We start from the raw sequence: 230,686 nt of genomic DNA, 5'->3' as shown, positions 1-230,686 counted from the left end.
AGGTCACCGTCCCATCTATTCCCCAAGCAATGGTCGTCAATAAACCATTTTCAGATGTCACTGCCTGCTGTCCAGTATTTAATAGCATAAAGCAGCCTGTGCCATACGTGTTTTTCGCCATTCCTTTGGTAAAGCAAGTTTGACCAAAAAGTGCGGCTTGCTGATCACCCGCAATACCAGCAATCGGGATTCTTTCTCCAAAGAATATACTTGGAGCCGTTTCTGTGTATATTTCTGATGAATTCCTTACTTCAGGGAGCATGGACATCGGAATATCTAAAAGCTGGCAAAGTTCCTCATCCCACTGCAATTCGTGAATATTGTAGAGCAAAGTTCGAGCTGCGTTTGAGTAATCGGTCACATGGGCCTTTCCCTTTGATAATCGCCAAACTATCCAGGAATCAATCGTGCCGAATAATAAATCTCCATTGTTAGCCTTTTCACGGGCGCCATCCACATTATCTAAGATCCATTTAATTTTTGTCGCTGAAAAATAAGCATCTAGGCGTAGCCCTGTCTTTTGCTGAAAACGTTCTTCATGCCCCTGTTCTTTTAAGGCATTCACTATGTCCTGTGTTTGGCGTGATTGCCAGACAATCGCATTGTAAATCGGCTGACCTGTGTGTTTATCCCACACAACGGTCGTTTCGCGCTGATTGGTAATACCGATCGCATGAACCTCACTTGCTTCATGCCCACTTTCGGTCAATACGGCTGCAATAACGGACAAAATAGAGCCCCATATTTCATTTGCATTATGCTCTACCCAGCCAGCCTTTGGAAAAATTTGTTGAAATTCCTTTTGTGCGACATGAACAATTTCACCTTTTTTATTAAATAAAATGGCTCTTGAACTTGTCGTTCCTTGATCAATCGCTAAAATAAATTCGCCCATCCATTTTCCCCCTTTTCATTACATAACCCGTTTGAACATTTTTTCCACTTCATATGATGTAAAATGGATAAGCACTGGACGTCCGTGTGGGCATGTAAATGGATTATCTGCATTGCGTAAATCTCGTAGCAATATTTCCATTTGTTCTTTTGTTAAATAATGATTGGCTTTGATCGATTTCTTACAGCTCATCATAATCGCTGCTGCCTCACGTAGTTTTTTGATATCAGCCTTTTTAGTTGTCAGCACCTGTTCAATTAAATCCTCAATGATTTCCTGTTCCTCCCCTTGTGGGAACCAGCTCGGATGCTCACGCACAACGAAAGATGACTGTCCAAATTCCTCTAAGAATACGCCTACAGCTTCTAACTCATGCTTGTGCTCTCGTAATATCAGTGCCTCATCAGCTGCATAATGGAATGTTAGTGGTAACAATAATGCCTGACGTTCATGAGGATTGACTTGACCGACTTTTTCACGGAAAAATTCGTATTTAATGCGTTCCTGTGCAGCATGCTGATCAATTAAGTAAAAACCATCCTCCATTTGCGCGACAATGTATGTGCCATGGATTTGCCCTACTACTTCTAGTTCAGGAAAAGGTTCCTTCGTAGGTGCCTCTTCCAATACTTCCGAATGTGCAACGATCGTTACTTCATCAACTGTTTCAGCCTCCATTTGTGGTGTTGGCTGCCAACTTTCCTCCTGAACAGTAGAAATAGGCATAGGCTCCACTATCTGTTCACGATTGTTTTCTTGAATGGTTTGGACATCATAAAGTTTTTCTACGATGGCATTCATTTTCTCCACATTAATCTTAGGGGCAGGCTTCCAAATATTTAATTGCTCCGTAACTGGTTTAACGATTTTTTCTTTCTTCTCCATTTGTGGGACTCGAATAATGTTGCGTATCTTTTCACGAATGGTTTCTTCTATTAACTTCAAAAGCTCAGGCTCTTTACTTAAACGAATTTGATGTTTTGCAGGATGCACATTCACATCTGTTAAGTAGGGATCACCCTCTATATAAAGAACAACTATTGGAAAACGCTCAATAGGTAAATACGTATGATAGGCATCGACAATAGCCTTTTGTACTAAATAATGCTTGACCCAGCGACCATTGACAAATAGGGACATATAATTTTTAGAAGCACGTGTTACCTCTGGTAAGGTTACAAAGCCAGAAATTCGATAATCATATGACTCGCCTTGGAATGACACCATTTTCTTGGCATTATGTACACCATAAATAGCAGCAAGTACTTGTTGTACATCTCCTCGACCATTTGTTTGCAGTAATTGTTGACCATTATGCAGTAATCTGAATGCAATTTGTGGGTTACCAAGTGCGAGGCGATTCATCAGGTCTATTGTATGCCCAAGTTCGGTTTGAATGGTTTTCATATATTTTAAGCGGGCGGGTGTATTAAAGAATAGCTGTGATACTGTTAAATCAGTCCCTTTGCGCAACGGACCAGGCTTATGAGTGAGGATATGTCCACCTTCAAGCTCTAAATGTGTACCAGATTCACCATTTGATGTAATCAATGTCATTTTGGAAACAGAGGCAATAGATGCTAAAGCCTCACCACGGAAGCCAAGTGTTCGAATACGGAATAAATCATGTTCTTGATGAATTTTACTAGTAGCATGACGAGAGAATGATATTACTGCATCCTCTTCATCCATACCGCTACCATTATCTATTACTTGAATGGAAGTGAGACCCGCTTCTAGTAAAAAAACATCAATGGACGTACTTCCAGCATCAATAGCATTTTCCACTAGCTCTTTGACAACAGAAGCTGGTCTTTCTACTACCTCTCCTGCTGCGATTTTATTGGATAGCCATTCGTCCATAATTTGTATGTTTCCCACTAACGTATCACTCCTTTATTTTTTAGCGTTCACTAGCTCTTGCTGTAGCTCATATAAAATATTCATCGCCTGCATTGGTGATGTACCTAGAATATTTACCTTTTCTAATTTCTTTAGCACCTCTGCCTCGGCTGGTGAAAGTGGCTCTGCCTCTGCAAATAAAGACATCTGCACTGGTTGTTCAGCTATCACCTGTGTTTCGGCAACTACCTCTTTCCCTGCCTCAAAGTTCTCAAGTAATACACGTGCTCTAGCTAAAATTTCTTCTGGTAATTGAGCAAGCTGTGCCACATGAATACCATAGGATTTATCAGCCGCGCCTTTTTTCACCTTATGCAGGAAAACGACCGTACCATTTTTTTCAGTGGCCGAAACATGCACATTTTGTAAGCGTGGCAAATCCTTTTCAAGTGCTGTCAATTCATGATAGTGCGTAGAAAATAACGTATTTGCTCCAATTTTGTCATGAATATACTCCATCATCGATTGTGCCAAACTCATACCATCATAGGTTGATGTTCCACGTCCAATTTCATCAAATAGCATCAAGCTATTTTTCGTTGCATGCATAATAGCATGTTGTGATTCAAGCATCTCCACCATAAATGTAGATTGCCCTGCTGCTAAATCATCGGCCGCTCCAATTCGAGTAAAAATTTGATCGGTAATAGGCAATTTTGCTTTTTCAGCAGGTACATAGCAGCCCATTTGTGCCATGACAACAATTAATGCTACTTGACGCATATAAGTACTTTTACCAGACATATTCGGTCCTGTAATAAGCATCATATTGTTCTGCTCTTCTAGCACACAATCGTTTGGTACATACATTTGCTTATTCAACATTTTTTCAACTACAGGATGGCGTCCTTCTATAATTTTCAGGGCACGTCCACCATGAAATTCTGGTTTCGTAAAACGGTATTTTTCTGAGACGCTCGCAAAGCTTAGTAAAACATCTAACTCACTAATGCTTGCTGCCAGTGCTTGGACACGTGGAATATAAGCTTTTAATGCATCACGAATTTCCACAAACAGGTTGTACTCTAATGTTAAGCTTTCTTCTTCAGCATTTAAAATCAATGCTTCTTTTTCTTTTAGTTCCTGTGTAATATAGCGCTCCGCATTCGCCAGCGTTTGTTTGCGCTCATAGCGTGTTAAATCCGCTAAATGAATATTTGATTTTGTAATTTCAATATAGTAACCAAAAATGCGATTATAGCCTATTTTTAAATTTTTAATACCCGTTTTCACACGTTCTTCTTGTTCAAGCTGGGCAATCCAATCCTTACCATTACGAGCAGCATAGCGAAGTTCGTCTAAGCGTTCATTATAGCCATCACGGATGACATCCCCTTCTTTAATGGTAATAGGTGGATTATCTGTAATCGCTTTTGCTAACAGTTCCTCGACATCTGTACATGTATCAAGTTCCACACCTAATTGCTGTAATGTTTCTTTATTTGACCCCATCAACTGTTGCTGAATAGCTGGCACTTGACGTAAAGAATCACGCAATTGGGCTAAATCTCGTCCACCCACATTGCCAAAAGCAACACGACCAGCCAACCGCTCTAAATCATATACTTGTTTTAAGGATGCTTGAAGCTCTGTTCGTACAAAATATTCTTCCAATAAATCCGTAACAATCGCTAGTCTAGCTTCTATAGCTGAATGTGTGGCAAGCGGCTGGTGTAGCCATTGTTTTAATTTTCGCCCACCCATCGCTGTCACGGTGTCATCTAATAACCATAAAAGTGTCCCTTTTTGATCTCCACCACGAATTGATTGAATAAGCTCTAAATTTCGCTTAGAGCTAGAATCAATACGTAAATAATTTTTGATTTCATTAAACGTGAATGCTTGAATATGTGATAAAGATCGCATTTGCGTTTGATCGATATAAGCTAACAAGCGAAGACACGCAATTTGTAACGGTTGTGGTACAGCTTCTAAATAGCTTGCTGCTTTGTCCATAGACATTTCATTCACTTCAATCGAAAGCACGATACCAGCATTGACGGCATGCTCTGCTAACAATAGCTGCAAACTATCCGTTACAATAAGCTCTCGAATACCATAAGCCTGCATTTGCATTAATAATGCTTTCTCATCGCCTTCAATAGACGACACCACTGCTTCACCTGTTGATAAATCTAAATAAGCGTAGCCAAATGTTGTGTCATCTAGTTGCTCTGCCGCGCCAATAAAATGATTGGATTTACCATCAAGTGCCTTCCCTTCCATAATTGTTCCTGGTGTGATAAGCCGAACCACTTCACGTTTGACCACACCTTTTGCTTGCTTTGGATCTTCTGTTTGTTCACAAACGGCCACTTTATAGCCTTTTTGCACAAGTGTTTCAATATAATTTTTAGCCGAATGATGCGGCACACCGCACATTGGTATTCGCTCTTTTGCGCCTGCATCTCGGCTTGTTAATGTAATCTCTAAAATTTGTGAGGCATTGATAGCATCCTCAAAAAACATTTCATAAAAGTCACCTAATCTAAAAAATAAAAAGGCATCTTTGTAATCTTCCTTTACCTGTAGATACTGTTGCATCATTGGTGTATAAGTTGTCATATCACTATTTCCCTCGCTCTTGCCTTATAGATATTTTTATTATAACAAAAGATACATGCGAAACGCTTCATTCACCTTTTTTAAGATGCTAGCATTTCGCATGTATCAAAAAATGATGTTTTTTAAACTTATCTTGGTCGTTCATCAGGAAACGATGAAGACTCTAACACATACCTACCTTCTCCTTCAGGACTTGAAGATGAGCTGGAACTAGAGCTTGATGAGGATGAAGATGAACTTTCATCATTAAGGCTCCAATCTTCTTCATAGTCTAGTGGATGGACACTAATACAAATTGTTGTTTCACCCATTACTTCCACAACTACTTCACGTTCCACTACAATTTCAAACTTCGTACCACATGGAGAGATAATCGCTTCAATACAATTTGGCTCTTGTATCACACGTACACGAACGTCATCACCAACGCTAATTTCACCTTCTCGATAGTGAAGCTTCACTTTGTCTTTATAGTGAATCGTTTCAGAAAACACAGCTGTTTTCGAATGATTACTATAGGCATACCACACATTGACATCAAATTTCCCTGTTACTTCTACAAATTTCCCGACTCTTTTTGCAGAGCAAGTGTGATTGATTACCCAGCATCCTAAAATACTTGTCGGTTTATTTGTTGGTGATAATGTCACACGTTCTTCCGTTCTCTTCTTCCCTTTGGCAACTACTGCTTTCGTCACGATTTGTCGTAAACGTTTCAGCGCAATTCCTCCTTCGACTCTTTTCACTCCATCATATGCAGGTAGCGCCCATTGGGTGAACATATATTTTTAGAGAATGAAAAGTATCGTCCAGATCTTTTTCCGTGAGAGGTCTGCTATAGCGTGGGAATGCTTCAATAGAAGAAGACATGAAAAAAGCTCGAATGCTGTCATTCGAGCTTTGATTTCCAAGGGTTTATTAGGAGCAACTACCTGGCTGAGTATTTTCTACGTATGAACCCGTTTCACCACGAAGAACATCGCCACCAGTTGAGCGAATAATTTCATTTGTAACATTATTCGCGATGGTATTCGATACCAGTTGCAATAAATCATTCACATCGCCTTGTGATTCTTTAAATTGTTGCACAACTGGGATAGCATTAATTTCTTCTTCGATTTTAGCAATTTTATCTTCAATCATTTTTAATGCTTTTTCTTTCCCTAAGTGTTGGAAATTAACCGCTTGTTTTTGTAAGCTTTTTAAGCTTGCAATACGTTCACGTACTTGTTGATTTTCATTAATCTGTGCTTCTGCCTTTTTGAAAAATTCAACCTCTGGCGTATTTGCAATCATATGTGCAATTTCATGTGATTTTTTAATTAAATCTTCTTTTGTATATAAGACTTGTGTCATTTACGCTTCCACCTTTTCATTTTTTACGACTTCCAAAAATTCACCAGTAAGTGAATAAGATGTAGTCTCTGTTATTTTTACTTTTACTAATTGACCAATTACTTCTGCTGGTGCTTTAAAGTTAACTAAACGATTTTTCCGCGTATAGCCTGCTAGCACATCGTCGCGTCGTTTACTTGTACCTTCAACTAATACTTCGACAACCTCACCATTTAAACGCTCTAATGCTTTGCGTGAGTATTCACCCACTACTTCATTTAAACGTTGAAGACGCTCTTTTTTCACCTCTTCAGGTACATTGTCGATCATTTTTGCAGCTGGTGTTCCTTCACGTGGAGAATAAATATACGTAAACGCTGCCTCAAAGCCGACTTCACGGTATAAGGACAATGTTTCCTCAAATTGCTCCTCTGTTTCATTCGGATAGCCAACGATAATATCTGTTGTTAATGTTACTTCAGGTATGGCAGCTTTAATTCTGTCCACTAAACCTAGGAAATGCTCGCGTGTATATTTACGCGCCATAATTTTTAAGACATCATTCGAGCCAGATTGTACTGGTAAATGGATATGCTCCACTAAGTTGCCACGTTTTGCAAGAACTTCGATTAAATAATCATCAAAGTCACGTGGATGACTCGTTGTAAAACGTATCCGTGGAATATCAATCTTTCTTAATTCATCCATTAAATCACCAAGACGATAATCAATATCCTCAAAATCTTTGCCGTAAGCGTTGACATTTTGTCCCAGCAACATAATTTCTTTGTAGCCCGCTGCCGCTAGCTCACGTATTTCAGCAATGATTTCCTCTGGTCGGCGACTACGCTCTTTACCTCGTGTATACGGAACGATACAATACGTACAGAATTTATCGCACCCATACATAATATTAACCCAAGCCTTAATGGAACCAAGACGTTTTTTCGGCAGATTTTCAATGACATCGCCTTCTTTAGACCAAACCTCTATCACCATTTCCTTCGACATGTAAGCTTCTTTTAAAATGTTCGGCAAACGGTGAATATTATGTGTACCAAATACCATATCGACATGTGGGTAGCTTCTTAAAATTTTATTAACAACAGATTCCTCTTGCGACATACAGCCACAAACCCCGATTAGCATCTCAGGGTTTTTTCGTTTATATTTCAGCAGGAAACCAAGTTCTCCAAATACTTTGTTTTCTGCATTTTCACGAATAGCACATGTATTTAGCAAGACAACGTCAGCCTCTTCAATCACCTCTGTTGGTGTGTAGCCCAGCTGCATAAAAATCCCAGCCATTACTTCTGTGTCATGCTCATTCATTTGGCAGCCATAAGTACGAATATAGAAGGTGCGATCTTTGCCCATTCCTGCGAACTCTTCTGCAATGCTAAAATCCTTATGATACTTGACATCTTCTTTCCCACGTTTTTTAGCATCTTTTAAGGAAGGAGCCGTAAAGACCTTCTCAAAATATTTACTATAATCCTTTTCAGGCTTGTCTTCTTTTTTTGGTTGATTGACTTGTTGATTAGCTAAGCGTTGTTCCTCATTCATCGCAATCAGGTAACTCCTTTCAAACGAAATCCATGCACTTGAATTCCCATTTTATTATTATACTGAATAGTTGATACTTCCTACAAGGTTTGCGCCTCAAATGTCGTGGTTTCGACTTAATTATATGAAGATAGGCGTAATTATCCATCCGCTTTGATGTTCTATCCTTCCGTTAGGGCTTTGTATCCTCCTGTTTTGAAGCGCAATCCTTCAGTTTGCATATGCTAACCATTGCTTTCATTAAAATACTTGCTGTACTTTACATGTAAATACGAATCATACAATTTCAACTTCATCCAACGCTTTATATTCATATCTTCTTTATACAGTAATGCATTCGTGTATTGCCCTTCTTTCATTAATTGCTTTGCTTCAATTTTTAATTTTTCATTCTTCATGTATTTAAATAATGTTTTTGGAGGAAGTAGTGACCATACATGCTTCGTCTGGACATATGTTCGCTCATGATTAACCTGGAATAAATAATCATCCACCACATACTGCATTAAATTATGACCACTCGCTGTCACATAGTAGCTTGAAGCCCCTGCTCGCAAATTCATTTCAAATAGCTTATATTCCCCATCTCTAGCGTCATATTTCATATCAAAATTAGCAAAACCTGTATAGCCAATTTCCTCTAAAAAATGGCGGATTGATTCCATTAGCTGTTCATCATAGTCCGTCATGACAGCTAAAGAAATACCTTTATTTTGCGGAGATGGATCTTCAAGTAGCTTGTTGCTTACACACATCAACTTTACTTTTTGATCCCTTCCTACATATACATCTAGTACACGTATATAGGAATCATCGCCTGGAATAAATTCTTGAACGATTAAGGCATCTTGATAACTAGAACGATAAATACTGCGAATGATGTGCTGCATCTCGTCTGCATCATGCACTAAAAATATTTTTTTCTTCTCAGGAAAGGAACTATTCGTATAGGTCACGGCATTGGAAGGTTTAATAATAATGGGATACTGGATCGGGAGTTCACTATTTGCATGATGTTCCTTTGTGATGATCATGGTTTTGGGGTATTTTAACTGATATTTATCACAAAGCTGGTAAAACTTTTCCTTTGTTTGCACCATTTTTAGTAAAGCCTGATCAATATAAGGTAAAATAAAGTACTTTTCAAGCAGCTCTTTATTTTTAATGATAAGCTCTGCATAATAGCAGTCACAAACTAATAAAATCAATTTCTTTTGTTGGCACTGCATGGCCAATGCGACTAGCGCTTGTACAAAACGGCTAGGATCATCTAAATGTTCCACATATTGAAAATCCAGAATACCGCTATTTTGCGTGGCAATTCCCTGAGAGCCTCCCAAAAAGAGTGAGCGCATCGTTCTCCCTTTTTTAGCTGGCTCAATGACAAGACTTTTGATGCGATAGGCTTCATAAAAAGAGCGGGCTACCCCATAGGCATGCTGACCCGATTGAATAATAATTGGCAAAAAGGGTTGTTCTTTAATGGATGTCAATTTGATTCGCCTCACATTATAAAAATGAATTTAATCATTTGTATGCGAGCTAAATTGTACTTATGTAATACAAATAAAAGGCACTACAATGAAACTTTAGTGCCTTTTCTCTACCTATAACGTGATCATTTTTTTAACTCGCTGCTCAAAAGCGACAATGGCTTGAACGCCATAACCCTTTAGTAGCTCAGTATTGGCAAATGTATATTTACCTAAATCATCCGGGAAATGCGCATCAGAGGATACGGTAAAAGCAACTCCATGGGCAAGTAAGGTTTGTAAAAAAAGAGGACCCGGACACATTTCCTTTACAGGGTAGCGATAATACAGCCCGGCATTGATTTCAGTGGCGGTTTGAGTAGACGTTAGTGCCTGTGCAATACGTTTATACCAAACTTCAAGAAAAGCACGATCCTCCACTTGATAATTAAATACTTTAAAGTTATCTAAATGGGCAACAAAATCAAACATATTAGAAAGAATCATTTGCTCAACTACTCCAAAAAATCGCTCATAACTTTGTTGTAAAGTGGGCTGATCCATTTGCTCAAAAAGATATTGTGTTTGCGGATTATCAAAGCCCCAACCATCAACAAAGTGAACTGAACCAATCACATAATCCCAAGGATAACCAGCCAGTAAAGCCGTTAATTCCTCCTCCCCACCAACAAAATAATCTGCCTCTATACCAAGCCTTAGTGTAATGCCATGTTGACGCCATTTTTCCTTTGCCTGCTGAATGGTCGTGACAAAAGCATCTATATTTTCTGTCATCACACGATCCAGCCAATAGCGCTGTATTTGTCCAATCTCGCTATCATCTAGCCTCATAAAGCGCTCAAAATAGGCCCGTGTTTCTTGAAAACGATATAAATGATCAACAATACCTACCTCACGCAAGCCAAGCCGTTTTGCCTGTTCGAGATATAAATCCAACCATTCCTCACTATAACAGCCATTTTTCACACGTTGTGCTAGCCGCTGTACTTGACAGGTCATTTGTTGCTTAGAGCCTTTTTCCGTCTCATCCTCCTGATGGAAAAACGCCAGTGCCTGTGATGTACGCTCTAGCCAGCGAAATGAATAGGGTCCCTCTTCTAAATGTACATGATAATCAATTGTCATCAGCTCTTCCCTCCATTACATACCGTCCATTTTTCCTCATAAGCTTGCCATTCTAATGGACAAGTGCTTTCGCAAAGAATTTCTGTACATTCATCAAGATGACAGATTTGAAAAAATGATTTGCCATTAATTTTGGCTGCATCCGCTAATAAATAACTCACCTTACTATGCTTGAGCATTTTCTTAGAAATAAGAGATTCATCCAAATCGTAATCATAAACAATGCCCTCACTAATGCCACCGCACGATAAAAAGGCCTTATCAAAATTCATATTATCTAGCATTTCTAACGTCATAGCACCTGCAACTGAAGATTGTTTTGGATTCGCAGTGCCCCCTAGTAATATGACCTTGCCTGTCATGCGTCGTTCTTCAATAGCTAAATTAAATTGAATAGCTGCTGCAATCGAATTCGTGACAACTGTTATATCATCAACAGCTAATAAAAAATCGGCCATATGTACCGTTGTAGTACCTGTATCTACTGCAATAGTATCGCCGTCGCAAATGCGTTTTGCTGCCATACGAGCAATTTGTCGCTTTGCCTCCTTTTGCATTTGTAGCTTACGTAAAAACACCGGTTCATTGCGTACGTTTGTGTATTTAATAGCCCCACCATGAACTCTTGATAATAAATGCTGTTGCTCTAATTCATCAAAATCTCGGCGAATTGTTTCTGGTGCTACTTGAAGGGCATCGGCAATATTGGCAACAATAATTTTTCCTTCTATATCTAATTGTTTTAAAATAAATTCAAATCTTTCCAGTTTTGCGTAAGTCATGCTAATGCAATCACATCTTCTTGTGCGACATAACACTTATAGGTTTTTCCCATTTCAATCGAATAGCCTTGTTGATGCAGTTGTTCCATTGTAAACGCCATTTCCCCATCAAACGTAGTACGAATAATATTGCCACTCATTAATGATTGTTTGGCAATTCCAGAGAGACACAAATCTCCATCTCTTTGATCGAGATGCAATGCTTCAGGTCGAATGGCAAATTTAGAGGATTGCTCTACTAAAGATTTTCCAAGCATTTTTTCTAAAATCTTGCGTGGAAAGACATTATAATGACCGATGAAATTAGCAATAAATTCATTATTCGGTCTCGTATAGATTTCTGTTGGTGTACCATTTTGGGCAATATGGCCATTATTCATGACGAATATTCTATCCGAAACAGCCATCGCCTCCTCCTGATCATGTGTAACAAGAATCATTGTCATATTTAATTTTCGTTGAATTGCTCGTAAATCGGCTTGTAGTTTCTTGCGAATTTGAGCATCAAGCGCACTAAGCGGTTCATCTAATAACAGTACTTTAGGGCGAACAATTAATGCACGTGCCAGAGCAACACGCTGCTGTTGTCCCCCAGATAATTCTTTCGGGTAAGCATTGGCTTTCTCACTTAAATGAACAAGTGCTAGCATTTCTTGAACACGCTGTTCAATATCTGCCTTACTGACTTTTTGCATATGCAAACCAAAAGCAACATTTTCTAGTACAGTCATATTAGGAAAAAGTGCATAGGATTGAAAGACCATGCCCACTTGACGATCCTTCGGTTGTACGCCACTCATATCTTTTCCTTCAATCAAAATTTTACCTGCCGATGCATCTGTTAAGCCAGCAACAATGCGCAAAATGGTACTCTTTCCACAGCCACTAGGACCTAACAGTGTGATAAATTCACCCTTTTGAATTTCCATATGAATATTGGTTAAAACAGTTGCTTGTCCATATTTTTTATGAAGTCCTTCAATAACAAGATAACTCATAGATTTGTAGCACCTTTCGATCGTTTCGTTACGATTGCAATGACAAATGTTAATAGACCCATTAGCACGAGATAGATGAAAACAACTGCACTAGCAATATGTCCACTTGTGCTAAGCTTTTTCATTAAATAAATTTGAACTGTTTCAAAGCGAGAGCCAACAACAAGATTAATCAAGACAAATTCACCAAATAAGACAGAGAAGGATAACAATGCACCTGCAAATAAGCCTGGATAAACGGTAGGCAGTAAGATTTTTGTGAATGCTTGCCTTTTGGATGCACCTAGCAATTGAGCCGCATCAAGTAGCTGCCTCGCATCTATATTTCTTAAACTATTTCGTGTACCTTGATAGATATAAGGAAGAATTCCCACAACATAGGCGCCTAAAACAACGAATATCATCGGTATACCTATTTTGCTATAAACGCGTATAAGCCCTACTGCTAAAATAATTCCTGGGAAAGAATACACCATCACCACTGCCATCTGTATCCATTTCTCATATTTAGGAAAGTACAGGACGATGACAAAGATAGCTGGCACAATAACGAGGAGTGCGATACTAACTGCACCACCTGCTAAAAGTACTGAACGGCCAAATGCCTGAATAAATTCGGTATCCTGAAACAATGTGGCAAGCCATTTGAATGTGAGTCCCTCTGGCAATATCGTTTTATTCCATTTTGTTGCAAACGCATAGAGCATTGTTGCCAACACTGGTAATAGTAAATACCCCACTAACAGAAGGAAGAAAAAATCAGCCAAGCCACGCTTTTTCATTTTACTTTCCTCCTAGTTTTAGAGATACTCCACTCACTAATAAGCATGGCCGTCACCATTGTCACTGCTAATATGACCGCAATGGCACTGGCTAGCTCTGGCTGAGCAAATATATCACCTTTTATTAAGGAGCCAATACGAATCGCCACTAAATTATAATTACTGCTTGTTAATGCATAAGCAGAGGCATACGCCCCCATTGCATTGGCGAATAATACACTAAAGGTTCCCACAATCCCTGGAAGCATAACCGGTAAACCAATTTTCAGCCAAAACTGCCAGCTAGATGCCCCTAGAAGGGCTGCTGCCTCCTTCCATTGCTGCTGTATCCCATCATAAATGGGATATAACAGCATAAGCGATAATGGTAGTTGAAAATAAATATAAATAAGTAACAAACCGCCCCAGCTATAAAGAGAAAAGGACGTCAACACATCAATATCCCATTTGTCAAATAACAATGTAAATAAACCACTATTGCCAAGTAAAACAATAAAAGCAAATGCTAGCGGAATGCCTGAAAAATTGGATGTTAAGTTCGTTAGTATTAAAATTTTCTCCCGTACTGGCTCAGAAAACTTCATCATGGCATAGACAGCAAACAATGTGACAAACAATGCAATGACAGCCGAGATAACGGACAATGTTATGCTATTTTTAAAGCCTTGCAAAATATAATCGTTCGTAAAAATGGACTTGTATTGCGCCAGTGTAAAGCCCTCACTATTTTGAAAGCTCGTAATAAGCATATACAGTAAAGGTACTAGGAAAAATAATAAGAGTAGAACAAGAAAAGGCGAAAGCCAAGCAATGGACTGCCGCTTCGATATCAACACAACCACTTCTTTCTATAATTACTTGCGGCTCAAGAGGGATAGTAGTTGCTCCAGCCTACAAGGAGCGACTACTCCTAGTTACACCTCTTTTGCTGTATACACACCTTCTAGCAAAAGTGGCACCATATCTTCTGCAGGCTTCATATTTAATAAATGACAGCACAGTGGCGCAACTTGTAATTGCGAAATAATGCCTTCCTTTATACCAGCCTTTACGGAATCTGATATGACAAACAGTGGGACATGACGATCCTCATGCGTTGTTCCACCATGATTGCCATCACTTGTCATACCATGGTCAGCTGTCACAATTACCTCATAGCCTTGTGCCATACACTTTGGAATAAATAATGAAAGTAAGGCATCCATCGCTAAAACACGATTGCGATATTGAGCAGAATCCGCCGTAAATTTGTGACCATCATCATCAACATTCATTGGATGAATATAAAGGAAATCAGGTTGCTTTTGATCCATTAACCATGCTGCATCGGCAAACACATGACTATCTGGATAATGATCCTCAAAATAGAACATACCGTTGTCAATTGGTAATTGTGTATCGAGTTGTAGCCTGTCTTCCATATGATTAAATGGCGCTCTATTATAAAGCTCACTTACCCAATAATAGGCGGAGGCTGCGGTGGACAAACCATGCTCCTTTGCGACATGAAAGACACTTTGTTGATTCGATAAACGCACAGTCATATTGCTAGTAACGCCATGCACAATGGGGGGTGTACCTGTTAAAATCGTCTCATACAATGGTCTGGATAATGATGGTACCTCTGCGCAAATCTTATAGCGAGCAGCCACCTGACGCTCGACTAAATGGTGCAAAAATCCCATATGTGTACAGGCTGTATCAAAACGCAATGCATCGATGACAATAAGAACCACTTTGTTATTTTGCATGGATTAACACCTGCTCTTGATAAAGCTGAGGGATTTGCTTCGTCGTGTCTTCCCATTTCTTTTGATCTTTTACTGGCTGTGCATTCGTATACATATCTGCTGGTAATAATAAGTCTTTTACTTCCTGAGGAAGGTCTACTTTATCTCGAATCGGACGCGCATAGCCTTTTGCTAAATTTTCTTGACCAGCATCTGAAAGAATATATTCACGTGCTAGCATGGCAGCATGTGGGTTTTTGGCATATTTATTAATTACCGTTGCATAACCAGAAGTGACAGACCCTTCTTTTGGTATCACTACATCGAAGCGCTCCTCATCGATTTGGTGACGATAGCCTAGTGCATTAAAATCCCATAAGATTGCAACATCTATTTCACCTTTTTCTAGGTTCGCTACTGATGGATCTCCCTGTAAACGCCCTTGCTTCGCTAATTCGGCAAAGAAATCAATGCCTGGCTGGATGTTCGACTCATCCCCTCCAAAGGCCATTGCCGCTGCTAAAATAGCAAACTGTGCTTGGTTAGCCGTTAATGCATCCCCAATACTGACTGTATAATCCCCATTTTTCAGATCTTCCCATGATGTCGGGGCATTCTTCACATTATTTTTATCTGTCAAAAAAGAAATGGTTCCTGTATAGCCAACAATCCAGTGACCTTCTTCGTCTTTAGCCCAATCAGGTATTTCATCCCAATACGACGTTTTGTATGGTAATGTTAAGCCCTTATCCTGAGCGATTGGTCCAAAAGCAATTCCGACATCTCCAATATCTGCTGTAGCATCATCTTTCTCTGCTTCAAACTTCGCTAACTCCTCGGCACTCGACATGTCCGTATCCTTGTGTTTGATGCTATATTCGGTCCCGAGTTCCTCCCAAGTTTCTACCCAGTTCGCCCATGTATCTGGCATACCAACAGAATTAACAGTGCCCTCTTGTTTTGCTTTTTCTGTAATTTCTTCAAGCGATAAATCCTTGTTTACCTCATTTGCACTAGATGAACTGTCAGAACAAGCTGCCAACATGGAAATGGCTAATGCACCGATTAGACCTTTTTTCCACAGTTTTTGAATTGCCATGTGTTGGACCCTCCATTTGTTTTGCTTTATTTTTATTTGCTTACATCCGTAATGGTATAAAACAAACATTAAGCAAGTATGGAGGTGTTAAAAATATTTAGTAAAAATTATTGAGGAATTATAAATTTCTATGAAAATAATGAATAAGTAACGTAGAATTGTAAAGTTGTATGAGGAGGATAAGGAGAAACCTAGGTATGTGTACGTTTGCTTTACAGACGTACACATACCTAGGTTATTTGGAGAGACCTAAAAAATCAGCATATGTATGCGGCTCATTTTCCTTGAGAATTGTTAAAAATGTAAATGCCAGTTGCACAACTGACCACCATCTCATATTGTACGACATCTCAAAACGAGAAGGTTCTAATGAAAAGACATCTTGAAAAATATCTAACGGCTCTATTTGTTCATCCTTTAAAATGGATAGAAAGCCAAGAAATAACGTATGATCTTTGACTTCAATCAGTTTGTCCTCTACAAGAGCATCAATATTTTCAGGCTGTTGAAAATTACATTGTGTAGCTACATAATGTTCTAAATCCTGCGCACGCTTTCGGTCTTCACGTTCCTTTTTTTTTGCAATAAAATCAATGACGTTATTCACGTTCATCGCCTCTTTTTTTCTTTTATTGTAGCATTTTTTTTAGGAAGAATGCCTGAAATAGCCCCACTCTTTTCTATAATAGAAAGATCTTTAGGCATTTTTATTCACCAATGACAAGGGTATGAAGTGGCGATGTTCCATCTGAATAAAGCCCTCAAACTGTGTAAAAAAATCGTTCTATTGGATGCTTCCTCATAAGCTTGACTTAAATGGTTTGTTTTTTAGTAAATTCCTCTAAAAAAGTAGTTAGTTGATGAAATTCCACAGAGAAAACATCTTGCATACCAAAATAGCCCTCTTTTTCATCAATAACCGTGGCAAACTTTTTATAAAGACGATGAATATAGCCATGATGGCGATAAGCATAAAACTGGACTTCCTTCACTTCTGGATGTTCTTCTAAAATATGATTAAGCATTTGTAGAAAACCCTTAACAAAGGATCGACTATTTTGATAATCTTTTTTTAATAGCGCACAATCAATAAAAACGATATTTTTATTTTTAAATTGATCTTCTCGTATACCCAATGTATAGCTCGCCGCCGCGATTACTTCCTGTTGTGGATTTTGAAAGAGAAGCAGATTTGTCTCTTCTATCATGACATATAAACTACCTAGTGTATCTAAAATTGGATACATATCATCAAATATATTTCTATTTTGCAAAAAGAAAACCGCGAATTTTTCATAATCCTTGTCAGTCTTACATTGCACTATTTCCATTCCTTTTCCCCCTTATTTAGTGGGCCCACTTACCATTCACTAAAATGGCTTCGACAGTACCGTCTTCACGTATACCATTGACCTGTAATTTTTGTGAACCTAACATAAAATCAATATGGATCATACTATTATTTATGTTTTCTAGATTCACACGATCTTCTTCCTTCAAGCCTGATGTATAGGCTTGCCCAATAGCTAAATGACAGGATGCATTCTCGTCGAATAAATTATGATAGAATAGTAGATTGCTTCTGGAGATTGCAGAATCATGAGGAACCAATGCAACCTCACCTATATATCTAGCACCCTCGTCTTTTTGAAGAATATTTTGTAATGCATCCATCCCTTTTTCTGCAAAGAAATCAATAATTTCACCATCTTTAAATGTAAGTGTAAATTGATCAATGATCTGCCCTTCATAAACTAATGGCTTTGTATTTTTGACTATTCCATTTACTCCTTTTTTGAGTGGTGTCGTATAAATTTCTTCAGTCGGCATATTACAAATAAATGAGCTTCCCTTGTCATTCGTTTCTAAGCCATTAACCCAACGATGATTTTGCGGTAGCTCAATTTTTAAATTTGTGTCTTCGCTAATGAAATGTAAATAACGGAAATACTTATCGTTCAATAAAGCTGCCCTTTTATTTAATGTTTGGATATGTTGCCTCCAGGCTTTTAGTGGATTTTCTTCTTCTAATCTTAGTATTTCAAAAAACTTTTCCCATAACTTTTCCAGAGCATTTTTGGGCTCTAAATCGGGGAAAATAGACCCTGCCCATTGCTCCGTCGGATAAACAATAACAGTCCAACTAACTTGCATTCTAATCAATTTTTCGGTAAACGAGCGAAAAGCAAGTGCAGAAGCATACTCTGCTTTTTCTACCTTAACAGGGTCTACTCCCTCCATATTTTGCAAGTGGGGTGAAATTATATAAAGAAAAGCGGCACCACTACTCGCCATTTCTTCATACCCTTTCACAAGCCAATCAGGTGTATAGGCTAAGCCTTGCTCTGTCATATATTCATATTCAATTCGAGCAAGCTCTTCATCAATCCACCTTATATAAACATAATGTGCACCATTGAGATAGGCATGTCGACAAACCCTTCTAACAAAATCGGCAGCAGCTATTGAGGCAGAAATCACTAAAGTCTGTCCTTGTTGAATATTTATTCCTACTTTAATGACCAACTCCGCGTACTGTTCTATTTTAGTTTCAAAAGTTTTCATTCTATGTTAAACTCCCAATTTTTAATATTTTAATGAACACGCCAATGTATTTTTTTACTGATTAATAGATAAGAAAAGCATGAAAAAATAAGTAGAATCAAAACATCTATTAATGTAGAATTGGACCATCCAACAGTTAGCATACCGTGTAATACATTCGCTACATACGTTGTGGGTAGCACATAGGAAATCCACTGAAGAATAATAGGAAGATCTTTCATCTCAATCATAACTGGTGTTAAGAAAGTGACAAACATCAGTAAAAATTGGGCTACAATATTTGTAAATTGTGGATTTGGAGATAAAAACCCCATTAATACACCAATGCCCACTACACTAAAAATCGCCAATAATGCTACTGGTATTAAAAGCCACTCGAAATGAAGATTCACCCCATAAATTTGCTGACCGAAAGTAAATACAATAATAAAAGAGGGTAAGGAAGTTAAAATACCATAAAACAACAAAGATAAAATAAAATTAACTTTACGGATGGGAAGGGATGAATAATATGTAAAATAACCTCCGAATTTTTGATACGATATATCCTGCCCTAAAATATTCATTCCCATTAACAGAATACTAAAAATCATATTACCAATAATTAATCGTGCCAATTGTTCTGAACTTGATTCACCCAGTAAAAATTCAAGAAACACTAAAGTAACCATTGGAAAAATGGAAGACATTGCAATGATCCATAATAATTGATGCCTTACAATGGCTATTTGTATACGAAATAGAATAAATAATTCAACAAAGAATTGAATAAAGGAATTCATAAGCTATTCACTCCTTTGTTGCTCTTGAAGTAGTGAATAGACATCTTCAAGACTTGGAGGTAACAGAGAGTACTGACTGATGTTCAATGTCTCATCCTGTATTATCTCAATAATAGTACGGACCGAGTTTTTCTCAATTAGCAGGGTGAGTTTTGTATCCTCTACTAATTCAGCTTGCCCAAAAGCTTTTAGTCTGTCTTGGATATTTTGAATAGAGGTTTCCTGCGCATAAATTTCTAAACGCATTCTTTGGTCTACCCTTCTCTTCAGCTTTTCGACATGGTCAATGGCTAAAAGCTTTCCGTTATCTATAACAGCCACACGATGGACAACTTTTTCAGCTTCCAATATATTGTGAGTGACTAAAATAATTGTTGTACCCTTTTGGTTAAGCTCACGAATGATGTCCCATACTAATTTCCGTTTTAATGGATCTAGCTCGTTTGTAGGTTCATCCAAAATCATGACGGATGCCTGACCAATCAAAGTAGTTCCTAAACTAATGAGTCTTCTTTGGCCACCCGAAAGCTTTGATAATAGCTTATCTCGATAAGCTTCCATGCCTAACTTCAGCAAAATGTCATCAGTCTGTTGTTTCGACTCTTTTTTTGAAAGCCCCTTTAACCTACCCGTAAAATAAATGGCTTCCCATGTTTTTAAAAATGATAAAGCAAAAGTCTCTTGTGAATAATAGGCAGTCTGTCTCAATACATACTTCGTATTCTTGGATACTTCTTGGTTATGAAACTTCACTGATCCCTCTGTTGGTGCTAACTGTCCAATCATCTGCTTAATCAATGTGGTTTTTCCTGCTCCATTCGGCCCTAATAAGCCAATAATTTCTCCTTTATTTATGGTCAGTGAAATGCCATTATTTGCTTTAAATTTACCTTTTTTATAGTAGAAAGTTACATTTTCTAATTCATATATTGGTTCAAGCATGTTAAACAGCCTTCCCTGGTTAAATTTCAAAAGATGAGGCCTGACTAAAAAGTCAGACCTTGGGGTAATAATTATTTACCAAAGGGTACTTTATCGCCGCCTTTTGGTAAATTTAATGGTGGAAACATCATTACTTTTCACCTCTCTTTCTTTTACTTTGTTGAGTGAACAACCATCAGATAAGCTAATGATAATCACTACTTATTTTTGATTTTATATTACTTCAAAGTAATATACAACAAGAAAAATAGAAAAATCAGTATTTTCTCACTCTTAGATAATAGCATGATTTAACACCTAATTTCCTCTATCCATTAGACCATCTATTGATAGCGATTTTCCCATCTGATATGCATCTCCCTGCTGTAAATAGAGTCACAAGCATTGCATAATCGTTACTTACTTCCAATTCAATTGAATATTACTCACGGGTAATATTCAATTGAAAAAGTATAATGATTACTTTCTTTGCTCAATAGCATAATTATTTATCAGCATTCGCTTTAGGTAACATACCATCTATCAATAAATTCACAATATCACGGGCTATCTCTTCTGGCTTTTTTAGCTTTGGCAGTAGTTGAACAAATGTTAATCGCTCAATAATGCCTATTAAGCACTCTGCCACTATATGTGTATCTATATCTTTGCGAAAGTAGCCAGCATCTACTTCATAATCCAGATTCTCTTTAATTTGCTTGACAATTTGTACCTTTATTTCATCAGCCTTTGTTGATAAATAAAAGCCAATCCGTGTTAAATTAGGGTTTTTGGCAAAAAATGCTAATAATTCCTTAACATTATAGATAATACGCGCTCTTACTGTCCCTTGCTCCAATGCAGGCTGTAAGCGGCTTTTTTTAGCTAAATCCATCATTCGTAAGCGAAAAAGATTTTCTAATTCTTCAAAAATGGCCTCTTTATTTTTAAAATACAGATAAAAAGTAGGCTGACTTAATGATGCACTTTTTACTATAGTACTCACCTTCGTTTCATGATATCCATGCTGCGCAAACTCTTTCGCTGCAATTTCAAGTAATAATGCGCGACTTTCTTCTCCACTTGCGCCTTTAGGTCTACCTCTTTCTGCCATAAAAAAACTCCTCCATTTAAGTACACATAAAACATTTTTTTCTATAGAAAAAGTCCTTTATAAGGATAGTTAGTTGTAAAACCTTACCTCCAATAAAAAGGACTAAATTTACTATTAGGGTAACATGAAGGACTCATTAGAGCAATGACTTTGATCTACGCTCGAGATAAACCTGTAATCCTAACCTTATCAATTACTCGTGGAAGCTATGTATTTACCCGCGATTGATTACTAAATACTCGCGGTAGCTATGCGTTTACCCACGATTGATCACTAAATACTCGCGAAAGCAGTATATTTACTCGCGATTCCTTACTAAAGCATAAAAAAAGCATTTGGAATGTCATCATTCCAAATGCTTCGATTCTATCATTTTTACATAAATTCTTTTACTAAATCATTGAAATCATTTTCGCTCATTTTGATATCGATATCTGTTAATGGTAGCTCTGAGTAGCCAGGTACTTTTTCTTGATACGACGTTGTTTCTGTATCATGATAAATAATGCCTGTTACTAAGCCCTCGTGCTCCATCACTGTACGCATCGCCATACCACGATCTGAGTGATCATAGCCTTCGACATCCGCTAGCTTTGTTAGGTTCTCTTTAAACCAATCATATGTGTTCACTTTGTTATACGTTACACAAGGTGAAAAGACATTGATAAATGAGAAGCCTTTATGGTTAATACCAGCTTCAATTAAAGCTGTTAACTCTTTAATATCTGTAGAGAAGCCTTGTGCCACAAATGTTGCACCACTTGTTAATGCTACTTCTAATGGTTTTAATGACGGTTCAATCGCTCCACCTGGTGTAGATTTTGTAATAAATCCAGCAGCAGAACGTGGTGATGTTTGACCTTTTGTTAAACCATAGATTTGGTTATCCATAACAATATAAGTAATATCAATATTACGGCGGATTGCATGAATTGTATGCCCCATACCAATTGCAAATCCATCACCATCACCACCAGAAGCGATGACATGTAAATCACGATTAGCCATTTTTAAGCCCTGTGCAATTGGAAGTGCACGACCATGAATGCCATGGAAGCCATAAGAATTGATATAACCTGAAATACGACCAGAACAACCAATGCCTGAAATGACCGCAAGTTCATTTGGTTCAATACCGACATTTGCAGCAGCACGTTGAATAGCTGCTTGTACAGAGAAGTCTCCACAACCTGGGCACCAGTTTGGTTTCACTGTATTACGAAAATCCTTAAATGTTGCCATTAGCGAGTCAACTCCTTCACACGATTTTCTAATTCACCTGGCAAGAATGGTGTACCATTATATTTAGTGATTGTCGCGATTTTATCGTGACCACCAACATTCATCTTCATAATATTAGCTAATTGACCTGTATAGTTATTCTCTACAACGATCACTTTTTTCGCTTGTGCAACTAGAGATGTCATTTCTGCAGTTGGGAATGGGTGAATTAAACGAATGTGTGCATGATTCACTTTCATTCCTTGCGCATTCAGTCGTTCTTGTACTTCTTCAATAGCGCCTCTTGTTGAGTTAAAGCCTACTAATAAAATCTCGGCTTCCTCATGTGGTGCATTGACAAAGACTGGGTTATCAAATTTCAAACTCTCTAATTTACGGAAGCGTTTATCCATTTGTGTTTGACGATTACCCGTTGCCTCAGATGGCTTCCCTGTTTCATCATGTTCAACCCCTGTAACGTGGTGAATACCATGTAGTGTACCTGGTAATACACGAGGTGAAATACCATCCTCTGTATCTTCATAGCGTTTGAAGTAGGCTTTATCTGCCGCTTCTTCAAGATCATCAATCACAATTTTACCGCGACGAATTTCAATTTTATTATAATCAAATGGCTCAACAGATTGTTTTCCTAGAGATAATTGTAAATCTGTCATTAAGATGACTGGTAATTGTAGTTCCTCTGCAATATTAAATGCTTGGATTGTATCAAAGAAAGCTTCCTCCATCGTCGAAGGTGCAATGACTACTTTAGGGATTTCTCCATGTGTTCCGTAAAGCATAGCCATCAAGTCAGATTGTTCTTGCTTTGTTGGTAATCCTGTTGAAGGGCCCCCACGTTGTGTATCCACTACTACTAATGGTTGCTCTGTCATACCTGAAAGACCGATTGCTTCCATCATCAATGAAAGACCAGGACCCGCTGATGCGGTAAAGGAACGTACACCACCAAAGTTAGCTCCAATTGCCATTGTTGCTGCTGCAATCTCATCTTCCGTTTGAATTACCGTACCACCAAATTTCGGTAATTTTTTAATCAAGTATTCCATAATTTCTGAAGCCGGCGTAATTGGGTATGCTGCCATAAAGCGTGTCCCAGCTGCTAATGCGCCAAGCGCTACTGCATCGTTCCCAATCATAAACATACGACGTTTGCCATCTGCAGGTGCAAGCTCCCATTCGCCTATACGATCAACTAAAAGCTCATTCATGATTTGGCGACCACGTGTAATAGCTTCCATATTTTTTTGAACGACTTCTTCGCCCTTTTTACCAAAAATATCATCGACAACATTTTGGAATACTGCATCCTCTAGGTTTAGCAATGATGCTGTTGCGCCAATAGCCACCATGTTTTTCATCAACGAAGTACCAAGCTCAGCTGCTACTTCTGTGAACGGTACTGCAAATAATGGCGCTTTGGAATCCTCTGGTTTAACAGGATCAAATTTTGCATCAGCTAAAATAATACCTTTTTCTGTAAGCTCTTTATAATTGACATCGATTGTTTCTTGATCGAATGCCACTAAAATATCTAAATCATCCGCAATTGCACGTACTTCTGTTGGACGAACTGTAATTTTATTATTCGTATGGCCACCTTTAATTCGAGAAGAGAAGTGACGATAACCGTATAGGAAATAGCCTAGACGATTCATTGCCATTGAGAAAATCTCACCAGTACTCTCAATCCCTTCACCTTGTTGCCCACCGACTTTCCATGAAAGCTGATGTAACATGTCAACAACTCCTTAAATCCAATGTGTACTATTATTTTTCCTTCATAAGTTTAACACGAAGAAACCGTCTGGACTATTGTTTCTCCACGATTTAGGTGAAAATCAGACCTTTGACTGAAAATCCTGTTCATAAAGTTGTAATTTTCAAATCCAAGCAAAATCACGCACCTATTTCAAGTGACATCTATCATATGTAAAACAGGAAAACGAAAAAAATGCCCGCCACATTATTATGTGACAGAGCATTTTACTTCATTACTTTTTTATCGAGTACGTTTTTCCACTAGCAGCTTCAAGGCTGTACGTTCTTCGCCAGCAATTAAAATATCGGCAAACGCCGGTGCGCAAATTAAATCTGTGCCACTTGGCGCTACAAATCCGCGTGCAATGGCCACTGCTTTCACGGCTTGGTTAAGTGCCCCCGCCCCAACTGCTTGCATTTCTGCCTGCCCTTTTTCTCTGATTACCGCGACTAATGCACCTGCAACTGAATTTGGATTAGAGCGTGATGATACTTTTAATGAATCCACAATTATTCCTCCCCGTTTCGCGAATAGTGTTTACGCTCAACAACTCATGTCCCCCTTTTTGGACCTCAAGTTATTGTCCGTAGCACATTTTATGCTCCGTAAAACGGAAATAGACTAATTTGACAAAGAAACCTATATCCTCGTAAAAGAAACGTAAAAAAACATTCTTCGACTTATCTATCCTTGAAATGGATAATCTTCATTTATATAAATGCGTTCACAGGCAATGGCTTTTCCTGTTCGATCATCCATCTCTACAAAGAAACCACTTAAAACCTCTCGTCCGTTTTTCGGTACTTCAAAACGAGATGGCATATTTGTTTGGAATTTATAGATGACACTTTCCTTTGTCATACCTAAAATTTCATCATACGGACCCGTCATACCAACATCCGTAATATAAGCTGTACCTTTTGGGTAAATTCGTGCATCTGCTGTTTGCACATGTGTATGTGTCCCAACAACCGCTGAAGCTTTCCCATCTAGATGCCAACCAAGAGCAATTTTTTCACTAGTCGCTTCCGCATGAAAATCCACGAAGACAAGTGGAGATATTTGTCGAGCTTCTTCAATCAATTGATCTGCCATTGTAAACGGATCCTCATGTGGAGGTAAAAATACACGACCATGTAAATTAATGACAGATAATGTCACACCATTTTTAGAAATTTGGACCATACCTTTACCAGGTGCTTCACTTGAAAAGTTTGCCGGACGGATTAAATAATCTGCGTCATCAATAAAATCAAAAATATCTTTATTGTCCCACGTATGATTGCCCATTGTAATGACATCTACACCCATTTGTAATAGGCTGTTATAAATATTACGAGTAATCCCTCGGCCTGCCGCAGCATTTTCCCCATTTGCAATAACAACATCTGGATTATACTTCTTTTTTAAGCGAGGTAAATATTTTTCCACCGCATCTCGACCAATTGAACCAACAATATCACCAATAAATAAAACCTTCATTTTTTAACCACTCTTTCTTTCCATTACGCCTCTATGATTGTGCTAGAGACTTTACTTCGCACCTTGAATACCATCCCTAATTGTACCGCTAGGCGAAGGATTACGCAAAATAAAAAATACAATCTAACAGCGTGAAATCACTTTGGGCTTTTTCACATTCATGTAAATCAGTGTCGAGGATAAGGTAAGCCAATTCATTTTGATGAGCTTTAAAAAAACAAGCTGTTTCATATTGCGATTTATTAACTTAACCTTTAGTATGTCTGGATAAGCCTTTAAAAAGGATTGAAGCTCATACTTCATATTTTTTTTAGTAGCACTTTGATGAAGAATAACCAACAACCCTTCGAATTGGTAATTCAGAAAGCTATTTTTCACTTCACCATAAACCTCTCCACACTGTAATTCTTTTAAGAGCTTTTTATACAATACATCATAATTATGCCGTAAATGAACCATCGCTTTTCTTGTTAAGGAGCATTGATTGGTTACATTATAATAATAAAGCTGTCTTGGTACATAACAGATAGATTGATTTTTGAGGACAGCTCTTGTTAGAAAAACTGTATCTTCTGCGAAGTTCATCCCCTCATCAAACCTTAGCTTATGCAAATCTAAAAAGGATTTTTCATACAATTTGCAGCTGGCAAAACCAAAATGTTGTTCTCCTATTTCAGTAAATAATTTGTGTAAACACTCTATGGCATTGTAAATACGGTAAGTGTTGGCTGGATAATGTAATTGTCTACTGCCTTCCGCTTCTTGCCAAAATAAATCGCATTTCGCAATATGGGAACCAGTCAGCCTGCATGCTTGATACAGTTCCTCAAGCATTGTTAGCTCTAGCCAATCATCTGCATCTACAAAGGTGACATATTGACCTTTAGCATGTTCTATTCCTACATTTCTTGCTTGACTGACACCACCATTTTCGCGATTAAAAACGGTTATGCGTTGATCGAGTTGGGCAAATTTTTGCAAGATGGATAATGATCGATCTTGACTGCCATCATTGATAGCAATAATTTCAATATCCTTTAATGTTTGATGACAAATACTTGCGAGACATTTCTCCAAATATTGCTCAGCATTGTAAACGGGCACAATAACACTTACTAAGACTTTGAACGCCAAAACTTTTTGCCTCCTTTACGGCAAAGCTCTATCCACTTTGTTCTCTGTTCTTTCCTCAAGCCAATACAGAAAAGACTGGCAGCTGCCAATAGCGTATAATAAAAAATAGATAAACTAATAGAAAGCCAAGTAACATGAAAGTTTGTTAGTTCCCATAACAGTCGACTACAGCAAATAGCGATGACAAAAGCGAGAACTAGCCTACCAATAGTTCGCCAAAACCCAAAGATATCCAAGCCGATTTTCTTATGGTAATAAATATTCATAATGACGACGTTTCCGATAAATAAAGAACAAGCTGTAATAATTGCCGTGCCGACCTTGCCATAAAAATAGATAGCTGGAATGGATACGACAATATTTGCGACGGCAACACTGATTAATAAAATAGTTCTAAATTTAAACATATTTTTTGCCTTCAGCACATTAAGACCTAAATTTTGTATGAGATCAATACTAAATGGCAACATAATAATGAGTACAATTGCATAAATGGCAATGAAATCTTGCCCGAGCCACAACAATAGAAATTCACGACCAAAAAGGAAAAAACCACCTAGTATATAACCCACTACTAAAAATTGAATGGCTCCCACTTTAATAAATAGCTGATTAATTTCTACTAATCCATCTTCTTTTGTCACAAGCATGGAAATACGAGGTAAAAATAATCCGCTAATCGCTAAAGCTAGTGACATAAAAATCAGCACAATTTGAATCGCTACTGCATAAATAGCAACATCCTCGGTTCCCTTTAAAATACCTAATAATACTTGATCGGTTTGCCAATAAATTTTATCAACAATAACCGTGATAAAAATAAAAAATGAATAGATGAAGATTTCCTTTATAAGTGCTGTATTTTTGAAAGTAAATGTAAATTGGATGGACAGCACCTTCATGCAATAAACGGCATCTAATACTAAAAAAAGTATGTTATATATCGCGATAATATAGATGAGTGTCACCGCATCTGTTCCCTGTAACAAAAAAAACAACATTGTCAAAGGCTGCACAATCACCTGTAATAATGTTGTTAATTTAATAAAAATAAATTTTTCATATGCTTGTAAGATGGAAGTAAAGACACCTAACGGGAATTGCATCGCTAAACTAATCGTCATGATAAAGCCCATTAGCCTAGCCTTTTCTAATTGTTCCTCCGATAAGCTTTGCCCAAAAATAATATCCACATGGGAAAATAAGAAAAATCCTATCAATAAAGTAAGACAGCCGATGCCAATAAATAACTTCAGAAAAAATCCATTTAATGATGCTTCTAATACCTTATCCGCTGTTGCCCGATTTCTAGCAATATAGCGTACAATTGCATTGCCTAACCCCAAATCTAAAATGGAGAGATAGCCTACAAGTACTATCATTAAGGAATATAAACCAAATTCTTTCTGACCAAGGAGTGATATTATAATTGGTGTGAAAATGAGCGAAGAGAGCATTGTACAGCCGATCGTTATATAAGAAAGAATGGCTCCAATCTTTATTTCTTTCATGAGCACACCTTTCTATTAATTAGGATGGACTTTCATTTAAAATCGCTGGATATAATGATTGGTATTGCGCAACGACCTGTTGAATTTGAAAGTTTGCTAAAATATGTTCACGACCAAGACTCGCTTTTTGTGCATATTGCTGTGAACTGTAATTTAAAGCCGTATTAATCCCACTTGCTAAAGCCTCTGCATCTTTAGCAGCTACAACCTCGCCACTATTCCCGACCAAATAGGCACAATCCCCAACATTTGTTGTGACACAACATGTACCACTAGCCAGAGCCTCCACTAATACATTCGGTAGTCCCTCTCCTACTGAGGATAAAACGAATACATCTGCTGCTGCCATTAACTGCGGCATATCCTCTCTACTGCCTAATAAGAATGTCACCTGCTCTAAATGGGCATCCTTAATCATTTGCAGTAATTCTCGATTCGAGTGATCGATTTCATAGCCGACTAAAAATAGATAAAAATCTTGTCGTTGCTGTCTTAGATGATTTAAACTTGCCATCAAATTTGCATAATCCTTTAATGGGTCCCATCTACCCACATGCAATAAAATCGGTTGATTGATGATATCAAATCGCTCTACAAAATATTGCCTTTTCATGCTTGGTTTATATAGATCTGTATTAATACCATTTGCAATAACACGATGCTTTTTACTACTATAGCCAATTGCTTCATGAATTTCCTTCACCTTAGGTCCACACGAAATAATGGCATCTACACGTTTAGACAATCTTGCACAGAGCTTGGCAATAAAAATTGTCCTACGTTTATTATCCTTTTTACTAAGATTACTATGGTGAATACCCCAAATTAATTTCTTTTTTAGCAAGATTGCTAAAATATACCCTAGTAAATTAGCATGATACATCCATGTTTGAATAATATCGCTGTCTCGACATAATCGATAACAATGCAATAATGCACTTACACGATTGCTACGCATATCGCATATCGATACCTTGATGTTTAATTGCTGTTCTATAAGCTCCCCATACGATCCCATCTCTGTTAAACAGATGACCTCTACCTCGTAATCATCCCGATCCATGTGTTGTAAGAGGCGATAAAGCATGGCTTCCGCTCCACCAAGACCGATGGTGGTGATGATATGAGTAATTTTAATTTTCTTTTGAATAGTCTCATCCTTCGACTTATTTTCTTTATATGTAGACGGCACATAATTTGTTTGTAATCGTTTCTACATCAAGACCTTTCCATTTGATACTGTCACAAATCATTTGAGGATCCACTTTCACATTTTTTGTCACAATGGCTTGAATCCAGCTATCCATCTCCCCATTCAGATCTAAATAATGCAATAAACCAATATTTAGATCTACTTCTCTTGGTAAAGTGGAAGAAACAATAGCGGGTGTACCACAAACTTGTGCCTCTAAAAGGACAATCCCAAAGCCTTCGTATTGCGATGGTAAAAGAAACTTATCAAAGAGTTGAAGAAGCTTGAGAATATCTGTACGTTGCCCTAAAAATCGAACACACTCCTCTACGTTTTTTTGTTGGACAAGAAGCTGGATGTCTTGTTCTAAAGGCCCGTCACCTACTAGGAATAATTTTATCGGGATACCTTGTTGCTTTAATTTTGCAGCAAGTTCAATTAAAAATGAATGATTTTTTACGGGGACAAACCGTCCAATATGTCCTAACACTAAATCACCATCTTGTATCGCTAATTCTTCTTTCATACGTCTTTTCTCTTCTAGCGATAGACATTCTATTTTTTGAAGTTCAATTGGATTTGCGATTACTTCAAAAGGTTTCTTATCAAAGCAAAACTCTCCCGCTTTTCTACTACAGGCTATTAACTTTGTTGCATTAAAAACACTGAGTTTTTTTAACAAAGTTAAGATCACTTTATTATTCCACTCTTCTGCAACATTCGTATGACTGTGTAATACGCGGCATGGAACGCCTGCTAATCGTGCCGCCAGTAATGTAAATACGGCTCGATAACCTGTGTGGTCGTGAACTGCGTCATACTGATGTTGCTTTAGGATGCGATAAATATTCCTCATATAAGCGAGCGGACCTTGCTCTGTAATGTATTTTTCGTAAAATATCTTAGAGCCTTGTTGGGTTATCATTTCATGGTATTGCCCCTTATTAAAAGACACGAAATCAAAGTGGTACAATGATTTATTTGTATTCGTCCAAATATCTACAATCATTGTCGTAATCCCACCAAAATCTGTTGTTGGAATAATATGCAGAATCTTTTTCAATGCCATTTTTCACCCTTATTCTTTTCCATAATAATGCTCATACGTACTGCCTTTTATCTTATAATTATTCAAGATCACCCCTAATATATTGGCTTTGGAAACCGTTAAGATTGATTTCGACTTTACAACAGCCGCTTTTCCAACTACCCCTGTATTGACAATTAAAAGAGTCCCATCACATTTATTCGATAAAATTTGTGCATCTGATAAAAAGAGCAATGGTGGTGCATCCAAAATAATAATATCGTATATAGCTTTCACTTCCGCCAAGAAGTTGGTCATCGTTTCAGAAGCTAACAGCTCTGTAGGATTGGGCGGAATAGGTCCACTTGAAATAATATCCACCCCTTCAACAAAGGTTTCTTGAATAACTTCCTGTATTGCTGATTGCCGTGATAATACGGAGGACAGCCCTAAAATATTGTCAAGGTAGAATGTATAGTGCAACGTAGGCTTCCGCATATCAGCATCGACAATGAGCACGCTTTTGCCCTCTTGTGAAAATACCACACCAATATTTGCAGCATTTGTAGATTTTCCTTCACCAGCAATAGATGAGGTTACTAAAATCGTTTTCACATCTTGATTAGGTTGAGAAAACTTAATATTTGCACGGATTGTTCGATATTGTTCTGAAGGAATCGACGTCATATCTGAAACAGTAATTAGTTTACGAGCCATTGGTGATTTTTTTGTTTTTCTCTTGAAAAACACTATGTTGACCTCCTGACTCTTGATTTTTTTCTAGTAAGTGATTCAATATTGCTAACAATCCCAATCACTGGTAGTGATAAGATTTCCTCGATATCTTGCTCTGTTTTAATAGTCCTATCAATCGTTTCTAAAAAGTACGCAAGCACCATTGCCAAACTGAAACCGCTAATAGCCGCTATAATGAGGTTCAGCATTTTATTTGGTTTCACAGGAACTGGGTGCTCACTATTTTGAGCAACAAATAGAATATTAATATTGTCTACATGCATTAATACAGGGATTTCTTCCTTAAAAACTTCTGCAATCGTATTGGCAATTTTTACGGCTTTCTCTTCATTCTCATCCTGCACACGAATATTCACAACCTGGGAATTATTAGCACTCGAAACCTCGATTTGCTTCATTAATTCCTCAGGCGTCATATTAAGTTCCAGCACATCAATAACCTTCGCTAAAATAACAGGGCTTTTAATAATCACATTGTACGTATTAATGAGCCGAAGATCCGTATCAACGTTCTGTGCCCCTATAAGTTGCTGATTTTCATAGCTTTTTTGATTAACTAATAATTGTGTTTCTGCTTCATAAATCGGTGTTTGAATAAAGTAACTTATCAATAACGCCACGCCTATTGATAGAACCATCAGCATTAGGATGAAGAACCAGCGTTTTCTCAGTACTTTTACTAGACTTTGTATTGTCATTTCTTCATTCACAAATGGATCCCCTCCTAATAGGCAAATCGTGTACATTGCTAATAAAGTATATTAAACAAGCCTATTGGTTATTCAGACAAAGTTGCTATTTTGCCCTTATCTCGTATGCTTCCACTTACAGCAAATACAAGGATATGGAGCATATTGAAATAAAGAATTTCAAATGTGGAAATGCCTAATACAGCTACAATAATCAAGCCTGTAAATACGATCAGTTGTTCATTCATTTGGCGATATCCTTTGGCAATGGTCAAAAGAAACAAGCCATAGCTAATGAGAGCAAGTAATCCCGCTTCCTGTAAAATATTAATAAATGTATTATGTGCATGAGAAACGCCTATAGACCACAAAGATTCGACACCATGTCCCCAAAAATTAAAATGCTCAAAAACATATTGCCAAATTTCAAGGCGACCATCCGTTATGTTTGTAGACTTTCTCTCCATTTTTAAGAGAATACTTTGCACTGCCACTTGCATCCTATCCATTTTCAGCATCACCATTACCAGCCCTACACCTACAGCTGTAAAGAGTGCGACAAACTTTATGAATGGCAGGAAGGTTTTGTTCATGCTTTTAACAATACAAACAATGACAACAACCGTCGCAAAAGCCACTGTTAATAATGAAGTACGTGCATTTGATAGCAGAATGACATACATTCCAACTAAATAAATGATCGTATAGAGCAGAAATGACAGTATATTTTTTATCTGTTGTTGTCCATGTAGCATCTTTATTGCCACATCATATAGCCTCATCAACACAACAATCATTAAACCAATCATTGAAAATCCCATTGTATTTGGGTTCTCAAATACACCTGCAAATGCTTCATACATATAATTCGCTTGCTGAAAGCATAAAACTAAAAATGGTATATAGGCGATTTGGACACTATTTAAAATAATTTCTAAAACATGCTCTTTCACAAGGTCATTAAAAAAAATGGACACAGCGAAAAATAGACACATTAATTGTAGACTGTTTTTCAATAAAACCATGTCCTGATTCACACCAGCTGCTATGACACAAAAAAAGGTATACATACTAAAGAAAACACTAGCTTGTACATTTTGAACAATTATTTTTTTATGTAGGACAACAGAAACTATGATGATAAACAAGCTAATTACTAAAGATAATTTATGAAAAATACCAGCAACTGGCTGCATGAGGCTCATAAAAATTAGTAAGCTGAACATTAATGTGTAGAATAATTTCATGTGGTTCTCACGCTCAATTCTACAAAGACATATTAAAAAAATACCATCGTTTCTTTAGCGTTATGTCATCTAATTCAAGTGGCAAAATAGGCTTATTTGCTAAAACCTTTGCATTATTATTTAATAGACGATTAATCGTATCTACCTCTTTCTTTTTCTCCAGATATTGAAGGGCTGCTTGATAGCAGAAGTTCCTTTTTTGTGTATCGTGGGCATCAGAGGCAATCGTATGAATGTAATTCCCCCTCACTAAAGCAAGTGATAAACGCTGTACCTCCTTACCATACGAACCTATCAAACTCCCTGTCGTCAATTGTGTGAATACTCCTTGTTGAATAAGTGTGTCCAGTTTCTTTGGATTTTCCCGAATGGCAAAATTTCGCTCTGGATGAGCCAAAATTGGTATATAGCCAGATGACTTTAATTGCTTTATCATCTCAAGCGTATAGGCAGGGATCGTGCTAGATGGTAGTTCTAATAGGATGTAGTTTGACTGTGCTAAAGTATGAAGTTGCTGCTGTTGAAGTAATGCAGGAAGTTCGTCATGTAAGCGAATTTCGTGGCCAGTATGGAGTGTAATTGGAATTTCATGCTGTAGCAGCAGTTGTTGTAAATCTTTTACCTGCTCTGCTACTTTTCTATAGGGAACGTGATATTGTGGGTGCATGGCATGAGATGTACATATAATCTCTGTTATTCCTTCTCTTGTAGCTTGCTTCAACATATTCAAGGAGTCCATTTCATTTTTTGGCCCATCATCTACACCATTCAGTATATGTGCATGGAGATCAATCATGGTCATCACATCTTTCATCATTAATCAAAGTTTAGCCTTCTTCTTTTTTATGATGAATGTACCTTAAACATGACTCTGCTTCTAATAAAAAAGAGGCTCTCTAGATGTTAATCTAAAGAAACCTCTAACTTTCAATATTATTTCGCGTACTCCACAGCACGTGTTTCGCGAATGACTGTTACTTTAATATGACCTGGATAATCGAGTTCTTCCTCAATACGTTTGCGAATATCACGCGCAAGACGATGGGATGCTAAATCATCAATTTTTTCAGGCTGTACAATAATACGAATTTCACGTCCAGCTTGAATAGCATAAGATTTTTCTACACCATCATAGCTTTCTGAAATTTCCTCTAACTTTTCAAGTCTGCGGATATAGTTTTCAAGTGTTTCACTTCGTGCACCTGGACGAGCTGCTGATAATGCATCAGCTGCAGCGACTAATACCGCAATAACAGATGTTGCTTCAGTATCACCATGATGCGAAGCAATACTATTAATAACAACTGGGTGTTCCTTATATTTCGTTGCTAATTCCACACCGATTTCGACATGGCTTCCTTCAACTTCATGGTCAATGGCTTTTCCAATATCATGTAATAAGCCTGCACGACGAGCCAATGCTACATCTTCACCAAGTTCAGCAGCAAGTAATCCTGCCAAATGTGCGACTTCAATTGAATGTTTTAGGACGTTTTGTCCATAGCTTGTACGATATTTCATGCGGCCTAAAATTTTCATTAAATCCGGATGTAAGTTATGAATACCAATTTCAAATGTAGTTTGCTCACCTGTTTCGCGGATTTGTTCATCCACTTCACGTCGAGCTTTTTCCACCATTTCCTCAATGCGAGCTGGGTGGATGCGGCCATCCTGTACAAGTTTTTCAAGTGCAAGTCGAGCTGTTTCACGACGAATTGGATCAAAGCCTGATAATATTACCGCTTCTGGCGTATCATCGATAATTAAATCAATTCCTGTTAACGTTTCCAATGTACGGATATTACGGCCTTCGCGACCAATAATACGTCCCTTCATTTCATCATTTGGCAGGTTCACAACAGATACAGTTGTTTCTGCTACGTGATCTGCAGCAAAGCGTTGTAGTGCTAATGATAAAATTTCACGTGCTTTTTTATCCGAGTCTTCTTTCGCACGTGTTTCAGCTTCCTTCGTCATCACAGCAATATCAGTTGCTAACTCTTTTTCTACTTCATTTAGGATAATTGATTTAGCTTCATCTCTAGTTAAAGCAGAAATACGTTCTAGCTCTGTTTTTTGTGATGCCATGAGCTCGTCCACTTTGCTCTCCATCTGTTCAATATGCTGTTGTCTTTCGGCTAGCGCTTGTTCTTTGCGCTCTAAGCCAGCTTCTCTCTTATTTAGAGCATCATCTTTGCGATCAAGATTCTCTTCTCTTTGCAATAAACGGTTCTCTTGTTTTTGAAGTTCTAAACGACGTTCACGAATGTCATTTTCAGCTTCAGTACGAAATTTGTGAGTTTCATCTTTGGCTTCAAGTAGTGCTTCTTTCTTCATTGCCTCCGCTTCTCGTTTTCCTTCTTCAACGATTGTTTCAGCGACATGTTTAGCACCAGTGATTTTTGAGTCATTCACTTTTTTCATGTAGATATAGCTAACAGCGGCACCAACGATGAGTCCAAGCAAAGCGGAGATGATAGTAATTCCATCCATATGAACACCTCCTCTTGCTATTTGGGTATTACAGTTTCAGTCGGCGCATACATCTATGTCGCCCTAGCAATAATGCACCAGATTTTGTTAGAATTTGTACAAAACCCGTTTCATCGGCCAAAGGCATTATCTTCATCCAGTAGGCGTTTAGACATCCATTTAAAAGGACATTTCACTAGAAAACATTTGCTAAATGAAGATAAAATGTACTGCCTATTTAAAGTCATAATTCAGAAATTATACATATTTAATTGTATAGCTAGCCTCAAGCTCTGTCAAGGATAGTCGGGCGTCTGTTCGCCACTTTAGCCAAAAAAAGTAAGTACTATCCATTCAGTGAATTTTCCCCCTATTACTATTTCACTAGAAAAATTTTCATGTTAAATACAATTAATAAAAAAAACAGTACATAGGAAATAAACACCGAATTATTTAGCCTCTCTCTTATTATGTGTAAAAATTTAAGAATATAGACAAAAAAATGCATTGTACCCTCAATAAAGTGGGAACAATGCAGTCGTTGATTATTCTTCTTCAAGAAGTGACATTAATTCTTCATCCATCTCTTCTTCATCATGTGCAGCAATTGTATAAGAAGAAGCCGCAATACCATAAGAAGCTCGAATTTTATTTGCTATATCTTCCTGAACAGCAACATTTTCTTTTAAATACTGTTTAGCATTTTCTCGTCCTTGACCTAAGCGCTCGTCACCATATGCATACCAAGAACCACTTTTTTGCACAATGTCTAATTCCACGCCTAAATCCACTGTTTCGCCTTCTTTAGAAATTCCTTCTCCATACATAATATCTACCTCAGCTGTACGGAAAGGTGGTGCTACTTTATTTTTAACAATTTTAATTTTAGTACGGTTACCAACAATATCATTACCTTGTTTAATAGCTTCTGCACGACGCACTTCTAAACGGACAGAGCTGTAGAATTTAAGCGCACGTCCACCTGGTGTTGTTTCTGGATTACCGAACATGACACCAATTTTTTCACGAATTTGGTTAATGAAAATAGCAATTGTTTTTGATTTATTAATCGCACCTGAAAGTTTACGTAAAGCTTGAGACATTAAACGTGCTTGTAAGCCGACATGAGAGTCACCCATATCCCCTTCAATTTCAGCTTTTGGCACTAAGGCAGCAACAGAGTCAATAACGATAATATCAATAGCACCACTACGCACTAATGCTTCTGCAATTTCAAGTGCTTGCTCACCTGTGTCGGGCTGTGATAATAATAGCTCATCAATATTGACACCTAATTTTTGTGCATAGATTGGGTCTAATGCATGCTCCGCATCGATAAATGCTGCTTGTCCACCTGTTGCCTGTACTTCAGCAATAGCATGTAAAGCAACTGTTGTTTTACCAGATGATTCGGGACCATATACTTCAATGATACGTCCACGTGGATATCCACCCACTCCTAATGCAGCATCAAGTGCTAGTGAACCACTTGAAGATGTTGCAATTTCTAAATCGGTTTTTTCACCGAGTTTCATGATGGAACCTTTACCAAAATTCTTTTCAATTTGTTTTAGAGCCTGTTCTAAGGCTGCTTTACGATCACTCATTCATTTTCCTCCTTCGAAAACTGTTCACTGTTTTTATCTATCTCTACTATACTTGTTTTTGAGAAAACACGCAAGAAAAAAGCGAACGTTTATTCGATTTTTCTCCAAAATAAAAATTTGGATAGTTTTCCTCTACCCAAATTCCTATGTTTTACTCTATTTAATAACGTTTTGTGTAGCCTCGTTCTTCTAATAGCTGCATTAAATAATAGCATGTAAATTTCACCGCACGGAGTCGATTCGTATTCCGCATGCCTGATAAATGAAGTAAATAGGTAAGTGGCTCCTCATCATCGATGGCAATACCAATCCAAACCGTACCTACTGGCTGATGATCATGCGCTGTAGGACCTGCTTCTCCAGTAAGACCAATCCCAATATTTGTAGCAAATTTCTTACGAACAGCGCTTGCCATTGCCGCTGCACACTCAGCACTCACAACACCATGTGTATCAATTAATTGCTGTGATATGCCTAGCTGTTTTACTTTCGCATCAGCTGCATAGGTAACAACGCCTCCTATAAGCGCATTTCCTACTCCTGGAATTTCCGCAAGCTCAGATTGAAATAACCCAGCTGTTAAACTTTCTGCAGCCGCAATTGTTAGCTCATTATCCAGTAGCATTTCAACCGTTTTTGAGGCAAGAGAATCATCATCTACACCATATTGATAATCACCAACAAGTGTCTGTATCTCTGCAACCTTTGCCGCAATAAGCTGCCCGGCTTGCTGCTCTGTTGCGGCTTTGGCTGTTACGCGTAACGTTACCTCTCCATCAGAAGCCAGTGGGGCAACTGTTGGATTAGTTTGTGCATCTAAAATATCTTGAACTTGTACTTCAAGCTCGGCCTCACCAATTCCATAAAAACGCATAACATGTGATGCAATGATCCCTCCATCATTAAACATCGCAGCCAGTTTAGGTTTAGCCTCAAATTGAAACATTGGTTCTAACTCTTTTGGAGGTCCTGGTAATAAAATATAAGTGCGATCATTTTTTGTGAAGATCATACCTGGAGCCATTCCGTGGTGATTGGCTAGTACTTCACTTCCAGCTAAAATTAATGCCTGTTTACGATTATTTTCCGTCATTGGACGTCCTCGTTTAGCAAAAAATTGCTCAATATATGTTAATGCTACTTCATCAAACTCAAGAGAAACTCCAAGATGACGTGCAATCGTTTCCTTTGTTAAATCATCTTTCGTAGGTCCAAGTCCTCCCGAAAAAATAATAAGATCTGCACGAGACTCTGCCACTTCGATAGCTTGTTCTAGACGTTTCGCATTATCACCAACTACGGTGTGATAAAAAACGTTTATACCTAGCTCGGATAATTGACTTGAGATAAATCTCGCATTTGTATTCGTAATTTGACCTAATAATAGTTCTGAGCCAACCGCAAGAATTTCAGCATTCATGATCCCCAAGACCTTTCTTATTTAGACTCAAGTAACACACGTCGATTTAGATAGAAGTAATCCCACCCAGACCAAAGTGTAAAGAACAATGCAATATAGAGCATGATTGTATCAAATGGAATACCAACCAATGTAAAGATTGTGTTGTGTAAAAGAGCAGCAGCAATCGCTACAATTTGTGCCCAAGTTTTAATTTTACCAAGCTGATTGGCAGCAACGACTTCTCCCCCACCTGCCAAAATCAGACGTAAGCCCGTTACGGCAAATTCACGGCTAATAATAATGATAATCACCCAGGCAGGTGCCATATTAAGTTCTACCATTAAAATGAAGGCTGCTGAAACTAGTAATTTGTCAGCTAAGGGATCTAAAAATTTCCCAAATGTAGTCACAAGATTATACTTACGTGCATAATAACCATCCACCCAATCGGTTGTTGAAGCAAAGATAAAAATAAGTGCGCCTATAAAATGATGGATTGGCATCTCTGCACCAAAAAGTGATAATGTTCCCCAGCCAAAATCAAACATCATAACAATGACAAAGAATGGAATAAGCAAGATTCGAGAGATGGTAATTTTATTTGGAATGTTCATTTTTCTAACACCTTTCATGATGAAAGAAAGTAGTCATCATGTGATGACTACTGTTCTTTATTGAAATTGATGACGATATTTTGCGTTACAATTTGTTGTGCATACGTTAGAAGTTCGTCATTAATATAAATTTTAGCTTGCGTTGAATTACCGAGACGAATACGAACATAGTTTTGTGTTGAGGCGTCAAATTCAATTACTTCCCCGGCATTATAGACACGCGTATCTGTTAATATTTCTTGTTGCTGTTGATTGCGAATACCAACAAATGTAGGGCCTGATACTTCGATTTTAAGTTTCATTGTATCCGTACCTGTTAACGTATAAGAAGTTGTCGCTCCATCTGCTTCAACAGTACCTGCGGAAATTGTTTGCTTCATCTCTTCGGTTTGATCAGTGTCATCTTCATCAGTTGGTGTTTCTTCTGTAGAGTTTGTATCTTCTTTATCATTTTTCTGTGCATCTTTAGTTTCTTGTTCTTTTTTATCCTTCTCACTATCAATTGGTTTGACATTTGTGTCATATTCCATTTCAGGAGTAGAATTGTTTTCTTCGCTTGTCCCTGGACTGTTTTTTGATTGCCATAGCACCCATATAGCCACAATAATGACTACAATAAATAAAGCAACAATGATTTTGGGCATAGCCTCCATCATTTTATTCGAAGGGCCTTTCGTTACTTTTCTTCTGCTAGGACTATTCGTCATCGATTGACTTACTTGATCGTTTGGAGTGCTCGGTAGTTCTTTTTTATATGTCTCTAAAATTTCTTCCGCGTCCAAACCAACAGCTTCTGCATATTGTTTAATAAAAGCTCTTACATAAAACGAACCAGGCATAATGGAATAATTGCCCTCTTCAATTCCTACTAAATAACGTTTTTGGATTTTCGTTATTTCTTGTAAATCGTCTAAGCTGTAGCCTTTAGACAGTCTCGCCTCTTTCAGTCGAGTCCCTAATTCTGCCACTAATAACACCTACTTTAACATCAAATTAAAAATTAAATCCTCCAAAAGAATCGGATTCGGACATATGATTTTTTTCCATTATTTCATAAGTAATTTCTTCATCAGTGTGATGACGCAGTTCAATGATATAATCAAAATCCTCTATTTTATATTCTGAATGCTGAACAAACATATCTGGATGCTCTACAACTTTGATACAAGGCATATTCATCATTTCACGTACTAATTGCAGATGTTTCTCATCAGATGAACGCCGAGTCACAATACCATCTAGAATAAAAATATTGTTACGACTAAATTCATCTCCCACAAGCTTATTACGAACTGTTTGCTTAATCATTGTAGACGATAAAAAGATCCACTTTTTATTGGCACAGACACTCGCGGCTACTATGGATTCAGTTTTTCCAACACGCGGCATGCCACGAATACCAATCAGCTTATGTCCCTCTTTTTTAAAGAGTTCTGCCATAAAGTCGACTAAAATACCTAGTTCGTCTCTTACGAAATGGAATGTGTTTTTTTCGTCTGCATCTCGAGGAATATAACGACCATGCCTAATGGCTAAACGGTCACGAAGTTTTGGTTGTCGAAATTTGGTTACGTTAATATGTTCCATTGTCGAAACAATTGTACGAAAACGCTCAATTGCCTCATCATTGTCTGTATGCACTAACATACCACGTCGATCCTCATCTACACCATTTATTGATATAATATTGACACGAAGCATCCCTAAAAGTGAAGCAATATCTCCTAATAATCCAGGGCGATTCACCTGAATTTCATATTCAAAGTACCAATCGCTCAACACACTCGTTCCCTTCCTATTAGTTAACGTAAAAAATCCTTTATAAGTTCCATCATAGCTGATTTTTTATGTAATGGAAAGTTAGAATACATGGAATTACAGCGTTATTTGCTAATTTTTTTTGATGCCTGTTAAATAGGCTTACATACGTTCCCGTTTTCACAGAAAAATAACTTTTTGTATAACAAAAAGAGGAGATTGGCTCTCCTCTTTTATTTACTGCACATGCTTATTTTGTACGAGCTTAATGACACAATTCGCTAATGCATGTTTTTCATCTTCAGAGGCAACGCCCCATAAATCCGACAGCACTCGCTCTTGTTCGTTTTTAGGGTCGACATTTGTCGCCAAATATTCCCCAATTTGGACAGCAGCCGTTTGAATCATTTTCTTCGGCATACCACTTGATTCAGCTTGCATAACGTTTTGCCCTAAAAACGATGTCCATTTTTGCCAGTTTTCTAAAATGGTCATATTTCCTCCTCCTTTTCACATGTAGTATGTGCAAAAGAGAATATTATATGTACCAACCACCATTTAATCGTACGATTTGTCCTGTCACATAATCGGCTTTACCAGACAAATAAAAACGGACCATTTCAGCTACATCCTTTGTTTGTCCAATGGAGCCTAGTGGAATATCGTCCAAAATGTATTGAAGCTCTTCTTGACTTAGATGGCTGTTCATGGAGGTATTTATAAAGCCAGGAGCAATAGCATTCACTCTAATCCGAGATAATGCCGCTTCTTTTGCATAGGATTTGACAAAAGCATGTTGCGCACCCTTAACAGTTGCATAAAGTGCTTCTCCTGCTGAACCAGCCTCTCCCCAAATGGAGCCGATAAATAAGACATAGCTCACATCATGCTTGCGAAGTTTTCCAGAAAGTAAAGCTGTCAGCCGCATGGGATTTTGAACATGAACACGCCATAAAGCATCCATATCCCCCACTGTCGTATCTTCCAGCAATGAATAATGGGCTTGACCATTGGCAAATACAATAGCCTGCACATTAAAAATTTGCGCTGCTACCATTTCTGCTCCATTAACGATTGAAAAATCCCCCTGTACAAGCATAAACTCTTGTGCAGGGAAATTTTCGGAAAGCATTTCACATAATCTCTGTGCCGCTTTTTGATTGTTTGAATAATGTATATAGATGGACCAGCCATCCTCAGCTAAGCTTTGACAAATGGCATGACCGATATCACCTGATGCACCTAAAACAAGGGCAAATTTTTTCACTGTTTAGCCTGCTTACTTGGCAGAATTTTAAAGACTGTTTGCTGCGTTTCACCTTGGATAGAGGCAAATGCTTTTTGTAAATCTTCAACGGTTAATGTCTCAAGTACAGGTACTACATCAAATAAATTCATGTCATTAAAGGAATATCGTGTGAATTGGTTTGCGATAAACTCGATCGAATTAAGTGCACGTAGGAAGAAACCAATTTTTTTGCGTTTTATACGATCCAAACCAGCACGATCAAATTGGCTATTTCCTTCATATTTTGCTAATTCGTCCATGATTGTTTTTGCCAATTTATCAGGCTCTGCTGAATCTGAACCAATCATGGCAAACCCAAAGCCATTTTCTAAGGTAAAATCAAAAGCATATGTCTCATCGATTAAACCTTCCTCATAAACACGTTCATAAAAATCAGAGGTACGTCCAAAAATAAGTTCAAGCGCAATTTGAACCGATAACTCATGCTTTAACATGTCCTGACCAGATAAATTAGTGTCTTTCGCTTTTAAGCCAACATAAATTTTCGGTTTTTGAACATCCATATTTAATGTACGTTCTTTCACCGCTACCTCTGTTGGTTCTGCATCAAAGAAGCGTTGAATTGGCGTCGGTTCTGGGAACTCTTTCTTCCCTTGATTGTCACGAATAAACGTCATCATTTCCTCTGGTTCTACAGCACCAATTACAAATAACAACATATTCGAAGGATGATAAAACGTGTTGTAGCACGTATATAAATGCTCCGCAGTAATGCCATCAATCGATTCAATCGTACCGGCGATATCAATTTTTACAGGGTGATGATGATACATATTTTCGATCGTGCCAAAATATAGACGCCAATCTGGTTGATCATCGTACATTGTAATTTCTTGCCCAATAATTCCTTTTTCTTTGTTGACAGTAGCTTCTGTAAAATATGGTTCTTGGACAAAATTCAATAAAGTTTCTGTACTTTTATAAATATTGTCAGTAGATGAAAATAAATAAGCCGTACGTGTAAACGATGTAAATGCATTGGCAGAAGCACCGTATTCGCTAAACTTTTGGAAAACATCGCCATCCTCTTTTTCGAACATTTTATGCTCTAAAAAGTGTGCAATACCATCTGGTACAGTAATACTTTCCGTTTCACCAATTGGCACAAACGTACGATCGACAGAGCCGTACTTTGTTGTAAATGTAACAAATGTTTTAGAAAAGCCCTTTTTCGGCAAAATATAAACATCTAAGCCATTGTCTAGCTTTTCATAGTAAAGTGTTTCATCTAATTGTTTAAATTCTATTGTTTTCATTGTGCGGCTTGCTCCTTTCCACATAAGAAATAGACCGCTTCAAGCTGCACTTGCTTTGCCATTGCAACAACATCTTCCTTTGTTACAGCTTTCCACTTATTTGCCCAGGCTTCAACCGAGAATTCCTCAGGTAAATCTTTATATTGGTCAAAAATTTCGATTTGTCCTCGTGCAGAATCTAAGGATTCTTTTAGCTGATTCGTCAGCATAGCCTTTGTTTGCTCAAGTTCTAAATCTGTAATATTTCCAGTCTGCATGACGGCAAGTTGTTCTTTTATTAATGACAGTGCTTTTTCTTCATTTTTAGCTTCAATACCAGATACAACGAACACGAGACCATAATGCGATGCATAGGAACTAGAAGCATAATAAGCAAGGCTCTCTTTTTCCCGAACATTCATAAACAATTTGGCATGAGGGTATCCACCAAAGACGCCATTAAAAATCTGCATTTTAGCAAAATCCGCATCACCAAATCTGACAGGTGTGCTAAAGCCTATATGAAGTTTACCTTGTTTCATTTCATGCTGTTCTCTTACATAGTCATTGTCAGGATGTTGTTGTGGGAGTATTGCTGGAACTTCTTCAGGTGTACGATCATTAAATGGTAGCGCTTTTTTTAATTTCGCTACAATTTCTTCTTCATTAATGTCTCCAGCAACATAAATATCGATTTTGTCGTTAGCTAGCATAGATTCATAAGCCTCAAATAAAGAGGCAGGTGTAATCTTTTGAATTTCTTCGACACTACCATTGGCTGAAATCGATGCAGGTTCATTTGGTCTCAGGATTTGTTGGAGACGGAATTGAGCAAAACGAGATTTATCATCAAAAATAGATTCAATACGTTGAATGACAGTTTTTTTCTCACGTTCTACAATGGATTCCTTAAAGACACCATTTTCTAAATTAGGTTCAAAAATGGCTGTATGCAATAAACCAAGAACCTCGTTTAAGACACTCGTATTCGCTAGATAATGATCATTCACAGTCTCTACATTCATTAGTACCGTATGTTCATTTCCTCGCTTCGATGTATCAAAATACAAAACTGTACCATACAAGTCATCTAAAAAGCTTCGAAAAGCAGCAGTCGTCTTATATTTAGCATTACTGTGCTGCAGTACATTTGTTAATACTGTACGTTCTGATGCACTTTTAGCCGTTAATGCTCTTCTCCATTTAATTGAAAAATTTACGGTTTTAAATTGGGTCGTTTGTCGGATATGCAAATTGACACCTTTTGCAAAAGGTATTGTTTTAAACATATGAAACCCTCCTATCCTTCTTAATATAACGATGTACTACACATACTATACATGTCTATTGTCTATAATTGCAAAAGGAATCCAAAGTATGTATGGGAAAAATTAAAAAATACGCCAATTATATATAAAAAGGACTGAGCATAGCTTGCCCAGTCCTTGAAATTCTTTTCTTAGCGTTTACCTTTAATATAAGGTTGTCCACTCGCTTTTGGTGCATTTGCTTTACCAATAAAGCCTGCTAAAGCAAGGATTGTCAAGACATATGGTAAAATTTGCAGATAAACTGCTGGTACATTCTCGATTAGCGGAATTTGATTCCCTGCAATACTTAATGTTTGCGCTAAACCAAAGAATAAGGCTGCACCTAGCGCTCCAATTGGATGCCACTTCCCGAAAATCATTGCAGCAATGGCCATGAAACCTTGACCTGCAATTGTTGCGTGTGAGAAATCGTGTGTAATTGTTTGCGCATAAACTGCACCACCAAGACCACCCAATGCCCCAGAAATCATCACTGCAATATAGCGCATTTTATTTACATTAATACCCATTGTATCTGCTGCCATTGGGTGTTCACCTACAGCACGTAAACGCAAACCGAATGGCGTTTTATAGATAATAAACCATGCTCCAAATGCTACTGCAAACGCTAAAATAGATGTGCTGTAAACATCATGGAACAGTAAACGACCGAAGAATGGAATATCCTCTAAGTAAGGGATACCAAAGCGACGAATCGGTTGGTCAATCATATCTGTTTGACCTTTATCATAAATCATTTTTACTAAGAATACTGTAGCAGCCAAGCCCAGTAGGTTGATCGCTACCCCTGATACCGTTTGATCGGCACGGAATGAAATAGAAGCAACCGCATGGAAAAGTGAGAAAATTGCACCAATCACAACAGCTGCTAACATAGCTACCCAGACTGTTGCTGCACCTAATGATGAAGCGAATTCTAAATTGACAAAAATACCAACAAAAGCACCAACAATCATTAAGCCTTCTAGCCCGATGTTGACAACACCAGAGCGTTCAGAGAACACCCCACCGATGGCCGTAAAAATCAACGGTGTTGCATAAAGAATCGCTGAAGGGATGATGAAATATAACATTTCTAAAAAGCTCATGTTATTGTCCCTCCTTTTTCTTGCTCAGCTTCTGTAAGCCCACTCGAATAATATAGCCTGATGCGACGAAGAAGATAATCAATGCAATGATAATCGATACGATTTCTTCTGGAATACCTGCAGCATTTGGCATATTTAATGCACCATATTTTAAAGAACCGAACAGTGATGCCCCAAACACTACCCCAAGTGGTGTATTGGCACCAAGTAGCGCAACGGCAATACCATCAAAACCAATTCCTGTGAAACCAGGTTTAATGGATGCGTTTTGGAACGTACCTAAAGCTTCCATCGCCCCACCTAGACCTGCAAACATACCTGAAATCGTCATAGCTAAAATAATATTTTTATTAACACTCATACCCGCATAATCAGCAGCATTTTTGTTAAAACCTACTGCTTTTAGCTCGTAGCCACGTGTTGTTTTTTCTAAAATGAACCACATTACAACTACCATTAAAAGTGCAACAATGATCCCATAGTGAAGACTTGAATTGTCTGTAAGCTCTCTTAAAAACGGAGAACGTAATGAAGCAGATTCATGGATACGTTCTGTTTTAAAGCTGCCATCGGACAATTTTTTTATCACTGCGTTTGCGATATAAAGCGCAGTGTAGTTTAGCATAATTGTCGCAATAACTTCATGAACTTTAAATTTCGCTTTTAAGAAACCTGCAATAAAGGCCCAAAATGCACCTGCAGCTGCTGCAGCAAGCAATGCCAATGGTAAGTGAATGACTTTAGGTAATTCAAAAGCATATCCTACCCAAGCTGCTGCTAGCCAACCTAAAATCAGCTGACCTTCAACACCGATATTGAACAGACCCGTACGGAATGCAAATGCTACTGCAAGACCTGCCAAAATATATGGTGTAATTTGACGAATTGTGTTCCCAATTGAATATGAATCTCCAAAAATACCTGTCCAAAGAGCGATATAACCTTGTACTGGGTCATAGCCGCTGACTACCATGACGATAGCTCCTACAATTAAACCGATAATGATAGAGATGATAGGAACGAGTAAATTAATGACACGATTTGACATTATTCGTTCCCCTCCTTCGCATCACGCTTGTTATTTTTTTTACTTTGCCCTGCCATTAGTAAGCCTAGCTCTTGTTCTGTCGTTTCTTTTGGATTTAACTCATCGACAATTTGTCCATCATAAATAACCGCAATTCGATCCGAAACATTCATAACCTCATCTAATTCAAATGAGATTAACAAAACGGCTTTCCCTTTATCACGTTGCTCAATTAGGCGCGAGTGAATGAATTCAATAGCTCCTACATCAAGTCCTCGTGTTGGTAGAGCAGCAATTAATAGATCAGGGTTACGATCAATTTCACGACCAATAATAGCTTTTTGTTGGTTACCACCAGATAATGCACGAGCTGGCGTCATTTCCCCATTACCTGTACGCACATCGTACTCACTAATAATTTGGCGAGCTTTCTCTGACACTTTTTTATAGTCCATGACAAAGCCCTTCGCGATTGGAGATTGGTAATATGTTTGCAAAACAATATTATGACCAATCGGGAAATCTAAAACTAAACCATGCTTATGACGGTCTTGTGGGATATGCCCCACACCTTCCTCAGTAATTTTACGAGGCTTCATGTTTGTAATATCTTTACCATTCAGTTTGACTTTACCACTTTTGATTTTACGTAGACCTGTAATGGCCTCAATTAGCTCAGATTGACCATTACCATCAATCCCAGCAATACCTACGATTTCACCTTTACGAACATTTAAATTAAGACCTTTTACTTTATCAATGTTTCGATAATCCGTAACAACCAAGTTCTCAACCGCTAGCACTTCGTCAGTTGGTTTCGCATCCGTTTTTTCCGTTTTAAATTCAACTTGACGGCCAACCATCATTTCAGCAAGCTGTTCAGGATTTGTGGCAGCGGTTACAACAGTGCCAATCCCTTCTCCCTTGCGGATAATCGTTACACGATCTGAAACTTCCATAATTTCTTTTAGCTTATGCGTAATTAAAATAATGGATTTACCTTCTGCAATAAGCCGACGCATTATTTGAATTAATTCAGTAATTTCTTGTGGTGTTAATGATGCAGTTGGTTCATCAAAAATTAAAATTTCAGCACCACGATACAATGTTTTTAAAATCTCAACACGTTGTTGCATACCAACCGTGATGTCCTCGATTTTGGCATTTGGATCAACATCTAATCCATACTTTTCAGAAAGTGCTTGTACTTTCTTAGCTGCATCTTTTATATTAACAATTCCCATTTTAGTAGGCTCAGTGCCTAAAATGATATTTTCTGTTACCGTAAAGTTCTCTACCAACATAAAATGTTGATGCACCATGCCAATCCCTAAATCATTGGCAATATTCGGGTTTGTAATTTTTACAGCCTTCCCACGTACACGAATTTCGCCACCCTCTGGTTGATACAAACCAAAAAGTACGTTCATCAAAGTCGATTTACCTGCACCATTTTCACCTAGCAATGCATGAATCTCGCCTTGTTTCAGTTGGAGGGTGATATTATTATTCGCCACGAAATTACCGAATTCTTTACGGATTCCTAGCATTTCAATCACATAATCCAAATTTGTCACTCCCTTAATAGGCACTATTATTAAGTATTTTCGCCTTAGCGTATAGTATCTGCTGCTACATGATTGATGGTACAGACAAGCCATACGTCCAGTAATTAAATTTCTACCAGAGGCTATATATTTTATTTGACCGATTTAATATCCCACCTATAGAGGTAGGTGTTTTGCTAAATTAATACAGGAAAGGTCATCGTTAGAAACCTTTCTTCTATTAACTTGTTACCATACTCATAATTACTACCTCTATAAGTTTCATATAAATCTAGTTAAATAGAGTATTGCAAATAATCTAAATACAACGATAGATTGAAAAATCATCATAAGGTCCTTCTAGAAGTCCCTTATGATGATCAAAAGATGAATTATTTTTCCACTTTTTCAGGAACTTTGATTTCACCCTTAGCAATTTTCTCTTTATATTCGTCGATTACTTTTTGTACATCTTCTGGAATCGCACCGCGAGAATCCGCAAGTTTAACACCATCTTCAGCTAAACCGTAAACAAGTGTTTCTCCACCTGGGAAATCACCATTTTTTGCTCTATTTGAAATATCTACTACTGCTGTATTAACACCTTTTAACATTGAAGTTAATGTAACGTTTGTTTTATCGTCAATTTTACCTTCTTCGTATTGGTCAGCATCTACACCGATAACCCATACATCTGCATTTGGATCTTTCGCTTTACGCTCTTTTGCTTCAGAGAATACACCGTTACCTGTTGCACCAGCAGCGTGGAAGATTACATCTACACCTGAAGAATACATACTGTTCGCTGTAATTTTACCAAGATCTGCTTTATCAAACGCACCAGTATATTTTACTTGAATATCGATATCTGGGTTTACTGCTTTAGCCCCTTCAACGAAACCAGCGTGGAAACGGTTAATAACTGGAATATCAACGCCACCTACGAAGCCGATTTTACCTGTTTTAGATGTTTTTGCTGCAGCAACACCTGCTAAGAAAGCACCTTCTTGCTCTTTGAACAGTACATTTACTACGTTGTCTGCTTCTACTTCAGCATCGATTAATGCAAAGTGGTTATCTGGATTTTCAGAAGCAATTGCATCAATTGCATCAGCCATCATGAACCCGATACCAAATACTAAGTTAAAGTCACGACGAACTAAGTTGTTTAAGTTTGTTTCATAGTCAGCATCTGAAGCTGATTGTAGGTAGTCAAAACCACCATCACCTTTTGATAAACCGTGCTCTTTACCGTAAGCTTGTACACCTTCCCATGCAGATTGGTTGAATGATTTGTCATCAACGCCACCTACGTCAGTAACCATTGCTACTGAGAAAGCTTCTTCTGTGCTTTCGCCACCTGAAGCATTGTCATTTTCTTTCGCTGGCTTTTCGTCGTCTTTCGTACCACAAGCACCTAAAATAGCACTTGCCGCTAATACTGATGTTAATACTAAACCAAATTTACGTTTTTTCATTTAATTAACCCCCCAAAGGTATTGTAATTAGCAGGAAAAAATTTAGAAATGTTCTACACCCGTTTACGAACTACATGGAAGCTGAATTTATCAGCTCGGAAATAATTTTTTGAATAGAGCACTACTTGATCATGATCGTCGTAATGCAATTGCTTTAACACTAAAAGAGCTGTCTCACGTCCACAATTTAAAATCGGTGAGGCTTGTTCATGATACCCAACTGGATCAATATAAGTTACGGCATAAGCTACATGAATTTTGCCAGATTGTTCAAGTGCAGAGAACAGTGAAACTTCTTTTTTTTCGACAAAGTCAGTAGGCAGGAAGCTTGCGGGTAGCCTGTCTATGCAGTATACTACTGGCTCACCATCCGCTGTTCTGACACGTTCAATCGTGAGTATTTTATCTTCGCCATCACTTTGGAAGCGTTTTAAATCTTCCTCAGAAGGTACGTGCTCAGTTGCTTTTAAAAAACGCGAACCCGGCTCCATACCTGCTGTCTCAATCATTGAAGAAATGCTTGATAAATGCTCGATGCCTGATGTAAACAACGGCTTAGGGTTGACAAAAGTCCCTACCCCATGTCGGCGCACAATCACATTTTCCTCTTCCAACAGTCGAAGTGCTTCTCTAAGTGTTGCTCGACTGACTCCTAGTGATTTCGATAATTCAAATTCTGAAGGCAGCTTTTCATTTTCTTTAAAAATGCCAGCCTCAATGTCAGATTTTAAACGATCGATTACTTGAAGATAGAGATGACGATGATCTGCTTTAATAGTCACATATATCACCACCAAAATCAGAGATCAGACATCTGATGTACAACATTCCTACTAATCGTTCATAAATATAACATTTTTGCAGAATGAAATAAACAGTTTTGAGTAAAATCTGTTATAGAATTCATTCTTTCTTTATTTTATTTGCAAATTTTTGGACAAAAACACAATTACTCTCACCATTATCGAGTTTTAGTTATCGTATTGGTGAACAAGTACTTGACGAGGTTTACTACCCTCTGGTGGCCCGACAATACCGCGTTGCTCCATCTGATCAACAATACGTGCAGCTCTTGAATAGCCAATACGGAAGCGACGTTGAAGCATAGAGACAGATGCTGTTTGCATATTGACAACTAATTGAACCGCTTCATCATATAAATCATCGGTTTCTTCTAAAATGGTTTCTTCTTCAGTCGGAATCATCTCCTCCTGATACTGAGCTTTTTGCTGTTCTATAACAAAATGAACGACTGCTTCCACTTCTTGATCTGATAAAAAGGCACCCTGCACCCTTTTTGGCTTAGAAGCACCAGCAGGTAAAAATAGCATATCCCCTCGTCCAAGTAATCGCTCTGCCCCACCCATGTCTAAAATCGTTCTCGAATCAATTGCGGAAGAAACTGCAAAAGCAATTCGCGATGGAATATTAGCTTTAATGACACCTGTTAAAACATCTACACTTGGTCTTTGCGTTGCAATAATCAAATGGATTCCCGCTGCACGTGCCATTTGGGCTAAACGTGTAATTGAATCCTCCACATCACTAGATGCGACCATCATCAAATCTGCTAACTCATCTACAATGACTACAATATAAGGTAGCTTAGGATGCTTTTCATCTGTCTGTTCATTGACCTTTTGTACATGATTATTATAGCCTTCAATATTTCGTGTTCCAGTATGTGAAAACAGGTCATATCGACGTTCCATTTCAGAAACAACTTTTTTCAAGGCTTGAGAAGCTTTTCGTGCATCGGTCACAACAGGCGCCAATAAATGGGGAATACCGTTATAAACGTTTAACTCCACCATTTTCGGGTCAATCATCATAAGCTTTACTTCATGTGGTTTTGTACGCATTAGTATGGATACTACTATGCCATTTATACAGACACTTTTCCCACTACCTGTTGAACCAGCTACAAGTAAATGTGGCATTTTATTGAGTTCCGCTAGTACAGCTTGTCCTGTAATGTCACGACCAAATGCTACTTGTAATAATGCTTCAGGCTTCGCACCATCCTTCGATTCTAATACCTCTCGAAGTGTTACAATGGCTACCTCACTGTTAGGTACTTCAATACCAATCGCAGATTTCCCAGGAATTGGGGCTTCCATTCGAATATCTTTAGCCGCCAATGCTAATGCAAGATCATCTTGCAAATTGACAATTTTGCTTACTTTCACACCGATATCTGGTAAAATTTCATATTTCGTGACAGCCGGACCTAAATGCACTTGTGTCACCTTTGCCTTTACTCCAAAGCTTTGTAATGTTTGCTCAAGCTTTTTGGCATTCGCTTGAATCACTGAATATTCACCACTTTGATCATGTTGTGGTGGTAATTGCAATAGACTATAAGATGGAAGCTGATAGTCTGCATTTTCTACTGCATCTGTACCCTGAATCTGGACATCATCCGTCGCTTCTTCTAGTTCATTTTCCACCATGTGAGGCGTATCAAACACTTCTCTTTCCTGTGATACGTTCTGTGTAAAAGCAGAGATAATCGGCTCATGAGGCATTTCCTCTTCTTGTTCAGGCATATCTATAGATTGATTAACAGCTGCTACCTCATCCCCACTTTCAACTCTTGAACGACGATTATTTGGTTTTTTCGGTGTATTTTTTTTCTTATCACGGTGCTTTTTTTTCCATTTGCCAAATAGATCTGGCGTTTTTTCTGCTAAATAAGGCATCAATGCTTTACCCGTGACAAGAATTAATCCAATAAAGAAAATAACCCAAGCAACAACTTTCGCCCCCGAGGCTTCAAACAACACATGAAGTCCACTAAATAATAGGGCACCAAGCATCCCACCACCCAGCGCATTACTACGATGAAGTATGCCATCTGTATTAATCAAAATTCGCCACGATTCACGTAGCACAGAATCAGATAGTAGGCCACCTGATTTGGATAGTTGTTCAAATAATATGCCATGACTAAAAATCGTTAAGCTCATAACGATGAGGAACATGCCAAGTACTAATCGATCCTTTATTCCTATTTTTTTACGGCCAATCATCATTAACAATGCAATAAATATAAGCATAAATGGAACAGCAAAATGTAAATTACCTAAAAGAAACATGGCGATTGTTTGTAGAATACGCCCGATCATGCCGTATTCAAAAATCATAATGACTGCTAATGCAATTAAAAGCAGTCCTAAAATTTCGTACATAAGCGGATGCATTTCTTTATTTTCCGTTGTCGATTTACTTTTAGTAACTTTTTTCCTCTTACTAACTGCCATCTATTTCACCTTCTTCTGCAATCCATTCTATATATGTAGCGAATCATCACATGTAGAACTTGAATATTTCAAAAAAAGGATTTTCCACCGCAATTGGGAGAAAATCCTTTTTCATTTATTTTTTCCTCAAAGCATATACGATGAGCTTGTTCAATTAATATTCCATAATAATAGGAATAATCATTGGGCGACGTTTTGTTTTTTGGAATAAATACGTATTGAGAGTATCTCGAATTTCTTGTTTAATATTCGTCCATTCAAAGGTTTCTTTCCCAACATACTTTTCAATCACATTCTTCGCAATGTCAGATGCCTCAATCATTAATTCCTCTGATTCTCGTACATAGACAAAGCCTCGTGATAAAATCTCTGGGCCTGAGGCAATTTTCTTTTGTGCTCGATTTAATGTTACCACCACAATGAAAATGCCATCCTGTGATAATAATTTTCGGTCACGAAGTACAATATTACCTACATCGCCTACACCAATACCGTCAATCAAGACATTACCAGCTTGTACACGACCACTCATGCGCATTTTATTATTTTTATATTCTACGATATCCCCTTTATCGGCGATAAAAATTTGGGATTTTTGCATACCAAGCTGTTGTGCTAATTTGGAGTGCGCAATTAGCATACGGTATTCACCTTGTACAGGAATAAAATATTTTGGCTGCATTAAGTTTAGCATCAGCTTTAAATCTTCTTGACTACCATGTCCTGAAACATGAACATTTTTGCTAGAAGTCAAAATTTCAGCGCCTGCTTTTGACATCGAGTTCATTGCATTCGCCATTTGTACTTCCATACCTGGAGAAGGTGTAAAGGTGATTAATACTGTATCACCTTGTTTAATTTTAATGTCACGATGGTGCTTACGGACAATTTTTTCTAAAGCATCGAGCGGTTCTCCTCTATTGCCTGTTGCAATAATGATAATTTCATCATCTTGATATTTTTGCATTTCCGAAATTGGAATAATTGTATCTTCTTCAACTGTTAAATAACCAAGCTGTACGCCTAGATCAACCGCTTTTTCCAATGGTTTACCCACAATCACAACTTTACGGAATGATTTCTGGGCTTGGGCAAAAACTTGTTGAATACGAATAAAATTCGATGCATAAACAGCTACTAAAATACGACCTGGTGCTGAGTGGAATGTTTTTGATAATTGTTCTTCAATGACAATCTCTGATGTTGTATATCCTGGTCGCTCAGCTTCGCAAGACTCAGATAATAGAATAAATACGCCGTCTTCGCCTAGCTGTGCCATTTTTGCTAAATCAGGTTTAAATTTACCTGTCGCTGACTGGTCGAATTTAAACTCTCCTGTATGAACAATCGCGCCTTCAGATGTATGGAACACTACCCCTAACGAATCGGGAATACTATGTGTTGTGTGGAAGAATGTTACATACGTTGAGTTAAAATTCATACGACTACGGTTTGTTACTTCAAAAAATTTCACCTGATGTGGTGCAGGTAATTCTTTTAAATGTTCCTTTGCTAATGCAATGGTTAATTTCGATCCGTACACAGGTGCCTTAATTTTTTGTAAAACATAGGCAATAGAGCCGATCGCATCTTCATGACCATGTGTTAAGAAAATACCTTTCACACGTTCTTTATTTTCTTCTAAGTACGTAATGTCTGGAATCACGATATCTATACCTAACATTTCATCTTCTGGGAACATTAAGCCGCTATCCACCACAAATAGCTCTTCATCAATTTCTACTACGTACATTGCTTTCCCAATTTCGCCAACACCCCCAAGAGGGATGATGCGGATTAATTCATTTTTCTTTTTTGTCAATTTATTTCCTCCTAAAAAATATCCCGAACAGCAACCACTTAACATTTATTATACGGTTTGCAAAGCTTTTGCACAAATTAAAAATACATGTTTCATGTTGGAAATAGATTTTCTTACTATTTGCTTATTACTTGCAGATGGAAAACAAATATTGGATATCCTGTATAAATAGAGTCAAATAAGTATTTGTGAGGACGAGGAGTTACGGATTTATGAAATTTTTTTTTACTTTATGCATACAAAAAACGAGGCTGATAGAGTTTCAGCCTCGTTGCTATTTATCTAAAACTTTTCGCTTTTTCTTGATACGTATCCCAAATTCGATCAAAATTAGCTTTCTCTTCATCTGTCATTTCCATCATTGGCAAACGAACATTGAGTGTATCAAAGCCTAATTTTGTCATCGCATATTTAATCGGCGAAGGGTTGGGTTGAGCGAACAGCGCACGTACTAAAGGTAATAAGGCTCTGTGAATTTTGGCTGCTAGCTTATGATTTCCTTCTTCAAACGCTTTAATCATTAATTGCATATCATTGCCTACCACATGGGCCGCTACAGAAATAACACCTGCTCCGCCAATGGCCATTAGTGGGAGTGTTAAACCATCATCCCCACTATACACTAAGAAATCATCATCTGGATCAACGTTCTCAATAACATCACCCATCTGATCTAAGTTACCGCTCGCTTCTTTAATCCAAGCAATATTAGGAATCTTGCTTAAAGCAACAGAAGTTTCATAGGCAACATTGACACCAGTACGCCCTGGGACATTATAGAGCATAACAGGGAGACTCGTTTGTTTAGCAATGGTTTCAAAGTGAGCAAAAATCCCACGTTGATTAGGCTTATTATAGTAGGGAGCTACAAGCATAATGCCGTCCGCTCCATTTTCTTCTGCTTTATGTGTCATAGCGATAGAGTAAGCTGTTTCATTGTCCCCAGTACCTGCAATAACAGGTACGCGACCTGCTACTTTCTCTACTGTAAAGCGCACAACTTCAATTTTTTCTTCAGTAGACATAGTTGGGTTTTCAGAAGTCGTACCACAAGCAACAATACAATCTGTACCGTTGTCTATTAAATGATTAATAATACGTTCTAGTTCTGGATAATTAATCGTGCCATCATTTTTGAACGGCGTAATCATAGCCGTTCCAATTCGACCTAAATTCATCCTTACACCCCTCTTATAGTAAGTTATCCTCAAGCATTGCTTCTGCAATTTGGATAGAGTTTAATGCGGCGCCTTTTAATAAATTGTCAGAAACGATCCATAGATGGAATCCTTTGCTGTTGTCTAAATCTTGACGGATACGTCCTACAAAAGTAGCGTCTTCCCCTTCTGCATAAATAGGCATTGGGTAAGTTTGTGTTGCAATATCATCTTGTAATACCACACCTGGTGCATTGCGTAATACGTCAAAAATCTCTTGGATTGACGCTTCTTTCTCTACCTCAATATAAACAGATTCAGAGTGACCTGAAACGACTGGCACACGAACGCAAGTAGCAGCTACTTTTAGCTCTGGTGCATGCATGATTTTTTTCGTCTCATTAATCATTTTCATTTCTTCGTATGTAAATCCATTATCTGTGAATTTATCGATTTGTGGAATGACATTACGAGCAATTGGGTAATGACGTTTATCACTACCAGACGGTAAAATATTTGCTTCTACATCTTTACCTGCATCCCAGTTTTCGCTTTGTGCCTTTAATTCTTGGATCGCAGAAATCCCCGCACCCGATACTGCCTGATAAGTTGAAACGATTACTTTTGTTAAACCAAATGCATTACGAATTGGTTCAAGTGCAGCTACCATTTGAATTGTAGAGCAGTTTGGATTCGCAATAATCCCTTTATGCTTCGCTAAGTCGCCTCGATTCACTTCAGGCACGACAAGCGGTACCTCTGGATCCATACGAAAATGGCTCGTATTATCAATAACTACTGCACCACGCTTAGCTGCTTCTGGTGCAAGCACAGCTGATACTGAACCACCAGCTGAGAATAAAGCGACATTGACGCCTTCGAAAGCCTCAGGTGTCGCTTCTTCAATTGTATATGTTTCACCATTAAATTCGATTGATTTTCCTGCTGAACGAGCAGAAGCTAGAAATTTAATATGTCCAATCGGAAATTTACGTTTAATTAATTGCTCCATCATTTTCGAACCTACTGCTCCTGTTGCCCCAACAACCGCAACTGTTAACTGCTTTGTCATCTGTCATCTCTCCTTGAATACATGTTCCATAATGTGTGCTATTGTATCACAAAAATACTGAAAATTGTGTGTAATCTCTTATTTATTTGAAATATTGTATCAACAGCGGTTGTAATTGCTTTTTCTGCGTAATTGCTGCATGAACAGTATCCACCATTTGTTCAAAATCAGCAATTAAAGAATTTGGTTTGGAGTGGGGGGCATCCTGACCAAATGGGATAAAGTATATATTTTTGGCATTTAACAACTTCATAATATTTATGCCATTTAAGCCTAGTGCATCATTTGTGGAAATACCTAAAACTACAGGCGAACCATTACGCAAAGTTGCCTTCGCTGCCATTAAGACAGGACTATCTGTTGCTGCATTAGCAAATTTACTTATGCTATTGCCCGTCATGGGTGCGATGACCATTGCATCTAATGGATTGGATGGGCCAAATGGCTCCGCCTCTTTTATAGAAGAAATAACTTTTTCTCCTGTCAATGCTTCTATTTTGGCAATCCATTCTTCACCAGTACCAAAGCGGGTAGCTGCATGTAAAACGGAATGCGTAATGATTGGAATAACTGTTGCTCCGACATCAATAAAATTTTGAATTTTAGGCACTACATCTTCATACGTACAATGAGAAGCAGTAATACCTAGGCCTATTCGTTTCCCCGTTAGCAATTTTCTTCCTCCTCTATTGCCTTGCACAATATTGTAGCTGCGTCATGTGCAAAGTATTTCCCAGGCAATGATGGCAATAGTACATATGTTTGTAATTGCTCAGTATCTATATCTAAACAGCCTGGCTCGGAGGCCAAGTCATATAATACTGCTGGAACATGCTCTATAAAAGACTCTGTAATCCATTTAGCAGGAATTGTATTAATAAAAATGCCATCCGTAATAGACCATTGACGATCATCTAAATTCGTGGCTTTATAACCATATGCTTTTGCTTCACTCACTTGTACAACAGAACGTGCAACAATATGAACATTCGCACCCATTTTAACTAGTAAAGAGGCGAGCATTTTGGCGATGCGCCCAAAGCCTGCGATTGTGAAATTTTGTCCGTAAATACATTTTTGCTCGAGTCCGTAAAACGTGGCGATAAATCCCTCCGCTGTTAACCGAGCATTTTGCCAAATAAAAGATTCTTGCTGTAAATAACAAATCGATTCATTCTTCTCTAGTAATTGCTTCCAATGCATAGTTAATCGACCTGTATAAAATTTCACTTGTGATATACCATAGAGCTGCTCAACTTCTATTTTTAATGGAAGAATCGGCAGTATGATTTTATTAGGTTGGTATTCTAAAACAAGTTTATTTAACTCCTCGTTCCATACGGTCGTTCTTTTATAAAACACTGTTCTCGATGGACTTCTTAGCATTGTAGCTAGTTCCTTTAACCGCGAGTCCTCACCGATAACAAGCCATTTTTCGTTTTCCAAAAGCTCACCTCACTGTAAATATTCTGACTGTACTGTTGATGTCTTATTAAATAAAATACGATCTTCACCAATTAAAATAATTTCATGCCAAGGTATCATTTCACTAACTTTCATTTTCTTTTTTTGGAATGGTAGTTTATCTTTCACAATTTCAAAACCATGTATTTTCCCTGTTTGCACATCTAATAGGCATTCTGTATGTGCCAAGATGCCAAAATGTACGCCACCCTCAATTTGAATTAACTCCTTATCCACCATCTCAGATAGTAGCATGCCTCATCTCCCTCCTTGAGCCGTTACCTCAATATATGCCGAGTTTTTGCAAATCGTGACCCCTACCAAAAGTACGAAAATGTTGCATTTGCATTACCATATGTATATACTGTATATATACAGTTATAAGAGGTGATGATTTGTGCATATCCATTTGAGTAATGCGAGTGAAAAACCTATTTATGAGCAAATCACCATACAGCTCAAAGAAGCTATTTTAGCCAATAAATTACAGGCAGGTGATGCTCTACCGTCTATCCGTGCCCTAGCAAAGGATTTAAAAATAAGTGTGATGACCACTAAACGTGCTTATGCTGATTTAGAGCGAGATGGTTTCATTGAAACAGTTGCTGGTAAAGGGAGCTTTGTCACAGAACGCAACCAAGACTTTCTACGCGAGGAGCTATTAAGGCAGGTAGAGGAGCATTTGCAAAAGGCAGTAAAAGTAGCGACAACGGCTGGTCTTTCTAGTGAAGAATTGCAAGAACTACTATCTTTAATGTTAGAGGAGGATAAGTAAAATGAACGCCATTGAAATTCATGATTTACATAAGGGCTTTGAAGGCTTTTCTCTAAAAGATATAAGTTTTTCCGTCCCACAAGGAACTGTTATGGGCTTTGTTGGAGAAAATGGAGCTGGAAAATCAACAACGATAAAATGCATGCTAAATTTATTAAAAAAAGAATATGGCGAAATTTTGCTATTTGGCAAAGATCATGTCGAACATGAGTTATCGATAAAAAACGACATCGGCGTGGTATTTGACGATTTACATGTACCGGAAACGCTAAATGCGACGCAACTCGACAAAATCATGAGAAAAGTATTTCAAACATGGGATTCAGGCTATTATTTTGATCGATTAGCTCAATTTAATGTGCCAAAGAGGAAGAAGATTAAGGAACTATCACGAGGGATGAGGATGAAGCTATCGATCGCATTAGCATTGGCACATCATCCAAAATTATTGATTTTAGATGAACCAACAAGTGGATTAGACCCTATTATTCGGGATGAAATTTTGGATTTATTTTTAGCATTTATGCAGGATGAAACACATAGCATTTTATTTTCTTCGCATATTACAAGCGACTTAGAAAAAATTGCTGACTATATTACGTTGATTCATAATGGTGAAATTTTATTGAGTGAGAGTAAAGATGCTCTATTATATGAATATGGGATTTTCAAAGGGAACCGTGAGGAAGTAAGTGACTTACCAGAGCATGCTATCCTGAGAACACGTCCTGGTGCGTTTGGAATAGAAGCTTTAGTTCTGAAAAATGAAGTAAATGAGGCTTTCAGACTTGAAAGACCTTCTATAGAAGATATCATGCTATTTTTTGTGAAAGGTAGTGTTTGAATATGGTAGGTCTTATCCTCAAAGATTTAATGACTATTCAACGTCAAATGAAGGCACAGGCATTTGTTCTATTATTTCTTCTTATGATGGCGATATTTATGCAGCAAAGCTCAATGCTTCTAGCTGTTGTTGTCTTTATTGTAACGATACAAGCCATAACTGCCCTTAGCTACGATGAACAAAGTAACTGGGATAAGTATGCCAATACTTTGCCAATTTCTAAAGGGGATATAGTTCTTAGTAAATATATACTTAGTGTTGTGCTAATGATTATCGGTCTTGTGACGGCTTTACCTCTCCTATTTTTTATTAAAATTTTTACCAATAACGAAATCACTTCAGAATTTTTTCTAACGTTTAATTTGATTGTAACATTGGCGCTCTGTCTGTTAGCCGTATTACTACCTATCTATATTCAATTTGGCTCTATTAAAGGAAGGATAGTCCTCATTGCGCTTTGTTTTATCCCTGGCTTCTTAATGGGGATGTTTAAACAGTATATCCCTGATACGACCCATACCTTTTTATATTTAAAGCAATTTATCTATGTAGCACCTTTTGTCGGGCTTATACTGCTATGCCTCTCCTCTCTAGTTTCTACAGCTATTTATAAAAGAAAAGAGTTTTAGGAGGGATTTCATGCGAGCACTGTTGTTACAAAGAATTGTCGTACAAAAATGGACTATTCTTTTTGCAATGACGATATGTTTACTTCTTCATTTTGTTCATTTACCTTTTGTAGATAGTCCTTCTATCGGATTATTTATTGTCGTTATTTCAGCCAACCTTGTAGATAATTTATATAGAGGTGATCGTCAAGTAAAGTGGACAGTATATGTCAATACACTACCTCTATCAAAGAAAACACAATTGCAATCCGATTTTTTATTTTGCTATGGCCTTATTACATTACTCTTTATTATCCTAGCGCCAATGTATTTTTCACAACCTGGAGCAAATGAAAATTTTATAGAGCATTTTGCTATGTACTTTGCTTTTATAAGTAGCGCTTCTTTCCTCATCTGTAGTCAATTTTATATTCAGCAACTGGAGGAAACGGAGGGAATGCGAACGGTTAGAATGCTTACAGCTAGCGTGCTTATTATTCTTTTAAATTTTGTCATTCATTACTACTTATCACTAGTAGCAGCCAATTTATTCATTTTGTTGTTGCCAACATTGATTAGTGTCTTCATCAGTTTTATTGTGTTTCACAAATGTCTTCATTTATATATGACAAAAGAAATCTGTTAAACATTCAGCAAAAAAATAGGCTGCCTAAATTGGCAACCTATTTTTTATCAATTACAACATGGATTAATGTGTCATTAGCTAGATCAATTGTAAAGGCTTTACCAAATCCAACGACATAGCGTCCATCTAGTGGTGTTAACTCAAACAATGAGAAATCGAGTGAACGCAACATTTCCATCATCTTGGCATTAAATAGCTGGTCGAAGGCAGCAAATACCTCTTCATGGCCGTCATTCCCTAAATTTTTAGGCTGACATTGCCAACGTGCTCGCTCTGTGGCAAATGGATTAGCTGTTACAGCCTCATCCGCTACACAAATTAAATCGACTACTTCTGATTGCTCCATTAGCTGGTAATGTTCAGCAATGCGACTAATATAGACATAAAATTTTCCGTTCAGACGTACAAATGGCGTCGTACTACTAAAAGGTTTGCCATCTCCATCTACAAAACTTAGTACACAATTTTTCTTGCTTTGAATAAATGTTTCATACCCCTGTTTTACTTGTTCAATATCCACTGCTTTCGGCATCTTATTTCCTCCTATACTTTCACCGTATTTTTTAATTGCACCCGTGGAGAATTATCCCACGAGACATATTGAATTTCTGCCTCCATGCGATAAATTTGTTGGATCATCTGTTCCGTCATGACCTCATCAGGTGTTCCCATTTGTGCCCTCCAGCCATCCTTTACGACCACGATTTGATCGCTATAGCTAGAAGCCTGGTTTAAATCATGGAGCACCATCACAACGGTCATTCCCATGTCACGATTAAGCTCCCTCACTAATTCTAGCACTTCATGTTGATGAGCAATATCTAAGAAGGTTGTAGGCTCATCTAATAATAGAACTTGGGGACGCTGTGCTAAAGCCATGGCAATCCACGCACGCTGTGCCTCCCCACCTGATAAAGCAACAATAGGCTTTTCTTTGTAATGGGCAAGATAGGTCTTTTCTAATGCCCAATCGATAATAGCCTCATCCTCTGCATTGAGACGTTCAAACCACTTTTTATGTGGATAACGACCATAGGCAACTAAATTTTTAACAGATATATCGCTTGGAGCTTGATTCTGTTGACTCAACATACACATTTTGCGTGCGATTTGCTTTGAGGATAATTGACGCATATTTTCTCCCTCAAACAGAATGGTTCCTGCATTGTACGGCTGCATTCGCGCAATCGCTTTTAATATCGTCGACTTACCAGAACCATTTGGTCCAATGATCGATAGAATTTCGCCTTGTTTTACTTCGAATGAAAAATTATGGACAACTTCCTTTTGTTCATAGCTGATGGATAGCTGTTCAATTTTTAACATTAAAACGCCCTCTTTCTCATTAGGTATAAGAAGTAAGGTCCACCGATAACAGCCATTAAAATCCCCGCTGGAATATCCAGTGGTGCAAATAATGTACGTCCACCAGTATCGGCAATCAATAAGACAATCGCCCCCATGGCCATACTCATAGGCAACATATACTTATAATCAGAGCCCACAAGTAAGCGTGCCATATGCGGTACGATTAATCCTACAAAGCTAATCATGCCAACTGCCGCAACCGAAATGGCTGCTAGAAAGACAGCTAAAATAGATAACATAATACGAATACGGGTTACACTTTCCCCTAAATTGGTTGCGACCTGATCGCCTAAACGAATAATATTCGCTTTACGAATGGCGAAAATAACGAGTATCCAACCAATGATGGCATACACATAAATCATCTGCAGAGAGGCATTGCCTTTAGCTGCGAGACTTCCATTCATCCATTGCACAGCTGATGGCAAACGATCACTATAAAGAATAGACAAGAACCCAATTACCCCACCACATAAAGCATTTACAGCGACTCCCGATAAAATAATGGTGATGGGTGTAATGCCTGTACGTCTCCACGCTAGGGCATAGACTATGGCTGCTGCAATCAAACCACCAACGAAGGCAGCAAGTGGAATTAAGTGTGTAAGCTCTGGATTTGCTAAAAGGATAAGTAGCACAAAGGCTGCGGCACCGCTCGTTACGCCTGTTAATCCAGGATCAGCTAATGGATTGCCCATGACTGCCTGCAATAAGGCTCCCGAAATGGCTATACTTGCACCAATGATTAGTGCTAGCAACACGCGTGGTAGGCGGATATCCCAGATGATGGTTGTGTAGACGCCTTCTTGATTGCGCCCATTAATCAGAGTAGCTAAAATATCGGGAATCGAAATATGAACACTGCCTAACCCGATTGCTACGATGGCTGCTAAAATTGTTACCACAAATGTCGTCATAATAATCATGCGACTTCTTGCTGTATGAATCATACCTCTACCTCACGTACTTATTTATAGAAATAATCTGCAATTGTTGTCAGTGCTTTCTCCGCATTTGTAATCGATGTGACACCGAATGTACTGTAATCAAGCATATAGATTTTGTCATTTTTATAGGCTGATAATTGTTGCCATGCGCTATTTTTTTCAATCTCTTGTTTAAATTTATCTTCATTTGCTCCATGATCACCAGATGCTAAAACAAAAACGATATCTGGATCAGCTACAACTATATCTTCTAGATTCATTGGCGAGTATGTCGATTCTGCTTTCAGCACAGATTTGGCAATATTGTCTGCACCCAATCGTTCTACTAAGCTTCCTAAGTAAGATTGATCATTCATTACCATAAAGGAATCTGATGTTCCAATCACAAGCATCACAGATGGTAATTCTTTTCCTTTCGCCTTTTCTTCCAATTCTTTTTCTTTTGCTACGAGATTTTGTAAGACCTCGTTCATTTTTTCTTCTTTACCAAAGTACGTACCGAGCACTTTGAAGCTTAATTTTAAGTCTTCATATGAATCTGTTGGTAAATAAGCTGTCGGTAAATTCATTCCTTGAAGAGCTTGATCAAGTGAACTTTGTAAAGAAGAAGCCCCAAGTATTAGGTCTGATTGTAAGCTTGAAATAACCTCTAAATCGGGTGACATTGGTGAGCCGATTTTTGTAATGGAATCAAAGTCTGCTGGGATAGGGTTTGTCGATGTTGGTACCCCTACTGGTGTGATGTCCAAAAGATGTAACATTTCTGTTAAAGGCACAGACGTCGTGACAATTTTTTCTGGTGCTGTTGTTGGGAAGCTTGCTAAAGCCTCTTGAAAAGCTTCCTTATCGACACCATCTTGAAATGCCTCTTTTTCTACCTCTGATGTATTTGCTGTTTCTTGTTGTATTTGTGTTGTTTCTTCCTTTAATTCTTTGTCAGCACTTTTCTCTTCTTGATCTGCACATCCAACGAGTGCTAGTGATAATGCCAATGTACTGACTGTAAGCCATTTTTTCATAACGTGTATATCCTCCATTTAAATGAAAATGATTTTCAATATCACCCATACTATCAAAGTTAATTGAGAATTTCAATACCCAACTGATAAAGGAAAAAACATTAAAAAAGGAGAACTTTGAAAATATTCAAAGTGCTCCTCATAGTGTTGAAAAACAAAACAGTCAATTGAAAGGTAGAAATGGATTTCCGTTGCAGGCTACTTGCTTTCCTGTGGGCGAGCGCCGAATCGCTTCCTCCGCTACCGCTCCGTGCAGGGCTTCGCCTGTCTCGCTATCCCACGGGAGTCAAGTAGTCCTTCCACTCCAATCCACAAAAGTGTTACCTTTTTAGCAAAGGTTTTCAAATAAAGTGAAGGTGTTCACTACTCTTTATGGAGGGGTGTTGTCACGCATCACTTCTCCACATTGAAAATAAGAGTTTATCCCCTCTAAGAATAAAGATATTGGGCTATTTGATTGATATGCTAGTATGAAAAAAAGTAAAGACATTTTGCAGCATGGTTGATTGGAGTGGAGCCAGCGTCACTCCTAGGGGATTGAGCGTCACAGAGGAGACCCTGGAGCGAGCGTAAGTGAGTGAAGCGGCTCATCGGACGCCCCCTGGAAAGGACGCTGGCGGAACGGAAATCAACCCCTCACCCTGCTAAAAGATCTTTTTCTGTTAGTGACATGTTCTTTTTTCAACAACATGAGGAGAACTTTGAAAATATTCAAAGGTCTCCTCTTTATATGTTTCAATATAATGGATAAATGCTATCCTTGTTAAAATATTTTTATTCGCTAGGACCAATGATTGAAATAGCTGGTTCTGCTTTTAAAATTTTGGCAATCAGCCGATCTACAGACTCCATCGATACGGCATCTATCGATTTAAGAACCTCGTCTACAGTTCGATGCTTGCGATGGACAAGTTCACTTGTTCCATTGCGATTCATACGAGCACCTGTCCCCTCTAACCCAAGGACAAAGCTACCTTTAAGCTGCTCTTTTGCATTATCTAGCTCCTCCTCTGTAACACCACCTGCTACAATATCTAGTAAAGTGGCATCAATGGTATGCTGGAGCTGTGCTAATTGCTGTCGACTCGTACTACCATAAATCGTAAAAGCACCTACATCGGCATAACACGATTGATAGGAAAAAATAGAATAGGCTAGCCCACGTTCTTCTCGTACTTCTTGAAACAATCGAGAACTCATATTGCCTCCAATAATATTGTTCAGCGCAATAAAGCTATACATATCTGGATCTTTTACACCGATTGCTGGATACGAAATCGCTACATGTGCCTGCTCTGTATCGCGTATTTTTGAAATTTCTCCTGGATAAAATGAAGGATTTGTCAAGACAGGCGCCATGGCATGTGGTGAAGGTTGATAGTGTCCAAATAAATCTTCAATCGTTTGCATAAGCTGAGCTGAAATATTTCCCGCAATAGAAATAACAACAGACTCTGGCCCATAATGTTTATCCATATAATGTCGTATAGCATCTGCTGTAAATGTCTTTAACGTAGCAGCCGTACCAAGTATTGGGCGACCAAGCGCATCATTCGGATACATGACACCCCATAGCTTTTCATGAACATCATCATCAGGAGCATCTTCACTCATTAATATTTCTTCTAATACCACTTGTCGCTCTTTTTCTAATTCTTCTTCCGCAAATGTAGAATTGAAAAACATATCTGCTAGTATTGCGACAGCCAGTTCCGCATGATGATCTAAAACCTTCGCATAGTAACATGTATTTTCTTTCGATGTGAAGGCATTTAACTCTCCCCCAATTCGATCAAATTCTTCAGCAATTTGACGAGCTGAGCGAGTGGTTGTTCCTTTAAACAACATATGCTCAATAAAATGTGTGATACCATTCTCTTCAGGTAGCTCATAGCGAGAGCCAGCATTCACAAAAATGCCTAATGCAACAGACCTCACATGATCTATTTGCTCTGATACAATCCGAACACCATTTTGACATGTATGTACTTGAACCAAAAAATCTCCCCCAATTATAAAAATTCTCTACTAGTCTTTTTGCTACTATTTAAAAAGGCTGCGCAATCATACGCAGCCTTTGGAATCGTTATTATTTTTCTTGTTCAGCGCGTTCTTTTTCCTCTTGTATTACTACTTTACGAGATAAATTCACACGACCTTGCTTGTCAATTTCAATAACCTTCACAAGTAATTGATCGCCAAGTTTTAAGACATCTTCCACTTGCTTTGTACGTTCCTCTTGAATTTCGGAAATGTGTAGCAAACCATCTTTTCCTGGGAAGATCTCACAAAATGCACCGAATTTTTCAATACGTTTCACAGTCGATAAGTAATATTCCCCTACTTTTGCTTCCCGTACGATATCTTCAATAATTTGTTTTGCACGTGCATTCATTTCCTCATTTGCAGAAGAAATGTAGATTGTACCATCTTGTTCTGTATCAATCTTAACGCCTGTCTCTTCAATAATTTTGTTAATTTGTTTACCACCAGGTCCAATCACATCACGAATTTTATCTGGATTAATTTTCACGATGACAATTTTCGGTGCAAATTCAGACAATTTTTCACGAGGTTCAGCAAGTGTTGCAAGCATTGACTCTAGAATATGCATACGACCAACTTTCGCTTGTGTCAGTGCTTCTTCTAAAATATTGCGAGATAAACCGTCGATTTTAATGTCCATTTGTAGTGCTGTTACACCTTTAGCTGTACCAGCAACTTTAAAGTCCATATCACCTAAATGGTCTTCCATCCCTTGAATATCCGTTAAAATGGAATAGTGCTCGCCTTTTTTTATAAGACCCATTGCAATACCTGCAACTGGTGCTTTTAATGGTACACCCGCATCCATCATGGCTAATGTGGAGGCACAGATAGAAGCTTGAGAAGTTGATCCGTTTGATTCAAGTACTTCTGATACACAACGAATTGTATATGGGAAAGCCGATTCATCAGGAATAACAGCTTCAAGTGCACGTTCACCTAACGCACCATGACCGATTTCACGACGACCTGGTCCACGGATTGGGCCTGTTTCTCCTACAGAGAATTGAGGGAAGTTGTAATGGTGCATAAAGCGTTTTGATTCTTCAACACCTAAGCCATCAATAATTTGTACATCACCTAGCGCCCCTAGTGTACAAATAGATAGGGCTTGTGTTTGTCCACGTGTAAATAGACCAGAACCGTGTGTACGTTGTAATAAGCCTGTTTCAGAAGAAAGTGGTCGAATTTCGTCGAGCTTACGACCATCTGGACGAATTTTATCTTCTGTGATTTGACGACGTACTTCTTCTTTCACCATCTTATCAAGAATGTTATACACTTGTTTCATTGTATCGTCATCTGCTTCTTGCTCTTCATAAGAAGCAATAACACGATCTTTAACAGCTTGAATCGCCTCATCACGTGCATGTTTCTCCGCCGTTTGAATTGCATCATGCATATCAGTCTCACAAGCTGCTTTTATATCGGCTTGAATCGCTTCGTCAATTTCAAATAGTGTCACTGGTAACTTTTCTTTACCAACCTCTGCCACAATTTGCTCTTGGAAAGCAATGATTTTTTTGATTTCTTCATGACCGAACATAATCGCTTCTAACATAATTTCTTCTGGTACTTCAAGTGCACCCGCTTCAACCATGTTGATAGCATCTTTGTTCCCTGCTACAGATAAGTGAATTGTTGAGTGATTCGATTGTTCTACTGTCGGGTTTACAATAAACTCTCCGTCAATATAACCAACTTGTACACCTGCGATTGGTCCATCAAATGGAATATCAGAAATAGCTAATGCTAATGAGGAACCAACCATTGCTGCCATTTCAGATGTACAATCAGGATCATTTGACATAACCATAGAAATAACTTGTACTTCGTTACGGAAACCATCTGGGAACATCGGACGAATAGGACGGTCGATTAAACGGCTCGCTAAAATCGCTTTTTCAGATGGACGTCCTTCACGCTTAATAAAGCCGCCAGGAATTTTACCTGCAGCATATAGACGTTCTTCATAGTTTACTGTTAATGGGAAGAAATCAAGTGGTTTTGGTGATTTTGACATTGTTGCTGTAGCAAGTACAGAAGTATCGCCATAGCGTACTAATGCGGCTCCGTTTGCTTGTTTTGCTAACTGTCCTACTTCAATTACAAGTGGACGGCCAGCCCATTCATAGGAATAGACTTTCTTTTCGTTCATTCAATGAACCCCTCTCTATTATAAAAACACTTACTTCGTCTGTATGTACTAATAGTAAGTGTACCAAAAATGCTTGTTCTATGCTAAATAATATTTCATGAAATAATCATACATTTAAATTCAGTTATTGCCAATTTATTTAAGATTTATTTCTATATTTCATTGAAAAAGCATTTTTGGTATATGGATTTTTTTATATTGATTCCTTCTTGACGAAAAGTAATGTATGTAAATGGAAATAACTGCTTCGCTAACATTAGTTTTTCAAGTACAAGTTTAAACAATAGACTCATTATAACATGGAGCTTATCATACAACATCCTATAAGGTAAAAGAAAGTCGGATCATCTAGTAAAATTAATAAGTCAGGCACACAAATACCTCTCACATATAATGGGCGGGGTATAAAACCATCAATAGAATTTTTGTGAAAGGTGAAAAGTGGATTTCCGTTGCAGGCTACTTGCTTTCCTGTGGGCGAGCGCCGAATCACTTCCTCCGCTACCGCTCCGTTTAGAGTTTTGCCTGTCTCGCTATCCCACAGGAGTCAAGTAGCCATAGCCGTGTCCTTAAGAAAATATCAGACATCCTATGCCAGATTTTCGTGTGTTTATCTTCTGTTTAAAATGGGTATTACACAAGGAGTGAGGGAAAAATGGCCTCACTAAATAAACTATACAAATTATCCATCCAAATATTGGGTTTACATCGACTTTTAAGAAGTTTTGCGTTTTTTACACTTTAGGCAAAATGACGAAACGTTTCGGGTGAGCGTATCGAAATAGACATATAGCTGTTTTTTCGAATGCCACATACTTTTTAAAAGTCGATTTATTTGTTTCGCAATCAACCGGACCGTCTTTCTTTCACTAATCCTCCGTTTTCTTGTCACCCACAGATCATTTCTCATCATTCCCATGATCATTTCAGTCAATAAAAGCACAATACTTTGAAGATAGAAATGACATAACCATCGTTCAATCTTCACCTTCTTCATCTTATCGACTTCTAAATCTGATTTCCATGTTTTAAATAAGAGCTCGATTTGCCAGCGTAATCGGTAAAGTTCATGAATTTCACTTGCTGGCATATCCTCTGGTACATTTGTTAAATAGATGACCACTCCAGGTATTTGTTCTACTTCATTTTTATGGACTTGCCCTTGTTTCTTTTGACGTCTTCTTTTTTCCCGCTTGTGTAGCTCTTTTTCCTGTTCCTCTGAGAGGCGATAGAGAATACAACGTGCAGGCATTTTTTCGTGTCGTCCTACAAATAATTGGGACCACTCTTTGTATTCGCCACGTACCATTTCTAATGCGATTTCTTCTAAATGAATTTGTTTGTAACGGCGACTTTCAATCAATTTCCCATTTGGATGACGAGGTGGATGACTTACTTCGACAAACAATTGCGTATCTTTTTTCGTTTTTGTGATATAGAAAGCACCTTTTGCGTGCACCTTTTTAAAAAAATCGAATTGAAAATAGCCTAAATCCTGTAGAACCAGTTCTCTCTCCTGAATCAAAGGTAATCGCGTCATTCCTGCTGGATTATCGGCATCACGTCCGTTCATTAAATCAAAATAAAGTAGCTGTTGGGTTAAATAATCAAACTCCACTTGCACTTTAACAGACGAACAATGGACACCCTGAAAATTTCCCTGATAGGCATCTGGCAATTTGATCGTTGTGCTATCTAAAATACGTATTCGAGTAAATGTGTATCCCGTTAGCTTGGGGAAGGCGAGTTGAAGCTGCGTTTTGAATAATCGTCCAAAAATGGTTTCCAAAAAAGTAACAGCCCGTTCATCAAAGCGTTTATTAAGAGCCGATTTCGTCATAAATATATCCTGCTCCGCCAAGTCCGTACAAAGCGTTTCAAGCGAATCACTGATAATCTCACTCTTTTTCAAAAACAGAAAGTGTAAAAATTGTGCCGCACTAAACGAACGCTCGCGTTGAATAAAACCCGATAATCTACCCACCTCTTTTACTTCATTTTTCCCAAGTATCTGAAAAAGTGGCGCAAGTAATTGAATATTTTCTGGTTTCATTTTGCTGGACCTCCTTTATCAAGTGTACTTATCTATACCTTGATAAGAGAAATATGAACCAACGAATAAAGGAAATCACTAAGGACACGGCTATGGTCAAGTAGCCTTGCACTTCAACCCACTGACTTTTTAGCAAAGGTTTTCAAATAAAGTGAAGGTGTTCACTACTCTTTATGAAGAGGTGTTGTCACGGATCACTTCTCCACATCGAAAATAAGAGCCTATCCTCTCTCTAATAATATAAATAATGGGCTATTTTGTTCAGGAAAAGACATTTTGCAGAATGATTGATTGGAGTGGAGCCAGCGTCACTCCTAGGGGGGTTAGCGTCACAGAGGAGACCCTGGAGCGAACGTAAGTGAGTGAAGCGGCTCATCGGACGCCCCCTGGAAAGGACGTTGGCGGAACGGAAATCAACCCCTCACCTTGCTAATAGGTCTTTTTCTGCTAGTGACATGATTTTTTTCAACAACAATATACCCCACCTATATAATGGGCGGGGTATATTCAGACTAATGAGTAGTCTCCTATATAAGATATGCAAAAAGTTTATTATGTAATTTTAGAAATTGGTTGAACTACTTCTTTTTTCTTATTTCTCTCCATCTTTTCACTTAAGATTGGCATAATAAAGCGGTCAAGCCCAAATTTCCCAGCATTATAACCAGCAACGGCAATAAAGATTGCAAGTAAAATGTCCCAAGGATTACTAGATATAGTACCTGCCATTAAGAAAGCAAAATTCATGACCATACCGAAAAATGCAGCATATGTCGTTAAACATCCCAGAATTAATCCTAGCCCTACTAAAAATTCTCCCCAAGGCACGAGAATATTAATTACCCCAGCATTTGGTAAAGCAAACGATTCAATAAACTTTACATACAGTGGATATGCGAGCTCTTCTCCACTTGTCACTGGATTTGCAATAGCATTGGCTAAAAAACCAGATGCATCAAAGCCATTAAACAGTTTTCCCCAACCTGCTGTAAGCCAATGCCAGCCTAAATAAACACGAATAACTGTTAATATACCTGCGACAATATTATTCTCTCTTAATAATTGGTTAAACATCTTACTCACCCTTCTAAATGATTTAGTTTAAGTTTACATTTCACCATCTGATAATACAGAACGTTTTCTAACCCATAGCCATCGTTTTACTAGTATTCAATGATAGCATTTAGATTGTATGATTGACGCTTATCTACCAATTGTTTCGAGCCTCTATCTATAATTTGCTAGATTATAATTCATGAAAAATAAAAGCAACCTCGCATTCAATTTATCTACTTCAATTGCACTTGCAAAAGATGATTACAATGACTTGAACATGGGCTGTGAAATGTGATTAGAATATATCACCCTTTTATGAAGTATCAAATCATTTTTATCTATCGTTCATCGTAGTGTAAAAAAGTTATGGCTTATTGTTGAACAAAATAACAATCATTATGAATGTTATTTCGTATTGATGATTAGCTACAAAAAAAGACTGTAGACAAACTACTGTTTGTCTACAGTCTAATATAGGATTACTTCTGCTATAAATTAGCGACGTAAGCCTAAACGGTTGATTAGTTCACGGTAACGTTGTACGTCAGTTTCACGAAGATATTTTAATAAGTGACGACGACGACCTACCATTTTAAGAAGACCACGCTCAGAGTGGAAATCTTTTTTGTGTGTACGTAAGTGAGTATTTAGAGCATTGATTTCTGCTGTTAATACTGCAACTTGTACTTCTGGTGAACCAGTGTCACTTTCGTGAGTACGGTACTCAGCGATAATTTCGTTTTTACGTTCTTTTGTAATAGCCATTTGTATGGACCTCCTAAATTATAATTAATCCCCATTAGCACAGTAAACGTTGGAGTCATCGATATACCAAGCTAAGGTTAAGCATTTATGCACTTATGAATGTTACCATAAATCACTTGGTCAAGCAAGTAAAACGTCGAATTAGATCTTCTAATTACGAAATGAAGTAAGGCTTATAGCTCGTTAAAGTAACGAATTGCTTCTTGTTTATCCTTTTCGATTTGCGTCTTCAATGCCTCAATACCATCAAATTTTCGTTCACTTCGAATGCGTTTATACCATGCTACATGTACTTCTTCACCATAGATATTTTTATCAAAGTTTAAAATATGGACTTCAATCGATAATTGCTTATCATTTGGATCTTTGAAAGTTGGTTTATAGCCCACATTGCAAACACCATCATACCAGTTATTTTGCACAAGCAGGCGAACAGCATAGACACCACTTGCTGGAATAAACGTTCCTTCTAAAGCTTGGACATTTGCTGTAGGAAAGCCAATGGTACGGCCACGTTTATCACCATGTACAACAATGCCATTGATTTCAAATGGTCTCCCTAATAGCACTGTTGCTTCTTCCATGTCGCCTTCTTGTAATAGCTTGCGGATACGGGTAGAGCTGATTTTCTCAACATCATCTGTTTTCTTCTCAACAATCGTTACCCCATATTCACCATTGCTTAATACACGCATATCTTCCATTGTTCCCTTACCAAATGCTCCAAACGAATAATCGAAGCCAGCTGTCACATGTTGAATATTTAATCCACGAATAAATGTATCAATAAACGCAGCTGGTGAAAGTTTGGCAAAATCAGAAGTGAAATGGACAACGAATACCGTATCCACACCCTGTTCTTCAAACAACTGTAATTTCTGTTGTAAGAGTGTAATATAAAAAACCTTTTCGTTACGTCCACCAAGGACTAATGAAGGATGTGGATCGAATGTCATCACTGCAGTTGGAATTTGTCGCTTGTCTCCCTCTTCCTTAGCTGCCTTGATAACTGCTTGATGCCCTCTATGTACACCATCGAAAAAGCCAAGAGCTAATGAATACGGCTGGATACTTTCTCGTTGCTGTAATTGATGTGGGTATTTTAAATGAATGACCTCCATTGAAAAAATCCTCCTACTCTATCGTCGGAAACATCTTATGTGGCTTCATCAAACCATCCTTTGTAGGGTGAGCCTGATAAACCGCAACTGCCTTTCCATTGATTCCATACACAATTTTATCATGACTATTTAATAATGCATCTGCTGGAAGCACTTGTCCATTGAAAATTTCTTTTTCATTGGCGTTCGTAATCTCAATATATGGATAGTCTGCTAATGCATACTCGACAGGTAAAATACAGGTAGCCACTTGCTCAGCCTCCATTAGCTCAGCAACCTGTGCTAATGTAAAACAGTTATCCTGTGTAAAGGTACCTGAAGCAGTTCGTACGAGTTCCTTCATATGTGCTGGATAGCCAAGCGCCTCACCAATTTGTACAGCTAATGTTCGTATATAGGTCCCTTTACTGCAAGCGATACGGACTGGAAATGTAATTTCTTGCCCCTCATATTGTGCTAGCTCATCAAGAAGCTCTAAATCATAAATTGTGACTTGACGAGTTGGTCTTTCAACACTTTCGCCTTTTCGCGCATATTCATAGAGGCGCTTCCCATTTACTTTTACTGCTGAAAACATGGGTGGTGTTTGTTCAATAACTCCAGTTAATGAAGCTAAAACCTCTAGCAACTGTTCACGAGAAAATTTTTTTATCGTAAGATTTTCTTCAACGGTTTCACCTTCTGCATCCTCGGTTGTCGTGGTACGACCGATTGAAATAATTGCTTCATAGGTTTTCCCTGCGTCCGTTAAATATTCTGCTATTCGAGTTGCTTGGCCAATACAAATTGGTAGTACGCCCTCAACACCTGGATCAAGTGTACCTGTATGCCCAACTTTTTTTGTCCGCAAAATTTTGCGTAATTTAAAGACACAATCATGGCTCGTCATGCCTCTTTCTTTCCAAAGCGGTAAAATACCGTTCATATAGCTCCTCCCAAATTGCCTACTCTATAATTAATTACTCATTGGCAATATAACCTTTTCCATGAAGATAAAAAGTCTGCCTGCATAAACATGCATGTGGCAGACTTTTTCAGCTTATTCTTTGTGTAAATCTCTTAGCAATGAATCAATACGGTTACCATATTCAATCGATGAATCAAATTCAAAGATTAATTCTGGTGTACGTCGTAAACGAATGCGTGATCCGATTTCAGAACGAATGAAGCCAGAAGCTTTTACTAAAGCTTTTAGCGTTTCTTCACGTTCACGCTCATTGCCTAAAGATGTAATATAAATTGTCGCTTGCTGTAAATCACCTGTTACATCAACACCTGTAACAGTCACAAAACCAACACGCGGATCTTTTATTTTACGGCCAATAATATCGCCAAGCTCCTTTTTCATTTGCTCAGCAACACGGTTTGAACGTAGAGACATAATTTATCACCTCTATTTCGATGTACAGATAGTTGATATTTTATTGCTGTATCACGCTCTCAACTATCTACTGTTACTTATAAATAATCTCGCCACACATCAAGCTGTTCCCATGATGGATTTGACTGCAAATAATGGAGCGCGTGGTTTATTTCCCGTTCAGCTGCATCTTTTGATGAAGAAACAGCAACAAGTCCTAATTTCGTACGCTGCCATACATTTTGATGGTCAATTTCCGCAATAGAAACATTAAATTTCTGCTTTGTGCGGGTAATCATACGCTGTAAAACAGCACGTTTTTCCTTTAACGAATGGGCAGTTTGAATGATGAATTCAACCTCTGCATATACGATCATTAGACGCGTTTAACTTCTTCCATAATATAGGCTTCAATAATATCGCCTTCTCTAATATCGTTGAAGTTTGTAATCGTAATACCACATTCGTATCCTCTTGCCACTTCTTTCACTTCATCTTTGAAACGTTTAAGCGTATCTAGCTCACCTTCAAATATTACTACGTTATCACGGATCACACGTACACCTGAATCACGCGTTACTTTTCCTTCTGTTATATATGAACCAGCAATTGTACCAACTTTTGATACTTTAATTGTTTGACGAACTTCTGCTTGACCAATAATTTTTTCTTCAAACTCTGGATCAAGCATACCTTTCATCGCTTGTTCAATCTCTTCAATTACTTTATAGATAATGCGGTGTAAGCGAATATCTACACCCTCTTCTTCCGCTGCACGTTTTGCATTAACATCTGGACGTACGTTAAATCCAATAACGATCGCATTAGAAGCTGCTGCAAGAGAAATATCAGATTCTGTAATAGCACCAGCACCTGTGTGAATGATTTTCACATTTACGCCTTCTACATCAATTTTCATTAAGGAAGCAGCCATTGCTTCAACAGTACCTTGAACGTCAGCTTTCACAATTAAGTTAAGCTCTTTCATTTCGCCTTGGCTCATTTGTTCAAATAAGTTATCCAGCGTAACACGTTGCTTTTCTGAACGCTGTGCTTGAATTGCTGACATGGCACGAGTTTCCCCAACTTGGCGTGCTGTTTTCTCGTCTTCAAAGACTACGAAGCGGTCACCAGCTTGAGGTACATCATTTAAACCTGTAATTTCTACTGGTGTTGATGGGCCAGCTTCTTTCACACGACGACCTTTGTCATTCACCATCGCACGTACACGACCATACGCATGACCTACAACAATCGGGTCACCCACTTTTAAAGTTCCATCTTGTACTAATAACGTAGCAACAGAGCCACGTCCTTTATCAAGTTGCGCTTCAATAACTGTACCAAGTGCTAAACGATCTGGGTTCGCTTTAAGCTCACCAACCTCAGCTACAAGTAGAATCATTTCAAGCAATGTATCGATGCCTTCACCTTTTAATGCAGAAATTGGTACGAAAATTGTTTCGCCACCCCATGCTTCAGGAACTAGGCCATGCTCTGTTAATTCTTGCATCACACGATCAGGATTTGCTGATGGTTTATCCATTTTATTCACAGCTACAATAATTGGTACTTCGGCTGCTTTAGCGTGATTAATCGCTTCTACTGTTTGTGGCATGACGCCATCATCAGCAGCTACAACTAGAATTGTTAAATCCGTTACTTTTGCACCACGTGCGCGCATTGTTGTGAAAGCTGCGTGCCCTGGAGTATCAAGGAAAGTAATTTTCTTATCGCCTTCCGTTACTTGGTATGCGCCAATATGTTGTGTAATACCGCCAGCTTCTCCTGCTGTCACTTTAGTATTACGAATAGAATCTAATAATGTTGTTTTACCGTGGTCAACGTGACCCATGATTGTTACAACTGGTGGACGTTCCGATAATTCAGCTTCGTTCACTTCTTCTGTTTGCTCGAAGTGTGTTTCTAAATCCGTAATATCTACACGAATTTCTTCTTCCACTTCTACACCATAGTCTGCGCAAATTAATTCAATTGCATCCTTATCTAATTCTTGGTTAATTGTTGCCATTACCCCAAGCATAAATAATTTCTTAATGATTTCAGACGGCTCACGGTGTAATTTTTTTGCTAATTCCGCTACTGATAATGATTCAACAAAAGTAATTTTTTCTGGCAGTTCCTTTTGTTTAACTGGTATAGACGGTTGATGCGTTTTTGGATGGCGACGTTTGCCTCCATGAATCCCTGGTTTTGGACGTTGGTTGTAACCACCGCCACCTCTACGATTATTATTATTATTGTTATTATTATTATTTTGTGTCATATTTCTATTTTGATTACCTTTTGTATTCTTAGATTTTTCGTTAGACGAATTTGAGTTTTGCTGTGCGTGTTGCTGGTTGTTTGCTTTTGGCTTAGAAGTAGCAGATTGCTGCCTTTGTCCTTCTTGCTTTTTCACCGAATGCTGTGGTTTTTGCTGGCCATTTGATTGAGGTTTTTGTGCCATGTTTTGAGTTGATTGTTTTGCTACATTTTTCTCAGGTGTTGCTTTAAATGTTTGATTTAACTTTGCCACAGCGTCTTTCTCTAACATAGACATATGGTTTGTTACACTCACATTTAATTTACTTAGTGCTTCAATAACCTCTTTACTCGTTTTATTCACTTGCTTCGCATATTCATGAACTCTGATTTTGGTCATCTGCTCACCCCCGATTAGTTTTCGTTGAGTAGACTAGACAATTTACGTGCAAAACCTTTATCGGTAATAGCTAAAGCCACTCGGGCCTCCTTACCTGTAGCATGTCCTAGATCATAACGATCTCCAATTACATGATACTCAACGTTGTAGTACGTGCACTTATCTTGAATTTTCTTACTAGAGTTTTTAGAAGCATCGTTTGCAAGCAATACTATCTTAGCATTGCCATTACGGACTTCCTTTACTACTAGCTCTTCTCCTGAAATCACTTTACGTGCTCTTGCCGCGATCCCAAGCAAATTAAATATTGCTTGATTTATCATAAAATTGACTCCCTACGAATCAGCAAAATAAGTTCCTCATAAATTTCTTCAGGAATTTTAACATCAAGCTGGTGCCCTAATACATTTTTCTTACGCGCGATGTCAACTGCCTGCTCTGATTTAGAGACATAGGCACCACGCCCAGGTTTTTTTCCGGAGACATCTACACTTACTTCGCCCTCTTTTGAACGAACAACACGTACCATCTCTTTCTTTGGTAGCATTTCTCCAGTTGCTACACATTTACGAAGAGGTACTTTTTTGTTTACAGCCATAAGAATCACCATTCCTCTCTGAAGCTTGTCGTAAGAGGTGGACAAGTTATGCTCTACTTGACGCTCTGACAGTATTCAGTCGGCGTAGGGGGCCCACTGAATACTGTCAGCTAACTTGTCACACGGGCTTTCTTACTTATTCTTCGTCGTCTTGATATAAGTCAACTGCTACATCATCAAAATCACTTTCTTCATCATCCGCAGGGATGAAAGTGCTTGTAGCCGAAGGATAAATACCTAATCCACGAGCATCTGTCTCACTCTTAATATCAATTTTCCAACCAGTAAGCTTCGCTGCTAGACGTGCATTTTGCCCGCGTTTACCAATTGCTAGAGATAATTGATAGTCTGGTACGACAACTGTTGTCGATTTTTCTTCTTCATTCACTTGAACATCTAATACTTTCGATGGGCTTAATGCATTAGCTACAAAGACAACTGGATCTTCAGACCATTCTACGATATCAATTTTTTCACCATTTAGTTCATTGACAATCGTTTGTACACGAGCTCCCTTTGCCCCAACACATGAACCTACTGGATCTACTTCTTCATTATGCGCAAAGACAGAAATTTTAGAGCGATCACCAGCTTCACGTGCAATTGATTTAATCTCTACAATACCCTCATAAATTTCAGGTACTTCCATCTCAAATAATCGGCGTAATAAACCAGGATGTGTACGAGACACAATCACTTGAGGTCCACGTGTCGTACGTTCAACTTTTGTAATATATACTTTAATACGATCATGTGGATGATAGGATTCACCTTGGATTTGTTCATTAACTGGCAATGCCGCTTCTACTTTCCCAAGACCGACATAGATATTACGAGCATCTAAACGTTCAACAACACCCGTTACGATATCATCTTCACGATCTACGTATTGCTCATAGATTAAACCTCGTTCCGCTTCACGTACACGCTGTGTGACTACCTGTTTTGCTGTTTGTGCAGCAATGCGTCCGAAGTTGCGTGGCGTTACTTCCTGCTCCACGATGTCCTCTAGCTGATAAGCTGGATTAATGATTTTTGCATCTTCTAGCGAAATTTGCAAACGATCATCTTCTACCTCTTCCACCACATCTTTACGTGAAAATACACGAATTGAGCCCTTATCTAAATTTAAGTCCACTCGAACATTTTGTGCTTGGTTAAAGTTGCGTTTGTAAGCTGTAACTAATGCCGCTTCAATGGCTTCAATTAACACATCTCTTGAAATTCCTTTTTGTTCTTCTAGCGCATTCAGCGCATCTAACAAATCACTACTCATTTTGTTTTCACTCCTAAATATGCATTATGCTGAAAAATCAATGGCAAGACGTGCCAATGCGATTTTTTCTTGTTCAATTGTTACTGTCATTTTACGTGTTTTAATACGCACTTCCATCACTAATGTATGTTCATCGTATGACGTTAAGTAGCCTAGGAATTCCTTCATGTCCTTGATGGGCTTGTAGGTTTTTACGTAAATAAATTTGCCAACTGCTTTTTCAAAATCTGTATCTTTTTTTAATGGACGTTCCGCTCCAGGTGAAGAAACCTCTAAATAATAATTTTGTGTAATTGGATCTTTTTCATCCAATAACAAGCTTAGTCGTTCACTAACTTGAGCACATTGGTCAATGTCAATTGCACCCTCAGGTGTATCAACATAGACACGTAAAAACCAGTTACGTCCTTCTTTTACGAACTCAATATCCACTAGCTCAAGATTTAACTCATCCACAATTGGTTTAGCGAGCTCTTCAATTAAAGATGGTACTTTGCTCATTATTTCCTCCTGTATTTATCAAATTCTAGCGTATGAATTGTTCATTACTATCAGTTAACGCAGTAATGAACCATAATAAAACAGAAATTCCACCAGTTGCTTTGGTGAAATTTAACGGTCTTACCTGCTGTTAGTCAAAATTTGTTTTGCTACGGTTAAACAACAGAAAAGAGCGGGTATGCCCCACTCTTTTGCTGGAAAAATATCAACAAATTATTACCATAAGAATAGCACAGTTCTCGACACAATGCAAATTTCCGTCATTAAAGATAACCATATTGTGTCAGGAATTTGAAAATGCATGAAGACCTTTCAATACGAAACAAATCCCATACTAGAATAGTGATAACTGATTAGCATCAGGCATGCCTTCTAAACATCCAAGCTGATCCATGTATTCAATAAGTGTTTTGGATACACGACCACGTTGCTGTAAATCTTCCTTGGATAAAAACTCTCCCTCTTCACGAGCAGCTACTATCGTTTTGGCCACGTTAGTCCCAAGGCCTGGTATCGCGTCGAATGGAGGGATGAGTGAATTGCCATCAATGACAAATTCACTGGCTTGAGAGCGATATAAGTCAACCTTTTGGAAACTCATACCTCGTTCACACATTTCCAACGCAAGCTCCAACACCGTTAATAAATTTTTCTCTTTAGTGGATGCATCTAAACCTTTCATATTAATTTCATCAATACGTGCTCGAATCATTTGTGATCCTTGAACCATCGCAATTAAATCGAAATCATCTGCCCGAACTGTGAAATACGCTGCATAATAAAGAATTGGGAAATGTACCTTGAACCATGCAATACGTACAGCCATTAACACGTAAGCTGCCGCATGGGCTTTTGGGAACATATATTTTATCTTTTTACAGGATTCGATATACCAGCCAGGTACTTTATTGGCGAGCATCTCGGCTTCAAACTCTTCTGATAAACCTTTCCCTTTACGAACAGATTCCATGATTTTAAAGGCTAATGACGGCTCTAGACCTTGGTAAATTAAATACACCATAATATCATCACGACAACCAATTACTTCTTTCAGCACACATGTACCGTTTTGAATTAATTCCTGTGCATTGCCTAGCCATACGTCTGTTCCATGTGAAAGTCCAGAAATTTGTACAAGCTCTGAGAATGTGGAAGGCTTTGTATCTTCTAGCATTTGACGTACGAAACGTGTACCAAATTCCGGGATACCCAATGTTCCTGTCTTACAGCCAATTTGCTTTTCTGTGACTCCTAACGTTTCTGGAGAACTAAAAATTTTCATCACGACAGGATCATCGGTTGGAATTGTTTTTGGATCTATTCCAGATAAATCCTGCAACATCCTGATCACCGTCGGATCATCGTGTCCAAGTATATCAAGCTTTAAAATATTGTCATGAATCGAGTGGAAGTCAAAATGGGTTGTCCGCCATTCTGCATCCTGCGCATCTGCAGGGAACTGTACTGGAGAGAAGTCATAAATATCCATATAATCAGGTACAACAATAATTCCCCCAGGGTGTTGCCCTGATGTACGTTTTACGCCTGTACAGCCTTGAACTAAACGATCGACTTCCGCACCTCGGAAATGTAAATTATGATCATTTGCATAGCCTTTTACATAGCCATATGCTGTTTTCTCCGCCACTGTACCGATTGTTCCAGCACGGTATACATAATCCTCACCAAATAGCACCTTTGTATAGTTGTGAGCTTGTGGTTGATATTCACCCGAAAAATATGACGATAGGTAAGCCTTTGAAGTTATCGCCAGCTTTTCCCCCGTCCCACACCGTGCATGAGGCTTTCACACTCACACGGCGTTCCATCGTTAGTTTTGTTGAATGTTATAGACTAAGCTTTGGATTTCCTACTTCCGTTCTTAGCCTGTTTAATTTGTTCATTGCTTTTATTTCGAATTTACTTAAAATCTTCTGATATTCTTTATTCCTTAAAGGGTCTGAATTGTGAATGAGCATATGATACTTTCTATTAATAATAATCAAGTTATCGTATTCATCTGTACCACCTTGTGCTGTTGATTTAATATGATGACATAACGCTTGATGAGGTGTTAATCTCTCACCCGTAATACCACAGCAGCCTTTTTGTGCTACATATTTACTCAATCGGTTATTCTCATACAGAACACTTTTTGATTTATATATTCCTTTACGAAACATTTCGATTTCTCGAATGGACACTTGTTTTAAATCTTTATGAATTACTTTCCTATCAACTTCATTGTAAATTGTGAATTCAGGCTTTCGCTGTCCTCGTATATCATGTCGAACAGCTTCAATAGGATATACCAGCAATCCATTGCTTTTGAAACGTGGATAATTGTAATCTCCGTAAAATTTATCAATCACTCCGTTTGTTTCTTTTGTTTTCAAAAAGATGTTTCTTATCATGAGTGATTTAATGTTTGGGTGAATGTTATGCCTTATCTCATTAAAATCCTGAGCGATCCGAGTTGCAATCTTATAATAGTTTTGCAGCCCTAAAATATTCGCATTAAAATTCATCACTTTTTGTGGAGTAGGACTTTTTCTTAGTTTTACTAGCTGATGCCTTATAACGCCTTGTACCTTTTCTTTTGCTCTTGGGTCCATCTTAGAATTGACGATGTATCCTGTTTTCGCATTGCCTTTTTGTACCGCTCTAAAGCGAACTCCTAAAAAGTCTGTACCATTCTTACGCAAATTCGTGATTTTACTTTTTTCTTCACTAATTTCTAGCCCTAATCGTTCTTTTAACCATTTTTCAACAGCTATTTTAATCTTTCGAGCATTTTCATATGAGTTCGTGAATATTTTAAAATCATCTGCGTATCGAACTAGATACATTGGTTTTAACCTTGTCTTTTTAAGTGCGTCCGTTTTATTGCGTTTTAGCTTATAAGGTACTCGTGTCGGTTTCGTTTCCCATTGATTTGAAATCCACCAATCCAACTCGTTTAATACTACATTGGCAAGTAGCGGAGATAAAATTCCTCCTTGGGGCGTTCCTTTCGTTGGTACTCCTTCACCTGTAATTTCAGCTTTCAGCATCTTTTTGATGATTACTAATACTTTTTTATCCCTAATACCAATCGTCCATAATTGTCTCATTAGCTTTTTATGATTTACATTATCGAAGAAACCTTTAATATCGATATCAACGACAAAATGTTGATGACTATGATTCACCATATGATAGCATCTTGCGAGTGCATCATGTGTGCTTCGTTTCGGTCTAAAGCCATAACTTTGCGGATGATATTTCGCCTCTGTAATCGGTTCTAATACTTGCAAAAACATTTGCTGTATTAATCTATCCTCAATAGTTGGGATACCAAGAGGTCGCATCTTTCCATTCGGTTTTGGTATGAATAACCTTCTTACTGCATGTGGTGAATAATTTTCTAGTCTTCTTCGAACAAGCTTGATTAGTTTATCAGCATTCATTTTGTTTAAATGTTTAATTGTGTGTCCATTAGTACCTTTCGTTTTACTACCTGTATTACTTTTAAGGTTACGAAAGGCGAGCATGATATTTTCTTCGGAAATAATCACATCATAAAGGTCTGTAAAATAACGACCACTTTTACTTTCGTTATAAAGATCATCAAAAGTTGTTTGCAATCCAAAATACTCATTGTTTCTTAACTTTTGAATCATTAAGTCAGTCAACTAATCACTCCCTTTGAGCTTTCGTTCTCTTTAGTCATACTAGAATCTGACTTGTGTAGGTTTGTTTTCAACACTAACGACTTGTGCCCTTCCCTCAGAAATGTTTTTTCCTCCGACCTATTTGTTATTCAGTCATCACTGGCATTTCATCATCGGTACTACGGCACTACTGCCACTCCGTTAAAACGAGTTATAGCTAAAAGCTTTTCCTCGTACCGTCGTCATCGACATGCAACTGTCTCTTACGTTTGGAGCTTCACACGTTCCACTATTTCTATCTGTACATCTTCCCTTAGGTTCCCCCTAAATTCCGCTAGGCTTGCATGTGCCTGTAACACAAGATGGATTTTCATAATCAAACGCTTACTCATCCACACCTAGAAGCCCTAATTTGGACCCCGCAGCATTTCTACTGCGTGACATTCACGAAAAGTCAATCGAGGGTTCGTCCCAGTCAATCTACTGATTCTAACCATAGAAAGTTTATAGACGCCAGACCTATCATTCACAGGATGTCTCCTTTTCCACAGCCGTACTGTTTGGGTGAACTTCAGCCCACTTTAACGAGCTTCATACAAGTTTCAATTTTGCAGTCATCCACTTGCATGTCGTAGCTTCAGCGAGTGTGTTTCGGGGCGTTACTCCGTCATTCCACACTTCGAAATAGCAGTTCTACCATTAATGGTGGCTAATCTTTTCAATTAGCAACGTGTCGCACTCAAATCGATATCGGGTACCTTGTCACCTTTAAAACCAAGGAAGGTTTCAAATGGTATATCTTGTCCATCTTTTTTATAAGGTGTGCCACATTCTGTACAGTCTTTATTTGGTAAATCGAAGCCAGAGCTGACAGATCCATCATCGAAAAACTCGGAATGTTTACAACTAGGACAAATATAGTGAGGAGGTAATGGGTTAACCTCTGTAATTTCCATAAAAGTTGCTACTAACGAAGAACCAACCGAACCACGTGACCCTACTAAATAGCCATCAGCTAATGATTTTTTCACTAGCTTGGCAGAAATTAAATAAATTACCCCAAAACCGTGACCCAAAATCGATTTTAATTCTTTCTCAATTCGAGCCTTCACGATTTCTGGTAAGTCCTCACCATAAATACGATGGGCCATTTCATAAGTTAAATTAGTTACCTCATCATCAGAGCCTTCAATTTTTGGTGTATAGAGGTCATCCTTAATCGGTTTGACGTCGCCAATACTTGCTGCTACTTTTTGAGCATTCGTCACAACTACTTCTTTTGCAAGATCCGGTCCTAAAAAATCAAATTCTTTCAGCATTTCATCAGTTGTTCTAAAATGAACCTCCGGTAGCTTGGATCGATTTAAAATATTCGCTCCACCTTGTGAACCAATGAGTATTTGCCTGAACATTCCATCTGTTGGATCTAAATAATGGACATTGCCAGTAGCAACAACAGGCTTATCTAGCTTCTTCCCAAGTTTAACAAGTTTACGGATAATATCTTCTAATGTCCATTCATCACGCACAACATTTCGTTCGATTAATGGCGCATATACAGCCTTCGGTTGCACCTCAATATAATCGTAAAAACGAGCGACTTTCTCTGCTTCCTCAGGAGATTTATTCATCATTGTTTCGAATACTTCACCATTACTACAACCAGATCCTACTAATAAACCCTCGCGATATTGCTCAAGCACTGCCCGTGTCACCCGAGGAACACGATAGAATGTTTTTGTATGCGAATGTGAGACGATTTTAAATAAGTTTTTTAAGCCTGCATTATCTACTGCTAAAATCGTACAATGCATAGGTCTACCTTTTTTATAGGCATCCCCACCACCAATATGCTTATTGAAGTCATCATGGTAGTTGATAGCTAGCTCATCCGCATCCTTTAATAGCTGCAGCAGTAAATACCCTGTCGCCTCTGTATCATAAATCGCTCGGTGATGTTGTGTTAATTCAATATTGAATTTTTTACAAAGGGTATTCAAACGATGGTTTTTCATTGTAGGATAAAGCAACCTTGCTAGCTCTAATGTGTCAATTACAGGATGGACCGTCTCTTCAAGACCAAATTTTTTATAGCCTGTATAGAGGAAGCCTATATCAAATGACGCGTTATGAGCGACAACAATTGCGTCACCGATAAAGGCATGAAATTCTTTAATGACCTGCTCTACCTCTGGTGCATTTCGAACCATATCATCTGTAATACCTGTTAATTCAATGGTAGTGGCCGAAAGTGGATGATGTGGATTTGCAAAGCTTTCATATTTATCGATAACATGTCCATCTTTAATTTTAACTGCAGCCAACTCAATAATCGTATCGTATGCAGTGGATAGCCCTGTCGTTTCTACGTCAAAAACAACATACGTTGTGTCTGCCAATAAACGATGCTCTGGAGCATAGGCAATTGGTACACCATCATCCACTAAATTTGCTTCCAGACCATAAATAATCTTAATGCCATGTTTTTTCCCCGCCGCATATGCTTCAGGGAAAGATTGCACAACCGCATGATCCGTAATAGCTATTGCTGGATGCCCCCACTTTGCAGCCTGTGCAACAAGCCGATCAACAGGTGTAACAGCATCCATTTGGCTCATTGGTGTATGCAAATGTAACTCAACACGCTTTTCACCCTCTGGTGCTAAATCCTGTCGTGTTTCTTTTTTGATTTCATTAATATCATTCGCCATGACGATTAAATCACGAATGAATGTATCTGTTTGCACAGAGCCTCGAACTTTAACCCACATGCCCTTTTTCAGATGTTGCATTAATTCGGCATCATCATTATCACGAGAAAACATTTTAACAATGATGGAATCTGTATAGTCGGTAATTTTGATTTGTAATAAGGAACGTCCACTTTTTAACTCTTTAATTTCCGCATCAAAGACAAATCCTTCAATAATAACACGGCGTTCTTCTTCAACAATCCGTTTAATTTCCATGATTTCATCATCTTTAATATGCATTCCAAGTTGGAAGGGACGGTCACCAAGGTTCGCCAGTGCTGGATTGTCCTTCTTCTCTTGCTCACGTTTTTGGAAATCCTGCATCGCTTGCTGTGCCAGAGCCACTTCTTCCAGACGTTTCTGCTCCATAAACGCTTCCTGTGCCGCAATCATTTCTTCCGTTTCTTCTTGTAGCACAAAGTCGATTGCCATACGAGGGAAACCAAATTGACCATAGCTTTCTGCTAGTTTGTCAGCATACTTTGTTTTTAGCATCATAAATTCCATTTCCTGCATGCAGGATAATGTCATCTTTTGGCCGTTCCATGTTGGTACTTGAGAGACGAGACAATTTTTAAGCGGTGGGGCCATCTCATCAATTTGTTCCACAACATTTAGCCAGTAAGCTTGCACCAGTTCCTCTGTCACATTTTGCTCTAACGTTTCAAATGTCGTATTAACTTGCGCGATCGCTGAAAACTTCTCTGTCAAATGCGTACGGAAAAGCTGATATAACGAAAACGGTAGTATATCTCTTAACTTAATGGTGAAATGCCAAAGTCTGTCCTTTTTATGAACTGTCAGGCGTGATAATTCACCTTCCTCAAAAAATGACATGTATACATCATCTGTTAACTCTAATTGTTGCAAGAGCATTCGAAGTCTCATTCTTGCCTCTTGTTGCTGTTCCAATCTAATGACACCTACTTTCAGAAAGAGGCAGCTTATTTAGCCTCATGTTCTAATTCGTCTCAAACGCATGATGAGAATTCAAGAAAAAAATTCGCTCCCACACTGCGGGCGCTCTTCAAGTTTAACAGAGATTTTACCATCTGTTGTTTCTTGCTTGGCTCACTGTCCCGCAGAAGTGTCGCGAATTATTTATATCTATCTTATCAAATTTATACGAAAGCCTCTATCAAAAGCATTGGCTTCCAATTATGACCAACCTTCTAGCAGGTCATTAGTTTTTACGGAAAAATTCGTTAAGGTGATCAATGACTTCTTCTTTTTTCCATTCAAATGTTTCACCCGTTTGACGGAATTTCACCTCTATAATACCCTCTGTTGCTTTTTTACCGACAGTTACTCGAACAGGTAGACCAATTAAATCAGCGTCCGCGAATTTTACACCTGCACGTTCAGGACGATCATCTAATAGCACATCATAACGGTATGATTTTAATAAGCCATACAGCTCCTCTGCTAATGCCACTTGCGCCTCATCTTTTGTGTTAACTGGTACAACATGAATATCATATGGCGCTAATTGTGTTGGCCATGTAAAGCCATTGTCATCTTGGAAGTGCTCAGCTACAGCAGCTAGAATACGAGATACACCAATACCATAGCAACCCATAATAAATGGTTGAGCCTTTCCTTGCTCATCTAAGAAAGTACCATTCATTTTAGCAGAATATGTAGTACCTAATTTGAAAATATGACCAACCTCGATACCTTCTGCAAATTTAATGATACCTTGTCCATCAGGAGAAGGATCTCCCTCTTGAATAAAACGAATATCTAAATAGTCATTAACTGCAAAATCACGCTCTGGGTTAACATTGACTAAGTGGAATCCATCTTCGTTAGCACCTGCAATACCATTACGGATGGATTTAATTGCTTGGTCTGCTACTACTTTTACGTCTACTGGTAGTTTCACTGGACCAATTGAACCAACGCCACAGCCTAATAAATCTTTAATTGCTGCTTCACTAGCAAGTTCCACTGACCCTGCATCAAGTGCATTTTTCAATTTGATATCATTAATTTCATGATCCCCACGTGCTAGGACTACAACAAGCTCACCATCTACATCAAAAACTAAAGATTTGATGACATTGGCTGGCTCTACTTTTAAGAATGCTGAAACTTCTTCAATCGTTTTTTGTTCTGGTGTTGCTACTTTTTCCACTTCTTTTAAAGCCTCATCAGATGGTTGATAGTCAACGATGACTTCAGCCATTTCGATGTTTGCTGCATAGTCCGAAGTATCCGAGTATGCAATTGTATCTTCACCGATTTCAGAAAGCACCATAAATTCATGTGTACCTTTACCGCCAATTGAACCTGCATCTGCAATAACGGCGCGGTAGTTTAAGCCAAGGCGGGAGAAAATATTAGAATAAGCACGGTACATATCTTCATATGTTTCATCTAAACTTTCACGTGACGCATGGAAAGAATAAGCATCTTTCATGATAAATTCTCTTCCTCGTAGTAAGCCAAAGCGAGGACGTTTTTCATCACGGAATTTGGTTTGAATTTGATACAATGTTAACGGTAATTTTTTATATGATTTAATTTCATCACGTACTAAAGTAGTAATGACTTCTTCATGTGTTGGTCCTAATGCAAAATCACGGTCATGACGGTCTTTTAAGCGCATTAATTCAGGCCCGTATTTTTCCCAGCGACCTGACTCCTGCCATAGCTCAGCAGATTGTAGGGATGGCATTAGAAGCTCAATGGAGTTGATAGCTTCCATTTCTTCACGGATAATTGTTTCAATTTTTGTTAGCACACGTTTTGCAAGCGGTAAATACGAGTATACCCCACTTGTATTTTGACGAATAAACCCTGCACGTAGTAATTGCTTATGTGATTTTACTTCAGCATCAGCAGGTACTTCACGTAACGTTGGGATAAATGTTTTACTTTGCTTCATTCAGTGTTCCACCTTTTTCAATAGATAAGTTTATACTCTCAATAGCATAAACAAATTTAGCTTTGAGCGCAATGTTTCATCGAAATTGCGCTCAAAGCTAGGAAATCAAATTTCATTTAACTGTAGATCATTTAAAAGAAGAATCGTTGTATATCGTTCCATGTAACGACCACCATTAAAATCATCAGTAGGACGATTCCTACAAAATGTACAATCCCTTCTTTTTGACGGTCAATTGGTTTACCACGTAGCGCTTCAAAACCAAAGAATAATAAACGACCTCCGTCAAGTGCTGGTAATGGAAGTAGGTTCATAATTCCTAAGTTAATACTTAGCATTGCTGCCCAATTCATTAAGTTCATAATACCATACTGGGCAACTTGCTCTGTTGCTTTATAAATACCTACAGGACCAGAAAGTGCATCGATTGTGAACTTACCAGTAATCAGCATACCTAATAGTTCAAATATTTTCACAGTCATATTATAGGTTTCTTGTGCTCCATAGACAACCGCCTTTATTGGGTTAAACTCCCTTGGGCTTTCATAGCGCACACCTATTTGACCATATTTTTCACCGTCCTGTTGGATTTCCTTCACGGTCATATTTAAGTTCACAGATTGTCCATTTCGTTCAACTGTCACGGAAATATCTTCGTTTGGATGATCTTGAACGATAGCGGCTAAATCCTGCCATTTTTCAACAGCTTGTCCGTTAATAGATGTTACTCTATCTCCTGCAAGCATCCCTGCTTGTGCAGCTGGATCATTCTCTACTACTTCCGTGATGATTGGCTCATAAGTTGGTACTCCATGGATTAATCCAATCACTAAATAAATCACAAACGCAAGAATAAAGTTAAACAAAGGACCTGCAAAGATGGTCATCGCTCGTTGGCCAACTGTTTTTGCATTAAATTGACGATCCTGTGGTGCAATGACCAGTTCACGACCATTTTCCACAAGAACACAATCTCTAGCTACTTGATAACGAACTAAACGTTCTTCTTCATCATAGCCCTCTACAAATAACTCCTTCTCTAAATCAGCACGTTCAACTTCTAAAAATAATAAATCTGGTAACTGCTTATTATTTTGATTGAAAATAATTTTTTTAACAATATTATCCTCATTCACAATAAGCCCTATTCGGTAGCCCGGCTGTAATTCAGTGCCATCCATATCCTCGCCGGCCATACGTACGTATCCCCCGATAGGTAATAATCGAATGGTATACATTGTTTCTCCATGTGTTCTCCCATAAATTTTGGGACCCATTCCGATAGCAAATTCACGTACTAAAATGCCTGCACGTTTGGCGAATAAGAAATGTCCAAGTTCATGGAAGAAGACGAGCATGCCAAATATTAATATAAATGCAATGGCTGTTTGCATATTACCCCACCTTTAATAGCGATTAGTTAACGATACAGTGCTTTCGTTATTTTACCATGTCTAACACTATTTTTCTTGTCTCACTATCCACATGTAATATGGTTTGTAAATCTGGTATTGCAATGTTTTGGTGTGCTTGCATCACACGCTCAATCGTCTCATCAATTTCAAGGAATGTGATTTTCCCTTGTAAAAAGGCTGCAACTGCTGCTTCGTTTGCTGCATTCATCGCTGTCAAAATGGTACCACCCATACGACCAGCCTCATATGCTAAACGTAAAGCAGGGTATCGCTCAAAGTCCATCTCTTGAAAATGTAGTTGACCAATTTGCGCTAAATTTAGTCGCTGACCATTATGTAATGGTATACGATCTGGGTAGCTTAAAGCATATTGGATTGGCACACGCATATCTGGTGTACCTAGCTGAGCAATAACACTAGTATCATGATACTCAACTAGAGAGTGAATAATACTTTCTCTATGCAAAAGTACATCTATTTTATCATATGGCATATCAAATAAAACATGTGCTTCAATGACTTCTAATCCCTTATTCATCATTGTAGCGGAATCTATCGTAATTTTTGCACCCATAGACCAGTTCGGATGATTAAGTGCATCTGCGACCGTCACGTGTTTTAATTGCTCTCGCGTTTTATCACGGAAGCTACCACCAGAAGCAGTAATAATCAAACGTTCAATATTTTTCGGATTCTCGCCATTCATCGATTGGAAGATGGCAGAGTGTTCACTATCTACAGGCAAAATGGTTGCCTTGTATTTTTTCGCCTCTGCCATCACTATATGTCCAGCAGTTACAAGGGTTTCTTTATTAGCAATAGCAATCGTTTTGCCCATACGAATTGCTGCTAATGTTGATTCAAGCCCTACACTTCCAAGCACGGCATTGACTAGTACAGTCGAATCTGGGTGTGTTGCGACCTCTACAAGTCCTTTTGCTCCAAACGTAAATTGGATATTTGGAAACTCACTAGCAAGCGTAAGTGCGTCTTCTTCTAATTGCACTGAAACTAATTCGGGCTTTAATGTTTCAATCATTTCTCGCGTTTTCTCTAAGTTTTTCCCTGAAGAAAAAGCCACTAATTGAAAAGCATCACGTTGTTCTTTTAAAATATCGTAGGTTTGCCAACCGATTGAACCAGTAGCACCCAATAAACTAATTTTTTTCACAACAAATTGTCCCCTTTTTTCTATCTAAGCAAATGATTTAGCAAGCTGCCTTTTCGTATACAGATTAATTACCAAATAAATGTAGAAAATGAAGTAGTGGCACGACAAATAATAGACTATCAAAGCGATCTAAAATCCCGCCATGCCCTGGTAAAATATTGCCCGAATCTTTTACATCAAAATGACGTTTAATAGCGGACTCTACCAAATCGCCCATTTGACCAATGATTGAGGCAAAAATCGTTACAAAAACAAGTGATATATAACCATTTGCGAATGGGTAAATGAGTTGCATACCAACTGCAAAAATGACAGCAATGACAATTCCACCTATAAAACCCTCAATCGTTTTCTTTGGTGAGATTTCTGGCCATAACTTATTTTTTCCTAATTTTCTGCCTACAAAATAAGCACCGGAATCTGTTGTCCAAACCACTAATAAGCAATAAACAACATACTCTAATCCAACATTTCTTGTTTCAATTAAATAATGGAATCCTAATCCCACATAAAATGCACCTAATAAAATAAAACCAACTTCATCAAAAGTTATTTTATTTTTCACTAAAACCACGTAAATAAGAAGTAGCATCATGAGACCATAGACTACCATTAGATTAGACGAATAGCCTATTAATTCTACAACCTGTTCACTCCAGTCCTTCGGGATAACAAGTAAAATTAACGTGACCAGCCCTAAGAAGCCAGGTACAGAAAAAATGGAAATACCTTTCATTTTTAATATTTCATAAAAACCGACAATAGCCATTGCAAGCACAAGTATGGTAAACGGTACTTTGCCATAAATAACGAACGGAATAAAAAGTGCTGCTGCGATTATTGCCGTGATAATACGTTGTTTCAAGTTGTTTCTTCTCCCTTCAACCCACCGTAACGGCGATTACGTTTCTGATAGTTTTCCACCGCTTCCAGTAAGGTTTCCTCACTAAAATCTGGCCACAATGTATCTGTAAACCAAAATTCTGTATAGGCGAGCTGCCATAGCATAAAGTTACTTAATCGCACTTCACCACTTGTACGAATTAAAAGATCTGGCTCAGGTAAATGGGCCGTCATTAAATGAGATGTTAAGCAATCTTCTGTTATGTCTTGCATCGTTAATTGACCGTCCTGCACTTTCTGAAGCATCCTCTTCATGGCATTGACCATTTCAGAACGACTACCATAATTCAACGCAAAATTTAGAATAAGCCCTGTATTATGCTTCGTTTCTTCCATTGCCTCATACAACGCTTTTTGTGTATGGGCAGGTAATAAAGATGGGTCACCGATCATTTCGACACGTACATTACGCTCCATCATCTCTGGTAAAAAAGAACCTAAAAATTCAACAGGTAGCCGCATCAGAAAATCAACCTCAGGTTTTGGTCGCTTCCAATTTTCAGTGGAAAATGCATAGACAGTTAAGACTTTAATACCTAAGTCTGACGCAAATCTCGTTACCTTACGTACCGTCTTCATTCCTTCATGATGACCAGCAACACGTGGCATAGCTCGTTTCTTCGCCCAACGTCCATTTCCGTCCATAATAATCGCTACATGGGCAGGAATCGGCTCGCTTTTAGTTAGGGCCACACGCTCCTCCAATGATAGTGTATCCATATTTATTTGTTTACCTAATAGCTTTTTAAACATGCTAACTCCCCCACTACAACTAATCGGACGTATACTAACCTATCATAACAAACAAAAGCGCCTTTTGTCTTTTTTTTCCCTCTAAATTGACTATGTATGTACTAGCTTGTTTTAGAACTATACACATATTAAAGAATGAGTTTGTTAAAAAATCGATGATTGTATCATTAATGACCTTTTCACATTTCATAAATGCTCTCTACATGAGTAAGCAATTTGGCTATGAATAATAAAGAGAAAAGACGTCCTGTTAAGTATAGGACGCCTTCATCTCATCAAAAAGTTCCATCATAGACGTGTAAAAGTATAGTTTACACCTCTAAAATTTCTTTTTCTTTATCTTTCGCTACTTGATCTACTTTCACAATGAATTCATCTGTTAATTTTTGGATATCTTCACCAAAGCCACGTAGATCGTCTTCTGTGATTTCGCCAGCTTTTTCAAGTTTTTTCAAATCATCATTTGCATCACGACGAACATTACGTACAGCAATTTTTGCGTCTTCCGCTTCTTTTTTCACTTGTTTTACTAGATCCTTACGACGCTCTTCCGTTAGAGCTGGGATCATTAGACGAATGACAGAACCATCATTTGTTGGTGTGATACCAATATCTGATTTCATAATTGCTTTTTCAATATCACCTAAAATTGATTTATCGTAAGGTGTAATTACTAATAAACGCGCTTCAGGTACAGAAATACCCCCAAGTTGGTTAATTGGTGTTGGTGCTCCATAGTAATCAACCGAAATACGATCTAATAGAGATGCATTCGCACGACCTGCACGAATAGAAGCTAGTTCACGTGAGAAAGCAGCGATTGTTTTGTTCATTTTTTCTTTTGCTTGTTCTAATACTTGTTTAGCCATTATACATTCCTCCTAACAACTGTTCCGATTTTCTCGCCTTGTACAGCACGTTTAATGTTACCCGGCTCCGTAATTGAGAAAACAATTAGCGGGATATCGTTATCCATACATAAAGTAGAAGCCGTTGAATCCATTACTTGTAAGCCTTGTTGGATAACGTCTAAGTATGTGAGTGTATCATATTTAATGGCTGTCTCATCCAATTTAGGATCCGCTGAATAAACGCCATCAACATTGTTTTTAGCCATTAAAATTGCATCAGCGTCAATTTCTGCTGCTCGTAATGCGGCAGTCGTATCAGTAGAGAAGAACGGATTACCTGTCCCTGCTGCAAAGATAACGACACGCTTTTTCTCAAGATGTCTAACTGCTTTACGACGAATGTATGGCTCCGCTACTTGAGTCATCACAATAGAAGATTGAACACGTGTTTCAATGCCTAATTTTTCAAGTGCATCTTGTAAAGCTAGGGAGTTCATTACGGTTGCCAGCATGCCCATATAGTCCGCAGCTGCACGATCCATTCCCATTTCACTACCTATTTTCCCACGCCATATATTACCGCCACCTACAACAACAGCAACTTCTACATCAAGATCTACTACTTCTTTTACTTCTTCTGCAACAGACTTGATTATTTTTGGTGATAAACCGAAGCCCGCTTCTCCAGCTAACGCTTCACCACTTAGTTTAATAACTACTCGTTTATATTGCGGTACACTCATTGTAAACCTCCGTAAGACTTTATTTAAAACATCCCTATTCCCTTTTCCATTATAGTATATCTAACAATAATTGCTAGTTATGAATAAGGCAGAATAGAAAATTATCTTCAATTTTTCATTCACTTCGGAAAAATAGGGAACACGCTATGTTGTGTTCCCCATTTTTTTGTCTAGATAATCTAGATATTATTTGATTAGAATCAAATGCAAGCTAAATTAGTTACCTTTAACTTGGCTCATTACTTCTTCTGCAAAGTTATCTTCACGTTTTTCGATACCTTCACCAACAGCGTAACGTACAAAGCCGTTTACAGAACCGCCAGTTGAAGCTACAAAATCACGTACTTTTTGATCTGAGTTTTTAACGAAAGTTTGGTCAAGTAAGCAAACATCTTCGAAATATTTACCAAGACGACCTTCAACCATTTTTGCAACGATGTTTTCTGGTTTACCTTCGTTAAGAGCTTGTTCAGTTAATACTTTACGCTCACGTTCAACTTCTTCAGCAGAAACTTCATCGCGAGAAACATAAGTTGGGTTGATTGCTGCAATGTGCATAGCAACATCTTTAGCAGCTGCTGCATCAGTAGAACCTTCTAAAGTTACTAATACACCAATACGACCACCCATGTGTAAATAAGAACCGAATGCATCTGCATCAGATTTTGTTTTAATTTCGAAACGACGAAGTGTAATTTTTTCACCAATTGTTGCAATAGCAGTAGAGATTTGATCTACAATTTTCACGCCTTCAGCATTTGCAAGCTCTAAAGCAGCTTCAACTGATGCAGGTTTAGCAGCAAGTAATTGCTCTGCTAAAGATGCAACTAATACTTGGAATTTGTCGTTTTTCGCAACAAAGTCAGTTTCAGCGTTTACTTCAAGGATGATTGCTTCGTTACCTTGTTCTAAAATGTAAGTTGTACCTTCCGCAGCGATACGGTCAGCTTTTTTAGCAGCTGAAGAAAGACCTTTTTCGCGTAGGAAGTCGATAGCTGCTTCTAAGTCGCCATCTGTTTGTACTAACGCTTTTTTACAATCCATCATACCAGCGCCAGTTTTTTCACGTAATTCTTTTACTAATTGTGCAGTAATGTTTGCCATTTAGTGTTTCCTCCTCAAATTGGTTGAACATAATTTAATGATAGGTTCTAAAAAAGGTGATAAGGGTTCTGAGCCACTTATCACCTTTTTGTAAACGTGAATTACTCAGCAGCAACTTCTACAGCTGGAGCTTCTTCTTCACCTTGTTTTGACTCGATTAAAGCGTCAGCCATTTTAGCAGTTAAAAGTTTAACAGCGCGAATAGCATCATCATTAGCAGGGATTACGTAGTCGATTTCATCTGGATCACAGTTCGTATCAACAATACCTACTAGAGGGATGTTTAATTTACGAGCTTCTGCAACCGCAATACGTTCTTTACGTGGGTCAACCACGAACATTACGTCTGGAAGATCGTGCATATCACGGATACCGCCTAAGAATTTGATTAGACGTTCGTGTTCTTTTTTAAGTTGGATTACTTCTTTTTTAGGAAGAACTTCGAAAGTTCCTTCTTCTTCCATTTTTTCGATTTGTTTCATACGTGCAACACGTTTTTGAATTGTACCGAAGTTTGTAAGAGTACCACCTAACCAACGTTGGTTGATGTAGTAGTTGCCTGAACGTTCAGCTTCATCTTTGATCGCTTCTTGTGCTTGTTTTTTCGTACCAACGAAAAGAACTTTACCACCGTCTTGACCAACTTGACGCATGAAGTCATAAGCTTCCTCTAATTTTTTAACAGTTTTTTGTAAGTCGATGATGTAGATCCCGTTACGTTCAACGAAGATATATTTCTTCATTTTTGGGTTCCAACGACGAGTTTGGTGACCGAAATGTACACCAGCTTCAAGTAATTGTTTCATAGAAATTACTGACATGTGAATTTCCTCCTAATATGTTTGGTTTTTATCCTCCGCATTTATCATCTGCAACAAGCTACCCTAAGCTTAGAGCACCACTTACTACATCAAAATGCGTGTGTATTAATAACACCATTTGCAACTATATCATAGCTTTGAACGATTCGCAACAATTTAGTAATGGAATTTCAGTAAAAGCTCGATTTCTGTTTTGCCTTTTTGCAGTTGTTTCGCTATTTCCTCTGGTGATTTTCCCTGCTTTGCTAATTCTAGAACCTGCTGTTCCACTGTCAGCAATTTTTCTGGTTCTTTTTGCTCCTCCACTTTTAGAGGTGGGGCTGATTGCACCATTTTTGAACCTGTTTGTTGCTGACGTGAATAAGCATTTGCGACAATATTTTTAGGTACATAGATACGAGCATCTTTATCTAAGGCTAGAGAACTATCACTTTTTACCTCATGTACTACTGGTAGAGGCGACTGCTCCTGAGTTGCCACATATTGCTCGGTTTGCTGCATGCTACTAGCCGTTATTTCAGACTGTGAGACATTTTGTAACTCTTTAATAAGACGGTCATTTTCATCTTTCATTTCAGCTAAATACACACTAATGGTGTCGTCCATTTCCCTCATTAATCGTTCTTGCTTCTTTTCCAAATCTTTAAACTTTGCTAACTTTGTGTTTAAAATGATAAGAAAGTAAAATGAAATGAGCTGTAAAAAGAATAGCACCGCTATTAGAATGGTTGTCATTGTAAACTCCTATCCACTAAAATCCACGAAATTCCCTTTAAACGGATGTTGTGCCTGTTTTTCTTGTTGATCCTTTTTTTTCTTTTTATGAATACCTGTTAAATATTCACCGCCTGCATCTTCATCCTCACTAATTTCATCCATATCTTCAGATGTATTGACAATTTTCTGTTGACGCTCAACTTCTTTTTTTAATGCTTCATTTGCATGTGCTTGTTGGGCTAATACTTGTTGCTGTGCCTGATCTGCCATTTTTCCTGCTTCAAATGTTTTTGGAATAGCAATCTGTAACTCAACACCTTTTAAACTCATTGGAATCTCTCCCTCAAGGATATTTACGCATTAATCATTTCACTCGATAATAGCTTTCGTAGCTTTAATAGCGCTTTTGAATGAATTTGTGAAATGCGTGATGTTGATAGTTCAAGCATTTCACCAATTTCAGTCAAAGTTAATTCCTCTGTGTAAAATAAACTTAGTACAAGCTGTTCTTTTTCATTGAGTTTCTGAATATTTTCAGCTAAATCATCTAATAACTCTGATTTAATGATAGCTTGCTCAGGTGTTTTTGTTGTATCATCTCGGATGACAAATGACTTGCCATCTGTTTCTTCTTGATCTTGTTGTTCATTAATAGAAAGAACATTGGAAAAAAAATGCTCCTGCACCGTCTGATAAACATCTTCAACAGGTAACTTCATATGCTCCGCAAGTTCCTCAGGTGTTACATGACGCATATATTTTTGCTCTAGCTGTTCAATTTGAGCATCTAATTTTTTGGCTTTTTCGCGTGCTGACCGCGGTAACCAGTCTTCTTTTCGTAAACCATCTATGATGGCTCCTCTTACTCTAAACGAAGCATATGTATCAAATTTTAAATCTCTGTTAATGTCAAATTTATTTAGTGCATCAAAAAGCCCTACCATCCCTAAACTTGTTAAATCGTCACGTGATACGCTTTTTGGCAAACCTGCACCAATACGTTGGACATGATAAGATACTAAAGAAATGTATTTTTTTATAAGTAAATCACCAGCATCTGGATCACGCTCATGTATCCAGCGATTCCATAGTTTTTGCTCATCGTTCAGAATTGGTTGTGTCATGAAATCCACCTCTCTAAAAAACGCTTTTTCACGCCCTTTTGCCAACGACTACTTGTGCTCTTAAAAATTATCATTTAACAGGATTTCTTGGTTATTTAAAAAAATCCACATTTAAGCTAATCTAGACGTGAGCCCTGAATAGTTAAAAGCCCGATAAGCAGTTGCCATCTTTCCTATATTATAACAAGAATCGACTATAATTTCATTTGTTTCTCTTAGTCTCTAATATATTCCTTTGTTTTTTAAAGACATACAAAAACTGTACCCTCATTGTGTAATGACACTTGGATACAGTTTTGTATGATAAAGCTTATAGTTTATGAAGCTACTGGATTCTTTTTATATGATTTTTGAGTAGCCCTACTGACGAGCAACATAACCATAACATTGAGCAAAAGAGCGATGAACCCTACATTGACATCTTTCATCCAATGTGGAAGCAACGGAAACGAAGTGGCAATGGTCGTTTTTGACAGCGTAATATAGGCTACGGCTGCTTCACCCATTATGATACCTGCAAAGGCCCCTTGCTTTGTCACAAAATTATTTTTCATCAGACTAAACATCAGAGACGGAAACAGTTGTGTCACCATACTTGCACCTATTGTTCCACTTTGAAATGTGAAGAACAGTGCGATTAATGCAACGACAGGTACTAAAAACTTTGCTAACTGAACAATTTGTTTTTCTGTAGCAGTTGGTACAAATACACCATAAACATTTTTTGCTAGTAATGTAGCGACAGACAGTAACAGCATTGAACCTGGAACTAATGCTGGTAGTACGCCAGCCGCTCCAATGACACCATGACCCATGGATCGAAAGCCATTTTAGATAAACGTAATAGCGATAAGTCAACTTCATCACCTTGCAAAGTCAGAATTTGAAGAATCGCAGCAAATCCAACAAAAAATACAAAGAGCAATATCTATTGATATAATGGCATAATAATTGTATTTTTGTGGAATGCTTTTTCACTTTTACCTGCATATATCGCACCAAATGCATGTGGGTACATATAAAACCCAAGCGAGGTTAGTAATACTGTAGAAATAAACCATGTCGGACTTAACCCTTCACTAGGTATGGAATGATGCTAATAGTTTGATAAGTTTCAAAGTATGTTCTCCTTTCAAATTTACAATCGACAATGATTGTCCTACTCAACGGCATTCAGTTCACCTGCAACTACGTTTCCCTTATACATAACAGCGTGGCGTCTAGATCTTCTAGCTATTGCTTCAGCTGAACAACTTGCTTCTACAAATACCATGCTTGCTTCATCACCAATGTTTGGCCAAATTCGTTTCCCCATCTGATCTAAAGGTGTTTTACCATTCGTAATAAAGCCTAGTGTTTGAGCTAATGATTGCTCGTCAATCCAGTTAAATCGCTCTGCCATACGGCTTGCCCGGTCAAGAATATCGCCATTTCCAAAAGGAGACCATGAATCAAAAATATTATCACACCCTATGGCAATGGGCACTCCCTTTTTTCTCAATAAATCAATGGGAGGTATAGGGCCATGAATAGGCACACTCGTAATAAGCGATATATTCGATGCTACTAGCATGTCAGCTACATCTTCTGCCTCAGCTAAAGAAACCTCCCCTAACCCGTAGGCATGGCTAATGGTTACTCTTCCCTGCCAGCCTGCATCTTCTGTAAGTGCTGCTAAACGTCTCATCGTAAAAATTCCAAGATGACTTGGATCGTGTAAATGTAGATCAATACCAACATTTGCTTCCACAGCAATATCCATCATTTGCTGTAAAGATGCCTCAATATCACCATCTATAACAGCAGGGTCGACTCCACCTACCAAATTAGCCCCTTCACGTAAAGCTGCTCTCACTAAATCTTTTGAGTTTGTACGTAGTAAACCATGCTGTGGAAAGGCTACAATCTCATGTGATAATCTTCCATCAAATGTTGTCAATGCTTGCTGTACAGCTTCTAAATAATGAAGTCCTGCTTCAGGATAAATATCAACATGGGTACGAATATGCGTTGATCCAGCATTTACTAATACTTGTAAAAGCGCCTCTGCTCTTTCTTTAGTTGTTGTTGCTAAAGTAGGCAGCAAATTTTTTTCAAAGTTGCAGCGCTCGATTCGGTTGGCTACTTGACGACAGGATCTCCAAGAGTCTCCAATCAATGTTTTATCTAAATGACAATGTTTTTCTATAAATGAGGGAAGAATTAATAAGTTTCTTGCATCTTTTTTAGGTAGTTGATCGCTTAATGGCGTACTAGCAGCAACAATAGCTGTAATAAAGCCATTATCTATTATAATATGAACCTTTTCCGTGATTGTCTCAATGGCTACATTATTCTCATAGTGAAAACCACTTTCTAATAGCGCATTTGTAATCCAAAATGTCGAGCCCAGCATAATCCGCTTCACCTTTCCTCTATCAATTATTAAAATATTAAGAAAATTAAATTCAAAAAAATTATCAATTTAGATAGGGATGGTTTCTAATAGAAGCTAATAATACCATCCCTTATCAATAAGCTTTTGCTTTAAATCGAACTATAGACAAAGTTTCCATTGAATAGAGTTGCCTTGCGTTGAGATCTTCGAGCAATTGCTTCAGCAGAGCAAGAAGCCTCCACGAACACCATATTTGCACTATCTCCCACTTTTGGCCATGTTTGCTCACCCGCTTGATTGAGTGGGGTTTTTCCCCCTGTAATAAATTGAAGAGTTTGGGCTAATGAGCGTTCATCCCCCCAACCTGAGCTTTTTGCCAAACGACCAGCTCGTTCTAATAGATCTCCGTTACCAAATGGGGACCAAACATCAAAGATATTGTCACACCCAATTGCAACGGGTACTCCTTTACGGTGTAATAAACCAACAGGTGGGTACTTTCTACGTAGGGGTACACTCGTCACAATCGTAATTCCTGCATCACATAAGATGTCCGCCATTTCTTCTGCCTCAGTGCTTGAAACATCTCCAAGCCCAAAGGCATGGCTAATGGCTACTTTGCCTTGTAAACCAGCTTCTTTTGTTAATTGGGCTAATCTCTTCATGGTGAAAGTACCCAATTGGTCTGGGTCATGCAAATGCAAGTCAATTCCTGCGTTTCCTTCAACAGCGAGTTCCACCATTTGTTGTAGGGAAGCCTCAATATCACCATCCACTGTAGCTGGATCGACACCTCCGACAAATCCTGCCCCACAACGTAAAGCTTCCCTTATTAAATTGGTTGCCTTTGTTCGTAATAGACCATGTTGCGGAAAGGCAACGATTTCATAAGACAACTTCCCTTCAAAAGTTTGTAAAGCTTTTTGAACCTCCTCTAAATTTTTCAAACCTACCTCAGGATATAAATCCACATGCGTACGTACATGTGTAACGCCTAACTGCACATAACGACTAAGTAATTCCTCAGCGCGTTGCTGTGTAGTTGTATGCAAGGCTGGAAGTACCTCTTTTTCAATTTCACAACGTTCGAAAATATTGTTCACAGGTGTAACTGCCCGCCATTGGTCACTCAAGAGAGTTTTATCCAAATGACAATGTTTTTCTATAAAAGAAGGCAATGCTAATAGCTGTTTCATATCTTTTTTTGGGTAATCATCATTTAATAGGCTATTAGCAGAAACTATTTCTGCAATTTTTCCATCTTTTATGAATAGATGAAAACAAGCCGTATTCGTTTTGGTAATCGTGTCGTTTTCAAAATGATAATCCGTTTCAAGACGTACATTTGTTAACCAAAAAGTAGAGTTCATTTCAGATTTATCCTTTCCTCTTCAATAATTAAAGCCCGCCCGCAACTATTTTTCCTTTAAAGAGAACTGCCACTCTTCTTGCTCTCCTTGCTACTGCTTCTGCTGAACAAGTTGCTTCAACAAACACGACATTCGCTGCATCTCCAATATTCGGCCAAAGGAGCTGTCCTTCATTGCTTAAAGGTGTTACGCCTCCCGTAATATACTTTAGACTTTGACCAAGTGAACGTTCATCACTTAAACCAAAGCGTTCAGCTAGCGTACCCACTTTTTCTAAGCTGTCACCTATACCAAACGGTGACCAGTGATCCGTAATGCTATCATCACCTAAAGAGATTTGAACACCCTTTTGATCTAATAGAGGAATAGGAATGGTATGATCCAATGGAACAGACGAGGTAATGTCAATACCATGATGTGCTAGTAACGCTGCGACTTCACTTGCTTCATTAATAGAAACATCAGCAAGGGCCATCGCATGACTAATTGTCACTCGACCTTGCCAACCCACTTCCTCTGTTAATGCGGCTAATCGTTTAAAGGTAAAAATACCAAGATGGCCAGGATCGTGGATATGCAGATCAACATTTGCATTAGCTTCCACCGCTAATTCCATCACCGTTTGTAAAGATTTTTCAATATTTTCATCGATCGTTGCTGGGTCTACACCACCTACTAGAGACGCTCCACTTCGCAAAGCTTCCCTTACTAAAGAAATGGAATCACTACGTAATAGCCCATGTTGCGGGAAAGCAACAATCTCTAAAGCAACTTTATCTTTGTAAGCCTCTTTAGCTCTTAAGACTGCTTCTAAATTTTTCAACCCAATAAACGGATCAATATTACAATGCGTACGAATATGTGTTGAACCCGCATGTAACAGTAAATCAAGTATATTTTTTGCTCTTTCCTCTGCAACAGGCAATAAGCTAGGCAGTAGAATCTCTTCCTCTTTTAATCTTGTGATTAGACCTTCTGTTGGAATCGAAGGAGCCTTCCATGGCCCACCAAAATAGGTTTTATCAATATGAATATGCATATCTCTAAAAGAAGGGAGCATTAAATAACTATGTGCATCTCGCTTAGGCAAATCAGTTTCTAAAGGCTGATCTACACCTTTCATTTGTTTTATTTTACCATTTTCGACTTGTATATTAAAAAGAGCCGTTTTTGTTTCTATAACGGCCCCATTATCGTAATGATAACCCGTTTCTAATCGTACATTTGTTAGCCAATACGCTGTTGGTAGCATTGATTGAACCTCCCGAATTTTATTAAAGATTACTAGCTAGATGAACCATCTGAATGGCCCTCTCTTGATGGGGTAAAGATAGTTGATGGTAGACATAATTTTGACTAGGATTACTAGCATTAAAATAATAAACTGTAGAAATTTTAGAATAATAAATGGCACTCAAACACATAGGACATGGTTCTGTGCTTGCATACATTTCGCAACCTTCTAAATTGGTCGTTTTCAGTGCATGACAAGCTTGACGGATTGCTTGAATCTCTGCATGATTCGTCAAATCATTGGTGATTGCAACCTCATTTACACCAGAGCCAATCATCTGTCCATTTTTAACCACAATTGCACCAAAAGGAGCACCATGTTTTGTTCTTTCATTTTCCTTAGCTAAGTCAAGTGCTTGTTTCATAAAGTCATGTGATTTCATATCGTTTCCCTCCTAGAAATAGCGAATTTCTATTACTTTCTCATACATTAAAACGGGCCGTAATTGATAAAATGTGCGACGATGACTGCAGTCAAACCGATAAGAATGTGAATGGCAACCAGTGGCCAAATCCATTTCAACCAACGCACCCATGGGATACCAGCTAATGCAAGTGCTGCCATAAGTGGGCCATTTGTTGGGAAGATGATATTGCCAATGGCGTCCCCCATTGAAAAGCTAAGTACAGCTGTTTGACGTGTTACCCCTACAAGATCAGCAAGCGGTGCCATAATAGGCATCGTTAATGCTGCTTGACCACTTCCTGAAGGAACAAAAAAATGAAGAATAAACTGTAAAAAATACATTCCTACAGCACTCAATACAGGTGGGAAATGATGAATTAAGGATGATGCATGAAATAATAATGTATCAATGACATGACCATCTGTTAACACGACAACAATTGCTCTCGCAACACCGATGATTAATGCCCCTGACAAAATACCACCTGCACCCTGCATAAATGCATTCACTGCTTTGTTTGCAGAAATTTTCCCTGCAAAAGCAATGACGATAGCTAGCAACGTAAAAATACCAGCAATTTCTGTAATATACCAACTGAACTTAATCACACCGAAAATAAGCACAACAAAATTTAGTAAGAAACAACCGAGGACAATCTTATGTGTAGTATTAAGTTGAACATTGGCTGTATCGTCTAATTTGTCGTACTTGCCAATTGGGAAAAATCCTTTTGAAGGATCACGTTTTATTTTTAAAGCATAGCGCTGAATATACCAAACAGAAACCAAATACGTAATAACAAACAACACAATACGATAGCCAATCCCTGAAAATGGCGGTAATTGAGCAATCCCCTGTGCAATCCCTACAGTAAATGGATTTAACACGGCTGTCATAAAACCAACAGATGCCCCAACCAATACAATAGCTGCCCCTGTAATAGCATCAAATCCAAGTGCGATGGCAATAGGCACCAAAATACCAATATAGGCCAATGTTTCTTCAGCCATCCCTATTAGTGTTCCTGCTAAGGCAAAAAACAGCATAATAATTGGAATCAACCATTTTTCTTTTTTGGCGAACTTCCTCGAAGCTGTGGCAATTAACGCTTCAACTGCTCCAGTTGCTGATAATACCCCCAATGTTCCACCAATAATCAGAACAAAGAAAATAATAGGTGCTGAATCTACCATTCCTGTATGAATGGATGTAATGAGCCCCATCAAACTAATTGGTGAAGATTCAATCGTCTGATACGTATCAGGCACTACTACATTTCTGCCATCCACATCTGACCGGGTATATTCACCTGTTGGTACAATGTAAGTAATAATAGTGGCAATCACTAACATTGATAAAATAAGGACAAAAACATTTATTTCTCTTTTTTTCTTTTTTTTGTTTTGAAGATCATTTGACTGAACTGTAGTCATAACTCCACTTTCTCCCCTTTGCAGCTAAACTTTCTCTTAGTTGAAAAAATCTATCAAAATGTACAACCAAGATAAATCTGGTTTTTCCTAATGAATAGATTTTATTAAGATTAATTAATAGAATGAACAGTGATCGCAATTTAATTTGCAGAAAATTTCGTCTTTTTAAGTGATAACACGTTTAACCATGTATCGTTCCTGCAACAAGCTTTCCTTGAAAAAAAACAGCTATTCGTTTTACACGTCGAGCGATTGCTTCTGCTACACAGCCAGCTTCCACTAATACCATATTGGCCTCACTACCTTGAATGGGCCACATTCTATTGCCTTCCTTGTCTAATAATGTGATACCATTCGTGATATAACCAAGTGATTGATCTAAAGAATATTCATCTAACAAGTGAAATCTATTTGTTAAGCGGCCAACGCGCTCAAGCAAATCTCCATTACCAAATGGTCTCCAAGCATCGTAAATATTATCACTTCCCACTGCAACTCGTACCCCTTTTTCCTTCAGCAGTGGAACAGGTGGCAAGGTAACATTATGTTGTAAAGCTGTCGTTATGGAAATACCTGCTTCCACTAAGAGGTCTGCCATTTCTTCAGCTTCAGTCAATGGAATTTGTCCTAATGCAAAAGCATGACTAATATTTACACGTCCTTGCCAGCCAGCATCCATTGTAAATGCTGCTAACCGTTTCATTGTATAAATACCTAAGTAGTCACTATCATGTAGATGAAGATCTATTTCCGCATTTGTTTCCACAGCTAGATCCATCATTTGGAATAAGGACTCTTCAATATTGCCATCGACCGATGCAGGATCAACACCACCGACAATGCCTGCCCCAAGGCGCAATGCATCTCGAACCATGCTCTTAGCCTTCTTTCTAACTAAACCGTGCTGTGGAAAAGCAACTACTTCATAGGAAAGCCTCCCAGAAAAATGAGTCAATGCTTGCATAACTTCTACAATATTTTCAAGTCCTACTTCAGGGTAAATATCTACATGTGTTCGAACATGCGTAGACCCATTCTGTAGTAGTTTATCTAATAAAACTATTGCCCGTTCTTCAGTAGTCATTGTCAATGCTATTAATCTATTATGTTCGAGCTTGCATTGATCAATAATGGATTCTTCCTGTTTTACAGCAACCCAAGGTCCACCTAGAAATGTTTTATCTAGATGAACATGTTTTTCAATAAAACTCGGCATGAGTAATTTCATTTTTCCGTCAATTTTTTCGATATTGCTGTCTACTGGTTGATCTGCTGATAAGATATTCACTATGATCCCTTCTTTAATATGAAGGTGACAAAGCTCGGTTGTCGTACCTACAATGACACTTCTGTCCTTCTCATAGCTTTTTTCAAGAAGCACATTCATTAACCAATACTCTTGCTGCATCACCATTCCTCCATATGTGACTTGTTTTTAGCTGTTTTTCACCCTATTCTTTTGATTGACTTCCAGGACAAGGCATTTGTTATGACAAACTACATTTTTTATATAATTTGTAGTTTTCTGATTAAAGGCTTTTCCTTTGTACAAATATGCTAACATGAAGAGTGTATATATGAATAATATAAAAAAAATTAATTTTACTTAAGTTTTTCATATACTATAAACTTCAAAGCCAAATAAAAAAAGAGTCGCTATTCACGACTCTCTCTTTTACGCATTCACTTGTTGGTCTTCTTCTCGATTCATCATCGTTCGTACTACTTGTGCAATTTCCTCAGAATTCTCATCTTGAAATTCAACCGTGGAATTAGCTGTTGGCGCTTCTTGTGTTACGCCTTCTGTTGAATCAAGTTCCTTTTCATCTAAATCATCTTCAACTGCTTCCTCATCTACCTCTGGTGTAAACAAGATGTAAGCAATTAAAAAACGTACAATAAACATTACAAAAAATACGATGATTGCTACAATAAATGAGCCAATCAGGATTCGCAGGGGCGTATATGATTCTTGAAATGTACTAAAAAAATAAATAGAAAAGGCAATTAATGCTCCCCATAGGTTGTAAAATATAGAACCAAACATTAGATTTCGCTCACTCCCTGGTTAACTGTTCGAATATGTAATATCGACGTTGCAGGATTAAATTCAATCGTTCTACCACTATTTCCACCAGTATCCTCGGCCACTAAAGGGATTCCATGTCTCTTTAATTCATTTTTGACAGCTTCTACATTGCGGGGACCGATACGCATTGTATCTTTGTCAGAAGTAAATTGGAACATCTGCGCACCCCCTGCAATTTTTGCTTTGAGTTTAAATTTTTGAACGCCTTCTAACTTTAATAAATCAACCATTGCAGCAATGCCTGAATCTGCAAATTTTGCGACATTGATTGACTCAGCTCTTCCTAAGCTTGAATCTGGTAACATCACATGGATTAAACCAGCAATTTTTTTTGACTCATCATACAAAATAACACCAACACATGAACCAAGACCCGAAGTTCGAATCGTGTTAGGTAGCTTTACTACATCCATTTGTGCAATTCCCACTTTAATCACTTGTCCACTACTATTGCTTAACATCATCATGAAACCCCTAATGCTTTAAAAATCGCATCAAATGAGTCAGGATCTGGTAGTAGGAAGAAATGGCCTCTCACCGTTTCAAGGTCTTCCACACCTTCTTCAAAAATGGATGTATTTATAACAATAACATTATCACTGACATGAGATAATTCTATTAAACCAATACTTATTATAGCTCCAAACATATCAACACTTAGACCTGGCACAGTCGGGTAAATTTTCAAGTTAGTAAAATCTGATAGGGCAGATAAATAGGAGCCCGATAAAATATTTCCCATTTCTTGCATAGCTGATAAACCTAACTCTGAAACAGGTCGTTTTTCAAAGTCAAATGAGTCATCGAAAATGAGTCGACGTATAAAGCGGTTTGCTTGTTCGATAGGTAAAATAAAGAACATACTCCCCTCTGCATCACCTTCAATACGAAGGTAAATGCCAACAACGACGTTTTCTGATCCGCCAGCCAACTCCATCATATCGTTAAAGGATACCATTTCTACCTTTGGAACACGCATATCTATTTTTTTCCCAAGTAAATTGGAAAGTGCTGTCGCGGCATGCGCAGCACCAATGTTTCCAATTTCCTTTAATACATCTAAATGTAGCGATGTTATTTTTTGATTAAATGTCATTATCGATCCCTACTTTAGTGGATTTAATACTTTTTCTAAATGTAATAAGATTAATAATCGCTTTTCTACTTTAGCAACGCCTGAAATAAATTCTTCTTCAAGTGAGCCAACAACTTCTGGTTGCGGTTCAATAGCACTTGCAGGAATATCAATAACGTCGTTAGCAGAATCTACTACAAAGCCTACTTCCATATCTTCTAATGAAATAATGATAATACGTGTTGTTTCTTCATGTTCAGAGATTGGTAATTCAAAACGTTCACGTAAATCAACAATCGGCGTGACAACACCTCGTAGATTGATTACACCTTTTACATAATTCGCTGTTTTCGGTACACGTGTGATATGCATTAACTTCTCGATTCCTTGTACATGAGACACAGGAATTGCATATTCTTTATCTGCTAATTGAAAAACAATTACTTTAATACTTTCTTGCTCCACTGCATTTGTCATACTTTACACCTCTCTTATTCATTCACCTTATTTAATTAGTGCGTTGCAATCTACAATTAAGGCTACTTTACCATTGCCTAAGATTGTTGCTCCTGAAATGGCAAAGATATTTGTTAAGTAATTTCCTAATGACTTCAAGACAATTTCTTGTTGGCCAATAAATGAATCCACTACTAAACCAGCAAGTTTTTCACCCTTACGGACAATCACTACTGAGTGGAATTCTTCATCTTGCGGCTCTTGACGAGGTACCTCAAAGATTTCTTCTAAGAATACCAATGGCACAACCTTGCCACGGAAGTCGATTACTTTTTGATTATGCGCATTCATAATCTCTGATGAACGGATAATAGATGTTTCAATAATAGAAGATAGTGGAATTGCATAAATTTCCTTTTCAATCTCCACAAGCATAACTGAAATGATCGATAATGTCAGTGGTAATTGAATCGAGAAGATGGATCCAACATCTTGAGTTGATTCAATTGAAATATTGCCACCTAGTGATTCAATCGTTGTTTTTACAACATCTAAACCTACTCCACGACCAGATACATCAGAAATGACATCTGCAGTTGAGAAGCCCGAAGCTAAAATAAGCTCATTAATTTGTTTATCAGACATTGAATAAGACTGTTCTTGCGTAACAATACCTTTTGAAATAGCTTTCGCTAATACTTTTTCTCGATTTATGCCCGCACCATCATCTTCAATTTCAATAAAGACGTAGTTACCGCTATGATACGCACGCAATACAACTGTTCCTTCTTCAGGCTTACCTTTTGCACGACGAGCAGTTGGATTTTCAATGCCATGATCCACAGAGTTACGGATTAAGTGAACAAGCGGATCTCCAATCTCATCGATGACTGTACGATCTAATTCTGTTTCAGCACCAATGATTTCGAGGTTGATTTTCTTATTTAAATCACGCGATAGCTGACGAATCATTTTCGGGAAACGATTGAAAACTGTTTCTACTGGTACCATGCGCATCGTTAAAATAATCGTTTGCAAATCACCCATCACACGACTCATTCGCTCTACTGTTTCATTTAGCTCGCCATGATTTACTTCAGTAGAGATTGATTGCAGTCGGCCACGATCAATGACAAGCTCCTCAAACAAGTTCATTAAAATATCCAGACGTTCTATATTTACACGAATTGTTTTATTACCTACAGGTGCATGATTTTTGTCAGCCTTTGCAGGTGCAGCTTCTTTGACCGGTTTCGCAACAGGCTCAGCTTTAGCAGCAGGTGTAGCAGTAGAGATTGCCTCTACCTCAACCACTGCTGTTGCAGTTGCTGCTACTTCTTGGTGAGCTTCGAATTCTTTTTCACTAAATTTCCTTTGGTCGATTGTTGTCACAATAACTTCATCAACTTCAGAAACTTTCATTAGCTTTTTCTGCATATCCTCTGCTGTTGTTTTTGTGACAAATGCAACATAAAACTGTTGATCAAACTGTTCGTCCTCAAGCTTTTCAACAGTTGGACTTGATTTAATGACATCCCCATCTTTTTCTAAAATCTCAAACACCATAAATACACGTGCTGCCTTTAGAAGGCAATCCTCACGTAATGTTACTGAAATTTCAAAAGCATTGAAGCCTTGTTCAGCCGATTGTGTAATGACTGTTTGTTCAAATGAATCATATTCTAATACACTTTCAACAACTGGTGCAGCAACTGTTGCTACCACCTCTGGTAGGGCTTCCTCACCTAATTCTATGCGCTTCAGCTGCGCAACAGTTGAAGAAACATCACGCTTACCATCTCCGCCGTTGGCAATATCCATTACCATTTCTTCTAAATGATCAACAGATTCAAATACGACATCTAAAATTTCAGGTGTTACATGAATCTTCTCATTACGGATAGCATCTAAAACATTCTCCATTTTGTGTGTTAAATCTGCTAAATCTTCAAAGCCCATTGTGGCAGACATACCTTTTAATGTATGTGCAGAGCGGAATATTTCCCCAACAATTGCCAAATCATCTGGATTTTTTTCTAACTCTAATAAGTGTTCACTACATGCTTGTAAATGCTCTTTACTTTCTTCAATAAACATCTCTAAATATTGATTGACTTCCATAAGAGGACACCCCTTTTAAGGCAAATATTTCATTATTGTTTGTGCAATATCATCTACATCTGCAACTTCATCAACAAGTTGCGTTTCTACTGCTGCTTTTGGCATACCATATACAATGCAAGTTTCTGCTGATTCTGCAATAGCAATGACATTGCCAGTATTTTTCAATGCTTTTAATCCATTAGAGCCATCATGGCCCATACCTGTCATAATCACTGCTACTTTATCAAAATCTTTATATTGACTAACATCTTCGAACATTACATCTACAGAAGGTCGATGGCCAGATCTTGGTGCTTCTTGATTATCAAGAACTATGCCAAAAGTCGTCCCTACTTTTCTAAGCTTTAAATGATAGCCACCTGGTGCAATATAAGCCACTCCATTTTGCAAAATATCGCCCTGTTCAGCCTCTTTTACAGAAATTTCACTTAGCTGATCAAGTCGAGTCGCAAGCGATTTAGTAAATCCAGCAGGCATATGCTGAACAATTAATATAGGAGCTTGAATAGACTTAGGAATTTTAGTAACAACCTCCTGAAGTGCACGAGGTCCTCCTGTTGATGTGCCAATTAGCACAATCTTCTTTCCTACTTTACTCCATTCTATCATCGGTTTTGTTGCGACTACCTTAGTAGAAACAACATTTGTAGATGTATTTGGTCGTCCATGCTGTTGTGGTTCCTTTATTACGGTACTCACCCTTGTCACTTTTTCTTGTTGTCTTTTACTACCAGAAGGTTTTTTCAATTTGGAAATTGGCACCATTGCAGCTTGTTCCACTTTGTGCACAAGTTCATTTTGAATTTTATGTAAATCAAGGGAGATGGTCCCGCTAGGCTTGGCGACAAAATCGACTGCACCGCCTTCAATTGCTGCAATTGCATTTTCTGTCCCACGTTGAGTGGTACTTGAGAGCATTACTACAGGAACCGGACATTGTATCATAATTTCTTTTAAAGCGTCGAGCCCATTCATTTCAGGCATCTCAATATCCATTGTCACAACGTTTGGCTTCAACGATTGTATCTTTTTGATCGCATCTTTTCCATTTCGAGCTGTTCCAACTACTTCCACCTTCGAGTTGCCAACAAAAAAGTCACTAATTAGCTTTCTCATAAAAGCAGAATCATCCACAACTAAAAGCTTGCTTTTATGTAAAAAGTCCAATTAATCACGCCCTTTCGAGAAAATACTTCTAAGTTTCGTTAAAAATTTTTTCGCAGTTTGATCATGCGCGTGTATTTCCTCTGCACGCTGCTCCATAAAACGAACTACTATAAGTTGTAATGTTTTTGATATTAATGCGTCTGGATAAGCAAGTGAAAATGGTACTTGCTCGCGCACTGCCTTACGCACAATAGGGTCTTCAGGTAATGAACCGAGAATGATTGTTTCTTTGTCTAAAAAACGTTTCATTGTTAACTTTAAACGTTCATTCGTTTCTATTCCTTCTTCTTTACTGAAAGCACGGTTACAAAGAATATAAAACTGCTTATCTGGATCTCGAACATGAATATACTTCATCATGGAGTACGCATCTGTAATAGAAGTAGGCTCCGCTGTTGAAATGACGATAATTTCATCAATGGATGTGAGTAAATCTAACGACCAATTTGTCGCACCAGCCCCCATATCAAATAAAATATAATCATAGTTTTTTTGAAGCTCTTCAAATGCTTGTATAAGTCGTTCAAACATACTATGTGACCAATCAAGCACACTTGTCATACCTGACCCACCTGAAATATACCTTAAATCGTAAGGCCCTTCAAATATTACCTCATCTAGTAACTTATTTCCTTCTAAGTAATCTTTTAAACTATAAGAAGCATTTTTCCCAATTAGAATATTGATATTCCCCATCCCAATATCCATATCTACAATGACAACTCTTTTCCCCTTTTGGGCCAAAGTCATGGCAAAATTCATAGTGAAGTTACTTTTACCTACTCCACCTTTGCCACTTACAACTGCAATTGCTCTACCTAGTTCGCCTTGCCGTCTCATCATTTTTAAGCGTAATGCTTCAGCTTGGTCTCTCATTTTTCTTCACCTTGAAAAAACAAATTAAGCACTGCTTCTAAATCAGCTTCTTCAATATCTTCTGGTACTTCTTGACCATTCGTATAGTAAGCAAGTCCTTTATTATATTTAATCATTAAATTGATCATTGTGCCAATAGAATTTGTTTCATCAATTTTTGTAAAAATGAATTTTTCAATTGGTAATTGTTTGAATTGATCAACAATATTCTCCATATCCCTTTCTTTCGTTGTCATTGCAAGGACTAAATAAGATTCTGCATGATCATCGAATTTTATGAGACGTTGGAGATCATCAACATATTTGACTTCTTTATAATTACGACCAGCTGTATCAATAAAAACCAAATCTAAATGTGATAATCTTCGGATTGCTTGTTCAAAATCTGTTGCATTGTAAGCAATTTCAACAGGAGCTTGTAAAAGACCAGCATATGTTTTGAGCTGCTCTATTGCCGCAATCCGATAAGTATCTGTCGTAATAAAGCCAATCTTTTTCTTCTTTTCTAACACAGCTCTAGCAGCCATTTTGGCAATGGTTGTGGTCTTGCCAACACCTGTTGGTCCTAATATATTTATATATTTTCTTTCGTAGGACAATCCTCCAACTGGAAGTACTTCTAGCTTCTTACGGAGTAAATTTTTTGTTATTAATTTACACTGCGAGAAATTTATTTCTGACGCTTCTTTGAAATGCATAAAAAGCTCATCACCTATCGTTGTGATGAGCTCTTCACTTAGCTCTTGCTGTCTTAAGTATTCAATGAAGGGTAAGAGTTCATCGGGATATTGAGCTTGGGTAGTCTTTTTATGCATCGATTGCATTAATGATTTTAAATCAGCAATTTCTTTTCTCAATTCTTCTGAAATGCTAGTGTCCTCATGTACTGCTACATCATGGGGTGGTTCCTGATGTATTTTTGCTTGAATAGCATTTGTAATCTCTTGTAACCTTGCATTTTCTTTTTTTACTACAGGTAGTACAGCAGGTGTTGGTACAGAAGCCACTTGACGTGGCTCCATTGCATCAATACCTGCAACAACTTCAAAACTTTTCTTTTTTATCATGCCGAAAAATTTCTTTGTGATGACTACTTTTGAATTTAAAATGACTGCGTCCTCACCTAATTCTGCTCGGACTTGCTTCATCGCCTCTGGTATGGATGATGCATAATACTTTTTCATTTTCATTAAACATTCACCACCCCAACACTTTGAATTTCAACTGAAGCATCCAGTTCATTATAGGATAGAACCGGAATTTGCGGGAAATAACGCTCCGTTAGTTGTCGTAAATACATCCGAACTGCTGGAGAGCATAAAATAATAGCTGATTGCTCCATAAAGGAAACACGCTCTACTTCAGCTGCAATAGTTTCTAATACTGTTTGGGAATCTTGAGGGTCCATAGCTAAATAATTTCCATGATCCGTTTGCTGGATACTATCAGCAATCATTTTTTCTACTTTACCTGAAACCGTAATCACCTTTAATATCGAACTATCCCCAACATACTGCGCTGTAATTTGACGAGCCAATGATTGACGCACATATTCAGTTAAGATATCTGTATCACTCGTTAATTTTGCATAGTCTGCTAGTGTCTCAAAAATAATTGGTAAGTTACGTACAGACACATTTTCTCGAAGAAGCTTGCCCAATACCTTTTGGATTTCTCCAGTAGATAAAGGTGTAGGTGTCAATTCTTCTACTAAGATTGGATGTGATTCGCGTAAGTGATCGATTAACTGCTTAGTCTCTTGTCGCCCTAATAACTCATGAGCATTTGCTCGAATAATTTCTGTTAAGTGTGTTGAAACCACACTCGGTGGGTCCACAACTGTGTAACCGTACATTTCAGCATCCTCTTTTACTTGCTCTGTTATCCATTTAGCTGGTAATCCAAATGATGGCTCGACAGTGTCAATACCTTCAATGGAATCATCATCGCCAGGACTCATCGCTAAATAATGATCTAGTAAAAGTTCGCCTCGTGCCATTTCATTTCCCTTTATTTTAATTCGATATTCATTTGGTTGAAGCTGAATATTGTCACGAATACGTACAACTGGGATAACGATTCCCAACTCTAATGCTAGCTGTCGACGTATCATGATAACACGGTCTAATAAGTCCCCACCTTGAGCGGCATCTACTAAGGGAATTAATCCGTAACCAAATTCGAATTCGATAGGATCCACATTTAATAAATTCACAACATTCTCTGGGCTCTTCATGCCGTCAGTAGCCACTTCTTCCTCAATTTCCTGTAATTCTTCTTCATCCTCTGGTTTCTTACGCTCCATCATATAAGCTCCCGCAATTAGTGAAAGACCTATTGGCAGTGTTACCCAGTTTGGTATTGGCGTGAACAGCCCTAGTAATACAATGGTACCACCAGCTACATAGAGAAGCTTAGCTTGGGCAAATAATTGTCCTGTAATGTCCTGACCAAGACTTCCTTTAGAAGAAGCACGCGTTACGACAATCCCTGTAGCAGTTGAAATAAGCAACGCAGGAATTTGGGATACAATACCATCCCCTACTGTTAGTTTCGAAAAATGAGTTGCCGCTTCTGCAAAGGGAAGCCCCATTTGTACGACACCAATGATGATACCAAATAATAGGTTGATAATAACCATTACCATGGATGCAATGGCATCTCCCTTTACAAATTTTGTGGCACCATCCATTGCTCCGTAAAAGTCCGCTTCTCCCGCTACTTTTTCACGTCGTTCACGCGCTTCTTTTTCGGAAATAATCCCTGCATTTAAGTCAGCATCAATACTCATTTGTTTACCTGGCATCGCATCCAGTGTGAAACGTGCCGCTACTTCAGCTACTCGTTCCGCACCTTTTGTAATTACAATAAACTGAATTAACACTAAAATTAAGAAGACGACTAAACCAACAAGTATATTTCCGCCAACTACGAAATCTCCAAAGGTTTCAACGACCGAACCTGCATCTCCATTTGCTAAGATTGCACGGGTTGTGGAAACACTTAATCCTAATCGGAACAAGGTTAATAATAAAATCACCGAAGGAAAAATGGAAAAATCCAATGCTTCTTTCATACTCATTGCTGTTAGCAGTACAATTAATCCTAATGTAATATTAATGACAATTAAAAAACTTAACATCCACGGAGGAAGAGGGATGATGAGCATCGCTACGATTAAAATAACCGCACCTAAAACCCCAATATCGCGAACTTTCATTTGTGTCCCTCCTACAAAAAGCCTTAAATTTTTCGCTTAATACGGTAAACATAAGCGAGTATCTCTGCTACTGCTTTGAAAAATTCCTCTGGTACCTGATCGCCTATTTCTACCTGATCATACATGGCACGTGCTAAAGGTCTATTTTCAACCATAATTACATCATGCTCTTTGGCAATCAGTTTAATTTTTTGAGCAATAAAGTCTGTCCCCTTCGCAATAACACGAGGAGCATCCATACTGTCCTCATTATATTTGAGGGCAATTGCATAGTGAGTAGGGTTAGTAATAACTACATCCGCACTCGGTACCTCTGACATCATCCGTCTCATCGCCATTTCACGTTGACGTTGTTTGATTTTTGATTTAATCAGAGGGTCACCCTCACTATTTTTATATTCATCTTTAATATCTTGCTTAGACATTTTAAGATTTTTTTCGTACTCATGTTTTTGATACATCCAGTCTAAAATGGATACACAAAGTAATACTAAAGAAGCCGCTATGCCCATAATGCCAACAAGCTTCCCTACCGTAATGAGCGTCATCCATGGACTTTTAAAAGATAAGGCCAAAACTTCCGGTAAGTTTGACCAAATAATAATTGTTGTGACACTTCCGATAAAACCAATCTTTAAAACAGACTTTAATAACTCCACAATGGCTTTAACAGAAAATATCTTTTTTAGCCCTTTAATAGGGTCCATCTTTTTCAAATCAAACTTCATTGGCTCTAACGTAAAGAGAAAGCCAAACTGCAAAAAATTACCTGCAAGTGCTCCGACAAATGCAATTGCCATAATTGGCACAATGATAAAAGCCATTTGAATCAATGTTTCTGTAAATAAGCGCATCACACTATCAATAGTCAGTGCTTCGATGCGTATGTTATGAATAAAGGTTTGCCTGAAAAAGGATAATAGCTCGTCGCGCAAAGAGCCTGCAAAGAAAAATAAAAAGATAAATACCATTAACATCACAATGGCACTAGAGATATCTTGACTCTTGACAACTTGCCCCTTTTTTCGAGCATCCTGTCGTTTCTTAGGGGTTGCCTTTTCTGTTTTTTCACCCGCAAAAAATTGTAGTTCTAAATTCAGTAGTAGTCTCATATTATCCACCACCTAAAATGGCCATTAAATCACGCATCCCATAAATCATAATCGTAATAAGCTTTTGAATAACTTGAATCATAACGGCCATCATTGTAAATAACACTAAAAAACTAACACCAATTTTAATAGGAAAACCGACAACAAATATATTCAGTTGCGGTACTGTTTTTGCAGTGATCCCTAAAGCTAAGTCGACCAAAAATAAGGTCGCTACAACAGGAGCAGCCATCTGGAATGCTATGGCGAAAACGGCTGTAAATGTTGTGATGATAAACTGCGGAAAGTTTTCGTTCATAAAACTAGGGAATTGATCCATCGGGAAAAATTGATAGCTGTAGTAGATTCCATTAAGAATCATATGATGGCCATCAATCGCTAACAATAAAAGCAGTGCTAGCATATTAAAAAACTGACCAATTAATGGACTTTGAGCACCTGTTTGCGGGTCAATTATATTGGCAATGGCAAAACCCATTTGAAAGTCGATAAAGCTTCCTGCAATTTGAATTGCGGACATGATGATATAGCCCATTAGACCGAGTAATAGTCCAACTAGTGCTTCTTTCACCACTAATAATATGTAATCATCATTGAATGCAAATGGCTCAACATCAATTGTATAGTACATCATCCAAGCTAAAACCAGTGCGAGAGTAATTTTGACTTGTGGTGGAATGGTTCTATATGAAAAAAAAGGAACCGTAGCAAAAAAGGCTGAGACACGTACAAGTACTAATAAGAAAACCGTTAGATGCGGAATTAATTCATTCATGTACTCACCCTATATAACGCGTTAAATTCTCAAATATGTCTCTCGCATAGCTTGTAACTTGAGATAGCATCCAAGGGCCGAAGAATACGATGGCCACTAAGACAGCAATAATTTTTGGTACAAATGCTAAAGTTTGCTCTTGTATCGAAGTTGTGGCTTGAAAGATACTTACCGCTAAACCAGAGATTAAAGCAACTAATAGTAGCGGACCGCTTGTTAGAAGGATAATCATTATAGCACGCTCTGCAATGGAAATAACCAACTCACCTGTCATACTGTATCATCCCCTAAAAACTTTGTAGTAACGATTTCATAACGAGATACCAGCCATCAACCAGTACAAATAATAAAATTTTAAATGGCAATGAAATCATTACTGGTGGTAACATCATCATCCCCATCGACATTAATGTACTCGCAACAATCATATCGATTACTAGGAATGGAATAAAAATCATAAAACCAATTTGAAATGCAGTTTTAATTTCACTTAAAGCAAAAGCAGGGACAAGCATAGTCAGCGGAATTTCCTCCACTGATGCTGGTTTTTCTGCTTGGTTATACGTTAAAAACAAATCAAGATCTTTTTGCCTAGTATGCTTACTCATAAACTCTTTAAATGGCACACTAGCACGGTCATAGGCTTCTTCTAAACCAATTTCTTCAGCAAACAATGGCTGTAGTGCCTCTTTATTGACCTCTTGAAAGGTTGGTGCCATGATAAAAAACGTTAAAAATAGTGCCAGACCAATGATCACTTGATTTGGTGGCATTTGCTGTGTTGCCAATGCTGTACGCACAAAGGATAAGACAATGACTATACGAGCAAAGGATGTCATTAAAATTAAAATACTTGGTGCAAGTGATAAAACAGTTAGTAAAAGTAAGAGCTTTACAGATGTCGAGACGTTCGTTGGATCGCTGTTGGAAAAAATATTGATTAAATCATTCATTTACTATCCTTCTCCTTCTGCTTCCATCTCTCTATCTCGTCACTACGCTCCTGTTTTATTTCGGATAGCTTTTTTTCAAATAAATTGCCGAATGAATCTTGCTTTTGTTGCTCATTTTGTACATTCACGCTATCTTTTTTCTTAAACTTAGAAAATACTTCTGCAATATACGGTGATGTTGCTGCAAGTTCTTGCCTATCATTATATAGGGCTAAAAGGGCTTCAACTTCTTCAGGATCTGTAATTTCTCGTAAAAGTTGAACGTCTTCTCCGACACCAACTAAATACAATGTTTTACCTACCTGTAAAAGCTGAACTGACTTTTGCGCACCTAACGATAAACCGCCTAAATTTTGTACCATTTGATTACGTTGGAAGTTTAAATTACGTTTATTTAAAAACTTCATCAATCCATAAAATAAAGCTACAACAAAAATAAGCGCCAAAACCATTTTTATGTATTCCCATGCAGATATGTCTCCAGCTGCTGTTACAGTTGTTTCTTGTTTAGCAGCTGGATCAGTCGTATCTCCATTACAAGCTTCTGGATCTTTAATGCAATCCGTGACACTATTCGTATCAGCATCTGCATAGACAGAAGTTGGTGTCGGGTACAAAAACAGGAAGGATACAAGAAATGCGAAAATCATCGTTAAACGAAATGATTTTAACATTTTCATGCAATCATCCTAGCGCTTTTTGAATCGCTTCAATTACACGATCTGCTTGGAAAGGTTTAACGATAAAATCTTTCGCACCAGCTTGAATTGCATCGATTACCATCGCTTGTTGCCCCATCGCTGAACACATGATTACAGTTGCACTTGGATCTGTTCCCTTAATTGCTTTAAGAGCAGCAATACCATCCATCTCTGGCATTGTGATATCCATTGTTACTAAATCTGGTTTTAGTTCATTGTACTTTTCGACAGCTTGCAAACCATCGGCTGCCTCTCCAACAACTTCAAATCCATTTTTTGATAAAATATCCTTGATCATCATGCGCATAAATGCAGCGTCGTCTACAATCAAAATTCTTTTAGACATGGTTAACTCCTCCAATTGAAACTATCTTAAATTATTTAAACGCTCTGCTTGACTTAAAACATCTGTAATACGGACACCAAAGTTTTCGTCAATGACAACGACTTCACCTTTAGCAATTAAACGGCTATTGACTAAAATATCAACAGGTTCCCCTGCTAATTTATCCAGTTCAATAATTGAACCACTTGATAGTTCTAAAATCTCTTTAACAGAACGCTTCGTACGTCCTAACTCTACAGTAACTTGCAATGGAATATCAAGTAGCATATTTAAATTTCTAGCTTCAGATTGAGAGATTACATTTGTATCGAAGCTAGCAAACTGTGCTTGTTGCACATTTACAGGCTGTGCAGGTCTCGCTGGTTGTGCAAATTGTTGTGGTTCCTGATAAATCGGTTGCTGCATTGGTGCTGACTGCTGCTGATATACTGGTTGTTCAGGTGGTGGTGCTACAGGCACATGCTGTTGAACAGGCGGTGCTGTAACTGGTGGAGCCTCAGGTGCAATCGTTGCAGCCACAGGTTCCTCAAACACTCCTGTTTCACCTAATAAAGATTTTACAATATTTTGACTGAATTTAAGCGGTAATAATTGCATTAAATTCGAATCAATTAAATTACCAATTCTTAATCTAAATGAAACTTTCACCAGCAAATCGTCTTCTGGAATATTTTCTCGACCTTCATCTTGTGAGATGTTCATTAAATCAATTGTCGGTGGAGAAATATCTACTTTTTTGTTGAAGACCGTCGACATAGATGTAGCAGCTGAGCCCATCATTTGATTCATAGCCTCTTGAACAGCACTTAGCTGAATCTCACCTAAGTCCGGCTTCGGATTTAATCCATCGCCACCTAACATTAAATCTGCGATAATTGCTGCATCAGATTGTTTAATGACAAGTAAATTCATACCTGTCAAACCAATTGTATATTCAACTTGTACAGCTACATATGGATGAGGAAATTCCTCTTCTAATTTATTGCGATTAATCATCGAAATACTTGGTGTAGTAATATCTACTTTTTGACCCAGTAACGCTGAAAGAGCTGTGGCAGAGCTACCAAAGGATATATTGCCTACCTCTCCTAATGCATCTTGTGCAAACGAATCAAGGTAATCCTCTACTCGTATCTCATTTATTTCTTCATTTGTTGAAGCATCAGTGTCGTTGTTTTTATCTCCCAACGTCTCGCCCCTTAATAGCGCTTCAATTTCTTCTTGGGAGAGCATTTCATCACTCATCTTCGTCTCCTCCTTTCAAAGGGTCGATAATCTGGATTGCTAATTTTTTGCCTTTCTTACCTGGTTGAACAGTGAATTTCGGCAATGTTCCTACTTTGAGTAGTAATGGTGCTTCAATTTTTTGATCTAACTGTATAACATCCCCAACCTGCATTGTTAGGAAATCTTCAATGGTGATGTCCGTCAAACCTAATTCAACTGAGAGTGGTAATTGGGCTTGTTTCACACGTGTTTCAAGCATTTTTGTTTGCTCTGGTGACATCTCTTTCGTATTAGTTTGCATCCAATAGCGAACTGAAAGATTTGGCACAATTGGCTCCAACACAACATGTGGAATACAAATATTAATCATACCGCTTGTCTCACCGATAATCGTATTTAACGAGATTACGACAACCGTTTCATTGGGTGAAATCATTTGTAAAAATTGTGGATTAACTTCAAGTTCCACTAATATGGGATCGATTTCCGCAACATTTTCCCATGCTTCACGTAAATTGTCGAATGAGCGTTCAAAAAGGTTTGTCATAATTTTAGTTTCAATTTCCGTTAGGTTATCTACATTACTATGACTTGCCCCACTACCGCCCATTAGGCGATCTAGCATTGAATAGGCAATATTCGGATTGATTTCCATCAATATATTACCATCTAATGGTGGCACTTCAAATACATTAATGAGTGTCATATTCGGAATGGAACGGACAAACTCTTCAAATGGTATTTGGTCTACTGAGGCAACCGTAATTTGCACATAGCTTCTAAGCTGTGCAGAGAAAAAGGTTGTCAATAGTCGTGCAAAATTTTCATGTATTCGGGTCAAACTTCGGATTTGATCTTTTGAGAATCGAAGTGCTCGCTTAAAATCATAAACTTTAACCTTACGTCCCTCGTCCTCTTTCTTTATGTCATCCGCTGACATCTCCCCTGTCGATATAGCGGAAAGCAGCGCATCTATCTCGGATTGAGATAACACATCTCCTGCCATTTGCCCACCTCCAATTCAAGCAGTTTCTGTTTTATTGAGTAATGAAGGAGGTAAAATATACTTCCTGAACTTCTCCCTCTTGCATCAATTCATTTATTCTTGTTTTCAATGATTTTTGGAAAATCTGTTTCCCTTGCTTACCTTCTAAATCCTTTTGCTCCATTTCAGAAAGCTCTTGAATGGCGATGTTTTGCACTTGGAAAACGCGCTTTGTTAATTCTGCAGCAGCATCTTTACTTGTCGTTTGAATTTTCAATGACAAGCGCACAACTCTTTTATCTGCAAGATTTGTCGTGATCTCTGGTATCTCCACTGTTGCCTCTACAATCTCATCAATGGACGGCTCAACAGCCCCTGTTGGTTTATTAAATTGGGTAAGCAATACAAACAAAATAACCCCAATCAGAATGACTGCTACTAGTAAAATAATAATCATCGTTAGCATTTTATTATTCTTCATCTTCTTCACCTCGTAGATGCGGGTTGGATAGTACTTGTATATTGTTATAAAAGGCAGTTACCTTTTGTCGCACCTCATCTTCACTCTCTAAAACAATTAATTTTGTTCCAGTTGTTAAAGTAATAGTCGTATCTGGAAATGATTCGACGGTTTCTATGTATAAAGCATTTAATGTAAATGCTTTGCCATTTAGACGTGTTAGTTCAATCATGAATTAGGGCCGGGTCTAGCATGAGAGCCGGCCCGACCCTCCCTCATATGAAAATATGTTTGTTAAAACGTCCGTTATGAAAGGACTATATTATTATCGTTTTAAGTTTACTAGTTCTTGTAGAATTTCATCAGATGTCGTGATGATACGTGTATTTGACTGGAAGCCCCGCTGTGCAACAATCATCTCTGTAAACTCCTCTGAAAGGTCCACATTTGACATTTCAAGTGCCCCAGAAACGGCTTTACCTATCCCACCTTCAGTACCAGCTGCAAAATAAGGATCTCCTGAGTTAGCAGTTGGTACGTAATAATTTCCACCAGACTTTTCAAGTCCTCCTGCATTTGCAAATTTCGCCATAACAAGTTGACCAGCATAATGTAAAACGCCATCTTTACTAACAAAAGTCACTTTACCATCTAATCCAATAGACATTGATTGAGCATTCGTAGGGATTTGGATAAAGCCTACATTACCTGCTAGATCTGCTGCAGGATCAATCGTTTCAGGAACAACAGGTGCTGGGTCTACTGCTGTACCTCCAGACGGTGTTAAGTCTTGATAATTACTCAAATCATCTGGAGTCGTTGGGTCAAACGATGGATTCTGAGGAGATGATTCCGCTAAAGTCGTAACAGCCATCATATAATTACCATCTGCGTTTACCAAGAAACCATCTTTATCTAAATAAAAGTTTCCCGCACGTGTATATTTTAAATCTGAAATTGGAGCAACAGGCCCTGTAGAGTTAGCATCATAACCTGCTGCAATAAAAAAGCCATCCCCTTCAATAGCCAAATCTAAAACTCGTCCCGTACTTTGAAGTGAACCTCCTCCATGAATGGTATCAATCGCAGCAAGTTGTGAACCTAGTCCTACTTGTTTAGCGTTTGTGCCCCCAATAGTGCCTGTTGGACCTGAGGCACCTGCCTGTGTTTGAGACATTAAATCTTTGAAAATTACTCGCCCTTTTTTAAAACCATAAGTGTTCACGTTGGCGATATTATTACCAATCACATCTAGCTTTGTTTGGAAGTTTTTAAGACCTGAAATACCTGAATACATAGAACGTAACATATGTTTTCGTTCTCCCTTCGTTTTATATAGGTGAGCCTCTATCAATCAGCATCACCAAGGCTTCCTTACGTAAGAAGGTCCAGCCTTTAAAGCACAATCGTGCCATCAATATTTGTAAATAACTGCTGTTTTGCTTCCGTGCGATCCATTGCTGTAATGACAGTAGCGTTTTTAGCACTGACAATTAAAGCTGCTTGATCCATCAAGACTAATGGCTGTTTGACACCTTTTGAGTGTGCTTCAAATACCTTATCCGATACAACCTGCCATTCTTGTTCAGAGATATTAATTTTGCGCTCTATAATACGTTCATTCGCATGCTTACTCACCTTTAGCTCTTGTTTAGAAGCTTCCTGTAAATGTGCTTTAAATGATGGTTGCGTATTGATTGGCTTAGGTTGTGTTGTACGAATAGATGGATGCAAGGGTACACGATGAATTGAAAACTTATCCATCACTTTTCTCCACCTTTATTCGCTAATAACCGTAAAATCTTTATCCGTTAATCTTTTATCATTATCTAATACGTAATTAATGACCCCATCTTTATTGGAAACAGAGACGATTCGTCCTTTTAATTCTTGGTCACCGTCTTTATACGATACATTTTTACCAATCAATTGGCTAGCTTTCACTAATGGAGATTCTGATACATTATTATTGCCATTTGAACTAGAATCGCTTGCTCCACCTAAAATACCAGATATATTACCAGGAGCAATCTCTTTTCCGTCAGCTAATTTGAAAACAACGTTACCATTTACAAATTTGAGGGATTCGATGACGCCTGTTCCTTCATTAACCACAGGATTTCCTTTTTCATCTTTCTCCTCTGAAATCTCATGCCATTTGACTTCTTTGCCAATAAAAGTTGTATAACTCATCATCTGTGTTTGTTGCTGTGATGCTAATAAAGATTCCATGGCCTTTGTCATATTTTGCATTTGCTCTAAAGAAGAAAATTGCGCCATTTGAGAAATAAATTCTCGATCATCCATTGGATTCGTTGGATCCTGATGCTGTAATTGTGTAATTAACAATTGTAAAAAGGCATCCTTGCCAAGCTCACTATTTCCTGTTTGCTTCATTGGCTTCTGATAATTCGAGTAGTAAAGATCATCTGTTATCGAATTATTTGTCACTTTCGTTGTTGCATCTGCCATTATTACACCTCCTCACTTATTAAATAGTCACTAAAGGACATTCCTTCATCTTCATCATCACTTTTTTGATCCTGTTCTTCGTCTTGCTGTTGTTTAAAGAAATTATTGAAGAAACTTTGATCACGTTGTTGTCGATCAGCATCTTGTAGTGATTGTGCAATATCAAGGCGGTCTACTTGAATATTTTGCTGAGCAAATGCCTGTTTTAGCTGGTGTGCTTGACTATCAAGCAATTCACGTCCATGGGTTGTAGAAGCCAGTAAACGGGCTGTAAGAACACCATCATTTTGTACAAGTTCAATACGAACCGTCCCTAGGTTTTCTGGATATAATTTTATGGTTAAACGTGTAATCCCTTGTGCATTAGAGATCTGTGCTCGATTGATGATGGCTTGCATTTCCTTTAATAAAGCTTCTGATTGCGCAGGCTTAGCCGTTGGTAATGTAACATGGAATGTGTCTGGTTTGGTTTGTACCGTTTGTGGTGTAACCATATCAGTCGTACTTGTTTCACTTTGCTTCGTCACTTGGACTTGCTGAACAACTTGCTGGAAGCCTTGTAATGGCAATGTCACAGTTGTTTTAGTTGTTATTTCCTGCATCGTACCTACTTGCGTTTGCAATGACGTTAATAGGCTCTTAACCGTCGTTAACAGATTTTCTTGCGATGCAGTTAAGTCTGTTTTTTTGCCTACTAATTGCACTAATTTCAACACTTGAAGAAGTTGTGATGCCTCTTTTGGTGTCACTTGACCTTCACCTTGTAATGCTGTGCTTATATTTGCCTGTAGTACCGGCGCTTGGGCATCTACTAATGATAATAGCTCCCAAACATCACTCGCTTCCTTTTCTTCCCCTAGAAGCTGTTGGATTATTTTTTGAAGCTGCTCTTCATCAATACCTAATGCATTTAGTATATTTTCTAAATGTAGCATTTCATCCATTGCCACTGCCTTACCGTCTTCTCCTAGCTGAAGTACTAGTAAACCATCATCGTGGGAAATCCCCAGTAAGTCTAGTACTTCCTCCATTGAATCAGCATTTAAAACCGCTTGTAAATCTGCTAGCTCATTTGTGGAAGTCGTCTGTGATGCTTGGGTTAATTGAGATGAAGAAGATAAAACTTGCCCAAAAACAGAACCGAAATTTGATAAACTTTCTTTCTTTTGTGTACCACCTAATTTTTCTTCAGCGGTACCAACTGCTGCTGACTTTGTTGCTGCAGTTTTAGTAGGCGCTGATTTATTGATCATTTGCATCATCGCTACATCCATTAATCTTTCACCTCCTTTCAATTACCCTATTGTTTAGCCATAAGCTCGGTATATTTTGCTGCGTCTTTTGCATCCATTTTCTCTAAAATGGCTGCTAGCTTATCCGGCTTTAAATTCGTTATAATTCGCAACGCTTCCGTATCACTCATATTGACCAGTACAGGTGCTGCAGCTTTCGGTGACATCTTATCAAACGTTGATAAAATATCATTAAAATCACGCTTTACATCATCTTGTTCACGATTCAATTTTTCAATTTCAAATTGAAGTTGTTCTTTTTCTGTCAGCAACTTCTCTTTATCCGTTATTGTTGAATCTAATTTTTTTTGAAGCTGTGTAATTTCTGCTTCCTTTTCTTGTATCTCTGCCTGTAAACTCACTATTTTAGAGTCGTTATTAACGACAGCATCCTTCGCTTGTTGTTCTTCTGACGGCATAAAAGGTAAATTGCCAATTGCCTTTTTTCCTAAATCAAAGACATTTGTATTCATTAATGTTGCCACAACAAGCAAAACCGCTACTACAAACATAATCGGCAGTACAATCCAAGTAAAAAACTTTAGAAAGCCCCCAGATTTTTTCTTTGGTTGCTCTTCTACTAATTCTGTTGCTAATCGATTGTCTTTCTTTGCCATGAAATCACCTGATTTCTTTCTTGTTATACGTTTGTAATGAAATCTCATCTAAAAAAAGGCTTTCTATACGATCTTGCTCTTGTTGGAAATGTTTAAAATCCTTTTCTCTCATTTTTTCAAATTTACGTACTTCCAAGTTTTTTTCTAATAGTTTTTCTTCGTGCCAATTCATCTTTGCACGAGCTTGAATCACTTTCTGTTGCACATCTGCAATTGTTTTTTCGAGACTGTCAATAAAACGACTATAATGATGGATTTCATCTATCGATGAGCCGATCATTAAACGCTCCTGTTGAAACCCAATTAAATCTTCTTTCTTTTTTAGCAATTCATATAATTTCGTTGCTATTTCTTCAAAAGAACGGACAGATTCTTTATAAGCCATTTCGGTTTCGTTTTTTTCCTGTTCGCGAATAGTTAACACTTTTTCAAAACGATACACATAACTGACCATCTATTTCGCACCACCGTTCGATAATGTTATTAACTCATTGACACTTTCTTCTAATGTCACTTTATCTAAGTAACCCTGTTTAAGATAAGCAGTAATAAGCGGTTCATAATAAATTGCTTCATCAATTTCTTTAGAAGTCCCTCTTTTATAAGCCCCAATATTGATCAAATCCTCAGATTTGTCATATGTATAATAGAGTTCTCTTAATCGTTCAGCAGCTTTTTTATGAGTTGGCTCTGCAACATGGTTCATCAAGCGACTCACACTTTTCAAGACATTGATGGCTGGATATTGCCCTTTGTTGGCAAGATTTCGATCCAATACAATATGACCATCTAATATCCCTCGCACAGTATCCGCAATGGGCTCATTCATATCGTCCCCATCTACTAAAACGGTATAAAATGCTGTTATAGACCCCTTTTCATTGGTGCCTGTTCGTTCTAGTAATTTAGGTAATATCGCAAAAACAGAAGGCGTATATCCTTTTTGTGCAGGTGGTTCACCCGTGGCAAGTCCAATTTCACGTTGTGCCATCGCCACACGTGTAACGGAATCCATCATTAGCATGACATTTAAGCCTCGATTTCTAAAATATTCGGCGATTGCTGTAGCTGTAAATGCCCCTTTAATCCGCATTAATGCAGGTTGATCTGAAGTAGCTGCAACAACAATGGATCGACTTAGACCTTCAGCGCCTAAATCACGTTCGATGAATTCTCGAACCTCACGACCACGCTCCCCTATTAACGCAATGACATTCAAATCTGCTTGAGTATTTCTTGCGATCATACCAAGTAATGTACTTTTACCTACCCCAGAACCAGCGAAAATACCAACACGTTGTCCATTACCAACTGTTAGCATGCCGTCAATAGCCTTCACTCCCACTTCAAGCCTTTCATTAATCGGTGGACGAGTCAGTGGGTTTGGTGGATCTTGTTCAGTGGGAACTGTCATTAGTCCCTTAGGCAATAAAGTACCATCAATTGGATTCCCCATAGAATCCAATACTTTACCAATTAACTCAGGGCCCACTTTTACTTCCAATGGAGCACCCGTCCCTTCGACAAGGCAGCCGATCGATATTTCGCGTAAGGAGGTAAAAGGCATTAAGACGACTATTTCATCTTTAAAACCAACAACCTCTGCTAAAATAATCTGATGACCATTATTTACAGTTTCCACATGAATTTTACAGACATCACCTATGGAACTATCTGGACCTTGCGACTCAATCATCAAGCCAACAACTCTAGTAACTCTACCAAACTTTTTAAAAGTAGGTATATGAGGAATATGTTCAATTAATTGAGCCACTTTCATCAAGATCATTCCTTACTCTCTAATATTTCATGTAACTTTAATCTGAGTGCATTTAATTGCTCATCGATACTAACCATAATTCGACCATGATTTGTTTCAATATAGCAATCTGTTTCATTATCCAAATCCTCATTAACAAAAATCATAAATGGTACGTCTATTGGGAACATTTCTGCTAATTCATCTCGATTGGCCGTAATTAAAGCATAATAAGCTGGAGAGACATAAATTTTAATTTCTTTCATTTCTCTCGCTTCTTTCAGCCCTCTGCGTACGATTGATACAAATAGTTCGTTATCCTGTTCTAATGAGGTACCAATAATTCGTTCTGCAGCAGTTAAGCCTAACTCTAAAATCACCGCTTCTTGATCATCAATGTATTTTTGAGCATTTTCTTTCGCTAACATCATGATTTCATTCGCAGTTTGAAGTGACTGAGCCATTGCTTCAGTGGCCTTATTCACGCCGTCTTCATAGCCTTGCCCAAATCCCTCATCATAAGCTTCTTGAACACGATTGGGTCTCTCTTCCTCCCAGCTTAGCTTTAAATGTTCAATCTCTTGAAAGTGCAAATGCTTTTCCTGTTCAAACATCTCTCGTTCTGCCTGCAAAGCAGCTCTCGCTTCAGCAAGTAAACGATCTCGCTCTGCCATTACTTCATCCATCGTTAATTGATGTTGAGGTGGGATTTCTTCCTGGTATTCCTCCATCGGTTCAAACATATCACGGATCTGTATTTCCTTGACATTATCGCTATCGGACTGTGTATAAATAGAACGGATGATTCTAGACAATGACGTCATCTCCTCCACCGCGAGCTATAATAATCTCGCCAGCATCCTCTAGACGACGAATAACGGCAACAATTCGAGATTGTGCCTCCTCTACGTCACGTAATCGTACAGGTCCCATAATTTCCATTTCTTCTTTAAATGTTTCAGCCATACGTTGTGACATATTGCGGAATATAATATCTTTTACCTCTTCACTTGATACCTTCATTGAAAGCAGTAAGTCTTCGTTTTCACAATCACGAATAACACGCTGAATGGAACGATTGTCGAGTGTAACAATATCTTCGAACACAAACATACGTTTTTTGATTTCCTCTGCAAGTTCTGGATCTTGGATTTCGAGTGCATCGAGAATTGTTTTTTCTGTTTGGCGATCTACTCCATTTAAAACTTCAACGACTGCGTCGATACCACCCGTTTCTGTATAATCCTGCGTAACAGTTGACGATAATTTACGCTCTAACACAGATTCAATTTCGCTTATCACTTCTGGTGAAGTTGATTCCATGACCGCTATACGTTTAGCAATGTCAGCTTGTACTTCCTGTGGTAAAGAAGATAAAATAACACCCGCTTGCCCTGCCTCTAAATAAGAGAGTATCAGGGCAATTGTTTGAGGATGCTCATTTTGGATAAAGTTGAAAATTTGCGCTGGATCAGCTCTGCGTGCAAAATCAAACGGACGTACTTGTAAAGAAGATGTTAATCGATTAATAATCGTTTGTGCTTGTTCTACACCAAGTGCTTTTTCTAATACTGTTTTTGCATAGCCAATACCACCTTGTGTGATATAGTCCTGCGCTAGTGCAATATTGTGGAATTCTTCAATAATCTCTTCTTTTACATTTGATTCCACTTTTTTAACACTTGAAATTTCTAATGTTAAACGTTCAATTTCTTCCTCTGTTAAATGCTTATAGACAGAAGCTGAAACCTCAGGCCCTAATGAAATTAACAAGAGAGCGGCCTTTTGTTTTCCGGTTAATTCCTTATCTTTCTTGGACACAGCCGAACCTCCTAGTTAGTCTTCAGCAATCCAACTGCGCAGTAACTTTGCAAAATCGTCTGGCTTATCTTTGGCCATTTTTTCAAGCTGCTTACGACGCATTGTAGCTTCCGTTTCAATTTCTTCATTAATATCATCAACCATTAATTCTTCTTGTTCTTCTAGGATACTTAGCTCTTCTTCTTCCTTCGCACGCTTACGTGAACGGATAATGAAGAATGCTAGCAATACGATCACAGCTAACAAGATACCGCCGATAACCCAAACCCACCATGGAATAATTGGTTTTTCATCAGCTACCTCTGTCACCTTACCGTATAATGGTTGTACAGATACCGCCACTTTTTCATCAATTTGCTCTTGTGTAAGTTCTGCTGCCACGTCTTTGGAAATTGTTGTACGTACAATTGTACTTAAAATTTTCTCAATATCTTCACGAACACCGTCTGGTAATGACGCTGCGTCAGTTGCTGTCGGTGGTTCAACAATTACTTGAATCCCAATATCTTGAATTTTATAAGGTGCTTCTTGGATATCCTTACGTATACGGTTCACATCATTATTTATCGTCTCTTCCGTACGTTCATAATCTCCATTTCCTGCTGCACCTTCATTATAAGTTGTGAAGTTATCAGTGGTTGTTTCAGCTTCAGGTGTTCCGGCAGCAGCTGCTGCTCCTGTGCCAGAATATTGCTCTGTAATTCGCTGCGCACTAATGGCAATACCTTCCATATTTTCTTCATCAACAGGTGTCACAAGATTTTCTTCACGATTTTCTTTCTTGAAATCAATATCTGTTGTGACAGAAACCATTACCTTATCTTGTCCCATCAACGTTCCTAGCATATTTTGCACTTGACGTTGTAGATCTCGTTCCACTAATTTCTTCATTTGTAATTGACCTTCTGCTGTCGTTGTGGAAGTTCCATCAGCTGTGGCAGCATTCAAATCAAAGTACTCTGAGAATTGATTAGAGATCACAATATTTTCAGTCTTTAAATTCGGAATACTTTTTGACACCAAATTGTACATCGTTGTAATTTGCTGCTCTGTAAATTTATAGCCAGGGTCTGTATTTAAAACGATAGATGCCGTTGCTTCTCCTTTAACATCCGTTACGAATACCCCTTCCTCAGGAACAGTAATCATTACTTTTGCATCTTTTACACCTTCCAAATTTTTGAAAAGTTTAGCAATTTCAGTTTCAGTAGCTGCTTTTTTTAATAGGTTAAATTCATTATCAGTCATACCAAATCCTGAACTATTCGCAAATGAGTAATCGATTGAACCTGTTTGCGGATATCCCTCAGAAGCTAATTGCACTAACAAGGAGTCAACTTGTTCTTCTGGCACTAAAATAGATGTTCCACCTGGAGCAATTTGATAGGTCACACCTTGGGAATCTAGTGCTTCCTTTACTTGTCCAATTTCCCGTGTTGATAAATCTTTATAAAGTGGAACATATGTAGTTTTGGAAGCGAAAAATGTCACAATTGCTGCTAGTGCGATTACAACTACCACGGAGCCAATCATAACTATTTTTTGCTTTTTACTTCGACTTGTCCAAAATTGACTGGTGTCGTTTTTTATTTTCGTCAATCGTTCATTCATTATGAATCCTCCGGTTATAGTGAATAACCTAGCCATCAATAATTTGCGAACATAATGAGCCCACTCTAAATCGTGGTTATTAATCTATATTGAAAAGGGGTTGCCTTATCTTGACAATAAATTAAACACTCATTCGCATTATTTCTTGGTAAGCTTCAATCACCTTATTGCGAACTTCAATTGTTGCGTTTAGTGTAATGCTCGCCTTTTGCGAAGCAATCATCACTTCATGCAACTCCACATCTTCACCTTTAATTAGCTTCTGAGTATACTTATCAGAAGTTATTTGTTGATCATTTACTTTTGCTATTGCTTCTTTTAAAGAGTTCGCGAAGCTTTGTTGTGCTTCATAAGGTGTTGCATTAAGTTTGTTTGGGTTATTTACAACCTGAGTAGGTGTCATTAGCGAAATGGACGAAATGGCCATGTATGTATCTTCCTTTCTACTTAATTTTATTTACCAATCTCTAAAGCCTTTGTAAGCATGGATTTATTCGCATTAAAAACAGTTATATTTGCCTCATAAGAACGAGTAGCCGACATTAAATCTACCATTTCTTTCAATGGATCAACATTTGGCATATTTACGTAACCATCTGCATTAGCATCTGGATGAGTTGGGTCATAAACAAGTTTGAAAGGTGTTTCTTGATCTTCTGAAATTCGAGTAACTTTTACACCATTACCAACACCACTTTTTGCATTTTTCCCTAGTGCTATGTTCAAAAAATTTGAAAATTGTCCTTCTTGTGCTGACAGCGTAACAGACTTGCGTCGATATGGTTCCCATTCCCCATTCACTTGACGAGCGCGAGTTGTATCCATGTTAGCCATATTAGAAGAAATAACATCCATGCGTAAACGTTGCGCCGTTAAAGCAGAGGCAGTGGTATTCATCCCATGAAATATAGACATCTATTACTTACCTCCTTTAATAACGGTATTCAATGTGTTTAATTTCCCATTAACACGATCGATTAAAGCATTATAATAAATTTGATTCTCTGCTAATTTTGCTTGCTCAGCATCCATATCTACAGCATTCCCATTGTTTCTATATCGCAAGTTCTCAACGATATTGACACCAGGTGTAGCTTGTCGAAACGTGAAATCATAATGTCTATTATCAGTACGATATGCAGAAATGGCTATACTCTTCTGTTCTTCCAGCATATCCTTAAAACTAACATTTTTCGCCTTATAATTAGGTGTATCGACATTCGCAATATTATTTGCGATCGTTTTATGATTTAAAGTGGCATAGGAAAGTCCATTTTCCAGGCTACTAATAGTTCCTCCAAATAAATTCAAAACTGTTCACCTCATTTTATTTCAATCTATGTACTTGTTAATTTATCCAATAATACAATTGTAATTAAGATGATACCTAGTGTCTATTGTCTTTTGTCACTTTTTAATAGTCTATACGCCCTATTTTTTCTCAACCTCAACCATGACAAAACTTCCTTATCCCTTGTGCCTCTAAGTTCAAGTAAAGGTCATTACACATCTAGTTATTTTACACCATTTCGACAGTGTTTACGATTTTATTGTTAAATATGCCTTTTTATGAGGTTTATCGCCTTTTTTAATCCTCATCAATAAAGGTCCCTTTTTACTAGTTCAATCAATATTAGAGTATTTTTAAAATAGTTACTATACGTTTATTGGCCATTCTTCCAAAGTAACATAAAAGGCATTTTTATATGCTAATTGTAGTGACAAATTATCGAACATTATTAGGCTAAAAGCAATGAAATCCATCAAACTTCATTGTTTTTGTATTAATTCTCTAAAAAATAAGAGCCATAAAAATTCGAAAATAAACAAAAAAACGTCTATATGTACCATAGACACTTTCATATTTTTTGAAAAACACAACAATAAAAATTTTTTTATGACAAGTGAAAAAGGCTTTCCGTTCCAATCTACCTGCTTCCATTGCCGCTTTGCTGTCGCCCAGAGCCAACCTTCCTGTGCTAGTGTGGCTAAGCTTTCGTCGCAAAACCAGTATGGCTACCTCTCTGTGCAAGGTCATTCCTATCTCGCTATTACACGTAGAAATCAAGTAGCTTTCCACTCCAATCCACAAAAGATTTTTTGCATAAATAAAATAAGGTGTTCACTACTCATTTTATGGATGATCGTTATGACTAGTCACCTCTCCACATTTAAAATAAAAGCCTATTCTTTCTTTAAAAACAGATATAATTGGTGCAATTCCCCTACGGCTAGTGTGAAAGATAATGAACTGACACTTTTGCAGCATGGTTGATTGGCGTGGAGTCCGCGTCACTCCTAGGGGAGATGAAACCTTGGGGCGAACGCAGTGAGTGAAGCGGCATATCAGACGCGATCGGAACGGAAATCAACCCCTTACCCTGCCTTCTACTAGTGAAATTATCTTTTATCAACAACAAAAAAGCGTCTATATGTTCCATAGACGCTTTCGTTAGCTTCTTAAAGAAGCAATTATTTCATTTTAATTTCTGCTAAAGCATTTAAGAATTTATCGTTTAGTACTTTAATATAAGTACCTTTCATACCTAAAGAGCGAGATTCAATGACACCTGCTGATTCAAGCTTACGTAATGCGTTTACGATTACTGAACGTGTAATACCCACACGATCAGCAATCTTAGAAGCAACTAATAAACCTTCATTCCCATCAAGTTCTTCGAAAATATGCTCAATTGCCTCTAGCTCACTGTATGAAAGTGAATTAATAGCCATTTGTACGACTGCCTTGCTACGAGCTTCTTCTTCAATTTCTTCAGATTTTTCACGTAAAATTTCCATACCAACTACTGTTGCACCATACTCAGCTAAAATTAGATCATCATCTTCAAATTGTGAAGATAAACGAGCAAGGATTAACGTTCCTAAACGTTCACCACCACCAACGATTGGCACAATTGTTGTTAAGGCGTTTTGGAATAAATCTTTGTTTTCAACTGGGAAAGCAGTATGTTCATTATTAATATCTAAATTTGATGAAGTTTCAGAGATCGTAAATAAGCTATGTGTGTATTCTTCTGGGAACTGTCTCTCTTCGAACATTTTTTTCATACGCTCATTTTCAATTTGTTGGTGAATTGAAATACCTAATAATTTACCTTTACGACTCAAAATATAGACATTGCTATCAATGATATCGCCTAATGTATCGGCCATTTCTTTAAAGTTTACCGGCTTACCAGCAGAAGCTTGAAGCATCGAGTTAATTTTACGTGTTTTTCCTAATAAATTCATTATATGTTCCTCCTATAAATAATCCGAAGAGTATTTACTAAATATTCTAAAGGTTTTTACTATTGAATGATACTAATCAGCTTTATCTTACAGTATAAACTGTGACAAATCTTTGTTTTTTACTATACCCGCAAGTTTTTGATCAACATACGCAGCATTGATTGGGATACTTGCTGGTGCAATTTCAGATGCCTCAAACGATAGTTCTTCCAGTAAACGCTCTAATATCGTGTGTAAACGACGGGCTCCGATATTGTCTGTTTCCTGATTCACTTCGGTTGCAATTTCAGCAATTCGTTCAATTGCATCTGTCGTGAAATGAACTTCTACACCTTCTGTCTCTAATAGTGCTTTATATTGCAAAATTAGTGATTGATCTGGTTCTTGTAAAATACGTACAAAATCCTGCTTTGTTAATTTTTCTAGCTCTACACGAATTGGGAAACGGCCTTGTAATTCAGGAATTAGATCCGATGGTTTCGACATATGAAATGCACCAGCAGCAACAAACAACATATAATCCGTTTTTACTGCACCATACTTCGTAGTGACAGTAGAGCCTTCTACAATTGGTAAAATGTCACGTTGAACTCCTTCACGGGAAACATTCGCCGAAGTATTTCCTTCTTTACTAGCAATTTTATCGATTTCGTCAATAAAAATGATACCCGATTGCTCAGCCCTATTAATGGCTTCCTGTGCTACTTCATCTGCATCTATCAGCTTATTTGCTTCTTCTATTGTTAAAATACGACGTGCGTCTTTTACTTGCACACGGCGTTTTTTCTGTTTTTTAGGCATTAAACTAGATAGCATATCCTGCATACCGCTATTCGCAGACATATCCATCCCAGTTCCTTGTAACGCATCAAAAATGGATGGATTTTGTTCTGTTACCTCTACAGTAACCCACTCATTTTCTAACTTCCCATTGCGTAAATCAATCGCAATTTGTGCACGCTTTGAGCGAACTTCCCCATCATCTGCTGATGAATCGTCATTTGTTGGTTGCTCTTTCCCACCGAATAGCATTTCAAACGGATTTTGCATCGCCTGTTTTTTACGTAAAGAAGGCACCAAAAGTTTCACGATTGCTTCATTTGCTAATTCTTCTGCTTGTTCCTTGACAGACTCCATCATTTCTTCTTTAACTAGACGGTGTGAAGCTTCTACCAAGTCACGTACCATTGATTCAACATCTCTACCGACATAACCTACCTCAGTAAACTTTGTTGCTTCAACTTTTACAAAAGGAGCATTTGTAAGCTTTGCAATCCTTCTCGCTATTTCTGTTTTACCGACACCAGTTGGCCCAATCATCAAAATATTTTTCGGAATAACTTCAGCCTTCATATCTTCGTTTAACAATGAACGACGATAGCGGTTTCGTAACGCAATAGCTACTGCTCGCTTAGCTTCATTCTGCCCAACAATGTTACGATCTAAATGCTCAGTAATTTGTCTTGGCGTTAAATTTTTTTGCGTCATTAGTTCAGCGCCTCCACGATAATATTATGATTCGTAAATACACAAATTTCAGCAGCTGTTTCTAATGCCGCTTCAGCAATTTCACGAGCAGTCATCGTTTCACCTGCATATTTTTTTAATGCTCTACCTGCGGATAATGCATAATTTCCACCAGAGCCAATAGCCAAAATGCCGTCATCGGGTTCAATCACTTCTCCTGTACCCGAAACGAGTAGTAAGGTCGTTTTATCCATTACTAATAGCATCGCTTCTAGCTGGCGAAGCATTTTATCACCACGCCATTGCTTTGCTACCTCAACGGCTGCACGCTGTAAATTACCGTTATACTCATTTAATTTGCCTTCAAACATCTCAAAAAGTGTAAAGGCATCAGCAACTGAACCTGCAAAACCAGCAAGGACCTGCCCATTAAACAGACGTCTGACCTTCCTTGCTGTACCCTTCATCACAACTGCATTTCCCAATGTTACTTGACCATCACCAGCCATGGCACAGCCTCCGTTATGATGAACCGCAAATATCGTTGTTGCATGAATTTGTCCCATCTGCCTTCCTCCTTAGCTCTATTATGCCCTTGGATGAGCATTCATATATGTTTGACGAAGATGCTCTTTTGTTACATGTGTGTAAACTTGTGTAGAAGATAAATGTGAGTGACCTAATAACTCCTGCACCGTCCGCAAATCTGCGCCATTATTCAACAAATGAGTGGCAAAAGTATGGCGAAGCATGTGTGGGTAAATTTTCGTATGGAGTGAGGCCTTGTCAATCATTTCGTTTAAAATATGACGTACCCCTCTAGGAGTAAGTTCCCCACCACGCATATTGACAAACAACTGCTGATGATTCGTTTTTTTCATCAATCGTGGACGAGCTTGCTCTATGTAGTCCTGCATTGCTAAACTCGCAAATTGACCAAATGGAATGATTCGTTCTTTTCGACCTTTGCCCATTACTCGTATGATCGAATAATGAAAATCCACATCCTCTACTTGAATTGAAGTCAGTTCACTCACACGAATACCTGTTGCATATAACAGCTCTAATATAGCTATATTTCTCAATGATTTCAAATCATCACCAGTATTCGCATCAAATAACTGTTTCAATTCTTCTTCGTAGAAAAAACTGGGTAAACGTGATTCTTTTTTCGGATGATAAAGCGAACGAAACGCTCCGTCATCTAATCCGTACTGTCTATTTAGAAAGCGAAAAAAGGAGCGGATTGAGGAAATTTTCCTAGAAATAGAGGCCCTTGCCCTTTTTTCTTCGTACAACTTTGTTACATAAAGACGTGCATGTATATATTCAACACTTGCTAAATCATGGATTCCCTCCGTTTGTAAAAAGGTTAAAAAATCTAGCAGGTCTGATTCATATTCTCGCACTGTATGAACAGAGAAGTTCTTTTCAACTTGGATGTAAAGCATGAACTGTTCGAGTGCATCTTGGGACGAAACTAACATGGAAAGATTCACCACCAATAATTTATTAATAATTTTCTCAAATGACTGTCACTTGTAATATAACGGATATACATTTCTTTGTCATCTCTTACAAGTTTGTATCGTTTTTCTCATCATTAATAAACATACATATTGACACTAAACCTATCTTCATAATATAGCAAGTGTAAATAGTTATATTTTGAGAAAATGTCCATACAAAATAATAAAATACGTCTAATTAAGCATTTTGTCTACAAAAAGAAAAAGCCTCTAAGAGTATATCAACTTTTAGAGGCTTTTGGCAATTAAATTGTTTGTGAATTCACAAAATTTCGAATTGTGCTTATTGCGCGTGTTGCATGCATTTCCGCACGTTCTGGTTTGGAACGACGACCAGGTGGTAAGTCTGGGAAAATACCAAAATTTACATTCATTGGCTGGAAGTTTTTCGACTGTGCTTCTGTTATATAACGCGCCATGCTTCCTAATGCCGTTTCGAATGGGAAAATAATTGGCTCTTGTCCTAATGCTAAACGAGCTGCATTAATTCCTGCAATTAATCCACTGCCTGCTGATTCAACATAGCCTTCTACTCCAGTCATCTGACCTGCAAAGAAAATATTCTTTTGCTCACGAAGTTGATATGTTTTTTCTAAAACTTTCGGTGAATTAATGAAGGTGTTTCTGTGCATTACGCCATAGCGTACAATTTCTACATTCTCTAACCCTGGAATTAGCTGTAGCACTTCCTTTTGTGGCCCCCATTTTAAATGGGTTTGGAAACCTACAATGTTGTAAAGGGTACCAGCTGCATCGTCTTGACGAAGTTGAACAACTGCATATGGACGTTTTCCTGTTTTTGGATCTTCAAGACCAACTGGCTTCATCGGACCAAATAACATGGTTTTCTCTCCACGAGCTGCCATGACTTCAATTGGCATACAACCCTCAAAATAAATTTCTTTTTCAAATTCTTTCAATGGTACAACTTCAGCTTCGATTAATGCTTGGCGGAAACGATCGAATTCTTCTTTTGTCATAGGACAGTTTAAATAAGCCGCTTCCCCTTTATCATAACGAGATTTTAAATAAACTTTATTCATATCTATACTATCTTTTTCGATAATAGGTGCTGCTGCATCGTAAAAGTATAAATAATCTAAACCCGTTAAACCTTGAATTTTTTCAGCTAAAGCTTTCGAAGTTAATGGTCCTGTTGCAATAACTGTAATACCCTCTGGAATTTCTGTGACTTCCTCATGAATAACCTCCACAAGTGGATGGTTTTTCACAGTCTCCGTTACATACCCTGCGAATTCATGACGGTCTACTGCTAATGCACCTCCAGCAGGTACTGAACATTGGTCTGCTGCCTTTAATATAACAGAATCTAACATACGCATTTCTTCTTTAATAACGCCTACAGCATTCGTTAACCCATTTGCACGCAATGAGTTAGAACAAACAAGTTCCGCAAATTTATCAGTATGATGCGCTGGAGTCTGCTTTACTGGACGCATTTCATAAAGTTTAACTTTTATACCACGCTTTGCAATTTGCCAAGCTGCTTCACTACCTGCTAGTCCTGCTCCTATTACATTTACTACTTGTTCAGTCATGTTTCTTACCATCTTCCTATCATTGAGTTGGTGCTTCTTCATAGTCACACTTCGTACATTGAATTTGCACACCTTTTTTTATCTTTTTCTCTACTAATAATGCACTACATTTTGGACATGGTCTACTAATTGGTTTGTCCCATGATACAAATTCACATTCAGGATACTGATTGCAACCGTAGAATAGACGCTTTGTTTTACTTTTTCGCTCCACAATTTCGCCCGTTTCACAAGAAGGACATTTCACACCAATAGGTTTCATAATTGCTTTTGTATTTCTACAATCTGGGAAATTAGAGCAAGCCATAAATTTGCCATATCGTCCGAGCTTAAAGACCATTGGAGATCCGCAAAGTTCACAGTCTTCTCCTGCAGGCTCATCTTTAATGAGAACCTTTTCCATAGCTTCATCCGCATGTTTTACATGAACTTCAAAGTCTGTATAAAACTCTTCTACAATACTTTTCCATTGACGACTACCTTCTTCAATATCATCTAAATCTTGTTCCATTTGTGCTGTGAATTCGATGTTTATGATATCTGGGAAAAATTCTAGTACGAGTTGGTGTACGATTTCACCTAGCTCTGTTGGCATAAAGCGTTTAGCATCTAATACAACATAGCCACGGCGCTGAATTGTATCGAGGGTAGGTGCATATGTGGACGGGCGCCCAATTCCTAGTTCTTCCATTGTTTTAACAAGTCGCGCCTCTGAATAGCGTGGTGGTGGCTGTGTAAAATGTTGTTTAGGCTCAATTTCAAGCGATTTTACTTGGTCACCAATTTCCATCTCAGGTAAAAGTTTTGTCGTCTCTTCCGTTTGATCATCAGTACCCTCGATATATAATTTCATAAAGCCTGCAAATTTAACTTGTGAGCCATTCGCACGGAATAAAACATCACCATTTTGAAGATCTACAGCTACTGTATCAAGGACTGCTGGTGCCATTTGGCTCGCAATAAAGCGCTCCCAAATTAAGCGATATAAACGTAACTGATCTCGACTAAGTACCGCCTTTAATTCCTCGGGTGTCCGCATCGTACTAGTTGGACGAATCGCTTCATGAGCATCCTGTGCATTTGAAGCCTTTTTTGTTTGTTTTATTTCTGTTGCAATGTACTCTTTTCCATATTTCCCCTCAATGTACGTCACCGCTTCAGCTTTTGCCGTATCAGAAATACGTGTGGAATCGGTACGCATATAAGTGATTAACCCGACTGTTCCCTCTTTTTTTCCAATATCAATACCTTCATATAATTGCTGAGCTAGCATCATGGTTTTCTTAGCTCGGAAATTTAGTTTTCGTGCAGCTTCTTGCTGTAAAGATGATGTTGTAAAGGCTGGTGCTGCATTACGTTTACGTTCCTTTTTCGTTACATTAACAACATCAAAGTTTGTTCCTTTAACATCTTTTAAGATTGCTTTTACTTGTGCTTCATTTGTTAATTTTATTTTTTCTTTACCATTTCCATAGTAAAGGGCATCAAATGATTTTTTGCCTTTTTCAAACGTTCCTTCAATTGTCCAGTATTCTTCTGGTTGGAAGTTTTTAATTTCATTTTCACGATCAATGATCATGCGTAGCGCTACAGATTGTACCCGACCTGCTGATAAACCTTTTTTCACCTTTTTCCATAGAATCGGGCTAATGTTATAGCCAACAAGTCGATCCAATATACGTCTTGTTTGCTGTGCATCTACTAAATCCATGTTAATTGGACGTGGATTTTTAAAGGACTCTATAATTGCATCTTTAGTAATTTCATTAAATACAACACGGCAATCTGAGTGAATATCAATATTTAATGCAGTCGCAAGGTGCCAAGCAATTGCTTCTCCCTCGCGGTCTGGATCGGCTGCTAGATAAACTTTCTTTACTTTTTTAGCCGCAGATTTTAATTCCTGTAAAACAGGTCCTTTACCACGTATCGTAATATATTTAGGCTCGAAGTTATTTTCAGCGCTAACACCCATCTGACTACGTGGAAGATCTCGTACGTGTCCAACCGATGCTTTCACTTTATATTTCTTTCCTAAATACCGTTCAATTGTTTTTGCTTTTGCTGGTGATTCTACAATCACTAAATAATCCGCCATCTATGTCTCCCCCTTAGCGAGGTCTATTACTAATTTTTTTTAAGTTACCTGTTGCAAAATGTATAACAGATTTTAAGATAATGCAACTTTTTTTCAATTTTTGTTAGAAAAGAGGTCCAATGTTTCAATGATTTGATGACCATTCACTATTGGAATTGCTCCTTCTAAAAGCAATTGATTTGTCCCCTTAGATTGGGTAGCATCAATAGGTCCCGGCACCACAAATACATCTTTTCCTTGCTCTAATGCAAGCTCTGTTGTAATGAGCGTGCCACTTTTTAATGCCGCTTCTGTCACAACTAAAGCTCGAGATAATCCACTAATGATTCGGTTACGCATTGGGAAATGCCATTTTTCAGGCTTCATATAAGGGGGATATTCTGTCACTAATAACTGGTGCTCTGCCATTTGTTTAGCAAGAACGCGGTTTTCTGCTGGATAGAGATAATTAAACCCATGTCCAAGCACAGCAATTGTATGACCACCCATATCGATTGTCGCCCTATGTGCCATTGTATCTGCACCTCTTGCAAGCCCACTAACAACCGTATAATCACGTTGAACAAGAGGCGGGACAATTACGTCTATCGCTCTTTTTGAATACGCTGTCGCCTTCCTAGAGCCTATAATAGCTATCTGTTTTTTGTTTGTTAGCAGGGAATATTGACCTTTCACATACAATACAGTAGGTGGACTTGATATTTCAAATAATTGCGCCGGGAAATAGGGATGATAAAACGGGATGGGGAAAATATTAGCCCGTGCATAGGCCTCTTCAAGTGGTGTTGTCATAATTTGTCGAAAACGCTGAGAAAGTTGACATGCTTTATGTGCCGATATTTGTAAAACTTTTGCGATTTCGTCATAATGAATGTCTTCAAAAGAGCTAAAAATATTCACCGGGGACAACAATTGCTGAAGTTTCTGAAGTGGTAATGGGTATACATAATGTAAGGCTAGTAATCTCTGCGTATCTACTGCTAGGATCATTCAATAAACCTCCTTTATAATAGAAGAAATTAAATGACCGCATGATAATTTTCAACACAACATTTCATTATTATTTATAACATCTGCCACAAAATTGTTGATTTCTTCAGAAGTAAGTAGGTAATTATTGAATGAAGTATGATAAACAGTGTATAAATAATGAAAAAGATGTAGCCGCAATGGCTACATCTTCCATTTTAATGGGTTTTACACTTTTCGTATAGCCCTTTTTCTTTAATTACTTTAATCAATGTTTCACCAATTACAGAAGGTGTTTCTGCAACTTCGATACCAGCTTCGTTCATTGCTTTAATTTTCTCCGCTGCTGTTCCTTTACCACCAGAAATGATAGCACCAGCGTGACCCATACGTTTTCCTGGAGGTGCAGTTTGTCCACCAATAAAGCCTACAACAGGTTTTGTCATATTTGCTTTAATCCATGCAGCTGCTTCTTCCTCAGCTGTACCACCGATTTCACCAATCATAACGACTGCGTAAGTTTCTGGATCATTATTAAAGGCTTCAAGCACATCAATGAAGTTTGTACCGTTGACAGGGTCTCCACCAATACCTACTGCAGTTGTTTGACCAATTCCAGCTTGTGTTAATTGATGTACTGCTTCATATGTTAATGTACCAGAACGAGAAACAACTCCTACATGGCCTTTTGTATGAATATAACCAGGCATGATACCAATTTTACATTCATCAGCTGTAATAACACCTGGACAGTTTGGACCTACTAGGCGAGTGTTTTTACCTTCCATATAACGTTTAACCTTAACCATATCAAGGACAGGAATATGCTCTGTGATACAGATTGTTAATTCTAATTCAGCATCAACAGCTTCTAAAATTGCATCTGCCGCAAATGGTGCAGGTACATAGATAACTGAAGTTGTAGCACCTGTTGCAGCTACAGCTTCTGCTACTGTATTGAAAACAGGAACTCCCTCGATTTCAAGTCCACCTTTACCTGGTGTTACACCTGCTACGATTTTAGTACCATACTCAAGCATTTGCTTCGTATGGAAAAGAGCTGTTTCGCCCGTAATCCCTTGTACAATTACCTTCGTATCTTTGTTAATAAATACAGCCATTGTTCTCCCTGCCTTCCTTAGCCTACTAGTCCCACAATTTTTTGTGCACCGTCAGCCATTGAATCCGCTGCAACGATGTTTAAACCAGATGCATTTAAAATTTCTTTTCCAAGTTCTACATTTGTACCTTCTAAACGTACAACTAATGGCACAGCTAAACCAATTTCTTTAGCAGCCGTTACAACACCTTCAGCGATAATGTTACACTTCATAATTCCACCAAAGATGTTTACGAAAATGCCTTTTACGTTTGAATCAGAAAGGATAATTTTGAAAGCCTCTGTTACTTTTTCAGCTGTTGCACCGCCCCCTACATCTAGGAAGTTAGCAGGGCTTCCGCCATAATAACTAATTGTATCCATTGTTGCCATAGCAAGACCAGCACCATTAACCATACAGCCAATGTTTCCATCTAATGAAATATAGCTTAAGTCATATTTTGATGCTTCGATTTCTTTTGCATCTTCCTCGTCAAAATCGCGTAATTCGACAATATCCTTATGTCGATATAATGCATTGGCATCAAAATTGAATTTAGCATCTAGTGCCACTACATCACCTTGTCCAGTTACAACAAGTGGATTAATTTCTACGATTGATGCATCTTTGTCGATAAATGCTTGATATAAGCCTAACATTAATTTAACAGCTTTCCCTACAAGGTTTGCTGGAATATTCATATTAAACGCCATACGACGTGCTTGGAAGCTTGTTAATCCAACTACAGGATCTACTACTTCTTTGAAGATTTTTTCCGGATTTGTTTCCGCTACTTCTTCAATATCCATACCGCCTTCTTCAGATCCCATCACTGTAACACGAGATGTGGCACGGTCTAATACTAGACTTAAGTAGTATTCTTTTTGGATATCAGAACCCTCTTCAATATACAAACGTTTTACTTCTTTTCCTTCTGGACCTGTTTGATGAGTCACTAAAATTTTTCCTAATAACTCTTTTGCGTATGTGCGCACCTCGTCAAGGTTTTTAGCGATTTTTACACCGCCTGCTTTACCGCGTCCACCTGCATGAATTTGCGCCTTGACTACTGTTACGTTTGAGCCAAGTTCCTTCGCTACTTTTACTGCTTCATCAGGGGAAAAAGCAACTTTTCCGTTTGGTACAGCAACACCATATTTTCTCAGAATCTCTTTCCCTTGATATTCATGGATATTCATAATACATCCTCCCATCAAACATTTGCATAGAATTGTTTTACTAACATAGACTATTCTAACGAAAGATTCTGATAAAGTCTACACTTTGTCTTTAGTTCGAATTTTCTCTCTTATTATGACGCTTTTTTCTATTTTGTGTACTAAAACAGCTTGTAAAAATAATCAGAATAATTCATTTTTTCTATATTTTTGCGCATGTTGCTGATCCAAACGATAAATAAATGCAAAAACTTCTGCTACTGCCTGATATAATTCTTCAGGAATAGACTCATTTAAATCTAATTGACCAAGCAACTGCACAAGGTTAGGATCCTCATAAATCGGCACATTATGCTCATTTGCGCGAGCTAAAATATTTTCTGCAATCTTCCCTTTTCCCTTTGCTACAACAGTGGGACTATCAAATTGACCAAGCTTATACGTAAGTGCAATTGCCTCTTTCCGGGTAAGTTTTTCTTCGCTCATACGCGGATATCCACCCCACTCTGCTCCTCTCGCTGTTCTACTACAGGACTTACTTTTTCCGTTTGCCCTTTGTCAAATTGTTTAATAAACACTCCTGATAGTTGATAATTTTTTTCTGCCAACCCAGCTTTCAAGGCAACCTTTAACGGCTCGGCAAGTAATTGAATTTCCGAATTTTCATTAAAGACCGTTACTGTAACGACTCTATTTTGAACCTGCATATCAATCACTGTTTCTTGCATGGATGCCATCTGTAAATAAAATAATACGCGTGCATAGTTGGCATCAATTTTGCCATTATCTTTCATGCGTCCATTCCACTGTAATGTTGCATCCATTTTCTTGCCAAAAAATTCAAGTGGGACTTGCATGATAAGCTGATGTTGATGGCCATTTTCTCCTGAAGATAGCTGCATACCATTCATACGTGTCATGAGCATCTCTGCCGCTTCCTTCATTTGAGGGGTTGTATTAGTTTCCTGCAATAATGTATGGAGCTGTGGCTTTAGCTGATGTGCAATCATGTGTAAATCAGCCGATTTGTTTCCCAATGTTGCCTCATAGCTAATTCCTAAATTTTTCAACACCGTTTTAAGAGCATGTTCCATCGCTTTACTATCCATTGAATTTTGCACTAGTGCATCTGCTTGTGTCACAACTTGCTGTATAAATGGCTGCGAAGAATCAATACTATTTTTTACAAGATTGCGCATGAGCGCTTCATTCTGTGAAGGAGAATTTGCCTCTTGCCTAAATAGGGATAACAAATGATCTTTCACCGAAAGTGCATGGGCATCCTGTGTAAATAAACGATCAGTTGTATTTTGGGCAAATGCTTTTAATAACTGATCCTGCATTTGTTTAGCAAAAACCTCTAGCGTTTGTTTCGTTACTGGTAACTGATTAAAACGATCCACCAGCTGATTGATTTGCTGTTTTTGCTCATTGGTTAATAAATTTTGACTGTTTGTCCATGATTTAAGCTGTTCCACCAGTTGCCTAGCATCTTCAGGCTTTGTAGCAAGTATAGTTTGAATAACTTGACCAGCTTGCTGCATTGGTTGAAAGGCTTTAGCTTCATTCATATTTGACCAGTTTTGCAATGTGGCCTGCTGGGGAAGGATCCCCGACTCTTTTAGAATCGATAAAGCTTGCATTTTTTCGCTCGTTGTCGCAGCACTATTCGTTAAACTTTGTAGAACCCTAGCAAGCACGGCACTACCTGTTTCTACTTCAAAGGGCTTGGCAATCGCTTGTACTTGTTGCATTAAATTTTGCCTAAATGACTCAGATAGGGTTGTATCCTTTGCTAAAAGCTGGGCAAAGTTGTCCATGATAGCGGTCATACCAGAAGTCTTTTGACCACTAATCAATGCTTGAAACACATCGTTTGTCATAGGCATTTTAAGCTCGATCATTTTTTGTATAGTTTGTAGAGCATCCATTTTTGATATACCTTCTGGTAATGCCTTTAACCACATTTCAGCTTGTAGCATTTGGTCTTTTGAAATAGGTAACTGTGCTTTCATAAAATGTCCTAATAATTGCTGCATTTCTGCTGATTTAGGCAAATTCATGGATTCTAATAACTGATTAATTTGCTGACTTGGGGTAGCTGCCTGCGCCATCGGTCCAGTCACTATTTTCAATTCCGTTTGTGGATTTGTTCCTGTTACCTGAAAGAAATGGGCATCTCCAGCTTTTAACGGCACTTCGAGTTTAGCTATAAATTTTTGATTACCTACTTGTATTTCTGCCATTTGATCTGGATATAATTGCTTAATTGTTCCGTGAAATACTTGTCCTTGTTTTAAAGCAAGTGGTTGATTTGTCGTAGTGATTGCATTTTGTTGCAGTTGAATCGGATTAAATGATGTGGCTGTCATCTACATACTCCTTTCATCAATTACTCCTACGTGTAATTGTCTACCGTTTTTTAGCTTTATTGAAACATAGATTTTATTGGTTCAAACGATTTACGATGGTGAATAGACGGTCCAAATTCTTCTAACGCTTTTAAATGTTGCTTTGTCCCATACCCCGCATGTTGCCTAAAGCCATACATCGGAAATTCTTCATCTAATTGCTCCATATACTCATCCCGTGCCGTTTTAGCTAAAATGGATGCAGCTGCTATCGCTAGGCTCTTGGCGTCCCCTTTTATAATGGAATCCTGAGGGATCGAAATAGGTAATGTCATGGCATCCACTAAAACAACATCAGGCTTCGTCGCTAATGATTCCACACTTGCTTTCATAGATTGTTTCGTTGCCTCATATATATTCAGTTCATCAATTTGCTGGGCAGGCTGAAAATGAATGAAATAGCTTATGGCATGCTCTTTAATTAATGTGGCAAAACCGTTTCGTTTATCCTTCGATAATTGCTTTGAGTCATTCAAACCAACAAGTGCCTCACAATTTGTCGGTAAAATTACAGCTGCCGTCACGACTGGTCCCGCTAGTGGTCCCCTTCCTGCTTCATCTACACCTGCAATAAATGCATCTGTTCCCCCATAGCTTAAATCAAATGCGACTTTTTTTTGATGCTCTTGCAGTAATTGATGTTTTTTATCTTGTCTCTTTTGCCAAGTAAGCCATGCCTTTTGTACGCCAGCTCTTTCATCCGCTGCAATGTCTTTCATCCAATCTTGCCATTCCTCGGCATCTTTCAATGCAGTTGTAATTTCCTTAATGGTTTTCATTGTGTACTCCTTCTTACTTCTATTCATTCAAACTATATCATGTTCAGTTCTTTATGTAGTCTCTTTAACTAGAAAACTATTTCCTCTCTATAGTCATTATCGGTAAAAAAATGCATTCCTAAAAGAAAAACTGTCACAAAAGAACGTGTGACAGTTTCAAATACTTATACTTGTTCAGTTTCTTTTTCTAATTGCTCATCCACAAAATCAAAGGTTAGTTTACCTAATTGTAATCCGCGGATATCTCGAACAATTAGTTGAGCTACTTGATCATAATCAATCTCTCCACCCGGACCGAATACACGGCGCAGCTTGCCTATATGGTCAAAAGTGTCCACTAGCTCCTCGTGGATAAATTCCAAACCATAACGCTCCTCCATTCGCTTTGGGTAATGAACAGATAAGAAGCGTAAGCCATAGACAGCTAGGTCTTCCATATTTGTAATCGTGTCCTTAATAGCACCAGTTAAAGCTAATTTAAAGCCTACTTCTTGATCCTCAAACTTTGGCCATAAAATACCGGGTGTATCCAATAGTTCAAGCTCTTTACCAACTTTGATCCATTGCTGTGCTTTTGTCACACCTGGGGTATTCCCCGTTTTAGCGATATTTTTTTTCGCTAATCGATTAATCAATGTGGATTTCCCTACGTTTGGAATTCCCACAATCATGGCACGAATAGCTCTAGGTTTCATTCCTCTTGCTTTCATGCGATCAAATTTTTCTTTTAAAATTTCTTGCGCCGCTTTTGTTACTTGCTGTAAGCCCTTGCCCTCAAGTGAGTTAATGGCTACTGCTTTATGACCACGCTTTGCAAAATACTCTACCCATTTCCGTGTTTCTTGCTCATCTGCCATATCCGCTTTATTTAAAATCAAAAGACGAGGCTTTTGGTTAATGACTTCGTCGATCATCGGATTACGTGAGGATAGCGGTAAACGTGCATCTATTAATTCAAATATAATGTCAACAAGCTTTAATTTTTCAGTTACTTCACGTCGGGCTTTAGCCATATGCCCGGGAAACCATTGTATCGTCACAGCTATACCTCCTAAACTAAAAGAAAAAGGGAGTGATTATGCTCTCCCTTTCATGCATTACTTTACAATTTTTATGTCACTAAATGGCCAGAAAATCAGACTGGTGTTACCAATAATTTCTTTTTGGTCAACAAGGCCAATATGTCGACTGTCTTTACTATATCGACGATTATCCCCCATAACAAAGATATATCCCTCAGGAATGGTATTGCTATCCAAGGAAACATCGATGTCACTTAAGGTGAAATCTTCTGTTAAGGTCCCCTCAGTAATTTGCGCTTTATAGGCATCTAAATAGGGTTCATCAATTGGCTCTCCATTTATATACAATTGATCATCCTTATACTCCAATGTATCTCCTGGCAAGCCAATTACACGCTTTATGTAATTTTTTTGTTCAGGTGCATGGAATACAACGATGTCAAAACGTTTTGGTTCACCTATTTTATAACCAATTTTATTCACAATCATTCGGTCGCCATCTTCAAGGGTTGGCATCATGGACTCTCCATCAACTGCAATGGGTGTAAATAAAAAATATCGAATAACTGCAGCAATCGCAAATGCAATTAATAGTGCTTTTGTCCATTCCCATAATTCATTTTTTTCTTTCACTTGTTTTTCCATTGAGAATTGCCCCCTTGTCTAACACCATTTTAGATGATAGTGAATAAAGATGACAAGCAAAAAGAAAAGAGGCTTGAACACAAGCCCCTCACTTTTAAGTCATAATTATCGAATTTCTTTAATACGAGCAGCTTTACCACGTAGGTTACGTAGGTAGTAAAGTTTAGCACGACGTACTTTACCACGACGTACAACTTCTAAGTTAGCGATTTTTGGTGTGTGTACAGGGAATGTACGCTCAACACCTACACCGTAAGAAATTTTACGAACTGTGAAAGTTTCGCTAATTCCGCCACCACGACGTTTAATTACTACACCTTCGAAAAGTTGGATACGTTCACGAGTACCCTCTACTACTTTCACGTGTACCTTAACAGTATCACCTGGACGGAAAGTTGGTAGATCAGAGCGAAGCTGAGATTTTGTAATTTCTGTAATAATGTTTGACATTGTTTTCTCTCCTTAGACAGATGCTCTTGCACGCAATCTATGCCACAGCGGAACACCGTAATTCAGTACTTCACATAGAAGTACAGATTAGATGTTATCATAAATAGAGTCGGCAATCAAGCATCTAGATGATTGTTTTTTAGTTTTTCTACATACAATTTTTGCTTGTCTGTTAATGGATATTGCTCCAATAAGTCAGGACGGCGCTCAAAAGTTCTTTTCAGCGATTGTTCCTCTCTCCACTGGTCGATTTTAGCATGATTCCCCGATAATAAAACATCAGGTACCTTCATGCCACGGAACTCCGCAGGTCGTGTATAATGTGGATGCTCCAGTAGACCCGTTGAAAAAGAATCCTGTATATGCGAATCCTCTTGCCCTAAGACACCAGGTAACAATCTAACTACACTATCAATAACAGTCATAGCGCCTAATTCCCCACCTGTTAACACGAAATCGCCAATGGAAATTTCATCTGTTACAAGGTGCTGACGTATACGCTCATCATAGCCTTCATAATGACCACATAAGAACACTAACTCTGTTTCCCGGGCTAGCTCTTCTGCTTTTTTTTGGGTAAAGCGTTCCCCTTGAGGACACATTAATATGATCCGTGGCTGTTTGCCTGCAGTGATGGCCTCTACCGCACTAAACATCGGTTCAGGCTTTAATACCATACCTGCACCACCACCATATGGATAGTCGTCAACTTGATTATGCTTGTTCCCTGAAAATGTACGAATATCCGTTACCTCTAAATTTACAGCACCCTTTTCTTGTGCTTTCTTTAAAATAGATGCACCGAAAACGCCTGAAAACATATCAGGAAACAGGCTTAATACATGAATATTCATCATAATAAGCCTTCCATAACATGAATGACAATTTTTTTATCCATAACATCAATATCTTTCACGATATCTTCTATATAAGGGATATAGTGTTCTTTCTTCGAGCCTTTCACTACCCATACATCGTTTGCCCCTGTTTGCAGGATATCTGCTACAACACCGATTGTTTCGCCCTCTTCAGAAATAACTGTGCAGCCGATTATTTCATGGAAAAAGAACTCATTTTCTTCAAGTAGATCATCAGTCATTTGATCTTTTGTCACTTTCAGCATGCCTTCTTTAAACGGCTCAACTAGGTTGATATTGTTCATGCCTTCAAAAGTTAATAAAATAAAGTTTTTATGACGACGCACAGAGTCAATCGTTACCCATGTTGGTTTCTTATCGTCTTTTTTAAAGGCAGCAAGCTTATTTCCTACTGCAAAACGCTCTTCTTCAAAGTCTGTTGTCGATAATACACGTACCTCACCACGGATACCGTGCGTATTGACAATTCGACCTACATTAAACCATTCCATTTTACTTTCACCTCGTAAAAACATGCTTATCTCCACAATGCACCTTGCTCATCTAACAAAGGTCCCGTTCTTGCAGATGTGCTTTGGAAGAATGTAGTTTTAGTTAAGACTCAATTGTCTTGTCAATAATAATATAAGCGATATCCTTTAGCTATACTCCTTATTAAAGGTTTATTTTCCACTTCAACAGAAATCATAGCGATATGCTGATGTTAAAAAAAGATAAAAAAAGGAAGGAACCTACAAGCTCCCTCCTTCTTCGTCCAGATTTTACACTTCATGCTAAAAGCCCACTTCGAACTCCTAAGCGACATGTAAACACACCTATCAGGACTCACTAGTACTTGTTGCAAGAGCGTGAAAATCTTTTCTATTAATCCAATATATCGACGTAGGTCTTCTTTTGATGGTGACTACCTGCCGCTGAATAAACAATTGTACGAATCGCTTTTGCTACTCGCCCTTGCTTGCCTATGACTTTCCCTCTATCCTCTGGATGAACAAAAAGTTTATAAACAATTCGATTTGCATTTTCATCCGTCTCAATACGAACTTCTTCTGGATAATCGACTAACGGTAAAACGATTGCTTCAATCAGCTGCTTCAAAGACGTCGCCCCCGATTATTTACTGAATTTTTGGTTATGGAATTTTTCCATGATACCTTGTTCTGAGAACAGGTTACGTACTGTATCTGATGGTTTTGCACCGTCAGCTAACCATTTAAGAGCTTTCTCTTCATCAATGTTTACAGTAGCTGGTTGAGTTAGTGGGTTGTAAGTACCAACTGTTTCGATTTGACGACCGTCACGTGGTGAACGAGCGTCTGCAACTACGATACGATAGAAAGGAGATTTTTTAGCTCCCATACGTTTTAAGCGAATTTTAACTGCCATTTTAATAGCACCTCCGAATAAGTTTCACACAAGATAGTATATTATCAATGTTTAGGTTGTTTGTAAAGTGTTTTTTCTTAACACCTAAAAATTATTATTTAAACAACGAATCAAAGCCTGGTAATTTCATTTTTTTCTTTCCTTTACCACTTGCCATTCCAGTCATTTGCTTCATCATTTTTTTCATTTCATCGAATTGCTTAATGAGACGATTCACCTCTTGAATAGATGTCCCAGAGCCTTTCGCAATACGTTTTTTACGGCTACCATTCATGATTTCTGGGTTGGTCTTTTCAGCAGGCGTCATCGAGTAAATAATGGCCTCTACACGCCCCATTTGCTTATCATCAACTTTTACATTATCTAAGCCTTTGATTTTGTTAGCACCTGGGAGCATTTTTAAAATTTCATCAAGAGGGCCCATTTTCTTGACTTGCTGTAATTGCTCGACAAAATCATCAAAAGTGAATGTTTGAGATTTGAACTTTTCTTCTAATTCTTTCGCTTTGGCTTCATCTACATTTGCCTGTGCTTTCTCGATAAGTGACAGAACATCGCCCATACCTAAAATACGAGATGCCATACGCTCTGGATGGAATGGCTCGAGCGCATCCATTTTTTCGCCCATCCCGACAAATTTAATTGGTTTTTGCGTCACAGAACGGATAGATAATGCAGCACCACCACGTGTATCACCGTCAAGTTTTGTTAAAACAACTCCAGTAATACCAATTGCTTCATTAAAGCTTTCTGCTACATTGACTGCATCTTGACCCGTCATGGCATCGACAACTAGGAAAACCTCATCTGGCTCTTTTAATGCACGAATATCCTTTAACTCTTGCATTAGGTCTTCATCGATATGAAGACGACCAGCCGTATCGATGATTACTACATCATGATGCTCTTCCTTTGCTAATTCAATTGCCTGACGCGCAATTTCTACAGGAGATACCTCGTTTCCTAACGCAAAAACAGGTAGTGATAACTGTTTTCCTAATGTCTGTAATTGTTGGACAGCTGCTGGACGATAAACGTCTGCAGCAACTAGTAAAGGTTTACGATTATATTTTTTTCGTAGAACATTTGCCAATTTACCTGTAGTTGTCGTTTTACCCGCACCTTGTAAACCAACCATCATAATGACAGTGGGTGGCTTTGTATTAAACTTAATGGGACTTTGTTCGCCCCCCATTAATTCTGTTAATTCGTCCTGTACAATTTTAATAACTTGCTGACCTGGTGTTAAACTTTGCATAACATCAACACCGACAGCACGTTCACTTACCTTTTTTACGAATTCTTTGACTACTTTTAAGTTAACATCCGCCTCGATTAAAGCAAATCGGACTTCTCGCATCATTTCTTTAACGTCTTGCTCTGATACTTTCCCTTTGCCTTTAATCTTTTGGATCGTTCCTTGGAGTCGTTCCGCTAATCCTTCAAAAGCCATTGCTTTCGCCTCCTAATCCCATTCTTTCAGCTGTTCAATAAGTGCTAACTGCTCTTCAGCTGTCATACTTTTTTCTGTAATCCCCATTGTTAGCTGTGACAGCATTTGGGTACGTTGTTTAAATTTTTCAAGTAAACATAATTTTTCTTCATATTCCTCAAGCATCGCTTCTGTTCGACGAATATTATCGTAAACAGCTTGGCGTGAAACACCATACGATTCGGCAATTTCTCCTAGGGAATTATCATCCAAATAGTATAGCTCCATATAACTTCTTTGTTTATCAGTTAATAATGCTTGATAAAAGTCGAAGAGAAAGTTCATGCGTGTTGTTTTTTCAAGTAGCATCGAATGTTTCTCCTCCCGCTATTAGTCATTTGTATCATAACGAAAAGCGCCCGTCTGTGTCAAGGTAATCTCCTTGTCTAAAAGCCTAAATTGCTGCTATCAGGCATTTCTTGCCTTTAGCTAGTATTACTCTTTTAAACAAGTCCATTCGCCTATGCACAGTCGAGCGTTTTTATCCATTACGTGTCAGTGTCATTTTATCCAATTTTGTTCAAAAACTGAAGCAAACTAAGCATCCATCTTCCTCAAAAGAGGAGGGAGATGAATGCCAATCAAGATAAAATTATTCAGCTACTGTTAGCTGTTACTCTTCATTATTTTGTAATTCCTTATCTAAACCATCGGCAAATAATCCATAAACATATCGTTCTGCATCAAATGGCTGTAAATCATCCATTTTCTCACCAAGACCCACAAATTTTACAGGAATGTGTAACTTGTTGCGAATCGCAAGGACAATACCACCTTTAGCTGTACCGTCAAGCTTTGTTAAAACAATACCTGTTACATTCGTCACTTCTTTAAATGTTTGTGCTTGAACAAGCGCATTTTGGCCAGTTGTTGCATCTAATGCCAATAATACTTCATGTGGAGCATTTGGAATTTCACGTGAAATAACACGATGAACCTTTTCAAGCTCATTCATTAGGTTCACTTTGTTCTGCAAACGTCCAGCTGTATCACAAATTAACACATCCGCTTTTCTGTTTTTTGCTGCACGAATCGCATCATACATGACTGCCGCTGGGTCAGAGCCCTCTGATTGTTTAATAACCTCACAACCAACTCGGTCTCCCCACACTTGTAATTGATCAATGGCACCAGCACGGAACGTATCACCTGCAGCTAACACAACTGTTTTCCCTTGAGATCTTAAGCGATGCGCTAATTTACCTATCGTCGTTGTTTTCCCAACGCCATTTACGCCAACAAATAAAATAACAGTCAGTTCACCATCTGGCTGCATATTTAGTTCAATTAAATCTTCTTCACCTTGCTCATAAATTTCTACAAGCTTCTCAGAAATCACTGCTTGAATACCATGTGTATCTTTGATATTTTTACGCTGAACTTCATAGCGAAGTTTATCCATGAGTTCCATGACTGTTTCAAATCCAACATCAGCCTGTAATAGTAAATCCTCTAATTCTTCAAAGAAATCCTCATCCACTTTACGATAACGTGCAACAAGGTCATTCACTTTTGAAGTAAAGGAATTACGTGTTTTTTCAAGACCAGCCTTGAACTTTTGTGTTATTGACCAAGCAGAAGGCTTTTTCTCTTCCAGTGGTTCGTCCTCTACTACAGCTAGCTCCTGTACTTCTGACTGTTCTTCTTCTATCTCAGGTGAGGATTCTGGTTCTGCTTCCACTTCGGCTTCTTTCACAATCTCCATTTCTGGTGAATCCTCACCTTGTTCAGGCACTTTTAGATCCACAGTCTCAATAGCAGCAGGTTCGTTTGATTCCTCTAGCTCTGTTTGATCAGAATCCTGCTCTTTGTCAGCTGCCTCTAGTTTTTCTTCCTCTGCTGGATTACCCATTAATTTATCTTTTAAACGTTTAAAAAAACTCATGCTTGTTCGCTCCTTTGCTCCGCAAGTACGGGTTCATCTTCTAGTTTTACTGATACAAGTTTCGACACACCTGATTCCTGCATTGTTATACCATACAAAACATCGGCTCCCTCCATCGTTCCTTTACGGTGGGTAATAACAATGAATTGTGTGTTGAGACTAAACTTTTTCAAATATTGGCTATAACGCACAACATTCGCCTCATCTAAAGCCGCCTCTACTTCATCAAGAATACAAAATGGTACAGGTCGAATATTTAGAATGGAGAATAATAAAGCAATGGCCGTAAGTGCGCGCTCACCACCAGAAAGTAAACTTAAATTTTGTAATTTTTTTCCTGGAGGCTGTGCCACAATTTCAATACCTGTTTCCAATAAATTTTGCGGGTCAATTAAAACTAAATCAGCTTGCCCCCCGCCAAATAGTTCACGGAAAACACGTTTAAATTGCTCTCTAATAGCATAGAACGTTTCACTAAAGCGCAACGTCATTTCTTCATCCATTTCTTTGATTGCTTCATGCAATGTTTCCTGCGCAGCAAGCAAGTCCTCTCGTTGTTCAGTTAAGAAAGTATGACGTTCTAGCACTCTATCATATTCCTCAATTGCACCTAAATTAACAGGTCCTAGCTCTTCAATGGATCTTTTTAATAATTTTACACGTCTTCGCACAAACTCTTCATCTTCGATGGCTAGAGCTTCTTTTTCAGCCTCTTCGAATGTTAACTGATAATTTTCTTCGAGTTGTTCTATAAAATTATCCATTTCAAATTCTACACGATTTCGTTTTAACTCATTTGCACGTATTGCCTCAAGGTATCCTTTATGAATACGTTGCAGTTCCTTCAGTTGCTCTTCTAATGTAGCTAGTTCTTGTTGCTGACCTATTTTCTGCTCTTTCTTATCAGAAATAGTTTCTTGTAAGGCATCTCTTCTTGCTTTCCATGTAACAACCTGTTCCTCGACCTCTTCATCACTTAAATGATTTGTCGATTCATCAGATTGAAGCCACACTATTTCCTGAGAAATATTTTTGACTTTTTGTTGTGCTTTGTTTAATTGTAGCGCTAGTTCAGCAGTAGTAATTTGAACTTGTGACATTTGTTCCTGCATAACTGCTAGCTGTGAACGTTTTTCGGCAAGTCGTTCTCGTAATACATCTTTCTCTGTCTCACCTTGTAACTTTACCTTACTTAATTGTTCTACAGTTTCATTGATTTCGACAAGCTCTATAGCAAGGGTATTTAATCGCTCCACTGCCACTTGTTTTTGTGTCAACAATGCTTCCTCACGTGTTTTTACATCCTGTGTTTCAGTTGAAGCAAAGGTTACTCTGGCCGATAAGCTTTTTTCTACCATTTCTAGCTCACGAATACGGCTAGATTGTTGCATTTCATCTTTTCGTAGTTGCTCTCCTTCAAGCTTTAGTTGCTCTACTTGATCTCGCAGTATCGCAAGCTTCTCTTTTTCTGCTGCAACAGCCTGTTCGGCACTATAAATGGAAGCTTGTAATGATTCTAGCTTAAGGATTAAATCATCTAACTCGGCCTTTCTTGTGAAGAGTGAGGATTGCTGTTTCAATGCACCACCTGTTAATGAACCACCTGCATTGACAATATCTCCATCAAGTGTGACAACTCGGTATCGGAAACCACATAAACGAGCAATTTGACTTGCACCTTCTAAATTTGCTGCCACGATGACATTTCCTAAAAGGTTTTCAACAATTGTTCGATTATCTTCGTTAAAAGTAACAAGCGCATCTGCCATTTGAATAAAAGCAGGATGCTCAGTTGCTATTTGAATAGTCCCTAGATTAATTTTGCGTGATTTCATGACTGTTTTTGGTAAAAAAGTAGCACGTCCAGCCCGTTTTTGTTTTAACCAATGAATGGCCTGTTGTGCATGACGTTCATTGGTTGTGACAATATGTTGAGAGGCAGCACCTAAAGCTGTTTCGATCGCTTGTGAATACTTTCCTTCAACTTGAATTAACTCAGCTACAGCACCCTCAATACCTTGTAATTCGCCTTTATCACGAGCAAGTAAGACTTCTTTAACACCTTGGAAGAACCCAGAAAAATCAGCTTCGAGCTCAGCTAACGTATCTTTTCTAGCCTTTAGTTGCTGTTGGTGCTGGTAGGCTTTGTACAGCATATCCTGTTTTTCAGTAAAGGATATATTGACATTTTTTAACTGTATTTGTAAGGCTTCATGTTGCTCTAGTTTTTTCTGCAAATCATTGGTTGTTAAGGCATGTTCAGCCACTAACTTTTCTTTTTCAGCAATAATTTGCATAAGCTCCTGTCCAATTTCATCTGTTTGATCGGACATTTTTGCTGCCATTGCCTTTTGTTGAGCTAATTGCTGGTCGATATTTTTCAATTCATTCTTGACTGTTGCTTCTTCATTTAATGAATCAATATATCGATTTTTATGCTCTTCGATTTCTTCCTCGATTTCCGTCACAGAACGATTTAATGATTGTTCTAACTGTTTGATGCTCTGTTTTAACACTGAAACGGCTTGTTGTTTCTCGGAGAACACTTCTTTTTTCTCCTGTTCTTGAACAAGCAGTAATTCTACCTCTGCTTTAGCCTCTTGTAATGTCGTATTCAGCTGCAGAAGTTGATTGGATGCATTTTGGCGTTTTTCAGCCATCAGTGCCTTACGACCATCCCAACGTTCTACCTCCATAGTGGCATTGACAAGTTCAGCTTGCGAAACATCCAAATAATCATCCAGATCTTTTAATAGCTTACGGATATTGGTAGTCTGTTTATCAATCGTTGTAATTTTTTGAGCTTGTTTTAGCTCCGTTGCTGAAAGCTCAGCAAACTCCTCTTTTAGCGCATGCAAAGATTGTGCACAATTTTTAAAATCATGCACAAGAATGGCAATATCAAAATCCTTTAGCTCGGTAGACATTTGTACATAGTCTCTTGCACTAGATGCCTGCATTTCAAGCGGCTCTAATCGGTTGTCTAATTCATGGAGAATGTCTAATACACGATACAAATTTTCATCTGTCTCAACAAGCTTATGCTCTGCTTTTTTCTTTCTTATTTTATACTTTAAAACGCCAGCTGCCTCTTCAAAAATAGAACGACGGTCATCAGGTCGGCTATTTAAAATTTCATCCACACGTCCTTGAGAGATGATTGAAAATGCCTCTTTTCCAAGTCCTGAATCCATAAACAAGTCCGTAATATCCTTCAGGCGACACTGTTGGTTATTTAATAAATATTCACTATCACCTGAACGGTATACGCGTCTTGTTACACTGACTTCTGTATAAGAAAAAGCAAGTTGCTCGTCAGTATTATCTAATATAAGTGTTACCTCTGCAAAGTTGAGTGGCTTACGAGAGTCACTCCCAGCGAAAATAACATCTTCCATCTTTGCTCCACGTAACGACTTTGCCGATTGCTCCCCAAGTACCCAACGAATCGCATCTGTGACATTACTTTTCCCACTGCCATTTGGTCCAACAACGGCTGTAACACCAGGTACAAAATCAATTCCAATGCGTTCCGCAAAAGATTTAAAGCCAATCACTTCTAGTCGTTTTAGGAACATCTATTAAGCCTCCTCTTTTGCAGCTTCTTCACGCATCATTCGCATAGCACATTGTGCAGCTTGCTGCTCGGCTTCTTTTTTTGATTTTCCACGACCAATACCAAGCTCTTGTCCATTTAATAATACACTTGATACAAAGGTACGATTATGTGCTGGGCCTTTTTCATCGATAATCTCATAATGAAGAAGTCCATTATTGGTTTGCTGTACCATTTCTTGCAATTGACTTTTAAAATCCATCACATGCGAAAAAGCACCGACTTCTACTTTTGGGAACACGATCCGTTCTAAAAAGGACACGACCGTTTGTAAATCTTGATCTAAATAGAGTGCGCCTACAAATGATTCAAATACATCTGCGAGTAGCGCTGGACGTTCCCGACCACCTGTTAATTCCTCACCTTTTCCAAGTAAAACAAAGCGTCCAAAGCCTAGCTCATTAGCAAAAATAACTAGTGATGGCTCACAAACAATGGAAGCTCTTAACTTTGTTAACTCACCCTCGCTCATATTCGGGTATTTCTCAAAAAGATATTTAGAAACAGACAGTTCAAGTACTGCGTCTCCTAAAAATTCAAGACGCTCATTATCCGTAAATAGTTTACGGCGATGCTCATTCACATAAGATGAATGCGTGAATGCTTGATACAATAAATTTTTATTAATAAATGTGATATTTAATTCATGCTGTAACAGCTCAAATTGATTGCGTACTTTTTCAGGAAGTACGCCAGATTTCTGCATAGTTCCTTTTCTTTTCATAGCCATTGAACAAATCTGCCTTCCTAATAGTTTCTACCGTTTTAGTGTACCTTTTTCAAGGCGTTTATGCAAAAGTATTTCGGCTTAAACACAATGTTTTGGAAATTTTTCCGAAAATTTATCTTGATTCAGCATGCATCTCCCTTGAGAGAGAATTTTGAAGCCAAAGCGTAATTAATTTTCAACATGAAAAAAGGGACGTTAATAGATCGAAAACCGATCCATTTCGTCCCCTTTAAATACATCTTCATTCATTGAATCTGCTTCTTCTTTCAAGTAAAAGCAGAAAAAGTAATTTCTACTTTATTCAAGCTACCATAAAAACCATTGTATGATTACGATGACCATTACACCTATAGAGGTGATCTATTTTCACTAAATAAAGTTTTAACGAAATTAGTTTAATTTACTTTCGATGTATGAGATTGCAGTACCTACTGTTGAGATTTTTTCAGCATCTTCATCAGAAATTTCCATATCGAATTCGTCTTCAAGCTCCATTACAAGCTCAACTACGTCTAATGAGTCAGCACCTAAATCATCACGGAAAGAAGCTTCAAGCGTTACTTCGCTTTCTTCCACACCTAAACGGTCCACGATTACTTTTGTTACGCGTTCTAATACTGTAGACAAATGATTCACCTCCCCTCAAATGATTATACAAAAAATCAGCGTATATGCCTAATTGAAATTACATGACCATGCCGCCATCAATATGAAGCGTTTGCCCTGTCATATAATTAGCGTCATCCGATGCAAGGAAAGCTACTGCTTTTGCAATATCCTCTGGCTGACCAAGTTTCGCAAGAGGAATCTGTGTAAGCATACCTTGTTTGATATCCTCTGGCAATTGTTCTGTCATTTCTGTTTCAATAAAACCTGGTGCAATGGCATTGACTAAAATATGACGAGAAGCTAATTCCTTTGCCGTCGTTTTCGTTAGTCCAATAACACCTGCTTTAGCCGCAACATAGTTGGCTTGACCAGCATTCCCCGCTACACCAACGATAGAAGAAATATTAATAATACGACCTGCACGTTGCTTCATCATTTGACGTGTTACCGCTTTAGTACAAAGGAAAACACCTTTAAGGTTCGTGTCTAATACATCGTCCCATTCGTCCTCTTTCATACGCATGATCAAGTTATCTCTTGTAATACCAGCATTATTAACTAAAATATCAAGAGAACCAAATGTTTTCACAGCAGCATCCATTAAAGCTGTAACTTCTTCTGTCTTTGAAACGCTAGCTTGCACAGCAATTGCTTCGCCACCGTTTTCTTGAATCATCGCCACTACTTCTTCCGCTTTTGCCTGTGAGCCACTATAGTTCACAACAACCTTCGCACCTTCATCAGCAAGCTTTAAAGCAATAGCACGTCCAATTCCTCTTGAAGCTCCTGTTACAACAGCTACTTTTCCTTCTAATTTACGCATTGATTGACCACTCCTTCGATGCTTCTAAAACTGCTTCTAATGAAGCTTCATCATAAACACAATAAGCTGCAACAGAGCGATCAATTTTTTTCAAGAGACCGCTTAATACTTTGCCAGGTCCACATTCGATAAAGACATCAACGCCCTGCGCAATCATTTCACGCATAGATGCTTCCCATTGCACAGCACTATAGACCTGTTCAACTAGCTCCTGTTGAATCGCAGCTAAATCTTTTAATTCCTTCGCCATTACATTACCAATCACAGGTATTTCAGGTGCGGATAAAGAAACCTCTGCCAATGCTGCTTGCAGTTTCTCTGAGGATGGTTGCATTAAATCAGAGTGGAAAGGACCACTTACAACTAAAGGGATTGCTCGTTTTGCACCAGCTTCTTTAGCGGCGATACTTGCTTTATCTACTCCTTCTTTAGTGCCTGAAATAACAATTTGTCCTGGACAATTCACATTGGCCACCTGAACAGAGTCGCCTGCAGCTGACACCTGCTTTGTTACCTCGTTCAATGCCTCTAGTTCCATTCCTAGAATTGCCGCCATCGCACCTTGTCCTGCTGGTACAGCTTCATTCATATAAAGACCTCGTTTATGCACGATCGACACGGCATCATCAAATGACATAACGCCTGCTAAAACCAATGCACTATATTCTCCAAGTGAATGACCCGCTGCGTAGTGTGGTTGAATACCTGCTGCGCGCAACTTTTCGGCCACCATTACACCAGTAGTAAGAAGCGCTGGCTGTGCATGATATGTCAATGTTAACTCTTCTGCTGGACCTTCTAACATTAATTTAGATAATTCAAATTGAAGAGCTTGATCTGCACGATCATAAAACGCTTTACTTTCTGCAGCATTTTCAACAAACTCTTGACCCATTCCAACTACTTGCGAACCCTGTCCTGGAAAAATAAATGCTATTTTCGTCATTTGAATAATCCCCTTTGCTTAATCAATTTCTATGTGACGTACTGTCTCAGTAATCGTCGAGATAACGGTATGCTCTACCATCGTATTGGCTTGTCGAATGGCACTGAAAATCGCTTTCGCGTTAGATGATCCATGTGCCTTAATAACAGGTGCTTGTAAGCCAAACAATCCTGCGCCACCATACTCTGTATAGTCCATTTTATTTTTCAAGTCACGTAAATTATTTTTCATGAGTGCTGCCGAAATTTTTGTTTTCGTTGAAGACATAAAGGCCTCTTTCAACATGGAAAATAAAGCACCGGCCGTCCCTTCAATAGACTTCAACACCATATTGCCTGTAAAGCCATCCGTTACAACAACATCAGCTACTCCTTCAAGTAAATCACGCGCTTCAACATTACCAATAAAATTCAAATCCGCTTCCTTCAATAATTCGAAGGCTGCTTTCGTTAGTTCATTTCCTTTTTTATCCTCAGTGCCGATATTTAATAAGCCAATTCGTGGTTTTTGTAATCCTCCAACCTTTTTAGCATAAATATCACCCATAATCGCATATTGCACTAAATGCTCTGGTCGAGCATCTGCGTTTGCTCCTAAATCAAGCATTAAAAAGCCTTTACCATCTAATGTTGGTAGCGTTGTAGCTAATGCTGGTCGAGCTATTCCCTCAATGCGACCTACTTTAAATAAGCCTCCTGCCATAAGGGCACCTGTGTTCCCAGCAGAAAGGCAAGCATCTGCTCTACCTTCTTCTACTGCATCCATCATACGTGCCATTGAAGAATCTTTTTTTCTACGAACAGCGCGGGCAGGATCATCAGTTCCTTCTACTACTTCCTCACAATGTATAACCTTTAATCGATCATGTTGTTTTAAAAATGGTTCCAGCTTATCTTGCTGACCATATAATTGAATTTCTAAGTTTGGGATTTGCTCTAATGCTAAAAGTGCACCTTCAACAACTGATTTTGGTGCATTGTCTCCACCCATTCCATCAAGCGCTAATTTCATTGTTACTCACCTTTACCTTTCGTGCGGTACATATCAAACTCACCAACAAAAACGGTTTCACCATTAACGGTAGATGTTACCTCGACTTTTGTACGATGTTTTTGTTCATCTCGTCCGATAACAATCGCTTTTGTAATAACACGATTTCCAGCTCGTACAGGTTTCACAAACGTTATATTGGAATGTACGGTTAATGCTAGTTCGTCATCAATTACTGCAACCGCTAATGAATTTGCTTGCGCAAACAAATGATGGCCACGTGCGATGCCATTGCGCTGAAAAACATGCTCTTCTTGTACATCAAAAATCGAGAGTGCTCGATGATCTAATTCAATATCTACAATTTCCCCGATGACCTCATCAATCGGTAGAGATTTTACTTCATTTTCATAGTTTTTTGAAGCAACGTCTTTAATTCGCTCTCGTAATTCTGGTATGGATAACTCCATACGGTCTAAACGAATTGTTTGGACACTTACCTGAAACTGTGTTGCTAGCTGTTCATCTGTGACGAATGGATTTTCAGCTATCGTTTCAGATAGTAGTCGCTGTCGCTCTTTTTTCGTTCGTCTCAACTTCATTCGCCACCTTTTGAGTTGTTATTAGCACTTGGTACTAATATCAGTATATAGAGTATAAAAAAAGAATGCAAGACTTGTTTTGAAATCAAGTACTTACATTCTTTCTATGCTAATAAGCTTCCAAAACTAATCGAAGCGTTCCCCTTGTAAAACACCAGAATCCTCTAGCATTTTACGCAAGTATTGATAGTCGTCATCCTGCCAAAACGCCTTTGTTTCAAGCATCTCTGTGGCATCTTTTCTAGCGGTCTCCAATATACGATAATCATGTACTAAATCAGCTACTTTAAAATCAGGTAAACCACTTTGCTTTCTACCAAAAAAGTCCCCTGGTCCCCTTAATTCCAAATCTTTTTCAGCTAAACGGAAACCATCATTCGTTTCCGTCATCGATTGCATACGTTCTTTCCCCTCATCAGACTTAGGATCAGCAAGTAAAATACAGTAGGATTGATGCTCTCCACGCCCAACACGCCCTCGAAGCTGATGCAACTGCGCTAAGCCAAAGCGTTCAGCATCATAGACAATCATAAAGGTAGCATTCGGCACATTCACACCTACCTCCACAACGGTTGTAGAAACTAAAACCTGAATGGTTCCTTCACTAAAAGCCCGCATAACAGCATCTTTTTCATCGGCTGATAAACGCCCATGCATTAAACCGACCTGATAACGATCTTTAAAATAAGTCGCTAGCTGCTCATAAATTTCCACTGCATTTTGAACATCAAGCTTATCGGATTCCTCAATAAGCGGGCAAATCGCATAGGCTTGTCTTCCAGCCGCTAACTCTAATTCTAGCTTGGACAAAACAGAGCCGATTTGTTCTTTCTTCATCCAATGCGTTTCAATCTGCTTGCGCCCTGCTGGCATTTCATCAATCATCGATACATCCATTTCCCCAAATGCCGTAATAGCCAGTGTTCTTGGTATCGGGGTAGCTGTCATAAAGAGCACATCTGGATTCTCCCCTTTATCTCGCAAAACACGACGTTGCTCCACACCAAAGCGGTGCTGTTCATCCGTGATGACAAAGCCTAATTTATGAAAAACAACATCTGGCTGGATTAGTGCATGTGTGCCAATGACAATATCAAGATCCCCATTTGCCAAATCAGCTAATATCACACGTCGCTCCTTTGTTTTAGTGGACCCAGATAACAGTGCAACACGAATGCCGAAGGGCTGGAACCATTCTTTCAAGTTCTCCAAGTGCTGTTCTGCTAATATTTCAGTTGGTGCCATTAAGGCTCCTTGAAAACCTGCTGTTACGGCCGCATATAGCCCTATTGCCGCTACGACTGTTTTCCCTGAACCTACATCCCCCTGTAGCAAGCGATTCATTCGATGCGGTTCCTTCAAATCTTTACAAATTTCATTCACCACGCGTTTTTGGGCATTCGTCAATTCATAGGGCAAAGAAGCAATAAAGTCTCGTAACTTATGCACATCAAACTGAATGACTGTACCGTGTTCACTATCCTTCCTTATTTTCCGTAAAGCTTGAATACGCAATTGGAAGTTCAATAGCTCCTCATAGGCAAAGCGTCTTCTTGCCTGTTTAGCATGTCCGGCATCCAGTGGAAAATGAATACCCTCCAAGCCCTCTCTTATTGAAACGAGCTTATACGACTCTAGTAAATAATGTGGAATGGTATCTGTCAACACTGCACCACAGTCATCTAACACTTGTCGCATATATTTTCGAAATCTTTTTTGTGGGATCAAACCTTTCAGACTATAGACAGGCTCAAAGTCTACTTGATCCGTTTTAGGACCAAATGTGACAGAAGTGCCGTTGATTACTTGTCTACCACGATCCCATTTTCCAGTCACCGTAATAATGGCTCCAGGTACAAGCTTTTGCTTTAAATAGCCCTGATTAAAAAATACGACTTTCACTAAATGACGTCCTGCTAAAACGGTTACTTGAAGTCTTGATTTATTACGACCTAAAAACAAAACTGTAGGCTCACGCTCCACCTTACATTCAACCGTCACTCGTTCGTTATGTGGTGTTTGCGCTAAATCTTTTAAACGAAAATCTTCATGTCGATGTGGGAACGTCCATAATAAATCAGCTATTGTATTGATTCCTAGTGATTCAAGATGTGCTGCTGTTTCTTTCCCGACGCCTTTTAATTCATTGACGGGTCCATATAATTCAGTCATCTTCTCCCACAACTCCCTTCATTGATTGTTTATGTAGTGTTATACCCTCTCTCTATCTAATGTACCATAAATTATTTCCCTAACCCTACACATAAGCAAAAACCCTACCAATGATTGATAGGGTTAAATTTTTGATTATTTAATTTCACAGGAGAAGCATGTAATTTCTTTCACATATTGCTCATCAACTTCTATTCCTAATCCAGCTTTATGGCTTAACTGTAGGATGTCTTTATAGTATGTAACATTTGCCACATCTTTTACAAACATTAATGGCCCAACCATCTCGTTTGTATGGATAATCGACTTACTAATCGCTAGGTGTGCCCCAGCCATTGTTCCGATTGCTGATTCCACCATAGAGCCTACTTGACAAGGCATCTCTGCAGCCTCTGCCAGACTTGCTAGAGCTAGAGCTGGATAGATTCCACCTGATTTCATTAATTTTATATTTAGCATATCCGCAGCACGCATTTCTATGACATCGACTAAATCATAAATATTATGAACACCCTCATCTACCATAATACTACAAGGAGAAAGGGCTCTGATTTCTTTTAACGCTCTTAAATCATGTGCTTTTACAGGTTGCTCGTACCAGTCTACATGACAAGCTGTAGTTTCTCTTATTACTTTTAATGTCTCCATTCTATTCCAACCTTGATTGGCATCTACCCGCAGTTGCACCTCATCCCCTATTGCTTCTCTTACCGCACGAATACGAGCAATATCTATTTCAGCATTTGTACCAACCTTAATTTTAATATTACGGAAACCCGATTTTACAAATTCACTTGCATCTTTAGCCATTTCTTCTGGACTTTTAATACTAATCACTCTTGGCACCTGTAATTCCTCATGTGCTTTTCCACCAATTAATTGATAAACAGGTTGACCAGTCATTTTCCCCATCAAATCATAGAGTGCAATGTCCAATGCTGCTTTTGCTGAAGGGACTCCATCAATTTTTTCATTAAACTTTTTATGAATACGCTCTACTGCAAATGGATCTTCATTAATCAATAATGGGGCTAATTCATGTTTAATAACGTGATACGTACTCTCCCAAGTTTCACCAGTCACATTTTGATCAGGCACAGCTTCGCCCCAGCCAACTACCCCCTCATCCGTCTCTATTCTGGTAAGAATAGTTGGCATATCATCTAAATGAACATACGAAATAATGAATGGTTCCTTTAATTGTAAACGTGCTGCAAACACTTCAATCTTTTTTATCACGATGTATAGCTCCTTTCCGTAAAATTAGTCTGATTATTTATGTTGCAAGATAATGTTTATAAATAGTTGAATTGCGTCAGGGAAAACATCTTCATCTACATCAAATCGTGGATGATGATGTGGATATTGGCTTTTTTCACCACCCATACCTACAAAAACAAATGCTCCAGGCTTATGTTGTAAATAATAAGAAAAATCTTCTCCACCCATGACTGGTTCAACTACCTTAAATGCAGTATCTCCGAATTGTTCCCGTACAATCGATTCAATAATTCGTGATTGTGTCGGATCATTGATGAGCGGAGGTGTTCCTAAAATAAAATCGATTTTTCCCTCTGCTCCAAATGCTCGACAAATTCCCTCTGTTAAACTTACCATTTTCGTTTTAATGATTTTTACAGTGTTCGGTGTCAACGCTCTGATCGTTCCAATTAATTTTGCCGTATCAGGAATAATATTATAGGTAGTCCCCGCTTGTATATTACCTACTGTAATGACACCGGCATCGATAGGATTGACATTTCTACTTATGATGCTTTGAAAAGCTTGCATTAAATGGCTAGCTATATAAATAGGATCAATTGTTTCATGTGGCATTGATCCATGCCCGCCATACCCTTGAATTATAATTTCAAAATCATCAATAGAAGCCATCATTGGTCCATGTGTTAAACCAATCTTACCTTTCTCTAAACCTTGCCATAGGTGAATGCCAAAAATAGCATCTACATCTTCCAACACACCTTTTTGAATTAATAAATCAGCTCCACTTGGGGTGATTTCCTCTGCCGATTGAAATATAAGCTTGATATTCGGCTCGATTTTCTCCCTATTTAAGCTTATCCATGTTGCAACTGCTAATAAAATCGCAGTATGACCATCATGGCCACACATATGAGCAATACCTTGCTTGTGAGAAATGTATGGCTTGTCTCCCTCTTCTTCTATAGGTAATGCATCTATATCGGCACGTAATGCAATGGTCTTTGTTCCCTTTGTCCCTTTTATAAATGCCACTACACCTGGAGGTTCGTAATCTAGAATTTCTATATCTAACGCCTCTAGTCTTTGGCGAATAAACTCACTTGTTTCGTATTCTTGACCAGAAAGCTCTGGGTATTGGTGCAGATGACGACGATCCTCTATTGCCTTTTCTGCTAATTTTTTTATATTCATTATTTCCATTGTTAAAACTCCTTTAGAAAGGTCCATATTGTATGATTTGCGCAATAATGAGCGATATTACAGCAACTGTTACTTGAATAAGCATAAACGGAAAAATCCATTTTATCCATTTACCCCAAGGAATACCCGCAATTGATAATCCCGCCATTAAAAAACCTACTGTAGGGAAAATAATATTCGACATACCATCTCCAAATTGATAGGCAAGTACAGCTGTCTGTCTTGTAACGCCAATCATATCTGATAAAGGTGCCATAATCGGCATTGTTAAGGCAGCCTGTCCACTTCCTGATGGTACTAAAAAGTTTAAAAATAACTGGAAGATAAACATCCCTACTGCATTTAGTACAGGTGGAACTGAATCAAGCAATGCAGACGTGTAAAAGAGGATTGTATCAATTAATCCTGAGTTATTGAAAATCACTAAAATAGACTGGGCTAATCCAATGATCAGCGCACCACCAATTAAATCCCCAGCACCCTTCATAAATGAATTAGCAATATGCGAAGGTGATAGTTTGCCAATAAGCCCCATCAAAATACCAAACAATAAAAATAAACCAGCTATTTCAGTAATGTACCAACCTAGTTTTACAACCCCGTACATCAACACGATAAAATTCAATAGAAATGTAGCCATAACAAGCTTATGTCTTATTTCCATTTTCGAGTTTCCCTGTACGAAACCACCATCCTCATTGCGGAAATTCCCATAAAACCCTATTTTGGGATTGTTCTTCACTTTTCTTGCGTAGCGATATACATATATTGTTGCTACTGTGTATAAGACAATAAAAATTACAATTCGAAAAGCAATTCCTGAAAATAATGGCAAGCCCGCAATCTCTTGCGCTATTCCTACTGTAAACGGATTCATAACAGCTGCCGAAAATCCGACAGATGCACCTAGAATAACAATAGCAAAACCCGTAATTGCATCAAAACCTAGGGCAACAGCAAGCGGTGCAAGAATCCCTACATACACAATCGTTTCATCAGACATCCCCATTAATGACCCAGCACAGGCGAAAAACAACATCAATACTGGTATTATTAACATTTCACGTTTAGCCATTTTTACGGATAGCATAGCGATAAAGGATTCCAACGCCCCTGTGGCTGATAGTATCCCAAAGGTACCTCCCACAATCAATACAAAGAAAATAATACTTGCCCCTTGCATCATGCCAGAATGAACACTGCTAAAAATATCTAAAAATCCAATAGGGTTCATTTCTGTAAAACTAAATGTCCCAGGTTGAATCACTTGACGTCCATTAACTTCTTCCCGTTGAAATGAACCAGCTGGAATAAAATACGTTAAAATGGATGATACGACAATAAGGCAAAAGATTAACACATTAACATTAATTCCTTTTTGTTGCTCTATTTCTTTATTAGCTATAAATTTACTCATCCGCCATCCTCCTTAGTTGAATCAGTGATCAAAACAAATTTTTATTAGCACTATCAATGCATATCGTATCTCTCCACCATAAAAAGCCATCCCCTTTTTTTGAAATTTCCGTCTTATTCATTGTAATTGATAAAAAAATAAATAAAAAATTACTATTTCGAATAGTTACTATTGATAAATTTACATATAATTCATCGGAATACATCAAAAAAATTACAAATAAAAAAGAACGTTCATTCCTGCGATTTCACCAGGATGCAACATTCTTTTCATATACAAACCTTTTAAATTGTTTTCCATGTATCTTTGACTAAATCAATAAAAGTACTTACATTACTAAATGTTTTAGCATTTTGAGGAAAGATTAAATAAGTAGGTAACTTTTTAGGAAATCGGTAAAGAACTTGAAGACTTCCTTTGCTTACCTCTTTTTGAATAATAATATCACTCAGCAAGGCTAGACCTACTTGCTCCATTACCGCTCGTTTAATTGCTTCCTCGCTTCCAAATTCCACTATTGTTTGGGGCTTACACTGAATTTCTTGAAGGCAACTGACAATAGAGTCATCCATACCATAGGTTATAAAGGGAAAATGATCGAATATTTCCTGCACAGTACGGTCTTTTACAATAAGCGGATTTCCAACCAACACTAAATCCTCTTCTTCCAATAATATCCCCTCTACACCAGCGTAACTAGGATAGCCAGCTACAAAACCTATATCTGCTTGATTTGAACTCACAAGTTTAGCTGTTTCTTTACTATTGGCACAAAGAAGTTTTAAGTTTACCTGAGGGTACAGTTTTAAATACGAGCCAATAATATGTGATAAATAATAGCCACAATAAAATTCTGGCGCAGCGATTGTCAAATGGCCAAAGGGTTTTTCGAAATTCTTCAAATCCTGTTCCATTTCTTCCATAATCCCAAATAATCGATCTGTATGTTCCTTTACTATTTTTCCTACTTGAGAAAGAAACATTTTTTTGCCCATTCGATTAATTAAGATATGTCCTAACTCTTCCTCTAACGCTTTAATCTGCTGGCTAATTGTAGGCTGGCTATAATTTAAAATTTGAGCCGCTTTTGTAAAGTTGAGGTAAGTTGAAACAACATGAAACGTTTTCAAATTACGCAAATCCATCTCTATTCACGCCCCTGCTATCAATTAAGATTTCACTTATTAAAATTTAATTATACATAAAACGACGATGTACGTTAGAGGGTTTTTCTTTCCATTAAGTTATCAACCAACATAAAAACATGCTACCTATTCAGATAGCATGTTTCTTCATTTTTATTGAAGTGCTTTAATGCTTTGTAAGCCACCGTTTTCAAGAATAGCTTTACTAATAGCCTTTCCTGTTGGTGTTGCCGCTAGACCACCTCGTGCGGTCTCTTTAAGATTTGGACTCATCGATTGTCCAATGCGATACATTGCGCCAATTACTTCATCACATGGAATACGACTCGTTACACCTGCAAGCGCCATATCCGCCGCTACAAGGGAGTTAGATGCACCCATGGCATTACGTTTGACACATGGTACTTCAACTAAACCTGCTACTGGGTCACAGACAAGTCCTAGCATATTTTTTAGTGTAATGGCAAACGCTTCTGAACATTGCTGTGGTGTGCCTCCAGCCATCTCAACAATAGCAGCAGCAGCCATACCTGCGGCTGAACCAACCTCTGCCTGACAACCGCCAGCAGCCCCAGAAATGGAAGCATTATTTGCTACCACAAATCCAAATGCTCCTGACGTAAATAAATAACGAATCATTTGCTCACGAGTTGGATTTAGTTTGTTTTTTACAGCAAAAAGCGTTCCTGGTACAACACCTGCCGAACCTGCTGTTGGCGTTGCACATATTGTGCCCATTGCAGCATTTACTTCATTTGTTGCAACCGCTTTACTTACTGCATCTAATAATAAATCACCTGCTAGTGACTTTCCTTGTTTAATATAATTTTGAAGCAATACGGCATCCCCACCAGTTAAACCTGTTACTGACTGCACACCTTGTAATCCGCGTTCAATTGCTTCTTCCATCACTGTTAGATTTCGATCCATTTGCTGGATGATTTCTTCACGAGTTCTGCCAGTTATCAATATTTCCTGTTCGATCATAATTTCTGATATTAATTTTCCTTCTTGCTCTGCTCGTTCAACAAGCTCACGAACATTATGAAATAAAACGTCCATTACGGGACACCCCCTTAGTTATTAATTTTAGAAACCTTTGTAATATGTGGAATTAAGGATATTTGCTGCAGCACCTTATCCTCAATGTTTTGGTCAATTTCAATCACCATTAGAGCAGTTAAACCACGTTCGATACGTGACACCTCCATATGCCCAATGTTGACTTCATGCATCGCTAAGCAATTGGCTACATTGGCAATACAGCCAGCACGATCGTCATGTACAACAAGAATAGCTGGCATGCCACCAGTTAAACGCAACTTAAAGCCATTGACTTCACTGACTTCAATTTTCCCGCCACCAATCGAAATACCGACTACTGACATTTCCCCTTCATCGTCCCCAATGACAAGTCGAGCCGTATTTGGATGCTCCGTATTAGCTGTTTCAGGAATAAATTCATATTCTAATCCTGCTTTTTTGGCATCTTCAAATGCTGTTTTAATACGATCATCAAATGTATCGTAATTTAATAAGCCTCCCACAATCGCAACATCTGTACCATGCCCTCTATACGTTTCTGCAAATGATCCATATAAATGAATTTTTGCCCATTTAGGTTGTCTACCAAATAAATCCCTTGCTACACGCCCGATACGAGCTGCACCTGCCGTATGAGAGGAGGAAGGCCCAATCATGACTGGTCCAATAATATCAAATACTGAAGTAAACTTCATACAAACACCCCTCTATTCTATTCGTATAATAATATTTATTTTTATTTATATCATGCTTGATAGTTACTATAAAAGTAAAGCATTTAATTTATCAACTTTCAGAAAATTACCACTACTATAATTTATAGTAAATATATATGCTTATTTTTTGTCCGCACCATATATACACAACTACTAAAGCGTTGACATTCCAATATTTCCAAATTTTATATCCTGTGGGTACGTACATTGAATTCTTCATATTTAGTACGTTTTTAATAAATTTAACCCATCATTCTCTTTGTAGCATAAACAAAAGCAGTACACGTTTTGTGCACTGCTTTCTTTACGGAATTGCAAAGTAGCATGTAATTATTCTACTGAAATAATATATGGATATAACCCTTGTTTTCCATCAAATAATTCAACTTCTACATCTGGATAGTTCTCTTCAATGAAGGCTACCAACTCTGAAGCAGCTTGTTCAGTTGTATCTTCACCATAGATCACTGTAACAATCTCAGCATCTTCATCGACTAAATCCATGATTACTTTTTCAGCTGCATCCTTTAGTGCTGGTGTAGAAAGAACAATTTTTCCTTCTGCCAATGCCATATAATCATCTTTATGGATTTCAACACCATCAATAGATGTATCACGCACTGCATAGGTAACTTGACCTGTCTTCACGTTCGCAAATGCTTCTGACATGGTCTTTTTATTTGCATCAACAGCCGCCTCTGGATTAAACGCTAAAATCGCTGCCATTCCTTGAGGAATTGTCTTAGTAGGGACAACTGCTGCATCAATTTCTAATAGTTCAACTGCTTGCTCCGCTGCCATTACTATATTTTTATTATTCGGTAAGATTAATACTTTCTCTGCTCCAATTTCTTGTACAGCTTTCACGATATCTTCAGTCGAAGGATTCATTGTTTGCCCGCCTTCAATGACATAGGAAGCACCGATAGAGCGCAATAATTCTGCCACACCCTCACCCATAGCAATCGTGACAATAGCATATGGATGTTTTTCTACTTTTTTGGCAGGCGTTGGCGCTTTATGTTCTTCACCAACGATTGCTGAATGCTGCTCACGCATATTATCCACTTTAATTTTTATAAGACTACCGTATTTTTGTCCAATCGATAGAACAGAACCTGGTTGCTCGGAATGGATATGAACTTTCGCAATTTCCTCATCCGAAATCACAAGTAAAGAATCCCCCAAAGGATTTAATTCATTACGGAATTGTTCCTCATCAAAAGGTTCTTTTCCTTCCTCTAAGCGTACCATTATTTCTGTACAGTAGCCAAATTCAATATCGGCAGTGTTCATGAAATCTTGCGCTCTATGATGTTCTGCATTGATTAAATCATCGAGCGTCGCATCATTTTTCTCAGGGAGAGCCTCACCCTTCAAGGAAGCTAAAAACCCTTCATACACAAATAGTAAGCCCTGACCACCACTATCTACCACACCGACCTCTTTTAAAACAGGCAGTAGGTCAGGTGTGCGATCCAACGATGCCTTTGCCTCTGCTGTAAAAGCTTCCATTACGGCAATGATATCGTTTTCAGTTTCTGCTACTTCTACACCTTTTTTTGCAGCTTCACGTGCCACTGTTAATATCGTTCCTTCTACTGGCTTCATAACAGCTTTATATGCCGTATCAACACCTGCTTGGAAGGCTCCTGCAAAGCCCTTTGCATCAATTGTTGACTCTTTTTCAATAAACTTCCCAAAACCACGGAATAATTGAGATAGAATAACGCCTGAATTCCCACGCGCACCCATTAACAAGCCTTTTGATAATGCCTGTGCTGTTTTACCAATATGCTCTGAAGCAGCATGCTCTGTTTCCTTAGCACCAGATGTCATCGATAAGTTCATATTTGTACCTGTATCACCATCTGGAACGGGGAAAACATTTAATGAATCTACATAATTTGCATTTTGGTAAAGGTGATGCGCACCCATTTGTACCATTTCAGCAAACTTTATACCGTCTAAAGACTGCATTCGATTTAGTTCCTCCTCTTAATTCGCTACACGAACGCCCTGTACAAAGATATTGACAGATTTTACGCTCATACCTAATGTTTTATCTACTGTATATTTCACTTTCGATTGTACTTGATAAGCAACTTCCGAAATTTTTGTCCCGTAACTAACAATAATGTACATATCTATATGTAAATCGTCGTCCTGTTGTCGAATTACAACACCTTTTGCGAAGTTTTCTTTACGTAAAATATCAGTTAGACCATCACGAATTTGATGTTTAGATGCCATGCCAACAATACCGTAGCATTCTACAGCAGCTCCACCAGCAATTTGTGCAAGTACATCTGTTGAAATATCAATTTGGCCGAATTCATTGTTTAATTCAATTGACATAGAAATGCCCCCTTGGCTCTTTTTGACTAAACTATATTGTAACACTTTCGTTATAATTTAAGCAACCTAAGGGGGTATTGAAAGGCTTCGTAGCAACGTTTTCTGACTTCAAATAGACGCATTTGCTTCTTCATCAAAAATTGCCATTTTACGATAATAGTTGTTTCGTCCGTTTTGCTTAGCTAGATACAGCGCTTGGTCAGCTAATTCACAACATGATTGTAATTGCTCATACTTTGTGATTTTAGCATGACACATTCCAATACTGACTGTAACATGTTGGGCAATAGTAGATTGTATATGCGGAATATTAAGTTCTCGAACTTCTTCTAAAATTTCTTCACAAACAGGTTCAGCAAACTTGTGAGTATGCTGACTTATCATCACAAATTCCTCGCCTCCCCAACGGGCAACGAATGCATTATACTTCCCTGCAATTTCATCCAACAGGGATGCGACTTTGACAATTGCATCATCTCCCTGTAAATGTCCATAATAATCATTAAATTTTTTAAAGCAATCAATATCAATCATTATGACTGTGAAAGATTGCGTTAGATGAAGTTGATGTCCTATTTTATTCAATTTTTGATTAAATGCACGTCGATTAGGTAGATTCGTTAAAGAATCTTTTAATGCTTGCTCTGCTAATTCATTATTTTTAGTAGCCAACAATTCTGATAGTCGTTTCGTTTTGGTCATTTCCTCATTCAATAAAATATGCTGGGTATGGATTTGTTTACGAACCTTATAGGTCTGATATTGAATCATTACACCAATAGGTATTAATAGTGACATCGGTAATATGATTTTTATATTCTCACTCGATATTCCAGCACTCATATACACACTCGCAATAATCGCTGATGCAGAAAGCAAAATAATCCAGACAATTTTACGTAAAGGTAATGCGAATACTGTACAAATGATGATCAAAATCACCTCATACAATGCTGCATGGCGGAAAAAGTAAACATCCAATACCGATATAGCAGTAATCAATAGCATTATTGTGTAAATATAAACAACAACCAATCGTTCATACTTCTGTATAGTTAAAGGCGTAATATGAATTCGCTTTTCTCGGATAAACAATAATACTGCTACATCTATATAAAACATGGCGATATGAATAGCAATATAGACGGGGACCATAGCTCTTTCTGCCTTAATAAAGAAAACCTCTCCATAATGAATAATCGAAATAATGGCTGATACATACATGAGTGTCCAAGCAACCATTCTCATCCCTTTTAAATTCGACTGAACCATTTCTTCACGAATAGAAAAAGCTATTTTTTCTTGATTTTCCATCATGCTCGCTCCTCATGTCCACTTTCAAATAATTATAATGTCCTATATGTATCGTCATGATAATGAAAAATACAAGTCAATCTAAATTTTTCTGGTAAATAAAAAAGTTGATACCTTTATAGCATCAACTTTTTACATTGTATTCAATTAAATATCAAAAAATTTATCTGGCTAAAATAGACTTTTAATAAGCGTATCGATCATAACAGGCATTTCTTTAAACGCACTATCCACATGCAATCGTTCTGTTTTTTGATGGGCATCTTTACCAAATGGACCGACATTTAATACAGGGCCTTGTAATGCCGCCATTTCTTTGAATGGAATATGATACGTGTCGCCCCATACTGGTGTGTTCCGCTCAAATGCTAGCCACTCATTGGATGCATCTGAATAGTTGACATAGCTTAAATCACAAATGCCGTTAAAGTAGTGGATCTGCTCCACCTCAATATCAAATGTCCGAGCTGTTTGCTTCATTAATTCAATCGACTGTTTCACTAATGGGTGATTGGATGAATTAATGGCTGGGTAGTAAGGTGGCGCATATAACAAGACTGTTGCGGGTGCTAGTTCCTGACAGCGAATCATGAGCTGATCCACAATGCGAATGGACTTTTCACGATCATCCCATGCACTATGTTGCAGAACCTGCTGCTTAATCGCTTGTACTTCCTCAGCCCCTAATTTATGGATCGCATGTTCCAATAATGCCTCGTAGCGCAAGACCTTTACTTTGCCCACACCCTGCACATTTTCTCGTGTACAAATGTCCTGATAGTGCGCATTGCAAGCAGCCATTGCCTGTAACGCAACTTCCTCAAAAATAGCCATCACTTCTGCAGCTGTCCGTTTTAACAAAAAGACATTGTAAAGTGCCGCAGCACGATACGGTGTTTGTGTAGAATACTCCATTTTCAAATCTTTTAACTGTAGCGATACGGGTAGTGGCGTGCTTTCACCTAAATCTGTTTCACGGAAAAGCGGGTTCCACTCCATATGCTGTGTCATATAGGAGGCGATAAAGGTAGCCGTCATCCCTTTTAATGGTTCACCCACATGTGTCTCTTTTCCATAGAACAAGGCAGCAGGCATGATTTTACCAATTGTGCCTGAATAGATATATTCATTCGTATCCGATGGCCCTTGTGAAAAGGAAGGCTCACTATTTAAAAATAATTGATAGGATAAACCATGCTGTTCACGCAGTCTCACCAGTTCCACAACAGCCGCTCTCATACCAGCAGAGTTGACTTCCTCATCAGGAACAGTTGTTAAAATCAAATTAATCGGCCATTGCTCAAAGCTTGCCTTTTCAATTAACTGCATGTGTAAGGCAAGACCCATTTTCATATCCATTGTGCCGCGACCAAATAAATAATTCCCTGACTCCAAATCAATGCGAGCTGCCTCTGGTAAGTCTTTTAGGTATTTAGGCTCCAGTAGCTTTTTCGTTAGCTCTTCCGGATAAAAGGCTAACGGCTCTAGTTCACCATATTCCTCCGTATGCACGGTATCAAAGTGGCTAATTAATACAACCGTTTCCGTTGCCGTTGGATGCTTATAGAAGGCTGTAACCGCGTTTCTGCCAAGTCCTGCATCATGTAATTCAATCAATTCCGGGTGTTTATCAAAATATGGAAGCGTTAACAATTTATCTTTTAAGCGAAAGGCAAATTCATTTTCACCCTTCGTTAATGTTCTGCTTTCCCAGCTCACAAGTTCACATAAGAGGGCACGTAATTTTTCGGGTGTATCCCACATAAAAGTATTCATAAAAATTCTCCTTTAACTCCCATTCGTTAGAGATTCTATTAACGAACTTCTAGTGTTTCTTCATTTTTGCTATCTGTAGCAGCAGTTGCCACTTTTTTTAATTTCAATTGATAAAAGATCATACAGGCAATAAAGAAGCCAATCCCGTACAGTAAACCAATCCTTTGTGTTGGATCAAACGCTAAAAATGCTAAAATAAATACACAGAAGATTATACAAAATACTGGAATCAGTGGAAATAATGGTGTCTTAAATTTTAGATCAGCCACATTTCCTCCAGACTTGACATAGCGATAGCGGAACATTAATTGAGAAGCACAAATTCCCATCCATGAAATTGTGACAGATATTCCAGCTACCGACATTAGTAATACAAATACAGCATCAGCTTCCATTACACTTGTTAACAATGATAAGAGCGAGAATACCATTGTAAAAATAAGCGCATTTAATGGTACTTTATTTTTCGTTAATCGACCAAATAATTTGGGTGCCATCCCCTCTTGTGACATAGAAAATAATAAACGTGTTGATGCATATAAGCATGAATTACCAACTGATAAAATAGCCGTCAAAATAACAAAGTTCATGATGCCAGCTGCATAAGGCACACCAGCTAAATTCATTAACGTGACAAATGGACTCTCCATAAGACCAAGCTCTGATGCTGGGAATATTGCTGACAATACAATAATGGAAGCAATATAGAAAACGATGATTCTGAAAAGAATTGTACGAATCGCTCTTGGAATATTTTTTTCAGGGTTCTCGGTCTCCCCTGCTGCAATTCCAACCAGCTCTGATCCCTGATAAGAAAAAATAACATTCATCATTGTGACAAAAATAATCGTAATACCTGCTGGGAATAAGCCAGAAGGTGCTAAATTTGTGAGATGTGGAGTTGGACGATCTGCTAATGGAATTAAACCAAAGATTGCTGCACCACCAATAATGATAAATGCAATCACTGCAACAACTTTTATACTAGCAAACCAGAATTCCGCTTCAGCAAAGCCCTTCGTTGTTAAAGCATTTAAGACAAATAAAAGAACCATAAACACAGCACACCATATCCAAATTGGTACACTTGGAAACCAATGCTGCATTAAAATGCCTGCAGCCGTAAATTCAACACCAGCTGTGGCAGCAGAACCGACAAAATACATCCAACCTAATGAAAAACCAGCTGAAGGACTAATGAAACGTGTTGCGTATGTTTGGAAGGAGCCTGTAACAGGCATGTAAACAGCCAATTCTCCAAGACAGTTCATGACCATAAACAAAATTAAGCCACCAAACAAGTAGCCAATAAGCGCGCCTCCTGGGCCTGCCTGATTAATGGTATAGCCTACATTTAAAAATAAACCTGTTCCAATAACACCTCCAAGTGAAAGCATTAACAAGTGACGGCTTTTCATCGAACGTTTTAATTGATTAGTGTGAAGCTGATCCCCTTTATTCAACATCCATCCCTACTTCCCATATAATGTAAAAATATTAAATTTTCTGATATTTATAGAATGAAAGTACCCAATCAATTTTCTCTTTTAAATTGATTGGGTATTGTTAGAATTACTTAAAAACGTAATGATAAACAGCTTAAGCCACCATCATGTTTTCTGAATTCAGACATATCAAGTTCAATTGTTTGATAGCCTAGATCCAGTAGTTTACGATTTGTTTCTGGATAGCCAGCTGGAATAATAATATAATCATTTACTTGAATACAGTTAGCTGAATATTCATCTTCTTTAGGAATTATGATTTTATCGTAAGATTCAAATGCAGGGTGGTCGACAAACTCACCAGCTAGCACCATGCGATTTTCCCCAACATAGGCAATTCCTGTTTTTAGATGGAAGAACTCTTTTAATGGGATAATAGTTGCCTCATAACCCTCTTGCTCAACAATTTCTTTAAATTGCTGCGCTCCTTCTTCATTTGTGCGATCTGAAATCCCTACGTAAAACTTTTTCTCTGCCTGTAATACATCTCCACCATCAAGTGTTCCAGAACCTTTAATATAGTAAATTTTTTCATAGAATTGCTTTACAGCTGGTTCAATTTCTTCAATTTCACGGTTACGAGCTACTGCTCCAGGATTCGATATAATAGCAAACTCAGGTGTTAATACGGCTGTATCCTCTACAAATGTTGAATCTGGAAATGCTTCATTCGCTGGTAATTGAGTGACCTCAACACCACATTTTTTTAAAGCCTCTACATAGTTTTCATGCTGTTCAAACAATTTTTCTAAAATGGGCTTCCCTAAATCACTAGTTGTTAAACCGTTTACAAAACTATTTCCTGGATTTTTGACAATTACATTTTTGAACATATTCATCTTCTCCTTTATCCTCTTACTACTGGGCAAGTTAAACATGTTGGCCCACCAGTTCCTTTAACAGTAATTTCATCGCCTTTATATTCATACACAGTTGCTCCAGCATCAAGTAGCTGTTGCTTTGTTTCTTTGTTGCCTTGAGGAATCACACATACCCTTGGTGCAAGCGCTAACACATTACAGCCTAGCGCATCATATTCATCCTTCGGGACTTCTACTAGCTGGATGCCACGCTCAATTAGCAGCTGTCTGAAAAATACTGGCATTAGGCGCGAATGCACAACAGCTAAATCTCGGTCTACCATACTTATGAAAGACATTAAATGTAAACACTCAGCTTCACCTAGATCATGTGGTAGCTGTACAACTATAAATTCATCTACCATATCGGCTGTCATTTCCTTTAACTGACGAATGGCTTCATCGTTTGTACGATAACCTCTCCCCACTACGAGCGTTCGATCATCTAGCCAAACAATATCTCCACCGTCTGAAACCGCCTCACCTGTAAGTTCACCAATGACTGGAATACCTTTTTCCTGTAAAAAGTCCTTGTATACTGCCGCTTCTGGTTGTCTTAATTTTTTGCCAGACTTCAGTATAATGGCACCATTTGGTGTGAATTTAACTGGATCATGTGCGTAGAGCGAATCTAATCCTACTTCATCTGCTATTGGCAAATAATCAATAGTCTCAACATACTTTTCAAGAATCCCAATAAATTCAGCATATTCACTTAGAGCTTCTTCATAATTAGGCTCAGATAAGTAGTTAAATGTTTTCCATTCATCACTAAGATGTTTCTGACTTCGGAAAGCATCTTTTGGATCTTTTACTATAACGTGTTTCAAAGGTGCATACATTGATGAACAATAATGCATTCCTTTCACCTCATTTCCGTGTAGTGGAAAACGTTTCCGTTAAGAGGAAAGTTTATATGAAGAATATATTCGTTTTATGCTATACTGTCAATATATTTAGAAAACTTTTATTTTTCTTTTAATCTATATTGCATGCACTCTCGGAGAAAAAGTTATATTAGTATTTATGCAAATACACTTAAAGAACCCTTTTGTACTTGTCTTAAATAAAAATACAGCTTTTGTTTAGACTACTAATCCGTTCGAGGATATTGGAACTAGACGTAGATGGAGAATAAAAATAAAATAGGAAGAAGGGAGGTGGGACAAATGCAATTATTAGAACGGGCAATGACGATTGCGAAGGTTTTAGCTGCTGATGCAAACGACAGTAGCTTGTCCATTTCAGAGCTTTCTACTAAATGCGATTTACCGCTAAGTACTTTACATAGAATTTTAAAAGCCATGATTAAACAAGGGATGATTGAGCAAGATGAGCAGACCAAACATTATCGGCTTGGAACTATATGGATGGAGCTTGGCTTACAGGTGTATGATACGATGGATTATATTAGCAAAATCAGACCTGAGTTAGAACGATTAGCCAGAGAGGTTGAAGAAAGCGTTTATTTAAGTAAACCAGCTGGATTAGATACGATTATTATAGAACGGATAGACAGTGCAGCAAATCCGATTCGTATTTATGATCAGTTGGGGATTCGTATACCCATGCATATCGGTGCGGCCAATAAAGCCATACTTGCCTCCATGTCAAAGGCACAATCAAAGGAAATTTTAGAACAACTTGTAGATAAAGATGAAATGGCCGAATTAGAGGAGCAGCTTCAACAAATTCGACAACAAGGCTATGCAATAAGTCATGGAGAAAGAACTGCAGGTACATCCTCCATTGCTGTCTCTGTTTTAGATGGTTTTGGTGAAGTGATAGGCGCAGTCAGTATTGGTTTTGTGAGCTTTAATGTCTCTCAAGATCATATTAATACATTAATTAAGCGTTTAGTTGATACTGGTAGACGTGTATCGACGAAACTTGGTTATCGAGGAAAAGGATAGGAGAACGGCTACCGAAAAAGTTTCCCTACTTTTTCGTCACTGTTTTATGTCTGTAAAGGTTTTTTTCTTGAAAGGTTATGTGAAAACTGTTGCACTGAACGCCATCGTATGTTAAATTATTATGGTATGTGAAATACCGAACTGAAATAATAATCTTTCAGCATCAACAGTAAGGAGGGAATACAACATGCCAAAACAATGTGTAATCACTGGACGTAAAGCTCGTACTGGTAACAACCGTTCCCACGCTATGAACGCTAACAAACGTACTTGGGGTGCTAACCTTCAAAAAGTTCGTATCTTAGTTGACGGTAAACCAAAACGTGTATGGGTTTCTGCTCGTGCATTAAAATCAGGTAAAATCGAGCGCGTTTAATCGCTGCTTCTAAAAAATCGATTTCGCATTGAGCGCAATCGATTTTTTTCTTTGATTAGTATTCTATAAGAAAGTAAAAAAATCCGACTAACATTAGTCGGATTTTTTTACTTTCTTATCTTTTTTAAATAGGTTAATACACGTACGCGTGATACTACTCACGAATTTCGGCAATTGGAACGTATATACTTTCAGGACTCTCTCCCCCTTACGCTAATCTATGCTTCTTATCATTAAACATATGCCTTGTGAGAAAGATATAGACCCTGAAGTTCCTATTATTTCATTACTTGTAAATCGAGATGTTCCTAAAGAAATTTCCTCATTCGTTGTTTCATATTTTACTTGTCGTAATGTTACATCTTGAATAGGCTCCTCGTGAGCGAAAAAAGACAAGTATCGGTATCGATCATCTGCATAAATGGTATGTGTACCTGGTAGTAAAAATTGCAACATATTTGAGTGATTGATAATCTTTAGCTCAATTTGAGGACGCTCCTTTTGTAATCGATAAATGGAACGAACGGCTGCCTCATAATGATCTAAACGCCCACCCGTCACACCTGTCAAAACAATTTCTTGCGGTTCATACGTATAGGCTTTGAGCAAAGCTAAGTCCGTGTCTGTTTCATTTTTCTCTTCTTGAAAACGTTGTTGATCATTGGTTTGTGCCATCACTTGTCGATATTCTTCATCTGTTAAAGAATCAAAATCACCAACAATGGCATGAGGAGTAATTCCCTGCTCAATTAAATATAAAGCGCCACGATCTGCCCCGATAAACACAACATCCTGTTGTTGCTGAAATGACGAAAATGAACAAAGCTCATTTTTTGGACCACCTGCACAAACAACGACTGTCGTCATCCTTTAATCGCTGCCTCGCCAGCCAATAAAATCTCTTGAAGGGCAGCTGTTCGATCCTCTTTACTATAGATGGCTGATCCTGCTACAAAAATAGTCGCTCCAGCCTGTGCACATGGAACAATTGTTTCAGCAGTAATACCACCATCAATTTCAATGGCAATAGCTAAGCCTCTCTCTTTAATAATTGCTGATAATGCTTCTATTTTAGGCACAACAGAATGGATAAACTTTTGTCCACCGAACCCTGGATTTACAGTCATTAATAATACCATATCGATATCTTCTAAAACGTGTTGTATAGACTCTATCGGTGTATGTGGATTTAATACGACACCAGCTTTTACACCATAAGAACGGATTAATTGAATTGTTCGATGTAAATGACGGCATGCTTCTACATGTACTGTAATATAGTCTGCTCCAGCTTTTGCGAACTGTTCAATATATAGATCTGGATTTTCTATCATTAAATGCACATCTAATGGTAATTTTGTTAATGGACGGATAGCATCTAATACGATGGAGCCAAATGAAATATTCGGTACAAAGTGACCATCCATTACATCAATATGAATAAGTTGTGCACCTGCTTGTTCTACTTCTTTTACTTCTTCACCTAACTTTGCAAAATTCGCTGCTAAAATTGATGGTGCTATTTGTATCATCATTAATACCTCGGCTTTCGATCCATAATTTCTTGCATAAATTGTTCATAATGCTTGTAGCGGTAGTCCCGAATTTCTCCTGATTCTACTGCTGCCTTTACTGCACATTTGGGCTCTTTCAAGTGTAAGCATCCTCTGAATTTACAATTATCCGCTACTCTAGCCATTTCAGGAAAACATACACCTAATTCTTCTTTATCAATTTCGTCAAAATCAAAGGAACTAAATCCAGGCGTATCTGCCAATAAACCATCACAGACCTCTATCAATTCGACATGACGAGTGGTATGTTTTCCTCGTCCTAAGCTTTGGGATATAATATCAGTTTTTAAGTTCAACTCTGGAATGAGTGTATTGAGCAAGGTTGATTTCCCAACACCTGATTGGCCAGCTAAAACAGTGGTTTTTTCCTTTAAAATAGGACGTAATCGTTCAACTAATTCTTCTTCATCTTTATATGTTTGCAAAACTGTATAGCCCATGCTTTCATAATCTGCTATATAATTTTGTAATTCCGCACGTTCGTCATTTTCTAGCAGATCCATTTTTGTTAAACAAATAATAGGATGTACATGGAATGATTCTAACACAACTAAAAAGCGATCCAGTAAAATGGTATTGAAATTGGGCTCTTTTACAGAAAATACCAAAATACCTTGATCAATATTAGCAATTGGCGGACGCACCAATTCATTTTGACGCTCTAAAATCTTTTGTATAGTCCCATCAGAACCTTCTGTTTCCATTGTATACTCTACAATATCGCCGACAAGTGGAGATTCGCCACGATTACGAAATACCCCACGTCCTCGACATTGAATCAGTTGATGTCCATCAAATACATAATAATAACCGCTTAATGCTTTTCTTATTTGGCCTTGCGCCATCCAATTCCTCCTTAATCGACATCATTATAATTAACTTTGCCTTCTAAAATTATTTCTGAGTCACGGATTATTCTATAACTCGCATCTTTGCCATCTTCAATTGTAAGCTGAATGTTGTATGGCGTATCACTTAAAATTTCAAATACTTCAACAGGTTCAGACAATGTATGATTTTTATCTTGAATTTCAATTCGAATGTTTTGAGCTATTCCCTCTTCTGTAGGTTTATACTCAATTTCTACAGGTATGAGACGTAGTTTATCAGGTTGTTTCGCTGGTCCTTTACTTATTACAACCGATAGCATAGAACCTTCTTCTACCATAGTACCCGCTTTTGTCAATTGCGAAATTACACTGCCAGCTGGGATCGACTCATGATATTCTTCACGAGATATACGCCAATTAAGCCCCACTCTATTCACATAGTCATCCATATCAGCTTTCGTATAATTTACAACGTTTTCAACCCTTACCATCCTAACTCCTTGGCTTACTTTAAACGTGATGGTTTCCTCTTTTGCTACTACTTCTGTATCCGCTGGAATACTTTGCTCAATAATCCTGCCTTCTGGTTCACGCGAAGGAACATCCTCTTTTATTACATCTTTATACTTACCTTTCAATAAAGCTTCCACCTGACTATAATTCTGACCCACATAATTATCTACAGTCGTCATCTCTACACCTAAACTAACGATTAAGTCTACCTCTGAGCCTTTTTCACGTAATGAATTCTTTGCTGGGTCCGTTTCAATGACCTTTCCCTTTTCAATTTCCTCATGATTTCGCTCCTGATGCTCTTCACCAACAACAAATCCATCTGCTTCTAATTTTTTTGTCGCTTCCTCTATTGTTAAGTTTACTACATCCGGTATAGCCACTTTTTTCGGGCTAAATAAATCTTTTGCAAATATAAAGAATAAGAAAATGACAATCGCTGCAATAAATAGTCCTGCAACATACTTTGGCCAATTTTTCTTCTTTGCCTTAACGGGAACTGGTTTTTCTACAGGCTTTTTAGGCTGTGGTTGAGATGGAGCTTTAGCTTCCATAATTGGTTCAATCACTCTTGTTTTGGTTAAATCTTCGTCTTTTTTATGCATCTGCTCTTTAATGATGGGAATAGCCTTCGTCACATCATTATCCACAGGTATGACAAATTTGGGATTGTTGATTCTAGATGGTGATAGAACGGTTTCCAAATCTTCATACATTTCTTCCACTGTAGTATAACGATGGGATGCATCTTTGGCAGTAGCCTTTAGTACTACATTTTCCAAGCTCTGAGGAATCGTTGCATCAAAAGCACGGACAGAAGGCGTTTCTGCTTGTAAATGCTTAAGTGCAATTGAAACAGCCGATTCACCAGAAAATGGAAGTTCACCTGTTAATAATTCATACAACACAATACCGAGTGCATAAATATCCGATTTGTTTGTAGCCGTACCACCACGAGCTTGCTCTGGCGATAAATAATGCACCGTACCAAGCACAGAGTTTGTTTGAGTAAACGATGTAGCACTTAACGTCATGGCAATACCAAAATCCGTAATTTTCACATTGCCTTCTGCATCCATTAAAATATTTTGCGGTTTAATATCACGGTGGATAATATGGTTTTCATGGGCATTGGCAATGGCAGATGTTAATTGCTTCATAATATGCACACTTCTCGCAGGAGAAATCGGTGCAAATTCTTGTATGTACTGCTTTAATGTTTTTCCTTGAACATATTCCATCACAATATAATGTAGATCTCCATCGTCACCTACATCATAAACACTAACAATATTCGGATGTGTAAGACTTGTAGCAGACAGTGCCTCACGTTGAAAACGTCGATGTAATTCATCCTCATTGGAAAAATCATAGCGTAATATTTTAATGGCTACATCACGATTTAAGATCATATCGTGTGCTAAATAAACATTGGACATACCTCCGCCACCAATGAGTTCTATAATTTTATAACGGTCACTAATTCTTTTACCTACAAGCATTCTTACACCTCCTCATCCTTTTTTGTTAGTAGCACGAGGGAGATGTTGTCTTCTCCCCCGCTGGCATTTGCTAATTCTACAAGTTTACGTCCCTTCTCCCCAATGGAATCTGGATACGTAATAATAGATGCCATTTCATAAACAGTTAGTTTATTGCTTAATCCGTCTGAACAAATGAGTAAATACGATTCTGATGCTAAATCTACTTCATAAAAGTCTGGTTCAATTGTTTCCTCTGTTCCAACTGCCTTTAAGATGAAATTTTTCTTTGGATGTGTCAAAGCTTCTTCTTCGCTTATCTCACCATTTTCAACCAAGACGTTCACATATGAATGATCTCTTGTTATTTGTTGTGCACCATCTTCAAAGAAATAATACACACGACTATCTCCAACATGTGCAATGAAGCAATGTTGTTCTTCGATTAACACCGCAATAAACGTCGTGCCCATTCCTTTACAGTCTTCATGTGATAAAGAATAGTCATATATAGTTTTATTCAATTGCTTAACTGTTTGTAATAACCATTCTTTTTTTGATGTTGTGGATACAAAATGATGTGTGTCTGCCTGTAAAAAAAAGGATTCCATCTGTTTGATTGCCATATCACTTGCTACATCACCAGCATTATGACCACCCATGCCGTCTGCTACAAGTGCTAGTGCAAGCCCATCTGGACGTTTAAAGAATGCAGCACGGTCCTCATTAATGGATCGTTTTAAACCAATATCACTTTCGACTGTGTATTCCAATACTGGTCACCTCGTTTCTTCAGATCTCTCTTGTGCACGTAATTGACCACACGCAGCAGCGATATCTGAACCTTGCTCTCGGCGGATCGTTACGTTAATACCATTTTTCTTTAATGTTTTTTCAAAAGCAAAAATTTGACTACGAGACGTACGAACATAATCACGTTCTGGTACATAATTTACAGGGATTAAGTTGACATGACATTTAATTCCTTTAATTAATGCAGATAGCTCCTCAGCAATTTCTACTGAATCATTTTCGCCAGACATTAATCCATACTCAAAACTCACTCGTCGACCTGTTTTTTTAGTATAGTATCGCACAGCTTCCATTAATTCTTCCAATTTATAAGCACGAGCAATTGGCATGAGCTTTTGACGTGCTTCCTGATTTGGCGCATGCAGCGAAACAGCAAAGTTAATTTGTAATTGTTCATCTGCAAATTGATAAATCTTCGGAACAATACCAGATGTTGATACTGTAATATGACGTGCACCGATATTTAAACCTTTTTCATGGTTGATCACTTTTAAGAAGTTCATCATTGCATCATAATTATCGAAAGGTTCGCCAATACCCATAATGACAATATGTGATACTCGCTCACCCAATTCATCTAATGTTTGCTGCACTTTGACAACTTGCTCCACGATTTCTCCTGCCAATAAATGTCGCTTCAAACCACCTAAAGTAGAAGCACAAAACGTACAGCCAATTCGACAGCCAACTTGTGTAGTTACACAAACAGAATTTCCATACTCATGGCGCATTAATACAGTTTCTATTGAATAACCATCCTGTAATTGAAATAAAAATTTAATGGTACCATCTTTAGATTCTTGTTTAATAATGGTTGATAGTGTGGATAGTGCAAAATTTGCAGTTAGCTTTTCGCGTAATCCCTTTGAAAGGTTTGACATTTCTTCAAATGTCTTTACACGTTTATTATACAACCAGTCAAAAATTTGAGCAGCACGGAAAGGCTTTTCGCCATTTTCCTTTAACCATTCTTCTAATTGATGAGGCTGTAAAGAATAAATGGATTCTTTTAAATTTGGTTTTTCTTTTTTTTCACGTCGAACGGGCTTTTCTTCCGCTTCTTCAACTAAATCGTTAATACGTTCATTAAATTTCTCTTGATCCACCATTAGTTGGATTCTCCTTTTTTACGAAAGGCGGCGACAAAGAAACCGTCACTGCCAAAGTCTTGTGGAAAGACTTGAAGCATGCCATTAGCTTGCTTTTCCGCTAATTTTGTTGGTAAAGATTCTAGTTGTATAGCTTCCATTTCTGGATGTGCTGTTAAAAAGGCTTTCACTGTGCCTTCGTTTTCCTCTATGTCGACTGTACACGTACTATATACAAGCTTACCATCTATTTTCAATACTTTCGTAGCTGCATCGAGTAAAGCTAACTGGATTTTTTGAAGACTTTCTAAATCTTCTTCTCGCTTTGTATATTTAATATCTGGCTTACGTCGCATAACCCCTAATCCACTACACGGTGCATCGACTAAAATAGCATCAAAAGACGCTGCTTGTAAAAAGTCCGGTGCTTTCCGTCCATCGATTGGGGCTGTTTCAACAATATCAAGCCCTAGACGCTCTGTATTATGGTCGATTAAATCTAATTTATGTGGATGAAGGTCTGTTGCTAAAATGGAACCTTCATTTTTCATTATTTCGGCTATATGCGTTGTTTTTCCACCAGGTGCCGCGCACATATCCAAGACACGCATACCTGGAGATGGATTTAGCACGTTAGCAGGTATCATTGAACTTTCATCCTGAATAGTAATCATACCTTCTTTGAAGGCTTTTGTACGAGCTGGTTGACCGTTTGTAATGTGTAAGCACTCTGGTATAACATCGCTTTGCTTAGCAGTTAATCCTTCTGCCTCTAACTCGGCAATAGCTTGCTCAACAGTTGCTTTTGTTGTATTAACACGCACTGTCTGCACAGGTGGTCTATTATTTTCATGCAACATTTCAGTCGCTACTTCCAGACCGTAGTTATCAACAAATCGTTGTACTAGCCAAACTGGATGACTTGTTTCAATAGAAAGACGCTCAATTGAATCTACTATGTCATCTGTTGAAGAGACTCCACTGCGTAACACCGATCTTAATACGCCATTGACCGTCGAAGCAATCCCACGATGTCCTCGACGCTTGGCAATTTCTACTGCCTCGTTTACTGCAGCGTGTGGAGGGATACGTGTTAAATAATGGATTTGATACAACGATATTCTTAATAACCAGCGCACCCAATGATCGATTGAACCGCGAATAAACGGCTCTAAATAATAATCAAGCGTCATTTTATGCTGTAAAGTACCATACGTTATTTCAGTTAATAAAGCACGATCTTTTGCTTCAATTTTATGTCGTTTAATTGTTTCATTTAGCAGTAAGTTGCTATAGGCCTGATTTTTATCAACTGCTAATAGAATTGATAATGCGGCATCTCGTACATTGCCATCCCAAATCACTACACTTTTTTTACTCATTGAAATTGGTCCCCAATCTGTAATTTAGAACCTGTCCCACGTAAATATTCCTCTGCGGTCATGCGCTTTTTACCAGCTGGTTGCACATCATATAATGCTAAAGTTGTCCCATTGCCAGCTGCTACCACAAAATGATCTTTTTCGATTGCCACCACTGTACCAGGATTAGCCTCATGCTTACTTTTGCCAATAGTTGCCCACCAAATTTTAAAATGACCATCCTCAAAAGTCGTATAAGCAACAGGCCACGGATGAAGACCGCGCACTTGATTGTATAAAGTAGCAGCATCATTTGTCCAATCGATACGTTCCTGCTCCCTCGAAATATTACTTGCAAAGGTAACTTGAGCCTCATCTTGAACTGTACGGTTATTTGTACCATTTATAATAGAAGGAAGTGTTTCCTTAAGTAAGTCACACCCCACTACGCTTAGCTTATCAAAAAGTCCACCAGTATGATCATCTTCCTCAATAGGAATTGCTTTTTGAGAGATAATATCTCCCGCATCAAGCTTTTCTGCCATATACATGATTGTTACCCCTGTTTCTTTTTCACCATCCATGATGGCTTGGTGAATCGGAGCACCTCCACGATATTTTGGTAATAGTGAGGCATGGACATTAATACAGCCAAGAGCTGGTGCATCCAATAGCTCTTTTGGTAGTATTTGTCCAAATGCTGCTGTTATCACTAAATCGGGCTGTAAAGCAAGAATTTGCTGTAACTCCTCAGAGCCACGCAATTTTTCGGGTTGAATAATGGGTAAGCCAAGTTCCAAGGCTGTTGCCTTCACAGGCGGCGGTGTTAGTACTCGCTTACGCCCAACCGGACGATCTGGTTGGGTCACAACTGCTTTAATAGCATAACCTTCATCATGTAGCATACGCAAAATAGGTGCGGAGAAGTCAGGTGTCCCCATAAAAACGATAGATGTCATTTTATTCCTCCTCTTCTGCGTACATTTCTTCTAGTTCTTCTGCTGTGACAATACGCTTGATTTTTGAATCAAAAAGCACACCATCTAAATGATCCAGTTCATGTAAAATTGCACGGGCATCAAAGCCACCTGCCTCTAATTCATAAACACGTCCTTCACGATCACATGCTTCAATTTTGACATAACTAGGACGTTCCACTTCTCCATATAACCCTGGAAAGCTCAAGCATCCTTCAATATCTACTTCTGCTCCATCCGTTTCAACGACAGTTGGATTAATCATTTCTAAAATATCACGTTCTTCACCTAGTTCAACAATTGCTACCCGTAACCCTACATCTATTTGTGGTGCAGCAATACCTACGCCATCATACTCCACCATTGTGTCATATAAATCATCAAGTAATGTAATAATTTCTTCATTAATTTCTGTCACTTCAGCACACGGTGTTGATAGTACTTTTGCTGGGTTTTCGATTACTTTTTTTATGGCCATTATTATTTCCTCATTTCTGCTTTAAAGCTAGTGCACTAGCTGATTGTTTCTTTTACAATTTTTAAATGATCATGCTATTATTTCACGCTAACTATATAGTAGACGGATCTAAATCTACCGTCATTAATATTCCTTGTTTAATCCACTCTGCTCTATACATGGCAAGTAGGCGTTGTAACACGGAAATTAGATTTGGTTCAATTTTATATTTTATCAAACATTGATAACGATATCTATTTTGGAGACGAGCAATACTCGCAGTTGTTGGTCCTATAATGGCTACTTGATTCGATAAGTTTCCTCGCAACCAATCTGCCACTCGACCTGCATATTCAGCAGCCATCATAACATCTTCATGAGATACTTGAATAAGAGCTACAAAATAATAGGGTGGATAGTTGGAACGTCGTCGTAAAAACATCTCTCGCTCATAAAATGGTTCATAATCCTGCGTTTTAGCCAATTCAATTGCATAATGCTCAGGTGTATACGTCTGGATGATGACTTCCCCTGGTTTATCATGTCGCCCAGCCCTTCCACTTACCTGTGTTAATAGCTGAAATGTACGCTCTGCTGCCCGATAATCAGGTAAATGCAAGGATGTGTCGGCACTCAGTACACCGACTAGCGTAATATTAGGAAAATCAAGACCTTTTGCAATCATTTGAGTCCCAAGTAAAATATCTGCTTGACCCGCTCCAAATGTCTCCAATATCTCTTCATGTGCCCCTTTATGCTTTGTAGTATCTACATCCATACGTAACACTCTTGCCTCTGGGAACAACTTATACAGCTCTTCTTCCACTTTTTGTGTACCTGTACCAAAATAACGAATATGATCACTTTGACATTGCGGACATATTTGAGGAACATGTTCCTCGTAACCACAATAATGACATTTCAATTTTTCAGTTGTTCGATGATAGGTTAAGGAAATATCACAATTTGGACATTGGACGACTGTCCCACAATCTCGACAGAGTACAAATGATGAATAGCCACGACGATTTAAAAACAGCACCATTTGCTCATTTTTCTCAAGTCTTAAACGGATCGCTTCAATTAGTGATTGAGAAAACATCGAACGATTACCTTGTCTCAGCTCTTCACGCATATCTGCTATAAAAACAGTCGGCAAAGCCTGATGTAAAGCACGGTATTTTAATGAGAGTAGCGTATACACTCCCTTTTTGGCTCTTGCAAATGACTCTAACGCTGGTGTTGCACTGCCTAAAATAATAGGACATTTGTAAAACGCACTACGCCAAATGGCGACATCCCTTGCATGGTAACGTGGAGAATCTTCTTGTTTATATGTTGATTCGTGTTCTTCATCCAAAATAATAAGGCCAATATTTCTAAAGGGGGCAAAAATAGCGGAACGAGCACCAACCACTACTTTCACTTTGCCTTGTTGGATTCTGCGCCACTCATCATATTTCTCACCAACAGATAAACCACTATGCATAACAGCAACCATCTCCCCAAAGCGGCTGCGGAATCGCTCAGTCATTTGAGGTGTCAAAGAGATTTCAGGTACGAGCATAATAGCTTCTTTCCCATCATCTAGCACCTGTTGGATGGTCTGTAAATAAACCTCCGTCTTACCGCTCCCTGTTACACCGTGTAACAAAAAGGTTTGCGCTTGCTGTTGCTCCATAGCTGTAGAAATAGCTTGTAGCGCAACTTGCTGCTCATCTGTTAACGGTAAAGCATCTGTACGTGATACATCCTTTGTAAACGGATCACGAAACACTTCTTCTTGTATAAAATGAGCAGCTCCTTTGTCAATCACTGCCTCTAATACCGATAAGGAGACACCGGCTTCCTCACAAATTTGCTGAGGTGTTGATATTTCTCCTAGATGTTGACACATCCATTGCAGTAATAGACGTTGTTTAACTGCCCTAGATGACAGTTCCAAAGCCTGTTCAACAAGTTGCAGGTCTTTTGTAATTTGAACCATCCGAATTTCCTTGACATTCCCTTGTTGCTTTACAACATTTTCAATGGTAACAATATTGTCTGCAACCAATTCTTTTAATAAAGGAAGTAAACCAGCTCGTTCAAATTCTTTAAAATTAGCTTGTTGACGCTTACCGAATATAGCCTGTACCTCTAGTGGCAGTTGTTGACCCTGCTGTAGCTTAACCATTTTTTCATACTTGGCCCGAAGTGCAGATGGTAACATCACTTGCAAGGCATCTATTTCATAACAAATCGTATCGTTCTTCAACCACTTCGCCATTTGCAGCATCTCTTCTGTCAGGACTGGCTCCATATCTAAAATTTGAGTGATTGCTTTTAGTTTATTCAGCGGGACATCCGTTTCTTTTTTTAATCCAACGATAAAACCTAAGACATTTCTTGGACCAAATGGTACTTTAACACGACATCCTAATTCTATGACACTAATCCATTCTACAGGTACTTGATAGTCAAATGGACGGTCTACATGGTAAGTAGAGACATCTACAATGACCTCTGCTATCAAAAAGCTCATTGCTCCTCACCCTTTATAATATAAGCCCATAATGTCTGAGCAAAAAGTTGTGGGTTAATTGTAGCCAAAAATTGTCCGTTTAGCTGCGCTTTTTCACTAAAATCAATCCATCTCTCAGAAAATATGTTAAGCATTGGTGTGCCTTGCACTCTTTGTCCAAAAGTGATCGCTTTTATTCCTTCTACAGAAATGATCGGCGCTTCCTCGATCGTCGGCACATTTGCTGCATGGATCAATAATGCTTGGGGATATTGGATTTTATAGGCTTCAAGTTGTTGAATAACATCAAACAAATTGCTATTTTCTATTTCAATTACATGTGCGCCAAGCAACCTTGCCTCATGCGCTAAAGCTCGTCCTATAGATCCATTTGCCTGTGGGCAGATCATATGCAGCTCATCCAACGGTATATGCAGGGCACCTGCTGTCACTAATACGGTTTTACCTGTTAATGGTTTTGTTTTTCCTGAAAAAAAATCTTGAACAAGTGCAGTAATTTTTTCAGGCTCCTCTAGACGTCCCTTCCCGACATAGCCACATGCTAAAAACCCCTCTGAAGGCTCAATAAATTTGTAACCATCAGCTGATAGCCTATCCAAATTACGTTTTACTGCTGGATGATCGTACATGTGTACATTCATAGCTGGTGCAATCCATACAGGTGCTGTCGTAGCAAGCAAGGTTGTTGTAACCATATCATCTGCGATACCATTGGCCATTTTGCCAATCATATTTGCCGTAGCGGGCGCCACTAAAATTAAATCGGCCCAGTCTGCTAAGTCTATATGAGCAATCACACTTGAATCTTTTTCATCAAATGTGTCAAAATAAACATCATTTTTGGACATCACTTGAAAACTTAATGGATTCACAAACTGTCTAGCAGAGGCCGTCATGATGACTTTTACGTTGGCCCCTGCCTGTGAAAGCTTGCTAACGAGCGCAACAGCCTTATATACAGCAATTCCGCCTGAAACACATAGTAAAATATTTTTATTCATGCTAGGTGTCGTCCTTTCAAATGATAAGCTCCCAAAGAAGGATTCCCTGGGAGCTTTCGGCATTCTGTATAATCAAAATCTACTGCTAACTAGACTAGCATGCATGTAAAGCAAAGCACTTTACATGATGTTAGATTTCGTCCTCGTACACAGCTGACTCATCCTGTGATACTTTCGTAAGTACACCTGCCGCTACTTCTTCAAGTGCTTTCCCTACATATTTATAGGAAACATATTTGTGTAAGCGTTCTGTGTCTTGCTCTTCTTGCATTTGGCGAGCACGTTTAGAAGCAAGGCTCACTAATGAATATTTTGAATCGATTTCTTTTTTTAAGGCGTCTACTGATGGGTATAACATTGTTTTATTCTCCTCTCAACATTGACAAATATCTTTTTTCAACACGTTCTCTACGACAATGCTCGGCTTTTATAATCGCATTTATACGATCACAGGCATTCGTCACTTCATCATTCTCCACAACATAATCATACAAGCTCATCATTTCAAGTTCTTCACTTGCAGTAGCAATGCGTTTGGCAATGATATCTTCAGTTTCTGTCCCACGTCCAACTAAACGATCTTTTAATTCCGTTAAACTTGGAGGGGCTAAGAAAATAAATAAGGCATCTGGTGCTTTTTTACGAATTTGTGCCGCACCCTGCACTTCGATTTCTAAAAATACATCACGACCTGCATCTAGTGTTTCATTTACATAAGCTAGTGGTGTTCCATAATAGTTACCGACAAATTCAGCGTGCTCTAATAAGCCGCCTTGTTCAATTAACGCTTCAAATTCATCACGTGTCTTGAAAAAATAGTCTACACCATCTACTTCACCTTCGCGAGGATTTCGTGTTGTCATCGAGATGGAATACTCATAATTCGTATTCGGCTGAGAAAATAATTCTTTTCGCACTGTCCCTTTACCTACACCAGATGGGCCAGACAGAACAATTAATAATCCACGTTCTTTTATCATTTATTCTCTATATCTCCCTTAATTTATAACAGACACGTGCAAGTTATTCGATGTTTTGCACTTGCTCACGCATCTTTTCTAAAATTGTTTTCGCCTGAACAACAGCTACTGCTGCTTCTGTAGATTGATTTTTCGAACCAATCGTATTGATCTCGCGATGTATTTCCTGCATTAAAAAGTCTAATTTACGTCCAACAGAAATCGTTTCAAGTAATGTTTCCTCCAGTTGGTTGAAGTGACTATCTAATCTGTCTAATTCTTCGGAGATGTCTACTCGTTCTGCAAAAATCGCTACTTCCGCTAGTAAACGATCTTCTAGCAAAGTGCCATTTGCAATTTCAGTAATTCGCTCTATTAATCGTGTACGATATTTTTCAACAGCAAGAGAGGAACACAAACGAATCTGATTTACTTGCTCTATCAACTGTTCTTTATATTGTACAACAACTTCTTGCAATTCTTGCCCTTCACGCTCACGCATTTGTACGAGCTGTGCAATCGCTTGTGATATCGCTTGTTCAACAGCACTGAGCAAATCCTCTGGTGTAAGCTGTGGTTTTTGCTGTACAAGTGCTTGCTCTAACGATAAAAGCTCTTGCATCGTCCATTTTTCTTCAAGTGGTACTTTACTTGCTAACTGCTCTTTTGCCTTACGATACGCTTCAATTAATGACCAATTAATCTCAATAGATTGCTCTACGTTCTCTAAGTCCTTCACATATACCATCACATCAATTTTGCCGCGTGACAAAGCTTGAGAAATTAGTTTCTTTGCAAAAATTTCTGCTTCAAGCCATTCTTTCGGAAATTTTGCGTTAATTTCTAAAAATCGATGGTTGACCGAGCGCATTTCCACGGTTAATTGAAAGTCTCTAGTTGTTGTGACACCTCTGCCAAAACCAGTCATACTACGCACCAAGGTTCGTCACACCTTTCTTTGCATACTGGAATTATTATAACATAAGCTTTGTCGATTATGACGACTCTCCAAAAAAATTTGGATAAAGTAAAAGCTAATTCTACCACAACTGAAGCTATATTTTAATATTCACCTAAAAAATGCTATGATAAACATACAAAACGTGTATTAGCAGAAGCTTGAAAAGAGTGAATGCAAATGCAACAAGAAAAAAATAGGAAAGTACCAAGATGCTTGCTATCGTTGGAAAGAGGAATTCATATGGCATTTGATGGCTTATTTACTTATTCAATAACTGCCGACCTACAACAGCTGGTCACTGGTCGGATTACAAAAATACATCAACCCAATGCACAAGAAGTTATATTACATGTCCGTGCTAACGGAAAGAATCATAAATTACTGTTTTCTATCCACTCTTCTTATGCACGCGTTCACCTAACTGAGCATACGATTGAAAATCCAGCTGAGCCCCCAATGTTTTGTATGCTTTTGCGGAAACATATAGAGGGCGGTTTTATTGCTTCTATAAAACAGCGTGATTTTGATCGCATTATAATAGTAGAAATTGAAAGTAAAAATGAAATTGGTGATCCGATTGTAAGGGAAATACATGCTGAAATTATGGGTAGACATAGTAATCTACTGTTGATTGATCAAGAGCAGGGAAAAATTATTGACAGCTTAAAACATCTACCTCCTTCAGTCAATAGCTTCCGTACCGTGTTACCAGGTCAACCTTATATTGCGCCTCCTGTACAAAATAAGTGGAATCCTTTAACAGCGACAGATGAAGAGCTAACAACATTTTTCGCTGAAGCAAAAACCTTCAAAGAGGTAGTACAACAGTTAGCTGGTTTTTCACCTCTTCACGCGGAAGAATTATTGTATCGAATGAAGACAACATCAAATACGCTAGCATGCTTCAAGGATTTTATGACCTCCTTCGCGAACGGTGGGTTGAAGCCTATGTACGTACTCTTCAATCATAAAACGTACTTCTCCCCAATCGAGTTAACGCACTTGCATGGAGGAGATATAACAATTTATCCCAATGTCCATGAGCTTCTTGATCGTGTATTCTTTGCACGTGCAGAGCGAGATCGTGTGAAACAACAAGCTGGAGATTTAGAGCGTTGGCTACAAAATGAAATTGATAAACTAGCTTTAAAAACAAAAAAGCTAACCAAAGACTATGAGCGTGCATCTAAGCTCGATCAATTCCAGCTATACGGTGAGCTATTAATGGCGAATATTTATGTCTTTGAAAAAGGAGTCAAGGAAGTAACCGTTACAAATTACTATAGTGAAACTGGCGAAGAGCTAACGATTCCCGTAAGCGAACGTAAAACACCGATTGAAAATGCCCAAAGCTATTACACAAAATATACAAAAGCAAAGAATGCCTTGGTTATGGTTCAAGAGCAGCTAGAAAAAACGACAGAAGAAATTGCCTACTTCGAAATGCTAGCACAGCAAGTTCAACAGGCTTCTCCTGGTGATATTGAGGAAATTCGTGAAGAGCTAGCAGAGCAAGGTTACTTAAAACTACGTCATGCGAAGAAAAAGAAAAAGCAAGTGAAACCTGAACCAGAACGCTATGTTTCTTCCACAGGTGTTACAATTTCTGTTGGAAAAAACAATAAGCAAAATGACATGCTGACATTTAAACTAGCAAAACGGACTGATATTTGGTTACACACAAAGGATATCCCTGGATCTCATGTTGTCATTCATTCAAGTGAGCCAGATGAAACGACATTGCGAGAAGCTGCCACACTAGCCGCCTATTTTTCTAAGGCCAGAGAATCCTCTTCTGTGCCTGTGGATTATACCGAAATACGACAGGTCAAAAAGCCAAATGGAGCCAAACCTGGTTTCGTCATCTATTTTGAACAAAAGACACTGTATATTGACCCTGATGAGGCAGTCATTTTACAGTTAAAGAAACAGTCATAAAGGAAGAAATCGATACAAATTGTATCGGTTTCTTCTTTTTTATAGCGAGAACACGTAATCCGTACTATAAAACGATGAAAACAGCCTTATCTTGATTGATTTTTACAGACAATCTTCCTTATTATAATAACATTATAAAAACATATGAATAATCTGCACTGTTTCCTTCACCGAATATTGACTTCTACTACTCTGAAACGCTAAATTAAAGTATAAAAATTTTTGTAGAGCATTTAGGAAAGGGCGTATCTCTATGTCTGTAGGTAAAAAATTAAGCTTTGGTTTCTTTGCAATTATTCTCACACTAATCATTTCATTGTTTATTATGTTCCTGTTATTTTCAAACATTGAAAAAAAGATTGAAAATGCTTTAGAAGGACATGTTGCCCTTGTAGAATTAGCAGATGATATTCAATTTGAAATGGCCATGCAAGGTCTTTTCATTCGTGCCATCATCATCGAAGACAAACCTGCTAACAAAGAGAGTTTCTCAAAATATGCAAATATGCTCGACACACATGTAGAAGAAATCATAGAAAAATCGAATTCAGCTGAAATGGAAACATATGCACAGGAATTAAAAATTCATAATGATACTTTTAACAAGGCAGCAACTGAAGCAATAGCTCTATTTGAAGCTGGTAATCTAGAAGGTGCTTTGCAAAAGGTGAATGGTGACGTGCAACAAGCGAATAAAGGTATACAAGATGTATCCGATAAAATTGGAAGCTATCAAAAGGAACAACTAGACATTGTGACAAAAGAATCTAAACAGGCCGTGTTTAATTCTCAAATTATTTCCATAATTGCGATCATTATTGGTATCGCTCTAGGTATTTTCCTTATTTTCTATATACAACGGACAATCTCACGCCCTTTAAAATCTGTCGTTCTGGCAGCAAACCATGTAGCTAATGGTGAATTAATTCATCCAGATATTACCCATCATTCAAAAGATGAAATTGGTCAGCTTTCAGCAGCTTTTAATGCCATGAAGGGAAATCTGAAAAATTTATTAACGCATATACAGGACAATGCAGAGCACTTAACAGCTTCTGTAGAGGAACTTTCTGCCTCAACTGAAGAAATTACTGCCACTGCTGACGAAATAACAATTCGGATTAATGAAACAGCTGACGCTGCAGTAGCAGCTACAAGTGCAGCTAACGAAAGCGCACACGCAATGGATGAAACGGCTGTAGGTGTTCAACGTATAGCAGAAGCAACTCAACAACTGCATCAGAATGCTATAACAACTTCTGAATTAGCGACAAATGGTAATGTGACAGTAGAAGAAGCTCAGCAACAAATGAATGTGATCCATGAGTCAACACAAATGATTAATAACCTTGTCCAAAAATTGAGTAAGCAATCAGATGAAATTAGTCAAATCACAGCTGTCATTACAGCCATTACCGATTAAACGAATTTATTGGCACTCAATGCAGCTATTGAAGCAGCTAGAGCTGGTGAGCATGGTAAAGGATTTGCGGTTGTAGCAGACGAGGTCCGTAAGTTAGCTGAGGAATCCAAACAATCAGCCAACCAAATCGTTGCCTTAACGTTGGATATACAACAAGATACACACAATGTTGAAAAAGCTGTTTTTGATGGCCTTCACTCTGTTACAGAGGGCGTAAAAATCATCGGACATGCAGGACAAGCCTTTGAAGGAATTGTCAAAGCGATTAATACGATGACAGATCAAATAGAAGATATATCAGCTACCTCTGAAGAAATTTCAGCTAGCGCAGAACAAGTTGCCGCCTCTGTTGCAGAAATTGCTCATGGTGCTTCAACTAGCGCGGATAATACAAAAATTGTAGCTTCAGCAACTAGAGAGCAGTCTATAACAGTGCAACAAGTAAATCAAGTTGCAGCAGATCTAAGCGAAAAGTCCTTAGATTTACAGAATCAAATCAATCAATTTAAACTTTAAATAAAAAAACAGTGCATTTTATATACGTGAATGCACTGTTTTTTATATTTTTTTCATGTAGTACCACTTAAAAAGTGGAAGAATATCCTTCTGGATAGCTATTGATAACGTTTTCATTAGGTTAATAAACAGATTTTTAGTAATTATTTGCATAATCAATCCTCTACAGTAAGACAAATGACATCCTCAAAAAAACAATATTATTAATATGGCTCCACCTGGAAAAATATTGGTTATAATAAAGCAATACTTTTAAAATTTGATTGATGAATAAAACAGAATAGAGTTGCATATATGCATGTATACACAATTCGTTCTAAAATTATTTCAAAAAAACTTAATCTCGTAAACTAGCTTGTCGCTAAATCCATTTTTTTCTTAGTATGGGTACCTTTTTTCATACAAATGCTCATTTTTTTCTTTTCCTTCCCCACAATTGGATAATCCTAGAAAAATACAAAACAAGTTTCTTATATATCATTAATAGATAAAAATAATCATGTTTCGCGATCATAATTTACAAGAAATTACCTGTAAAAGAAACTAATTCACTGAGTTTTACATAGATTTTCTACAAATCTATACAAATTCCTCAAGGTATTACATCCATGACTTTTGATTCATTTTTCAAATATCGATAATATTATCAAAAAAATAGGAATTTTCCGTATAGTAAATCATTTTTTTATTTTTACTTTATTTTTGATATTCAGAATATGTAAATATCAAATTTTTAATATATATGCACTTCGTCTCTTTAGCGTGATAAATCGGAAAAATTTATTATTCTCCTAAATGTCAGATAATACTATATAAATTCGAATCTTTTTTATTTTGTACACAATGATTTTTTTGGTATATTAAATAGGAGCTTCACAAAAGGCTTAAAAATTGTATAAGGGGGATTCACATGAATAAAAACAAAAAGTTTTTATTACTAACAGTTCTTGCAGTATTTTCTTTAGTACTTGCTGCATGTGGCTTTGGTGGAGGAGATTCGTCTAGCAAACCAAAAGACGAAGGAAAAGATTCTGGTTCTTCAGAAGAAACAACTTCATCAGGTGGCGAATTAAACGTAGTAGTAGCTTCTGAGCCACCATCACTTCATCCTGCATTAGCAACAGATACAACTTCTGGTGTTATTCTTACAAATACTTTTGAAGGATTAACAACACTTGATGCAGACGCTCGTCCAGTTGCAGCTGCGGCTGAGAGCTGGGAAGTTAGCGAAGACCTAAAAACTTACACGTTCAAATTACGTGATGCAAAATGGTCAAACGGAGATCCAGTAGTAGCTAGTGACTTCGAATACGCTTGGAAATGGGCATTAAACCCAGACAATCTTTCTGAATATGCTTCAATCCTTTACTCAATTAAAGGTGCTGCAGCATACAACAATGGTGAAGGTTCTGCTGATGATGTAGGCGTTAAAGCTGAAGATGAGAAAACATTAGTAGTAACTTTAGAAAACCCAACACCTTACTTCTTAGAATTAACAGCATTCAAAACATATGCACCATTAAACCAAAAAGTAGTTGAAGGTAATGATGAGTGGTATACAGATGCTGGTGAAAACTTTGTAACAAACGGACCATTCGTATTAGATGAGTGGAGACACAACGATACAATCGTATTAAAGAAAAACCCAGAATACTGGGATGCTGATAAAGTGGCTTTAGACACAGTTAATATCGGTATGGTTGAATCTGAAGCAACAGCAGTAACAATGTTCAAAGGTGGCGAAATTGATTACCTTGGAGCACCTTTCCAAACTGTAGCACTTGATGCTATCGATGGATTTAAAGCTGATGGTACATTAAATATCAATGACCAAGCTTCTGTTTACTGGTACAAGCTAAATACAAAAGATAAAATCACTGGAAACGCTAACATCCGTAAAGCGTTAGCATTAGCACTTGATCGTCAAGGTTTAATTGACAACATTACTAAAGGTGAGCAAAAACCTGCATTAGGTATGGTTCCTACTGCTGTTCACGGCTTTGAAGAAGACCGTGGTTACTACAAAGATAACGATATCGAAGGTGCTAAAGCAGCACTTGAAGCAGGTATGAAAGAACTTGGTATTACAAACCCAGCAGATGTAAAAATTAACCTTTCTTACAACACAAGTGAAGCACACGCTGCTATCGCACAATACGTTCAAGAGGGCTGGACTAAAAACCTTGGTATCACTGTAAGTCTAGATAACTCTGAATGGCAAGTTTATTTAGAAAAACTTAACCAATTAGATTACCAAGTTGGCCGTATGGGCTGGGTTGGTGACTACAACGATGCTTATACATTCTTAGAAATGTATGACACTGCTGCAAACGGTAACAATGATACAGGTTGGGAAAATGCAGAATACAAAAAATTATTAGATCAATCTAATACAGAAGCAGATCCAGCGAAGCGCCTTGAGCTTTTAAAACAAGCTGAATCAATTGCTGTTTCTGAGTTCCCAGTTGTTCCAATTTACTACTACACGAACCTTTCTGTAGTACAAGATTATGTGAAAGACATGAAGGCAGACATCCTTGGTAACATCTCTCTTAAAGAGGTTAAAGTAGAGAAATAATCAACAATAATTCGCTTATTTAGCTCTACAGCGAAGAGCTGCCTCGTAGCCACTTCGGCGCGAGTCAGCTCTTTTTAAAATACGAAGGCATATATTTGTCTGAAAATTGACAAATAGAAGGAGGAGTTTTATGTGATTAAATATATTTTGAAAAGGCTGATGTATATACTTCTCGCGCTTTTCGTCATCGTAACGGTTACGTTTTTCTTAATGCGTCTCGCTCCTGGTAGTCCTTTCGCGAGTGAACGTAATTTCCCACCTCAAATTGAGGAGAAGTTAAACGAAACGTATGGATTAAATAACCCTTGGTATATTCAATATAAAGATTATTTAATCGATACGGCCACTTTCAATTTCGGTGAGTCAATGAAATATAAAGCGCGTTCTACAAATGATATGATTTCTGAAAGTTTCCCTGTTTCTTTAACATTAGGGATTGAAGCTATGCTATTAGCAATTGGATTCGGTATTTTAATTGGCGTAGTTTCCGCGCTATATCATAATAAGTTCCCGGATTATTTGGCAACGTCCTTTGCGGTGCTATTTATATCAGTACCTTCATTTATCTTAGCGGGTTTAATGCAGTATTTCTTAGCCTTTAAACTAGGCTGGTTCCCTATTAGTGGATGGAAAGGCTTTCAGTATAGTATACTGCCTGCCCTTGCAATCGCTTTAACTCATATGGGCTTTATCGCAAAATTAACACGTTCAAGTATGCTTGAGCAAAACAATAGTGATTATGTTAAAATGGCTCGCGCTAAAGGTATTGGAAGATGGACAATTGTATTCCGACATACATTACGAAATGCCCTTCTACCAGTCGTAACTTATCTTGGTCCATTAACAGCTGGTGTTGTAACAGGTAGTTTCATTGTTGAGCAAATTTTCGCTATTCCTGGACTTGGTAAACACTTCGTCCAAAGTATTACAAACCGTGACTATACAGTCATTATGGGTACGACAGTGTTCTTTTCCATCATCCTTTTATTTGCGGTATTAATCGTTGATATTCTATATAGTGTGATTGATCCGCGTATTAAACTGAAAGGAGCGAAAAAATAATGACACAGCAACAAATTGAAAAAGATAAGTTTAAAATTGTTGGTGGTAATCATGAAGCAACGGAAAAATTAGCTGACAAATCAGTCTCCTTTTGGAAAGAAGTATTTCTCCGTTTCTCTCATAACAAATTAGCCATCATTGGGGTAATCATTTTAATCATTGTTATTTTAATGGCTACATTCGTACCAATGTTTTCTCAGTATAAAGCAAGTGATCAGCTAGGTGTTTACAACTCACCACCATCTGCACAATTTTGGTTTGGGACGGATGACCTTGGTCGTGATATCTTCGTTCGTATATGGGAAGGAGCTCGTATTTCCCTATTTATCGGAATTGCAGCAGCGATTATTGACTTAATTATCGGTGTTATTTGGGGAAGTATTTCAGGCTTAGCAGGCGGTCGCGTTGATAACATCATGATGCGTATTGCTGACGTTTTAACAGCTGTACCTTACCTTTTAGTTGTAATTGTACTTTTAGTTGTTATGCAACCTGGTTTAATTCCTATGATTGTTGCCCTATCCATCACTGGATGGATTAACATGGCACGTATCGTTCGCGGTGAAGTATTATCTATCAAAAATCAAGAATATGTTCTTGCTGCTCGTACATTAGGTGCTAGTACAAGTCATTTAATTATTAAACACTTAGTTCCGAATGCTCTTGGTGCAATCTTAGTAACGATGACTTTAACAATTCCATCTGCTATTTTCACTGAATCATTCCTAAGTTACCTTGGTCTTGGGGTTCCTGCTCCAACAGCTTCTTGGGGTACAATGGCCTCTGATGGTAATAAAGCCATTGCCAATGCTCCATGGCGCTTGATTTTCCCTGCGGTATTTATCTCACTAACAATCTTTGCGTTTAACGCAGTTGGTGACGGCTTACGTGATGCTCTAGATCCAAAACTACGTAAATAAGGAGGTGGCCGAAATGAGTAAAACAATTCTAGAAGTAAAAGATTTAAAAATTAACTTTAAAACTTATGCAGGACTTGTACATGCTGTACGTGGTGTTAACTTTGATTTAAAGGAGGGTGAAACACTCGCTATAGTAGGTGAATCTGGTTCTGGTAAAAGTGTTACGAGTAATGCGTTAATGAAACTAATTCCCCAGCCACCTGGTATTTATGAGTCAGGACAAATTTTATTCAATGGCCGTGATTTAGTTCCATTAACTGATAAAGAAATGTCTAAAGTACGCGGAAATGAAATTGCAATGATTTTCCAAGATCCAATGACAAGTTTGAATCCAACAATGAAGGTCGGACGTCAAATAACTGAAGTAATTTTGCAACACAAAAAGGTTTCTAAAAACGATGCCAAAAAACGTGCCATTGAGCTTTTAACACAGGTAGGTATTCCCTTCCCTGAGAAACGTTATAACCAATACCCACATGAATTTTCAGGTGGTATGCGTCAACGTGTTGTAATTGCCATTGCCCTTGCAGCTGATCCTAAGCTATTAATTGCCGATGAGCCGACAACAGCTCTAGACGTAACAATTCAAGCGCAAATTTTAGAATTAATGAAAGAAATTCAGAAAAACTCGAAAACATCTATCATTTTCATTACACACGATTTAGGTGTAGTAGCGAATATCGCTGACCGTGTAGCAGTAATGTACGCTGGCCAAATCGTAGAATATGGTACTGTGAATGATATTTTCTATAATCCAAAGCATCCTTACACATGGGGTCTACTTGGTTCAATGCCAGATTTAGATAATGATACTGATGAGCTATTACGTACGATTCCAGGCTCACCACCAGATCTTACGAATCCACCTAAAGGTGATGCATTTGCAGCTCGTAACGAGTATGCTATGGCGATTGATTATGAACAAGAGCCACCAATGTTCCAAGTAAGTGAAACACATTTTGCAAAAACTTGGTTGTTGCATCCTGATGCACCAAAGATTCCTCTTCCAGATGCGGTTGCTAAACGTATTGAAGGGTATTTAGCAAAGGAGGCACAAGAAAATGACTAAAACTGGTGCGAAAAAAATTCTTGAAATCAAAAATTTACAGCAGCATTTTGGTTCGCCAAGTAATCCTATCAAAGCTGTAGATGGTATCAGCTTCGACGTTTACGAAGGTGAAACACTTGGTCTTGTGGGTGAATCAGGTTGTGGTAAGTCAACTACTGGTCGTTCAATCATTCGATTATATGATATTACAGGTGGCGAGATTGTTTTCGATGGTGAAAATGTCCATGGAAAAAAATCTAAAAATGAGTTAAAGAAATTTAACCGTCAAATGCAAATGATTTTCCAAGATCCTTACGCTTCTTTAAACCCTCGTATGACAGCTGGCGAGATCATTGGTGAAGCCTTTGATATCCATGGCCTTTACAAGGATAAAAAAGAACGTCGTGCGAAAATCCAAGAGTTACTTGAAGCTGTTGGTTTAAACAAAGAGCACGCGAATCGTTACGCACACGAATTCTCTGGTGGTCAACGTCAACGTATTGGGATTGCCCGTGCACTAAGCTTAGATCCTAAGTTTATCATTGCCGATGAGCCTATCTCTGCACTTGACGTATCCATCCAAGCACAAGTTGTTAACTTACTAAAACAACTACAAAAAGAACGTGGCTTAACATATCTTTTCATTGCCCATGACTTATCTATGGTAAAATACATCAGTGACCGTATTGCTGTAATGTACCGCGGTAAAATCATGGAAATCGGTAAAGCAGATGATATCTACAATCACCCTGTTCATCCATATACAAAATCTTTACTATCAGCTATCCCACTTCCTGATCCAATGTCAGAGAAGCGCCGTCAACGTATTCAGTACAAGCATACAGAGGTTGACGAAAGTGCATCTTACCATGAAGTAGGTGATCAGCATTATGTTTACGGTACTGCTGATCTAGTAAAAACTTGGATTGCTAATCGATAAAAATTATAACTCCTGTCGACAGTTTAACTACTGTGATGGGAGTTTTTTTAGTTTATTTCTTTATTACCCATATCCCCATTAGTGTAAACCTAAATAATTTCACTGTCTTTCAATGAACTATAATTCCCTTCTCCTTTATTTTACATGAAATAAGTAGTTAATAAATACCATTTTTGTAAATTATATTTTAAAAAATCAGGGAATATATTAAGATATAGTTAATATGAATAAAGGGGTGTATTCAAATGAAAAAAAGTATGAAACTTCTTCTTGCTACGTGTTGTTTTACAATATTATTAATTAGTATTGGTTCAACCACTGCATCTGCCTATCCAGGTCCATGTCATAGTCCAAAGCCTTGTGTGATTAGACCATAATTGATAAAAGACAAGCTATATGCTGTTTATTCGCTCTCAAAAACAATATTTCTGGGTCTGTAAGGACTACTATGCATTAAACTATCATCCTTTATAAAATTCGGCACCTTTAAATGCAATGATTTTTACATTTAAAGGTGCCCTATTTTCTTGTCACTTATTTAATATTCAATTTATGATTACCTTCTTGATTTTGGATTTAACGCATCTTTTAATCCTTCTCCAATAAAGTTAATCGACAAAATTACTAGCGTAATAGCTGTCGCAGGAGGTACCCACATCCAAAGCTTCTCCTTTAATACCTCTGAGTTTCTAGCTTCGGATAGCATATTCCCCCAACTAGGCGTATCTGCTGGTACACCCAATCCTAAAAAGCTTAAACCAGATTCAGCGACGATTGTTACGGCCATCAGCAATGTTGCTTGTACAATAATCGTCGAAGCAACATTAGGTAGTAAATGCTTGATAATAATCTTTGAGGATTTACAGCCTATTGATTGAGCTGCTAATATATACTCATTTTCCTTTTCAGCAAGCACCCTACTTCGTACAATCCTTGCAACAGATCCCCACATTAACAGTGAGATAACAAAAATCAAAGTCCATAGACCAGATACTTTTCCAATTAGAATTTGGTTTAAAACAATGACAAAAATCATAAACGGAAACATTAAGATAAAATCTGTAAATCTCATTAGTATTTGATCTACTTTTCCGCCAAAGTACCCCGAAATGGCACCGACTGTAGTTCCAATTATAACAATAAAGAACATACAGCTTAATCCTACAGTTAAGGAGGATCTACCAGCATAAAGCATTCTTGTAAACACATCTCGTCCATTTGTATCTGTTCCTAGCCAATTTTCACTAGATGGTGGTTTACTTATTTGCATAAAATCAACTCGGACAATATCTTTGGTTGTGATATATGGAGCTAGAAACGATAAGATAATAACTGTTAGTAGAAATACAAGACTAATCAAGGCCAGTTTATTTTTAAAGAACTTTCGTCTCGCAATTACCCATGGCGAGGGGCTTTTCCTTGGCGATTTTGGCGTTAATACTTTTTGATCCGTTACCAATGTCATATTTCCCCCTCCTTAATCCAATCTAATACGTGGATCTACTACACCATATAATAAATCCGCTACTAAATTCCCAAAAAGTGTTAAAAACGAAAGTAACATTGTGATCGACATCATGACTGCATAATCCCTTCTTCCCACAGATTCTAGGAAGAGAGCACCTATTCCAGGATACGTAAAGATAGTTTCTGTTATTACCGCACCACTGATTAATGTGGCGATATCAAAACCAAGGAACGTAATAAGAGGAATAATAGAATTTCGTAAAATATGTTTGTTGTAAATTTTCGATTCTTTTGTTCCCTTTGCTCTCGCAGTTCTTACAAAGTCTTTTCTACTATTTTCAATAATGTCATTTCGCAAAAATTGTGTATAGGATGCTGTTCCCATCAATCCTAATATAAGCGCAGGTAGTAAAACATGGTGGAATCTACTTAGATAGTACTCAAAATTTCCTGGCTCTAACCCAACGCCCACCGAACCGTTAAATGGGAACCAACCTAACTTGAACGAGAAAAAGTAAATGGCTACAATTCCCGCTACAAATGACGGAATGGCTAAAGCTAGGTAATTGTAAGTTGCAATCAAATTGTCCCCAAGTGTATAAGGTTTTCTACCAGCATACATGCCCATAATAAATGCAAATATGTAGGTGAAAATTAACGATGTTAGAGCTAAAAATATGGTATTAGGTATGCGCTGTGCAATAATCTCTACCGCTGGTTTTTTATAAACAGTTGATTTACCAAAATCCCCTTGTATAAAATTAACAATCCATCTGCCATATTGCTGGATAATAGGATCGTTATAGCCTAATTTTTCTCTCATTTCTTCGATGTATTGTGGATTCGTATTAGAAGGATCAATTTCACCCGCAAATGCATCTCCTGGCATCATTTTTGCTAAAAAGAATACCACTAACGAAATAAGGAGTAACAATGGGATCATGCCAAGTAGTCGTCGAAGTGTATATTGAAGCATGTAACATCTCCTTATCTATAAATTTACTAACTAAGCCCTCTTTACAAGGACTTAGTTAGCAGAATTAAATTACACGATAGCTTATTCTTTAATATGCCATTTATAAACATCCGTTTGGAAGCCAACAGCGTTGACATGAACACCTTGTAAACGATTATTTATACCATATAAATCTAGGTTTTCCCATAAAGGAAGTGCAGGTAATTCTTCGTTGAAGTATTTTTGCCATTCAACATATGTTGCCATACGTTTGTCTTTGTCAAACGCTTCTTCACTTAAGCCTTTATCTAATAATTCTTGGTTTTTCGGATCTACCCAACGACCATAGTTCCACTCTGCGTTATTCCCCCATAATCCTGATGGATCTGGATCAGAACCCATACTCCACGCACCGAAGAACGCTTCTAATGCTGCATCATCATTGTCTTTCATATCATTATATAAGTTAAACTCAATTAAACTACCTGTAGCTAATTCTGTTTTTACACCAATATCATTCCAAGATTGAACAATTGCTTGGGCACGACCTTCAAATGCTGCTGAACCTGCATAGTGACCAAATGAAATTTTAAATGGCTGACCTTTCGGATCTTCTACGAAACCATCGCCATCTTTATCTACATAGCCAGCAGATGCTAATAGCTCTTTAGCTTTCTCTAGGTTGAATTCATATTGATTTAATTCTGCCTCTGGCGCAGCAGTCCAGAAAGTAGTTGGAATCACAGTATTGGCAACTGTTGCTTTTCCTTCTAAGAAAGCATCGATCATTGCTGGACGGTTAATTGCATATAATAATGCTTGACGTAATTCTTTTGCATTAAATTTATCAAAATCTGCCACATTTTTTAACGCCGCTTTATCACGGTGGCCAAAACGAAGTCCGATGTATGAATAGCCCACACCATTAGTTTCTTCAATACGTACATTGCCTAATGCTTCTAACTCTTTTACGGATTGTGGTCTAATATCCATAATGTCAATTTCTCCGTTTTGGAACGCACCAGTTGCTAATGATGGGTCGATTACTTTTACAATAACGCCATCAAGCTGTGGTTTGCCCTTCCAGTAATCATCAAAACGCTCTAATTCAGAATACTCTCCATCTACAACTTTTTTCACTTTAAATGGCCCTAAGCCTACAGGATTTTCACGAACCTGTTTAGATTCCTCTAAATCTTTTACCGCAATACCTTCATAGTGCTTCTTCGGCATTGGATATTGCCAAAGTTGTTCTAAATTATTAATTTTCACTTGTTCAAAAGTGATTTTTACTGTATATGGATCTACAACTTCAATACCTTCAATTTTATCAGCTTTACCTTCTTTTTTAGCTTTTGCTCCTTTAATTCCTTCTGCATAATTAAAACGAGGTCCAGCATAATCAGGATCTGCTAGAGTCTCTAATGCAAATACCCAGTCATCACCTGTTAATTCCTCACCATTATGCCACTTTACACCTTTTTGGAATGTAAATGTATACGTTAATTTATCTTCACTAATTTCCCAAGAAGCTAAGTTAGGAACATATTCTAAATTATCATTTACATCATAAACACCATCTGTTGTGAAATTTTGAATATAGCTATCTACAATACTACCTGAATAAGCTGGATCATATACGCCCTCAGGTGCCGTATCTGTACCAAATGTTACGATGCCACCCTCTGTAGAAGGTTCATCCGTTGTTGTCGTTGTATCCCCGCTTGTATCCTTTTCATTTTCCTTCTCTGTTGTTGTCGAGTCAGTATTACATGCGGCTAAAAATAATGCCATAACTAGCAAGAGCATAAATGACCATAATGCTGATTTTTTCATTTTTTTCCCCCCGTAATTTTATTTTGTCAATAACTAACTATTTTCCGTTTTTAGTTTTTTAATATAAATGGCAAGCAACACTATGCCCTGACTTCACCTCCTTTAAAGCAGGCTTCGTTAATGAACATTCTGCCATTGCCTTTGGACATCTTGGATGGAATGGACAGCCTGTTGGTGGATTAGCAGGACTTGGTATATCTCCCTCTAAAACAATACGACTATTTTTCTTTCTCGGATCTGGCACTGGTATTGCAGAGATTAAAGCTTGTGTATAAGGATGCAACGGCTCATCATAAATATGTTCCTTATCGGCTATCTCTACAATATTTCCTAGATACATCACACCGATTCGATCGCTCATATGCTTGACCACACTTAAATCATGCGCGATAAACAAGAATGTTAAATCAAACTCATCCTGAAGTTCTTTTAATAGATTAAGAACTTGTGATTGTACAGATACATCTAAGGCTGAAACAGGCTCGTCTGCTATAATGAGCTTTGGTCTAAGTGCAAGTGCCCGAGCAATGCCAATACGCTGACGCTGACCACCTGAGAACTCATGCGCATATTTATAATAGGCATCTTCAGGTAAGCCTACTTTTCTTAATAGTTCCATTACCTCGCCTTTTAATGATTTCAATGATTTGTTGCTGAAATTCATAATGGGCTCTGCAACAATACTCCCAACCATTTGCATCGGATTTAATGAGGCGTATGGATCCTGAAATACCATTTGAATATCTTTTCGTATATCCCTTAAAGATCTCCCTCTCAGGTTTGTAATATCTTTACCGCCAAAGATAATTTTTCCATCTGTTGAGTCTAATAATCTTAAAATTGTACGTCCAGTTGTAGATTTTCCACAACCAGATTCCCCCACTAGCCCTAATGTCTCACCATTTTTAATGGTAAAAGAAATGTTATCCACTGCTTTTACATGACCGACAGTATGCCTTAAAAAACCACCTTTAATTGGGTAATATGTCTTCAAATCTATAATTTCTAATAGGTTTTCCTTTTCTTGTTTTACGATTGTTTCATTCATGCTGTCAGCTCACACCCTTTCTAGTATCACAACTCTCATAAAGTAAACACGATACCTCATGTCCCTGATCTATAAAGGAAAGTTGCGGCGTAACATTTCTACAATCAGGCATAGCTGAAGGACATCTATCAACAAACCGGCAACCTATTTGAGGCATATTTTTTAACGAAGGTACAATCCCCTGAATGGTCGTTAATTTTTCAACTTCTTCATCGATTCTTGGTATAGAAGCCATTAATAGCTTTGTATAAGGGTGCTGAGGGTTGTGGAACAAATTATCTACATTTGTTCGTTCTACAATTTTTCCTGCGTACATAATGATTACTTCATCACACATTTCGGCTACGACACCTAAATCATGTGTAATAAGCACAATGGACATATCATTCTTTGCTTGAATTGTCTTTAATAAATCTAAGATTTGAGCTTGTACTGTCACATCAAGTGCCGTAGTTGGCTCATCTGCAATTAATAGCTTAGGTTGACAAGCAATGGCAATGGCAATCATAACCCTTTGTCTCATACCACCAGATAATTGGTGTGGATACTCATCTACAATTTGATCAGCTCTCGGTATACCGACTTGTTTTAATAAGTCAATTGCTTTACTTTTAGCCTCTGCCTTTGACATTTTAGAGTGATTTAAGATAATCTCTTGTATTTGTGAACCTATTGTAAAAACGGGATTTAAAGATGTCATGGGTTCTTGGAAAATCATACTGATATCTTTTCCTCTAATCTTATTCATGTCATCACTAGAATAATTTTCTATGTTTTTGCCTTCAAACCTAATTTCTCCGCCTGTAATTTTGCCAATCCCTTTTGGAAGAAGCTGCATAACCGAAAGTGACATGACACTTTTTCCACATCCAGATTCACCGACTACCCCAATAATTTGACCAGATTTGACTGAAAAAGAAACATCATCAACAGCATGATAAATCTCCCCATCTATATCAAAACCAGTTTTAAGGTTTTTCACTTCTAACATTAAGCTCATTTAATATCACACCTTTAATTTTTTTACTAAAAATCACTACATCCTTTATGTAAGCAACAGAAACATATGTCTAAAATGTATTCTTAAAGTAAAAGATGTAAAAAGAAATTAGCTTTTGGATTTCTTTGTAAGATTCAATATTCCGAAAAATGAAATCAAACGATGTTAAACTTATTTCAAAATTATATTAGCTAAAAAAAATATCAAATTTTAAAGAGAAGTCTCCATCACATAAAATTGACCCTTTTTTCCAAATGTAAAAGTAACTGGATCAGTATATAATATTCTGACAATTAGGCGTAATGCTATTTTATCTGGAAATAATACATTTAATCAAGTGAATTTTTACAATTCTTATAATATTCCAAATAAATCAAGCCATACAACTATGGCATTTCAAATTAGATACTTTAAAATTCATCACACTGAATATTTGTTCATTTTTAACTTTATTTGCCTAAAGTATCATTTTTTTATTTTATTAAAATAACGATAACCCACTTATTTGATCCATTCATTCTACATCAAGATTTACTTTTATTTGGAAAACATGATTATAAAAGGATTTTAATAGTTTATCTAGTTCATAGAATGATACTAAATTTTCCGAATTATTATTAATGAATAATTTTATTTACTAAAGTACTAAATGAATGAAGTGTATTATATTACATTAAAAAAACAAATTATTTTTACAATTCCTTTAATCTATATGCCATACTTCTCTTCAAAGTTAACATCGTTAATTTCCTTCTAATCACGTCGAATAAACACAAAAAAACAACTATCAACAAAAATATCGATAGTTGTTTCTATGCATTTACTCTCTTTTATATTCCAGTAACTCTATGTTTTACTACTACTTTTGCAAGATTACTGATTATAGCTCTCCAGCTTTTAACTTGCCATGCCACTCTTTTAAGAATGGAATATCTTCTTCTTTGATAGCACCTGATTCATTTGCTGCTTCAATTAGATAATCAAAATTTGTTAACGATACGTATTGAATGCCAGCCTCATCAAACGCTTGCTCAGCGCGTGGAAGATTATATGTGTAGACACAAACTACTCCTAATACTTCACAGCCAGCTGCACGCAATGCTTCTACTGCTGTAATGGAAGATCCACCTGTAGAGACGATATCCTCCACAACCACTACTTTTTGTCCTGCTGCGTATTTTCCTTCAATTTGATTGCCACGGCCATGCTCCTTCGCTTTAGAGCGTACATAAACCATTGGTAATTCTAAAATATCACTTACCCATGCTGCATGTGGAATACCTGCTGTAGCTGTTCCTGCTACAATTTCTGTCGCACCGAAGTTCTCTTTGATGACAGAAGCTAAACCATTTGCTAATTGTTTACGAATAACTGGATCGGAAATTGTTAAACGTGTGTCACAGTATATAGGTGATTTAATACCAGATGCCCATGTAAATAGCTCTGTTGGATTTAATTCTACAGCTCCTACTTTTAACATAGCGTGTGCAATTTCATTTTGTAATGTCATAATTTATGCCTCCCATAATTCACTTACGATTTTATACGCTGCTACTGGATCCTGTGCACCAGTTACAGCACGTCCCACAACGATGAGTGATGAACCATCACGTTTTGCCCCATCAGGTGTTGCAATACGTTTTTGATCGTGTGCAGCACCACCTGCTAGTCGAATTCCAGGTGTTACACGTAGAAACTCATCTCCACACGCCTCTGCAATCGCCTTTGCCTCATGCACAGAGCAAACAACACCTTGTAAGCCAGCTTGCTTTGTCAGACCTGCATAGTGCAGAACAGACGCTTGCAAAGAAAGAGCAATTTTTTGCTCTGCTTGCATTTGTTCTTCTGTTGTGGATGTTAATTGTGTAACAGCTATTAGTGCAGGACGTTCTTTGCCTGCAGGTGTTCCCGCTTCAAGTCCTTCTAGAGCGGCTTCCATCATAGGACGTCCGCCTGCAGCATGGACATTGACTAAATCTACGCCCAATTTTGCTAGACCCTTCATCGCAGAGCCTACTGTATTTGGGATATCATGTAATTTTAAATCAAGGAAAATATCATGACCTAAATCCTTTACTTTACGAACGATATCAGGTCCTTCTTGCATATATAATTCCATACCAATTTTCACGAAAAGAGGCTCATTGAACTTTTTAAGAAAATCGAATACTTCTTTTTCTCCTGGAAAATCTAGAGCTAGTATAGGTTTCGTATTCATCAACGATGGCTCCTTCCAATAATCTCTGTTATATTTTCTACACCTAATGCATCCAGCTTTGCTGGTAACTCTTCAATGATGTTTGGACAAACGAAATGGTCAACAAAGTTAGCAGTTCCTACTGCTACAGCTGAAGCACCTGCGGACATAAAATCAATGACATCCTGTGCTTCCGTTACACCGCCCATACCAATTATCGGAATATTGACAGCCTTGTACACCTCATAAACCATTCGTATTGCTACAGGTTTTACAGCTGGCCCAGATAGTCCACCTGTGCCATTAGCAATGACTGGCTTGCCTGTACGCTCATCTAAACGCATACCAACCAATGTATTAATCATCGTAATCCCATCTGCTCCACCTGCTTCAACAGCTAAGGCAATATCAACGATGTTCGTAACGTTTGGTGATAGCTTCACATAGACTGGCACTTCTGACACAGCCTTGACAGCCTTGACAAGCTCGCGTGCTGTAGCAGGATCTGTTCCAAATTGAATACCACCACATTTCACGTTTGGACAAGAAATATTTAGCTCCAATGCTTTGACATTCGGTGCTGCTGAAATACGGCGTGCTACTTCCACATAGTCTGCCGTCTCTGTTCCAGCGACATTCGCGATGATAGGTACATCATAATCCTCTAAAAATTTTAATTCCTCATTCATCACTTTTTCAATGCCTGGATTTTGTAGACCAATGGCATTTAACATCCCCGCCGCTGTTTCGGCAACACGTGGCGTTGGGTTACCTGCACGAGTTTCGACCGTTGTTGCCTTAATCATGATAGCACCTAGTTTTGACAAATCATAAAGCTGTGCATATTCACGACCAAAGCCAAAGCAACCTGAAGCTGGCATAATCGGGTTTTTTAAATCTAAGCCTGGTATTTGAATTGTTAAACGACTCATAGTGCCACCGTTCCTTTCGGGAAAACTGGACCATCAGAACATACTTTAACATAGTCTTTTTCAACTTGATCAGTTGTTTTACATACGCATGCAAAGCAAGCTCCAATACCACAGCCCATACGCTCTTCAAATGATAAATAGCCTTCTTTTTCAGGATAAAAGCCTTCTAATGCTCTTAACATTGGTAATGGACCACAGGAATAAAAAACATCAAACGCTGGTGCATGCGACTCTAAGACAGTTGTCACAAAGCCTTTTGTACCTTTCGAGCCGTCCACCGTCACATAATGCGTTTCACCAAGTGCACTAAATTCATCCTCATAAAAGCAGACATCCTCTGTTTGGAAGCCTAAAACATGGATTGTTTTCACACCACGAGCATTCAATTGTTTGGCTAGCTCATGTAATGGTGGTACACCAATGCCACCACCAACTAGTAGTGCTGTACCTCCTTCTTGTACCGCATCTACTGGGAAACCATTCCCAATTGGTCCAAGCACGTTGACCTGCTGACCTTCTCGATTCGTCGCCAGCACTTTCGTACCACGCCCCTCAGCACGATAGATCATTGTGAATTCGTTGTTGTCTTTATCAATATTTGCAATACTAATTGGTCGACGTAAAAGCGGCTCCAGTGAATCTGACACCTTTACATGGACAAACTGGCCAGGAGTCATCTCCTGAACCAGTTCACCATGAAGTGTCAGTTCGAAAATGTTTGTCGCAATTTGCTTTTGAGAGACGACCGTCATTTTCTCTTGACGTATCATATTAGTGTACTACCTCCGCTTTTGGCATTTCTTCTGCTGTAAATGTCATGGATTCGATGACACGTACCATTGCTTCTGCCGTATCTAAAGATGTTAGACAAGGTACGCCGTTTTCTACAGATTCACGACGAATTCGGAAGCCGTCACGAGCTGGTTGCTTCCCTTTTGTTAAAGTGTTGACAACAAGCTGAGCTTCCCCATTTTGGATAAGGTCAATCAATGTTTGTCCTTTCGCGCCAATCTTGCCGACAACATCTGTGCGTACGCCTGCTGCTTCAAATGCTTTTGCTGTACCTTCAGTAGCTACAATGCGATACCCTACTGTTGAGAAACGTTTTGCTAATGCGATTGCTTCTTCTTTATCTTTATCAGATACAGTGAATAATACTGTACCTTCAGTTCGAATTTCCATACCTGCTGCAACTAAGCCTTTATAAAGAGCTTTTTCTAATGTTGCATCTTTCCCCATTACCTCACCAGTAGATTTCATTTCAGGTCCTAATGTAATGTCTACACGACGTAATTTAGCGAATGAGAACACTGGTACTTTAACAAATACCCCTTTTTGCTCAGCTGCTAAGCCTGTTGGATAGCCTTGCTCTACAATGGATTTGCCTAGGATTGCTTTTGTTGCAATATTAGCCATTGGGATATTTGTAATTTTACTTAGGAACGGTACTGTACGTGATGAACGTGGATTCACCTCGATGACAAATACTTCGTTTTGTGAAATCACATATTGGATATTCATTAAGCCGATGATGCCTAGCCCCTTCGCAAGACGAGTTGTATAGTCAACTAATGTATCTTTTTGTACTTGTGTTAATTTTTGCGGTGGGTAAACAGAGATCGAGTCACCAGAGTGAACTCCTGCACGCTCGATATGCTCCATAATTCCTGGAATTAACACATTTTCACCGTCACAGATAGCATCTACTTCAATTTCCTGTCCTGTTAAGTAACGGTCTACTAATACTGGATGATCTGGAGATGCCTCTACCGCGTTTTCCATATAGTGCTGTAATTCTTCTTGGTTATAAACAATTTCCATTGCACGTCCACCAAGTACATAAGAAGGGCGAACAAGTACTGGGAAGCCTAGGCGCTCACCAATGACAAGAGCTTCCTCTGTAGAAACTGCTGTTTCTCCCTGAGGTTGTGGAATATCTAATTCACGTAGAGCCTGCTCAAATTTATCTCGATTTTCTGCACGGTCAATATCCTCTAAAGATGTGCCTAGGATTTTTACGCCATTTGCAGCTAATTTATCAGCAAGGTTAATAGCCGTTTGACCACCAAATTGAACAACAACTCCAATTGGTTGTTCTAAGTCGATAATATGCATTACATCCTCAATTGTTAATGGCTCGAAGTACAATTTATCAGAAATCGAGAAGTCTGTTGACACTGTTTCTGGATTTGAGTTGATAATGATGGCTTCATAGCCCGCTTCTTGAATCGCCCATACTGAGTGTACAGTGGCATAGTCGAATTCTACCCCTTGGCCGATGCGGATTGGACCTGAACCAAGTACCACAACAGAAGGTTTTTCTGACTTAATCGATTCATTTTCATCTTCATATGTCCCATAGAAATATGGTGTTTCTGATTCAAATTCTGCTGCACATGTATCGACCATTTTATAGACTGGAATAATGCCATGCTCTTTACGATAAGCGTAAAGATCTTCTACTGTAGTTTCCCAAAGCTCAGCAATTTTCTTATCTGCAAAGCCTAAACGTTTAGCTGTTCGTAGTACTTCTTTATCATTCTTATTATCAGCAAGCGTTTGTTCCATATCCACGATATTTTTAAATTTATTTAAGAAGAATAGATCAATTGCTGACCATTCATGAATTTGCTCAATTGTTACACCTCGGCGTAAAGCTTCACCGATGAAGAATAGACGCTCATCCCCAGCTTTGCGGATACGTTTTTCAATCCAAGAATCTGAATTTTCCTCAGCATGTTTTAACTCTAAGTGTACTTGACCTGTCTCAAGAGAACGAACCGCTTTTAGCATAGCTTCCTCAAAAGTACGACCTAACGCCATTACCTCACCAGTAGCTTTCATTTGCGTACCAAGATTACGTTTAGCAGATTCGAATTTATCGAATGGCCAACGAGGAATTTTAGCTACGATATAGTCCAGTGCAGGCTCAAAGCAAGCATATGTTGATCCTGTTACAGGGTTTTTAATTTCATCTAACGTTAAGCCTACTGCAATTTTAGCTGCTAGCTTAGCAATTGGATAGCCTGTTGCTTTTGATGCTAATGCAGATGAACGAGAGACACGTGGATTTACTTCGATCACATAGTAATTAAAGCTATATGGATCAAGTGCTAGCTGTACGTTACAGCCACCTTCAATTTTAAGTGCACGAATAATATCTAATGATATATTACGTAGCATTTGGTTTTCTCGATCCGATAGTGTTTGCGTTGGTGCTACAACGATTGAGTCACCAGTATGAATCCCTACTGGGTCAACGTTTTCCATGTTACATACGACAATCGCATTGTCAACCGCATCACGCATTACTTCGTATTCAATCTCTTTATAGCCAGCGATCGATTTTTCTAATAGACATTGCGTCACAGGTGAATATTTTAAACCAGATGTCACAATCTCTTCTAAGTCTTGATCGTTGTAGCAAATACCGCCCCCTGTACCGCCAAGTGTAAAGGCAGGTCGAACAATGACAGGGTATCCAATTTTCGCCACAAATCTTTTCGCTTCATCTAAGTTATGAATAATATCAGACTCAGGAACTGGAGCTCCTAGCTCATACATTAAATTACGGAATAAATCACGGTCCTCCGCTTTATGGATTGCATCTAATTTTGTACCAAGAATTTCAATCCCAAGCTCATCTAGAATACCTGATTTGTCTAATTCGATTGCCATATTTAGACCCGTTTGACCACCAAGTGTTGGTAAGATCGCGTCTGGGCGTTCTTTACGTAATATACGAGATACAAAATCAAGAGTAATTGGCTCAATATAGACTTTGTCAGCAATTTCTGTATCCGTCATGATTGTAGCAGGGTTTGAGTTGATTAAAATAACGCGGTAGCCCTCTTCTTTTAATGAAAGACAAGCTTGTGTTCCTGCATAGTCAAATTCTGCTGCTTGTCCGATAACAATTGGGCCTGAGCCGATTACTAAAATAGTTTCAATATCTGTACGTTTAGGCATGTTGTTTCCCCTTCCCTGCTTCTACTTCCATCATTTCGATGAATTCATCAAATAAGTGGTTTGAATCTTCTGGTCCTGGTGATGCTTCTGGATGATATTGCACTGTGAAAATTGGATATTTCTTATGACGCACACCTTCACATGTTCCGTCATTTAACGCGATATGTGTTAATTCTAAATCAGTATCTTTTAAGGATTCGATGTCGATGGCATAGCCATGGTTTTGTGATGTTAAATCTGTACGACCTGTGCGTAAATCTTTTACTGGATGGTTACCACCACGGTGTCCAAATGGTAATTTAAAGGCTTTCGCTCCACTCGCTAAAGAAAAGATTTGGTGACCTAAACAGATACCGAACATTGGCACTTTTCCAATTAAGTTACGTACCGTTTCAATGCCTTCTTGAACATCTTCAGGATTTCCTGGTCCATTCGATAGCATGATGCCATCTGGATGCCAAGCTAAAATTTCCTCAGCTGGCGTATTGTAAGGAACTACTAGCACATCACAATCACGTTTGTTTAATTCACGTAGAATACCATGCTTCATTCCATAATCAATTAAGACAACTCGTTTACCACGCCCTGGAGATGGATAGGCAGCTTTTGGTGATACTTCACGAACATGGTGCGTAATGGCTGGCGTCGCTTGTAATTGTGCCACAATTTCATCCACATTTACTTCTTCATCAGCAGCTGTCAATATCGCTTTTACTGATCCTTTACTGCGAATAATACGTGTTAATTTTCGTGTATCAATCCCCTCAATTCCTGGGATATCCTTTGATGTCAAATAGTCAGCTAATGTTAAATCACAGCGGAAATTTGAAGGGTTTTTAGCCAGTTCACGTACAACGAATCCACGAATGGCTGGTGTAATCGATTCAAAGTCATCACGGTTAATTCCGTAATTACCAACTAAAGGATAAGTTAATGTGACAATTTGTCCATAGAATGAAGGATCTGAAATCGTTTCCTGATAACCTGTCATCCCTGTTGTGAATACAACCTCACCTTGTGAAGCGCGCTCGCTACCAAATGCTGTACCTGTAAATACTGTGCCATCTTCTAAAACTAGTAAACGTTTTTTCATTACTCTGCCTCCTGATATACGATATTGCCTTCAAAAATCGTTAGTACTGGCCAACCCTTTGCCACCCAGCCGTTGAATGGTGTATTACGACCTTTTGATACAAAGCCTTCTGCATCAATCGTTTGTTCTTTTTGAATATCAATTAAAATCATATCAGCTGAAGCGCCTACTTCTAATGTGCCATATGGCAGATCAAAAATCTCAGCTGCTCTCACTGTCATCCAATCAATTAATTGTTTTAACGTCCACTTTCCTGTTTCTACAAATTGTGTATAAAGTAGTGGGAAAGCTGTTTCGAAACCTACAATTCCAAATGGTGCGCCAACCATTCCGCAGCATTTTTCTTCTACAGTATGTGGCGCATGATCTGTTGCGATGCAGTCGATTGTGCCATCAAGTAGTGCTGCATGTAGAGAATCTTTATCATCAGCTCCACGTAATGGTGGATTCATTTTCCAATTAGCATCATCAGATGGAATATCCATTTCTTCTAGTAATAAGTGATGTGGACAAACCTCTGCTGTGACACGAATTCCTGCTGCCTTTGCATCCCTTACCGCACGCACAGATTCCTTCGTCGATACGTGACAAACATGGTAACGAGCGCCAGCTGCTTCTGCAAGTAGTACATCACGTGCAATTTGTACGGATTCACAAATGGAAGGTATTCCTGGAAGGCCAAGCTCTTTATTACGCTTTCCTTCATGCATCACGCCATCATAGATTAAAGAGTTGTCCTCACAATGTGCCACAACGACCATATCGTGCTTGGCAGCATCTTTCATTTGCTCATACATCGTAGAGGCCAGCTGAATGCCAACACCATCATCTGAGAATGCTACTGCTCCATGTGCTTTTAATTCTTCGATATTTGTTCGAACCTCACCCGATATATCCTTTGTTAGGGAACCATATGGGAGTACTCGAATAACAGAGCTGTCCTCAATGAGCCCATTAATGAGCTGCATGTTTTCAACCGTATCAGGTACTGGCTTTGTATTAGGCATTGCACAAATTGTTGTAAAGCCACCTTTTGCTGCTGATGCCGAACCTGTTGCAATGGTTTCCTTATGCTCAAATCCTGGCTCTCGTAAATGTGTATGAACATCGATAAAGCCTGGTGCCACAATCAAACCATTTCCTTCAATCAGCTCTGCACCTGCTACAGTCACATCTTGACCAATTGCCGTAATCTTTCCGTCTGCCATTGCAATATTGACTGTCTCCAGTTCACCTTGTTCATTTAGCATTTGTACATTTTGAAGTACCTTTGTCATGTTATTCTCTCCCCTTTAAAATGGTTTCCATAATAGCCATCCGTGTGTAAACACCATTCCGCACCTGTTCAAAAATTCGAGAGCGATCACACTCTACTAACTCAGAAGCAATCTCGACATCACGATTTACGGGTGCTGGATGCATGATAATGGCTGATTCTTTCATTTGCTTTTCTCGTTCAATCGTTAAACCAAACTCCTGATGGTAACCCTCTTTCGAGAAGCTTTTATTCACTTTATGACGTTCATGTTGCACACGAAGTAACATAATGACATCACTTATTTCGATTAAATTTTCCCATGAATGATGCGCTTCAAAACCGCCAGACCATTCTTCTGGACAAAGGAAATGAACATTTGCCCCTAAATTTTGTAATGCTGTTGCATTTGATTTCGCTACTCGACTATGAGAAATATCTCCAGCAATTGTGACATTTAACCCTTCAAAATAGCCAAACTCTTTTTTGATGGTATAAAGATCCAATAAGGATTGTGAAGGGTGTTGCCCAGCACCGTCCCCTGCATTAATAACGGCTACATTAATACCGTCCAGTAGCTCATTGTAATACTCATCTTCTGACGCTCGAATGATGACGGCATCTAAACCAATCATTTCTAACGTTTTGACAGTATCGTACATCGTTTCCCCTTTCGTAACACTCGAAAACCCTGCATCGAAAGGGATAACATGACAGCCAATTTTGTATTCTGCCATTTCAAAGCTTGTTTTTGTACGAGTACTTGGTTCAAAGAATAAATTGGCCACTTTGTGTGTGCGAGATAACGATGATGTTTCACCATTTTCAAATGCTTGCGCAAGATCTAGGATTTGGTTAATCTCTTCTGTTGTTAAATGTTCCATCGATAATAAGTTCTTCATCATGTGACCTCCATTAGGTTGTGAGTCGTGAACGTCTTATGTATGACGTTCTTTAAGTCAATTTCGCCTTGGCGTAATTGCGTCCGGATTTTGAATTGGGCTTGCACAATTCAAAATCCGTGACAACCGCCAGAGGCTTTATCTTCAATCATCCTCTTTCTTAAGGTGATGATTGAAGATAAAAAAGGCCCCGTTGATGTCATCAACGAGGCATGAGGAGGCGTGACAAACTACAGCAAGACATACATCCTACTTCAGCCTGTCCACAACTTCCCTTTTTTTGCCTCTCTGGACAATTCATTAAAAGGTACTTCTATGAATCTTTATTTTGATTGTATGGTACGGGTACATCAGCTTCCTTTTTACCTGGCAGAATCGCATTTAATAGCACACCGATAATCGCTGCTAACGCCATTCCTTCAACACTCAATGATTCTGAGATAACAAACTTGGCACCGCCAATGCCAATGACTAAAATCACTGAAGCAATCACTAGGTTACGACTGTTACCAAAATCAATATGATTATCTACTAGCATACGTAAGCCACTTGCTGCGATAATTCCGAAGAGTAGGATGGAAACGCCACCTAGTACTGCGGTTGGAATCGTTGCGATTACTGCCATTGCTTTCCCGAAGAATGATAGTAAGATGGCAACCACTGCTGCACCTGCAATAACGTAGATACTGTATACTCGAGTAATGGCTAGTACACCAATATTTTCACCGTACGTTGTTTTCGGAGGACCGCCGATTAAAGCACTGACAAATGTTCCGAGCCCGTCACCTAGTAGGGAACGGTGTAAACCCGGTTCTTTAATATAATCTCGATTTACTACTTTTCCTAATACCAGTTGATGACCAATATGTTCAGAAATTGTTACGATCACGATTGGTACCATGATAAGAAGGATTTTTGTTGTTATTTCAAATTCATAATGCACACCTGGTATTAAGAAATCAGGCATGGCGAAGAATTTTGCTTTGGCAATTGGTGTATAGTCTACTATGTCGATCATCATGGAGTAAATATACCCTACAATTAAGCCAATCAAAATTGGCATAGTACTTAAAATTCCTTTAAAGAAAATCGTAAAGATGATAGCTGTAAAGACTGTAACTAAAGCTGCTGAGAAGTGTAAAAAGCTATACTCCCCATTGACGTTCATCGCCATATTCACAGCCGTACCAGATAGTCCAAGTCCAATAACCATGATCACTGGTCCTACCACGATTGGCGGCAAAATTTTCATAATCCACTTATAACCACTTTTCCAAATGATTAAGGATACAATTCCGTACGTAATGCCGACTGCCATTGCACCAATCATGGCATTGCCTGGGTTTACACTTGAGCCGTTTTCATTTAGTCCACCAGCAGCAAGTAAGATTGGTGCAATAAAGGCAAAGGAGGATCCTAAATAAGCTGGTACCTGAAATTTCGTAATTAGTAGGAAGAATAATGTAGCAATTCCGCTCGTTAAAAGGGCAATCGCTGGGCTAAGGCCTACTAACTGCGGCACTAAAATCGTTGATCCAAACATCGCAAACATATGCTGGAAACTTAATGTCACTAGCTGAAGCGGGGTCGGTTTATCCTTAATATCTAAAACTGCATTTGACATACTGTTTCCTCACTTTATTGTTCGTCTTCTTTGTAAATAATGACGCAATCTTCTCCGTCTACTTCTTGTAAATTAACTACGATGCGCTCAGATCCAGAAGTTGGAACGTTTTTCCCTACATAGTCTGCTCTAATTGGTAACTCTCGATGTCCTCTATCCACTAGAACGGCTAGTTGAATTTGTCCTGGTCTTCCTAGATCCATCACTGCATCTAGAGCTGCACGTACTGTTCGTCCTGTATAAAGTACATCATCCACTAAGATGATCTTTTGATTTTTCACTTGATACTCGATATCAACTTGTTCTACATGTGCTTGTTCATTTTCATGTTTTGTTGTTAAATCATCTCGGTAAAGTGTAATATCAAGTTCCCCTGTACGAATCGGTTTACCTTCAATTTTTTCAATTCGCTGTGCCAAACGTCTGGCTAGAAAGGCACCTCGTGTTTTAATGCCAACTAAAATACATTCATCGATTCCTTTATTACGTTCTATAATTTCATGGGCAATACGTGTTAATGCTCGTGTCATTGATGGGCCATCTAATAATTCATTTTGTGCCATATTCGTATCCTCCTCTCTTCAATCTATTGTCGGCCATGTGTCCATAAAAAAACCTCTCGAGGCGAATAGCCTGAGAGGGTTGTATACGTGTCGAAAAAGCATGTTGGAAAAATTTGCAGCACAAATTTTCACAACACTATCACATGTCCCTTCTCAGCCTCTCTGGACTGCTATTAAAGGTGAATATTTAGTTATGTTGTTCATTCACTGTCGTTAGTATAGACTTTCTTTTCGTATACGTCAATGCCTATTTCTTAAATCATTTAATAATTGTTCATAATCAGCAGGAAGTGGTGTTTCAAACTCCAAATATTCTCCAGATGAAGGATGATCGAATCCTAAAGTCGCTGCATGTAAAACTTGTCCACCAAAGTCGATTGTTTTTTTCGGACCATATTTTGGATCTCCAACAAGTGGGAAACCAATATAATTCATATGCACACGAATTTGGTGTGTACGTCCTGTTTCTAAACGACATTCCACAAGCGTATAGTCACCAAAACGTTCAATCACTTGGAAGTGTGTAACAGCATGTTTACCCTTATCAACGACTGCCTGTTTTTGTCGATCTTTTTGATCACGTCCAATTGGCGCATCAATTGTTCCCTTATCATGTGCAATATGCCCGTGGACAAGGGCAATATATTTACGAGTAACCGTTTTATTAACTAACTGATTGACTAATGATTCATGGGCCGTATCGTTTTTAGCAACCATTAATAAGCCTGATGTATCTTTATCGATACGATGAACGATACCAGGTCGTAGCACACCATTAATCCCTGATAAATCTTGACAATGATACATTAATCCATTTACCAGTGTACCTCCCATATGGCCCGGTGCTGGATGTACCACCATACCCTTAGGTTTATTCACAACAAGGACATCTGCATCCTCATACACGATATCTAAATCTAGGTTTTCTGCGACTACATCCAATTCTTCAACTTCCGGTACATCGATAGCAATGACGTCACCAGCTTTAACCTTATATTTTGCTTTCACAGCATCACCATTTACTTTGATGACTCCCTCACTAATCCAGTTCCCAACTTGCGTGCGGGACCACTCTGATTGTAAGCTTGAAAGTGCCTTATCAATACGCTCTCCTTGCTGCTGTTCTTCGATTGTATATGTTACTTGCGTCATTGTTTCACCTGTTTCTTCTCTTTTTTATCTTCCATAATTAAGCCAATCATCAGCACGACAACTGCTATTGTTAATGCAGCATCTGCGACATTAAAAATAGGGAAATCATAATTAATAATTGGAATTAAAACATCTACAAAATCGACCACTTCTCCTCTAAATAGACGGTCAATAAAGTTTCCTACTGCACCACCAAGCAAGAGCATTAAGCCCACTTGAAAAACAGGCT

General features: G+C 38.1%; 212 protein-coding genes and 3 pseudogenes (2 of these 215 only partly in view). 14 read left to right on the top strand and 201 right to left on the bottom strand.

Features of this window, described 5'->3' with window-relative positions; all coding sequences use genetic code 11:
* The 54 genes from glpK to MHB65_RS05640 all read right to left on the bottom strand — a co-directional run.
* Window positions 1–895, bottom strand: partial view of a glycerol kinase GlpK gene (gene glpK, locus MHB65_RS05905; RefSeq protein WP_342442749.1) — the 5' portion only. Its footprint begins 599 nt before the window's first position; the window shows 895 of its 1,494 coding nt (coding positions 1–895); it begins with the start codon at window positions 893–895; the stop codon falls past the left edge of the window.
* Between the two features lie 18 nt (window positions 896–913).
* Window positions 914–2,776 carry a DNA mismatch repair endonuclease MutL gene (mutL, locus tag MHB65_RS05900; RefSeq protein ID WP_342442748.1) on the bottom strand — a complete coding sequence of 621 codons (1,863 nt, stop codon included), beginning with the start codon at window positions 2,774–2,776 and terminating at the stop codon, window positions 914–916.
* A 15-nt stretch (window positions 2,777–2,791) separates the two neighbouring features.
* Window positions 2,792–5,362 (bottom strand): DNA mismatch repair protein MutS, encoded by a 2,571-nt coding sequence (gene mutS, locus MHB65_RS05895; protein ID WP_342442747.1) that lies wholly within the window; start codon window positions 5,360–5,362, stop codon window positions 2,792–2,794.
* Window positions 5,363–5,490: 128 nt separating this feature from the next.
* Window positions 5,491–6,144 carry an outer spore coat protein CotE gene (cotE, locus tag MHB65_RS05890; RefSeq protein ID WP_205442054.1) on the bottom strand — a complete coding sequence of 218 codons (654 nt, stop codon included), beginning with the start codon at window positions 6,142–6,144 and terminating at the stop codon, window positions 5,491–5,493.
* Between the two features lie 136 nt (window positions 6,145–6,280).
* Entirely contained in the window at window positions 6,281–6,718 is a 438-nt protein-coding gene (locus tag MHB65_RS05885; RefSeq protein WP_004225842.1) for a RicAFT regulatory complex protein RicA family protein, read from the bottom strand.
* Complete coding sequence (miaB, locus tag MHB65_RS05880; protein WP_342442746.1) at window positions 6,719–8,263, bottom strand: tRNA (N6-isopentenyl adenosine(37)-C2)-methylthiotransferase MiaB; 1,545 nt, start codon at window positions 8,261–8,263, stop codon at window positions 6,719–6,721. It abuts the gene before it with no gap.
* A gap of 224 nt (window positions 8,264–8,487) precedes the next feature.
* Entirely contained in the window at window positions 8,488–9,756 is a 1,269-nt protein-coding gene (locus tag MHB65_RS05875; protein ID WP_342442745.1) for an ATP-grasp domain-containing protein, read from the bottom strand.
* 114 nt (window positions 9,757–9,870) lie between these two features.
* Window positions 9,871–10,881 (bottom strand): histidinol phosphate phosphatase domain-containing protein, encoded by a 1,011-nt coding sequence (locus tag MHB65_RS05870; RefSeq protein WP_342442744.1) that lies wholly within the window; start codon window positions 10,879–10,881, stop codon window positions 9,871–9,873.
* Window positions 10,881–11,663, bottom strand: a complete 783-nt coding sequence (locus MHB65_RS05865; protein ID WP_205442049.1) for a DeoR/GlpR family DNA-binding transcription regulator — start codon at window positions 11,661–11,663, stop codon at window positions 10,881–10,883. The genes MHB65_RS05870 and MHB65_RS05865 overlap by 1 nt, the downstream gene beginning before the upstream one ends.
* Window positions 11,660–12,661, bottom strand: a complete 1,002-nt coding sequence (locus MHB65_RS05860) for an ABC transporter ATP-binding protein (protein ID WP_342442743.1) — start codon at window positions 12,659–12,661, stop codon at window positions 11,660–11,662. The genes MHB65_RS05865 and MHB65_RS05860 overlap by 4 nt, the downstream gene beginning before the upstream one ends.
* Entirely contained in the window at window positions 12,658–13,443 is a 786-nt protein-coding gene (locus tag MHB65_RS05855; protein ID WP_342442742.1) for an ABC transporter permease subunit, read from the bottom strand. Before MHB65_RS05855 ends, MHB65_RS05860 begins: the two co-directional genes overlap by 4 nt.
* A complete protein-coding gene (locus MHB65_RS05850; RefSeq protein ID WP_342442741.1) occupies window positions 13,440–14,285 on the bottom strand; it encodes an ABC transporter permease subunit in 846 nt (281 codons plus the stop codon). The genes MHB65_RS05855 and MHB65_RS05850 overlap by 4 nt, the downstream gene beginning before the upstream one ends.
* A gap of 72 nt (window positions 14,286–14,357) precedes the next feature.
* Entirely contained in the window at window positions 14,358–15,194 is an 837-nt protein-coding gene (locus MHB65_RS05845) for an alkaline phosphatase family protein (protein WP_342442740.1), read from the bottom strand.
* Window positions 15,184–16,272, bottom strand: coding sequence for an extracellular solute-binding protein (locus MHB65_RS05840; protein ID WP_342442739.1), 1,089 nt, complete (start codon window positions 16,270–16,272; stop codon window positions 15,184–15,186). The genes MHB65_RS05845 and MHB65_RS05840 overlap by 11 nt, the downstream gene beginning before the upstream one ends.
* Window positions 16,273–16,507: 235 nt before the next feature.
* On the bottom strand, window positions 16,508–16,885 hold the full coding sequence (locus MHB65_RS05835; protein WP_342442738.1) for a 2-oxoglutarate ferredoxin oxidoreductase subunit beta: 378 nt from the start codon (window positions 16,883–16,885) through the stop codon (window positions 16,508–16,510).
* A gap of 199 nt (window positions 16,886–17,084) precedes the next feature.
* Window positions 17,085–17,603, bottom strand: coding sequence for a hypothetical protein (locus MHB65_RS05830; RefSeq protein ID WP_342442737.1), 519 nt, complete (start codon window positions 17,601–17,603; stop codon window positions 17,085–17,087).
* Between the two features lie 16 nt (window positions 17,604–17,619).
* Window positions 17,620–18,837, bottom strand: coding sequence for an aminopeptidase (locus tag MHB65_RS05825; protein ID WP_342442736.1), 1,218 nt, complete (start codon window positions 18,835–18,837; stop codon window positions 17,620–17,622).
* Between the two features lie 29 nt (window positions 18,838–18,866).
* Entirely contained in the window at window positions 18,867–19,619 is a 753-nt protein-coding gene (locus tag MHB65_RS05820) for an ABC transporter permease (protein ID WP_205442040.1), read from the bottom strand.
* 3 nt (window positions 19,620–19,622) lie between these two features.
* Entirely contained in the window at window positions 19,623–20,561 is a 939-nt protein-coding gene (locus MHB65_RS05815; protein ID WP_342442735.1) for an ABC transporter ATP-binding protein, read from the bottom strand.
* Between the two features lie 484 nt (window positions 20,562–21,045).
* Entirely contained in the window at window positions 21,046–21,654 is a 609-nt protein-coding gene (locus MHB65_RS05810) for a TetR/AcrR family transcriptional regulator (RefSeq protein WP_342442734.1), read from the bottom strand.
* Between the two features lie 375 nt (window positions 21,655–22,029).
* On the bottom strand, window positions 22,030–22,896 hold the full coding sequence (locus tag MHB65_RS05805) for a 2-oxoacid:ferredoxin oxidoreductase subunit beta (RefSeq protein WP_004224896.1): 867 nt from the start codon (window positions 22,894–22,896) through the stop codon (window positions 22,030–22,032).
* The gene (locus tag MHB65_RS05800; RefSeq protein ID WP_342442733.1) at window positions 22,896–24,635 is read right to left on the bottom strand and encodes a 2-oxoacid:acceptor oxidoreductase subunit alpha; all 1,740 of its coding nucleotides are present in this window, start codon (window positions 24,633–24,635) and stop codon (window positions 22,896–22,898) included. Before MHB65_RS05800 ends, MHB65_RS05805 begins: the two co-directional genes overlap by 1 nt.
* Window positions 24,636–24,898: 263 nt before the next feature.
* Window positions 24,899–25,165, bottom strand: coding sequence for a stage V sporulation protein S (locus tag MHB65_RS05795; RefSeq protein WP_053594284.1), 267 nt, complete (start codon window positions 25,163–25,165; stop codon window positions 24,899–24,901).
* A gap of 177 nt (window positions 25,166–25,342) precedes the next feature.
* Entirely contained in the window at window positions 25,343–26,140 is a 798-nt protein-coding gene (locus MHB65_RS05790; RefSeq protein WP_205442035.1) for a TIGR00282 family metallophosphoesterase, read from the bottom strand.
* A gap of 123 nt (window positions 26,141–26,263) precedes the next feature.
* Window positions 26,264–27,274 (bottom strand): glycosyltransferase family 2 protein, encoded by a 1,011-nt coding sequence (locus MHB65_RS05785; RefSeq protein ID WP_342442732.1) that lies wholly within the window; start codon window positions 27,272–27,274, stop codon window positions 26,264–26,266.
* Complete coding sequence (locus tag MHB65_RS05780) at window positions 27,256–28,785, bottom strand: oligosaccharide flippase family protein (RefSeq protein WP_342442731.1); 1,530 nt, start codon at window positions 28,783–28,785, stop codon at window positions 27,256–27,258. Before MHB65_RS05780 ends, MHB65_RS05785 begins: the two co-directional genes overlap by 19 nt.
* Before the next feature lie 19 nt (window positions 28,786–28,804).
* A complete protein-coding gene (locus MHB65_RS05775; protein WP_342442730.1) occupies window positions 28,805–29,977 on the bottom strand; it encodes a glycosyltransferase in 1,173 nt (390 codons plus the stop codon).
* Complete coding sequence (locus MHB65_RS05770; RefSeq protein WP_342442729.1) at window positions 29,961–31,046, bottom strand: glycosyltransferase; 1,086 nt, start codon at window positions 31,044–31,046, stop codon at window positions 29,961–29,963. Before MHB65_RS05770 ends, MHB65_RS05775 begins: the two co-directional genes overlap by 17 nt.
* 9 nt (window positions 31,047–31,055) lie before the next feature.
* Window positions 31,056–31,754, bottom strand: a complete 699-nt coding sequence (locus MHB65_RS05765) for a CpsD/CapB family tyrosine-protein kinase (RefSeq protein WP_342442728.1) — start codon at window positions 31,752–31,754, stop codon at window positions 31,056–31,058.
* Complete coding sequence (locus tag MHB65_RS05760; RefSeq protein WP_205442029.1) at window positions 31,754–32,470, bottom strand: Wzz/FepE/Etk N-terminal domain-containing protein; 717 nt, start codon at window positions 32,468–32,470, stop codon at window positions 31,754–31,756. The genes MHB65_RS05765 and MHB65_RS05760 overlap by 1 nt, the downstream gene beginning before the upstream one ends.
* Before the next feature lie 68 nt (window positions 32,471–32,538).
* Entirely contained in the window at window positions 32,539–33,696 is a 1,158-nt protein-coding gene (locus tag MHB65_RS05755; RefSeq protein WP_205442028.1) for an O-antigen ligase family protein, read from the bottom strand.
* 19 nt (window positions 33,697–33,715) lie between these two features.
* Window positions 33,716–34,513: a CpsB/CapC family capsule biosynthesis tyrosine phosphatase gene (locus MHB65_RS05750; protein ID WP_342442727.1), complete on the bottom strand. Its 798-nt coding sequence runs from the start codon at window positions 34,511–34,513 to the stop codon at window positions 33,716–33,718.
* Between the two features lie 116 nt (window positions 34,514–34,629).
* Window positions 34,630–36,189: a ribonuclease Y gene (gene rny / locus MHB65_RS05745; protein ID WP_205442027.1), complete on the bottom strand. Its 1,560-nt coding sequence runs from the start codon at window positions 36,187–36,189 to the stop codon at window positions 34,630–34,632.
* Window positions 36,190–36,713: 524 nt separating this feature from the next.
* On the bottom strand, window positions 36,714–37,775 hold the full coding sequence (gene recA / locus MHB65_RS05740; RefSeq protein ID WP_205442026.1) for a recombinase RecA: 1,062 nt from the start codon (window positions 37,773–37,775) through the stop codon (window positions 36,714–36,716).
* A 160-nt stretch (window positions 37,776–37,935) separates the two neighbouring features.
* Window positions 37,936–39,195 carry a competence/damage-inducible protein A gene (locus MHB65_RS05735; RefSeq protein ID WP_205442025.1) on the bottom strand — a complete coding sequence of 420 codons (1,260 nt, stop codon included), beginning with the start codon at window positions 39,193–39,195 and terminating at the stop codon, window positions 37,936–37,938.
* Window positions 39,196–39,212: 17 nt separating this feature from the next.
* Window positions 39,213–39,791: a CDP-diacylglycerol--glycerol-3-phosphate 3-phosphatidyltransferase gene (pgsA, locus tag MHB65_RS05730; RefSeq protein ID WP_205442024.1), complete on the bottom strand. Its 579-nt coding sequence runs from the start codon at window positions 39,789–39,791 to the stop codon at window positions 39,213–39,215.
* Window positions 39,792–39,838: 47 nt separating this feature from the next.
* On the bottom strand, window positions 39,839–40,768 hold the full coding sequence (locus MHB65_RS05725; protein ID WP_205442023.1) for a helix-turn-helix domain-containing protein: 930 nt from the start codon (window positions 40,766–40,768) through the stop codon (window positions 39,839–39,841).
* Window positions 40,769–40,784: 16 nt separating this feature from the next.
* Window positions 40,785–41,570, bottom strand: a complete 786-nt coding sequence (locus MHB65_RS05720) for a DUF3388 domain-containing protein (RefSeq protein ID WP_026023397.1) — start codon at window positions 41,568–41,570, stop codon at window positions 40,785–40,787.
* A gap of 216 nt (window positions 41,571–41,786) precedes the next feature.
* Window positions 41,787–42,044 carry a DUF3243 domain-containing protein gene (locus MHB65_RS05715; RefSeq protein ID WP_004224939.1) on the bottom strand — a complete coding sequence of 86 codons (258 nt, stop codon included), beginning with the start codon at window positions 42,042–42,044 and terminating at the stop codon, window positions 41,787–41,789.
* 43 nt (window positions 42,045–42,087) lie between these two features.
* Window positions 42,088–42,816 carry an SDR family oxidoreductase gene (locus tag MHB65_RS05710; protein WP_342442726.1) on the bottom strand — a complete coding sequence of 243 codons (729 nt, stop codon included), beginning with the start codon at window positions 42,814–42,816 and terminating at the stop codon, window positions 42,088–42,090.
* The gene (locus MHB65_RS05705) at window positions 42,813–44,114 is read right to left on the bottom strand and encodes a pitrilysin family protein (RefSeq protein ID WP_342442725.1); all 1,302 of its coding nucleotides are present in this window, start codon (window positions 44,112–44,114) and stop codon (window positions 42,813–42,815) included. The genes MHB65_RS05710 and MHB65_RS05705 overlap by 4 nt, the downstream gene beginning before the upstream one ends.
* Complete coding sequence (locus tag MHB65_RS05700) at window positions 44,111–45,382, bottom strand: pitrilysin family protein (protein ID WP_205442019.1); 1,272 nt, start codon at window positions 45,380–45,382, stop codon at window positions 44,111–44,113. Before MHB65_RS05700 ends, MHB65_RS05705 begins: the two co-directional genes overlap by 4 nt.
* A gap of 170 nt (window positions 45,383–45,552) precedes the next feature.
* Entirely contained in the window at window positions 45,553–46,512 is a 960-nt protein-coding gene (locus MHB65_RS05695; protein ID WP_205442018.1) for an ABC transporter permease, read from the bottom strand.
* A 1-nt stretch (window position 46,513) separates the two neighbouring features.
* Window positions 46,514–47,560, bottom strand: a complete 1,047-nt coding sequence (locus MHB65_RS05690; protein WP_205442017.1) for an ABC transporter permease — start codon at window positions 47,558–47,560, stop codon at window positions 46,514–46,516.
* Window positions 47,560–49,107 (bottom strand): ABC transporter ATP-binding protein, encoded by a 1,548-nt coding sequence (locus MHB65_RS05685; RefSeq protein WP_205442016.1) that lies wholly within the window; start codon window positions 49,105–49,107, stop codon window positions 47,560–47,562. The genes MHB65_RS05690 and MHB65_RS05685 overlap by 1 nt, the downstream gene beginning before the upstream one ends.
* 371 nt (window positions 49,108–49,478) lie before the next feature.
* Window positions 49,479–50,564 carry a BMP family protein gene (locus MHB65_RS05680; protein WP_205442015.1) on the bottom strand — a complete coding sequence of 362 codons (1,086 nt, stop codon included), beginning with the start codon at window positions 50,562–50,564 and terminating at the stop codon, window positions 49,479–49,481.
* A 53-nt stretch (window positions 50,565–50,617) separates the two neighbouring features.
* Window positions 50,618–51,346, bottom strand: coding sequence for a GntR family transcriptional regulator (locus tag MHB65_RS05675; protein ID WP_205442014.1), 729 nt, complete (start codon window positions 51,344–51,346; stop codon window positions 50,618–50,620).
* A gap of 189 nt (window positions 51,347–51,535) precedes the next feature.
* Window positions 51,536–53,827, bottom strand: a complete 2,292-nt coding sequence (locus MHB65_RS05670; RefSeq protein ID WP_342442724.1) for a DNA translocase FtsK — start codon at window positions 53,825–53,827, stop codon at window positions 51,536–51,538.
* 154 nt (window positions 53,828–53,981) lie between these two features.
* On the bottom strand, window positions 53,982–55,649 hold the full coding sequence (locus tag MHB65_RS05665; RefSeq protein WP_205442011.1) for a ribonuclease J: 1,668 nt from the start codon (window positions 55,647–55,649) through the stop codon (window positions 53,982–53,984).
* Between the two features lie 278 nt (window positions 55,650–55,927).
* The gene (gene dapA, locus MHB65_RS05660; RefSeq protein WP_205442010.1) at window positions 55,928–56,827 is read right to left on the bottom strand and encodes a 4-hydroxy-tetrahydrodipicolinate synthase; all 900 of its coding nucleotides are present in this window, start codon (window positions 56,825–56,827) and stop codon (window positions 55,928–55,930) included.
* Between the two features lie 13 nt (window positions 56,828–56,840).
* Window positions 56,841–57,878, bottom strand: a complete 1,038-nt coding sequence (locus MHB65_RS05655) for an aspartate-semialdehyde dehydrogenase (protein WP_205442008.1) — start codon at window positions 57,876–57,878, stop codon at window positions 56,841–56,843.
* Window positions 57,879–57,960: 82 nt separating this feature from the next.
* On the bottom strand, window positions 57,961–58,551 hold the full coding sequence (locus MHB65_RS05650) for a dipicolinate synthase subunit B (RefSeq protein WP_004224962.1): 591 nt from the start codon (window positions 58,549–58,551) through the stop codon (window positions 57,961–57,963).
* Entirely contained in the window at window positions 58,545–59,324 is a 780-nt protein-coding gene (locus tag MHB65_RS05645) for an NAD(P)-dependent oxidoreductase (RefSeq protein WP_205442007.1), read from the bottom strand. Before MHB65_RS05645 ends, MHB65_RS05650 begins: the two co-directional genes overlap by 7 nt.
* A gap of 9 nt (window positions 59,325–59,333) precedes the next feature.
* Window positions 59,334–59,597, bottom strand: coding sequence for a hypothetical protein (locus MHB65_RS05640; protein WP_004224966.1), 264 nt, complete (start codon window positions 59,595–59,597; stop codon window positions 59,334–59,336).
* A gap of 142 nt (window positions 59,598–59,739) precedes the next feature.
* Between MHB65_RS05640 and MHB65_RS05635 the strand changes: the two genes are divergently transcribed.
* The 4 genes from MHB65_RS05635 to MHB65_RS05620 are packed head-to-tail and all read left to right on the top strand — an operon-like array spanning window position 59,740 to window position 62,215.
* On the top strand, window positions 59,740–60,117 hold the full coding sequence (locus MHB65_RS05635; protein WP_342442723.1) for a GntR family transcriptional regulator: 378 nt from the start codon (window positions 59,740–59,742) through the stop codon (window positions 60,115–60,117).
* Between the two features lies 1 nt (window position 60,118).
* Entirely contained in the window at window positions 60,119–60,961 is an 843-nt protein-coding gene (locus MHB65_RS05630) for an ABC transporter ATP-binding protein (protein WP_342442722.1), read from the top strand.
* Window positions 60,962–60,963: 2 nt separating this feature from the next.
* Window positions 60,964–61,590 (top strand): ABC-2 transporter permease, encoded by a 627-nt coding sequence (locus MHB65_RS05625; RefSeq protein WP_342442721.1) that lies wholly within the window; start codon window positions 60,964–60,966, stop codon window positions 61,588–61,590.
* A gap of 10 nt (window positions 61,591–61,600) precedes the next feature.
* Window positions 61,601–62,215: an ABC-2 transporter permease gene (locus tag MHB65_RS05620; protein WP_342442720.1), complete on the top strand. Its 615-nt coding sequence runs from the start codon at window positions 61,601–61,603 to the stop codon at window positions 62,213–62,215.
* A gap of 37 nt (window positions 62,216–62,252) precedes the next feature.
* On the opposite strand, the gene MHB65_RS05615 is transcribed toward MHB65_RS05620, so the two are convergent.
* The 115 genes and pseudogenes from MHB65_RS05615 to MHB65_RS05045 form a co-directional block, all read right to left on the bottom strand.
* Window positions 62,253–62,747 carry a pyridoxamine 5'-phosphate oxidase family protein gene (locus MHB65_RS05615; RefSeq protein WP_205442001.1) on the bottom strand — a complete coding sequence of 165 codons (495 nt, stop codon included), beginning with the start codon at window positions 62,745–62,747 and terminating at the stop codon, window positions 62,253–62,255.
* A gap of 11 nt (window positions 62,748–62,758) precedes the next feature.
* On the bottom strand, window positions 62,759–63,541 hold the full coding sequence (locus MHB65_RS05610) for an ABC transporter ATP-binding protein (RefSeq protein WP_342442719.1): 783 nt from the start codon (window positions 63,539–63,541) through the stop codon (window positions 62,759–62,761).
* Window positions 63,541–64,533, bottom strand: a complete 993-nt coding sequence (locus tag MHB65_RS05605; RefSeq protein WP_342442718.1) for an iron ABC transporter permease — start codon at window positions 64,531–64,533, stop codon at window positions 63,541–63,543. Before MHB65_RS05605 ends, MHB65_RS05610 begins: the two co-directional genes overlap by 1 nt.
* Window positions 64,534–64,550: 17 nt before the next feature.
* On the bottom strand, window positions 64,551–65,549 hold the full coding sequence (locus MHB65_RS05600; RefSeq protein ID WP_342442717.1) for an ABC transporter substrate-binding protein: 999 nt from the start codon (window positions 65,547–65,549) through the stop codon (window positions 64,551–64,553).
* Between the two features lie 774 nt (window positions 65,550–66,323).
* The gene (locus MHB65_RS05595) at window positions 66,324–67,547 is read right to left on the bottom strand and encodes a pitrilysin family protein (RefSeq protein WP_205441997.1); all 1,224 of its coding nucleotides are present in this window, start codon (window positions 67,545–67,547) and stop codon (window positions 66,324–66,326) included.
* Between the two features lie 91 nt (window positions 67,548–67,638).
* Window positions 67,639–69,753 (bottom strand): polyribonucleotide nucleotidyltransferase, encoded by a 2,115-nt coding sequence (gene pnp, locus MHB65_RS05590; RefSeq protein ID WP_342442716.1) that lies wholly within the window; start codon window positions 69,751–69,753, stop codon window positions 67,639–67,641.
* A 715-nt stretch (window positions 69,754–70,468) separates the two neighbouring features.
* A complete protein-coding gene (locus MHB65_RS05585; protein WP_342440973.1) occupies window positions 70,469–71,806 on the bottom strand; it encodes an IS4 family transposase in 1,338 nt (445 codons plus the stop codon).
* 552 nt (window positions 71,807–72,358) lie between these two features.
* Complete coding sequence (locus MHB65_RS05580) at window positions 72,359–72,880, bottom strand: DoxX family protein (RefSeq protein ID WP_205441995.1); 522 nt, start codon at window positions 72,878–72,880, stop codon at window positions 72,359–72,361.
* Between the two features lie 477 nt (window positions 72,881–73,357).
* Window positions 73,358–73,627 carry a 30S ribosomal protein S15 gene (gene rpsO / locus MHB65_RS05575; RefSeq protein ID WP_008178982.1) on the bottom strand — a complete coding sequence of 90 codons (270 nt, stop codon included), beginning with the start codon at window positions 73,625–73,627 and terminating at the stop codon, window positions 73,358–73,360.
* A gap of 173 nt (window positions 73,628–73,800) precedes the next feature.
* On the bottom strand, window positions 73,801–74,748 hold the full coding sequence (ribF, locus tag MHB65_RS05570) for a riboflavin biosynthesis protein RibF (protein WP_205441994.1): 948 nt from the start codon (window positions 74,746–74,748) through the stop codon (window positions 73,801–73,803).
* Window positions 74,749–74,761: 13 nt separating this feature from the next.
* Complete coding sequence (gene truB, locus MHB65_RS05565; protein ID WP_342442715.1) at window positions 74,762–75,673, bottom strand: tRNA pseudouridine(55) synthase TruB; 912 nt, start codon at window positions 75,671–75,673, stop codon at window positions 74,762–74,764.
* Between the two features lie 114 nt (window positions 75,674–75,787).
* Window positions 75,788–76,129 (bottom strand): 30S ribosome-binding factor RbfA, encoded by a 342-nt coding sequence (gene rbfA, locus MHB65_RS05560; protein ID WP_205441992.1) that lies wholly within the window; start codon window positions 76,127–76,129, stop codon window positions 75,788–75,790.
* A 77-nt stretch (window positions 76,130–76,206) separates the two neighbouring features.
* Window positions 76,207–76,485 carry a DUF503 domain-containing protein gene (locus tag MHB65_RS05555; RefSeq protein ID WP_036121391.1) on the bottom strand — a complete coding sequence of 93 codons (279 nt, stop codon included), beginning with the start codon at window positions 76,483–76,485 and terminating at the stop codon, window positions 76,207–76,209.
* Window positions 76,485–78,773 carry a translation initiation factor IF-2 gene (infB, locus tag MHB65_RS05550; protein ID WP_205441991.1) on the bottom strand — a complete coding sequence of 763 codons (2,289 nt, stop codon included), beginning with the start codon at window positions 78,771–78,773 and terminating at the stop codon, window positions 76,485–76,487. The genes MHB65_RS05555 and infB overlap by 1 nt, the downstream gene beginning before the upstream one ends.
* 14 nt (window positions 78,774–78,787) lie before the next feature.
* A complete protein-coding gene (locus MHB65_RS05545) occupies window positions 78,788–79,096 on the bottom strand; it encodes a YlxQ family RNA-binding protein (RefSeq protein WP_205441990.1) in 309 nt (102 codons plus the stop codon).
* Window positions 79,093–79,371, bottom strand: a complete 279-nt coding sequence (locus MHB65_RS05540; RefSeq protein WP_205441989.1) for a YlxR family protein — start codon at window positions 79,369–79,371, stop codon at window positions 79,093–79,095. Before MHB65_RS05540 ends, MHB65_RS05545 begins: the two co-directional genes overlap by 4 nt.
* A gap of 136 nt (window positions 79,372–79,507) precedes the next feature.
* Window positions 79,508–80,647 (bottom strand): transcription termination factor NusA, encoded by a 1,140-nt coding sequence (gene nusA, locus MHB65_RS05535; protein ID WP_205441988.1) that lies wholly within the window; start codon window positions 80,645–80,647, stop codon window positions 79,508–79,510.
* Between the two features lie 24 nt (window positions 80,648–80,671).
* Entirely contained in the window at window positions 80,672–81,148 is a 477-nt protein-coding gene (gene rimP / locus MHB65_RS05530) for a ribosome maturation factor RimP (protein ID WP_205441986.1), read from the bottom strand.
* 334 nt (window positions 81,149–81,482) lie between these two features.
* Window positions 81,483–82,886 (bottom strand): annotated as a pseudogene (locus MHB65_RS05525) (PolC-type DNA polymerase III); the annotation flags it as partial.
* A gap of 109 nt (window positions 82,887–82,995) precedes the next feature.
* A complete protein-coding gene (gene ltrA / locus MHB65_RS05520) occupies window positions 82,996–84,822 on the bottom strand; it encodes a group II intron reverse transcriptase/maturase (RefSeq protein WP_342442714.1) in 1,827 nt (608 codons plus the stop codon).
* A 716-nt stretch (window positions 84,823–85,538) separates the two neighbouring features.
* A pseudogene (locus MHB65_RS05515) lies at window positions 85,539–88,466 on the bottom strand (PolC-type DNA polymerase III); the annotation flags it as partial.
* A 271-nt stretch (window positions 88,467–88,737) separates the two neighbouring features.
* The gene (locus tag MHB65_RS05510; protein WP_342442713.1) at window positions 88,738–90,444 is read right to left on the bottom strand and encodes a proline--tRNA ligase; all 1,707 of its coding nucleotides are present in this window, start codon (window positions 90,442–90,444) and stop codon (window positions 88,738–88,740) included.
* A gap of 131 nt (window positions 90,445–90,575) precedes the next feature.
* Window positions 90,576–91,838, bottom strand: coding sequence for an RIP metalloprotease RseP (gene rseP, locus MHB65_RS05505; RefSeq protein ID WP_342442712.1), 1,263 nt, complete (start codon window positions 91,836–91,838; stop codon window positions 90,576–90,578).
* A gap of 46 nt (window positions 91,839–91,884) precedes the next feature.
* Complete coding sequence (gene dxr, locus MHB65_RS05500; protein ID WP_342442711.1) at window positions 91,885–93,030, bottom strand: 1-deoxy-D-xylulose-5-phosphate reductoisomerase; 1,146 nt, start codon at window positions 93,028–93,030, stop codon at window positions 91,885–91,887.
* Between the two features lie 64 nt (window positions 93,031–93,094).
* On the bottom strand, window positions 93,095–93,895 hold the full coding sequence (locus MHB65_RS05495; RefSeq protein ID WP_205441981.1) for a phosphatidate cytidylyltransferase: 801 nt from the start codon (window positions 93,893–93,895) through the stop codon (window positions 93,095–93,097).
* On the bottom strand, window positions 93,892–94,686 hold the full coding sequence (locus tag MHB65_RS05490) for an isoprenyl transferase (protein ID WP_205441980.1): 795 nt from the start codon (window positions 94,684–94,686) through the stop codon (window positions 93,892–93,894). The genes MHB65_RS05495 and MHB65_RS05490 overlap by 4 nt, the downstream gene beginning before the upstream one ends.
* 311 nt (window positions 94,687–94,997) lie before the next feature.
* Window positions 94,998–95,555, bottom strand: a complete 558-nt coding sequence (gene frr, locus MHB65_RS05485) for a ribosome recycling factor (RefSeq protein ID WP_205441979.1) — start codon at window positions 95,553–95,555, stop codon at window positions 94,998–95,000.
* The gene (pyrH, locus tag MHB65_RS05480) at window positions 95,555–96,280 is read right to left on the bottom strand and encodes a UMP kinase (protein ID WP_205441977.1); all 726 of its coding nucleotides are present in this window, start codon (window positions 96,278–96,280) and stop codon (window positions 95,555–95,557) included. Before pyrH ends, frr begins: the two co-directional genes overlap by 1 nt.
* Window positions 96,281–96,496: 216 nt before the next feature.
* Window positions 96,497–97,384, bottom strand: a complete 888-nt coding sequence (tsf, locus tag MHB65_RS05475; protein ID WP_016994555.1) for a translation elongation factor Ts — start codon at window positions 97,382–97,384, stop codon at window positions 96,497–96,499.
* Window positions 97,385–97,485: 101 nt separating this feature from the next.
* Window positions 97,486–98,205 carry a 30S ribosomal protein S2 gene (gene rpsB, locus MHB65_RS05470; protein ID WP_008180715.1) on the bottom strand — a complete coding sequence of 240 codons (720 nt, stop codon included), beginning with the start codon at window positions 98,203–98,205 and terminating at the stop codon, window positions 97,486–97,488.
* Window positions 98,206–98,361: 156 nt separating this feature from the next.
* Entirely contained in the window at window positions 98,362–98,940 is a 579-nt protein-coding gene (locus MHB65_RS05465) for a hypothetical protein (RefSeq protein ID WP_342442710.1), read from the bottom strand.
* Window positions 98,941–98,949: 9 nt separating this feature from the next.
* On the bottom strand, window positions 98,950–99,252 hold the full coding sequence (locus tag MHB65_RS05460; protein WP_342442709.1) for an RNA polymerase subunit sigma: 303 nt from the start codon (window positions 99,250–99,252) through the stop codon (window positions 98,950–98,952).
* 23 nt (window positions 99,253–99,275) lie between these two features.
* Window positions 99,276–100,046: a FliA/WhiG family RNA polymerase sigma factor gene (locus MHB65_RS05455; protein WP_205441974.1), complete on the bottom strand. Its 771-nt coding sequence runs from the start codon at window positions 100,044–100,046 to the stop codon at window positions 99,276–99,278.
* Between the two features lie 317 nt (window positions 100,047–100,363).
* Window positions 100,364–101,136, bottom strand: a pseudogene (locus MHB65_RS05450) (sodium:solute symporter family protein); the annotation flags it as partial.
* 69 nt (window positions 101,137–101,205) lie between these two features.
* The gene (locus MHB65_RS05445; RefSeq protein WP_342443698.1) at window positions 101,206–102,438 is read right to left on the bottom strand and encodes an amidohydrolase; all 1,233 of its coding nucleotides are present in this window, start codon (window positions 102,436–102,438) and stop codon (window positions 101,206–101,208) included.
* 134 nt (window positions 102,439–102,572) lie between these two features.
* Window positions 102,573–103,793, bottom strand: a complete 1,221-nt coding sequence (locus MHB65_RS05440; protein WP_342442708.1) for an amidohydrolase — start codon at window positions 103,791–103,793, stop codon at window positions 102,573–102,575.
* 28 nt (window positions 103,794–103,821) lie between these two features.
* A complete protein-coding gene (locus MHB65_RS05435) occupies window positions 103,822–105,045 on the bottom strand; it encodes an amidohydrolase (RefSeq protein WP_342442707.1) in 1,224 nt (407 codons plus the stop codon).
* Window positions 105,046–105,067: 22 nt separating this feature from the next.
* Window positions 105,068–105,469 (bottom strand): nucleoside deaminase, encoded by a 402-nt coding sequence (locus MHB65_RS05430; protein WP_342442706.1) that lies wholly within the window; start codon window positions 105,467–105,469, stop codon window positions 105,068–105,070.
* Window positions 105,470–105,516: 47 nt separating this feature from the next.
* A complete protein-coding gene (locus MHB65_RS05425) occupies window positions 105,517–106,926 on the bottom strand; it encodes a C4-dicarboxylate ABC transporter permease (RefSeq protein WP_342442705.1) in 1,410 nt (469 codons plus the stop codon).
* Window positions 106,927–107,107: 181 nt separating this feature from the next.
* A complete protein-coding gene (locus MHB65_RS05420) occupies window positions 107,108–108,334 on the bottom strand; it encodes an amidohydrolase (RefSeq protein ID WP_342442704.1) in 1,227 nt (408 codons plus the stop codon).
* 267 nt (window positions 108,335–108,601) lie between these two features.
* Complete coding sequence (locus tag MHB65_RS05415; protein WP_342442703.1) at window positions 108,602–108,973, bottom strand: hypothetical protein; 372 nt, start codon at window positions 108,971–108,973, stop codon at window positions 108,602–108,604.
* Window positions 108,973–109,476: a chemotaxis protein CheD gene (locus tag MHB65_RS05410; protein WP_205447315.1), complete on the bottom strand. Its 504-nt coding sequence runs from the start codon at window positions 109,474–109,476 to the stop codon at window positions 108,973–108,975. Before MHB65_RS05410 ends, MHB65_RS05415 begins: the two co-directional genes overlap by 1 nt.
* Before the next feature lie 2 nt (window positions 109,477–109,478).
* A complete protein-coding gene (locus MHB65_RS05405; RefSeq protein WP_205441964.1) occupies window positions 109,479–110,111 on the bottom strand; it encodes a chemotaxis protein CheC in 633 nt (210 codons plus the stop codon).
* Between the two features lie 9 nt (window positions 110,112–110,120).
* Window positions 110,121–110,567 (bottom strand): chemotaxis protein CheW, encoded by a 447-nt coding sequence (locus MHB65_RS05400; protein ID WP_205441962.1) that lies wholly within the window; start codon window positions 110,565–110,567, stop codon window positions 110,121–110,123.
* Between the two features lie 27 nt (window positions 110,568–110,594).
* Window positions 110,595–112,667, bottom strand: coding sequence for a chemotaxis protein CheA (locus tag MHB65_RS05395; RefSeq protein ID WP_342442702.1), 2,073 nt, complete (start codon window positions 112,665–112,667; stop codon window positions 110,595–110,597).
* 15 nt (window positions 112,668–112,682) lie between these two features.
* The gene (locus tag MHB65_RS05390) at window positions 112,683–113,837 is read right to left on the bottom strand and encodes a chemotaxis response regulator protein-glutamate methylesterase (RefSeq protein WP_342442701.1); all 1,155 of its coding nucleotides are present in this window, start codon (window positions 113,835–113,837) and stop codon (window positions 112,683–112,685) included.
* Window positions 113,838–114,713 carry a MinD/ParA family protein gene (locus tag MHB65_RS05385; protein WP_205441959.1) on the bottom strand — a complete coding sequence of 292 codons (876 nt, stop codon included), beginning with the start codon at window positions 114,711–114,713 and terminating at the stop codon, window positions 113,838–113,840.
* The gene (gene flhF / locus MHB65_RS05380; protein ID WP_342442700.1) at window positions 114,710–115,903 is read right to left on the bottom strand and encodes a flagellar biosynthesis protein FlhF; all 1,194 of its coding nucleotides are present in this window, start codon (window positions 115,901–115,903) and stop codon (window positions 114,710–114,712) included. Before flhF ends, MHB65_RS05385 begins: the two co-directional genes overlap by 4 nt.
* Window positions 115,903–117,933 (bottom strand): flagellar biosynthesis protein FlhA, encoded by a 2,031-nt coding sequence (flhA, locus tag MHB65_RS05375; RefSeq protein WP_342442699.1) that lies wholly within the window; start codon window positions 117,931–117,933, stop codon window positions 115,903–115,905. The genes flhF and flhA overlap by 1 nt, the downstream gene beginning before the upstream one ends.
* A 23-nt stretch (window positions 117,934–117,956) precedes the next feature.
* The gene (gene flhB, locus MHB65_RS05370; RefSeq protein WP_205441956.1) at window positions 117,957–119,045 is read right to left on the bottom strand and encodes a flagellar biosynthesis protein FlhB; all 1,089 of its coding nucleotides are present in this window, start codon (window positions 119,043–119,045) and stop codon (window positions 117,957–117,959) included.
* A gap of 1 nt (window position 119,046) precedes the next feature.
* Window positions 119,047–119,820, bottom strand: a complete 774-nt coding sequence (gene fliR / locus MHB65_RS05365; protein ID WP_048391595.1) for a flagellar biosynthetic protein FliR — start codon at window positions 119,818–119,820, stop codon at window positions 119,047–119,049.
* A gap of 4 nt (window positions 119,821–119,824) precedes the next feature.
* Window positions 119,825–120,094, bottom strand: a complete 270-nt coding sequence (gene fliQ, locus MHB65_RS05360) for a flagellar biosynthesis protein FliQ (protein ID WP_004269285.1) — start codon at window positions 120,092–120,094, stop codon at window positions 119,825–119,827.
* Between the two features lie 13 nt (window positions 120,095–120,107).
* Window positions 120,108–120,773 carry a flagellar type III secretion system pore protein FliP gene (gene fliP / locus MHB65_RS05355; protein ID WP_205441955.1) on the bottom strand — a complete coding sequence of 222 codons (666 nt, stop codon included), beginning with the start codon at window positions 120,771–120,773 and terminating at the stop codon, window positions 120,108–120,110.
* Window positions 120,770–121,447, bottom strand: a complete 678-nt coding sequence (locus tag MHB65_RS05350; RefSeq protein ID WP_342442698.1) for a flagellar biosynthetic protein FliO — start codon at window positions 121,445–121,447, stop codon at window positions 120,770–120,772. Before MHB65_RS05350 ends, fliP begins: the two co-directional genes overlap by 4 nt.
* 10 nt (window positions 121,448–121,457) lie before the next feature.
* Entirely contained in the window at window positions 121,458–121,820 is a 363-nt protein-coding gene (locus MHB65_RS05345) for a response regulator (protein WP_004269288.1), read from the bottom strand.
* Between the two features lie 21 nt (window positions 121,821–121,841).
* A complete protein-coding gene (gene fliY / locus MHB65_RS05340; protein ID WP_342442697.1) occupies window positions 121,842–123,065 on the bottom strand; it encodes a flagellar motor switch phosphatase FliY in 1,224 nt (407 codons plus the stop codon).
* Window positions 123,058–124,053 carry a flagellar motor switch protein FliM gene (gene fliM / locus MHB65_RS05335; RefSeq protein ID WP_004269290.1) on the bottom strand — a complete coding sequence of 332 codons (996 nt, stop codon included), beginning with the start codon at window positions 124,051–124,053 and terminating at the stop codon, window positions 123,058–123,060. The genes fliY and fliM overlap by 8 nt, the downstream gene beginning before the upstream one ends.
* Before the next feature lie 31 nt (window positions 124,054–124,084).
* Window positions 124,085–124,513 carry a flagellar basal body-associated protein FliL gene (gene fliL, locus MHB65_RS05330; RefSeq protein WP_342442696.1) on the bottom strand — a complete coding sequence of 143 codons (429 nt, stop codon included), beginning with the start codon at window positions 124,511–124,513 and terminating at the stop codon, window positions 124,085–124,087.
* Entirely contained in the window at window positions 124,503–124,724 is a 222-nt protein-coding gene (locus tag MHB65_RS05325) for a flagellar FlbD family protein (protein ID WP_342442695.1), read from the bottom strand. Before MHB65_RS05325 ends, fliL begins: the two co-directional genes overlap by 11 nt.
* A gap of 93 nt (window positions 124,725–124,817) precedes the next feature.
* Window positions 124,818–125,801, bottom strand: coding sequence for a flagellar hook-basal body complex protein (locus MHB65_RS05320; RefSeq protein ID WP_342442694.1), 984 nt, complete (start codon window positions 125,799–125,801; stop codon window positions 124,818–124,820).
* 86 nt (window positions 125,802–125,887) lie between these two features.
* Window positions 125,888–126,256, bottom strand: a complete 369-nt coding sequence (locus tag MHB65_RS05315; protein ID WP_205441949.1) for a TIGR02530 family flagellar biosynthesis protein — start codon at window positions 126,254–126,256, stop codon at window positions 125,888–125,890.
* A 15-nt stretch (window positions 126,257–126,271) separates the two neighbouring features.
* Window positions 126,272–126,964: a flagellar hook assembly protein FlgD gene (gene flgD, locus MHB65_RS05310; RefSeq protein WP_342442693.1), complete on the bottom strand. Its 693-nt coding sequence runs from the start codon at window positions 126,962–126,964 to the stop codon at window positions 126,272–126,274.
* Between the two features lie 2 nt (window positions 126,965–126,966).
* Window positions 126,967–128,238 carry a flagellar hook-length control protein FliK gene (locus MHB65_RS05305; RefSeq protein ID WP_342442692.1) on the bottom strand — a complete coding sequence of 424 codons (1,272 nt, stop codon included), beginning with the start codon at window positions 128,236–128,238 and terminating at the stop codon, window positions 126,967–126,969.
* Between the two features lie 26 nt (window positions 128,239–128,264).
* Window positions 128,265–128,873 (bottom strand): hypothetical protein, encoded by a 609-nt coding sequence (locus MHB65_RS05300; protein ID WP_342442691.1) that lies wholly within the window; start codon window positions 128,871–128,873, stop codon window positions 128,265–128,267.
* Between the two features lie 4 nt (window positions 128,874–128,877).
* Window positions 128,878–129,327 (bottom strand): flagellar export protein FliJ, encoded by a 450-nt coding sequence (gene fliJ / locus MHB65_RS05295; RefSeq protein WP_205441946.1) that lies wholly within the window; start codon window positions 129,325–129,327, stop codon window positions 128,878–128,880.
* Window positions 129,328–130,653, bottom strand: coding sequence for a flagellar protein export ATPase FliI (gene fliI / locus MHB65_RS05290; RefSeq protein WP_205441945.1), 1,326 nt, complete (start codon window positions 130,651–130,653; stop codon window positions 129,328–129,330).
* Between the two features lie 5 nt (window positions 130,654–130,658).
* Window positions 130,659–131,447: a flagellar assembly protein FliH gene (gene fliH, locus MHB65_RS05285; RefSeq protein ID WP_205441944.1), complete on the bottom strand. Its 789-nt coding sequence runs from the start codon at window positions 131,445–131,447 to the stop codon at window positions 130,659–130,661.
* On the bottom strand, window positions 131,440–132,453 hold the full coding sequence (gene fliG, locus MHB65_RS05280; RefSeq protein ID WP_008180783.1) for a flagellar motor switch protein FliG: 1,014 nt from the start codon (window positions 132,451–132,453) through the stop codon (window positions 131,440–131,442). Before fliG ends, fliH begins: the two co-directional genes overlap by 8 nt.
* Window positions 132,454–132,468: 15 nt before the next feature.
* A complete protein-coding gene (fliF, locus tag MHB65_RS05275; protein WP_205441943.1) occupies window positions 132,469–134,064 on the bottom strand; it encodes a flagellar basal-body MS-ring/collar protein FliF in 1,596 nt (531 codons plus the stop codon).
* A 121-nt stretch (window positions 134,065–134,185) separates the two neighbouring features.
* Entirely contained in the window at window positions 134,186–134,491 is a 306-nt protein-coding gene (fliE, locus tag MHB65_RS05270) for a flagellar hook-basal body complex protein FliE (protein WP_205441942.1), read from the bottom strand.
* Between the two features lie 26 nt (window positions 134,492–134,517).
* Window positions 134,518–134,979, bottom strand: coding sequence for a flagellar basal body rod protein FlgC (gene flgC, locus MHB65_RS05265; protein WP_205441941.1), 462 nt, complete (start codon window positions 134,977–134,979; stop codon window positions 134,518–134,520).
* Between the two features lie 3 nt (window positions 134,980–134,982).
* Window positions 134,983–135,375 (bottom strand): flagellar basal body rod protein FlgB, encoded by a 393-nt coding sequence (gene flgB / locus MHB65_RS05260; protein WP_004269305.1) that lies wholly within the window; start codon window positions 135,373–135,375, stop codon window positions 134,983–134,985.
* 1,161 nt (window positions 135,376–136,536) lie between these two features.
* On the bottom strand, window positions 136,537–137,316 hold the full coding sequence (gene codY, locus MHB65_RS05255) for a GTP-sensing pleiotropic transcriptional regulator CodY (RefSeq protein ID WP_205441938.1): 780 nt from the start codon (window positions 137,314–137,316) through the stop codon (window positions 136,537–136,539).
* A gap of 87 nt (window positions 137,317–137,403) precedes the next feature.
* A complete protein-coding gene (gene hslU / locus MHB65_RS05250) occupies window positions 137,404–138,804 on the bottom strand; it encodes an ATP-dependent protease ATPase subunit HslU (protein WP_205441937.1) in 1,401 nt (466 codons plus the stop codon).
* Entirely contained in the window at window positions 138,804–139,349 is a 546-nt protein-coding gene (hslV, locus tag MHB65_RS05245) for an ATP-dependent protease subunit HslV (RefSeq protein ID WP_004229270.1), read from the bottom strand. Before hslV ends, hslU begins: the two co-directional genes overlap by 1 nt.
* 21 nt (window positions 139,350–139,370) lie before the next feature.
* Window positions 139,371–140,270, bottom strand: coding sequence for a tyrosine recombinase XerC (gene xerC / locus MHB65_RS05240; RefSeq protein ID WP_205441936.1), 900 nt, complete (start codon window positions 140,268–140,270; stop codon window positions 139,371–139,373).
* A gap of 287 nt (window positions 140,271–140,557) precedes the next feature.
* Window positions 140,558–141,871, bottom strand: coding sequence for an FADH(2)-oxidizing methylenetetrahydrofolate--tRNA-(uracil(54)-C(5))-methyltransferase TrmFO (gene trmFO / locus MHB65_RS05235; protein WP_016994086.1), 1,314 nt, complete (start codon window positions 141,869–141,871; stop codon window positions 140,558–140,560).
* A gap of 19 nt (window positions 141,872–141,890) precedes the next feature.
* On the bottom strand, window positions 141,891–143,969 hold the full coding sequence (gene topA / locus MHB65_RS05230; protein WP_342442690.1) for a type I DNA topoisomerase: 2,079 nt from the start codon (window positions 143,967–143,969) through the stop codon (window positions 141,891–141,893).
* Window positions 143,970–144,062: 93 nt separating this feature from the next.
* Window positions 144,063–144,959: a DNA-processing protein DprA gene (dprA, locus tag MHB65_RS05225; protein WP_205441934.1), complete on the bottom strand. Its 897-nt coding sequence runs from the start codon at window positions 144,957–144,959 to the stop codon at window positions 144,063–144,065.
* Between the two features lie 197 nt (window positions 144,960–145,156).
* Window positions 145,157–146,059, bottom strand: a complete 903-nt coding sequence (sucD, locus tag MHB65_RS05220; protein ID WP_004229280.1) for a succinate--CoA ligase subunit alpha — start codon at window positions 146,057–146,059, stop codon at window positions 145,157–145,159.
* 17 nt (window positions 146,060–146,076) lie between these two features.
* Window positions 146,077–147,237, bottom strand: a complete 1,161-nt coding sequence (sucC, locus tag MHB65_RS05215) for an ADP-forming succinate--CoA ligase subunit beta (protein ID WP_205441933.1) — start codon at window positions 147,235–147,237, stop codon at window positions 146,077–146,079.
* 162 nt (window positions 147,238–147,399) lie between these two features.
* Window positions 147,400–147,702, bottom strand: coding sequence for an EscU/YscU/HrcU family type III secretion system export apparatus switch protein (locus MHB65_RS05210; RefSeq protein ID WP_048391628.1), 303 nt, complete (start codon window positions 147,700–147,702; stop codon window positions 147,400–147,402).
* Window positions 147,699–149,588 (bottom strand): hypothetical protein, encoded by a 1,890-nt coding sequence (locus MHB65_RS05205; RefSeq protein ID WP_342442689.1) that lies wholly within the window; start codon window positions 149,586–149,588, stop codon window positions 147,699–147,701. The genes MHB65_RS05210 and MHB65_RS05205 overlap by 4 nt, the downstream gene beginning before the upstream one ends.
* Window positions 149,589–149,644: 56 nt before the next feature.
* Window positions 149,645–150,406, bottom strand: a complete 762-nt coding sequence (locus MHB65_RS05200) for a ribonuclease HII (RefSeq protein WP_342442688.1) — start codon at window positions 150,404–150,406, stop codon at window positions 149,645–149,647.
* A gap of 164 nt (window positions 150,407–150,570) precedes the next feature.
* Window positions 150,571–151,446: a ribosome biogenesis GTPase YlqF gene (ylqF, locus tag MHB65_RS05195; RefSeq protein ID WP_205441928.1), complete on the bottom strand. Its 876-nt coding sequence runs from the start codon at window positions 151,444–151,446 to the stop codon at window positions 150,571–150,573.
* Between the two features lie 57 nt (window positions 151,447–151,503).
* A complete protein-coding gene (gene lepB / locus MHB65_RS05190) occupies window positions 151,504–152,073 on the bottom strand; it encodes a signal peptidase I (RefSeq protein WP_342442687.1) in 570 nt (189 codons plus the stop codon).
* A gap of 105 nt (window positions 152,074–152,178) precedes the next feature.
* Window positions 152,179–152,523, bottom strand: coding sequence for a 50S ribosomal protein L19 (gene rplS / locus MHB65_RS05185; protein ID WP_205441927.1), 345 nt, complete (start codon window positions 152,521–152,523; stop codon window positions 152,179–152,181).
* Window positions 152,524–152,639: 116 nt separating this feature from the next.
* A complete protein-coding gene (trmD, locus tag MHB65_RS05180; protein ID WP_342443697.1) occupies window positions 152,640–153,377 on the bottom strand; it encodes a tRNA (guanosine(37)-N1)-methyltransferase TrmD in 738 nt (245 codons plus the stop codon).
* On the bottom strand, window positions 153,377–153,892 hold the full coding sequence (gene rimM / locus MHB65_RS05175; RefSeq protein ID WP_342442686.1) for a ribosome maturation factor RimM: 516 nt from the start codon (window positions 153,890–153,892) through the stop codon (window positions 153,377–153,379). Before rimM ends, trmD begins: the two co-directional genes overlap by 1 nt.
* Window positions 153,893–154,265: 373 nt before the next feature.
* Complete coding sequence (locus tag MHB65_RS05170; RefSeq protein WP_004269410.1) at window positions 154,266–154,499, bottom strand: KH domain-containing protein; 234 nt, start codon at window positions 154,497–154,499, stop codon at window positions 154,266–154,268.
* Window positions 154,500–154,514: 15 nt separating this feature from the next.
* Entirely contained in the window at window positions 154,515–154,787 is a 273-nt protein-coding gene (gene rpsP, locus MHB65_RS05165; RefSeq protein WP_004269411.1) for a 30S ribosomal protein S16, read from the bottom strand.
* A 94-nt stretch (window positions 154,788–154,881) separates the two neighbouring features.
* Window positions 154,882–156,240, bottom strand: a complete 1,359-nt coding sequence (ffh, locus tag MHB65_RS05160) for a signal recognition particle protein (RefSeq protein WP_342442685.1) — start codon at window positions 156,238–156,240, stop codon at window positions 154,882–154,884.
* 12 nt (window positions 156,241–156,252) lie between these two features.
* Entirely contained in the window at window positions 156,253–156,588 is a 336-nt protein-coding gene (locus tag MHB65_RS05155; protein ID WP_205441924.1) for a putative DNA-binding protein, read from the bottom strand.
* A 304-nt stretch (window positions 156,589–156,892) separates the two neighbouring features.
* Entirely contained in the window at window positions 156,893–158,164 is a 1,272-nt protein-coding gene (ftsY, locus tag MHB65_RS05150; protein WP_342442684.1) for a signal recognition particle-docking protein FtsY, read from the bottom strand.
* Window positions 158,161–161,742: a chromosome segregation protein SMC gene (gene smc, locus MHB65_RS05145; RefSeq protein WP_342442683.1), complete on the bottom strand. Its 3,582-nt coding sequence runs from the start codon at window positions 161,740–161,742 to the stop codon at window positions 158,161–158,163. The genes ftsY and smc overlap by 4 nt, the downstream gene beginning before the upstream one ends.
* Window positions 161,743–161,745: 3 nt before the next feature.
* Window positions 161,746–162,510, bottom strand: a complete 765-nt coding sequence (gene rnc, locus MHB65_RS05140; protein ID WP_012293239.1) for a ribonuclease III — start codon at window positions 162,508–162,510, stop codon at window positions 161,746–161,748.
* Window positions 162,511–162,900: 390 nt separating this feature from the next.
* Window positions 162,901–163,137 (bottom strand): acyl carrier protein, encoded by a 237-nt coding sequence (gene acpP, locus MHB65_RS05135; RefSeq protein WP_009371143.1) that lies wholly within the window; start codon window positions 163,135–163,137, stop codon window positions 162,901–162,903.
* 58 nt (window positions 163,138–163,195) lie between these two features.
* The gene (gene fabG / locus MHB65_RS05130) at window positions 163,196–163,942 is read right to left on the bottom strand and encodes a 3-oxoacyl-[acyl-carrier-protein] reductase (RefSeq protein WP_205441920.1); all 747 of its coding nucleotides are present in this window, start codon (window positions 163,940–163,942) and stop codon (window positions 163,196–163,198) included.
* The gene (gene fabD / locus MHB65_RS05125; protein ID WP_342442682.1) at window positions 163,935–164,888 is read right to left on the bottom strand and encodes an ACP S-malonyltransferase; all 954 of its coding nucleotides are present in this window, start codon (window positions 164,886–164,888) and stop codon (window positions 163,935–163,937) included. The genes fabG and fabD overlap by 8 nt, the downstream gene beginning before the upstream one ends.
* A gap of 18 nt (window positions 164,889–164,906) precedes the next feature.
* Window positions 164,907–165,899, bottom strand: coding sequence for a phosphate acyltransferase PlsX (gene plsX, locus MHB65_RS05120; protein WP_205441918.1), 993 nt, complete (start codon window positions 165,897–165,899; stop codon window positions 164,907–164,909).
* Between the two features lie 2 nt (window positions 165,900–165,901).
* The gene (fapR, locus tag MHB65_RS05115) at window positions 165,902–166,474 is read right to left on the bottom strand and encodes a transcription factor FapR (RefSeq protein WP_205441917.1); all 573 of its coding nucleotides are present in this window, start codon (window positions 166,472–166,474) and stop codon (window positions 165,902–165,904) included.
* A 132-nt stretch (window positions 166,475–166,606) separates the two neighbouring features.
* Window positions 166,607–168,652 (bottom strand): ATP-dependent DNA helicase RecG, encoded by a 2,046-nt coding sequence (gene recG / locus MHB65_RS05110; RefSeq protein WP_342442681.1) that lies wholly within the window; start codon window positions 168,650–168,652, stop codon window positions 166,607–166,609.
* A gap of 135 nt (window positions 168,653–168,787) precedes the next feature.
* Window positions 168,788–169,891, bottom strand: a complete 1,104-nt coding sequence (locus MHB65_RS05105) for a dipeptide epimerase (protein WP_205441915.1) — start codon at window positions 169,889–169,891, stop codon at window positions 168,788–168,790.
* A gap of 33 nt (window positions 169,892–169,924) precedes the next feature.
* Window positions 169,925–171,076, bottom strand: coding sequence for an amidohydrolase (locus MHB65_RS05100; protein WP_342442680.1), 1,152 nt, complete (start codon window positions 171,074–171,076; stop codon window positions 169,925–169,927).
* A 13-nt stretch (window positions 171,077–171,089) separates the two neighbouring features.
* Entirely contained in the window at window positions 171,090–172,493 is a 1,404-nt protein-coding gene (locus MHB65_RS05095) for a C4-dicarboxylate ABC transporter permease (RefSeq protein WP_342442679.1), read from the bottom strand.
* Between the two features lie 284 nt (window positions 172,494–172,777).
* Complete coding sequence (locus tag MHB65_RS05090) at window positions 172,778–173,638, bottom strand: LysR family transcriptional regulator (protein ID WP_342442678.1); 861 nt, start codon at window positions 173,636–173,638, stop codon at window positions 172,778–172,780.
* 153 nt (window positions 173,639–173,791) lie between these two features.
* On the bottom strand, window positions 173,792–174,700 hold the full coding sequence (gene sdaAA / locus MHB65_RS05085; RefSeq protein ID WP_205441911.1) for an L-serine ammonia-lyase, iron-sulfur-dependent, subunit alpha: 909 nt from the start codon (window positions 174,698–174,700) through the stop codon (window positions 173,792–173,794).
* A 14-nt stretch (window positions 174,701–174,714) separates the two neighbouring features.
* On the bottom strand, window positions 174,715–175,377 hold the full coding sequence (sdaAB, locus tag MHB65_RS05080) for an L-serine ammonia-lyase, iron-sulfur-dependent subunit beta (protein ID WP_205441910.1): 663 nt from the start codon (window positions 175,375–175,377) through the stop codon (window positions 174,715–174,717).
* 351 nt (window positions 175,378–175,728) lie between these two features.
* Complete coding sequence (locus MHB65_RS05075; RefSeq protein WP_342442677.1) at window positions 175,729–177,378, bottom strand: DAK2 domain-containing protein; 1,650 nt, start codon at window positions 177,376–177,378, stop codon at window positions 175,729–175,731.
* Between the two features lie 18 nt (window positions 177,379–177,396).
* On the bottom strand, window positions 177,397–177,756 hold the full coding sequence (locus MHB65_RS05070; protein WP_004269431.1) for an Asp23/Gls24 family envelope stress response protein: 360 nt from the start codon (window positions 177,754–177,756) through the stop codon (window positions 177,397–177,399).
* A 108-nt stretch (window positions 177,757–177,864) separates the two neighbouring features.
* Window positions 177,865–179,073 carry a diguanylate cyclase gene (locus tag MHB65_RS05065; RefSeq protein WP_342442676.1) on the bottom strand — a complete coding sequence of 403 codons (1,209 nt, stop codon included), beginning with the start codon at window positions 179,071–179,073 and terminating at the stop codon, window positions 177,865–177,867.
* 168 nt (window positions 179,074–179,241) lie between these two features.
* Complete coding sequence (locus MHB65_RS05060) at window positions 179,242–180,846, bottom strand: M20/M25/M40 family metallo-hydrolase (protein WP_342442675.1); 1,605 nt, start codon at window positions 180,844–180,846, stop codon at window positions 179,242–179,244.
* A gap of 38 nt (window positions 180,847–180,884) precedes the next feature.
* Window positions 180,885–182,312 carry an amino acid permease gene (locus MHB65_RS05055; protein WP_205441907.1) on the bottom strand — a complete coding sequence of 476 codons (1,428 nt, stop codon included), beginning with the start codon at window positions 182,310–182,312 and terminating at the stop codon, window positions 180,885–180,887.
* A 110-nt stretch (window positions 182,313–182,422) separates the two neighbouring features.
* The gene (locus MHB65_RS05050; RefSeq protein ID WP_205441906.1) at window positions 182,423–183,184 is read right to left on the bottom strand and encodes an arginine deiminase family protein; all 762 of its coding nucleotides are present in this window, start codon (window positions 183,182–183,184) and stop codon (window positions 182,423–182,425) included.
* 14 nt (window positions 183,185–183,198) lie between these two features.
* Complete coding sequence (locus tag MHB65_RS05045) at window positions 183,199–184,071, bottom strand: arginine deiminase family protein (protein WP_205441905.1); 873 nt, start codon at window positions 184,069–184,071, stop codon at window positions 183,199–183,201.
* Between the two features lie 309 nt (window positions 184,072–184,380).
* On the opposite strand from MHB65_RS05045, the gene MHB65_RS05040 reads away from it, so the two are divergent.
* Together MHB65_RS05040 and rpmB are read left to right on the top strand one after the other, a co-directional pair.
* Entirely contained in the window at window positions 184,381–185,124 is a 744-nt protein-coding gene (locus tag MHB65_RS05040; RefSeq protein WP_342442674.1) for an IclR family transcriptional regulator, read from the top strand.
* Window positions 185,125–185,311: 187 nt separating this feature from the next.
* On the top strand, window positions 185,312–185,500 hold the full coding sequence (rpmB, locus tag MHB65_RS05035; RefSeq protein WP_004227417.1) for a 50S ribosomal protein L28: 189 nt from the start codon (window positions 185,312–185,314) through the stop codon (window positions 185,498–185,500).
* A gap of 93 nt (window positions 185,501–185,593) precedes the next feature.
* Here rpmB and spoVM read toward each other — a convergent pair whose 3' ends face one another.
* From spoVM to MHB65_RS04960, 15 genes are all read right to left on the bottom strand, one after another.
* Complete coding sequence (gene spoVM, locus MHB65_RS05030; protein ID WP_099805045.1) at window positions 185,594–185,695, bottom strand: stage V sporulation protein SpoVM; 102 nt, start codon at window positions 185,693–185,695, stop codon at window positions 185,594–185,596.
* An 18-nt stretch (window positions 185,696–185,713) separates the two neighbouring features.
* Window positions 185,714–186,367, bottom strand: coding sequence for a thiamine diphosphokinase (locus MHB65_RS05025; protein WP_342442673.1), 654 nt, complete (start codon window positions 186,365–186,367; stop codon window positions 185,714–185,716).
* Entirely contained in the window at window positions 186,364–187,032 is a 669-nt protein-coding gene (gene rpe, locus MHB65_RS05020) for a ribulose-phosphate 3-epimerase (protein ID WP_342443696.1), read from the bottom strand. The genes MHB65_RS05025 and rpe overlap by 4 nt, the downstream gene beginning before the upstream one ends.
* A 2-nt stretch (window positions 187,033–187,034) precedes the next feature.
* The gene (gene rsgA / locus MHB65_RS05015) at window positions 187,035–187,919 is read right to left on the bottom strand and encodes a ribosome small subunit-dependent GTPase A (RefSeq protein WP_205441902.1); all 885 of its coding nucleotides are present in this window, start codon (window positions 187,917–187,919) and stop codon (window positions 187,035–187,037) included.
* Window positions 187,920–187,930: 11 nt separating this feature from the next.
* Window positions 187,931–189,919 carry a Stk1 family PASTA domain-containing Ser/Thr kinase gene (pknB, locus tag MHB65_RS05010; protein ID WP_205441901.1) on the bottom strand — a complete coding sequence of 663 codons (1,989 nt, stop codon included), beginning with the start codon at window positions 189,917–189,919 and terminating at the stop codon, window positions 187,931–187,933.
* A 2-nt stretch (window positions 189,920–189,921) separates the two neighbouring features.
* Window positions 189,922–190,671: a Stp1/IreP family PP2C-type Ser/Thr phosphatase gene (locus MHB65_RS05005; protein ID WP_205441900.1), complete on the bottom strand. Its 750-nt coding sequence runs from the start codon at window positions 190,669–190,671 to the stop codon at window positions 189,922–189,924.
* A gap of 6 nt (window positions 190,672–190,677) precedes the next feature.
* Window positions 190,678–191,820 carry a 23S rRNA (adenine(2503)-C(2))-methyltransferase RlmN gene (rlmN, locus tag MHB65_RS05000; RefSeq protein WP_243456039.1) on the bottom strand — a complete coding sequence of 381 codons (1,143 nt, stop codon included), beginning with the start codon at window positions 191,818–191,820 and terminating at the stop codon, window positions 190,678–190,680.
* Window positions 191,820–193,181: a 16S rRNA (cytosine(967)-C(5))-methyltransferase RsmB gene (rsmB, locus tag MHB65_RS04995; RefSeq protein WP_342442672.1), complete on the bottom strand. Its 1,362-nt coding sequence runs from the start codon at window positions 193,179–193,181 to the stop codon at window positions 191,820–191,822. Before rsmB ends, rlmN begins: the two co-directional genes overlap by 1 nt.
* Window positions 193,178–194,119 (bottom strand): methionyl-tRNA formyltransferase, encoded by a 942-nt coding sequence (fmt, locus tag MHB65_RS04990; RefSeq protein ID WP_342442671.1) that lies wholly within the window; start codon window positions 194,117–194,119, stop codon window positions 193,178–193,180. Before fmt ends, rsmB begins: the two co-directional genes overlap by 4 nt.
* Before the next feature lies 1 nt (window position 194,120).
* Window positions 194,121–194,615, bottom strand: a complete 495-nt coding sequence (gene def / locus MHB65_RS04985) for a peptide deformylase (RefSeq protein ID WP_342442670.1) — start codon at window positions 194,613–194,615, stop codon at window positions 194,121–194,123.
* Between the two features lie 91 nt (window positions 194,616–194,706).
* Window positions 194,707–197,118 carry a primosomal protein N' gene (gene priA, locus MHB65_RS04980; RefSeq protein ID WP_342442669.1) on the bottom strand — a complete coding sequence of 804 codons (2,412 nt, stop codon included), beginning with the start codon at window positions 197,116–197,118 and terminating at the stop codon, window positions 194,707–194,709.
* On the bottom strand, window positions 197,115–198,119 hold the full coding sequence (gene coaBC / locus MHB65_RS04975; RefSeq protein WP_342442668.1) for a bifunctional phosphopantothenoylcysteine decarboxylase/phosphopantothenate--cysteine ligase CoaBC: 1,005 nt from the start codon (window positions 198,117–198,119) through the stop codon (window positions 197,115–197,117). The genes priA and coaBC overlap by 4 nt, the downstream gene beginning before the upstream one ends.
* A 130-nt stretch (window positions 198,120–198,249) precedes the next feature.
* Window positions 198,250–198,477 (bottom strand): DNA-directed RNA polymerase subunit omega, encoded by a 228-nt coding sequence (gene rpoZ / locus MHB65_RS04970; RefSeq protein ID WP_205441894.1) that lies wholly within the window; start codon window positions 198,475–198,477, stop codon window positions 198,250–198,252.
* A 4-nt stretch (window positions 198,478–198,481) separates the two neighbouring features.
* Window positions 198,482–199,099, bottom strand: a complete 618-nt coding sequence (gmk, locus tag MHB65_RS04965) for a guanylate kinase (protein ID WP_205441893.1) — start codon at window positions 199,097–199,099, stop codon at window positions 198,482–198,484.
* Window positions 199,100–199,142: 43 nt separating this feature from the next.
* A complete protein-coding gene (locus tag MHB65_RS04960; protein ID WP_342442667.1) occupies window positions 199,143–200,018 on the bottom strand; it encodes a YicC/YloC family endoribonuclease in 876 nt (291 codons plus the stop codon).
* A 261-nt stretch (window positions 200,019–200,279) separates the two neighbouring features.
* Between MHB65_RS04960 and MHB65_RS04955 the strand changes: the two genes are divergently transcribed.
* The 8 genes from MHB65_RS04955 (at window position 200,280) to MHB65_RS04920 (ending at window position 210,464) form a co-directional block, all read left to right on the top strand.
* Window positions 200,280–201,977, top strand: a complete 1,698-nt coding sequence (locus tag MHB65_RS04955) for an NFACT RNA binding domain-containing protein (RefSeq protein WP_342442666.1) — start codon at window positions 200,280–200,282, stop codon at window positions 201,975–201,977.
* A 253-nt stretch (window positions 201,978–202,230) separates the two neighbouring features.
* Window positions 202,231–203,400: a methyl-accepting chemotaxis protein gene (locus tag MHB65_RS04950; RefSeq protein WP_342442665.1), complete on the top strand. Its 1,170-nt coding sequence runs from the start codon at window positions 202,231–202,233 to the stop codon at window positions 203,398–203,400.
* A 9-nt stretch (window positions 203,401–203,409) separates the two neighbouring features.
* Entirely contained in the window at window positions 203,410–203,916 is a 507-nt protein-coding gene (locus tag MHB65_RS04945; protein WP_342442664.1) for a methyl-accepting chemotaxis protein, read from the top strand.
* 910 nt (window positions 203,917–204,826) lie between these two features.
* Entirely contained in the window at window positions 204,827–206,494 is a 1,668-nt protein-coding gene (locus MHB65_RS04940) for a peptide ABC transporter substrate-binding protein (RefSeq protein ID WP_342442663.1), read from the top strand.
* Window positions 206,495–206,626: 132 nt separating this feature from the next.
* The gene (locus MHB65_RS04935; RefSeq protein WP_205441889.1) at window positions 206,627–207,556 is read left to right on the top strand and encodes an ABC transporter permease; all 930 of its coding nucleotides are present in this window, start codon (window positions 206,627–206,629) and stop codon (window positions 207,554–207,556) included.
* On the top strand, window positions 207,556–208,476 hold the full coding sequence (locus MHB65_RS04930; protein WP_243456036.1) for an ABC transporter permease: 921 nt from the start codon (window positions 207,556–207,558) through the stop codon (window positions 208,474–208,476). The genes MHB65_RS04935 and MHB65_RS04930 overlap by 1 nt, the downstream gene beginning before the upstream one ends.
* 13 nt (window positions 208,477–208,489) lie before the next feature.
* Complete coding sequence (locus MHB65_RS04925) at window positions 208,490–209,545, top strand: ABC transporter ATP-binding protein (RefSeq protein ID WP_205441888.1); 1,056 nt, start codon at window positions 208,490–208,492, stop codon at window positions 209,543–209,545.
* On the top strand, window positions 209,538–210,464 hold the full coding sequence (locus MHB65_RS04920; protein WP_205441886.1) for an ATP-binding cassette domain-containing protein: 927 nt from the start codon (window positions 209,538–209,540) through the stop codon (window positions 210,462–210,464). Before MHB65_RS04925 ends, MHB65_RS04920 begins: the two co-directional genes overlap by 8 nt.
* 556 nt (window positions 210,465–211,020) lie before the next feature.
* Here the strand turns inward: MHB65_RS04920 and opp4C are convergent.
* The 17 genes from opp4C to lspA all read right to left on the bottom strand — a co-directional run.
* Window positions 211,021–211,929 (bottom strand): oligopeptide ABC transporter permease, encoded by a 909-nt coding sequence (opp4C, locus tag MHB65_RS04915; protein ID WP_205441885.1) that lies wholly within the window; start codon window positions 211,927–211,929, stop codon window positions 211,021–211,023.
* A 12-nt stretch (window positions 211,930–211,941) separates the two neighbouring features.
* Complete coding sequence (gene opp4B, locus MHB65_RS04910; protein WP_205441884.1) at window positions 211,942–212,907, bottom strand: oligopeptide ABC transporter permease; 966 nt, start codon at window positions 212,905–212,907, stop codon at window positions 211,942–211,944.
* Between the two features lie 81 nt (window positions 212,908–212,988).
* Complete coding sequence (gene opp4A, locus MHB65_RS04905) at window positions 212,989–214,722, bottom strand: oligopeptide ABC transporter substrate-binding protein (protein WP_342442662.1); 1,734 nt, start codon at window positions 214,720–214,722, stop codon at window positions 212,989–212,991.
* Between the two features lie 58 nt (window positions 214,723–214,780).
* Window positions 214,781–215,770, bottom strand: a complete 990-nt coding sequence (locus MHB65_RS04900; RefSeq protein WP_205441882.1) for an oligopeptide/dipeptide ABC transporter ATP-binding protein — start codon at window positions 215,768–215,770, stop codon at window positions 214,781–214,783.
* 4 nt (window positions 215,771–215,774) lie between these two features.
* Window positions 215,775–216,770: an ABC transporter ATP-binding protein gene (locus MHB65_RS04895; protein WP_342442661.1), complete on the bottom strand. Its 996-nt coding sequence runs from the start codon at window positions 216,768–216,770 to the stop codon at window positions 215,775–215,777.
* A gap of 880 nt (window positions 216,771–217,650) precedes the next feature.
* Window positions 217,651–218,280, bottom strand: a complete 630-nt coding sequence (gene pyrE / locus MHB65_RS04890) for an orotate phosphoribosyltransferase (protein WP_016994265.1) — start codon at window positions 218,278–218,280, stop codon at window positions 217,651–217,653.
* Window positions 218,281–218,283: 3 nt separating this feature from the next.
* Window positions 218,284–218,988 carry an orotidine-5'-phosphate decarboxylase gene (gene pyrF / locus MHB65_RS04885; protein ID WP_205441880.1) on the bottom strand — a complete coding sequence of 235 codons (705 nt, stop codon included), beginning with the start codon at window positions 218,986–218,988 and terminating at the stop codon, window positions 218,284–218,286.
* Complete coding sequence (locus tag MHB65_RS04880) at window positions 218,988–219,899, bottom strand: dihydroorotate dehydrogenase (protein ID WP_342442660.1); 912 nt, start codon at window positions 219,897–219,899, stop codon at window positions 218,988–218,990. Before MHB65_RS04880 ends, pyrF begins: the two co-directional genes overlap by 1 nt.
* Window positions 219,896–220,669 carry a dihydroorotate dehydrogenase electron transfer subunit gene (locus tag MHB65_RS04875; RefSeq protein WP_205441879.1) on the bottom strand — a complete coding sequence of 258 codons (774 nt, stop codon included), beginning with the start codon at window positions 220,667–220,669 and terminating at the stop codon, window positions 219,896–219,898. Before MHB65_RS04875 ends, MHB65_RS04880 begins: the two co-directional genes overlap by 4 nt.
* 1 nt (window position 220,670) lies before the next feature.
* Window positions 220,671–223,868 carry a carbamoyl-phosphate synthase large subunit gene (gene carB, locus MHB65_RS04870; protein ID WP_342442659.1) on the bottom strand — a complete coding sequence of 1,066 codons (3,198 nt, stop codon included), beginning with the start codon at window positions 223,866–223,868 and terminating at the stop codon, window positions 220,671–220,673.
* Window positions 223,861–224,961, bottom strand: a complete 1,101-nt coding sequence (gene carA / locus MHB65_RS04865) for a glutamine-hydrolyzing carbamoyl-phosphate synthase small subunit (RefSeq protein ID WP_205441877.1) — start codon at window positions 224,959–224,961, stop codon at window positions 223,861–223,863. The genes carB and carA overlap by 8 nt, the downstream gene beginning before the upstream one ends.
* On the bottom strand, window positions 224,961–226,238 hold the full coding sequence (locus MHB65_RS04860; protein ID WP_342442658.1) for a dihydroorotase: 1,278 nt from the start codon (window positions 226,236–226,238) through the stop codon (window positions 224,961–224,963). The genes carA and MHB65_RS04860 overlap by 1 nt, the downstream gene beginning before the upstream one ends.
* A gap of 1 nt (window position 226,239) precedes the next feature.
* Window positions 226,240–227,118, bottom strand: coding sequence for an aspartate carbamoyltransferase catalytic subunit (locus MHB65_RS04855; protein WP_205441873.1), 879 nt, complete (start codon window positions 227,116–227,118; stop codon window positions 226,240–226,242).
* Window positions 227,119–227,431: 313 nt separating this feature from the next.
* Window positions 227,432–228,742, bottom strand: a complete 1,311-nt coding sequence (locus MHB65_RS04850; RefSeq protein ID WP_205441871.1) for a solute carrier family 23 protein — start codon at window positions 228,740–228,742, stop codon at window positions 227,432–227,434.
* 14 nt (window positions 228,743–228,756) lie between these two features.
* Window positions 228,757–229,305: a bifunctional pyr operon transcriptional regulator/uracil phosphoribosyltransferase PyrR gene (gene pyrR / locus MHB65_RS04845; protein ID WP_205441869.1), complete on the bottom strand. Its 549-nt coding sequence runs from the start codon at window positions 229,303–229,305 to the stop codon at window positions 228,757–228,759.
* Window positions 229,306–229,545: 240 nt separating this feature from the next.
* Complete coding sequence (locus tag MHB65_RS04840; protein ID WP_205441867.1) at window positions 229,546–230,457, bottom strand: RluA family pseudouridine synthase; 912 nt, start codon at window positions 230,455–230,457, stop codon at window positions 229,546–229,548.
* On the bottom strand, window positions 230,454–230,686 hold the 3' portion of the coding sequence (gene lspA / locus MHB65_RS04835; RefSeq protein ID WP_004227346.1) for a signal peptidase II. It continues 247 nt past the right edge of the window; 233 of the gene's 480 nt are visible here — the last part of the coding sequence; its start codon lies off the right edge, out of view — the gene reads right to left on this strand; its stop codon occupies window positions 230,454–230,456. Before lspA ends, MHB65_RS04840 begins: the two co-directional genes overlap by 4 nt.

It is taken from the genome of Lysinibacillus sp. FSL K6-0075, from assembly GCF_038592945.1.
Classification (GTDB): domain Bacteria; phylum Bacillota; class Bacilli; order Bacillales_A; family Planococcaceae; genus Lysinibacillus; species Lysinibacillus fusiformis_F.
The sequence above is the reverse complement of the archived record's forward strand: the minus strand, read 5'-3'. Positions and strand labels throughout refer to the sequence as shown.

What these genes read in the sequence shown, in the direction of transcription:
- MHB65_RS04900 (WP_205441882.1), bottom strand. Translation starts at nt 215,770, where the DNA reads ATGAATGAAACAATCGTAAAACAAGAAAAGGAAAACCTATTAGAAATT.
- def (WP_342442670.1), bottom strand. Translation starts at nt 194,615, where the DNA reads ATGGCCATAAAAAAAGTAATCGAAAACCCAGCAAAAGTACTATCAACA.
- MHB65_RS05205 (WP_342442689.1), bottom strand. Translation starts at nt 149,588, where the DNA reads ATGACAGCCACATCATTTAATCCGATTCAACTGCAACAAAATGCAATC.
- MHB65_RS05050 (WP_205441906.1), bottom strand. Translation starts at nt 183,184, where the DNA reads ATGTTCAAAAATGTAATTGTCAAAAATCCAGGAAATAGTTTTGTAAAC.
- rimM (WP_342442686.1), bottom strand. Translation starts at nt 153,892, where the DNA reads ATGGAATGGTTTAATGTAGGTCGAATTGTCAATACGCACGGTATCCGT.
- MHB65_RS05060 (WP_342442675.1), bottom strand. Translation starts at nt 180,846, where the DNA reads ATGAATACTTTTATGTGGGATACACCCGAAAAATTACGTGCCCTCTTA.
- ffh (WP_342442685.1), bottom strand. Translation starts at nt 156,240, where the DNA reads ATGGCTTTTGAAGGATTAGCGGAACGACTCCAAGGAACGATCCAAAAG.
- rimP (WP_205441986.1), bottom strand. Translation starts at nt 81,148, where the DNA reads ATGAGCAAAGTACCATCTTTAATTGAAGAGCTCGCTAAACCAATTGTG.
- MHB65_RS05385 (WP_205441959.1), bottom strand. Translation starts at nt 114,713, where the DNA reads ATGAGAGACCAAGCTGAAGCATTACGCTTAAAAATGATGAGACGGCAA.
- fmt (WP_342442671.1), bottom strand. Translation starts at nt 194,119, where the DNA reads ATGACATCTATCGTTTTTATGGGGACACCTGACTTCTCCGCACCTATT.
- fliE (WP_205441942.1), bottom strand. Translation starts at nt 134,491, where the DNA reads ATGGCCATTTCGTCCATTTCGCTAATGACACCTACTCAGGTTGTAAAT.
- sucC (WP_205441933.1), bottom strand. Translation starts at nt 147,237, where the DNA reads ATGAATATCCATGAATATCAAGGGAAAGAGATTCTGAGAAAATATGGT.
- dapA (WP_205442010.1), bottom strand. Translation starts at nt 56,827, where the DNA reads ATGAATTTAGGTCGAATTGGAACGGCTATGATTACGCCGTTCAAAAAT.
- flgC (WP_205441941.1), bottom strand. Translation starts at nt 134,979, where the DNA reads ATGTCTATATTTCATGGGATGAATACCACTGCCTCTGCTTTAACGGCG.
- MHB65_RS05820 (WP_205442040.1), bottom strand. Translation starts at nt 19,619, where the DNA reads ATGAATTCCTTTATTCAATTCTTTGTTGAATTATTTATTCTATTTCGT.
- frr (WP_205441979.1), bottom strand. Translation starts at nt 95,555, where the DNA reads ATGGCTAAACAAGTATTAGAACAAGCAAAAGAAAAAATGAACAAAACA.
- pyrH (WP_205441977.1), bottom strand. Translation starts at nt 96,280, where the DNA reads ATGAGTGTACCGCAATATAAACGAGTAGTTATTAAACTAAGTGGTGAA.
- carA (WP_205441877.1), bottom strand. Translation starts at nt 224,961, where the DNA reads ATGAAAAAACGTTTACTAGTTTTAGAAGATGGCACAGTATTTACAGGT.
- fliP (WP_205441955.1), bottom strand. Translation starts at nt 120,773, where the DNA reads ATGAATGATTTAATCAATATTTTTTCCAACAGCGATCCAACGAACGTC.
- cotE (WP_205442054.1), bottom strand. Translation starts at nt 6,144, where the DNA reads ATGTTCACCCAATGGGCGCTACCTGCATATGATGGAGTGAAAAGAGTC.
- MHB65_RS05625 (WP_342442721.1), top strand. Translation starts at nt 60,964, where the DNA reads ATGGTAGGTCTTATCCTCAAAGATTTAATGACTATTCAACGTCAAATG.
- MHB65_RS05345 (WP_004269288.1), bottom strand. Translation starts at nt 121,820, where the DNA reads ATGTCTAAAAGAATTTTGATTGTAGACGACGCTGCATTTATGCGCATG.
- rsmB (WP_342442672.1), bottom strand. Translation starts at nt 193,181, where the DNA reads ATGAGTAAAAAAAGTGTAGTGATTTGGGATGGCAATGTACGAGATGCC.
- fliM (WP_004269290.1), bottom strand. Translation starts at nt 124,053, where the DNA reads ATGGCAGGAGATGTGTTATCTCAATCCGAGATAGATGCGCTGCTTTCC.
- MHB65_RS05580 (WP_205441995.1), bottom strand. Translation starts at nt 72,880, where the DNA reads ATGTTTAACCAATTATTAAGAGAGAATAATATTGTCGCAGGTATATTA.
- flgD (WP_342442693.1), bottom strand. Translation starts at nt 126,964, where the DNA reads ATGGCAGATGCAACAACGAAAGTGACAAATAATTCGATAACAGATGAT.
- MHB65_RS04855 (WP_205441873.1), bottom strand. Translation starts at nt 227,118, where the DNA reads ATGAAGAACTTATTATCGATGGAACATTTAACAACAGAAGAGATTAAC.
- gmk (WP_205441893.1), bottom strand. Translation starts at nt 199,099, where the DNA reads ATGATAAAAGAACGTGGATTATTAATTGTTCTGTCTGGCCCATCTGGT.
- MHB65_RS05780 (WP_342442731.1), bottom strand. Translation starts at nt 28,785, where the DNA reads ATGAAAGAAATAAAGATTGGAGCCATTCTTTCTTATATAACGATCGGC.
- pknB (WP_205441901.1), bottom strand. Translation starts at nt 189,919, where the DNA reads ATGCTTGTAGGTAAAAGAATTAGTGACCGTTATAAAATTATAGAACTC.
- MHB65_RS05320 (WP_342442694.1), bottom strand. Translation starts at nt 125,801, where the DNA reads ATGTTACGTTCTATGTATTCAGGTATTTCAGGTCTTAAAAACTTCCAA.
- MHB65_RS05585 (WP_342440973.1), bottom strand. Translation starts at nt 71,806, where the DNA reads ATGAAACCAGAAAATATTCAATTACTTGCGCCACTTTTTCAGATACTT.
- MHB65_RS04925 (WP_205441888.1), top strand. Translation starts at nt 208,490, where the DNA reads ATGAGTAAAACAATTCTAGAAGTAAAAGATTTAAAAATTAACTTTAAA.
- MHB65_RS05395 (WP_342442702.1), bottom strand. Translation starts at nt 112,667, where the DNA reads ATGGAAGTCAATCAATATTTAGAGATGTTTATTGAAGAAAGTAAAGAG.
- MHB65_RS05200 (WP_342442688.1), bottom strand. Translation starts at nt 150,406, where the DNA reads ATGAAAACCATTAAGGAAATTACAACTGCATTGAAAGATGCCGAGGAA.
- opp4C (WP_205441885.1), bottom strand. Translation starts at nt 211,929, where the DNA reads ATGACATTGGTAACGGATCAAAAAGTATTAACGCCAAAATCGCCAAGG.
- MHB65_RS04850 (WP_205441871.1), bottom strand. Translation starts at nt 228,742, where the DNA reads ATGTCAAATGCAGTTTTAGATATTAAGGATAAACCGACCCCGCTTCAG.
- MHB65_RS05615 (WP_205442001.1), bottom strand. Translation starts at nt 62,747, where the DNA reads ATGCCGAAAGCAGTGGATATTGAACAAGTAAAACAGGGGTATGAAACA.
- fliL (WP_342442696.1), bottom strand. Translation starts at nt 124,513, where the DNA reads ATGAAGAATAATAAAATGCTAACGATGATTATTATTTTACTAGTAGCA.
- opp4A (WP_342442662.1), bottom strand. Translation starts at nt 214,722, where the DNA reads ATGAAAAAATCAGCATTATGGTCATTTATGCTCTTGCTAGTTATGGCA.
- infB (WP_205441991.1), bottom strand. Translation starts at nt 78,773, where the DNA reads ATGACCAAAATCAGAGTTCATGAATATGCGAAGCAAGTGAATAAAACG.
- MHB65_RS05465 (WP_342442710.1), bottom strand. Translation starts at nt 98,940, where the DNA reads ATGACAACCATTCTAATAGCGGTGCTATTCTTTTTACAGCTCATTTCA.
- MHB65_RS04920 (WP_205441886.1), top strand. Translation starts at nt 209,538, where the DNA reads ATGACTAAAACTGGTGCGAAAAAAATTCTTGAAATCAAAAATTTACAG.
- MHB65_RS05755 (WP_205442028.1), bottom strand. Translation starts at nt 33,696, where the DNA reads ATGAAATTATTCTACACATTAATGTTCAGCTTACTAATTTTTATGAGC.
- nusA (WP_205441988.1), bottom strand. Translation starts at nt 80,647, where the DNA reads ATGAGTAGTGATTTGTTAGATGCGCTGAATGCGCTAGAAGAACAAAAA.
- fliF (WP_205441943.1), bottom strand. Translation starts at nt 134,064, where the DNA reads ATGAATGAACGATTGACGAAAATAAAAAACGACACCAGTCAATTTTGG.
- priA (WP_342442669.1), bottom strand. Translation starts at nt 197,118, where the DNA reads ATGAGCTTTTTGATAGCAGAGGTCATTGTAGATGTCTCTACTTACCAT.
- MHB65_RS04895 (WP_342442661.1), bottom strand. Translation starts at nt 216,770, where the DNA reads ATGAGCTTAATGTTAGAAGTGAAAAACCTTAAAACTGGTTTTGATATA.
- hslV (WP_004229270.1), bottom strand. Translation starts at nt 139,349, where the DNA reads ATGGGACAAATTCATGCAACAACGATATTTGCGGTTCATCATAACGGA.
- fliR (WP_048391595.1), bottom strand. Translation starts at nt 119,820, where the DNA reads ATGAATGAATTAATTCCGCATCTAACGGTTTTCTTATTAGTACTTGTA.
- MHB65_RS04950 (WP_342442665.1), top strand. Translation starts at nt 202,231, where the DNA reads ATGTCTGTAGGTAAAAAATTAAGCTTTGGTTTCTTTGCAATTATTCTC.
- MHB65_RS05440 (WP_342442708.1), bottom strand. Translation starts at nt 103,793, where the DNA reads ATGAACTCTACTTTTTGGTTAACAAATGTACGTCTTGAAACGGATTAT.
- pgsA (WP_205442024.1), bottom strand. Translation starts at nt 39,791, where the DNA reads ATGAACATTCCAAATAAAATTACCATCTCTCGAATCTTGCTTATTCCA.
- MHB65_RS05715 (WP_004224939.1), bottom strand. Translation starts at nt 42,044, where the DNA reads ATGACCATTTTAGAAAACTGGCAAAAATGGACATCGTTTTTAGGGCAA.
- rpe (WP_342443696.1), bottom strand. Translation starts at nt 187,032, where the DNA reads ATGATACAAATAGCACCATCAATTTTAGCAGCGAATTTTGCAAAGTTA.
- recG (WP_342442681.1), bottom strand. Translation starts at nt 168,652, where the DNA reads ATGACTGAATTATATGGACCCGTCAATGAATTAAAAGGCGTCGGGAAA.
- rplS (WP_205441927.1), bottom strand. Translation starts at nt 152,523, where the DNA reads ATGTCAAACATTATTACAGAAATTACAAAATCTCAGCTTCGCTCTGAT.
- MHB65_RS05100 (WP_342442680.1), bottom strand. Translation starts at nt 171,076, where the DNA reads ATGGAAATAATGAATATAAAAAAATTAGCAGAAAAGGCAATAGAGGAT.
- fabG (WP_205441920.1), bottom strand. Translation starts at nt 163,942, where the DNA reads ATGCGTAAATTAGAAGGAAAAGTAGCTGTTGTAACAGGAGCTTCAAGA.
- MHB65_RS05620 (WP_342442720.1), top strand. Translation starts at nt 61,601, where the DNA reads ATGCGAGCACTGTTGTTACAAAGAATTGTCGTACAAAAATGGACTATT.
- ftsY (WP_342442684.1), bottom strand. Translation starts at nt 158,164, where the DNA reads ATGAGTTTTTTTAAACGTTTAAAAGATAAATTAATGGGTAATCCAGCA.
- MHB65_RS05735 (WP_205442025.1), bottom strand. Translation starts at nt 39,195, where the DNA reads ATGAATGCTGAAATTCTTGCGGTTGGCTCAGAACTATTATTAGGTCAA.
- MHB65_RS05695 (WP_205442018.1), bottom strand. Translation starts at nt 46,512, where the DNA reads ATGAGCTTTTTAGAAATGTTATATTTCATCATCCCTTCAGCGATTCTT.
- pyrE (WP_016994265.1), bottom strand. Translation starts at nt 218,280, where the DNA reads ATGACATTACAAAATGAAATTGCACACGCTATGTTAAAAGTAGGAGCT.
- MHB65_RS05305 (WP_342442692.1), bottom strand. Translation starts at nt 128,238, where the DNA reads ATGGATGTAGCGATGATGCAAATGATCAATAAATCAGCGCCTACTAAA.
- MHB65_RS05670 (WP_342442724.1), bottom strand. Translation starts at nt 53,827, where the DNA reads ATGGCAGTTAGTAAGAGGAAAAAAGTTACTAAAAGTAAATCGACAACG.
- fliY (WP_342442697.1), bottom strand. Translation starts at nt 123,065, where the DNA reads ATGAGTGATGAAATGCTCTCCCAAGAAGAAATTGAAGCGCTATTAAGG.
- mutS (WP_342442747.1), bottom strand. Translation starts at nt 5,362, where the DNA reads ATGACAACTTATACACCAATGATGCAACAGTATCTACAGGTAAAGGAA.
- MHB65_RS05810 (WP_342442734.1), bottom strand. Translation starts at nt 21,654, where the DNA reads ATGGCAGAAAGAGGTAGACCTAAAGGCGCAAGTGGAGAAGAAAGTCGC.
- rpsP (WP_004269411.1), bottom strand. Translation starts at nt 154,787, where the DNA reads ATGGCAGTTAAAATTCGCTTAAAACGTATGGGAGCTAAAAAATCTCCT.
- MHB65_RS05070 (WP_004269431.1), bottom strand. Translation starts at nt 177,756, where the DNA reads ATGTCAATTGAATTAAACAATGAATTCGGCCAAATTGATATTTCAACA.
- rbfA (WP_205441992.1), bottom strand. Translation starts at nt 76,129, where the DNA reads ATGTCTCTACGTTCAAACCGTGTTGCTGAGCAAATGAAAAAGGAGCTT.
- MHB65_RS05435 (WP_342442707.1), bottom strand. Translation starts at nt 105,045, where the DNA reads ATGCTACCAACAGCGTATTGGCTAACAAATGTACGATTAGAAACGGGT.
- MHB65_RS05815 (WP_342442735.1), bottom strand. Translation starts at nt 20,561, where the DNA reads ATGCTTGAACCAATATATGAATTAGAAAATGTAACTTTCTACTATAAA.
- MHB65_RS05430 (WP_342442706.1), bottom strand. Translation starts at nt 105,469, where the DNA reads ATGAAATCACATGACTTTATGAAACAAGCACTTGACTTAGCTAAGGAA.
- MHB65_RS05690 (WP_205442017.1), bottom strand. Translation starts at nt 47,560, where the DNA reads ATGTCAAATCGTGTCATTAATTTACTCGTTCCTATCATCTCTATCATT.
- coaBC (WP_342442668.1), bottom strand. Translation starts at nt 198,119, where the DNA reads ATGAATAAAAATATTTTACTATGTGTTTCAGGCGGAATTGCTGTATAT.
- MHB65_RS04840 (WP_205441867.1), bottom strand. Translation starts at nt 230,457, where the DNA reads ATGACGCAAGTAACATATACAATCGAAGAACAGCAGCAAGGAGAGCGT.
- MHB65_RS05700 (WP_205442019.1), bottom strand. Translation starts at nt 45,382, where the DNA reads ATGTTTAAAACAATACCTTTTGCAAAAGGTGTCAATTTGCATATCCGA.
- fliJ (WP_205441946.1), bottom strand. Translation starts at nt 129,327, where the DNA reads ATGGTCAGTTATGTGTATCGTTTTGAAAAAGTGTTAACTATTCGCGAA.
- MHB65_RS05415 (WP_342442703.1), bottom strand. Translation starts at nt 108,973, where the DNA reads ATGTTTGGTTCTATATTTTACAACCTATGGGGAGCATTAATTGCCTTT.
- flhA (WP_342442699.1), bottom strand. Translation starts at nt 117,933, where the DNA reads ATGAAAGTTCGCGATATTGGGGTTTTAGGTGCGGTTATTTTAATCGTA.
- hslU (WP_205441937.1), bottom strand. Translation starts at nt 138,804, where the DNA reads ATGACGCAAAAAAATTTAACGCCAAGACAAATTACTGAGCATTTAGAT.
- MHB65_RS05055 (WP_205441907.1), bottom strand. Translation starts at nt 182,312, where the DNA reads ATGTTGAATAAAGGGGATCAGCTTCACACTAATCAATTAAAACGTTCG.
- MHB65_RS05750 (WP_342442727.1), bottom strand. Translation starts at nt 34,513, where the DNA reads ATGATGAAAGATGTGATGACCATGATTGATCTCCATGCACATATACTG.
- MHB65_RS04880 (WP_342442660.1), bottom strand. Translation starts at nt 219,899, where the DNA reads ATGAGTCGTTTAACAATTCAAATACCAGGCTTAGATTTAAAAAACCCG.
- MHB65_RS05555 (WP_036121391.1), bottom strand. Translation starts at nt 76,485, where the DNA reads ATGATCGTATATGCAGAGGTTGAATTCATCATTCAAACTGCCCATTCG.
- rseP (WP_342442712.1), bottom strand. Translation starts at nt 91,838, where the DNA reads ATGCAAACAGCCATTGCATTTATATTAATATTTGGCATGCTCGTCTTC.
- flhB (WP_205441956.1), bottom strand. Translation starts at nt 119,045, where the DNA reads ATGAGACTACTACTGAATTTAGAACTACAATTTTTTGCGGGTGAAAAA.
- MHB65_RS05885 (WP_004225842.1), bottom strand. Translation starts at nt 6,718, where the DNA reads ATGACACAAGTCTTATATACAAAAGAAGATTTAATTAAAAAATCACAT.
- miaB (WP_342442746.1), bottom strand. Translation starts at nt 8,263, where the DNA reads ATGAATGAGGAACAACGCTTAGCTAATCAACAAGTCAATCAACCAAAA.
- rpmB (WP_004227417.1), top strand. Translation starts at nt 185,312, where the DNA reads ATGCCAAAACAATGTGTAATCACTGGACGTAAAGCTCGTACTGGTAAC.
- MHB65_RS05790 (WP_205442035.1), bottom strand. Translation starts at nt 26,140, where the DNA reads ATGAAGGTTTTATTTATTGGTGATATTGTTGGTTCAATTGGTCGAGAT.
- MHB65_RS05210 (WP_048391628.1), bottom strand. Translation starts at nt 147,702, where the DNA reads ATGAGCGAAGAAAAACTTACCCGGAAAGAGGCAATTGCACTTACGTAT.
- MHB65_RS05605 (WP_342442718.1), bottom strand. Translation starts at nt 64,533, where the DNA reads ATGATTCATACAGCAAGAAGTCGCATGATTATTATGACGACATTTGTG.
- MHB65_RS04940 (WP_342442663.1), top strand. Translation starts at nt 204,827, where the DNA reads ATGAATAAAAACAAAAAGTTTTTATTACTAACAGTTCTTGCAGTATTT.
- rnc (WP_012293239.1), bottom strand. Translation starts at nt 162,510, where the DNA reads ATGGCTATGAAAAGAAAAGGAACTATGCAGAAATCTGGCGTACTTCCT.
- MHB65_RS05350 (WP_342442698.1), bottom strand. Translation starts at nt 121,447, where the DNA reads ATGTTAAAATCATTTCGTTTAACGATGATTTTCGCATTTCTTGTATCC.
- rpoZ (WP_205441894.1), bottom strand. Translation starts at nt 198,477, where the DNA reads ATGTTATACCCATCAGTAGACGCCTTAAAAAAAGAAATCGATTCAAAA.
- MHB65_RS04955 (WP_342442666.1), top strand. Translation starts at nt 200,280, where the DNA reads ATGGCATTTGATGGCTTATTTACTTATTCAATAACTGCCGACCTACAA.
- smc (WP_342442683.1), bottom strand. Translation starts at nt 161,742, where the DNA reads ATGTTCCTAAAACGACTAGAAGTGATTGGCTTTAAATCTTTTGCGGAA.
- MHB65_RS05300 (WP_342442691.1), bottom strand. Translation starts at nt 128,873, where the DNA reads ATGGCAAAGAAAGACAATCGATTAGCAACAGAATTAGTAGAAGAGCAA.
- MHB65_RS05040 (WP_342442674.1), top strand. Translation starts at nt 184,381, where the DNA reads ATGCAATTATTAGAACGGGCAATGACGATTGCGAAGGTTTTAGCTGCT.
- flhF (WP_342442700.1), bottom strand. Translation starts at nt 115,903, where the DNA reads ATGAAAATGAAAAAGTATTATGCATCATCCATACCAGAGGCGATGAAG.
- topA (WP_342442690.1), bottom strand. Translation starts at nt 143,969, where the DNA reads ATGGCGGATTATTTAGTGATTGTAGAATCACCAGCAAAAGCAAAAACA.
- MHB65_RS05655 (WP_205442008.1), bottom strand. Translation starts at nt 57,878, where the DNA reads ATGACAAAGCAGTTAACAGTTGCGGTTGTTGGGGCAACAGGAGCAGTA.
- MHB65_RS05155 (WP_205441924.1), bottom strand. Translation starts at nt 156,588, where the DNA reads ATGCTACTTGAAAAAACAACACGCATGAACTTTCTCTTCGACTTTTAT.
- MHB65_RS05075 (WP_342442677.1), bottom strand. Translation starts at nt 177,378, where the DNA reads ATGCAGTCTTTAGACGGTATAAAGTTTGCTGAAATGGTACAAATGGGT.
- MHB65_RS05405 (WP_205441964.1), bottom strand. Translation starts at nt 110,111, where the DNA reads ATGACATTTAATCAAAAAATAACATCGCTACATTTAGATGTATTAAAG.
- truB (WP_342442715.1), bottom strand. Translation starts at nt 75,673, where the DNA reads ATGAACGGTATTTTACCGCTTTGGAAAGAAAGAGGCATGACGAGCCAT.
- pnp (WP_342442716.1), bottom strand. Translation starts at nt 69,753, where the DNA reads ATGAACGAAAAGAAAGTCTATTCCTATGAATGGGCTGGCCGTCCACTT.
- MHB65_RS05770 (WP_342442729.1), bottom strand. Translation starts at nt 31,046, where the DNA reads ATGGCATTGAAAAAGATTCTGCATATTATTCCAACAACAGATTTTGGT.
- MHB65_RS05860 (WP_342442743.1), bottom strand. Translation starts at nt 12,661, where the DNA reads ATGAGTTATCTTGTTATTGAAGGACTTCATAAAAAATATGGACAAGCA.
- MHB65_RS05510 (WP_342442713.1), bottom strand. Translation starts at nt 90,444, where the DNA reads ATGAAGCAAAGTAAAACATTTATCCCAACGTTACGTGAAGTACCTGCT.
- MHB65_RS05325 (WP_342442695.1), bottom strand. Translation starts at nt 124,724, where the DNA reads ATGATTGAACTAACACGTCTAAATGGCAAAGCATTTACATTAAATGCT.
- MHB65_RS05600 (WP_342442717.1), bottom strand. Translation starts at nt 65,549, where the DNA reads ATGAAAAAATGGCTTACAGTCAGTACATTGGCATTATCACTAGCACTC.
- plsX (WP_205441918.1), bottom strand. Translation starts at nt 165,899, where the DNA reads ATGAAATTAGCGCTTGATGGAATGGGTGGAGACAATGCACCAAAATCA.
- MHB65_RS05840 (WP_342442739.1), bottom strand. Translation starts at nt 16,272, where the DNA reads ATGGCAATTCAAAAACTGTGGAAAAAAGGTCTAATCGGTGCATTAGCC.
- MHB65_RS05610 (WP_342442719.1), bottom strand. Translation starts at nt 63,541, where the DNA reads ATGTTAAAAATTGAACAGCTATCCATCAGCTATGAACAAAAGGAAGTT.
- rpsO (WP_008178982.1), bottom strand. Translation starts at nt 73,627, where the DNA reads ATGGCTATTACAAAAGAACGTAAAAACGAAATTATCGCTGAGTACCGT.
- dprA (WP_205441934.1), bottom strand. Translation starts at nt 144,959, where the DNA reads ATGATCCTAGCAGTAGATACGCAGAGATTACTAGCCTTACATTATGTA.
- fliQ (WP_004269285.1), bottom strand. Translation starts at nt 120,094, where the DNA reads ATGACAGGTGAGTTGGTTATTTCCATTGCAGAGCGTGCTATAATGATT.
- MHB65_RS05025 (WP_342442673.1), bottom strand. Translation starts at nt 186,367, where the DNA reads ATGACGACAGTCGTTGTTTGTGCAGGTGGTCCAAAAAATGAGCTTTGT.
- MHB65_RS05800 (WP_342442733.1), bottom strand. Translation starts at nt 24,635, where the DNA reads ATGTTACATCAGCTTTCATGGAAAGTCGGTGGGCAACAAGGTGAAGGG.
- opp4B (WP_205441884.1), bottom strand. Translation starts at nt 212,907, where the DNA reads ATGCTTCAATATACACTTCGACGACTACTTGGCATGATCCCATTGTTA.
- MHB65_RS05420 (WP_342442704.1), bottom strand. Translation starts at nt 108,334, where the DNA reads ATGCAGCAAGAGTATTGGTTAATGAATGTGCTTCTTGAAAAAAGCTAT.
- fliI (WP_205441945.1), bottom strand. Translation starts at nt 130,653, where the DNA reads ATGAAAGTGGCTCAATTAATTGAACATATTCCTCATATACCTACTTTT.
- MHB65_RS05410 (WP_205447315.1), bottom strand. Translation starts at nt 109,476, where the DNA reads ATGTTAAGCAATAGTAGTGGACAAGTGATTAAAGTGGGAATTGCACAA.
- MHB65_RS04860 (WP_342442658.1), bottom strand. Translation starts at nt 226,238, where the DNA reads ATGACAAAGGTACTTCAAAATGTACAAATGCTAAATGAACAAGGTGAA.
- sdaAB (WP_205441910.1), bottom strand. Translation starts at nt 175,377, where the DNA reads ATGAAGTTTACTTCAGTATTTGATATTATTGGACCAGTCATGATTGGG.
- MHB65_RS05835 (WP_342442738.1), bottom strand. Translation starts at nt 16,885, where the DNA reads ATGAACGTGAATAACGTCATTGATTTTATTGCAAAAAAAAAGGAACGT.
- MHB65_RS05705 (WP_342442725.1), bottom strand. Translation starts at nt 44,114, where the DNA reads ATGAAAACAATAGAATTTAAACAATTAGATGAAACACTTTACTATGAA.
- tsf (WP_016994555.1), bottom strand. Translation starts at nt 97,384, where the DNA reads ATGGCAAACATTACTGCACAATTAGTAAAAGAATTACGTGAAAAAACT.
- MHB65_RS05640 (WP_004224966.1), bottom strand. Translation starts at nt 59,597, where the DNA reads ATGCTACTATCTGAGATGGTGGATAAGGAGTTAATTCAAATTGAGGGT.
- MHB65_RS05095 (WP_342442679.1), bottom strand. Translation starts at nt 172,493, where the DNA reads ATGAGTAAATTTATAGCTAATAAAGAAATAGAGCAACAAAAAGGAATT.
- pyrF (WP_205441880.1), bottom strand. Translation starts at nt 218,988, where the DNA reads ATGAATACGAAACCTATACTAGCTCTAGATTTTCCAGGAGAAAAAGAA.
- MHB65_RS05825 (WP_342442736.1), bottom strand. Translation starts at nt 18,837, where the DNA reads ATGAAAACTTTTGAAACTAAAATAGAACAGTACGCGGAGTTGGTCATT.
- MHB65_RS04875 (WP_205441879.1), bottom strand. Translation starts at nt 220,669, where the DNA reads ATGATACGTCAAGAGAAAATGACGGTCGTCTCTCAAAAGCAAATTGCG.
- MHB65_RS05545 (WP_205441990.1), bottom strand. Translation starts at nt 79,096, where the DNA reads ATGATAAATCAAGCAATATTTAATTTGCTTGGGATCGCGGCAAGAGCA.
- lepB (WP_342442687.1), bottom strand. Translation starts at nt 152,073, where the DNA reads ATGGAAAAACAAGTGAAAGAAAAAAATGAATTATGGGAATGGACAAAA.
- ribF (WP_205441994.1), bottom strand. Translation starts at nt 74,748, where the DNA reads ATGGAGGTCATTCATTTAAAATACCCACATCAATTACAGCAACGAGAA.
- MHB65_RS05045 (WP_205441905.1), bottom strand. Translation starts at nt 184,071, where the DNA reads ATGCATTATTGTTCATCAATGTATGCACCTTTGAAACACGTTATAGTA.
- xerC (WP_205441936.1), bottom strand. Translation starts at nt 140,270, where the DNA reads ATGTTAGTTTCGTCCCAAGATGCACTCGAACAGTTCATGCTTTACATC.
- MHB65_RS05830 (WP_342442737.1), bottom strand. Translation starts at nt 17,603, where the DNA reads ATGGAAATAGTGCAATGTAAGACTGACAAGGATTATGAAAAATTCGCG.
- MHB65_RS05455 (WP_205441974.1), bottom strand. Translation starts at nt 100,046, where the DNA reads ATGACACAACCAATTCTGAACGATGAGCAAAAACTATGGAATCGCTGG.
- MHB65_RS05540 (WP_205441989.1), bottom strand. Translation starts at nt 79,371, where the DNA reads ATGGCTGTAAACAAAAAAGTACCTCTTCGTAAATGTGTAGCAACTGGA.
- sucD (WP_004229280.1), bottom strand. Translation starts at nt 146,059, where the DNA reads ATGGCTGTATTTATTAACAAAGATACGAAGGTAATTGTACAAGGGATT.
- MHB65_RS05460 (WP_342442709.1), bottom strand. Translation starts at nt 99,252, where the DNA reads ATGAGTTTAAAAGGTGTTGAGTTACAGATTGCTATTCCAAAAACATTT.
- MHB65_RS05870 (WP_342442744.1), bottom strand. Translation starts at nt 10,881, where the DNA reads ATGACAATTGATTATCATGTACATTTAGAAGAGGGACCCTATTCATTT.
- MHB65_RS05855 (WP_342442742.1), bottom strand. Translation starts at nt 13,443, where the DNA reads ATGAAAAAGCGTGGCTTGGCTGATTTTTTCTTCCTTCTGTTAGTGGGG.
- recA (WP_205442026.1), bottom strand. Translation starts at nt 37,775, where the DNA reads ATGAGTGATCGTAAAGCAGCCTTAGAACAGGCTCTAAAACAAATTGAA.
- MHB65_RS04930 (WP_243456036.1), top strand. Translation starts at nt 207,556, where the DNA reads ATGACACAGCAACAAATTGAAAAAGATAAGTTTAAAATTGTTGGTGGT.
- MHB65_RS05680 (WP_205442015.1), bottom strand. Translation starts at nt 50,564, where the DNA reads ATGAAAAAACGTAAATTTGGTTTAGTATTAACATCAGTATTAGCGGCA.
- MHB65_RS05400 (WP_205441962.1), bottom strand. Translation starts at nt 110,567, where the DNA reads ATGACAAATGCAGTGGAGCAAGAAAGTATTAAAGTAATTGTTTTTCAA.
- MHB65_RS05490 (WP_205441980.1), bottom strand. Translation starts at nt 94,686, where the DNA reads ATGTTTAAAAAGCTATTAGGTAAACAAATAAATATGGATACACTATCA.
- pyrR (WP_205441869.1), bottom strand. Translation starts at nt 229,305, where the DNA reads ATGGCACAAAATGAATTATTAGATGGCCCATCAATGACACGAGCATTA.
- fabD (WP_342442682.1), bottom strand. Translation starts at nt 164,888, where the DNA reads ATGACGAAAATAGCATTTATTTTTCCAGGACAGGGTTCGCAAGTAGTT.
- rsgA (WP_205441902.1), bottom strand. Translation starts at nt 187,919, where the DNA reads ATGGCGCAAGGCCAAATAAGAAAAGCATTAAGCGGTTATTATTATGTA.
- trmFO (WP_016994086.1), bottom strand. Translation starts at nt 141,871, where the DNA reads ATGACTGAACAAGTAGTAAATGTAATAGGAGCAGGACTAGCAGGTAGT.
- trmD (WP_342443697.1), bottom strand. Translation starts at nt 153,377, where the DNA reads ATGAATATTCATGTATTAAGCCTGTTTCCTGATATGTTTTCAGGCGTT.
- MHB65_RS05065 (WP_342442676.1), bottom strand. Translation starts at nt 179,073, where the DNA reads ATGATGGAAAATCAAGAAAAAATAGCTTTTTCTATTCGTGAAGAAATG.
- MHB65_RS05425 (WP_342442705.1), bottom strand. Translation starts at nt 106,926, where the DNA reads ATGACTACAGTTCAGTCAAATGATCTTCAAAACAAAAAAAAGAAAAAA.
- rpsB (WP_008180715.1), bottom strand. Translation starts at nt 98,205, where the DNA reads ATGTCAGTAATTTCTATGAAACAATTACTTGAAGCTGGTGTACATTTC.
- MHB65_RS05865 (WP_205442049.1), bottom strand. Translation starts at nt 11,663, where the DNA reads ATGACTTACGCAAAACTGGAAAGATTTGAATTTATTTTAAAACAATTA.
- rny (WP_205442027.1), bottom strand. Translation starts at nt 36,189, where the DNA reads ATGGATGGAATTACTATCATCTCCGCTTTGCTTGGACTCATCGTTGGT.
- rlmN (WP_243456039.1), bottom strand. Translation starts at nt 191,820, where the DNA reads ATGGTGGATCAAGAGAAATTTAATGAACGTATTAACGATTTAGTTGAA.
- MHB65_RS05315 (WP_205441949.1), bottom strand. Translation starts at nt 126,256, where the DNA reads ATGGATAAGTTTTCAATTCATCGTGTACCCTTGCATCCATCTATTCGT.
- MHB65_RS05845 (WP_342442740.1), bottom strand. Translation starts at nt 15,194, where the DNA reads ATGCAAAATAACAAAGTGGTTCTTATTGTCATCGATGCATTGCGTTTT.
- MHB65_RS05630 (WP_342442722.1), top strand. Translation starts at nt 60,119, where the DNA reads ATGAACGCCATTGAAATTCATGATTTACATAAGGGCTTTGAAGGCTTT.
- carB (WP_342442659.1), bottom strand. Translation starts at nt 223,868, where the DNA reads ATGCCTAAACGTACAGATATTGAAACTATTTTAGTAATCGGCTCAGGC.
- sdaAA (WP_205441911.1), bottom strand. Translation starts at nt 174,700, where the DNA reads ATGGACGTTTTATTTCATAATGTTCGTGAGCTTGTTGAACGAGCAGAG.
- MHB65_RS05805 (WP_004224896.1), bottom strand. Translation starts at nt 22,896, where the DNA reads ATGGCAACATTTAAGGATTTTCGTAATACAGTGAAACCAAACTGGTGC.
- codY (WP_205441938.1), bottom strand. Translation starts at nt 137,316, where the DNA reads ATGAATTTATTAGGAAAAACACGTAAAATTAACTCGATGCTTCAAGCT.
- MHB65_RS05090 (WP_342442678.1), bottom strand. Translation starts at nt 173,638, where the DNA reads ATGGATTTGCGTAATTTGAAAACGTTTCATGTTGTTTCAACTTACCTC.